The organism is Nocardioides sp. Soil_C_8 (genome assembly GCF_057656315.1).
In genome coordinates this window covers 1,566,343-1,793,659 of the sequence record NZ_JBDGKQ010000001.1, presented here as the reverse complement: position 1 = coordinate 1,793,659, position 227,317 = coordinate 1,566,343, and the positions used below count along the sequence as shown (strand labels likewise).

Annotated in this window: 212 protein-coding genes, 4 tRNA genes and 3 pseudogenes (1 of these 219 cut by a window edge); 122 read left to right on the top strand and 97 right to left on the bottom strand. The window is 71.5% G+C overall.

Going from position 1 to position 227,317, the window contains the following annotated elements; translation table 11 throughout:
- Positions 1-123 precede the first annotated feature (123 nt).
- The 7 genes from AC3A3L_RS08800 to AC3A3L_RS08770 all read left to right on the top strand — a co-directional run bounded on the left by AC3A3L_RS08800 (position 124) and on the right by AC3A3L_RS08770 (position 7,156).
- Positions 124-426, top strand: a complete 303-nt coding sequence (locus tag AC3A3L_RS08800) for a metal-sensitive transcriptional regulator (protein WP_268113225.1) — start codon at positions 124-126, stop codon at positions 424-426.
- 38 nt (positions 427-464) lie between these two features.
- Complete coding sequence (locus tag AC3A3L_RS08795; RefSeq protein WP_487639615.1) at positions 465-671, top strand: cation transporter; 207 nt, start codon at positions 465-467, stop codon at positions 669-671.
- A 32-nt stretch (positions 672-703) separates the two neighbouring features.
- Complete coding sequence (locus AC3A3L_RS08790) at positions 704-1,648, top strand: hypothetical protein (protein WP_487639614.1); 945 nt, start codon at positions 704-706, stop codon at positions 1,646-1,648.
- Entirely contained in the window at positions 1,638-3,950 is a 2,313-nt protein-coding gene (locus AC3A3L_RS08785; RefSeq protein ID WP_487639613.1) for a heavy metal translocating P-type ATPase, read from the top strand. Before AC3A3L_RS08790 ends, AC3A3L_RS08785 begins: the two co-directional genes overlap by 11 nt.
- A 209-nt stretch (positions 3,951-4,159) precedes the next feature.
- Positions 4,160-5,149: a tripartite tricarboxylate transporter substrate-binding protein gene (locus AC3A3L_RS08780; protein WP_487639612.1), complete on the top strand. Its 990-nt coding sequence runs from the start codon at positions 4,160-4,162 to the stop codon at positions 5,147-5,149.
- Positions 5,146-5,655, top strand: a complete 510-nt coding sequence (locus AC3A3L_RS08775) for a tripartite tricarboxylate transporter TctB family protein (RefSeq protein ID WP_487639611.1) — start codon at positions 5,146-5,148, stop codon at positions 5,653-5,655. Before AC3A3L_RS08780 ends, AC3A3L_RS08775 begins: the two co-directional genes overlap by 4 nt.
- A gap of 1 nt (position 5,656) precedes the next feature.
- On the top strand, positions 5,657-7,156 hold the full coding sequence (locus AC3A3L_RS08770; protein ID WP_487639610.1) for a tripartite tricarboxylate transporter permease: 1,500 nt from the start codon (positions 5,657-5,659) through the stop codon (positions 7,154-7,156).
- Positions 7,157-7,312: 156 nt separating this feature from the next.
- Here AC3A3L_RS08770 and AC3A3L_RS08765 read toward each other — a convergent pair whose 3' ends face one another.
- From AC3A3L_RS08765 to AC3A3L_RS08755, 3 genes are read right to left on the bottom strand one after another with little or no spacing between them, the layout of a single operon-like run.
- Positions 7,313-7,996 carry a response regulator gene (locus AC3A3L_RS08765; RefSeq protein ID WP_487639609.1) on the bottom strand — a complete coding sequence of 228 codons (684 nt, stop codon included), beginning with the start codon at positions 7,994-7,996 and terminating at the stop codon, positions 7,313-7,315.
- Positions 7,993-9,627 (bottom strand): sensor histidine kinase, encoded by a 1,635-nt coding sequence (locus AC3A3L_RS08760; RefSeq protein ID WP_487639608.1) that lies wholly within the window; start codon positions 9,625-9,627, stop codon positions 7,993-7,995. The genes AC3A3L_RS08765 and AC3A3L_RS08760 overlap by 4 nt, the downstream gene beginning before the upstream one ends.
- A 43-nt stretch (positions 9,628-9,670) precedes the next feature.
- Positions 9,671-11,083, bottom strand: a complete 1,413-nt coding sequence (locus AC3A3L_RS08755) for an alpha/beta hydrolase family protein (protein WP_487639607.1) — start codon at positions 11,081-11,083, stop codon at positions 9,671-9,673.
- A gap of 103 nt (positions 11,084-11,186) precedes the next feature.
- Here AC3A3L_RS08755 and AC3A3L_RS08750 point away from each other — a divergent pair, with 103 nt between their 5' ends.
- On the top strand, positions 11,187-11,891 hold the full coding sequence (locus AC3A3L_RS08750; RefSeq protein ID WP_487639606.1) for an EcsC family protein: 705 nt from the start codon (positions 11,187-11,189) through the stop codon (positions 11,889-11,891).
- Here AC3A3L_RS08750 and AC3A3L_RS08745 read toward each other — a convergent pair.
- The 4 genes from AC3A3L_RS08745 to AC3A3L_RS08730 form a co-directional block, all read right to left on the bottom strand.
- Positions 11,812-12,951 carry a glycosyltransferase 87 family protein gene (locus AC3A3L_RS08745; RefSeq protein WP_487639605.1) on the bottom strand — a complete coding sequence of 380 codons (1,140 nt, stop codon included), beginning with the start codon at positions 12,949-12,951 and terminating at the stop codon, positions 11,812-11,814. The two genes, AC3A3L_RS08750 and AC3A3L_RS08745, sit on opposite strands and share 80 nt — an antisense overlap.
- Positions 12,952-13,090: 139 nt before the next feature.
- On the bottom strand, positions 13,091-14,431 hold the full coding sequence (locus tag AC3A3L_RS08740) for a CotH kinase family protein (protein ID WP_487639604.1): 1,341 nt from the start codon (positions 14,429-14,431) through the stop codon (positions 13,091-13,093).
- Entirely contained in the window at positions 14,428-15,210 is a 783-nt protein-coding gene (locus tag AC3A3L_RS08735; RefSeq protein WP_487639603.1) for a VTC domain-containing protein, read from the bottom strand. The genes AC3A3L_RS08740 and AC3A3L_RS08735 overlap by 4 nt, the downstream gene beginning before the upstream one ends.
- Positions 15,207-15,806 (bottom strand): DUF4956 domain-containing protein, encoded by a 600-nt coding sequence (locus AC3A3L_RS08730; protein WP_487639602.1) that lies wholly within the window; start codon positions 15,804-15,806, stop codon positions 15,207-15,209. The genes AC3A3L_RS08735 and AC3A3L_RS08730 overlap by 4 nt, the downstream gene beginning before the upstream one ends.
- Positions 15,807-15,930: 124 nt before the next feature.
- Between AC3A3L_RS08730 and AC3A3L_RS08725 the strand changes: the two genes are divergently transcribed.
- Both AC3A3L_RS08725 and AC3A3L_RS08720 read left to right on the top strand, forming a co-directional pair.
- Complete coding sequence (locus AC3A3L_RS08725; RefSeq protein WP_487639601.1) at positions 15,931-16,287, top strand: hypothetical protein; 357 nt, start codon at positions 15,931-15,933, stop codon at positions 16,285-16,287.
- Positions 16,287-16,691 (top strand): hypothetical protein, encoded by a 405-nt coding sequence (locus AC3A3L_RS08720; protein ID WP_487639600.1) that lies wholly within the window; start codon positions 16,287-16,289, stop codon positions 16,689-16,691. Before AC3A3L_RS08725 ends, AC3A3L_RS08720 begins: the two co-directional genes overlap by 1 nt.
- A gap of 4 nt (positions 16,692-16,695) precedes the next feature.
- Here the strand turns inward: AC3A3L_RS08720 and serA are convergent, their stop codons facing one another.
- From serA to AC3A3L_RS08705, 3 genes are all read right to left on the bottom strand, one after another.
- Positions 16,696-17,889, bottom strand: a complete 1,194-nt coding sequence (gene serA, locus AC3A3L_RS08715; RefSeq protein WP_487639599.1) for a phosphoglycerate dehydrogenase — start codon at positions 17,887-17,889, stop codon at positions 16,696-16,698.
- A 260-nt stretch (positions 17,890-18,149) separates the two neighbouring features.
- Positions 18,150-19,142, bottom strand: a complete 993-nt coding sequence (locus AC3A3L_RS08710) for a DUF389 domain-containing protein (protein WP_487639598.1) — start codon at positions 19,140-19,142, stop codon at positions 18,150-18,152.
- Between the two features lie 48 nt (positions 19,143-19,190).
- Complete coding sequence (locus tag AC3A3L_RS08705; RefSeq protein WP_487639597.1) at positions 19,191-19,475, bottom strand: hypothetical protein; 285 nt, start codon at positions 19,473-19,475, stop codon at positions 19,191-19,193.
- 81 nt (positions 19,476-19,556) lie between these two features.
- On the opposite strand from AC3A3L_RS08705, the gene AC3A3L_RS08700 reads away from it, so the two are divergent.
- A complete protein-coding gene (locus tag AC3A3L_RS08700; RefSeq protein ID WP_487639596.1) occupies positions 19,557-19,874 on the top strand; it encodes an ArsR/SmtB family transcription factor in 318 nt (105 codons plus the stop codon).
- Positions 19,871-20,395 carry an SRPBCC domain-containing protein gene (locus tag AC3A3L_RS08695; RefSeq protein WP_487639595.1) on the top strand — a complete coding sequence of 175 codons (525 nt, stop codon included), beginning with the start codon at positions 19,871-19,873 and terminating at the stop codon, positions 20,393-20,395. The genes AC3A3L_RS08700 and AC3A3L_RS08695 overlap by 4 nt, the downstream gene beginning before the upstream one ends.
- Before the next feature lie 18 nt (positions 20,396-20,413).
- On the opposite strand, the pseudogene AC3A3L_RS08690 reads toward AC3A3L_RS08695, so the two are convergent.
- The 3 genes and pseudogenes from AC3A3L_RS08690 to AC3A3L_RS08680 form a co-directional block, all read right to left on the bottom strand.
- Positions 20,414-20,686: pseudogene (locus AC3A3L_RS08690) on the bottom strand (DinB family protein); the annotation flags it as partial.
- Between the two features lie 15 nt (positions 20,687-20,701).
- The gene (locus AC3A3L_RS08685) at positions 20,702-21,154 is read right to left on the bottom strand and encodes a hypothetical protein (protein ID WP_487639594.1); all 453 of its coding nucleotides are present in this window, start codon (positions 21,152-21,154) and stop codon (positions 20,702-20,704) included.
- Positions 21,155-21,260: 106 nt separating this feature from the next.
- Positions 21,261-21,731 (bottom strand): hypothetical protein, encoded by a 471-nt coding sequence (locus AC3A3L_RS08680; protein ID WP_487639593.1) that lies wholly within the window; start codon positions 21,729-21,731, stop codon positions 21,261-21,263.
- Positions 21,732-22,067: 336 nt separating this feature from the next.
- Between AC3A3L_RS08680 and AC3A3L_RS08675 the strand changes: the two genes are divergently transcribed.
- Both AC3A3L_RS08675 and AC3A3L_RS08670 read left to right on the top strand, forming a co-directional pair.
- Positions 22,068-23,234 carry an IS110 family RNA-guided transposase gene (locus AC3A3L_RS08675; protein ID WP_487639592.1) on the top strand — a complete coding sequence of 389 codons (1,167 nt, stop codon included), beginning with the start codon at positions 22,068-22,070 and terminating at the stop codon, positions 23,232-23,234.
- 308 nt (positions 23,235-23,542) lie between these two features.
- Complete coding sequence (locus tag AC3A3L_RS08670) at positions 23,543-24,598, top strand: IS110 family transposase (RefSeq protein ID WP_487639591.1); 1,056 nt, start codon at positions 23,543-23,545, stop codon at positions 24,596-24,598.
- Positions 24,599-24,684: 86 nt separating this feature from the next.
- On the opposite strand, the gene AC3A3L_RS08665 is transcribed toward AC3A3L_RS08670, so the two are convergent.
- Entirely contained in the window at positions 24,685-26,055 is a 1,371-nt protein-coding gene (locus AC3A3L_RS08665) for a restriction system modified-DNA reader domain-containing protein (RefSeq protein ID WP_487639590.1), read from the bottom strand.
- A 244-nt stretch (positions 26,056-26,299) separates the two neighbouring features.
- On the opposite strand from AC3A3L_RS08665, the gene AC3A3L_RS08660 reads away from it, so the two are divergent.
- The 3 genes from AC3A3L_RS08660 (at position 26,300) to AC3A3L_RS08650 (ending at position 27,486) form a co-directional block, all read left to right on the top strand.
- Positions 26,300-26,482: a hypothetical protein gene (locus tag AC3A3L_RS08660; protein WP_487639589.1), complete on the top strand. Its 183-nt coding sequence runs from the start codon at positions 26,300-26,302 to the stop codon at positions 26,480-26,482.
- A 129-nt stretch (positions 26,483-26,611) separates the two neighbouring features.
- The gene (locus AC3A3L_RS08655) at positions 26,612-27,073 is read left to right on the top strand and encodes a hypothetical protein (RefSeq protein ID WP_487639588.1); all 462 of its coding nucleotides are present in this window, start codon (positions 26,612-26,614) and stop codon (positions 27,071-27,073) included.
- Positions 27,074-27,078: 5 nt separating this feature from the next.
- Positions 27,079-27,486 carry a DUF6650 family protein gene (locus AC3A3L_RS08650; RefSeq protein WP_487639587.1) on the top strand — a complete coding sequence of 136 codons (408 nt, stop codon included), beginning with the start codon at positions 27,079-27,081 and terminating at the stop codon, positions 27,484-27,486.
- Between the two features lie 146 nt (positions 27,487-27,632).
- Here AC3A3L_RS08650 and AC3A3L_RS08645 read toward each other — a convergent pair whose 3' ends face one another.
- From AC3A3L_RS08645 to AC3A3L_RS08630, 4 genes are all read right to left on the bottom strand, one after another.
- Positions 27,633-29,156, bottom strand: coding sequence for an AAA family ATPase (locus AC3A3L_RS08645; protein WP_487639586.1), 1,524 nt, complete (start codon positions 29,154-29,156; stop codon positions 27,633-27,635).
- 402 nt (positions 29,157-29,558) lie between these two features.
- Positions 29,559-30,605: a DUF4062 domain-containing protein gene (locus AC3A3L_RS08640; protein ID WP_487639585.1), complete on the bottom strand. Its 1,047-nt coding sequence runs from the start codon at positions 30,603-30,605 to the stop codon at positions 29,559-29,561.
- A 380-nt stretch (positions 30,606-30,985) separates the two neighbouring features.
- The gene (locus AC3A3L_RS08635) at positions 30,986-32,575 is read right to left on the bottom strand and encodes an MFS transporter (protein ID WP_487639584.1); all 1,590 of its coding nucleotides are present in this window, start codon (positions 32,573-32,575) and stop codon (positions 30,986-30,988) included.
- Positions 32,576-32,690: 115 nt separating this feature from the next.
- Positions 32,691-33,881 (bottom strand): RimK family alpha-L-glutamate ligase, encoded by a 1,191-nt coding sequence (locus AC3A3L_RS08630; RefSeq protein ID WP_487639583.1) that lies wholly within the window; start codon positions 33,879-33,881, stop codon positions 32,691-32,693.
- 52 nt (positions 33,882-33,933) lie between these two features.
- On the opposite strand from AC3A3L_RS08630, the gene AC3A3L_RS08625 reads away from it, so the two are divergent.
- The 7 genes from AC3A3L_RS08625 to AC3A3L_RS08595 all read left to right on the top strand — a co-directional run bounded on the left by AC3A3L_RS08625 (position 33,934) and on the right by AC3A3L_RS08595 (position 40,352).
- Entirely contained in the window at positions 33,934-34,422 is a 489-nt protein-coding gene (locus AC3A3L_RS08625; RefSeq protein WP_487639582.1) for an ATP-dependent zinc protease family protein, read from the top strand.
- A 100-nt stretch (positions 34,423-34,522) separates the two neighbouring features.
- A complete protein-coding gene (locus AC3A3L_RS08620; protein ID WP_487639581.1) occupies positions 34,523-36,025 on the top strand; it encodes a carbohydrate-binding domain-containing protein in 1,503 nt (500 codons plus the stop codon).
- Positions 36,026-36,066: 41 nt separating this feature from the next.
- Positions 36,067-36,537: a hypothetical protein gene (locus AC3A3L_RS08615; RefSeq protein ID WP_487639580.1), complete on the top strand. Its 471-nt coding sequence runs from the start codon at positions 36,067-36,069 to the stop codon at positions 36,535-36,537.
- 90 nt (positions 36,538-36,627) lie between these two features.
- Complete coding sequence (locus AC3A3L_RS08610) at positions 36,628-37,575, top strand: succinylglutamate desuccinylase/aspartoacylase family protein (RefSeq protein WP_487639579.1); 948 nt, start codon at positions 36,628-36,630, stop codon at positions 37,573-37,575.
- 20 nt (positions 37,576-37,595) lie between these two features.
- Entirely contained in the window at positions 37,596-38,807 is a 1,212-nt protein-coding gene (locus tag AC3A3L_RS08605; protein ID WP_487639578.1) for a cysteine desulfurase-like protein, read from the top strand.
- A gap of 158 nt (positions 38,808-38,965) precedes the next feature.
- Positions 38,966-39,313 carry a PadR family transcriptional regulator gene (locus AC3A3L_RS08600; RefSeq protein ID WP_487639577.1) on the top strand — a complete coding sequence of 116 codons (348 nt, stop codon included), beginning with the start codon at positions 38,966-38,968 and terminating at the stop codon, positions 39,311-39,313.
- On the top strand, positions 39,306-40,352 hold the full coding sequence (locus tag AC3A3L_RS08595) for a hypothetical protein (protein ID WP_487639576.1): 1,047 nt from the start codon (positions 39,306-39,308) through the stop codon (positions 40,350-40,352). The genes AC3A3L_RS08600 and AC3A3L_RS08595 overlap by 8 nt, the downstream gene beginning before the upstream one ends.
- On the opposite strand, the gene AC3A3L_RS08590 is transcribed toward AC3A3L_RS08595, so the two are convergent.
- Together AC3A3L_RS08590 and AC3A3L_RS08585 are read right to left on the bottom strand one after the other, a co-directional pair.
- The gene (locus AC3A3L_RS08590; RefSeq protein ID WP_487639575.1) at positions 40,337-40,582 is read right to left on the bottom strand and encodes a hypothetical protein; all 246 of its coding nucleotides are present in this window, start codon (positions 40,580-40,582) and stop codon (positions 40,337-40,339) included. The two genes, AC3A3L_RS08595 and AC3A3L_RS08590, sit on opposite strands and share 16 nt — an antisense overlap.
- A 124-nt stretch (positions 40,583-40,706) precedes the next feature.
- Complete coding sequence (locus AC3A3L_RS08585; RefSeq protein WP_487639574.1) at positions 40,707-41,396, bottom strand: slipin family protein; 690 nt, start codon at positions 41,394-41,396, stop codon at positions 40,707-40,709.
- Positions 41,397-41,775: 379 nt separating this feature from the next.
- Between AC3A3L_RS08585 and AC3A3L_RS08580 the strand changes: the two genes are divergently transcribed.
- Positions 41,776-42,816 (top strand): DNA polymerase IV, encoded by a 1,041-nt coding sequence (locus AC3A3L_RS08580; protein WP_487639573.1) that lies wholly within the window; start codon positions 41,776-41,778, stop codon positions 42,814-42,816.
- On the opposite strand, the gene AC3A3L_RS08575 is transcribed toward AC3A3L_RS08580, so the two are convergent.
- From AC3A3L_RS08575 to AC3A3L_RS08560, 4 genes are all read right to left on the bottom strand, one after another.
- Positions 42,813-43,523 (bottom strand): ZIP family metal transporter, encoded by a 711-nt coding sequence (locus AC3A3L_RS08575; protein WP_487639572.1) that lies wholly within the window; start codon positions 43,521-43,523, stop codon positions 42,813-42,815. The genes AC3A3L_RS08580 and AC3A3L_RS08575 overlap by 4 nt on opposite strands.
- A gap of 19 nt (positions 43,524-43,542) precedes the next feature.
- Positions 43,543-45,021 carry a peptide MFS transporter gene (locus AC3A3L_RS08570; protein WP_487639571.1) on the bottom strand — a complete coding sequence of 493 codons (1,479 nt, stop codon included), beginning with the start codon at positions 45,019-45,021 and terminating at the stop codon, positions 43,543-43,545.
- A 76-nt stretch (positions 45,022-45,097) separates the two neighbouring features.
- Positions 45,098-47,641: an ABC transporter permease gene (locus tag AC3A3L_RS08565; RefSeq protein ID WP_487639570.1), complete on the bottom strand. Its 2,544-nt coding sequence runs from the start codon at positions 47,639-47,641 to the stop codon at positions 45,098-45,100.
- 3 nt (positions 47,642-47,644) lie between these two features.
- Positions 47,645-48,421, bottom strand: a complete 777-nt coding sequence (locus tag AC3A3L_RS08560) for an ABC transporter ATP-binding protein (RefSeq protein WP_487639569.1) — start codon at positions 48,419-48,421, stop codon at positions 47,645-47,647.
- A 115-nt stretch (positions 48,422-48,536) separates the two neighbouring features.
- Here AC3A3L_RS08560 and AC3A3L_RS08555 point away from each other — a divergent pair, with 115 nt between their 5' ends.
- Positions 48,537-49,139 carry a LysE/ArgO family amino acid transporter gene (locus AC3A3L_RS08555; protein WP_487639568.1) on the top strand — a complete coding sequence of 201 codons (603 nt, stop codon included), beginning with the start codon at positions 48,537-48,539 and terminating at the stop codon, positions 49,137-49,139.
- A gap of 116 nt (positions 49,140-49,255) precedes the next feature.
- Positions 49,256-49,669 (top strand): DUF1801 domain-containing protein, encoded by a 414-nt coding sequence (locus tag AC3A3L_RS08550; RefSeq protein WP_487639567.1) that lies wholly within the window; start codon positions 49,256-49,258, stop codon positions 49,667-49,669.
- 9 nt (positions 49,670-49,678) lie between these two features.
- Here AC3A3L_RS08550 and AC3A3L_RS08545 read toward each other — a convergent pair whose 3' ends face one another.
- Positions 49,679-49,870, bottom strand: coding sequence for a hypothetical protein (locus tag AC3A3L_RS08545; protein ID WP_487639566.1), 192 nt, complete (start codon positions 49,868-49,870; stop codon positions 49,679-49,681).
- Between the two features lie 65 nt (positions 49,871-49,935).
- On the opposite strand from AC3A3L_RS08545, the gene AC3A3L_RS08540 reads away from it, so the two are divergent.
- Entirely contained in the window at positions 49,936-50,562 is a 627-nt protein-coding gene (locus tag AC3A3L_RS08540) for a hypothetical protein (protein ID WP_487639565.1), read from the top strand.
- Here the strand turns inward: AC3A3L_RS08540 and AC3A3L_RS08535 are convergent.
- Positions 50,552-51,508 (bottom strand): helix-turn-helix transcriptional regulator, encoded by a 957-nt coding sequence (locus AC3A3L_RS08535; protein WP_487639564.1) that lies wholly within the window; start codon positions 51,506-51,508, stop codon positions 50,552-50,554. The genes AC3A3L_RS08540 and AC3A3L_RS08535 overlap by 11 nt on opposite strands.
- A 97-nt stretch (positions 51,509-51,605) precedes the next feature.
- Here AC3A3L_RS08535 and AC3A3L_RS08530 point away from each other — a divergent pair, with 97 nt between their 5' ends.
- Positions 51,606-52,289 carry an alpha/beta fold hydrolase gene (locus AC3A3L_RS08530; protein WP_487639563.1) on the top strand — a complete coding sequence of 228 codons (684 nt, stop codon included), beginning with the start codon at positions 51,606-51,608 and terminating at the stop codon, positions 52,287-52,289.
- 12 nt (positions 52,290-52,301) lie between these two features.
- Here the strand turns inward: AC3A3L_RS08530 and AC3A3L_RS08525 are convergent, their stop codons facing one another.
- Positions 52,302-53,276 carry a serine/threonine-protein kinase gene (locus tag AC3A3L_RS08525; protein WP_487639562.1) on the bottom strand — a complete coding sequence of 325 codons (975 nt, stop codon included), beginning with the start codon at positions 53,274-53,276 and terminating at the stop codon, positions 52,302-52,304.
- A gap of 170 nt (positions 53,277-53,446) precedes the next feature.
- On the opposite strand from AC3A3L_RS08525, the gene AC3A3L_RS08520 reads away from it, so the two are divergent.
- From AC3A3L_RS08520 to AC3A3L_RS08500, 5 genes are all read left to right on the top strand, one after another.
- Positions 53,447-53,806 carry an ArsR/SmtB family transcription factor gene (locus AC3A3L_RS08520; protein WP_487639561.1) on the top strand — a complete coding sequence of 120 codons (360 nt, stop codon included), beginning with the start codon at positions 53,447-53,449 and terminating at the stop codon, positions 53,804-53,806.
- A gap of 16 nt (positions 53,807-53,822) precedes the next feature.
- Entirely contained in the window at positions 53,823-54,314 is a 492-nt protein-coding gene (locus tag AC3A3L_RS08515; protein WP_487639560.1) for an SRPBCC family protein, read from the top strand.
- A 35-nt stretch (positions 54,315-54,349) separates the two neighbouring features.
- Positions 54,350-54,913, top strand: a complete 564-nt coding sequence (locus AC3A3L_RS08510; RefSeq protein WP_487639559.1) for a dihydrofolate reductase family protein — start codon at positions 54,350-54,352, stop codon at positions 54,911-54,913.
- A 58-nt stretch (positions 54,914-54,971) separates the two neighbouring features.
- Complete coding sequence (locus AC3A3L_RS08505) at positions 54,972-56,813, top strand: Na+/H+ antiporter (protein ID WP_487639558.1); 1,842 nt, start codon at positions 54,972-54,974, stop codon at positions 56,811-56,813.
- A gap of 83 nt (positions 56,814-56,896) precedes the next feature.
- Positions 56,897-58,558, top strand: a complete 1,662-nt coding sequence (locus tag AC3A3L_RS08500; protein WP_487639557.1) for an NAD(P)/FAD-dependent oxidoreductase — start codon at positions 56,897-56,899, stop codon at positions 58,556-58,558.
- Between the two features lie 14 nt (positions 58,559-58,572).
- Here AC3A3L_RS08500 and AC3A3L_RS08495 read toward each other — a convergent pair whose 3' ends face one another.
- Positions 58,573-58,950: a DUF1304 domain-containing protein gene (locus tag AC3A3L_RS08495; RefSeq protein ID WP_487639556.1), complete on the bottom strand. Its 378-nt coding sequence runs from the start codon at positions 58,948-58,950 to the stop codon at positions 58,573-58,575.
- Positions 58,951-59,060: 110 nt separating this feature from the next.
- Here AC3A3L_RS08495 and AC3A3L_RS08490 point away from each other — a divergent pair, with 110 nt between their 5' ends.
- Positions 59,061-59,270: a hypothetical protein gene (locus tag AC3A3L_RS08490; protein WP_487639555.1), complete on the top strand. Its 210-nt coding sequence runs from the start codon at positions 59,061-59,063 to the stop codon at positions 59,268-59,270.
- Between the two features lie 27 nt (positions 59,271-59,297).
- On the opposite strand, the gene AC3A3L_RS08485 is transcribed toward AC3A3L_RS08490, so the two are convergent.
- Positions 59,298-59,900, bottom strand: coding sequence for a mycothiol transferase (locus AC3A3L_RS08485; RefSeq protein ID WP_487639554.1), 603 nt, complete (start codon positions 59,898-59,900; stop codon positions 59,298-59,300).
- Between the two features lie 96 nt (positions 59,901-59,996).
- Here AC3A3L_RS08485 and AC3A3L_RS08480 point away from each other — a divergent pair, with 96 nt between their 5' ends.
- Positions 59,997-61,085, top strand: coding sequence for an oxidoreductase (locus AC3A3L_RS08480; protein WP_487639553.1), 1,089 nt, complete (start codon positions 59,997-59,999; stop codon positions 61,083-61,085).
- A 30-nt stretch (positions 61,086-61,115) separates the two neighbouring features.
- Entirely contained in the window at positions 61,116-61,427 is a 312-nt protein-coding gene (locus AC3A3L_RS08475) for a hypothetical protein (RefSeq protein ID WP_487639552.1), read from the top strand.
- Between the two features lie 21 nt (positions 61,428-61,448).
- On the opposite strand, the gene AC3A3L_RS08470 is transcribed toward AC3A3L_RS08475, so the two are convergent.
- The gene (locus tag AC3A3L_RS08470) at positions 61,449-61,685 is read right to left on the bottom strand and encodes a DUF1059 domain-containing protein (protein WP_487639551.1); all 237 of its coding nucleotides are present in this window, start codon (positions 61,683-61,685) and stop codon (positions 61,449-61,451) included.
- 209 nt (positions 61,686-61,894) lie between these two features.
- Positions 61,895-62,764, bottom strand: coding sequence for a sigma-70 family RNA polymerase sigma factor (locus tag AC3A3L_RS08465; RefSeq protein ID WP_487639550.1), 870 nt, complete (start codon positions 62,762-62,764; stop codon positions 61,895-61,897).
- A gap of 88 nt (positions 62,765-62,852) precedes the next feature.
- Between AC3A3L_RS08465 and AC3A3L_RS08460 the strand changes: the two genes are divergently transcribed.
- Positions 62,853-63,977: an alpha/beta hydrolase family protein gene (locus AC3A3L_RS08460; RefSeq protein ID WP_487639549.1), complete on the top strand. Its 1,125-nt coding sequence runs from the start codon at positions 62,853-62,855 to the stop codon at positions 63,975-63,977.
- Between the two features lie 35 nt (positions 63,978-64,012).
- Entirely contained in the window at positions 64,013-64,411 is a 399-nt protein-coding gene (locus AC3A3L_RS08455) for a hypothetical protein (protein WP_487639548.1), read from the top strand.
- A gap of 35 nt (positions 64,412-64,446) precedes the next feature.
- On the opposite strand, the gene AC3A3L_RS08450 is transcribed toward AC3A3L_RS08455, so the two are convergent.
- From AC3A3L_RS08450 to AC3A3L_RS08435, 4 genes are all read right to left on the bottom strand, one after another.
- Positions 64,447-66,918, bottom strand: a complete 2,472-nt coding sequence (locus tag AC3A3L_RS08450) for an immune inhibitor A domain-containing protein (RefSeq protein WP_487639547.1) — start codon at positions 66,916-66,918, stop codon at positions 64,447-64,449.
- Positions 66,919-67,045: 127 nt separating this feature from the next.
- Positions 67,046-68,458, bottom strand: coding sequence for an MFS transporter (locus tag AC3A3L_RS08445; RefSeq protein WP_487639842.1), 1,413 nt, complete (start codon positions 68,456-68,458; stop codon positions 67,046-67,048).
- Between the two features lie 47 nt (positions 68,459-68,505).
- On the bottom strand, positions 68,506-69,459 hold the full coding sequence (locus AC3A3L_RS08440; RefSeq protein ID WP_487639546.1) for a homocysteine S-methyltransferase family protein: 954 nt from the start codon (positions 69,457-69,459) through the stop codon (positions 68,506-68,508).
- 70 nt (positions 69,460-69,529) lie between these two features.
- The gene (locus AC3A3L_RS08435) at positions 69,530-70,129 is read right to left on the bottom strand and encodes a DinB family protein (RefSeq protein ID WP_487639545.1); all 600 of its coding nucleotides are present in this window, start codon (positions 70,127-70,129) and stop codon (positions 69,530-69,532) included.
- Positions 70,130-70,251: 122 nt separating this feature from the next.
- Here AC3A3L_RS08435 and AC3A3L_RS08430 point away from each other — a divergent pair, with 122 nt between their 5' ends.
- The gene (locus AC3A3L_RS08430; protein ID WP_487639544.1) at positions 70,252-70,701 is read left to right on the top strand and encodes an MOSC domain-containing protein; all 450 of its coding nucleotides are present in this window, start codon (positions 70,252-70,254) and stop codon (positions 70,699-70,701) included.
- Here AC3A3L_RS08430 and AC3A3L_RS08425 read toward each other — a convergent pair.
- From AC3A3L_RS08425 to AC3A3L_RS08395, 7 genes are all read right to left on the bottom strand, one after another.
- Entirely contained in the window at positions 70,698-71,060 is a 363-nt protein-coding gene (locus AC3A3L_RS08425; protein WP_487639543.1) for a bleomycin resistance protein, read from the bottom strand. The genes AC3A3L_RS08430 and AC3A3L_RS08425 overlap by 4 nt on opposite strands.
- Positions 71,061-71,097: 37 nt before the next feature.
- On the bottom strand, positions 71,098-71,562 hold the full coding sequence (locus AC3A3L_RS08420; RefSeq protein WP_487639542.1) for a hemerythrin domain-containing protein: 465 nt from the start codon (positions 71,560-71,562) through the stop codon (positions 71,098-71,100).
- A 76-nt stretch (positions 71,563-71,638) separates the two neighbouring features.
- Positions 71,639-73,912, bottom strand: coding sequence for a catalase/peroxidase HPI (katG, locus tag AC3A3L_RS08415; protein WP_487639541.1), 2,274 nt, complete (start codon positions 73,910-73,912; stop codon positions 71,639-71,641).
- A 60-nt stretch (positions 73,913-73,972) separates the two neighbouring features.
- The gene (locus AC3A3L_RS08410) at positions 73,973-74,419 is read right to left on the bottom strand and encodes a Fur family transcriptional regulator (RefSeq protein ID WP_487639540.1); all 447 of its coding nucleotides are present in this window, start codon (positions 74,417-74,419) and stop codon (positions 73,973-73,975) included.
- Between the two features lie 54 nt (positions 74,420-74,473).
- A complete protein-coding gene (locus AC3A3L_RS08405; protein WP_487639539.1) occupies positions 74,474-75,025 on the bottom strand; it encodes a GNAT family N-acetyltransferase in 552 nt (183 codons plus the stop codon).
- 35 nt (positions 75,026-75,060) lie between these two features.
- Entirely contained in the window at positions 75,061-75,930 is an 870-nt protein-coding gene (locus tag AC3A3L_RS08400) for an aldo/keto reductase (protein ID WP_487639538.1), read from the bottom strand.
- 24 nt (positions 75,931-75,954) lie between these two features.
- Entirely contained in the window at positions 75,955-77,409 is a 1,455-nt protein-coding gene (locus tag AC3A3L_RS08395) for an LLM class flavin-dependent oxidoreductase (protein ID WP_487639537.1), read from the bottom strand.
- A 65-nt stretch (positions 77,410-77,474) separates the two neighbouring features.
- Here AC3A3L_RS08395 and AC3A3L_RS08390 point away from each other — a divergent pair, with 65 nt between their 5' ends.
- Positions 77,475-77,852, top strand: coding sequence for a VOC family protein (locus AC3A3L_RS08390; RefSeq protein ID WP_487639536.1), 378 nt, complete (start codon positions 77,475-77,477; stop codon positions 77,850-77,852).
- Between the two features lie 6 nt (positions 77,853-77,858).
- Here AC3A3L_RS08390 and AC3A3L_RS08385 read toward each other — a convergent pair whose 3' ends face one another.
- The 3 genes from AC3A3L_RS08385 to AC3A3L_RS08375 form a co-directional block, all read right to left on the bottom strand.
- Entirely contained in the window at positions 77,859-78,437 is a 579-nt protein-coding gene (locus AC3A3L_RS08385) for a TMEM165/GDT1 family protein (RefSeq protein WP_487639535.1), read from the bottom strand.
- Between the two features lie 271 nt (positions 78,438-78,708).
- A complete protein-coding gene (locus AC3A3L_RS08380; protein ID WP_487639534.1) occupies positions 78,709-79,158 on the bottom strand; it encodes a BLUF domain-containing protein in 450 nt (149 codons plus the stop codon).
- 109 nt (positions 79,159-79,267) lie between these two features.
- The gene (locus tag AC3A3L_RS08375) at positions 79,268-79,579 is read right to left on the bottom strand and encodes a hypothetical protein (RefSeq protein ID WP_487639533.1); all 312 of its coding nucleotides are present in this window, start codon (positions 79,577-79,579) and stop codon (positions 79,268-79,270) included.
- Between the two features lie 140 nt (positions 79,580-79,719).
- Between AC3A3L_RS08375 and AC3A3L_RS08370 the strand changes: the two genes are divergently transcribed.
- A complete protein-coding gene (locus AC3A3L_RS08370) occupies positions 79,720-80,010 on the top strand; it encodes a DUF1540 domain-containing protein (protein WP_487639532.1) in 291 nt (96 codons plus the stop codon).
- A gap of 100 nt (positions 80,011-80,110) precedes the next feature.
- Positions 80,111-82,297: an acyltransferase family protein gene (locus tag AC3A3L_RS08365; RefSeq protein ID WP_487639531.1), complete on the top strand. Its 2,187-nt coding sequence runs from the start codon at positions 80,111-80,113 to the stop codon at positions 82,295-82,297.
- A 6-nt stretch (positions 82,298-82,303) separates the two neighbouring features.
- Here AC3A3L_RS08365 and AC3A3L_RS08360 read toward each other — a convergent pair whose 3' ends face one another.
- The gene (locus AC3A3L_RS08360) at positions 82,304-82,693 is read right to left on the bottom strand and encodes a DUF6069 family protein (protein ID WP_487639530.1); all 390 of its coding nucleotides are present in this window, start codon (positions 82,691-82,693) and stop codon (positions 82,304-82,306) included.
- A complete protein-coding gene (locus tag AC3A3L_RS08355) occupies positions 82,690-83,700 on the bottom strand; it encodes an RNA polymerase subunit sigma-70 (RefSeq protein ID WP_487639529.1) in 1,011 nt (336 codons plus the stop codon). Before AC3A3L_RS08355 ends, AC3A3L_RS08360 begins: the two co-directional genes overlap by 4 nt.
- 204 nt (positions 83,701-83,904) lie before the next feature.
- Between AC3A3L_RS08355 and AC3A3L_RS08350 the strand changes: the two genes are divergently transcribed.
- The 3 genes from AC3A3L_RS08350 to AC3A3L_RS08340 all read left to right on the top strand — a co-directional run bounded on the left by AC3A3L_RS08350 (position 83,905) and on the right by AC3A3L_RS08340 (position 88,628).
- On the top strand, positions 83,905-86,874 hold the full coding sequence (locus AC3A3L_RS08350; RefSeq protein WP_487639528.1) for a reprolysin-like metallopeptidase: 2,970 nt from the start codon (positions 83,905-83,907) through the stop codon (positions 86,872-86,874).
- A 123-nt stretch (positions 86,875-86,997) separates the two neighbouring features.
- Positions 86,998-87,561, top strand: a complete 564-nt coding sequence (locus tag AC3A3L_RS08345; RefSeq protein WP_487639527.1) for a hypothetical protein — start codon at positions 86,998-87,000, stop codon at positions 87,559-87,561.
- A gap of 86 nt (positions 87,562-87,647) precedes the next feature.
- The gene (locus tag AC3A3L_RS08340; RefSeq protein WP_487639526.1) at positions 87,648-88,628 is read left to right on the top strand and encodes a lysylphosphatidylglycerol synthase domain-containing protein; all 981 of its coding nucleotides are present in this window, start codon (positions 87,648-87,650) and stop codon (positions 88,626-88,628) included.
- A 6-nt stretch (positions 88,629-88,634) separates the two neighbouring features.
- Here the strand turns inward: AC3A3L_RS08340 and AC3A3L_RS08335 are convergent, their stop codons facing one another.
- A complete protein-coding gene (locus AC3A3L_RS08335) occupies positions 88,635-89,471 on the bottom strand; it encodes an META domain-containing protein (RefSeq protein WP_487639525.1) in 837 nt (278 codons plus the stop codon).
- A 179-nt stretch (positions 89,472-89,650) separates the two neighbouring features.
- Between AC3A3L_RS08335 and AC3A3L_RS08330 the strand changes: the two genes are divergently transcribed.
- From AC3A3L_RS08330 to AC3A3L_RS08310, 5 genes are all read left to right on the top strand, one after another.
- A complete protein-coding gene (locus AC3A3L_RS08330; protein WP_487639524.1) occupies positions 89,651-91,114 on the top strand; it encodes a basic amino acid/polyamine antiporter in 1,464 nt (487 codons plus the stop codon).
- Positions 91,115-91,146: 32 nt separating this feature from the next.
- The gene (locus AC3A3L_RS08325) at positions 91,147-92,427 is read left to right on the top strand and encodes an arginine deiminase (RefSeq protein ID WP_487639523.1); all 1,281 of its coding nucleotides are present in this window, start codon (positions 91,147-91,149) and stop codon (positions 92,425-92,427) included.
- A 20-nt stretch (positions 92,428-92,447) separates the two neighbouring features.
- The gene (locus AC3A3L_RS08320) at positions 92,448-94,103 is read left to right on the top strand and encodes an alpha/beta hydrolase (RefSeq protein WP_487639522.1); all 1,656 of its coding nucleotides are present in this window, start codon (positions 92,448-92,450) and stop codon (positions 94,101-94,103) included.
- Positions 94,104-94,364: 261 nt separating this feature from the next.
- Positions 94,365-95,360: an Abi family protein gene (locus AC3A3L_RS08315; RefSeq protein WP_487639521.1), complete on the top strand. Its 996-nt coding sequence runs from the start codon at positions 94,365-94,367 to the stop codon at positions 95,358-95,360.
- Between the two features lie 61 nt (positions 95,361-95,421).
- Positions 95,422-96,006 (top strand): hypothetical protein, encoded by a 585-nt coding sequence (locus tag AC3A3L_RS08310; protein ID WP_487639520.1) that lies wholly within the window; start codon positions 95,422-95,424, stop codon positions 96,004-96,006.
- Between the two features lie 187 nt (positions 96,007-96,193).
- Here AC3A3L_RS08310 and dnaB read toward each other — a convergent pair whose 3' ends face one another.
- Positions 96,194-97,597 carry a replicative DNA helicase gene (gene dnaB / locus AC3A3L_RS08305; protein ID WP_487639519.1) on the bottom strand — a complete coding sequence of 468 codons (1,404 nt, stop codon included), beginning with the start codon at positions 97,595-97,597 and terminating at the stop codon, positions 96,194-96,196.
- 550 nt (positions 97,598-98,147) lie between these two features.
- Here dnaB and AC3A3L_RS08300 point away from each other — a divergent pair.
- The 4 genes from AC3A3L_RS08300 to AC3A3L_RS08285 all read left to right on the top strand — a co-directional run bounded on the left by AC3A3L_RS08300 (position 98,148) and on the right by AC3A3L_RS08285 (position 106,155).
- Positions 98,148-99,485 (top strand): MATE family efflux transporter, encoded by a 1,338-nt coding sequence (locus tag AC3A3L_RS08300; RefSeq protein WP_487639518.1) that lies wholly within the window; start codon positions 98,148-98,150, stop codon positions 99,483-99,485.
- A 56-nt stretch (positions 99,486-99,541) separates the two neighbouring features.
- Complete coding sequence (locus tag AC3A3L_RS08295) at positions 99,542-100,699, top strand: hypothetical protein (protein WP_487639517.1); 1,158 nt, start codon at positions 99,542-99,544, stop codon at positions 100,697-100,699.
- Between the two features lie 190 nt (positions 100,700-100,889).
- Positions 100,890-105,626: a S8 family serine peptidase gene (locus AC3A3L_RS08290; protein ID WP_487639516.1), complete on the top strand. Its 4,737-nt coding sequence runs from the start codon at positions 100,890-100,892 to the stop codon at positions 105,624-105,626.
- 109 nt (positions 105,627-105,735) lie between these two features.
- Positions 105,736-106,155, top strand: a complete 420-nt coding sequence (locus AC3A3L_RS08285) for a hypothetical protein (RefSeq protein ID WP_487639515.1) — start codon at positions 105,736-105,738, stop codon at positions 106,153-106,155.
- Positions 106,156-106,237: 82 nt separating this feature from the next.
- Here AC3A3L_RS08285 and rplI read toward each other — a convergent pair whose 3' ends face one another.
- From rplI to rpsF, 4 genes are all read right to left on the bottom strand, one after another.
- Positions 106,238-106,684, bottom strand: a complete 447-nt coding sequence (gene rplI, locus AC3A3L_RS08280; protein WP_487639514.1) for a 50S ribosomal protein L9 — start codon at positions 106,682-106,684, stop codon at positions 106,238-106,240.
- A 14-nt stretch (positions 106,685-106,698) separates the two neighbouring features.
- On the bottom strand, positions 106,699-106,935 hold the full coding sequence (gene rpsR, locus AC3A3L_RS08275) for a 30S ribosomal protein S18 (RefSeq protein ID WP_056603689.1): 237 nt from the start codon (positions 106,933-106,935) through the stop codon (positions 106,699-106,701).
- Positions 106,936-107,018: 83 nt separating this feature from the next.
- Complete coding sequence (locus AC3A3L_RS08270) at positions 107,019-107,618, bottom strand: single-stranded DNA-binding protein (protein WP_487639513.1); 600 nt, start codon at positions 107,616-107,618, stop codon at positions 107,019-107,021.
- Positions 107,619-107,740: 122 nt separating this feature from the next.
- The gene (gene rpsF / locus AC3A3L_RS08265; RefSeq protein WP_268113116.1) at positions 107,741-108,031 is read right to left on the bottom strand and encodes a 30S ribosomal protein S6; all 291 of its coding nucleotides are present in this window, start codon (positions 108,029-108,031) and stop codon (positions 107,741-107,743) included.
- A gap of 213 nt (positions 108,032-108,244) precedes the next feature.
- Here rpsF and AC3A3L_RS08260 point away from each other — a divergent pair, with 213 nt between their 5' ends.
- Complete coding sequence (locus tag AC3A3L_RS08260; protein ID WP_487639512.1) at positions 108,245-109,207, top strand: serine/threonine-protein kinase; 963 nt, start codon at positions 108,245-108,247, stop codon at positions 109,205-109,207.
- Positions 109,204-110,016, top strand: coding sequence for a deoxyribonuclease IV (locus tag AC3A3L_RS08255; protein WP_487639511.1), 813 nt, complete (start codon positions 109,204-109,206; stop codon positions 110,014-110,016). The genes AC3A3L_RS08260 and AC3A3L_RS08255 overlap by 4 nt, the downstream gene beginning before the upstream one ends.
- An 8-nt stretch (positions 110,017-110,024) precedes the next feature.
- Here the strand turns inward: AC3A3L_RS08255 and AC3A3L_RS08250 are convergent, their stop codons facing one another.
- Positions 110,025-110,681, bottom strand: coding sequence for a class F sortase (locus tag AC3A3L_RS08250; protein ID WP_487639510.1), 657 nt, complete (start codon positions 110,679-110,681; stop codon positions 110,025-110,027).
- The gene (locus AC3A3L_RS08245; RefSeq protein WP_487639509.1) at positions 110,674-111,624 is read right to left on the bottom strand and encodes a hypothetical protein; all 951 of its coding nucleotides are present in this window, start codon (positions 111,622-111,624) and stop codon (positions 110,674-110,676) included. Before AC3A3L_RS08245 ends, AC3A3L_RS08250 begins: the two co-directional genes overlap by 8 nt.
- Positions 111,625-112,151: 527 nt before the next feature.
- Between AC3A3L_RS08245 and AC3A3L_RS08240 the strand changes: the two genes are divergently transcribed.
- Together AC3A3L_RS08240 and AC3A3L_RS08235 are read left to right on the top strand one after the other, a co-directional pair.
- Positions 112,152-113,288, top strand: a complete 1,137-nt coding sequence (locus tag AC3A3L_RS08240) for a lipid II:glycine glycyltransferase FemX (RefSeq protein WP_487639508.1) — start codon at positions 112,152-112,154, stop codon at positions 113,286-113,288.
- Between the two features lie 7 nt (positions 113,289-113,295).
- A complete protein-coding gene (locus AC3A3L_RS08235) occupies positions 113,296-114,375 on the top strand; it encodes an alanine racemase (RefSeq protein WP_487639507.1) in 1,080 nt (359 codons plus the stop codon).
- Here AC3A3L_RS08235 and AC3A3L_RS08230 read toward each other — a convergent pair.
- The 3 genes and pseudogenes from AC3A3L_RS08230 to AC3A3L_RS08220 all read right to left on the bottom strand — a co-directional run.
- A complete protein-coding gene (locus tag AC3A3L_RS08230) occupies positions 114,286-115,563 on the bottom strand; it encodes a hypothetical protein (RefSeq protein WP_487639506.1) in 1,278 nt (425 codons plus the stop codon). The two genes, AC3A3L_RS08235 and AC3A3L_RS08230, sit on opposite strands and share 90 nt — an antisense overlap.
- Before the next feature lie 8 nt (positions 115,564-115,571).
- A complete protein-coding gene (locus tag AC3A3L_RS08225; RefSeq protein WP_487639841.1) occupies positions 115,572-117,140 on the bottom strand; it encodes a transglycosylase domain-containing protein in 1,569 nt (522 codons plus the stop codon).
- A gap of 18 nt (positions 117,141-117,158) precedes the next feature.
- Positions 117,159-117,662, bottom strand: a pseudogene (locus AC3A3L_RS08220) (transglycosylase domain-containing protein); the annotation flags it as partial.
- Between the two features lie 323 nt (positions 117,663-117,985).
- Between AC3A3L_RS08220 and AC3A3L_RS08215 the strand changes: the two are divergent.
- The 5 genes from AC3A3L_RS08215 (at position 117,986) to AC3A3L_RS08195 (ending at position 123,174) form a co-directional block, all read left to right on the top strand.
- On the top strand, positions 117,986-118,582 hold the full coding sequence (locus AC3A3L_RS08215; RefSeq protein ID WP_487639505.1) for a helix-turn-helix transcriptional regulator: 597 nt from the start codon (positions 117,986-117,988) through the stop codon (positions 118,580-118,582).
- Positions 118,583-118,634: 52 nt separating this feature from the next.
- The gene (locus tag AC3A3L_RS08210) at positions 118,635-119,717 is read left to right on the top strand and encodes an inositol-3-phosphate synthase (RefSeq protein ID WP_487639504.1); all 1,083 of its coding nucleotides are present in this window, start codon (positions 118,635-118,637) and stop codon (positions 119,715-119,717) included.
- 175 nt (positions 119,718-119,892) lie between these two features.
- Complete coding sequence (locus AC3A3L_RS08205; protein ID WP_487639503.1) at positions 119,893-121,266, top strand: type 2 periplasmic-binding domain-containing protein; 1,374 nt, start codon at positions 119,893-119,895, stop codon at positions 121,264-121,266.
- The gene (locus AC3A3L_RS08200) at positions 121,242-122,225 is read left to right on the top strand and encodes a carbohydrate ABC transporter permease (RefSeq protein ID WP_487639502.1); all 984 of its coding nucleotides are present in this window, start codon (positions 121,242-121,244) and stop codon (positions 122,223-122,225) included. The genes AC3A3L_RS08205 and AC3A3L_RS08200 overlap by 25 nt, the downstream gene beginning before the upstream one ends.
- A 7-nt stretch (positions 122,226-122,232) precedes the next feature.
- Positions 122,233-123,174 (top strand): carbohydrate ABC transporter permease, encoded by a 942-nt coding sequence (locus AC3A3L_RS08195; RefSeq protein ID WP_487639501.1) that lies wholly within the window; start codon positions 122,233-122,235, stop codon positions 123,172-123,174.
- A 138-nt stretch (positions 123,175-123,312) separates the two neighbouring features.
- Here AC3A3L_RS08195 and AC3A3L_RS08190 read toward each other — a convergent pair whose 3' ends face one another.
- Positions 123,313-124,269 (bottom strand): hypothetical protein, encoded by a 957-nt coding sequence (locus AC3A3L_RS08190; RefSeq protein ID WP_487639500.1) that lies wholly within the window; start codon positions 124,267-124,269, stop codon positions 123,313-123,315.
- A 225-nt stretch (positions 124,270-124,494) separates the two neighbouring features.
- Entirely contained in the window at positions 124,495-125,904 is a 1,410-nt protein-coding gene (locus AC3A3L_RS08185; protein WP_487639840.1) for a CCA tRNA nucleotidyltransferase, read from the bottom strand.
- 92 nt (positions 125,905-125,996) lie between these two features.
- On the opposite strand from AC3A3L_RS08185, the gene AC3A3L_RS08180 reads away from it, so the two are divergent.
- The 7 genes from AC3A3L_RS08180 (at position 125,997) to trxA (ending at position 135,002) form a co-directional block, all read left to right on the top strand.
- Positions 125,997-128,276, top strand: a complete 2,280-nt coding sequence (locus tag AC3A3L_RS08180; RefSeq protein ID WP_487639499.1) for a DUF6049 family protein — start codon at positions 125,997-125,999, stop codon at positions 128,274-128,276.
- Complete coding sequence (gene murJ / locus AC3A3L_RS08175) at positions 128,273-129,910, top strand: murein biosynthesis integral membrane protein MurJ (RefSeq protein WP_487639498.1); 1,638 nt, start codon at positions 128,273-128,275, stop codon at positions 129,908-129,910. The genes AC3A3L_RS08180 and murJ overlap by 4 nt, the downstream gene beginning before the upstream one ends.
- Before the next feature lie 53 nt (positions 129,911-129,963).
- Positions 129,964-131,976, top strand: a complete 2,013-nt coding sequence (locus AC3A3L_RS08170; RefSeq protein WP_487639497.1) for a hypothetical protein — start codon at positions 129,964-129,966, stop codon at positions 131,974-131,976.
- Positions 131,973-132,644, top strand: a complete 672-nt coding sequence (sigM, locus tag AC3A3L_RS08165; RefSeq protein WP_487639496.1) for an RNA polymerase sigma factor SigM — start codon at positions 131,973-131,975, stop codon at positions 132,642-132,644. The genes AC3A3L_RS08170 and sigM overlap by 4 nt, the downstream gene beginning before the upstream one ends.
- 60 nt (positions 132,645-132,704) lie before the next feature.
- Positions 132,705-133,466, top strand: a complete 762-nt coding sequence (locus AC3A3L_RS08160; protein WP_487639495.1) for a hypothetical protein — start codon at positions 132,705-132,707, stop codon at positions 133,464-133,466.
- Between the two features lie 100 nt (positions 133,467-133,566).
- Positions 133,567-134,580, top strand: coding sequence for a thioredoxin-disulfide reductase (gene trxB / locus AC3A3L_RS08155; protein ID WP_487639494.1), 1,014 nt, complete (start codon positions 133,567-133,569; stop codon positions 134,578-134,580).
- A gap of 98 nt (positions 134,581-134,678) precedes the next feature.
- The gene (gene trxA, locus AC3A3L_RS08150) at positions 134,679-135,002 is read left to right on the top strand and encodes a thioredoxin (RefSeq protein WP_308213175.1); all 324 of its coding nucleotides are present in this window, start codon (positions 134,679-134,681) and stop codon (positions 135,000-135,002) included.
- A 114-nt stretch (positions 135,003-135,116) separates the two neighbouring features.
- Here the strand turns inward: trxA and AC3A3L_RS08145 are convergent, their stop codons facing one another.
- Positions 135,117-135,761: a GNAT family N-acetyltransferase gene (locus AC3A3L_RS08145; RefSeq protein ID WP_487639493.1), complete on the bottom strand. Its 645-nt coding sequence runs from the start codon at positions 135,759-135,761 to the stop codon at positions 135,117-135,119.
- A 42-nt stretch (positions 135,762-135,803) separates the two neighbouring features.
- Here AC3A3L_RS08145 and AC3A3L_RS08140 point away from each other — a divergent pair, with 42 nt between their 5' ends.
- Positions 135,804-137,018, top strand: a complete 1,215-nt coding sequence (locus AC3A3L_RS08140; RefSeq protein ID WP_487639492.1) for a pyridoxal phosphate-dependent aminotransferase — start codon at positions 135,804-135,806, stop codon at positions 137,016-137,018.
- Between the two features lie 47 nt (positions 137,019-137,065).
- On the top strand, positions 137,066-137,842 hold the full coding sequence (locus AC3A3L_RS08135; RefSeq protein WP_487639491.1) for a lysophospholipid acyltransferase family protein: 777 nt from the start codon (positions 137,066-137,068) through the stop codon (positions 137,840-137,842).
- A gap of 179 nt (positions 137,843-138,021) precedes the next feature.
- Here the strand turns inward: AC3A3L_RS08135 and AC3A3L_RS08130 are convergent, their stop codons facing one another.
- The 8 genes from AC3A3L_RS08130 to rpmH all read right to left on the bottom strand — a co-directional run bounded on the left by AC3A3L_RS08130 (position 138,022) and on the right by rpmH (position 143,271).
- The gene (locus AC3A3L_RS08130; RefSeq protein WP_487639490.1) at positions 138,022-139,020 is read right to left on the bottom strand and encodes a ParB/RepB/Spo0J family partition protein; all 999 of its coding nucleotides are present in this window, start codon (positions 139,018-139,020) and stop codon (positions 138,022-138,024) included.
- Between the two features lie 13 nt (positions 139,021-139,033).
- On the bottom strand, positions 139,034-139,972 hold the full coding sequence (locus AC3A3L_RS08125) for a ParA family protein (RefSeq protein WP_487639489.1): 939 nt from the start codon (positions 139,970-139,972) through the stop codon (positions 139,034-139,036).
- A 202-nt stretch (positions 139,973-140,174) separates the two neighbouring features.
- On the bottom strand, positions 140,175-140,912 hold the full coding sequence (rsmG, locus tag AC3A3L_RS08120; protein ID WP_487639488.1) for a 16S rRNA (guanine(527)-N(7))-methyltransferase RsmG: 738 nt from the start codon (positions 140,910-140,912) through the stop codon (positions 140,175-140,177).
- Positions 140,909-141,454 carry a Jag family protein gene (locus AC3A3L_RS08115; RefSeq protein ID WP_487639487.1) on the bottom strand — a complete coding sequence of 182 codons (546 nt, stop codon included), beginning with the start codon at positions 141,452-141,454 and terminating at the stop codon, positions 140,909-140,911. The genes rsmG and AC3A3L_RS08115 overlap by 4 nt, the downstream gene beginning before the upstream one ends.
- A gap of 66 nt (positions 141,455-141,520) precedes the next feature.
- Positions 141,521-142,492: a membrane protein insertase YidC gene (gene yidC / locus AC3A3L_RS08110; protein WP_487639486.1), complete on the bottom strand. Its 972-nt coding sequence runs from the start codon at positions 142,490-142,492 to the stop codon at positions 141,521-141,523.
- On the bottom strand, positions 142,493-142,759 hold the full coding sequence (yidD, locus tag AC3A3L_RS08105) for a membrane protein insertion efficiency factor YidD (RefSeq protein ID WP_487639485.1): 267 nt from the start codon (positions 142,757-142,759) through the stop codon (positions 142,493-142,495). It lies immediately after the preceding gene.
- A complete protein-coding gene (gene rnpA / locus AC3A3L_RS08100) occupies positions 142,756-143,109 on the bottom strand; it encodes a ribonuclease P protein component (RefSeq protein WP_487639484.1) in 354 nt (117 codons plus the stop codon). Before rnpA ends, yidD begins: the two co-directional genes overlap by 4 nt.
- A 24-nt stretch (positions 143,110-143,133) precedes the next feature.
- Positions 143,134-143,271 carry a 50S ribosomal protein L34 gene (rpmH, locus tag AC3A3L_RS08095; RefSeq protein WP_011758123.1) on the bottom strand — a complete coding sequence of 46 codons (138 nt, stop codon included), beginning with the start codon at positions 143,269-143,271 and terminating at the stop codon, positions 143,134-143,136.
- A gap of 518 nt (positions 143,272-143,789) precedes the next feature.
- Between rpmH and dnaA the strand changes: the two genes are divergently transcribed.
- The 12 genes from dnaA (at position 143,790) to leuE (ending at position 156,831) form a co-directional block, all read left to right on the top strand.
- Entirely contained in the window at positions 143,790-145,253 is a 1,464-nt protein-coding gene (dnaA, locus tag AC3A3L_RS08090; protein WP_487639483.1) for a chromosomal replication initiator protein DnaA, read from the top strand.
- Positions 145,254-145,677: 424 nt separating this feature from the next.
- Positions 145,678-146,814 carry a DNA polymerase III subunit beta gene (gene dnaN, locus AC3A3L_RS08085; protein WP_487639482.1) on the top strand — a complete coding sequence of 379 codons (1,137 nt, stop codon included), beginning with the start codon at positions 145,678-145,680 and terminating at the stop codon, positions 146,812-146,814.
- 110 nt (positions 146,815-146,924) lie between these two features.
- Positions 146,925-147,899: a phosphogluconate dehydrogenase (NAD(+)-dependent, decarboxylating) gene (gnd, locus tag AC3A3L_RS08080; protein WP_487639481.1), complete on the top strand. Its 975-nt coding sequence runs from the start codon at positions 146,925-146,927 to the stop codon at positions 147,897-147,899.
- Between the two features lie 7 nt (positions 147,900-147,906).
- A complete protein-coding gene (gene recF, locus AC3A3L_RS08075) occupies positions 147,907-149,070 on the top strand; it encodes a DNA replication/repair protein RecF (RefSeq protein ID WP_487639480.1) in 1,164 nt (387 codons plus the stop codon).
- On the top strand, positions 149,060-149,623 hold the full coding sequence (locus AC3A3L_RS08070) for a DciA family protein (RefSeq protein WP_487639479.1): 564 nt from the start codon (positions 149,060-149,062) through the stop codon (positions 149,621-149,623). Before recF ends, AC3A3L_RS08070 begins: the two co-directional genes overlap by 11 nt.
- A gap of 405 nt (positions 149,624-150,028) precedes the next feature.
- Positions 150,029-152,140: a DNA topoisomerase (ATP-hydrolyzing) subunit B gene (gene gyrB, locus AC3A3L_RS08065; protein ID WP_487639839.1), complete on the top strand. Its 2,112-nt coding sequence runs from the start codon at positions 150,029-150,031 to the stop codon at positions 152,138-152,140.
- 61 nt (positions 152,141-152,201) lie between these two features.
- Positions 152,202-154,931, top strand: a complete 2,730-nt coding sequence (gene gyrA, locus AC3A3L_RS08060) for a DNA gyrase subunit A (protein WP_487639478.1) — start codon at positions 152,202-152,204, stop codon at positions 154,929-154,931.
- 7 nt (positions 154,932-154,938) lie between these two features.
- Positions 154,939-155,484, top strand: coding sequence for a DUF3566 domain-containing protein (locus AC3A3L_RS08055; RefSeq protein ID WP_487639477.1), 546 nt, complete (start codon positions 154,939-154,941; stop codon positions 155,482-155,484).
- 92 nt (positions 155,485-155,576) lie between these two features.
- Positions 155,577-155,650: transfer RNA gene (locus AC3A3L_RS08050), tRNA-Ile, on the top strand.
- Between the two features lie 47 nt (positions 155,651-155,697).
- Positions 155,698-155,823 (top strand): DLW-39 family protein, encoded by a 126-nt coding sequence (locus tag AC3A3L_RS08045; protein ID WP_224747136.1) that lies wholly within the window; start codon positions 155,698-155,700, stop codon positions 155,821-155,823.
- 27 nt (positions 155,824-155,850) lie between these two features.
- Positions 155,851-155,926: transfer RNA gene (locus AC3A3L_RS08040), tRNA-Ala, on the top strand.
- 233 nt (positions 155,927-156,159) lie between these two features.
- Complete coding sequence (leuE, locus tag AC3A3L_RS08035) at positions 156,160-156,831, top strand: leucine efflux protein LeuE (protein ID WP_487639476.1); 672 nt, start codon at positions 156,160-156,162, stop codon at positions 156,829-156,831.
- Positions 156,832-156,846: 15 nt separating this feature from the next.
- Here the strand turns inward: leuE and AC3A3L_RS08030 are convergent, their stop codons facing one another.
- Together AC3A3L_RS08030 and AC3A3L_RS08025 are read right to left on the bottom strand one after the other, a co-directional pair.
- Complete coding sequence (locus tag AC3A3L_RS08030; protein ID WP_487639475.1) at positions 156,847-157,173, bottom strand: hypothetical protein; 327 nt, start codon at positions 157,171-157,173, stop codon at positions 156,847-156,849.
- A 27-nt stretch (positions 157,174-157,200) separates the two neighbouring features.
- Entirely contained in the window at positions 157,201-157,488 is a 288-nt protein-coding gene (locus tag AC3A3L_RS08025) for a TMEM175 family protein (RefSeq protein ID WP_487639474.1), read from the bottom strand.
- A gap of 120 nt (positions 157,489-157,608) precedes the next feature.
- Between AC3A3L_RS08025 and AC3A3L_RS08020 the strand changes: the two genes are divergently transcribed.
- From AC3A3L_RS08020 to AC3A3L_RS07995, 6 genes are read left to right on the top strand one after another with little or no spacing between them, the layout of a single operon-like run.
- Positions 157,609-157,941 carry a YciI family protein gene (locus AC3A3L_RS08020; protein ID WP_487639473.1) on the top strand — a complete coding sequence of 111 codons (333 nt, stop codon included), beginning with the start codon at positions 157,609-157,611 and terminating at the stop codon, positions 157,939-157,941.
- A gap of 2 nt (positions 157,942-157,943) precedes the next feature.
- Positions 157,944-159,203 (top strand): RNA polymerase sigma factor, encoded by a 1,260-nt coding sequence (locus AC3A3L_RS08015; RefSeq protein ID WP_487639472.1) that lies wholly within the window; start codon positions 157,944-157,946, stop codon positions 159,201-159,203.
- Between the two features lie 25 nt (positions 159,204-159,228).
- Positions 159,229-159,969, top strand: coding sequence for an SURF1 family protein (locus AC3A3L_RS08010; protein ID WP_487639471.1), 741 nt, complete (start codon positions 159,229-159,231; stop codon positions 159,967-159,969).
- 10 nt (positions 159,970-159,979) lie between these two features.
- Complete coding sequence (locus AC3A3L_RS08005; protein ID WP_487639470.1) at positions 159,980-160,360, top strand: DUF3817 domain-containing protein; 381 nt, start codon at positions 159,980-159,982, stop codon at positions 160,358-160,360.
- Positions 160,361-160,379: 19 nt separating this feature from the next.
- Positions 160,380-161,210 carry a patatin-like phospholipase family protein gene (locus tag AC3A3L_RS08000; RefSeq protein WP_487639469.1) on the top strand — a complete coding sequence of 277 codons (831 nt, stop codon included), beginning with the start codon at positions 160,380-160,382 and terminating at the stop codon, positions 161,208-161,210.
- A complete protein-coding gene (locus tag AC3A3L_RS07995) occupies positions 161,207-162,229 on the top strand; it encodes a 1-acyl-sn-glycerol-3-phosphate acyltransferase (RefSeq protein WP_487639468.1) in 1,023 nt (340 codons plus the stop codon). Before AC3A3L_RS08000 ends, AC3A3L_RS07995 begins: the two co-directional genes overlap by 4 nt.
- Before the next feature lie 79 nt (positions 162,230-162,308).
- Here AC3A3L_RS07995 and AC3A3L_RS07990 read toward each other — a convergent pair whose 3' ends face one another.
- Positions 162,309-163,121 carry a hypothetical protein gene (locus AC3A3L_RS07990; protein WP_487639467.1) on the bottom strand — a complete coding sequence of 271 codons (813 nt, stop codon included), beginning with the start codon at positions 163,119-163,121 and terminating at the stop codon, positions 162,309-162,311.
- A 205-nt stretch (positions 163,122-163,326) separates the two neighbouring features.
- Here AC3A3L_RS07990 and AC3A3L_RS07985 point away from each other — a divergent pair, with 205 nt between their 5' ends.
- Positions 163,327-163,839, top strand: coding sequence for a peptidylprolyl isomerase (locus AC3A3L_RS07985; protein ID WP_487639466.1), 513 nt, complete (start codon positions 163,327-163,329; stop codon positions 163,837-163,839).
- Between the two features lie 56 nt (positions 163,840-163,895).
- Positions 163,896-164,861 carry a rhomboid family intramembrane serine protease gene (locus AC3A3L_RS07980; RefSeq protein WP_487639465.1) on the top strand — a complete coding sequence of 322 codons (966 nt, stop codon included), beginning with the start codon at positions 163,896-163,898 and terminating at the stop codon, positions 164,859-164,861.
- Between the two features lie 311 nt (positions 164,862-165,172).
- Here AC3A3L_RS07980 and AC3A3L_RS07975 read toward each other — a convergent pair whose 3' ends face one another.
- On the bottom strand, positions 165,173-165,625 hold the full coding sequence (locus AC3A3L_RS07975; protein ID WP_487639464.1) for a cell division protein CrgA: 453 nt from the start codon (positions 165,623-165,625) through the stop codon (positions 165,173-165,175).
- A 94-nt stretch (positions 165,626-165,719) separates the two neighbouring features.
- On the opposite strand from AC3A3L_RS07975, the gene AC3A3L_RS07970 reads away from it, so the two are divergent.
- The gene (locus AC3A3L_RS07970; protein ID WP_487639463.1) at positions 165,720-166,472 is read left to right on the top strand and encodes a DUF881 domain-containing protein; all 753 of its coding nucleotides are present in this window, start codon (positions 165,720-165,722) and stop codon (positions 166,470-166,472) included.
- A 119-nt stretch (positions 166,473-166,591) separates the two neighbouring features.
- Here AC3A3L_RS07970 and pknB read toward each other — a convergent pair whose 3' ends face one another.
- Genes pknB through AC3A3L_RS07935 form a run of 7 tightly spaced genes read right to left on the bottom strand, consistent with a single transcriptional unit; the run spans position 166,592 to position 175,079 of the window.
- Positions 166,592-168,376 (bottom strand): Stk1 family PASTA domain-containing Ser/Thr kinase, encoded by a 1,785-nt coding sequence (gene pknB, locus AC3A3L_RS07965; RefSeq protein ID WP_487639462.1) that lies wholly within the window; start codon positions 168,374-168,376, stop codon positions 166,592-166,594.
- Positions 168,373-169,770 (bottom strand): serine/threonine-protein kinase, encoded by a 1,398-nt coding sequence (locus AC3A3L_RS07960; protein WP_487639461.1) that lies wholly within the window; start codon positions 169,768-169,770, stop codon positions 168,373-168,375. Before AC3A3L_RS07960 ends, pknB begins: the two co-directional genes overlap by 4 nt.
- Complete coding sequence (locus AC3A3L_RS07955; RefSeq protein ID WP_487639460.1) at positions 169,767-171,227, bottom strand: peptidoglycan D,D-transpeptidase FtsI family protein; 1,461 nt, start codon at positions 171,225-171,227, stop codon at positions 169,767-169,769. The genes AC3A3L_RS07960 and AC3A3L_RS07955 overlap by 4 nt, the downstream gene beginning before the upstream one ends.
- Entirely contained in the window at positions 171,224-172,630 is a 1,407-nt protein-coding gene (locus AC3A3L_RS07950; protein WP_487639459.1) for an FtsW/RodA/SpoVE family cell cycle protein, read from the bottom strand. The genes AC3A3L_RS07955 and AC3A3L_RS07950 overlap by 4 nt, the downstream gene beginning before the upstream one ends.
- 13 nt (positions 172,631-172,643) lie before the next feature.
- Positions 172,644-173,885: a PP2C family protein-serine/threonine phosphatase gene (locus tag AC3A3L_RS07945; protein ID WP_487639458.1), complete on the bottom strand. Its 1,242-nt coding sequence runs from the start codon at positions 173,883-173,885 to the stop codon at positions 172,644-172,646.
- The gene (locus AC3A3L_RS07940) at positions 173,885-174,370 is read right to left on the bottom strand and encodes an FHA domain-containing protein FhaB/FipA (RefSeq protein WP_487639457.1); all 486 of its coding nucleotides are present in this window, start codon (positions 174,368-174,370) and stop codon (positions 173,885-173,887) included. Before AC3A3L_RS07940 ends, AC3A3L_RS07945 begins: the two co-directional genes overlap by 1 nt.
- On the bottom strand, positions 174,363-175,079 hold the full coding sequence (locus tag AC3A3L_RS07935) for an FHA domain-containing protein (RefSeq protein ID WP_487639456.1): 717 nt from the start codon (positions 175,077-175,079) through the stop codon (positions 174,363-174,365). Before AC3A3L_RS07935 ends, AC3A3L_RS07940 begins: the two co-directional genes overlap by 8 nt.
- A gap of 165 nt (positions 175,080-175,244) precedes the next feature.
- Between AC3A3L_RS07935 and AC3A3L_RS07930 the strand changes: the two genes are divergently transcribed.
- The 6 genes from AC3A3L_RS07930 to AC3A3L_RS07905 all read left to right on the top strand — a co-directional run bounded on the left by AC3A3L_RS07930 (position 175,245) and on the right by AC3A3L_RS07905 (position 180,758).
- Positions 175,245-175,328 (top strand) — tRNA-Leu (locus tag AC3A3L_RS07930).
- A gap of 157 nt (positions 175,329-175,485) precedes the next feature.
- The gene (locus AC3A3L_RS07925; RefSeq protein WP_487639455.1) at positions 175,486-178,251 is read left to right on the top strand and encodes a cation-translocating P-type ATPase; all 2,766 of its coding nucleotides are present in this window, start codon (positions 175,486-175,488) and stop codon (positions 178,249-178,251) included.
- Positions 178,252-178,296: 45 nt separating this feature from the next.
- Positions 178,297-178,593 carry a hypothetical protein gene (locus AC3A3L_RS07920; protein WP_487639454.1) on the top strand — a complete coding sequence of 99 codons (297 nt, stop codon included), beginning with the start codon at positions 178,297-178,299 and terminating at the stop codon, positions 178,591-178,593.
- Positions 178,594-178,624: 31 nt separating this feature from the next.
- Complete coding sequence (locus AC3A3L_RS07915; protein ID WP_487639453.1) at positions 178,625-179,260, top strand: nitroreductase family protein; 636 nt, start codon at positions 178,625-178,627, stop codon at positions 179,258-179,260.
- Complete coding sequence (locus tag AC3A3L_RS07910; protein ID WP_487639452.1) at positions 179,257-179,733, top strand: glutathione peroxidase; 477 nt, start codon at positions 179,257-179,259, stop codon at positions 179,731-179,733. Before AC3A3L_RS07915 ends, AC3A3L_RS07910 begins: the two co-directional genes overlap by 4 nt.
- On the top strand, positions 179,733-180,758 hold the full coding sequence (locus AC3A3L_RS07905; protein ID WP_487639451.1) for a hypothetical protein: 1,026 nt from the start codon (positions 179,733-179,735) through the stop codon (positions 180,756-180,758). Before AC3A3L_RS07910 ends, AC3A3L_RS07905 begins: the two co-directional genes overlap by 1 nt.
- 24 nt (positions 180,759-180,782) lie before the next feature.
- On the opposite strand, the gene AC3A3L_RS07900 is transcribed toward AC3A3L_RS07905, so the two are convergent.
- The 6 genes from AC3A3L_RS07900 to AC3A3L_RS07875 form a co-directional block, all read right to left on the bottom strand.
- Complete coding sequence (locus AC3A3L_RS07900; RefSeq protein WP_487639450.1) at positions 180,783-181,754, bottom strand: Gfo/Idh/MocA family protein; 972 nt, start codon at positions 181,752-181,754, stop codon at positions 180,783-180,785.
- A 63-nt stretch (positions 181,755-181,817) separates the two neighbouring features.
- Positions 181,818-183,422: an MFS transporter gene (locus AC3A3L_RS07895; protein ID WP_487639449.1), complete on the bottom strand. Its 1,605-nt coding sequence runs from the start codon at positions 183,420-183,422 to the stop codon at positions 181,818-181,820.
- A 98-nt stretch (positions 183,423-183,520) separates the two neighbouring features.
- Positions 183,521-184,786, bottom strand: a complete 1,266-nt coding sequence (locus AC3A3L_RS07890; RefSeq protein ID WP_487639448.1) for a glutathionylspermidine synthase family protein — start codon at positions 184,784-184,786, stop codon at positions 183,521-183,523.
- A gap of 15 nt (positions 184,787-184,801) precedes the next feature.
- Positions 184,802-185,260 carry a DUF350 domain-containing protein gene (locus AC3A3L_RS07885; protein WP_487639447.1) on the bottom strand — a complete coding sequence of 153 codons (459 nt, stop codon included), beginning with the start codon at positions 185,258-185,260 and terminating at the stop codon, positions 184,802-184,804.
- 56 nt (positions 185,261-185,316) lie between these two features.
- On the bottom strand, positions 185,317-185,703 hold the full coding sequence (locus AC3A3L_RS07880) for a hypothetical protein (RefSeq protein WP_487639446.1): 387 nt from the start codon (positions 185,701-185,703) through the stop codon (positions 185,317-185,319).
- Between the two features lie 48 nt (positions 185,704-185,751).
- A complete protein-coding gene (locus AC3A3L_RS07875; protein ID WP_487639445.1) occupies positions 185,752-186,033 on the bottom strand; it encodes a GNAT family N-acetyltransferase in 282 nt (93 codons plus the stop codon).
- A 61-nt stretch (positions 186,034-186,094) separates the two neighbouring features.
- On the opposite strand from AC3A3L_RS07875, the gene AC3A3L_RS07870 reads away from it, so the two are divergent.
- A complete protein-coding gene (locus AC3A3L_RS07870; RefSeq protein WP_487639444.1) occupies positions 186,095-187,474 on the top strand; it encodes an NAD-dependent malic enzyme in 1,380 nt (459 codons plus the stop codon).
- 124 nt (positions 187,475-187,598) lie between these two features.
- On the opposite strand, the gene AC3A3L_RS07865 is transcribed toward AC3A3L_RS07870, so the two are convergent.
- A complete protein-coding gene (locus AC3A3L_RS07865; protein WP_487639443.1) occupies positions 187,599-189,734 on the bottom strand; it encodes an MMPL family transporter in 2,136 nt (711 codons plus the stop codon).
- 118 nt (positions 189,735-189,852) lie between these two features.
- Here AC3A3L_RS07865 and AC3A3L_RS07860 point away from each other — a divergent pair, with 118 nt between their 5' ends.
- Entirely contained in the window at positions 189,853-190,350 is a 498-nt protein-coding gene (locus tag AC3A3L_RS07860) for a MarR family winged helix-turn-helix transcriptional regulator (RefSeq protein ID WP_487639442.1), read from the top strand.
- A gap of 171 nt (positions 190,351-190,521) precedes the next feature.
- Here the strand turns inward: AC3A3L_RS07860 and ppgK are convergent, their stop codons facing one another.
- Positions 190,522-191,277 carry a polyphosphate--glucose phosphotransferase gene (gene ppgK, locus AC3A3L_RS07855; protein WP_487639441.1) on the bottom strand — a complete coding sequence of 252 codons (756 nt, stop codon included), beginning with the start codon at positions 191,275-191,277 and terminating at the stop codon, positions 190,522-190,524.
- A 140-nt stretch (positions 191,278-191,417) separates the two neighbouring features.
- Here ppgK and AC3A3L_RS07850 point away from each other — a divergent pair, with 140 nt between their 5' ends.
- On the top strand, positions 191,418-192,896 hold the full coding sequence (locus tag AC3A3L_RS07850) for a fatty acid desaturase (RefSeq protein ID WP_487639440.1): 1,479 nt from the start codon (positions 191,418-191,420) through the stop codon (positions 192,894-192,896).
- A gap of 21 nt (positions 192,897-192,917) precedes the next feature.
- Here the strand turns inward: AC3A3L_RS07850 and AC3A3L_RS07845 are convergent, their stop codons facing one another.
- The 4 genes from AC3A3L_RS07845 to AC3A3L_RS07830 all read right to left on the bottom strand — a co-directional run bounded on the left by AC3A3L_RS07845 (position 192,918) and on the right by AC3A3L_RS07830 (position 196,628).
- A complete protein-coding gene (locus AC3A3L_RS07845) occupies positions 192,918-194,681 on the bottom strand; it encodes a SelB domain-containing protein (protein WP_487639439.1) in 1,764 nt (587 codons plus the stop codon).
- Positions 194,681-196,021, bottom strand: coding sequence for an L-seryl-tRNA(Sec) selenium transferase (selA, locus tag AC3A3L_RS07840; protein WP_487639438.1), 1,341 nt, complete (start codon positions 196,019-196,021; stop codon positions 194,681-194,683). The genes AC3A3L_RS07845 and selA overlap by 1 nt, the downstream gene beginning before the upstream one ends.
- Positions 196,022-196,097: 76 nt before the next feature.
- Positions 196,098-196,192, bottom strand: a tRNA-Sec gene (locus AC3A3L_RS07835).
- A 10-nt stretch (positions 196,193-196,202) separates the two neighbouring features.
- A complete protein-coding gene (locus AC3A3L_RS07830) occupies positions 196,203-196,628 on the bottom strand; it encodes a rhodanese-like domain-containing protein (protein ID WP_487639437.1) in 426 nt (141 codons plus the stop codon).
- 84 nt (positions 196,629-196,712) lie between these two features.
- On the opposite strand from AC3A3L_RS07830, the gene selD reads away from it, so the two are divergent.
- The 7 genes and pseudogenes from selD to AC3A3L_RS07795 all read left to right on the top strand — a co-directional run bounded on the left by selD (position 196,713) and on the right by AC3A3L_RS07795 (position 205,138).
- Positions 196,713-197,747, top strand: a complete 1,035-nt coding sequence (gene selD, locus AC3A3L_RS07825) for a selenide, water dikinase SelD (RefSeq protein WP_487639436.1) — start codon at positions 196,713-196,715, stop codon at positions 197,745-197,747.
- Between the two features lie 82 nt (positions 197,748-197,829).
- Positions 197,830-198,414: a hypothetical protein gene (locus tag AC3A3L_RS07820; RefSeq protein ID WP_487639435.1), complete on the top strand. Its 585-nt coding sequence runs from the start codon at positions 197,830-197,832 to the stop codon at positions 198,412-198,414.
- Positions 198,415-198,426: 12 nt separating this feature from the next.
- Positions 198,427-201,219 (top strand): annotated as a pseudogene (gene fdh, locus AC3A3L_RS07815) (formate dehydrogenase); the annotation flags it as partial.
- On the top strand, positions 201,216-202,169 hold the full coding sequence (locus AC3A3L_RS07810) for a 4Fe-4S dicluster domain-containing protein (RefSeq protein ID WP_487639434.1): 954 nt from the start codon (positions 201,216-201,218) through the stop codon (positions 202,167-202,169). The pseudogene fdh and the gene AC3A3L_RS07810, both read left to right, overlap by 4 nt.
- On the top strand, positions 202,166-203,212 hold the full coding sequence (gene nrfD, locus AC3A3L_RS07805; protein WP_487639433.1) for an NrfD/PsrC family molybdoenzyme membrane anchor subunit: 1,047 nt from the start codon (positions 202,166-202,168) through the stop codon (positions 203,210-203,212). The genes AC3A3L_RS07810 and nrfD overlap by 4 nt, the downstream gene beginning before the upstream one ends.
- A 52-nt stretch (positions 203,213-203,264) precedes the next feature.
- Positions 203,265-204,557, top strand: a complete 1,293-nt coding sequence (locus tag AC3A3L_RS07800; protein WP_487639432.1) for an L-lactate MFS transporter — start codon at positions 203,265-203,267, stop codon at positions 204,555-204,557.
- A gap of 17 nt (positions 204,558-204,574) precedes the next feature.
- Entirely contained in the window at positions 204,575-205,138 is a 564-nt protein-coding gene (locus AC3A3L_RS07795; RefSeq protein ID WP_487639431.1) for a TetR/AcrR family transcriptional regulator, read from the top strand.
- 9 nt (positions 205,139-205,147) lie between these two features.
- On the opposite strand, the gene AC3A3L_RS07790 is transcribed toward AC3A3L_RS07795, so the two are convergent.
- A complete protein-coding gene (locus tag AC3A3L_RS07790) occupies positions 205,148-206,038 on the bottom strand; it encodes a GTP-binding protein LepA (protein ID WP_487639430.1) in 891 nt (296 codons plus the stop codon).
- Between the two features lie 91 nt (positions 206,039-206,129).
- Between AC3A3L_RS07790 and AC3A3L_RS07785 the strand changes: the two genes are divergently transcribed.
- From AC3A3L_RS07785 to AC3A3L_RS07750, 8 genes are all read left to right on the top strand, one after another.
- Positions 206,130-207,518: an MFS transporter gene (locus AC3A3L_RS07785; RefSeq protein ID WP_487639429.1), complete on the top strand. Its 1,389-nt coding sequence runs from the start codon at positions 206,130-206,132 to the stop codon at positions 207,516-207,518.
- 9 nt (positions 207,519-207,527) lie between these two features.
- Complete coding sequence (locus tag AC3A3L_RS07780) at positions 207,528-208,736, top strand: M15 family metallopeptidase (protein ID WP_487639428.1); 1,209 nt, start codon at positions 207,528-207,530, stop codon at positions 208,734-208,736.
- A gap of 111 nt (positions 208,737-208,847) precedes the next feature.
- On the top strand, positions 208,848-209,825 hold the full coding sequence (locus AC3A3L_RS07775) for an NADPH:quinone oxidoreductase family protein (protein ID WP_487639427.1): 978 nt from the start codon (positions 208,848-208,850) through the stop codon (positions 209,823-209,825).
- 30 nt (positions 209,826-209,855) lie between these two features.
- Positions 209,856-211,799, top strand: a complete 1,944-nt coding sequence (locus AC3A3L_RS07770; RefSeq protein ID WP_487639426.1) for a M13 family metallopeptidase — start codon at positions 209,856-209,858, stop codon at positions 211,797-211,799.
- 73 nt (positions 211,800-211,872) lie between these two features.
- Positions 211,873-212,331, top strand: a complete 459-nt coding sequence (locus AC3A3L_RS07765; protein ID WP_487639425.1) for a universal stress protein — start codon at positions 211,873-211,875, stop codon at positions 212,329-212,331.
- A 51-nt stretch (positions 212,332-212,382) separates the two neighbouring features.
- Positions 212,383-213,183 (top strand): 2-phosphosulfolactate phosphatase, encoded by an 801-nt coding sequence (locus AC3A3L_RS07760; RefSeq protein WP_487639424.1) that lies wholly within the window; start codon positions 212,383-212,385, stop codon positions 213,181-213,183.
- 103 nt (positions 213,184-213,286) lie between these two features.
- On the top strand, positions 213,287-214,294 hold the full coding sequence (locus tag AC3A3L_RS07755) for an SGNH/GDSL hydrolase family protein (protein ID WP_487639423.1): 1,008 nt from the start codon (positions 213,287-213,289) through the stop codon (positions 214,292-214,294).
- Between the two features lie 154 nt (positions 214,295-214,448).
- Complete coding sequence (locus AC3A3L_RS07750) at positions 214,449-216,617, top strand: RecQ family ATP-dependent DNA helicase (protein ID WP_487639422.1); 2,169 nt, start codon at positions 214,449-214,451, stop codon at positions 216,615-216,617.
- Positions 216,618-216,653: 36 nt separating this feature from the next.
- On the opposite strand, the gene AC3A3L_RS07745 is transcribed toward AC3A3L_RS07750, so the two are convergent.
- The 3 genes from AC3A3L_RS07745 to AC3A3L_RS07735 form a co-directional block, all read right to left on the bottom strand.
- Positions 216,654-217,874 (bottom strand): RNA polymerase sigma factor, encoded by a 1,221-nt coding sequence (locus AC3A3L_RS07745; protein ID WP_487639421.1) that lies wholly within the window; start codon positions 217,872-217,874, stop codon positions 216,654-216,656.
- Positions 217,875-217,899: 25 nt separating this feature from the next.
- Positions 217,900-218,265 (bottom strand): YciI family protein, encoded by a 366-nt coding sequence (locus tag AC3A3L_RS07740; RefSeq protein ID WP_487639420.1) that lies wholly within the window; start codon positions 218,263-218,265, stop codon positions 217,900-217,902.
- Between the two features lie 313 nt (positions 218,266-218,578).
- Positions 218,579-220,081 (bottom strand): DHA2 family efflux MFS transporter permease subunit, encoded by a 1,503-nt coding sequence (locus AC3A3L_RS07735; RefSeq protein ID WP_487639838.1) that lies wholly within the window; start codon positions 220,079-220,081, stop codon positions 218,579-218,581.
- A gap of 253 nt (positions 220,082-220,334) precedes the next feature.
- On the opposite strand from AC3A3L_RS07735, the gene AC3A3L_RS07730 reads away from it, so the two are divergent.
- Both AC3A3L_RS07730 and AC3A3L_RS07725 read left to right on the top strand, forming a co-directional pair.
- Positions 220,335-223,040, top strand: coding sequence for a DEAD/DEAH box helicase (locus AC3A3L_RS07730; RefSeq protein ID WP_487639419.1), 2,706 nt, complete (start codon positions 220,335-220,337; stop codon positions 223,038-223,040).
- Complete coding sequence (locus AC3A3L_RS07725; RefSeq protein ID WP_487639418.1) at positions 223,037-223,738, top strand: SWIM zinc finger family protein; 702 nt, start codon at positions 223,037-223,039, stop codon at positions 223,736-223,738. The genes AC3A3L_RS07730 and AC3A3L_RS07725 overlap by 4 nt, the downstream gene beginning before the upstream one ends.
- 40 nt (positions 223,739-223,778) lie before the next feature.
- Here AC3A3L_RS07725 and AC3A3L_RS07720 read toward each other — a convergent pair whose 3' ends face one another.
- Positions 223,779-224,330, bottom strand: coding sequence for an SACE_7040 family transcriptional regulator (locus tag AC3A3L_RS07720; RefSeq protein ID WP_487639417.1), 552 nt, complete (start codon positions 224,328-224,330; stop codon positions 223,779-223,781).
- A 356-nt stretch (positions 224,331-224,686) separates the two neighbouring features.
- On the opposite strand from AC3A3L_RS07720, the gene AC3A3L_RS07715 reads away from it, so the two are divergent.
- Entirely contained in the window at positions 224,687-226,279 is a 1,593-nt protein-coding gene (locus tag AC3A3L_RS07715) for a carboxyl transferase domain-containing protein (RefSeq protein WP_487639416.1), read from the top strand.
- Positions 226,280-226,292: 13 nt separating this feature from the next.
- A protein-coding gene (locus AC3A3L_RS07710) for an acetyl/propionyl/methylcrotonyl-CoA carboxylase subunit alpha (protein WP_487639415.1) crosses the window boundary here: on the top strand, positions 226,293-227,317 show its 5' portion. The gene runs 811 nt beyond the window's last position; 1,025 of the gene's 1,836 nt are visible here — the first part of the coding sequence; its start codon is at positions 226,293-226,295; the stop codon falls past the right edge of the window.

The following is a 227,317-nucleotide window of genomic DNA, read 5'->3' as shown; positions in this document are numbered from 1 at the left end:
ACTGGGGACAGTAGCCCGGGGCGGTCGCATACATCCCCTCCGCGGGCGTCAGCACGACGATTTACACCCCCTGGGGTGGGCCTCACCTTGAATCAGATACCCCCTAGGGGTATCTTCGGCGTTATGAGCGAGCAGCACGGCCACCTCGAGGGCAACGACGAGACCGTCCAGGCCCACCTCAAGCGCCTGCGCCGGATCGAGGGGCAGGTCCGCGGGATCCAGCGCATGGTCGAGGAGGAGAAGTACTGCATCGACATCCTGACCCAGGTCTCCGCAGCGACGAAGGCGCTCCAGGCGCTCGCGCTCAACCTGCTCGACGACCACATGGCGCACTGCCTCGTCGACGCCGCCCGCCAGGGCGGGGCCGAGCAGGAGCAGAAGCTCAAGGAGGCCTCCGAGGCCATCGCCCGCCTCGTGAAGTCCTGACCTCCACCCGCGACATCCCAGACCCACAGGAGCACCCCATGAGCGAGACCACCACCTACACCGTCACCGGCATGACCTGCGGCCACTGCGCCGCGTCGGTCACCGAGGAGATCTCCGAGATCACCGGAGTCGAGGGCGTCGACGTCGTCGTCGAGACCGGAGCCGTCACCGTCACCAGCGCCACCCCCCTCGACGAGTCGGCCGTCCGCGCCGCCGTCGAGGAGGCCGGCTACGCGCTGGTCTGAACATCCACGCCACCAGTCCCAGGAGTACGTCCATGAGCACGCCGCTGCGCGTCGTCGCCTTCGTGTCGGCCCTGGCCGCCGCGTTCGCGCTGGCATGGGCAGGCGGCCGCCTCGTCGGCCCGCTCGACACCGAGCCCGTCGCCGCCCACGAGGGCATGAGCGAGGACCACGGCTCCGACGCCGGGTCGCACGGCGACCACTCCTCCGGCGTCGCCGAGGCGACCGGCCTCACCGCGCGTGCCGACGGCTTCACGCTCGCGCTCGCGGACCGTACGCCGGAGGCCGGGCGCACCCGCCTCGACTTCCAGGTGCTCACCTCCAGCGGGCGTCCCCTGCTCGACTACGAGCGCGAGCACGAGAAGGACCTGCACCTGATCGTCGTACGCCGTGACCTGACGGGGTTCCAGCACGTGCACCCGCGGCTCGACCGCAGCACCGGCACCTGGTCGGTCGACGTCCGGCTGACGCCCGGCGTGTGGCGCGTCGTGGCCGACCTCGTGCCCGAGGGCTGGGAGGGCATCACGCTGGCCGACGACGTGTCGGTCGCCGGCGACTTCACGCCCGCCGCGCTGCCCGGCGACGACCGCACCGCCGAGGTCGTCACCGACGCCGGCACCTACACCGTCACCCTCGAGGGCGACACGGCCCCGGGCGCCTCGACCGTCCTCACGACGCGCGTCGAGCTCGACGGTGAGCCCGTCACCGACCTCGAGCCCTACCTCGGCGCCTACGGCCACCTCGTCGCCATGCGTGCGGGCGACCTGGGCTACCTGCACGTCCACCCGGAGGACGGCCCCGCCGGCCCGGGCATCGACTTCGCGACGGCCTTCCCCGAGCCGGCGACGTACCGCCTCTTCCTGGACTTCCAGCACCGCGGTGAGGTGCACACCGCGGCCTTCACCGTCGAGTCCGCCGGCGCGCCGGCGGGTGACGGTCACGACTCCGGACACGACGAGGGAGGCGACCATGGCCACTGAGTCGAGCACCGCACCCCAGCCACTGAGCGACGTCGAGCTGGCGATCACCGGCATGACCTGCGCGTCGTGCGCCAACCGCATCGAGCGCAAGCTCAACAAGCTCGACGGCGTCACGGCGACCGTCAACTACGCGACCGAGAAGGCCAAGGTGTCCTTCCCCGTCAGCGTCTCCACCGACGACCTGCTGAAGACCGTCGAGGCCGCGGGCTACGCCGCCGCGCTGCCGACGCCGCCCGACCAGGTCGCCCCGGCCGAGCCGGAGCGCGACCCGCTGCTGCAGCGCCTGGTCATCAGCGCCGTGCTGAGCGTCCCGGTCGTCGCGATGGCGATGGTCCCGGCCTGGCAGTTCACCTACTGGCAGTGGGCGTCGCTGACGCTCGCCGCCCCCGTCGTCGTGTGGGGCGCGTGGCCCTTCCACCGCGCCGCGTGGACCAACCTGCGCCACGGCGCGACGACGATGGACACCCTCGTCTCGGTCGGCGTGCTGGCCGCCTTCGGCTGGTCGCTGTGGGCGCTCTTCCTCGGCACCGCCGGCGAGCCGGGCATGACCCACCCGTTCCGGATCTCGATCGACCGCACCGACGGCGCGGGCAACATCTACCTCGAGGCCGCCGCCGGTGTGACGACGTTCCTCCTCGCCGGCCGCTGGCTCGAGCACCGGTCCAAGCGGCGCGCGGGCGCTGCGCTGCGGGCGCTGCTGGAGCTCGGCGTGCGCGACGTGGCGGTGCTGCGCGACGACGCTTCCGGTGGGCGCAGCGAGACCCGGATCCCCGTCGACCAGCTGGTCGTGGGCGACCTGTTCGTCGTACGCCCCGGGGAGAAGGTCGCGACCGACGGCGAGGTCGTCGAGGGCAGCTCGGCGGTCGACGCGTCGATGCTGACCGGCGAGTCCGTGCCGGTGGAGGTGACGCCCGGCGACGCCGTCGTGGGCGCAACGGTCAACGCCGGCGGGCGGCTCATAGTCCGCGCCACCCGCGTCGGCGCGGACACCCAGCTCGCGCAGATGGCGCGGCTGGTGGAGGACGCGCAGAACGGCAAGGCCGACGTGCAGCGTCTCGCCGACCGCGTGTCCGGCGTCTTCGTGCCGATCGTGATCGGGCTGTCCGTCGCGACGCTGGGCTTCTGGCTCGGCGCCGGGGAGGGGGCCACGGCCGCCTTCACCGCGGCCGTCGCCGTCCTGATCATCGCCTGCCCGTGCGCCCTCGGCCTGGCCACGCCGACCGCGCTGATGGTCGGCACCGGCCGCGGCGCCCAGCTCGGCATCCTGATCAAGGGCCCCGAGGTACTCGAGTCGACCCGGCGCGTGGACACGATCGTGCTCGACAAGACCGGCACCGTGACCACCGGCGAGATGACCGTCCACGACGTGGTGGTCGCCGAGGGCGAGTCCGTCGACGACGTACGACGTCTCGCCGCCGCGCTCGAGTCGGCGTCCGAGCACCCGATCGGCCGGGCCATCGCCGCCGCCGGCTTGTCCGCCGGCCTGTCTGAGGACGCCGTGGACGTGATGGGGGCCGGGATCCGTCCACCACGTCCTCAGCTACCGGCGGTCGAGGAGTTCGCCAGCCGCGAGGGGCTCGGTGTCCAGGGCGTCGTCGAGGGCCACGCGGTCGTCGTCGGCCGCCCGAGCCTGCTGGCCGACTGGGCGCAGCACCTGCCGCCGTCGCTGGTCGCCGCCGTCGAGCACGCGCAGGGCGAGGGCCGGACCGCGGTCGCCGTCGGCTGGGACGGCCGGGCGCGGGGCGTCATCGTCGTCGGCGACACCGTGAAGCCGACCTCGGCGCAGGCCGTCGCCGGGCTGCGCGACCTCGGGCTCACGCCGATCCTGCTGACCGGTGACAACGGGGCCGCCGCCCGCCACGTCGCCGACCAGGTGGGCATCGAGACGGTCGTCGCCGACGTGCTGCCGGCCGACAAGGTCGCCGAGGTGCAGCGGCTCCAGGCCGCCGGCAAGGTCGTGGCGATGGTCGGCGACGGCGTGAACGACGCCGCCGCCCTCGCCCAGGCCGACCTCGGGCTCTCGATGGGCACCGGCACCGACGTGGCCATCGAGGCCGGCGACCTGACGCTCGTGCGCGGCGACCTGCTCGTCGCCGTCGACGCGATCCGGCTCTCCCGCCGCACGCTCGGCACGATCAAGGGCAACCTGTTCTGGGCCTTCGCCTACAACGTCGCCGCCCTTCCCCTCGCCGCCGCCGGCCTGCTCAACCCGATGCTCGCCGGTGCCGCGATGGCGTTCTCCAGCGTCTTCGTCGTGACCAACAGCCTGCGGCTGCGGGGGTTCCGCTCGGCCATCGGCTGACCCCGCCCACTCGCTGGTCGAGGAAGGCGCCGCCCACTCGCTGGTCGAGGAAGACGCCCTGGCGCCTGTCACGAGACCCGGGTCTCGTGACGGGACTTCGTCCCTCCTCGACCAGCGGCCGGGCCGTGAACACAAGGTGCACAACGGTGACCCGGGGCCGAGGGATGGGGAGTGTGACCGACGACACACTTCCCGACCTAGGAGCACCCATGCACCGGCGCACCCCCCTGGCCACCCTCGCCTGTCTGTCGCTGTTGACGCTCGCCGCGTGCGGCGGCGAGGCCGACCCGGCCGACTACCCGGACGACGACATCACCCTGGTGGTGCCGTTCGCCGCCGGCGGCCCGACCGACACCGTGACCCGCCTGATCGCCGAGCCGATGGCGGAGGAGCTCGGCGCCGAGATCATCGTGCAGAACGTCGAGGGCGCGGGCGGCACGGTCGCGGCGGGCCAGGTCGCCGACGCCGACCCCGACGGCTACGAGGTGCTCATCCACCACATCGGCATGTCGACGGCCCCGGGCCTCTACCCCGACCTGGCCTACGACCCGCTGGAGGACTTCAAGACCGTCGGCCTCGTCACCGACGTGCCGATGACGATCGTCGCGCGCAAGGACTTCGAGCCCGAGACGCTCGACGAGCTCGCGACCTACGTCGAGGAGAACGCCGACACGGTCACCCTCGCCAACGCCGGCGTCGGCGCTGCCTCGCAGCTGTGCGGCCTCCTCATCGAGCAGCAGCTCGGCGTCGACCTCACCGAGGTGCCGTACGACGGCACGGGTCCCGCGCTGACCGACCTCGTCGGCGGCCAGGTCGACTTCATGTGCGACCAGACCACCAACACGGCCGCGCAGATCCAGTCCGGCGACATCAAGGCGTACGCCGTCACCACGCCGGAGCCGATCGAGGCGCTGCCGGACCTCCCGACGACCGCCGACGAGGGCTGGACCGACGTCGAGGTCGGCGTCTGGCACGGGCTCTACGTCCCGTCCGAGACGCCCGACGAGATCGTCGAGAAGCTGACCGCCGCCCTCGAGGTGGCCCTGCAGGACCAGGGGGTCATCGACAAGATGGCCGACCTCGGCACCACGCCGTCCCCGGCCGAGGACGTCACGCCGGACGCCCACACGGCCAAGCTGCAGGAGCAGATCGACCTCTGGACGCCGATCATCGAGGAGTCCGGAGTCACCGGCGGATGAGCACCGACCACACCCTCGCGAACGGCGCCGGCCCCCGCCCGGCGCCGTTCCGGCCGGACCTCTACGCCGGTGCCGCCTTCGTCGTCTTCGGCCTCGCGTTCGCCGTCGGCGGCTCGCGGTACGACGTCGGCTCGGCGCTGCGGATGGGCTCGGGGTACGTCCCGCTGGTGCTCGGCGGCCTGCTGGTCGTGCTCGGGCTGCTCGTGGTCGCGATGGCGTTCCGCGGCGGCGACCCGGCGATCCGCGACGTCGAGCGGGAGCCGATCCCGTGGCGGCGCGGCGGCATGCTCGTCGGGGCGATCGTGTTCTTCGGGCTCTTCGTCGACGGCCTCGGCCTCGGCCCGACGCTCTTCGTGACGACGTTCATCGCCGCCCTGGCCGGTCACGGCACCAGCGTGCGCAAGGCCGCGCTGACGGCCGCGGGCATCACGGCGCTGTGCCTGGTGGTCTTCGTGGCGCTGCTGCAGCTGCGGCTGCCGCTGCTCGGCGACTGGCTGGGGGGCTGACGTGGACGGCATCCTCCTCGGCCTCGAGACCGCGCTCCAGCCGACCAACATCCTGATCTGCCTGCTGGGCGTCACGCTCGGCACCGCGGTCGGCGTGCTGCCCGGCATCGGCCCGACGGCGACGGTGGCGCTGCTGCTGCCGATTACCTTCGAGTTCGACCCGGTGGCGTCGCTGATCATGCTCGCCGGCATCTACTACGGCGCACAGTACGGCGGCTCGACGACGGCCATCCTGCTCAACCTGCCGGGCGAGTCGTCATCGGTGGTGACGGCCCTCGACGGCCACCAGATGGCCCGACAGGGGCGGGCCGGACCGGCCCTCGCGACGGCAGCCCTCGGGTCGTTCTTCGCCGGCACCGTCGGCACCTTCGTGCTCGCCGCGTTCGCCCCACCGCTGGCGCAGCTGGCACTGAAGTTCGGGCCGGCGGACTACTTCGCCATCGTCGTCCTCGGGCTCATCGCGAGCATCGCGCTCGCGAGCGGGTCGGCGGTCAAGGCGCTCGCGATGATCGTGCTGGGCCTGCTGCTCGGCACGATCGGGCAGGACCAGTTCACCGGCGTCCCGCGCTTCACCTTCGGGGTGCGCGAGCTCTACGGCGGCCTCGACTTCGTCTCGCTCGCGGTCGGCCTCTTCGGTGTCGCCGAGATCATCCGCAACCTCGAGTCGCGGCAGTCGTCCTCGATCGTGACGAAGAAGGTCGAGGGCCTCTGGCTGAAGAAGGACGACGTCCGCCGCATCCGCAACCCCGTCCTGCGCGGCACGGCCCTCGGGTCGGTGCTCGGCGTGCTGCCCGGTGGCGGGCACGTGCTGGCCAGCTTCACGTCGTACTCGGTGGAGAAGCGGATCTCGAAGGAGCCGAAGAAGTTCGGCACCGGCGTGATCGAGGGCGTCGCGGCGCCCGAGTCGGCCAACAACGCGGCGGCGCAGACGTCGTTCATCCCGCTGCTGTCGCTCGGCCTGCCGGCGCACCCGGTGATGGCGCTGCTCGTCGGCGCCTTCATCATCCAGGGCATCACCCCGGGCCCCAACGTCATCAACGACGAGCCCGAGCTGGTGTGGGGCCTGATCGCGTCGATGTGGGTCGGCAACCTGCTGCTGGTGGCGCTCAACCTGCCGCTCATCGGCATCTGGGTGAAGATGCTGTCGGTCCCCTACGAGGTGATGTTCCCGGCGATCATCGCCTTCGCCTCGATCGGCTGCTACTCCCTCGGCCTCAACTCGTGGGACGTCTTCGCCATCGCCGTCGCCGGCGTCGTGGGCTACTTCCTCATCCGGTGGGGCTGCGAGGCCGCACCGCTGCTGCTCGGCTTCGTGCTCGGGCCGCTGCTGGAGGAGAACCTGCGCCGCTCGATGATCATCAGCCGGGGCGACCCGTCGGTCTTCCTGACCCGGCCGATCTCCGCGTCGCTGCTGCTGCTCGCCGCGGTGATCATCATCGTCGCGGTGCTGCCGTCCGTACGTCGCAAGCGCGAGGTCGTCTTCCAGGGCGAGGACGACTGACGATCGCCGGGGCGGTGCGTCAGCCACATTCCGCGCATGGCGGAGGTGGCTCACGCACCGCCCCTGCGTGTCGGCGTACGCCGCGCCGACGAGCGGTGCCTGAACCACCTTCCAGATGCCGAGAATGTGGCTGGCGCACCGCTCGAGGACTCAAGCTCATCGCGTGACCCACTTGTACTCCACCTCCGGCCGCCCGCTGCCGCCGTAGCGGAGCGACCGGGCGACGACGCCGACGTCGGCGAGGTGCTCGAGGTAGCGGCGGGCGGTGACGCGCGAGCTCGCCAGCTTCTCCGCGAGCTCGCGGGCCGACAGCACGCTGGGCGGGGTGCGGAGGTGCTCCATCGCCTCGTGCAGCCGCTCGGCGGTCAGCCCCTTGGGCAGGGCGCCGTCGGAGGTCGCGACGCGGAGCGAGCCGAGCATCCGGTCGACCTCGTCCTGCATCACCTGCTCGGGGGCGTCGCCGAGCTGCCGGCGGTAGTCGGCGTACTGCTCGAGCTTGGCGCGGAACATCGGGAACGTGAACGGCTTGATCAGGTAGAGCACGACCCCGTGGGCCACCGCGCGGCGCACCATCTCGGCGTCGCGCGCAGACGTGACCGCGATGACGTCGCACATGGTGCCGCCGGCGCGGAGGTTGCGGAGCAGGCCGAGCCCGTGGCCGTCGGGGAGGTACATGTCGAGCAGCACCAGGTCGACCTCGCGGTCGCCGAGCATGCGGGCGGCCTCGGTGGCGGAGTTCGCCAAGCCGACGACGTCGAAGCCCGCGACGCGGCGGGTGTACTCCGCATGCGCCTCCGCGACGAGCGGCTCGTCCTCGACGACCAGGACCCTGACGCTCACGACGTGACCCCCGTGCTGACCGGCTCGGACACCTGACCGAGTACGACGACGAGCTCGGCGCCACCGAGCTCGGACCGGCCGATCTGCACCCCGCCGCCGAGGCGCCGGGCGACCTGCGAGACCAGCGCCAGCCCGACGCCGTGCGCGCCGCCGGCGTCCACCTTGGTGGTCCAGCCGCGCTCGAGGGCGTGGGCGGCCTCCTCGGGGGTGAGCCCGGGCCCGCTGTCGCCGACGGCGATCCGGGCCTGGTCGGCCGATCCCTCGAGGTGCACCACGATGCGCCGCTCGGCGCTGCCGGCGACGGCCTCGATCGCGTTGTCGACGAGGTTGCCGAGGACGGTGACGAGGTCGCGCGGCGAGCCGACGGCGAACGACGCCGGGAGCTCGCCGGTGACGGTGAGGGAGATGCCCCGCTCCGCGGCCTCCGCCGACTTGCCGAGGAGCAGCGCCGCGACGACCGGGTCGCCGACCGCCCCGACGACGCGGTCGGTGAGCATCTGCGCCACCTTGAGCTCGTCGGTGACGAAGTCGATCGCCTCGTCGGTGCGCCCGATCTCGATGAGGGAGACCACGGTGTGCAGCCGGTTGGCGGCCTCGTGGGTCTGCGCCCGCAGCGACTCGGTGAGCCCGCGGACGGTGTCGAGCTCGCCGGTGACGGCCTGCAGCTCGGTGTGGTCCCGCAGCGTGACCACGGCGCCGACCTCCTTGCCGTCCCAGAAGGCCGCGCTGGAGCTGGCGACCAGGACGTGGTCACCGGTCACGTAGACCTCGTCGGCGCCGCGCTCGCCGGACGCCGCCTCGACAAGCGCCGGCGGCAGGCCGAGGTCGTCGAGCGAGCGGCCGACGACGTCGTCGGGCAGGTGGAGCAGCCGGCGCGCCTCGTCGTTGACGAGCTGGACGCGGCCCTCGAGGTCGATCAGCAGCAGTCCCTCGCGGACGGCGTGCAGCACGGCGCTGTAGTACTCGTACATCCGGGTGATCTCCCGCTCGCCCATGCCGTGGGTCTGGCGTCGCAGCCGCCGCGCGATCAGCCACGCCCCGACGACGCCGACGATGAGCACGACGACCGCGGCGACGACGATGTCGACGAACTCGTCACGCAGCAGGTCGTCGAGCTGGGTCAGCGTGATGCCCACCGAGACCAGCGCCACCACGGGCGCGCCACTGCCGGTGTCGGAGGCGGAGGCACGCCCGAAGACCGGCACGATCGCCCGGATCGACGGGCCGAGCGTGCCGACGTACTCCTCGGTGAAGACGTTGCCGTTGATCGCGGTGGCGATGTTGCCGATGAAGGGCTGGCCGAGCAGCTCGGGGTTCGGGTGCGACCAGCGGGTGCGGTCGGTGGCCATCACGACGACGAAGTCGACGCCGGTGTCGACGCGCACCGCCTCGGCGTAGGGCTGGAGCAGGTCCGCGGGGTCGCCGGTGCGGATCGCCTCGTGGACCAGCGGCGCGCGGGCGACGGCCTGCGCGATCGAGACCGCCTCGTCGCGGGCGCCCGCCCGGATGTCCGAGCGGGCGTCGTACGTCGCGAGGGCGAGGGCGGTGACGACCAGCACCAGCACCACGATCAGCTGGAGGACCAGCACCTGGCGCGCGACGGAGCGTTCCCGCCGGGAGCGCTTCAGCATCGGCACATCCTAGGGTGCTGCACGCAGGTCGTCACCGCGCTCGTCAGGGCTCGACCCCGATGCCGGGGGTCCGCGACCAGGCCCGCTCCTGGGCGGCGCTCATCGTCGGCCAGCGGTGGCCACCGGGGCGCGCCTCGACCCGGCTGTCGTACGACGCCGGCTCGAACGACGGGTCGACGAAGCAGCCGGAGCCGTAGGTCGCGTCGAACCCGCCGCACGCGGCCGAGACCCCGGCGGGCGTGGGCTTCACGCCGATGTCGACCCACGTGTCCAGCGCGTCCAGCACCGCGGCGTACCCGCTGTTGCTCAGCGAGCTGTGCTCGGACTCGCGGCTGAAGACCTGCACGAGCATGTCGGCGGTGCCGGCGCCCTCGCGCGTCGCCCGGTAGGCCGACTCGTGCTCGACGAAGGCGGTCGGGTCGTCGATCGCGTGGAGGGTGACGGTGGGGATGGTCACCGCGCCGGTGAGGTCGCTGTCCCAGGTGAGGTCGCGCTTCGCGTCCGGGTCGGCGGAGAACCGCTCGACGCCCTGGTTGAGCGCCTTGTCGTCGTGGCTGCCGGAGTAGTGGACGCCCCGGTTGCTGAAGGGGTTCCGTCCGTCGAGGCGGTGGTGGACGATGTCGCGGAAGGTGAAGGTGGCGAAGCGCAGGTGCGACTCGAGCGTCCGCTCGGGCACCTGGGTCACCGCGAGGATGTCGTCGAGGTTGCGCTGCTGCAGCGCGGTGCGGTCGGCCGGCGCCGACTGGTAGCCGGTGCACTCCTGGAGCCGCGAGCGCAGCCCGGCGGACGTCATCGTCGAGTCCTCGCGGAGCCCCATCCAGAGCGGGTACTGCGGCTCGGTCGGGCGCGGGTGGTTGCCGCAGTAGTACTGGTAGACCACGCGCAGGTCGACGCGGTAGTCGTAGCCGCGGGACGCGCCGGCCAGCACGCCGTTGGTCAGCAGCACGCCGTCGTACGACGTCGGGTGCACCTCGACGAGCTTGGCGGCGACGTCGCCGCCCCACGACTGCCCGTGGGCGAGCGTCGTGCCGGGCACGCCGAAGGTGTCCTCGAAGACCTGCCGGGCGCTCTCGGTGTCGGCCACAGCCATCCGGGTGCCGTAGCCGCCGCGGCGGTAGGACGAGCCGACCCAGGCGTAGCCCTCGCGGGCCATCACCGCCCAGCGGTCGAGGTCCTCGACGCTGCGGGCCGGGTCGGACGCGTCGCCGAGGTCGGGACCGCCGTGGGCGTGGACGACGAGGTCGCCGTTCCAGTCGTGCGGGACGGCGATGGCGTACCAGGCGCCGTTGTCGTCCTGGCCGGTCCAGCAGTCGGCGACGTCGGCGACCCCTGCCGGGCAGGCGGACGGCGTCGGGCCGGTGGCGGCCGTGGCGGGGACGGGGGCGAGCAGGGCGCCGGCCAGCAGGGCCGAGCCGGCCGCGGTGGTGGCCCGGGCGAGGGCGGATCGATGGGGCATGACGAGCCTCCGGGGTGGGGGGCGGACGACCGAGTGCGTCCGGTCCCCTGACGCTAGGAGCGTGTGACGTGCGTCTCACCGTTGTGTTCGTAGTGTTTGCCACATGGGACTCAAGGACCTCGTCACCCGCGACCGCTCCGACCCGACCACGAGGTCGGCCCTCGAGGCGGCGCGCGCCCCGCAGCACGACCCCGGGGCCATCGACCGGCTGGTCACCATGCTGCTCGACGTCGGCCTCGACGGGCGCGGCCCGCTCGACTCCGTCCGGGAGGTCGCCGACGAGGCGCTGCGCAAGGCCGGCGGCGACCGCGAGAAGGCGATCGCCGCACTGGCCCGCCGGGCCACGCTCGGCGGCGCCGCCGGCGGGTTCGTCACCGGTCTCGGCGGCTACGTCACCATGCCGGTCGCGCTGCCGGTCAACGTCGCGGAGTTCTACCTCCAGGCCACGAGGATGGTCGGCGCCGTCGCGGTGCTGCGCGGGTACGACGTCGACGACCCGCAGGTCCGCAGCGCGATCCTGCTGACGCTGGTCGGCGCCGAGGCCGACGAGGTGCTCAAGAAGGTCGGCATGTCGAGCGTCACCGGTCGCGCGACGACGTTCGCCCTCGGCGGCCTGCCGCCCGCGGCCCTGATGATGGTCAACAAGGCCGTCGGCTTCCGCCTCATGCGCGGGGTCTCCGAGAAGGGGCTCGCCGGCCTCGGCCGCGGGATCCCCCTCGCCGGCGGACTCATCGGTGGCGGGCTCGACGGCTACATGATGAAGAAGATCGCCGACCACGCGATGAAGGAGCTCCCGAAGGCCCCGTGATCGCCAGCCACGTCACGACCCCGAGCGCGGCGAGGACGTAGGCGTTTCCCGGGACGTGTTCCCACCGGAGCCAGTCGAGCTCCCTGCCGTTGCCCCACGGCAACCACAGCATCGGCCGGGCGACGAACACCGCCGTCCAGATCAGCGCAACGACCCTGTTGCGCTGCCACAGTGCCAGCGCCACCGGCACGGACCAGACCCAGTGGTGCGACCACGACACCGGCGAGACGAGCAGCATCGCCAGCGCTCCGAGGCAGGCGGCGATCACGCGGTCCCCGCGGTGCCACCACTGCGTCGCGACCAGCAGGACGCCCGCCGCGAGCGGGACGGCGACGGCCAGCCACAGGGCGGTCGGCGGCGGCTCGCCGAGGAGCCGGGTCAGCGCGCCGGACACCGACTGGTTGTGGGCGAGGGCCGGCGGGCCGACGCGGCCGGGGTCGAGCAGCCCGTCGGTCCAGTACCACGCCGCGCCCGGGAAGGCGAGCACCCCGACCGCGACGGTGACCGCGAACGCTGCGACGGCGCGGGCGGCGGCGGCCCGCTGCCCGACCACCAGCAGGAGCACGACGATCACCAGCGGCGTCAGCTTCACCCCGGCGGCGACGCCGACGAGGACCCCCGACCATCGGCGCTCCGGGCGCAGCACGTCGACGAGGACGAGGAGCATCAGGATCGCGTTGACCTGCCCGAAGGCGTAGTTCTGCCACACCGGCTCCAAGGCGAGCGCCGCGAGCGACGCGGCGGGCACCCACACCCACGGGACGGGATGTCCGAGCTCACGCCGCACGAGGACGACGACCACTGCCAGGCAGCCCGCGGAGAGACCCGTCCACAGCCCGGCAGCAGCCCAGCCCGGCAGCAGCGCCACGGGCACCATCAGCAGCGCCGCGAAGGGCGGGTAGGTCAGCGGGTAGCCGGTGACCGGGTCGTCGTACCGGTAGGCCGGCCACTGGTCGAGCACCGAACGACCGGCGTACCGGTAGACGTGCAGGTCCGGGAACCCGCCGGCCAGGACGCCCACGACCGCCGCCACGACGACGACCGCCGCGACGGAGGCCACGAGTTGTCTCCCGGGCGGCGACGCCACCGCCTCAGGCTATCCGCCGCGCTCGCTGGTCGACCGGGTGCCATGACATCGGCGTACGACGTCATGGCAGGCGGCTGCCAGCACGACCACCCGCCATGACGTCCTCCGCCGGTCAGCCGGCGATCTTCTTCCGGATCGCGTCGGCCTCCTGCTGCACGGTGTCGGCGTCGACGAGGTCGCCGGCCTGCTCGGTGAGCACGTCGACCCACTGGTCGAGGACCTCCTCCGCGTAGCCGCTGGCGTAGAGCTCCTCGGTCAGGTCGGCCTTCGCCTGCTCGACGAGGTCGGCCCACTCCTCCACCGCGGTGAAGCGCTCGACGAGGACGTTCTCGCGTCCGCCCGGACCGCCCATCCCGCCTCCCGGCCTGCCAGCGGGTCCACCCTCGGGCCGATCGGTCGGCATCCCGGACGGCATCTCCGAAGGCAGGTCGGTGGGCATGTCCGTCGGCATGCCCTCGGGTCGCTCGGGCCGCTCGCCGTCCCCGCCGGGGAAGCCGCCACCACCGGGTGACCCGCCGAAGGCGAGGTTGTGGTCCCACGCCACGACGGTGAAGGAGTCGGACTCGGCGTCCCAGCGCAGGTACGAGTTGTTGCCGGGCCCGTCGATGTCGTCGAAGTTGTCGACGACCTCCTCGAAGGCGAGGTAGCGGGCGAACGCCTGCACGTCGAGCCGCCCCGGCAGCCCGGCCTCGAAGTCCTCGTCGCTGCTGTTGTTGAGGAAGTCCAGCAGGTCGATGAGCGGCGTCAGGTCGTCGTCGCCGGTCTCCTGGTCGAAGACGTCGGTGTAGGAGTCGGGGTCGTCACCGCGCCACGACCAGTCCCCCTCGGCCTCGGACTTGTAGAGCAGGCCGTCGGTGGAGAAGTTCTCGGCCTCCCACTCCTCGTCGAGGTTCTGCACGACCAGCCGCAGCCGGGCGTCCGCGCCGTTGACGCTGAACGACGACGCGACCGCGTGCTCGCTCGTGAGACCGGCTTCGGCGAGCAGGTCGAGCGCGACCGCCTCGTTGAGCGCGGTCTCCGAGCTGTTCGAGCGCACGATGAGCTCGCTCCACCCGTCGATCGACTGGCCGTCGACGAACTTGTCGAGCCGGACCAGCCACGGCAGGTCGGTGGGGTCGGAGTCGTCGCTGACGCTGCGCAGCGACGAGTTGCCCTTGAGCCGGAGGCCCGCGCGCTCGAAGACCTCCCCGTCGATCGTGACGGTCGCCTCGAGCCACTCCTTCTCACCCGAGTCCTGGTAGGTGTCGACCATCGCGGCGACCGCGGCGTCGTCCACCTCCACCTCGATCTCGTGCACCTCGGTCGCGTCCCAGACGCCCGTGCCGTCGGCGACCTCGCGCGTGGCCGTGGTCGCGGCGGCCCGCTCCTCGGTGTCGTGGAACGCGCAGCCGCCGAGGGCGAGGGACGCGGCGACGGCGACGGCCGCCAGCCGGCGCCGTACGGGGTGCTTCATGCGAGGGCTCCTTGGTGGAGGGTGAGGTGGCCTGCCAGGTGCCGGCTGGTCACGCGGTGCCAGCGGTTGCCGGGGAGGTCGGGGGTGAGCAGCGCCAGCCCGGTGCCGTACTTGCTGATCCGGACCGGCCGGTGGCCGAGCTCCCACAGCCGCCGGTCGAGCGGGCCCGGTCGCGGGCTGCCGGACTTGGTCTCGACGACCAGCACGTCGCCGAGCTCGGCGGTGCCGTGCCCCGACACCCAGCGCAGGTCGCGGTCGACGGTGGCGCGGCCGGCGCCATCGGGGAGGAGCAGCGTCGTACGCCGGTAGCCGGTGTGCAGCGTCGCGACGAGGCCCGACGGGTCGACGCCGTGGACGCGTGCGGCGCCGAGCCGGTCGCGCACCCACGCGTCGGCGTCGCCGGAGACGTCGTGCCCGTCGTGCGGCAGCCGCTCCTTGACGGTCGTGCCGCGCAGGCCGCGCGTCTTCACCTCGAGCCACCGCTCGCCGGTGTCGGTGTACACCCGGGTGCGGACCTTCCAGCGACGTCGCCGCCGGGTCGCCGCGCCGGTCCAGCTGTCGAGGTCGACGGTGTCGAGGTACGTCGACTCGTAGCGCGAGGTGCGGCGGCCGTCGACCTCCAGCACGCGCAATCCAGCGATGCCCGTGACCACTGCGTCGAGCTCGCCCGCCGGGACGACGTACTTGCGGTCGGTGCGGGTCAGCAGCTGCGCGACGTCGTTGAGCTCGTCGAGGGAGACGGCGGGGAGGCGGTCGACGGCGCTGGTCCGGAGGCTCACCGGGTGACCGCCGCGACCTCGTGGCGCTCGGCCGCCGGGACGGCCGGGCGGGGTGCGGCGGCGTAGTGCACCTCCACTGTCGTGGTGTCGTTGACGAGGTCCACGCGGATGGGCGTGACGCGGGTGACCCGGGCGTCGAGGAGCATCTCGAGGCGGGCGACGAGGTCGCGCTCGTCGGTGACGGCGCTGTCCAGCACGACGACCTGCCGCAGCCCGGTGGCGTGCAGCAGCCGGCTGTCGGCGAGCGCGAGGACGAGGACCAGCCCGGTCATCAGGGAGACGGAGAGCGCGACGTCGCCGGTGCCGAGGCCGCCGAGCAGGCCGATGGCGAGGGCGGCGAAGTAGTAGGCGATCTCGTGCTGGCCGAGCTCGTCGGAGCGCAGCCGGATGATCGACAGGACCCCGAAGAGCCCGAGGCCGAGCCCGACCGTCGCGGCGCTGCTGGCCAGGACGATCGTCACCGCGAGCACGCCGACGTTGACCGCGACGAACGCGGTGACCAGGTCGGCGCGGCGGTGGCGCGGGTAGTAGACGGCCAGGGCGAGCACCAGCACGGCGACGAGGTCGACGGCGGCGAGCAGGTAGGTGGGGTTCATGGAAGAGGACGTTCGCCCGCCCACCTGTCCGCCACCTGTGCCGCGCCGATGAGTTTCCCGTCGGTCGAGGAAGGCGCGCAGCGCCTGTCACGAGACCAGGTGCGCCCTGCGACAATCGACCCTCGTGGACGGACCCCTGCCCCTCGTGCTGCTCGTCGCCTCGCTGCTCTTCGCAGCGGTGGTGCTGGTCTACGTCGTGCTCGACCGCACGCCAGACTGGGGACTGCTGGGCTTCGCCGCCGTCATCGAGGCACTCACCCTCGTCCTGCTGGTCGTCGCGGCGTTCCAGGTCGGCGACGTCGACCTGCACGGTGGCGGCCTCGTCACGCTGTTCGGCTACCTGATCGCGGGGCTCGTCCTGCTGCCGATCGGCTTCGTGTGGTCGCTCGCGGAGCGCAGCCGCGGCGCCACGGCGGTGCTGATGGTCGCGGGGCTGGCGCAGGCCTTCGTCGTCGTACGCGTCCTGCAGGTGTGGCCGTGATGAGCCGCGCCGCCACCTCCACCTCCTCGGGCCTCGGCCGCGCCCTCGTCGCGGTGTACGGCGTCTTCGCGCTCGCCGCGACCGCGCGCTCGCTCGTGCAGCTGGCCACCAAGGCGGGCGAGGCGCCACTGGCGTACGCCCTCTCGGCCGTCGCCGCGCTGGTCTACGTCGCCGCCACCCTCGGCCTCGCCGAGGTCGGCCCCAACCCGCGCCGGCTGGCCTGGGCGGCCGTCGGCTTCGAGCTCGTCGGCGTGCTCACCGTCGGCACGCTGACCGTGCTCGACCCCGAGCTGTTCCCCGACGCGACCGTGTGGTCCGACTACGGCGCCGGCTACGGGTGGCTGCCGTTGGTGCTGCCGTTCGTGGGCATCGCGTGGCTCTGGCACACGCGGGCGCGCGACTGAGCCATCACCAGGTGCGGACCCACACACAGTGCTCCGAGGCGCGCAGCTCCTCGACGGCCTCGGCGGACAGGGGCTTCGACGCGTCGGTGACGACGTAGCCGAGGTGGTCCCTGGTCGAGAGGTGCTGGCCGATGACGTTGTCGCCGGCCTCGGCGAACACCGCGTTGAGCTTGGCGAGGACGCCGGGGACGTTGTGGTGGAGGAAGCCCAGCCGGTGCTCGCCCTCGAGCGTCGGCGTGAGGACCTGCGGCAGGTTGACCGACAGCGCCGTGCTGCCTTGCAGCGCGAACCCGGCGAGCTTCTCCGCGACGAACCGCCCGATCTCCTCCTGGGCCTCCTGCGTCGACCCGCCGACGTGGGGGGTGAGGATGACGTTGTCGAGGCCGCGCAGCACGGACTCGAACGCGTCGCCCTGGGCCTTCGGCTCGACCGGGAACACGTCGACCGCCGCGCCCGCGATGTGCCCGGACAGGACGTGGCTGCGCAGCGAGTCGTAGTCGACGACCATGCCGCGCGAGGCGTTGATGAACAGGGCGCGCGGCTTCATCGCCGCGAACTCGGCGGCGCCGAAGAGGCCGGCGTTGCCGGGTCGGCCGTCGACGTGGAGGCTCACCACGTCGGCGGTCTCGAGCAGCTCGCCGAGCGACGCCATGCGGCGGGCGTTGCCGTGGGCGGGACGGTCCGCCTTGTCGTAGAAGACGACCCGCATCCCGAGCGCCTCGGCGACGTTGGACAGCTGGGTGCCGATGTTGCCGTAGCCGACGATCCCGATCGTCCGGCCGCGCACCTCGTGGCTCCCCCGCGCCGACTTGTCCCACACGCCGTCGTGCATCCGCTGGGTCTTCTCCGGCAGGCGCCGGGCGAGCGCGATGATCTCGCCGATCACGAGCTCGACCACGCTCCGCGTGTTGGAGTACGGCGCGTTGAACACGCCGACGCCCCGCTCGGCGGCCGCGGTCAGGTCGACCTGGTTCGTGCCGATGCAGAAGCAGCCGATCGCCTCGAGGCCGGGAGCCGACTCCAGGACCTTCTCGGTCACCGTCGTGTTGGACCGGATTCCGAGCAGCTGCACGCCGTCGAGCGACGCGATCAGCTCGTCCTCGGGCAGCGCGCCGGAGCGCAGCTCCACCTCGTAGCCGCGGGACCGCAGGAGGTCCACGGCGGTCGGGTGGATGTTCTCCAGGACCAAAGCCTTCATGGCCGCAACGTTATGGCAGCGCGGGAGGCTCGCCGGCCCCGGTCCAGCATGGCGTCGGGCGCAGCTCGTCCCGGCCGGATGGGCTACGCGCTTCGGCTGCGAGGACAGTGGCCCGACGTTTTCGGGGGTTCCGTCGGACCACCGCCGGAGAGAACTACACCAAGCGCCCCTGAGCGCGCGATGAAGGATTCACCACGCGCAGCCTGAGAGTTTCGGTCGGTGCGTTTCCGTGCCCTGGGAACGTCGGATCGGCTCCCCGGTCAGCCGCCCCCCACCTCTCCGACCTCCTTCTCAGAGCCGACCGACGCGTCGACGTGGACGGCGATGCCGTTGGGGATGACGCCGTGCAGGCGCTCGAGCAGGTCGGCGTACGACGGCAGGTCACCCGTGTGCCGGACGTTGATCCGGACGTCCGTGGGGGACGTGATCTCGACGCTGGTGACGGCGGCGTCGGGGGTCGAGGCGAGCCACTGCGCGGCCGTGCTCCGCACCTCGGCGCTGTAACGGTCGGCCGCGTAGACGGCGGCCGTGTTCGCGCCGAGCGGTACGGCGATCACGACGGCGAGGCCGGCGATGACGAGGCCCGGGCGGCGGCGTGCGCGGCGCTCGACCAGCGGGTCGAGCGCGGCGAACGTGAGGAGGCCGGCGGCGACCATCGCAATCAGGTTGGAGAAGAAGAGCAGGAAGGCGCCGGCGGCGAGGCCGGGGGCACCCTGGCCGAGACAGACGCCGACGACGGCGAGGGGTGGGACGAGGGAGATCGCGATCGCGACGCCGGGGAGGACCGCGGCGACGTCGCGGCGGCACAGCGCGATGGCGCCTGCGAAGCCGGTGGCGATCGCGGCGACGAGGTCCGCGAGCCCCGGGGACGTGCGGCTGGCGATCTGGCTGTCGTTGAGCAGGTCGATGTCCTGCGGCACGACGAGCGAGAACACGATGCCGATGACCACCACGGTGACGGCCCCGAGGGTCACGTAGACGAGCGAGCCGTTGCGGCGGCCGAGCGCGAGGCCGAGCGCGATCCCCATGATCGGCGTGGACAGCGGGGCGATGATCATCGCGCCGATGACGGTGGCGGTGGAGTCCGTGATGACGCCGGCGCTCGCGATGACCGCGGAGAGCACGAGCATCGCCCAGAACGCCGACTGCTTGCCCCGGGCGTCCCCAGACCGGAGGTTCAGGTCGTCGTCGAGCTCGTCAGCGGTACGGCGCTGGGTGTCGGGGAGCAGTCGATCTCGCAGGGTGTCGAACATGCCTGAGTATGGCGCCGCTGCGCCCTCCCCAGAAGGCCGAGAATCTGCTCAGGAGTTGGTGCGGCGCTGGCCCAGTCGGAAGCCCACGCCCGCCGCGATGACCATCAGCCCACAGGCCACGGCCACGGAGCCGGCCAGCTGCCATCGCGACACGATCAGCGCCGACCCGTTGCTCATGGGGTCGCTCCAGCTCATCTGCCAGTCGGAGTCGGCGCTGCCGGGCGAGTAGGCGAACCAACCGAAGTCGTCCGGCCCAGCCTGGGCGGACAGCGCGACCGCGAGGCCGCCGCACACCAGGACGAGGCCGACGACCCACCAGAGATGACGAAGCACGGCTCGATTGTCGCGGACGAGGCGGGTCCCGCGCCATTTGTACCCTTGCGGGTACGTAACGATACGGGTACGTTGCCCGACATGGATGCTGTATTGCACGCCCTGGCGGACGAGAGCCGGCGCACGGTCCTCGGCATGCTTCGCGACCACTCGGCGAGTGCAGGCGAGCTGGCCGCCGCCCTCCCCATCGCTCGTCCGGGCGTGTCCCGGCACCTCCGGGTGTTGCGGGAGGCGGGCCTGGTCGACGTACGCCAGGAGGCGCAGCGCCGCATCTACAGCCTCCGCCCGGAGGCGCTCATCGAGGTCGACGAGTGGCTGGCGGCGTACCGCACGCTCTGGGAGAACCGGCTCGACGCCCTCCACACCGAGATCGCACGAGGAAAGAAGGAGCGACGATGACCACCATCGCGACCATGCGAGCACTCGACGAGACCCGTGGGGCAGTCCGGGTCGAGGACGTCTACGACACCGACATCGACGACCTCTGGCAGGCCTGTACGACGCCGGAGCGGATGGCCCGCTGGATCGCCCGGGTTGAGGGCGACCTGCAGGTCGGCGGCACGATCCAGCTGGTCTTCACGAGCAGCTGGACCGGTCCGGCACGCGTCGAGGTGTGCGACCCGCCCCGCCACCTGCTGCTGACGACCGAGCCGGGCACAGAGGACGAGGGGCAGATCGAGGCATGGCTGACCGAAGAGGGCTCCAAGGCCCGCCTGGTGGTCGAGGAGCGCGGCCTGCCGCTGGACCACCTGCCGTTCCACGCATCCGGCTGGCGGGCACACCTCGAGGACCTCGGCCGGTCACTGGAGGTCGACGGCCCGGTGCACCCGGAGGGCTGGAGCTCCGAGGCCGGCGCGCCACGGTGGAGGGGTCGCTGGGAGGAGCTCACGCCCGTCTACCAGCGGATGGAGATCGGGTGACGTCGAGCCTGGTCAGGCTCAGCCGGACGACTGTCGATGCGCCTGATGCGATGACCCCTCGATGAGGTCGAGATCGCGTACGCAGAACTGATGGTGCTCGAACTCCTCGCCGAGCACGGTGCCCAGGCAGCGCCGCACAGATCGTCCGCGTGCGTACGGCGGCCACATGTCGTTGCTGGGGATCGGCGCCGGCGCTTGGAGCTGCTCGGGGGTGACGGAGTCCAGCCAACGCTCCAGCTCGGCGGCCTGTTCGTCCCTGATCGCCAGCACCTCGTCGAGGGTCGGGTCCGCGGACGGGTCGAGCCCCTAGGCCTCGCGATCGGGCACGGACTCGATGCCGAGACCCATCGGGGTGAACAGGTCGGTCGATCCCAGGCAGGAGCGCCGAAACCACGAGTCATGGACGAAGACGAGGTGCCGGAGCGTCTGCACAGCCGACCACTCGTCGTTCACGCTCTCGTGCTCGATGCCGGGCGACCGCCGCATCCGCGCCACGGTCGCCGACCAGTCGGTGCGCAGCTGCCGCCATCCTCGGCGCAGATCGGTCCGATCGTCCGAGCGGATCAACCGACGGACCGGATGACGCCGGTCGAGCTCGGCCTCAACATACTGCGTGACTTCGACGCCGTTCACGACGAGGTTGGTCACCAGCCCGTCGATCACGGCGTCCTGCATGACCACGCCGATCAGGCGGGTGTTCGTCAGGTTGCACTCGCGGAACTCCGCGCCCTCCATGTCCTCGTCCACGTACCGCCTCATGGCCGGACAGGCTATGCCGGGTCACCGACATGCGGACGCCGTTGGAGGCGGAATCCGCGGGTCGCGTAAAGGGTCGATGCCCTGAGCGGTGGGGTGCTTCTTCCTGTCACTTCGAGGGTCGCAGGGCAAAACTGCCCGGATAGTCATCGAGGACCCGTTTGGGATCCACCGCGTGGAGGGCCTCAATCTCCCGTCTCAGATCACGCGAAAGCTGCACCAAAGCGCCCTTCAGGCGCTCGTCGTCTGCACGTTCGCTCAGTTCCAGGAATCCGTTGCAAGCACGGCTCATCTCGCGAATAGGGGTAAGGAACCTTGAGCGCGGCCTGAGTGCGAGGCGGGTGTCACGCACGAGTGACCGAGTGTGATGAACGGAGTCCACGACACGTCCAACCTCGCCTTCAGCCCAAACCCAATCGTCACCAACCAGGAACGCACGTTTAGCCGCTAGGTCAAGGACGAGGTTGTTGATGGCCTTCTCTTCGACGAGCCGCGCGTCGCGTCTCCTAGTCAAGCGGTCGGTCGCGAGTGCAACGGCCGCTCCGAGGAATGTGCTCAGGACCATGGTCACGAATTCCATGCCCTCATACTGGCCGAGCCCGCGCGGAAGCAGGCATCGACACGGTCGCAACCCTTCAGGCATAGCGGGTGCCTATCCCGGACGCGGCAGGTTCGGAGGCGCACTCACGCGGCTACTAGACGATTCCGGTAGGACCGGCGTCTGGCCAGACTCGGTTCAGGTGATCGGCGGGCAGCTCTCCATGCGGCTGCCCACCGGCTGCTTTGGTGTGGCTCTCTTGCGGTCTGCGGCCCGCCGGTCACCGTGACGAGGCGTGGCTCAAGAAGGGACTGCCCTGCTCGTAGTAGCAATGCCCACCTCGCCGTCCACATCGGATCGAACAGGCGGGAGCAGCACATGCAGCACGTGATCATCGGGGTCGATCCCCACAAGCTGTCGGCCACGATCGAGGTCGTCGACCAGCACGAGGAGCTCCTCGGCTCGGGCCGGTTCACCACCGACCGTGCCGGCTACGCGGCCATGCGCAAGTACGCGTCGGCCTGGGCAGACCGGGTGTGGGCGGTCGAGGGAAGCAACGGTGCCGGCCGCCCGCTCGCGCAACGACTGCTCGAGGACGGCGAGCAGGTGGTCGACGTCCCTGCGAAGCTCGCCGCCCGGGCCCGGCTCTTCGACACCGGCCACAACCGCAAGACCGACGCCCACGACGCCCATGCAGTCGCGGCCGTCGCCGTACGCACCAAGAACCTGCGGGTACTGAAGCTCGACGGCGAGCTCGAGGCACTTCGGATGCTCACCGACCGCCGCGAAGCACTCACCCGGCGACGGGTCCAGACCATCGACCGACTCCAGGCGTTGCTCGCAGAACTCCTGCCAGGACAGGCGAAACGCGACCTCACCACCGCTCAGGCCAAGGCCATGCTCGCCTCGGTCCGTCCCCGCGACATCGCCGGCAAGACCCGACGACGGATCGCCGCCGAAGAGCTTGCCGAGCTGATCGCGGTCGAGACAAAGATCAGGAAGTCCACCGCCGAACTCAAGGCCATCGTGCTGGCCCGCGGCTCACGGCTGATGGACATCCATGGCGTCGGTCCCGTCGTCGCCGCCCGGGTGCTGGCCGACGTCGGGGACGTGACCCGGTTCGCTGACCGAAACCGGTTCGCGTCCTGGACCGGCACCGCACCACTCGACGCATCGTCTGGTGAGCAGAACCGGCACCGTCTCTCACGGGCCGGGAACCGGCGGATGAACCACATGATCCACATCGCCGCGATCAGCCAGATCCGCCTCGACACCGACGGCCGTGCCTACTACCGACGGAAGTTGGCCGAGGGCAAAAAGCCTCTCGAGGCCATCCGATGTCTCAAGCGCAGGATCTCCGACGCGATCTATCGCCAGCTCGTGGAGGACGCCCAACGCGCGGCCATCGACGCCGTTGGCACGGGTCCGGGAGGGCACTGCAGGGCGTCTCAAGAATCCAGCGCGGTCGACCTTCCCCTGCTCATCGACACTTCGGATCAGCCACTTCCCGGACCCGCAGGGAAGACGCTACGCCGGACCGGTTGACAACAGAAGGGAGCCGCAATGTCGCGCCCCGGACGGTACGCGGCGCAATGACTGTGAGGATCGCCAACGCAGCCTGATGGTGCTGGGCTGTGGGTTGGTGATCGCGAGTGTGACCCCCGGAATGACTGGCTTCGTGCCTTGCTGCGACCTGTCCGCTTGCGGTTGCTGACCCCGGCCCGGTTGGAGGAGCTGGCCTGATCAGGAGCCTGACCACCCGGCGTTAACGGCGCCTGGCGTGTCTCATCACAGTCCTGCCGAGCCTCCATCCCGGACCGGAACCACGTCCCGTCCGGCGAAGGAGAGAACGCATGAACAGTCTGACCGATCTACGCGAGGTGGTCGATGTCGTCATCGGCGTCGACACCCACGTCCACACCCACTCCGCAGCCGTGGTCGACACCGCCACCGGCGGCGTCCTCGACGAGATCACCGTCGACGCCACACCCCAGGGCTATGCAGAACTGGTGGAGTTCGCCAACAACCACGCGGTCTTGCGCGCGTGGGCAATCGAAGGTACCGGTGGCCACGGCGCCGGCCTGAGCCGGCACCTACTGGAGTCCTCGGAGATCGTCATTGAGCTGGACCGCCCGAAGCGGGCCGCGCGTCGCAACGGCGCGAAGTCCGACCCGCTCGACGCGATCCGCGCGGCACGGGAAGTGATGTCCCGATCGCGGTTGGGAACCCCCCGCACCGGCCTGTCGGTGCTCCTGGCCGCGCGCCGTTCCGCGATCAACGCCTCCACGGAGGCCCAGCAGCAGGTCTTCAGCCTGGTTATCGCTGCACCCGAACCGATCCGGGCCAGGTTCCGCGGCCAGAAGCTCGCCGCGATGCTCAACACCGCCGCGGCCCTGCGCCTGCGCTCGTCGTGGGATGTGGAAACGACCAGCACGGTCGTGGCGCTGCGGACCCTGGCCCGCCGCGCGCACGCGATGCTGAAAGAGGCACGCGAGCTGCAGAAGCAGATCGTGGCCATCATCCGTAGCTGGCGTCCTGACCTGCTCGAGGAGTTCGGGGTCGGACCGATCGTCGCCGCGACGGTGCTGTGCGCCTGGTCCCACCCCGGCCGCATCCACTCCGAGGCCGCTTTCGCGATGCTCGCCGGCGTGGCACCCATCCCAGCCAACAGCGGCCAGGTCACCACGCGGTACCGGCTCAACCGTTACGGCGACCGCCAGCTCAACAATGCACTCCACACCGTGGTGCAGAGCCGGATCCAGTACCAGCAAGCCACCCGCGACTACGTCGCCCGCCGCACCGCTGAAGGCAAGACCGGTCGGGAGATCAAACGCTGCCTGGCAGGCTACGTCGCCCGAGACCTCTACCGCCTACTCGAAAACGGCCCGCCGCGGCTTGACGAAGCATAGGAGCGTCGCAATGTCACCGATGCGTGCGGCAGCTCCAAGCGCAGACCCCGAGGGATTGAGCCGCGCAGTCGCCTTCTGCGCGCCTGTCAGGCGGATGTGTATTTGCGAAGCACTTGAAGCATCTGCCGTATCCGACTGACGGTCTGATCGGGAATGGGGTCGGGATTGAAGTGGACGAGATCGTTCCGAACCACTCGTAGTTCTGAAAGACGGACTGCGAACGTGACGCGATCGAGCGGCCACCCCAGAGACTGCCAGTGGGCAGCGTTTTGCAGCAGTCGTTCGTAGTCGCCCATCGTCAGGTCATCGTAGGACTGGAGGTCTCTGTCTCCGGTTTCGTCACACGTGGCGCAGACCTCGGTCATCGTAAAGTTGTCGCTGACTATCTGACGTAGGAGACGGTCCAACTCCCCAATCAAGAAGAACGGCGTCGCCAACTCTCCGTAGGCGCGCACAACGTCGGCGGTCGTCACGATCCCAGTAATCAGATTCGTGCTGTCCTTCACGAAGATAAAGTCGTCTGATTCCAAGAGGGGAAGGACGTCGATCAATTCGGTGTCGAACGGCCTCGTCGAAGCTTCAACGATCGCCCCAGACAAACCTCCGGTCGGATTTGCGTGGCGCTCTCGAGCGATGGACTGCCAAGTGACGGCCCGCGGAACTGATCTCGGACCCGTCATGACAGCCAGCTGCGAGTAATCGTTAAGAAGCATCCGCGTGATCGCTTCCTCGTACGAAGCCTGCGGCGTGATCGATTCAACCCCAAGATTCGCAGATGGAATATTGCCGAGCGTGAGCCCGACGTCGCCGTCGGCGGGGAGGCCCTCGTTCGCGGTCTGACTGCCGGGCTGCGGGTCGCTCTCCTCGATCTGGCGTTCCACGATCGAGACCTCAGAATCGATGCCTGTCTTGAGGAAATTTGGTTCGGTGGTGAGCCCGTGATTCTCAAGATCAGCGGCCAATTGCTCGCTCGCTGCCGGCGTACGGCCAACGGCACCCCACTGAGCAAGAAGTTCCCTGACGCGCACGACTATGGGCATGCCCCCACTTGCTTGAGAGCGCGCGTGGCGAAGAAATTCATGATGAGACTGCGCGTTCCTCGACTCGTCGTCGATACCAAGCTGAGCCATCTCACGACCTGCAACTTGGTCTAGGAGGCGCTGCCGAAGGGCGTCTAGAAATTCGCCATCGGGAGCAATCTGCCAGGCATGCCACCCGTCTAGAGACCCGCCTGCTGCCGCACTGGCCGCTCGAGAGGGGGACGCGAACGCTCGGCCATCAGGAAGGAGCAGCTTGCCGTCGTCGGTGACAGTTGCCCCGTAGGTCGCACCCAGGCGGGGTCGGTAGAAAACAAGATCTGTGCCGGCGCTGATCAGCGACGCCTTCATCAGATCCAGGATGAGGACGCGACGACCGCGGAGTAGGTATGCATCACGACGGCCAGTTGGCTCTGCCACGTACGGAACCTCCAGTGAAGTTCGGGCCTCGGCCGCTGTGCCAGCCCTATCAATGGCTCGACACTAGTCGCTTGACCGGTGTGCCAGGGCCCGTCAGACCGTCTCTTCTGCTGCGACGCTGGGTCGCATGGCACGCCCAGCATGGACCGAAGTCCATCCCAGCTTGGTCCAGCACGGTTGGGCTCAAATTGCCGCACGTGCGCGCCGTTGGCCACGAATCAGCCGGGATGACAGAGTACTGATCATGACGACCTACAGGGCACTTAACAAAGAAGGCGTTGAGATCGGACGCCACGAATCAGAGAACGCCGATGACGCGATTTCGTGGGCGGCGAGCGTTGGGCTTCGCGAGGTCAACCAGATCCAGAAGCAGGATGGCCCCGGTTGGGTCGTAATCTTCAAGTACGACGGGGCGCAAGCGGGATAGCGCCTGCCTTCGCGGCGCAATGTCGAGGCAGCGTGACATCAGGTGTGTCGCACCGCGTATCAGCGGAGGGCTATTGGCCTCTGATGACTGACAAGTCACTACACGTCAGAAGACAGACAGGAATCATCCGTGCACTCTGATCGACTTCTCGTCGCGGTAGCACAGGAGTCTCCGAGCGCTACCCGCGATTGGCTGGACTACGTCGGTGCGTTCTCGGGGCTGGTGGGAGCGCTGCTAGCCGCCGCGGCGATCGGGTACGCCGCGTGGCAGGCAGCTCAGTCCAAACGAGACCTCATACGCGAACGCCGCCTGGAGTTCGAACTGGGGCTCCTCGCCGAAATTCGCCGCCAGATGTCCATCACTCAACTCCAGCACCTATCGGGGTTCGTGGGTGCCCTCATCGTCGATCCCCGCGATGAGACCGACATTCCGCTGCTCCGTGCCGCTATCGGCGTCAAGAGCGGTCCAAAGGGGACCCGCCGTCGCGACGAGCTCGCTGAGTCGGATGGACCCGGTGACCGTTTCTCTAGATGGTTGGCGGAGGCGACGGTCGAGGTAGATGCCGCCATACAGCGACGAATCGAGGAGTGAGTTCGATGTCCGGATCGGACGTAGGGTACCTACAGAACAACCGCCACATCGCCGAGCGACTACTGATCTTCCTGGAGGACAGACGCCTGCTCCGGGATCGCATGGGGAACGAGGACCAGGTCTATTGCCGGAAGTCGGCTGCGGCACTACGCAAGGTGATCGAGAACGAGATGCTGAACGTGCAGGATGGCGGCTTCCTGCTTGACGCCCTCCGAGATCTCAGACGCGCCTGCACCAACTTTGTCAGCGCTGCGGGGCCGAAGTCGCGTGCGTTCGAGGAAGACGATGCGCTCTTCCAATATCACCTTCAGATCCTTCGAGAAGTCTTTGGCCAGCGAGTGCGCCGCATCGTTCAGGAGTTCGACCTTCGCCCGACAGACGAGGTGCAAGAGATCATGAACTTCGCTCCATAGCGTGTCGGCCCGACCAACCGGATCGCGGTCGGCGAATCGCGGCACGATGCCGCGCCCCCGGACGGTCCGCGGCGCACTGACAGTGAGGGTCTGAGTGCAGCGACGGGCCCGCACTGGGGCCGGACGGTCATGCCGATTGCGCTGTTCTACTCGGGAAGTGCAGCCCTCAATGTGCGGCGAAAGCCATCAAGTCCCGCGAGTGCAGGCTGCTCGCGAGCAACGATCTCCAGTAGGGCACGCCCCGAGCGCAAGTGGGTCGCTTGGTCAACAAATGAGGGCAGCACAGATTTGCCTCGCACAAGGGACCATCGCGCTGTGCCCGCGTGGCTATCCCAAATGCCGTGAGCGTCTACAAGCGTTGATTCCAACTCCGCCTCACTAGGTGCCTCCATGCCCGCAACGGCATCCCGCAACCGATCAATGGGCGTTTGCCCCTTCGGGCTGGGCCATCGCAAGGTCTTGGTGCGCAGCATCCGTTGCGCTAGCTCAGCAATTACGTTCTCCTTCTGGTCTTCCAGCAAGCCGTTCATCAGTGCATCCATAGCTTCGTGGGTGGCGAATTCTGGCTTCACGAGCCCTCGATCAATCATGAGTTGTCGAGCGACCGGGTCCGCCAAGAAGACGCCCTCGAAGTCGGCCTGCGGCCACATCGTTACCCGATCAGAGACCGTTGCAGGTACCTCTGGCGCCAGGACGTCCCTGTCAACAACGCCGAGGACCGGAAGCTCGAAAGGAAGCAGTTCCTCAACTTGACGAACGACCCGGGAACGCCCGCCCGCTTCACGGATCGCTGCCCTCCCCAACTGGGGGAACAAAAGCCCGAGCAGTGGTGAATCGCTCTGACCCTCGACTATTAGGAGGAGATCCGACTGTGTGAGGGCGCTGGCGCGGAACCCCGCCGCGCGATACAGATCGAGCCTGTCGTTCTCGTCAGCGACCGGCTTGGGCGATTGCTCATGACTCAGGCGCAAGATCGACGTCGGTGGTATGCGATCCAGAATCGAGGGGCTATGCGTGGCCAGGACGAGCTGGCCCGTGGCACCGACGCCGGCTTCGAGAGCCTGAACGAGGCGCTGACTCAAGCTGGGATGAAGGTACGCGTCCGGCTCGTCGATCAGGACAAGCGAGTGGCCGGCTCCGGCCCGAAGGACCCTACTTATGATGATGAGCGCCTGCCGCTCTCCGCTGGAGAGGGCCTCAACCGGGTGGATGGAACCGTCAGGCGTCTGGATCCGCAAGCGCTCCGGATGTTCCTGGGTCAGATCGAGGAGAGCCTTCGGTGCGATTAGCGAGTTGACCGTGCTTTTGAAGTCCGCCCACCGACTGGCGGCACTCGCGCTGACTTCGCCCGTGCCCTCGCTAGGCAAGGACGCGGCTACGCAAAGCGCCTTGGCGAAGTTCTCGAATTCTTGATCGTCGAGGCGCCCGAAGTTCTGCACTGCGCTGCGCGGCTGCGCGATTGATTGGGCTGCAAGAGCGTCGCTTAGTTGGTTCAGATCTATGCCTTGAGAGTTCGGCGCGAACAGCCGACGTTCCGCGGGTAGGAAAAGAACATTGATGCTTGGATGTGCCGGAGCGAACACCTGGTGCGCCCACACTTCACGGAGGACGGTGAGGTCGGGTGAAGTCGTGCGCTGTATGCCGACGGTCGGATGAAAGGAGGTGTGCACGCTCACTTCCTCGGGGATTTGCGCAGGCCCCCAGCCCACGTCGAGCCCGAACTGAGCGATAGCATCCCGTTCCTCGGGCGTCAGTCGAAGAGTGATAGAAACTCGCCCCTCCTGCCCTTCCCTTGCTGCTGGGATAGTCTGCGACCAGGGGGACAGAAGGCAAGCTAACAACTTGCTCTTTCCTGTGCCATTTCCTCCAGCAAAAGCTGAGATAGGACCGGCCGGGAGCTCAACACGTCCATCGGCGACTCCGCCGATATTTGACGTCTCGACACTGAGAACACGCATACGCAGTGTGTATCACGGCCCGTGCCAGTCACTGGGCGCGTCTTCGGGCACGCGAACGTGTCTCCGGGGCGGTCCGCGGATGCGCCGTCGAGACGTGAGCGTGGTGCGCCCCCGCTAGGTGCTCACGTTGGTTGTGCTGCTGGGTATGGCGCGAAGACTCACGAGGTACTCGTCTCCCGCTGGGGTGAGTTTCCAGTAGACGGCCTTGTCGCTCACCGTGCGCTTCTTAGTGCCAGTAGCGATTAGGCCGAGAGCCCTCAACTGGACGATGATCGCGCCCCACGACCTGTCTGAGATAGCGGCGGCTTCGTTGGATGAGGCTTCCTGCCATCCGCCGTCGGTGTCGTTTCTGATGTCGATCATCATGTGCTTGTTGAAGGTCGCCCGTAGCGATGGTTCAGGGGCCTCGTCGAGCATGAAGGGGCCGAGGACCTCGACGATCTCGTCCCATGTATAGGCCAAATCCCCATCCTCGCGAAAAGTGCCGAGCCGGTTGGAGTACCCCGTGTGCACCAGATCGAGTTCGATGGTTTCGTCGCCGTGCGCGAGTGACTTGTCGAGCGTGGCGGCCGCGGTTGCTGAACTCTCTACTGCTCTCTTCTCGAATTGCGCGATGGTCGCGTGAAGTTCTGCGATCTCAGCCCGCACCTCGGGAGTCATGGCCTGGTCACCGCGCACCCATCCTGGGCGAGGATTGTTCTTGATCAAATGGATCAGACCTCGGGTCACCTTTGACCCTAAGTCTTCAGCATTCGTCCAATCGCGCGTCATCTTGCGCTGGACCTTGTCGCGAAACGCCTTGAGACGTTCCGCCGCGCGGTCGTCCTTATCCGTCTTTCCGACCGGGATCGCTTCGGGATCTCCTGGCACAAACCCCATGACGGGAATGCCGAGTTCCACCGCGTAGTCGTACTCTTTCTCGGTATAACTGACCCCTTCCTCAGTAACCGACCCATACCGGCCGCCGAGGATCACCAAGTAGTAGTCGCTTTGCTCAATGACGCCCCTAATAAGAGTCCACTGGTCCGTGTCACCTGCGGGGAAAAGCTCCATACCAGCCGGGAGGCAGTCCATCTCAAGAAGCGCCTGCATGACCTCGCGGCGCTCGTCGATGAGGTCCGTAAAGGTTGAGCTGATGAACACTTGGTACCGACGCTCCATGGCAGTGAATGCTAGCCATACAGATGGAAGTTGGAGCGGTCGCACCAATTCGTCGTGCTCTCCGCGTGCCATCGCCGAACGTCACTCAGTCTTGGCAAGCCATCCGTTTACACATTTTACGCTTGGCAGTCGCAGTGCAACCGTGAGACACCGTCGGTTCGCCAGCGCGCCGGGGCCGCCCGCCGGCGAACTATAAGATTTCCGGGGGCGTCTGGCGGCGGCCACGACGGACTGGCGCTGCAAAATGTCCGTCTGGATCCATCACGGGCCGCGCTCAGAGCGCCACCACGACGAGGTCCGTGCCGCCTCTCATTGAGGTGCACCTCGACGGAGGCGTAGCGTCGAACAGGTAGCCCATAGTGGGCGGTTGTGACATCGCTTCAGCCGAGCCCTACGTCCTCAATATTCGTCGACGGCGTAGGATCCGGCAGCCGCATCATCCGGAACGCGACGCCAACCCCAGCAAGTGCAGCAAGCAGCGCGACGAGCAGCGCCACCTGGAGCGCAAGATCCCGGGCGTCGTCGTTGATCCCGAGCACCTCGTCCTGGATGTCTTGGGGTTGCCCGACAAGCAGCTCCGTGAGCTGCGCGTCGCTCATCACCTGCGCGTCGTCCTCGAGGACCGTGGCGACGCGCTCCTGGTCGTCCGGAGGCAGCACGCTGCTCGACTCGGCCATGTCCGTGAAGGAGATCGACAGGGTGGCGAGCATGATCGCGCCGGCGAAGGCGAGGCCGAAGGACAGGCCAAACGAGCCGGTCGCGGACGTGACGCCCGCGGCCTCGCCGACCCGGTCCTCCGAGAGCGGGGCGAGGGCGTAGTTGTTCAGCTGCGAGGCGAGGAGGCCGAGGCCGGCGCCGGCGAGCATGAGCGGCACCACCAGGTGCCAGCCGGAGTCCGCCCGGGGCACCAGGAGGATCAGGCCGATGATCGACGCGGAGAGGAGGACGAAGCCCGCGCGGACGATGCTGCTGGCCCTGCGCCGCCCCGCCCGCTTCCCGGCGAGCAGCGCGACGACGAACATCGTGAGCGACAGCGGCGCGAGCGTGATGCCCGCCTGCAGCGCGTTGTAGCCCCAGACGAGCTGCAGGAAGATCGGCAGCGCGATGAGCAGGCCGCCGAGCGCGACCTGCTGGAGGAAGATCTGCGTGACGCCGGTGCTGAACAGCTTGGACGAGAAGAGGCCCGGGTCGAGCAGCGCGGGCTTGCCGTCGCGCTTGCGCCGGCGCAGCCAGGTCACGAGGGCACCCATCGCGACGGTGCCGATCCCGAGGAGCAGCAGGACGTACTCGCCGCCCTCCTGCCACGCGAGGACGCCGACCACGAGGCCGCCCATGCCGATCACCGAGAGGAACGCGCCGGTGAGGTCGACTGACCGGTCCCCGGTGTACGGCACGTCGCGGATGCCGCGGCTGCCCAGGAGCACCGCCCCGATGATGAGCGCCTCCAGCAGGAAGCCGACGCGCCACGACAGCAGGGTCGTGACGAAGCCGCCGATCAACGGGCCGATCGCGGCGGCGATCGCGCCGGACGCACCGACGAGGGCGAACACCTTGGCGCGGGTCTTCCCCTCGAAGTTCCCGTGGATCAGCGACTGCATCGCCGGGAGGTAGAGCGACGCACCGAGCCCGCCGAGCACCGCCCAGAAGACGATGATCGCGGTGAGGCCCTGCGCGAAGACCATTGCGAGTGCCCCGACGGCGTAGAACACCATGCCGAGGACGAACGCGCGCTTGCGCCCGAACAGGTCGCCGACCTTGCTGCTGATCAGGATGAACGCCGCCGAGACCAGCGCCTCGATCGCCACGGCCGACTGGACGCCGCTCACCGTCGTGTCGAGGTCCTCCACCACGGCCGAGATCGAGACGTTCATGAACGACGTGTCGATCACGAAGACGAACATGGCCGCCGCCAGGAGGATGCCCTGGACCGGGGTGCCACCCGTGTCGTCGGTTTCTTCAGCAGGAGCCATGGGATCACCACGCCGTCGGTGCCGTGGCGACGTCCGAGCATCGCCGGGGGTTCAGAGGCACCCATGGTGGAGCGGGCTCGCGCCCCCGGCATCACCCGCAGCGAAGGACCGTGGGCTACGCGCTCTCGGGCGGCAGGTGCTTCTTCATCAGGCGCCGGACGCGCTTCTGCTTGCGGTCCGGGATCATCGACCGCATCTCCTCGAGCTTGCCGAAGCAGAGCAGCCGGTCCTCGCCCTCGAGCACGGTCTTGTTGCGCGGGTTGGGGATGACGTGCGGGCCTCGGTGGAGCGTGAGGACGGTGATGTCGCGCTCGTCGAGGCCGGAGTCGCCGAGCTTCTTGCCGACCATGTCGGAGCCGGTGTGGACGACGATCTCGGCGACGCCGTAGCCGGTCGAGACGGTCAGCCTCTGGCGTACGTCGATGTCGGGGAAGGCGACCTGGTTGTCGATGTAGTCGATAATCGCGCCGGCGACGTCGAGCTTGGTCGCGCTCTCGATGCCCTCCAGGCCGGGCGAGGAGTTCACCTCCATCACCTGTGGGCCGCGGCGACCCTCGAGCATGTCGACACCGGCCACCCGCAGGCCCATGATCTGCGCCGACCGGACGGCCACCCGCTCGAACTCCTCGTCGAGCTCGACCGCCTCGACGCTGCCGCCGCGGTGCACGTTGGAGCGGAACTCGTCGCCCTGCGCGACCCGCCGCATCGCCGCCACGACGCGGTCTCCGACGACGAGGGCGCGGATGTCGCGGCCCTTGCTCTCCTTGACGAAGCGCTGGATGAGCACGTTCTGCCGGGTGCTCTGCAGCGTCTCGATGATCGCCTCGGCGACCTTGATCGTCGGTGCGAGGATCACGCCGATCCCCTGGGTGCCCTCGAGCAGCTTGATCACCACCGGTGCGCCGCCGACGCGCTCGATCGCCGGGATCACGTCGGCGCGGTCGCGGACGAAGGTCGTCGCCGGCATCGGGATCTCGTGGCGCGACAGGATCTGCGTCGCGCGCAGCTTGTCGCGGCTGTTGGCGATGCCGTAGCTGGTGTTGGGCGTGTAGACGTCCATCTGCTCGAACTGCCGCACGACGGCGGTGCCGAAGTAGGTGATCGAGTTGCCGATGCGCGGCAGCACGGCGTCGTACGTCGACAGCTGCTTGCCGCGGAAGAGCAGGTCGGGCTCGTCGCTCGAGAGGTCGATGCCGAAGCGGAGCGTGTTGAGCACCTTCACGTCGTGGCCACGGTCCAGGGCGGCCGTGCGCAGCCGCTGCGTGCTGTAGGACCGCGGGGCCCGGGACAGGATGGCGAGCTTCATGGTCAGTCATCCAACCACCTGCCTGGAGCGCGCCACCTGCCAAGATGGGCCCGTGGACCCTGCCGCCGAGCCGACCGATCCCGAGAAGGTCGTCGTCGGCTGGCGCGAGTGGGTGGCGCTGCCGCAGGCCGAGGTGGCGTGGGTCAAGGCCAAGATCGACACCGGCGCGCGGTCGTCGTCGATCCACGCCTTCGACCTCGAGGTGGTCGAGCAGGATGGCCACGAGTGGGTGCGCTTCTCGATCCACCCGTGGCAGCGCTCCGACGAGGACCACGTCGAGCTGAGCCTGCCCGTGCTCGACATGCGCGAGGTGCGCTCCAGCAACGGCCAGGTCGAGAAGAGGTACGCCATCGCGCTCGACGTGACGCTCGCCGGCCGCACCATCACGACCGTGATGACGCTCAGCAACCGCGACGAGATGGGCTTCCGGATGCTCATCGGCCGCGAGGCGCTCGAGCGCGGCTTCCTGGTCGACTCGTCGCTGTCGTACGCCGGCGGGCGACCGCGCCGGGCCGTCCGCCGGAAGAACTGGGGCAAGTAGCCCGTCGGCTCACAGCCGACGCACAAGGTCAGCCCACGGGGCGGACAGGTGAGGCGCACACGATCGGGGCATCCGACCTCGACCGAAAGGCCGCACCTCCATGCGACTCCTCCCCCTCCGCCGGGCCGCGGCCGGGACCCTGGCCGCCGTCCTCCTCGCCGGATGCGGCACGTCCGTCACGAGCGACACCGCCTCGTCCACCTCGAGCGGCACGACCGGCTCGGCTGTGTCGGCCGTCTCCGGCACGACCGTCGAGGACGTGCTCGACGAGGACATCGCCGTCGAGACCGGCGAGACCGACTACGACGAGGCCGACGCGACCACGATCACCCTGTCCGGCACGACGGCCACGGCCGACAGCGACGCCGTCAGCGTCGCGGACGGCACCGTCACCATCTCGGCCGCCGGGACCTACGTCCTCAGCGGCGAGCTGACCGGTCAGGTGGTCGTCGACAGCGCCGGCAACGGCGTCGTACGCCTCGTGCTCGACGACGCGACGATCACCTCCGAGACCGGCGCTGCGATCAACGTCGTCGACGCGCAGTCCGTCGTGGTCGTCCTGGCCGACGGCAGCACCAACGCCCTCGCCGACGCGGCGACGTACGACGACACGTCGGAGGACGCGCCCACCGGCACCCTCTACTCCACGGCCGACCTGACCATCGGCGGCACCGGCTCGCTCGAGGTCGCCGGCAACAGCAACAACGCGATCGTCGGCAAGGACGGCCTGGTCATCACCGGCGGCACCATCGACGTCACGTCGGTCGACGACGGCATCCTCGGCAAGGACTACCTCGTCCTCACCGACGGCACCGTCACCGTCGACGCCACCGGCGACACCTTCAAGTCCGACAACACCGAGGACGCCGGCGCGGGGTTCGTGCACATCGCCGGCGGCGAGCTCACCGTCACCTCGCAGGACGACGGCATCAAGGGCGTGCAGGTGCTCATCAGCGGCGGCACCGTCGACGTGACCGGCTCGAACGAGGCGCTCGAGGGCTCGCTGATCGTCGTCGACGACGGGGAGGTCGAGCTGCACGCCGCCGACGACGGCGTCAACGCCGCCTCCTCCGAGGACAGCGCGTCGGCCGATGGCCAGCCCGGCCAGATGGGCGGCGGGATGGCGGCCGACGACTCGGTGAACCTGTACGTCAACGGCGGAACGCTCGAGGTGTGGGCCAGCGGCGACGGCCTCGACTCCAACGGCGACGCCACGATCACCGGCGGCGAGGTCACCGTCTACGGCCCGACCACCGACGGCAACGGCGCACTCGACGTCAACGGCACCTTCGACGTCAGCGGCGGCACCCTCGTCGCCACCGGCAGCGCCGGGATGATGGTCGCCCCGTCGACCGACTCAACCCAGGGCTGGATCGCGACCGCGCTCGACACCACCGCCGCGGCCGGCTCGGAGGTCGTCATCACCGACGCCGACGGCGCCGAGGTCGCGACGTACACGCCCCGGAAGGACTTCGCCTCCGCCGTCCTCTCGTCCGCCGACATCACCTCCGGCGAGACCTACACGGTCACCGTCGACGGCACCGCCACGACCGTCACCGCGGGCGAGGCGCCCGCCGGCGGGCACGGCGGGCCCATGGGCTGACGCCCGCCCCGACCTCTCCACTCCGACACGAAGGAACCCACATGACCGAGAACTCCCTCCCCACCCCGCCCGCCGCCGGCGACGAGCCCGCACCGGCGTACGACACCCCTCCCGCTCCCGCCCGCCGCACCTGGCGCGACCGGCTCCCCAGCCGCCTCCCGTCCGGCCGGAAGGCAGTGGCCGCGGGTGCCGTGGTCGCGGGCCTCGTGATCGGCGGTGCCGGGTTCGGGGCCGGGTACGCCGTCGGGGACGACGGGTCGGGCGACACCGCCACCACCCAGACCGGCTCCGGCTGGGGGGACCGCGGGATGCCGGGCGACGGGCGCGGACCCCAGGGCGAGATGCCCGATGGAGGCCAGATGGGCGGCCAGATGGGCGGCATGCCCGGCGGCGGCACGACCGACGGACAGGGCGGCACGACCGGCCAGGCGCCCGACTTCGACGGCGACGGCCAGCCCGACACGGACAGCGGGTCGTCGGACTCCACCACCGGCTCGGCGCTGAACAGCTGACCCACGATCCGCTCGCCCCGGCCCCTCCGGCTCCCCCGGGAGGTGGTCGGGGCGAGCCTGCAGCCGTACGTCCGCCACTAGGCTGGCCTGGTGCCCCGCGAATCGTTCGCCATCGGCGGCGTGCGGATCCGCGCCGGATCCGTGCGCGCTCTGGAGCTGCCGATCACCCGGCTCGTGACCGGCGCCGACGTGACGCTGCCGGTGCGGGTGGTCCACGGCCGCGAGGACGGCCCCCGCATCTGGATCGACGCCGCCATCCACGGCGACGAGGTGGCCGGCGTCGAGGTCGTCCGCCAGGTGATGGCCGGGCTCGACCCCAAGACGTTCCGCGGCACCCTCGTCGCGGTCCCGATCGTCAACGTCCTCGGCTTCATGAACGGCGACCGCTACCTCCCCGACCGCCGCGACCTCAACCGCTCCTTCCCCGGCTCGGCGCGCGGCTCGCTCGCCAGCCGGATCGCCCACCTCCTCATGCGCGAGATCGTCGCCGGCTGCGAGGTCGGCATCGACCTGCACACCGGCTCCGACCGCCGCAGCAACCTGCCACAGGTGCGCGCCGACCTCGACGACCCGCGCACGCGCGAGCTGGCCGCGGCCTTCGGTGCGCCGGTGATGCTGCACGCCCGGATCCGCGACGGGTCGCTGCGCCACGCCGCCGGTGAGCACGGCGCCAAGGTGCTGCTCTACGAGGCGGGCGAGCCGCTGCGCTTCGACGGGTACGCCGTCGAGGCCGGCGTGGTCGGCGTACGCCGCGTGCTGGCCGCGCTCGGGATGACCGAGCCGGTCGACGAGGCCCCGGTCGAGCCGAGCCTGGAGTGCCGCTCCAGCGGCTGGGTCCGCGCCCGCCGCACCGGCATCCTGCACCTCGACGCGCACCTCGGCCAGAAGGTCAGCGACGGCGAGCGGCTCGGCACGCTCTTCGACTCCTTCGGCAAGACGCTGCGCGCCGTCTACTCCAACCGCGACGGCATCGTGATCGGCCGGACCGAGGCCCCGCTGGTCAACTCCGGGGACGCCGTGGTGCACATCGCCGGCTGAGCGTCTGGTTGAGTGCGGGGGTGCCCGCCCCCGACACTGCTGCCTTCGACGTCGCCGCCTTCCGCGCCGGGTTCCCCTCGCTCGACTCGGGGATCGCCCACTTCGACAACCCCGGCGGGACCCAGACTCCGCGCGTCGTCGGTGACGCCATCGTCCGGACGCTGACCGGCCCGCTGTCCCAGCGCGGCTCCGCCCTCGTCAGCCAGCGCAACGCCGAGGACGCGGTGGCCGGCTACCGCTCAGCCGTCGCCGACCTCGTCGGCGGTGACCCGCGAGGCGTGGTCCACGGCCGCAGCGCCACCGCGCTGACGTACGACGTCTCCCGCACGCTGGCACGCACGTGGTCGCCCGGCGACGAGATCGTCCTCTGCGAGCTCGACCACGACTCCAACGTCCGGCCGTGGATCCAGGCCGCCGAGCGGGCCGGCGTGACGGTGCGGTGGCTGCGGCTCGACCCGGCGACGGGCGAGCTCGACCTGTCCTCGCTCGACGAGATCACCTTGCGCGCCCGCCTCGTGGCGCTCACCGCGGCCTCCAACCTCCTCGGCACCCGGCCGCCGGTCGCCACCGTCGCGGCGCGGGCGCACGAGGTCGGAGCGCTGGTCTACGTCGACGCCGTCCACCACACCGCGCACGCGGCGCCGGACATCACCGCCATGGGCGCCGACTTCCTGGTCTGCTCGGCCTACAAGTTCTTCGGCCCCCACTGCGGCTCGCTCGTCGCGGACCCCGCGCTGCTCGAGACGCTGCGGCCCGACAAGCTGCTGCCCTCGACCGACGTGGTGCCCGAGCGGTTCGAGCTCGGCACGCTGCCGTACGAGCTGCTCGCCGGCGTCACCGCGGCGATCGACCTCATCGCCTCGGTCGGGTCGGGCGACTCGCGGCGCGCGCGGCTGGTCTCGGCGGCGGCGGCGATCGCCGACCACGAGCTGCGGCTGAGGACGCGCATCGAGTCCGGGCTCGCGGACCTCGGCGACCGGCTCACCCTCCACTCGCGCGCGGCCGACCGGACCTCGACGCTCTTCCTCACACTTCGCGGCCACTCGCCGGCCGACGTCTTCGAGCACCTCGCCAAGCGCGACGTGCTCGTGCCGGCCGGCACGTTCTACGCCCACGAGACCTTCCGCGCCCTCGGCCTCACCGTCGACTCGGGGCTCCGGATCGGGCTCGCGGCCTACAACGACGACAGCGACGTGGACCGGCTGCTCGAGGGGCTGACGGAGATTCTCTGACGGCGCAGGTTTCGCCGGGGGTCTCACCGGCCAGCGGGCGACTCGAGCGGACCATCGTCCGCTCGACGCACGCCATGGCGTGCGTCGAGCGTCCACGGCGTGCGACAAGTGAGCCGGTCGCACGCCAACGTACCTAGATATGTGCTGTACTTAGATACATGACCGATGCAGCCCAGTGGCCCGCGCCCTGGGTCCGTGCCGCGCTTGATCTCGCCGTGCTGGCGAGCCTCACCGCGGGTCCGCTCCACGGGTACGCCATCGCCCAGGCGCTGGCGGCACACGGCTTCGGACTGCTCAAGGGCGGCTCCCTCTACCCGGTGCTCAACCGACTGGAGGAGGCCGGCGACGTCGCCGCCTCCTGGGTGGAGGGGCAGGGCGGCCCGGGGCGCAAGGAGTACGAGCTGACCGCGCGCGGGCGCGAGCGGCGGGAGAGCGAGCTCGCTTCGTGGCGGGCGCTCGGCGACACGTTGACGACGATGAGCACGGGGGAGATCAGGAATGGCTGAGACCGACCAGACGCTGGTGAGCACCTACGACGCGTTCAGCGCCGCGCGCGGCGAGGAGATGGACCATCTCTGGGCGTTCTCGGTGTCGTGGAAGCTGATGATGAACGACGTCGAGGTGGAGCAGGTCCGCGAAGGCCTCGAGGAGGCGCTCGCGCTCGTGCGCGAGACGCAGGAGTCTCCCGAGGACCTGTTCGGCGACCCGAAGGAGCACGCCTCCGAGCTCTATCGACGCTGGAAGTCCGAGGGGCGGCTGCGGCTGACGCACGGCGAGAAGATCGTCGCCGCTCGCAGCATCCCGGCGTCCGGCCTGCACGCCGGCGCGTGGCTCGCGCTCGCGCTGGCGCTCCTGGAGCTGGTCGACGGTGACGACCTGCCGGCGACCTTCCTCGCTCTTCCGGTCGGGCTGGGGTTCGCCGCGGTCGGGGGTCTCGCACTCTGGGAGCGCGCCTCACGGCGCTGGGCGACGCCGGTCGCGGTGGCCGTGATGACGGCCGCCACGCTCGTGTTCGCCCTCGTCATGGCCAGCGTCCTGCAGTCCACGGATGCCTCGCTCGGCTCGGCCATGCCGTGGATCCTCGTCGGCGAGGCCGTCGTGCTGTGGTTCCTGGGTCGCTGCTTCACGGTCCTGGCCACGGCGGAGGCGGTGGTCGCGGCGCGCGACGGGCTGGATGACGAGCAGTGGGTGGAACGCTTCTCGGGCATCCTCCGTGGACCCGGGTGGACGCCCGACGCCCGGGTGCGCGAGATCGTGGCCGAGGCTCGGAGCCACGCGGCGGAGACCGGTCGCACGCTCACGGAGGAGTTCGGCACGCCCGAGCACTACGCCAGCCAGTTCGGCATGGACCGAGCCCGCCGCAGCCGGTTGACGATCGCCTTGCTGGCGCTCCTGATCGGTCTCAACGTGGCGCTCCAGCTGGACGGGTGGTCATGGACCGGCAGCGCGGCCGTCCTGCTCCTCGCGTGGATGACCTGGCGGGAGTACCGCACGTACCGGAAGCACCGGGAGCGCCGAGGAGCCGGGACTCAGTCGGCCCGGTGACCACCGTCGACCTGCTCGGAGAACTCATCCGAGCCGGCGCCTGCCTCGTGGGCTCGTGAGTCGACGTCGTCGGTGTCCACGGTGTCTCCGACCGTCGCGTTGCCGGCGGGCTCGGCATCGAGCGCGCGCTGCCGGTCGGCGTCGCTGACGCGCTCGCCCGCACCGGGGAACGCCGACTCCTCCGGGTGCTCGGCGTAGGGGTCGGGCCCGGCCTGCTCGTCGCTCGTCATGCCCTCGACGGTACGCCGCCGGCGTACCGCAGCGTCCCTCCCCAGGGGTGGCGGCAGATCGCACGCGGAACTGTCCGCACCGTGCAATCTGCCGCCACCCCCGGCCGCCCCCGGGCGGCGGGCGTCAGTCCTCGCGGGCAGCCGGCCGCCCGGACTGCACCAGCTCGACGCGCGAGCCGGGCGGCAGCGCCTGGACCAGCCGCAGCTGCGCGAGCGACGGGTGGTCGTCGAGCAGCTTCGCGCCGTTGGCCAGCGACCGGAGCGCCGCGGTCTCCGCACGCGCCGCCTCGAGCTGCGCCTGCGCGCGGTGACGGCCGACGACGAGCTCGGCGTACGCCGCCCGCAGGTCACCCGGCAGCACGACGTCCTTGACGACGACGTCGACGAGCCGGATGCCGACCTCGGCCGCGGCGGTCGCCGCCTGGTCGCGGACGCCGTCGGCGAGCCGGGTGCGGGGCGCCCGGACGAGCGCCTCGGCCTCCTGCGCGGCCAGCACGTCGCGCAGGCCGAGCTGGACGGCGAGGTAGACCGCGCCGACGGGGTCGCGGACGAGCTCGGTGAACGCGACCGGGTCGGCCACCGTCCAGCGGAAGACGGCCGAGACCTTCGCCGTCACGCCGTCGGCGGTGAGCACCTCCTGCGTCGGGACGAGGTCGATGCGCTCACGCAGGTCGACCACCTGGAGCTCGGCCCGGCGTCGTACGACGTGACGACCGGACCGCAGCACCTCGGTGGGCTCCCCGTCGACGCGCACGAGGCACGCCTCCCAGGGCTGGACCGTGTGGGTGGGGAAGAAGAGGGACTTCAGGGACATGGCGGACCTCCTTCGCGGAGAGCGGTAGGTGGATGGGTGGGTGTGGGTGGGGCATCGGGGGAGATGGTGGCCGGCGACCACAGCGGCGAGCGGGGACAGGACCCGTCGTGCTGACCGGATCCGCCTCAGGGCTCACTACTGAGCGTCGTCACCGGCCACCACCTGTGGGAAGTGAGAGTCGAACTCACAGGAGTGAACAGCTCCGATGCCATTGCCGTGGAGGGCAGTCTGGCGAGGTACGACGCGCGGAACGGGGCCCGGAACGCCGGCCTCGCCGCTGATCTCGCCGTGGACGAGGGTAGGCGCCGGCGCACCCGCACCGCACCCGGTTTTCCGCCGGGCCCGAGCCGCTGTCGGAGCACCCGGCCAGAATGGGCGGATGCCGCACTGGGTGCTCCACGTCGACATGGACCAGTTCCTCGTCGCCGTCGAGCTGCTGCGCCGTCCGGAGCTGGTCGGGCTGCCGGTGGTGGTCGGCGGGCGGGGCGACCCGACCGAGCGGGCCGTCGTGTCGACGGCGTCCTACGAGGCCCGCGCGCACGGCGTACGCAGCGGGCTGGCGCTCAAGCTGGCCAAGCGGCGCTCGCCCGACGCGGTGTTCCTGCCGGTCGACTTCCCGGTCTACGAGGAGGCGTCGGCGCGGGTGATGGAGACGCTGCGCGCGACGCCGGGCGCGGTCGTCGAGGTGCTGGGGTGGGACGAGGCGTTCGTCGGCGTCGAGACCGACGACCCGGTCGCCACCGCCCGGCAGGTGCAGGCCGCGGTGCTCGAGGCGACCGCCCTCCACTGCTCGGTCGGCATCGGTGACACGCTGGTCAGGGCCAAGATCGCGACCGACTTCGGCAAGCCCCACGGCGTCTTCGAGCTCACCCGCGACAACTGGATGGAGGTCATGGGCGAGCGGCCGACGACCGCGCTGTGGGGCGTCGGCACGAAGATCTCGAAGCGGCTCGAGACGATCGGCATCCGCACCGTCGCCGACCTCGCGGGCGCCGACGAGGAGGCGCTCGTCGCGGCGTTCGGCCCCACCAACGGCCCGCACCTCGGCCGGCTCGGCCGCGGCGGCGGCCGCTCCCGTCCCGACGACACCCCGTGGGTGGCGCGCGCCCACGGCCGCGAGACGACCTACCAGGCCGACCTGCTCACCCACGACGACGTACGTGCTGCGCTGCGCGAGCTCGCCCTCCGCGTCGTCGACGACGTCCGCAAGGAGCGGCGGGCCGTGCAGCGGGTGCACCTCAAGATCCGCTTCGCGCCGTTCTTCACCTTCACCCGCATCCGCAAGCTCGCCGAGCCGACCTACGACGTCGACGTGATCACGCAGACGGCGTTCGACCTCTACCTCGCCCTCGACGACGACCGGCCGGTCCGCCTGCTCGGGGTGCGCGGCGAGATGGTCCCGCCGGAGGGCGGCTACTAGCCACCGAGCAGCGACAGCCCTGCGGCGAGCGCGAAGCCGACGACCGTGGCCAGACCCGCCCAGTCCCTCGCCTTCTCCTTGGCCTCGGGCACCATCGAGTCGATCAGCATGGTGAGCAGCGCACCGGCGGCGAAGCCGTCGACGAACGCCTGACCGTCGCTCGTCACCGTGTCGGCGAGCGCGGTGCCGCCGACGGTCGCGAGGGCGCAGCAGGCGGCGACCGCCGTCCACAGGACGACGACCGAGCGCCGCGAGCGGCCGGCGGACCGCATGTCGGCGGCCGATCCGATCGCCTCGGGCAGGTTGGAGGCGAAGATCGCGACCACGAGCGCGGCGCTGACGCCCTCTCCCGACGCGATGCCGATGCCCAGCACCGCCTGCTCCGGGATGCCGTCGAGGAACGCACCCACGGCCAGCGGGGCTCCCGCGGACGACCCACCCCTCCGGCCGCCCCACCTCTCGACGAGCCGGTCGGCGACGAAGTAGGTCAGCCCGCCCAGCGCCAGCCCTGCGGCGACGGCGTACCCGCTGCCGATCCGCAGGCCCTCCTCGGCCAGCTCGAAGGAGACGCTGGCGATGAGCGCGCCGGCGCCGAAGCCGAGCACCAGCCCGACGACGGTCGCCGGCCACGGGCGGACGAGCGCGAGGAGGGCACCGAGCACCAGCGAGCTGGCGGCCAGTGCTCCCCACCCGAGCGCCTCGATCATCCGAGCAGCATGCCAGCGCTCAGTCGACGCCGGCCATGAGCCGGTGGATCGGCTTCGACGCGAGCATCACGATGACGCCGGTGACGACCGATGCGAGGCCGATCCAGATGAAGAACGGCGCCTCGTCGTTCGGGTCGTAGTAGCCGGCCAGGGTGCCCGCCAGGGCCGTGCCCAGCGCGATGGAGAGGAAGTAGAGCGCGACCATCTGCGTCAGGTACTTCTTCGGTCCCAGCTTGGTCGTGGCGCTCAGGCCGACCGGGGAGATCAGCAGCTCGGCCACGGTGAAGAGGAAGAGGATGCCGACCAGGCCGATCAGCGGGGCGGCGTTCTCGCCGGGCGGCATCAGCAGGAAGGCGAAGAACGCCACGCCCATCAGCGCCGTGCCGGCGCCGAACTTGATCGGCGTGATCGGCTGGCGGTCGCCCAGCTTGGTCCACAGCGCGGCGAAGACACCTGCCAGCACGATGATGAAGACCGGGTTGATGCTGTTGACCCACGGGATCGGCATCTCCCAGCCGAACAGGTCGCGGTCGAGCCGCTTGTCGGCGTAGAGGGTCACGACGGTGAACTGCTGCTGGTAGAGCGACCAGAACACGACGTTGCAGACGAAGAGCGGGATGAACGCCAGGATCCGGCTGCGCTCGACGCCGTGCACGTCCCTGTCGGAGAGGATCCGGGCGAAGTACGCGATCGCGGCGAGCAGGCTGATGCCGATGACGATGTCCGACAGCCGGTCGGCGGTGATGACCTCGACCCAGACCAGGACGCCGACCAGCGCCAGCGCCACGACGGCGCCGACGACGTACGCCACGCGCCGGTCGGCCGGCAACGGGTTGGCGACGTGGTGGGTCTCCTCGGGGAGGTTCTTGCGCGTGAGGGCGTACTGGGTGAGGCCGATCGCCATGCCGATCGCCGCGGCGGCGAAGCCCCAGTGGAAGCCGGCCTCCTTCTGCAGCAGGCCGGTCAGCAGCGGGCCGAGCAGGGCGCCGATGTTGATGCCCATGTAGAACAGCGAGAAGCCCGCGTCGCGGCGCGGGTCGTGCTCGTCGTACAACGACCCGACCAGCGACGTGGCGTTGGCCTTCACGCCGCCGGAGCCGAGCGCGATCAGCACCAGGCCGAGACCGACGCCGGCGAGGTCGGGCACGACCGCGAGGGCGATGTGGCCCGCCATCACGCAGATCGCGGCGTAGAACAGGGTGCGCTCGGGGCCGATCAGCCGGTCGGCGAGCCAGGCACCGAGGATCGTGGAGAGGTAGACCGCACCGCCGTAGGCGCCGACGATGCCGGTCGCGACGGCCTCGTCGATGCCGAGGCCGCCCTCCGCGGCTGAGTAGTACAGGTAGATCAGCAGGATGCCCTGCATGCCGTAGAAGCTGAACCGCTCCCACAGCTCCACCCCGAACAGGTTGGCCAGGACCCGGGGCTGCCCGAAGAAGCCGGTGTCGGAGCGGCTCTGCGCGCCGCTCCCCTGCGTGTTCTGTTGTAGGTCACTCACCTCTCCACGGTGCCACCGTTCCCCGGGCGTGTCAGCACCCGGGGTCCGGAGGGGTGAGCCGGCTCACCAGCAGCGGCTACTCCGTGGCGATCGCGTCGAGCACCTTCATCCGCGACGCCCGCACGGCGGGGACGATCGCGGCCAGTACGCCGAACACGACGGCGATGACCAGGAAGACCACCAGCGACCCGAGGGGCAGCGACAGCACCGTGAGGTCCTCGGACAGGGACTGGCGCAGCGCGATCCCGATGAGGAGCCCGACCGCGAGGCCGAGGACCGCGCCGAGCACCGCGATGGCGATCGACTCGAGGGTGATCATCCGGCGCAGGCGTCGCCGCGAGAGGCCGACCGCCCGCAGCAGGCCCACCTCACGGGTCCGCTCGATGACGCTGAGGCCCAAGGTGTTGACGATGCCGATGACCGCGATGATCACCGCCAGCGCGAGCAGGCCGTAGATCATGAACAGCAGCTGGTTGACCTGCTGCTTGATCAGCTCGGAGAAGCCCTCCTTGTCCTGCACCGTCACGATCGGGAGGTCCTCCACGACCTCGTCCAGCGCGTCGTGGACCTGGTCGACGTCGGCACCCTGCGCGACGTTGATGCTCAGCATGCTGTCGTTGCGGCGCAGACCGGCGTCCTCGAGCACGCTGATCGGCATCGTGACGCCGTTGGTGATCGGGGTGTCCTCGAAGATGCCGACGACCTCGAGGTCGACGGTCTGCCCACCCGGGAACGCCACCGGCAGCGTCGTACCGACGTCGGCGTCGAGGTCACCCGCCGTCGACTCGCTGAGGATGACCTGGTCGCCGCTCATCTGCTGGGTGCCGCGTCGCATGTCGAGCTGGTAGATGTCGGCGAAGGAGTCGTCGACGCCCGCGACGAAGCTCTGGTCCTGCTTGACCAGCGCCACCGAGCCCTGCATCCGCGAGACCGTGCCGACGCCGTCGACCTGGGCCATCTCGTCGCCCACCTTGGTGGGGAAGCCCTGGAAGCTCGGGGACTGGACCAGGAAGTCGCTGCGGAACTCCCGGTCGACGAGCTCGTCGTTGGTGGCGCTGAGCGAGGAGGCCAGCACACCGACGGCCGAGACGACGGCCAGGCCGATCATCAGGGCGGACGCGGTGGCGCCCGTGCGGCGCGGGTTGCGCAGCGCGTTCTCGCCGGCGAGCTTGCCGGTGGTGCCGAAGATCTTGCCGAAGACGGTCCGGCAGGCCAGCAGCACCGGGCGTCCTAGCACCGGCGCCATGACGGCCACGGTGATCACCCAGATGACCGCGCCCGCGCCGATCCACGCCGGGTCGGCACCGGGCGCGCCGACCAGGCCGGCACCCATGAGCGCGGCGCCGACGAGCAGCGCGATCGTGCCGAGCACGAGCCGGCGACGACCGAGCGCCTTCTCCTGCACCGTCAGGTCGTCGCGGAGCGCGGCAACCGGCGGCACCTTGGCCGCCCGCCGGGCCGGCACGAAGGCCGCGACCATGGTCACGCCGATGCCCACGGCGTAGGCCGCGATGACGGTCGCCGGCGTCAGCACCAGCACGTCACCGGCGATGTCGAGCCCCTGCGAGCGGAAGATCGCGGCGAGGCCGCGCGACAGGCCGAGGCCGAGCAGCAGGCCCAGGGTCGAGCCCAGCAGGGCCATGAGGAAGGCCTCGACCAGCACCGACCGGGTCACCTGGCGACGGCTCGCGCCGAGGGCCCGCAGCAGCGCCGACTCGCGCACCCGCTGCGAGACGAGGATCGAGAAGGTGTTGAAGATGATGAAGGCGCCCACGACGATCGCGATCACCGCGAAGGCGATCAGGAAGTAGCCGATGACGTCGAGGAACTGGCCGATCTGCTCGTCGGACTCGTCGATCACCTCCTGGCCGGTGACGGCGGTGAAGCCGTCGGGCAGGACGGTCTTGGCGGCGTCGGCGAGCTCGGTCTGGCTGACGCCGTCGGCCGCCGTGAGGGTCACGGTCGTGAAGGCGTCCTGGCCGTCGAGGAAGACGTCCTGCGCCTGGCTCGTCTCGAGCAGCGCCAGCGTCGCGCCGGCGGTGCCGCCGCCGTTGAAGTTGGAGGTGCCGACGAGCTCGAACTTCTTGCGCAGCTCGCCGGTCGGCATCAGCAGGGTGACCTGGTCGCCCAGCTCGTAGCCGCCGCGCTCCGCGGACGAGACGTCGAGGTTGATCTGGCCGGGTGCGTCGGGCCACCTGCCCGACTCCAGGAGCAGGATCGGGTCACCGGCGACGTTGACGCTGTCGTAGTAGTTGAACACCAGGGTGGGGGCGCCGGTCCCGCCGACGAGCTTGCCGTCCTCGCCGAGGAGGTAGGCACCCACGCCGTCGACCGAGCCGTCGGCCGCGGCGACCTCGGGCAGCTCACTGAGCCGCTCGACCACCGCCGGCTTCACCAGCTTGGTCGTGCCGGCGCCGGAGGCCTGGAAGGACACCTCACCCTCGGTGCGGACGAGCGCGTCGGAGGTGGACCCCTCGATGATGTTGTCGAAGGTCGCGCCGAGGCCGTGGCTGAAAGTGAGGACACCGGCGAGGAAGCCGATGCCGAGCACGATGGCCAGCGTGCTCATCACCAGGCGGACCTTGCGGGCCACCAGGTTGCGCCAGGTGAGTCGGAGCACCGCTCAGCCCGCCTTGCGCGCAGCGGCGTCCGAGAGGGCGCCCATCCGCTCGAGGATCGCGTCGCGGTCGGGCTTGCGCAGCTCGTCGACGACCTTGCCGTCGGCGAGGAACAGCACCCGGTCGCTGTAGGACGCGGCGACGGGGTCATGGGTGACCATGACGACCGTCTGGCCGAACTCGTCGACGCTGCGGCGCAGGAAGCCCAGCACCTCCGCCGAGCTGGTGGAGTCGAGGTTGCCGGTGGGCTCGTCGGCGAAGACGATCGACGGCCGGCTGACGAGCGCCCGGGCGCACGCGACGCGCTGCTGCTGGCCGCCCGACATCTCGCTGGGGCGGTGGCCCAGGCGGGGTCGCAGGCCGACGGCGTCGATGACCTGGTCGAACCACCCCTGGTCGGCCTTCTTCCCGGCCAGGTCGAGCGGCAGCAGGATGTTCTCCTTCGCCGTCAGCGTGGGCACCAGGTTGAACGCCTGGAAGACGAAGCCGATGCGGTCGCGGCGCAGGTTGGTCAGCGCCTTGTCCTTGAGCCTGCCGAGCGAGGTGCCGTCGACGACCGCCTCGCCCGAGGTCGGGGTGTCGAGAGCCGCCAGGCAGTGCATCAGCGTGGACTTGCCGGACCCCGAGGGCCCCATGATGGCGGTGAACTCCCCCTTCATCAGGTCCACGGTGACACCGTCGAGGGCCCGGACCTCGGCCTCCTCCGAGCCGTAGACCTTCACCAGGTCGTGTGCACTTGCCGCGACGCCGTCCGGCGCCCCTCCCGTGGGCTGCTCAGTCATGGCTGAAGTCTGGCAGGGGGCTCGGACGGCCTGCCATGGGATAACACCCGCAGGCGACCCTGACACTTGTCAGGGGTGGACCGGGGTCGGCACCGGTGGCCCTAGGTTGTCACGCGTGGGAGACGTCGTCGCGGGCCTGCTCACCGGCTGGTCCCTGATCGTGGCGATCGGCGCCCAGAACGCGTTCGTGCTCCGGCAGGGCCTGCGCCGCAGCCACGTCGGGACGGTCGTCGCGATCTGCGCGCTGTCCGACGTCGTCCTCATACTGGCCGGCGTCGCCGGCATCGGGGTCCTGGTCGACCGCGCGCCGTGGGCGGTCGAGGTCGTCCGGTGGCTCGGCGTCGCGTTCCTGACCGTCTACGGCGTGATGTCGCTGCTGCGGGCCCGGCACCCGCAGGCGCTGGACGCCGAGGGCGGGGCGGTCGAGGCGCGCCGCGGGGTGGTCGCCCGCGCGGTCGCCCTCACCTGGCTCAACCCGCACGTCTACCTCGACACCGTGCTGCTGCTCGGGTCGGTCGCCGGGACGCACGGGACGCCCGGGCGGTGGTGGTTCGCGGTCGGCGCGTGCGTGGCGAGCATCGCGTGGTTCGCCGGTCTCGGGTACGGCGCCCGGCTGGTCGCCCCGCGCCTGGCCAGCCCTCGCGCGTGGCAGGTGCTCGACGTGCTCGTCGGCCTGGTGATGCTGTCGATCGCCCTCCGCCTCGCGATCGGGGCCTGAACGTCGTACGCCCCCCTGCCGGGGTAGTTCACCGGGAAGTGGCTGTCACAAGGACCCCCGGACGACCGTTTCCCGGTGGACTACCGGGCGAGGCGGCGGGGGACGACACTGGTGGCATGAGCGACCGCAAGACCAAGCCGAACGACACCTCGGTCGAGGAGGTCATCGATCGCGCGGCCGACGAGCGCCGGCGCGACGACGCGCGGGAGGTGCTCGACCTGATGCAGGAGGTGACGGGCGCCGAGCCGGTCGTGTGGGGGCCGTCGATGATCGGGTTCGGTCGCCAGCCCTACACGACCGCCGACGGCAAGGAGCACGAGTGGTTCGCCGTCGGCCTCGCGCCGCGCAAGGCCGCGCTCACGCTCTACGGCCTGACCTTCTACGGCTCCAACGAGGACCTGCTCGAGCGGCTGGGACCGCACACGACCGGCAAGGGGTGCGTGTACGTCAAGCGCGTCGGCGACCTCGACCGCGCGGTCCTCACCGAGATGATCGACCGGGCCTGGCGGGAGAACCACCGGCCGGGGTAGGTGCGCGGGTCAGGAGTCCTGGGGAGCCCGGTTCATCTCGGCCGCCTCGCGGGCGACGGCCTCGTCGTGGCGGGCGAGGAGGCGGTCGCGGACCTCGGACGGCTCGTAGTCGCGACGCACCCGCTCGTCGCGGGCGACCGCGGCGCCGGTGGCCACGCCGGCCAGGATCCCGGCGAGGCCGATCCACTTCCACACGCGCATGGCCCGAGCCTAGCCGGGCGCCGACGGAGTCGGGCCGGAGCGGGCCGATCGTGCAGACTGCGCGCATGACCCTGAGCCTCGACCAGGCGGTGGACCTCACCCGCAGCGGCGACATCTGGTTGTTCCGCGGTCGTCGGGCACCGGACCGGGCGATCCGCGCGGTCACCAACTCACCGGTCAACCACGTCGGCATGGCGGTGGTCGTCGACGACCTGCCGCCGCTGATCTTCCACGCCGAGCTCGGCAAGAAGCAGATGGACATGTGGACCGGCGGCCACCACCGCGGCGTGCAGCTGCACGACCTCCGCGAGGCGGTCGGGCGGTGGCAGGGCGAGTACGACCAGGACGCCTGGGTCCGCCAGCTCGACCCGCAGATCGGCCAGCCCGAGGAGGACGGGATGCTCCGCACGATCGCGCGGCTCGACGGCGTCTCCTTCCCCAGCCTGACCCGGTTGGGCGCCAGGTGGCTCCGTGGTCGCGACGCCTACGTGCCGCGGCGCAAGCGCGGCCAGCGCGTCACCCCGGAGGCGGCGTTCTGCGCCGAGATCGTGGCGTCCTGCTACATCGAGATGGGCATCCTGCGCGACGACCGGCGCGCGACCTGGTACGACCCGGGCAAGTTCTGGAGCGGCGACTACCTGCCGATCTCGCCGGGCTGGACGCTCGGCAAGGAGGTGGCGGTCAGTCGCTGACCGACCGCGCCAGCCGCTCGGCCACCACCGCCACCGCCGCCCGGAGCTCCGGGCCGCCCACCACCGTGAACGGGAAAGGCACGTGGGCGAGCCACTCGCCGGCGTACGCCTCGGGGTTGCTGGTGCTGCCCACCAGCTCGCACCGGCCGTCGGGCAGCTCGCGCAGGTCACCCAGCGTGGGCCGGATCCACGGCCGCACCTCGGCGAGCGGGACGTCGAAGACGAGGTGGGTCTCGTGCTCCCACCCCTTGCCGAGGTTGGCCTCGAGGGCAGCGGCCGGGTCGAGGTCGGCGGGCACGTCGAAGGTGCCGTCGAGCTGCTCGACCCCGGTGATCCGGTCGATGCGGAACGTCCGCAGCGCGTCGGCGTGGTGCGAGTGGCACAGCAGGTACCAGCGGCCGTAGCGCACCACCACCGACCACGGGTCGACCTCGAACGTCCGCGCGTTGCCGGCTGCCGTGCGGTAGCCGATGCGCACCTGCTGCTGGGCGGCGACCGCGGCGACGAGCCCGCTCGTGACGTCGGGGTCGGGGCGTACCGACGAGCGCTCGGGCACGGTGCGCGCGGTCTCCCGCACCGCGGACGCCTGCCGCGCGACGTTGGTCGGCAGCACCCGGAGGATCTTGCCGAGCGCGGAGCCCACCGGGTCGGCGGGGTCGGCGACCGCGTGGTGCGAGTCGAGCGCGGCCATCACCAGGCCGAGCGCCTCGGTCGCCGAGAAGACCAGGGGCGGGAGCCGGAGGCCCCGCCCGAGCGTGTAGCCGCCGTAGGGCCCGCGCGTCGACTCGACCGGGATGTCGGCCTCGCGCAGGATCGCGACGTAGCGCCGGGCCGCGCGCTCGGTGACGCCCAGGCGCTCGGCCAGCTCGGCAGCGGTGACCCCGGGGCGCGCCTGCAGGACGTCCAGCGCCCGCAGGGCCCGCGCGGTCGGGCTGATCTCACTCATCCGGACATGGTCCCACCGGTTCCGGACGTAGAGCGTCCGGAATGGCCCCTAGCGTTGGTCGGTGAGGGTCGAACGCAACCGAGATCAAGGAGAACTCATGGACATCGTGCTCATCGCCGGACTCTGGCTCGACGGATCGGCCTGGGACGACGTGCTGCCCGAGCTCGAGCGGCTCGGCCACCGCGGCATCCCGGTGACGCTGCCCGGCCAGGGCGACGGCGCCACCTCGGCGACGTACGACGACCAGGCCGCCGCGGTCGTCGCCGCCGTCGACGCGGCCGACGGGTCGCCGCTCGTCGTCGGCCACTCCGCCGCGTCGACGCTCGCGTGGGTCGCGGCCGACCGGCGCCCGGACGCCGTGACCGGGGTCGTGCTGATCGGCGGCTTCCCGACCACGGGCGGCAACGCGTACGCCGACTTCTTCGAGGCCGACGGCGAGGGCGTGCCGTTCCCCGGCTGGGAGCCGTTCGCCGGCCCGGACTCCGACGACATGTCGCCCGAGCTGAAGGCCGAGGTGGCCGCGTCCACCCATTCGGTGCCGGTCGGGGTCACCAAGGGGACGGTGCAGTGGACCGACGAGCGTCGCCACGGCGTACCTCTCACGCTGGTGTGCCCGGAGTTCAGCCCCGCCCAGGCGCAGGAGTGGATCGACTCCGGCGACGTGCCCGAGCTGGCCGACGCCACGGCGCTGGAGCTCGTGGACATCGAGTCCGGACACTGGCCGATGTTCACCCAGCCGGCCGCGCTCGCCGAGCTGCTCGACGCGGCGACGAAGCGCTGAGCCCGGGGGTCCTCAGTCGAGGAGCTCCTCGGGCGCGGCCGCCATGGTCGGGATCTCGGCGGGCGCGCGGTCGGCCGGCTTGACGGCCTCGAGCGGCGTCGACGGCGTCAGCGGCGTGACCGGCAGGACGACGTAGCCGCTGGGCACGCCGGAGGCGAGGTCGACGTCGAGGCCCGCGAGCTCGGCCGGGGCCACGCCGAGCAGCACGGCGACGGCCAGGGCGTTCTCGGGGCGGGCCCCGGGATCCTTCTCCAGCAGGCTCGCGACGACGTCGCGGAGGTCCTCGGGCACCTCGTCGTCCAGCGGCGGCGGGGGCTCGTTGACGTGGCACATCGCCGTCGCGATCGGGGTGCCGCGGTCGAAGGGCCGCTTGCCGGTGAGCATCTCGTGGGCGACCACGCCGAGGGCGTAGAGGTCACTGGCGCCGGTGGCGGGCTGCCCGATGGCCTGCTCGGGGCTGATGTAGTTGGGCGTGCCGAGCATCTCGCCGACCCGGGTGTGGCCGATGGTGTCGATCGCGCGGGCGATGCCGAAGTCGGTGAGCTTCACCAGCCCGTCCTCGCGGACGAGGATGTTGGCGGGCTTCACGTCGCGGTGGACGACGCCGGCCTCGTGGGCGGTGCCGAGCGCCAGCGCGGCCTGGCCCAGGATCGAGCGCACGGCCTCGGGCTGCATGGCCCCCTGCTCGCGGATGATCGCCGACAGGGGCAGCCCCTGGACGAGCTCCATCACGAGGTAGGTGAGGTGGTCGTCCTCGCCGTAGTCGAAGACGGTGGTGATGTTGGCGTGCAGGAGGGCCGCCGAGTGCAGGGCCTCGTCGCGGAAGCGCTCCGCGAAGATCTCCTCGTTGTCGGGGTCGGCGCGCATGACCTTGACCGCGACCTCGCGCTTGAGCACGTCGTCGAGGGCCCGCCACACGTCGGCCATGCCGCCGGACGCGATGCGGTCCTGCAGGACGTAGCGGTCCCCGAGACGGAGTCCTTCCACGAGCCTGTGCATCGGGCGTTGCCCCACTTCTCTCGAAACAGGTGCGCAGCAGCGCACCAGCGGCCGAGGTTACTCCGACTTCCGCGCGATCCAGCCTTTTCCGCGACGAGGCCCACCCGCGTGGGTGAACCTCTTGACAACGTACAACCGATCGGTTGTATGTTGGTCCTGTGAACGAGACCGACGAGGACCGGGCGGACGCCTGGTTCCACGCGCTCTCCGACCGCACCCGCCGCGACATCCTGCGGCGCGTGCTGGCTGGCGAGCACTCGGTCTCCTCGCTGGCGCGCAGCTACGACATGAGCTTCGCCGCCGTCCAGAAGCACGTCGCGGTGCTCGAGCGCGCGGGCCTGCTGACCAAGCGTCGGCAGGGTCGCGAGGCCCTGGCCAGCGGCGACGTGGAGGCCGTGCGCTCGGTGGGCGCGATGCTCGGCGAGCTCGAGGGCCTCTGGCGCGGCCGGATCTCCCGGATGGACGAGCTGTTCACGCAGGACCAGCACGAGCACGACGACCGACCCGACCCGACCTGAGAGAACGGACCGACCCATGCCTGTCACCGACGTCCAGCACGACCTCGACGCCCTCACGCTGACCATCACCGCCGACTTCGCCGCTCCCGTGGAGCGCGTCTGGGAGGTGTACGCCGACCCGCGCCAGCTCGAGCGGGTGTGGGGGCCGCCCGGCTACCCCGCCACCTTCGTCGACCACGACCTCGTCCCGGGCGGCCGGATGAATTACTACATGACCAGCCCCGACGGCGAGAAGTACTACGCCTACTGGGACGTCACCGGCGTACAGGAGCCCGAGCGCTTCACCTTCCGCGACGGCTTCGCCGTCGACGAGACCTTCGCCCGCAACACCGACATGCCGGAGTCGTCCGCGGAGTACACCTTCGCCGGCACGGACACGGGCACCGAGGCGACCTTCGTCTCGACGTACGCCACCGCCGAGGCCCTCCAGAAGGTGCTCGACATGGGCGTCGTCGAGGGATCGACCCTCGCCATCAACCAGATCGACGACCTGCTCGCCGCCTCCTGACCTCTCCTCCACCAACTTCCGAAAGGCCCCAGCCCATGCGACCCATCGTCATCACCACGTTCATCTCCCTCGACGGCGTCATGGACTCCCCCGGAGGGGGCGACTACGTCCACGGCGGCTGGACCTTCAAGGACGTCCCGTTCGACGAGGCGGCCTACGAGATCAAGGGCCGGGAGATGGGCGAGGCGAGCGCGCTGATGTTCGGCCGGCAGTCCTACGACGAGTTCGCCCCCGTGTGGCCCTCGATGGAGGAGTTCGCCACCTACAACGCCATGCCCAAGTACGTCGTCTCCACGACCCTCGACGGCGACACCGCGCCGTGGGGTGCCGGCGAGGTCACGGTGCTGTCGTCGCTCGACGACGTCGCCGCGCTGAGGGAGAGCGAGGGCGGCGAGATCCACGTCCACGGCAGCGCCCGCCTGGCCCAGTCGCTCGCGGCCGCCGGCCTGGTGGACCGCTACACCCTCCTCGTCTTCCCGCTCCTCCTCGGCAGCGGCAAGAAGCTCTTCGGCGAGAGCGACAAGACCAAGCTCGAGCTCGTCGAGCACGCGGCCTACGGCAACGGCATCACGCTCCAACGCTACGACGTCGTGCACTGAGGCTCCGCCAGCTGGGCGCTCCTCGACCAACCCTCGGTCGAGGGGCAAGAATCACCCGGTGGAACTCGCCCTGCTGCTCGTCTCCATGGCAGCCGTCGTCCTGGCCGCCACCGCCGTCAGCGAGCGGCTGCGCATCCCGGCGCCGCTCCTGCTGGTCGTCGTCGGCGCCGCGGCGGCGTACGTCCCCGGCGTCCCGACGATCCACCTCGAGTCCGAGGTCGTCCTGCTGGGGCTGCTGCCACCACTGCTCTACGCGGCGGCGATCCAGACCTCGCTGGTCGACTTCAACGCCAACCGCGGCACGATCCTCCGGCTCTCGATCCTGCTCGTCGTCGTCACCGCACTGGCCGTCGCGGTGGTCGTGGAGTGGCTCGTGCCGGACCTGGGCTGGGCGGCGGCGATCGCGATCGGCGCGGTCGTCGCACCCCCGGACGCCGTCGCGGCCACCGCGGTGGCCCGACGGATCGGGCTGCCCCGGCGGGTCGTGACGATCCTCGAGGGCGAGTCGCTGCTCAACGACGCGACCGCCCTCGTCATCCTGCGGACCGCGACCGTGGCACTCGCCGCCGGAAGCGTGACAGCCGCCCATGTCGGGCTCGACTTCCTGGTCGCAGCCGGCGGTGGCGTCCTCATCGGCGTCGGCTTCTTCCTCCTCGTCGCCAAGCTGCGCCACCGGATCAGCGACCCGCTGATGGACACCGCGATCTCGTTCCTGACGCCGTTCGCGGCGTTCGTGGCGGCGGAGGAGATCCACGCCTCCGGCGTCATCTCGGTCGTCGTCGCCGGCCTGCTGCTCGGGCACAAGGCGCCGATCATCCAGACCGCGCAGTCGCGGATCACCGAGCGGATCACCTGGCGCACGGTCGCCTTCGTGCTGGAGAACACCGTCTTCCTCCTCATCGGCCTCCAGCTCGACTGGATCCTGCAGGACGTCCACGAGTCGAGCCTCCCGAACACCCGCATCGCCCTCGTCTGCCTCGCCACCCTCGTGACCGTCGTCGTCGTACGCCTCGTCTACATGCAGGCCACCGGCTTCCTCCGGCGTCGCGACCCGATCCCCGCCTCCTGGAGCTTCCTCATCGGCTGGGCGGGGATGCGGGGCGTCGTCACCCTCGCCGCCGCCTTCGTCATCCCCGAGGACGCGCCCCACCGCGAGGTGCTGCTCCTGGTCGCCTTCACCGTCGTGGCCGGCACCCTGCTCGTGCAGGGACTGTCCCTGCCGTTCCTGACCCGCGTCCTCGACGTCCCGGCCCCCGACCCCGCCGAGGACGCCCTCGCCCGCGCCGCGCTGCTCCAGCAGGCCGCGGACGCCGGCTTCAAGCGCCTCGACGAGCTGGAGTACGACGATCAGCACGGCGTGGCCGAGCAGGTCCGGGCCCGCGTCGACCAGCGCACGTTCGCGGCCTGGGAGCAGCTCGCCACCACCGACGGCGAGGAGACGCCCTCCGAGCTCTACGCCCAGATCCGCGGCGAGATGATCGAGGCCGAGCGCGCCAAGGTGCTGCTCGTCCGGGGCAAGGGCAAGGTGCCGTCGGAGGTGGTCAGCCAGGTGCTGGGCATGCTCGACATCGAGGAGTCGATGCTCGACGCCGGCTCGGACGCGCGCGCCGGCGTACGCTCCGGCAGCCTCGCCTTCCGGGGCGGCCGCACCTGCGACGACCTCGACGAGCACCCCCCGGTCGACACCGTCGAGGACCCGGCCTGCGCCACCTGCCTGCGCGACGGCACTCGCTGGGTGTCGCTGCGGCAGTGCCTCACCTGCGGCAACGTGGGCTGCTGCGACTCCTCCGTCGGCAAGCACGCCACCGCCCACTTCCACGAGAGCCTCCACCCCGTCGTGGAGTCCGCCCAGCCGGACGAGTCGTGGCGGTGGTGCTACGTGCACAACCTCACCGGCTGACCGATATCTGAGGACGCCGTGGACGTGGATCGGCCGTATTTCCGTCCACGACGTCCTCAGATATGGGCCACTAGGCTGGTGGAATGGGAGCGCCCGCGATCGTCATCGCCTCGATCCACCACGCGAAGGAGCTGGGCGAGGCGTTCGCCCGCTACGAGCGCGAGTACGACGTCCGCATCGCGACGGACGAGGCCTCGGCCAAGGTCTGCGCGAAGGACCTGCTCACGACCGGGCACCAGGTGGCGCTCTTCGTCGTCGACACCGATCAGGAGCAGGACCAGCTCTACAAGCTCATCGGCGGTACCCGCCAGGCAGTGCCGACCGCCCGCCGGCTGATCGTCACGCACGTCAGCCGGTTCCGCGAGGACAACCAGACCTTCCGCCACGCGGTCGCCGCGGGCAAGGTCGACGCCCTGCTGCTCATGCCGCAGGGACCGCGCGACGAGGAGTTCCACCTCGCCGTGGGCGAGCTGCTCAACGAGTGGAACGCGACCGTCGCCGCGCCGGTCGTCGAGAACGTCCGGATCATCTCGCCGGAGAAGGACGGGCTGACGCGTGACCTGCTCGACTACCTCGCGCGGGTCGGCATGCCCGCCGGGGTGCACCACCCCGACAGCGAGGTGGGTCGCGAGGTGATGGCGGCCTGCCCCGACGACGAGGGCCGGTGGCCGATCGTGTCCTCGCTCGCCGGGTGGTGCGGCCACTGCCCCGACGTGCGGTCGCTGGCCAACCAGCTCTACGGCCGACCCGACGACATCGACGTCGACGAGGTGGTCGACCTCGTCGTGGTCGGCGCGGGACCGGCCGGCCTCGCCGCCAGCGTGTACGCCTCGAGCGAGGGCCTGTCGACCGTCTGCCTCGAGGCGGAGGCCATCGGCGGCCAGGCCGGCACCAGCTCGATGATCCGCAACTACCTCGGGTTCCCGCGCGGCATCTCCGGCATGCGGCTGGCGCAGCGCGCCCGCGGGCAGGCGCTGCGCTTCGGCACCCGCTTCTTCACCGGCTGGCCGGCCACCGGCATCTCGCGGTGCGCGGACGGCGACCACCACGTCGTCCACACCGACGGTGGCGACGTGCACGCCCGCTCCATCCTCGTCTCGACCGGCGTCGACTACCGCCGGCTCGGTGTCGAGTCGCTCGAGGAGCTGGTCGGGCGCGGGGTCTACTACGGCGCTGCCATGGCGGCCGCCCGTGAGCTCGCGGGTGACCACGTCGTGGTCGTCGGTGGCGGCAACTCCGCCGGGCAGGCGGCGATCCACGCCGCCCGCTTCGCCTCCTCGGTCACGCTCGTGGTCCGCCGGCCGGACCTCACCGCCACCATGTCGTCGTACCTCATCAACGAGATCGAGTGGAACCCGCGCATCACCGTCCGCCCCTGCACCCGCGTGGTCGACGGCGGCCCCGACGACGTCGGCCAGCTCGCCTGGCTCGACATGGAGGACGTCGACACCGGTGCGCACGAGCGGGTCGAGGCGCGTGGCCTGTTCCTGCTGCTGGGCGCTGCCCCCGAGTGCGGGTGGCTGCCCGACACCGTGCTCCGCGACGAGCGCGGCTTCGTCCTCACCGGGCGCGACGTGCCGACCGAGCACTGGCTCGACGGCGTGCCGCCCGAGGACCTCGCCACCACGGTCCCGGGCATCTTCGCCGGCGGCGACATCCGAGCCGGGTCGATGAAGCGGGTCGCCTCCGCGACCGGCGAGGGCGCCTCGGTGGTGTCCTCGGTCCACGCCTGGCTCGGCCAGTAGCCCCCGGCCGTGGCCTAGATCGACAGCAGCAGGAAGAGCACGGCCAGCGCGGGCAGGGTGCCCTGGGTGATCGCGGCGCGCGCCATCGACCGGTCGTGCGTCACCAGCACCAGGGCGACGCCGAGCATCGATCCCGTGCCGGCGAGCGCGAGCGCCCGACCGACCTCCTCCTGCTGGCCGAGCAGGGCGACGCCGACGAGCGTGATGATCGCGAGGAAGAGGTTGTAGAAGCCCTGGTTGTAGGCCATCGGCGCCAGGACCGGGGCGTCCGCCTCGGAGATGCCGAACGTCCTGCGGGTCGCGGGCTCGGTCCACCGGAACGCCTCGAGCACCCAGATGTAGACGTGCAGCAGCGCGGCCAGGACCGCGAGCACCCCAGCGAGGATGGTCATGGGGGCCACCCTAGGCCCGCCTACCCCTGGGAAGGTGGCAGGCCGTACGCCGGTCGGCGCACACTCGCGATCGAACGGCTACCCCGCCGTGTGGATCGAGGAGGTCCCCCGTGGGACGACTGATCGGCATCCTGCTCGTGGTCTGGCTCGTCATCGGCGCTCTCGCCGCCTTCCAGCGCGGCTACTTCGACGACACCAGGACCAACTGCTCCGAGGCGGGCGACATCGCGCTCACCGTCGTCGCCGGGCCGCTCAACTACCTCGGGGTCAACCCCAAGGTGAAGTGCGCCGACGTGGACGTCCCGGAGCCCAGCAAGTAGCCGGGTCCGGCTCCGGTCCCGGCACCGTTACTCCCCCGCCTTCGACGCGTCGAGCCAGGGAGGCGTCCAGTCCTCCGACGGGTCCTCGCCGACGCGGCCGTCGACGGCCTCGCGGAGCAGGTCGGCGTGCCCGGTGTGCCGGGCGTACTCCTCGAGCAGGTCGACGAGGAGGCGACGCAGGCGCGGGTGGTTGCCGTTGCCGTCGTCGATGTGGGCGACCAGGTCGAGGCCGCCCTCGGCCAGCGCAGCGTCGATGCGGGCCGTGTTGCGGACGACCGCCTCGTCGAAGACGGCGTACGTCTCGGCGGCGGTGAGGTGGTCGGCCTCGAACTCCCACTCGTCGGTGTCGTCGTGGCCGAGCGAGCGCCACGGCTCGACGAGCTCCTCGCCGCGCAGCTTGGTCGTCAGGTAGTAGTCCTCGGCCAGCGCGAGGTGCCGCAGCAGCCCGCCGAGGGAGAGCGACGACGACGGCAGGCGGTGCCGGAGGCCGGCCTCGTCGAGGCCGTCGGCCTTCCAGCGCAGGGTGGCGCGCATCCGGCCGAGCGCACCGGTCAGGTGCTCGGCCTCGGTGCCGTCGATCGGCGGCTCCCACGGCGGTGGGACCCAGACGTCGTCCTCGGGTGTGCTCATGCCACCGACCGTAGACCCGGTTCCGGACGGACGGCTGCCGGAACATCCCACCTCGGGGGTCTGGACAGGACCTGTGCCGCGCGCCATGGTGACCGGATGCGACGACTCGGAGTCCCTGCCCTTGTCCCTGCCCTCCTGGCGATCCCCGCCCTCGCCCTCACTGTCTCGGCGAGCTCGGCGGCCCAGCCGGAGGCCGCCGGCCCGAACCCCTTCCGTGACGGCTGGGGCGAGACGGTGCTCGACGCCGACCAGAACTTCCGCGGCCTCGATGCCGTGAGCAAGCGCGAGGCCTGGGTCACCGGCGAGAGCCTCACCGACGACGGGCCGGCCCGCGTCTTCCGCACGACCGACCGCGGCCGCACGTGGACCGACGTCAGCCCGGACGACACCGCCGGCCTGTCGTTCCGCGACGTGGAGGTGCACGGCTCGGTCGCCCACGTCCTGTCCATCGGCCCCGGCGAGGCGTCGCGGATCTACCGCTCCACCGACGGCGGTGCGAGCTGGACCGAGGCGTTCCGCAACACCGACGAGAAGGCGTTCTACGACTGCATGGCGTTCTACGGCACGGGCCGGCACGGCCTCGCGGTGAGCGACCCGGTCGACGGCAAGCTGCGCATCCTCGCCACCCACGACCGCGGCCGCTCGTGGTCGGTGCTGCCGAGCAAGGGCATGCCCCGCTCGAAGGACGAGTTCGGCTTCGCGGCCAGCGGCGACTGCCTCGTGACGTCCGGCCGGTCCGCGTTCCTCATCACCGGGGGCAAGAAGTCACGGGTGCTCCGCTCCGACGACCGGGGCCGCACGTGGACGGCGACGCCCTCGGGGATCCCGGCCGGTGAGTCGGCCGGCGGCTTCGCCGGTGCCTTCGCCTCGCCCAGCGTCGGCATCGCGGTCGGCGGCGACTTCGCGGAGGCCGACGACACCGAGGACACCACGGCCTGGACCCGCGACGGCCGCACCTGGACCGGCGGCGGCGACCTCACCCACGTCGGCGAGGACGTCACCTTCCTGCGCGGCACGCGGTACGCCGTGGCGACCGGTGACTACGACGGTTCGATCGGGTCGAGCATCACCACCGACGGCGGGCGCACGTGGAAGCGCGCGAGCAAGAAGGGCTACCACGCCATCGACTGCGTGAGGACGGTCTGCTGGGCCGCCGGCAGCAAGGGCCGCGTCGGCCACAACTGAGGGCTGGTCCGCACTGGCTAGTCTCGACCCGTGCCCGACCTCGCCCGCGTCCCCACCGCTCCCCTGCTCGCCGGCGGCCTCGTCGGCGGCTTCGCCCTCGCCCAGCAGACCGGCGTACGACCCCTTGGCGGAGCCGCGATGCTCGCCGCCAACGTCGCCGCCGCCCGGCAGTGGTACGCCGTCGGCGGCGCGCCGCTGGCCGCCGGCCTGACCGCGGCCTACTGGGCCGCAATGGGCGTCTCGCACCCGCTCGCGAAGAAGGTCGGCACCTGGCCGTCGGTCCTGGGCGTCACCGCCGCTGCCGCGGGCGCGGCGTGGGTCCTGGCGGACCGCCGCCGCTGACCCTCCTCCTTCGTACGGAGGTCAGTCCTCCGGCAGCGCAGCGAAGTCGGCCTGCATCTGGCGGTACCACCCGAGCGACTTCTTGGGGTGGCGCCAGCGGCCCTTCATCTCCTTGCGCGCCGGCAGGTGGGCGGCGTCGCCCTCCTTCTCGGCCTGCTTGAGGTGCTGGTCCTGCGCGTTGATCACGTCGTCGTGGGTCTCGCCGCGGTGGGCGAGGTCGCACGGGCCGCCCAGCTGGCGGCAGGTCATGGTCTTCATCTCGCTATCTCCTTGTGAGTTCAGGGTGGCTTCATGGAGTCGACGATCGGACGGACGGTGTTGTGACACGGGGGGCGACGGTTCCCGGGCGCAGGTCATCTCTGTTGTGCGCCGGGGTGTGCCACATCCGCACGGCACCTGGACCGGGAGGTGGCACGAGCCGTGTCATGTCCGCACGATCTCGCCCGCGGGTCGCGGCACATGGTGGGTCACTTCGCTGATGGCCCCTCGCGGCGCACGACCTGCTCGAGCACGGCCGGCTCGGCGCGGAAGGTGATCGAGCGGACCTGCCCGTCGGCGACCTCGAAGTCGAAGACCACCGCCGCGGCGCCACGGTGGAACCACGCGGACGCCGGCCGCTCGCCCACGAAGACCGCCATCGCCGCCTGGGCGCTGCCGTTGAAGAACGCGGCGACCTCGTCGCGGCCCTCGATGGACGCGGGCGTGCCGGCCAGGACGGCTGCCTCGTCGGCGCCGACGACCGCATCGGGTGCGAGCAGCTGGAGCAGCCGCTCGAAGTCGCCACCGCGGGCAGCCGCCATGAACGCGTCGACGACCTCCCAGTCCGCCAGCGCGTCCTCGGGGGCGGGCTGCGCGACCTTGGCCCGGGCCCGTGACGCGAGCTTGCGCGCCGCGACGGGCGAGGTGTCGAGGACCGCCCCGATGGTCGCGAAGTCGAAGGCGAAGCTGTCGTGGAGAACGAACGCCACGCGCTCGCGGGGGGACAACCGGTCGATGACCGCTTGCAGCGCGATGCCCACCGTGTCGGCCAGGGCGACGTCGTCGGCGGGGTCGGTCACAGGCTCCGTCCACGGGTCGTGCACCGCGTCCTCGAGGTGCGGGTCCTCCATCGGCACGGGCGTGCGGGCCCGCAACCGGTCGAGGCAGAGCCGGGTGGTGACGGTGGTCAGCCAGGCGGGGAGGTTGTCGATCTCGATGCCGTCGCGCGTCACCGCGCGGTCGAGCCGCAACCACGCCTGCTGCACCACGTCCTCCGCCTCGGCGTGGTCGCCCAGCACGCGGGTCGCGATGCCGAGCAGTCGGGGCCGCTCGGCCTCGAAGGTCTCCGTCCGGTCCATGGGTCCACCCTTCCGCGATCACGTCGTCTCGACCAGTCGACGTCCCGCAGCCCGGAGACGTGACCAGCCGTGCCGCACACTGGTCGACATGCCCGCCCTCCGGCCCCGTGCCGCCGGCCCGGTCGCGACCGTCGTCGCGGCGCTCGTGCTGCTCGCCGGGTGCTCGAGCGGGGTCGACGAGCCCACCCCACCCGACCCGCAGGACACCCCGAGCGCCACCCCGACCAACGAGGCCACCAGCGAGCCGACCGAGGAGCCCTCGGAGGAACCGACCGAGGAGCCCACCGAGGAGCCCGAGCCGGCGCACCCGATCTCGATGGCCGCCCTCGCCGAGGCCGACCTGACCGGCGGCGACCTGCGGCTCGGTGCCGTGCGCGAGCGGACCCCCGCCTACACGTCGTACGACGTCACCTTCGCCTCGACCACGATGGGCCGGGGTACCGAGCCGCTACGGATCAGCGGCGTGCTCAACGTGCCCACCGGGCCCGGGCCCCGGGGTGGTCAGGGATGGCCGGCCGTGGTGCTGGCCCACGGCTACATCGACCCGGCCTACTACGTCCGTGGCCAGGGCATGACGCGCGAGCGCGGCTTCCTCGCCCAGCGCGGCTACGTCGCGCTGCACGTCGACTACCGCAACCATGCCGAGTCGACCGACGACCCGCGCATCGAGCAGGCGGTCCGGCTCGGCTACGCCGCCGACGCGATCGCCGCGCTGCACGCACTCCGGGACTCCGACGACGTCCGGGTCGACCCCGACCGGATCGCGCTGTTCGGCCGCTCGATGGGCGGCGGCGTGATGATGAAGGCGCTGGCCGCGGAGTCCGGCCTCTTCGCCGCGGGCGTGGGCTGGGCGTCGGTCTCGAGCCTCGAGGCCGAGAACTTCGCCCAGTTCCAGCGACCCGACGCGCCCCTCGCGGAGCTGAAGGCCGGCTTCCGGGGCCGGCACGGGCTCCCGGCCGAGGACCCGGAGTTCTGGCGAGGGGTCTCCCCGCGCCCGGACTTCGAGGAGATCACCGAACCGGTCCTCATGGTCCACGGCCGCTTCGACGACACCTGCCCGCCGCCGTGGGCGCGCGCCACCCAGCGGGCGATGACGAAGGCCGGCGTCGACGCCACCCTGGAGTGGTACGACGACGGGCACGCGTTCGGGCCGGCCTTCATCGCGGCGATGGACCGCACCGTCCGCTTCCTCGACGCGCGGATGCCCGCCTGAGGGACCCGGACCCGCGCCCCGTACGTCCCATCCACATGCAGCGCACCCACGCAGCCCTGGTTGCCGCCGTCCTGGCCACGGTCGTGCTCACCGCCTGTGGCGGGCAGGACGCCTCGGGCCGCGACCCCGGCACGGAACCGGGCGGCCCGTCACCGAGCCGGACCTCGACCGGCACACCGACCCGGCCCCCGAGCACGCCACCGAGCGAACAGCTGGAGAAGGTCCGGGTCGTCGGCGAGGTGACCGGGATCGGGGACTGCGTCGTCGTCCGCGACGACGACCAGATCACGTGGACGATCACCGGCCCTCTCGCGGCCGAGCTCGTGCGGGGCGACCGGGTCCAGGTCACCGGCACCCCGAACATCGCGGCGACGGGATGTGGGGGCCCGGTCGTCGAGGCCACCCGCGTCGGCGTGCTGCCCCCGACCGGGTGACCGGTCGGGGGCAGCACGTGCTCACTGCTGGGTGATCACCGCACCCGGATCTGCATGCCGGTGCCGCTCTGCGAGAGCACCTGGATCTTGACGCCTGCACCCGCGACCTTGACCCCGACACGGGGCAGCCCCGCGTCGACGAACGGCTGGAAGTAGCGGTTCGGGTCGCTGTCGTCGAAGAGCGGGTTGGCCGCCCGTCCACGCACGTAGCTCTTCCGTCCGCCGGCCGTCAGGTAGAAGGAGTCGGACTTCTGCAGGCCGAAGGGTGCGTCGTAGGTCTGGATGCGCCCACGCCACGCCGCGCCCTGCAGGTTGTAGTGCGCCTCCGGGTTGGCGTCGACCGGAAGCACCAAGCCGCCGCCGGGGTGCTGGCTGGTGTTGTTGTCCGTGAAGGAGGAGTCCCAGTAGTTGACCAGGAGGCCGTCCTGGTAGGGGAACTTCTCCACGAAGTCCGGCCGGTCCGGGAAGCTGAAGTTGTACGGACCGGTCTGGAGGTACTTGTCGTACGACGTGTAGGTGCGGTTGCTCGCGAGGTAGAACCGGTCGTAGGCCGTGTCGTAGCTGGCCCCGACCGACCGGAACCCGTCGAGGGTCCAGCCGTTGGGCGAGGTCTCGGCACCGTCCGCGAGCACCGTGGTCGAGCCGTTGGTCACCTTGATGTCGTCGACCAGCAGGCCCGACCAGCCCAGCGCCGGGTCCTGTCCCTGCACGGCACCGTCGGTGACGTAGCTGGCACGCAGCCCGATCGTCTGACCGGCGTAGGCCGACAGGTCGAAGGTCGCGGGGACGTACGACGTGCTCACGCCGTCGATGCCTGCTTCCTTCGCCGGGTCGTTGTTCGGGTTGGTGTCGGCGTCGGTGTCGGGGTCGATCGCCGACGTCGGGAGGGGCACCCAGCTGCCGCTGCCGGCGGGGGACTCGACCTCGATGTAGCCGTAGTCGTAGTCCTCCTCGATGTTCCACGCGGCCTTGAGCGACAGCGTGGTGGTGCCGGCAGGCACCGCAAGCGTGCGGGACATCGACGCGCGGTAGTCGTCACCCGAGCCGGAGAACCACTGCTTGGTTCCCTCGGGGGGCGTCGGCAGGGTCGTGGTGATCTGCTTGTCCGGCAGCACGACCGCGACGCCCTGGGCCTTGGCCGAGTTGTACTCGTGCGGGCCGAGGTCGATGGTGCGGTCCTGGCCGGCGACGACGGTCTCGTAGTCGAGCCAGCCGAGCTGCAGCTTGTCCCAGACACCGAGGTCGGCCGCACGGGTGCCGATGCCCTGGTCGCCGGCGGCGGAGACGCGGCTCTGGGCCATCAGCGTCCACCAGCTGACCGGGTTGTCACCCGAGGCGGCGGTGTCGTAGTGGTCGGGCAGGCCGAGGTCGTGGCCGTACTCGTGGGCGACCACCGAGATGCCACCGTTCTCCGGCTGCACCGTGTAGTCGGCGACCCAGATGCCGGTGTTGCCGATCTGCGTGCCGCCGTCGGGGTTGGCCACCCCGCCGACCGTCGGTCCCTGGCCGGTGCCCTGGAAGGCCTTCCAGCGGTGGCTCCAGATGGCGTCCTCACCGTAGATCGGGTCGCCGTCGGCCTGGTCGCCACCGGAGTGGATGATCTGGAACCGGTCGATGTAGCCGTCGGGCTCGTCGAAGTTGCCGTCGCCGTCGAAGTCGTAGCGGTCGCGGATGTCGTACTGCGACACGGTGCGCTTGATCTGGGCGTCGGTCTTGCCGGCCGCCTTCTGGTCCGCCACCCACTGGGTCATGCCGTCCGAGACGATGTTCCAGGTGTTGGTGCAGTTGTTGCTGGCGCACGGGTAGCCGTTGCTGCGGCCGTAGCGGGCCTGGTTGTAGGGGACGGTCGTGACGTCGGTGACCATGCCCTCCACGCTGTAGCGACCGGAGGACTGGCGCTCGTAGTAGCTCTTCAGCGAGTCGGCGAGCTCGCCGTCACCGAAGTAGAGGTCCTTGTAGTAGCGCTTGTTGAAGTTGGGGCGCCACTGGGTCGAGTTGTCGTCCGGGCCGGGCTCGGGGATCTCGTTGAAGCCGGGCCCGTCGTAGGTGACCGGCCCGGGCGTGTTCGGGTCGGTGTCGCGGTCGGGGTAGCTGGGGTGGCGCTGGGTGCCGAAGTCGACGAGGAAGACGAACACCTTGTCGGTGCGTTCGTTGCTCAGCTCGACGTACTGGTCCTGTGTGGCCGCAGCGGCCGTGGTCGTGCGGTTGGCCTTGCCCTTGGCCGACCCGCGGGCCGGAGCCGGCTCCTCGCCGGTCTTGAGCACGGTGTTGCCGTTGATGGTCTGCGGGGTGGCGTCGCCGCTGAGCACGTCGGCCCACGCCTGCTGGCGCAGGGCCGCCTGCTTCTCCGCCTCCGGGTTGGGGAGGACGTGCTCGCCGTTGGCGGCGTGCGCCTCGCCCGCGGAGCGCTGCTCGGCGGGCGCGGCCTGTGCGGCGGTGGAGACGACGGTCAACGCCCCCGCACCGGTGATGAGGGCAAGAGAGAGCCCCAGGGTCGTGGATCTCACGAGTTGTTCCTTTCCCGAGATGCAAGGAGGCCGGCCGATCGGCCGGGACGACTCCCTGCTGTGGGGGACCCTAGGCACACCCGCCGGGCGGTGGGAAGGCCCCAGGTGGGGGAAAAGTCCTTCCCGGTCAGTCGGTCGGCGCGCCCTCGAGCTGCTGCGGCGGCGCGTCGGCGTAGGCCGCGGAGAGCCGACGGTAGGGGGCGGACACCAGCGCGCACAGCACGGTGACGAACATGATCGCGCCCGCGATCATGAAGACCAGCGCGATGCCCCGCGCGTCGCCGTCGCCGAGCAACCACCGCCAGGTGTCGCGGCCCTCCTCGGACTCCATGTAGGGGATGAGCGCGAACTCGGCGATCGGCCCGATGAGGAACGCCGAGATCGGGCTGGCCGCGAGCTCGACGCTCTGGGCGAACCCGAAGACCCGTCCCTGCGTGCGGAACGGGACGACCCGCTGGAGGATGGTCTGCTCGGCCGCCTCGGCGGCAGGCATCACCGCCATGAAGACGAAGATGCCGAGGACGTAGAGCCACGCCCACTCACGCGCGGTGAACGTCATGCCGAGCAGGGCGATGCCGAGATTCACCAGCAGAAGGGTGCGGACCGGGTTGGCGCCGAGGCCGAACCGCGCGACCAGCCCGCCGCCGACGACGAACCCGAGACCGGTGACGCCGAGGACGAGGCCCCACGCCTCGACGCTGAACAGCTCCAGGCCATAGGGGTCCATCAGCGCGATGTAGACGCCGGAGACCAGGTTGTTGAAGGTGGTGAAGAGGATCAGCGCGACCAGTCCGGGGACTGCCGTGATCGCGGAGATCGCGCCGCGGAAGTCGAAGTGCGGCCCGCCCTCCTCCGGGTCGGGGTCGACCTCGGGGACGGTGATCGGCAGCAGGTGGAGCAGCGCGACGCCGGTCAGCGCAAGCGCGATCGCGAGGGTCCACCCCATGCCGAGCAGGCCGACGCTCAGGCCGCTGAAGACGCTCGTGATCATGAACGAGATGCCCTGGACGGTGCCGACCAGGCCGTTGGCCTTGTCGCGGCCGTCCTCGGGCACGAGCAGGGTCACGGTCGTGGAGAGCGCGATGTTGCGCAGGCTCTCGACGACACCGCCGACCAGGATCACGCCGGTGAACAGCCAGAACCACGCGCTGCCCCAGTCGGCCAGCCGCTCCTCGCCGAGCAGCAGCCACAGCCCGGCCGAGGCGGCGTAGGCGACCAGGGTGACGGTCGAGGAGATGACCATCACCTGCTTCTTGCGGTGGCGGTCGACGAGGGTGCCGAAGAACGTGCCGAACGCCGCCGTGAAGAGCATGTAGCCGCCCCCGATGATCGCGGTGGCCATCACCGACCGCGTCTCGAGGTAGGCCCAGAACGTGAGCGCGAACCACAGGTAGCTCGCGGTCACGTTGGCGACCAGCGTGTTGGCGAGGACCTGCCGGAAGGCGCGCACGGTCTCCGGGCCGCGGGTCACCCCCGGCGGCAGGTGGGCCTCGACCTGCGGCGCAGCGGGGTCTGCCGGCACCGGGTCGAGCTCGTCCATGGGCACCCGACGACCCTAGGCACGACCACCGACAGTCCGCCTCCGACTTATGTCGGGGTCCATCCCTCCCACATCGCCGCCACGTGGCGCGCGTCGGTGCCGCAGCACCCGCCGACGATGCGGACCGCCGGCAGAGCCGCCGCCAGGTCGCGGGTGGTGGTCGCGAGGTCGGGCAGGTCGCCCTCGTCGAGCTCCTCGGCCTCGTCGAGCTCGGCGTGGCTGAGCCGCGAGGAGTTCACCCGGAGCCCGGCGACCCGGCGCGTCCAGTCGGCGTCGGCGTCGGCGTCGGCGCCGGCGTGGAGGCCCTGGCGCACGTGGTCGGGATGGGCGCAGTTCACGAGCAGGTGGGCTGCTCCCTCGTCGGTCGCCGCGTCGAGCTGCTCCACGGCGGACCCCAGGCCCGTGCCGTCCGGCAACCGGCCGTCGGTCTCGACGGTGAACGAGATCGCGACGGGAAGGCCGACGTCGCGGGCAGCACGGACGATCCCGGTCGCCTCGGCGACTGTCGTCAGGGTGTACGCCGTCGCGAGGTCAGCCCCGGCCTCGGCGAAGGCCTCGAGCTGCGCGCGGTGGTAGTCGGCGTAGCGGTCGGCGTCGAGGTCGCCGGCCTGGTAGCCGTCGCCACGCGGGCCGATCGCACCGACGACGAGGACGCCGTCGGCCTCGCCCGACACGTCGTCCGCCAGCGCACGCAGGTGGGCGACAGCGTCCCGGTTGACGCGCGCGAGCGCCGCGGCGTCGTACCCGAGCCGGGCACCCCAGTCGCCGTTGGCCCGCCAGGTCGGCGTCTCGAGCAGCAGGCCGGCCCCGGCGCGCGCCGCCACGACGGCGTAGCCGCGGTAGTAGTCCTCGAGGACCTCCCGGCCCTGCGGGTCGTCGAGGAGCGGGAAGGACGCGAAGTCGGGGAGGTCGAGCCCGCGGTGGAAGATCAGGTCGGTCTCGAGCCCACCGTCGGTGACCCATCCTCGTGCGGTCTCCGGCAGCTGCCAGGTCGAGGTCATGCGCGCCTCCCGCGAGTAGCAGACCAGCTGATCCGGTATAGCAGACCCACGCGTCGTCGGCGAGGGCTCGTCAGGCCGGGAACTCCTCGGCGACGCTGCGCAGGCGGTCGACGTACGACGGCCAGTCGACGCCGTCGGGCAGGTTGGAGACGGCGGACCGGAGACCGACCGCCCCGTCGACGGACTCGCGGAGGACGTCGGCGTGACCGGCGTGGCGGGTCGTGTCGGCGATGACGTGGACCAGCACCCGCTGGAGCGTCACGTCTCGGCTCGCGGGCGACCACCACGGGACGACGCCCATCGCGTCGAGCGGGAGCTCTGCGACGGTCGCGTCGCTGAACGCCCACACGGCCCGGTAGAAGGCGACGACCTCCGCAGCCGGGACCGAGGCGGGCACCCACCAGTCGGCCTGGGGGTCGACGTCGTAGTCGGCGTCCGAGACGACGAGGGGGTGGTCGGGGTCTGGCCACTCACGGCCGAAGGTCGGTCCGAAGTAGCCGATCTCGACGTTGGCGACGTGCCGGACGATCCCGAGCAGGTTGGTGCCGGTGGGCGTGCGCGGCCACCGCAGGTCCCGCTCCCCCAGCCCCTCGAGCTTCCACAGCAGCGCATCGCGCGCGTCCTGGAGGTAGTGCTGGAGGGCTGTCGCGGGGTCGCGGAGGTCGGCCATGGCACCTGATCATGCCGCGCGCCCCACTCCTGGAGTCACCGGATATCCGGTGACTTTCCTGCTTGGCACCCGAGATCTGGGCTCCCAAGCAGGTAACTCGGGTGCCAAGTACGGTCGCACCCGTGACCTCCCGCGTGCACGCCATCCACATCGCCCCCGGGCGGAAGATCCCGACGAAGTCGGTCGACTCCGTCGACGCGGAGGCGGGCGTCGGGCTGGTCGGCGACCGCTACCACGGGGCGAAGCACCGCCACGTGACCGTGCAGGCCCTCGACGACCTGGCAGCGGCGGAGGAGGTGCTCGGACGTCCGGTCGACCCGGGGCTCACGCGCCGCAACATCACCCTGACGACGGGCCCGATCCCCACTCGCCCGGGCGAGCGGATGCGGATCGCCGGAGTCGAGCTCGAGGTGGTGCGCATCGCCGCACCCTGCCGGCTCCTCGACGACTGGCTCGGGCCCGGCGCGATGGAGGCGCTGCGCTCGCCGCGCGGCGGCACGGTGTTCCGGCTGCTCGGCTCCGGGACGATCCGCGTGGGTGACGAGGCGGTAGCGGAGACGGCCCCGGACTAGGGGTTCTGCACGAGCCGCAGCAGGTTGCCGTCGGCGTCCACGAGGTAGCCGATCCGCATCCCCGACTCCTCGACCTGCGGCGGGTGGAGCCGCGGCCACCCGACGTGCGTCTCCGGCAGCCCCGCCGCCACGCAGACGTCGTACAGCGCGTCGACGTCGTCGACCCGCAGGCAGCAGCTCGAGGCGGTGGACGCCGGGTCGGTGCCGGGGTCGCGGAAGAACTCCAGCATGACGCTCCCGCGCTCGAGGATCAGCCAGCCCGGGTCGTGGTACGTCGTCGCGAACCCGAGCGCGGCGTAGAACCCGGCCGTCGCCTCGAGGTCGCGGGACGGGAGGTTGGGCGTGGCGCGGTCGACCATGCGCTCCACGCTAGCGCCGGCGTCGCCCCTGGACGGGTCAGAGCGGACCGAACACGTCGGTCACCTCGGCGCGCAGGTCGAGCCGGTCGAGGATGCCGAGGAGGGTCCGCTCCTCGTAGCGGAAGTGCGACTCCATGATCGCGCCGATGCCGTCGAGGTGCCGCCCGAGCACGTCCGGGTCGGCGGAGGCGTCGACGTCGGCCTGCAACGAGCCGACGAGGTGGCCGATCATCGCGTGGTCCTGCACGAGCTTGCGCAGCGGCTCGGCGAGGTCGGGGTGCTCGGCCTCCACCGCGGGGAACAGGACCGCGTCCTCGCCACGGTGGTGGCCGTCGAGCGCGGTGCAGAAGCCGTGGCAGAAGAGCAGGAGGTCCTGGCTCGCGGACAGCGTACGTCCTGCTGCCACCTCGTCCAGCGCGACCCGGTGGGCGGCGCGCAAGCGGTCGTGGACCTCGCGCATCTCCCGGCCCCACGCGACCAGCCTGCTGTTCTCCTCGCTCACGACCGGCCCACCCTAGCGCCGACGAGCAGCGGCCCGGGCCCCACGAGGGGAGCCCGGGCCGCTGGGTCGAGCAGGGTCAGCGCAGGTCGAACCGGTCGTTGTCCATGACCTTCACCCACGCGTCGACGAAGTCGCCGACGAACTTCTCGCGGGCGTCGTCGCTCGCGTAGACCTCGGCGAGGGCCCGCAGCTGCGAGTTCGAGCCGAAGATCAGGTCGACCGCGGTGGCCGTCCACTTCACGTCGCCGGTCGCGGCGTCGCGGATGTCGTAGACGTTCTCCTCCGACTCCGAGGCCTTCCACTGCGTGCCCGGGGCCAGCAGGTTGGCGAAGAAGTCGTTGGTCAGCACGCCCGGGCGGTCGGTGAGGACGCCGTGCTGCGTGCCGCCGACGTTGCCGCCGAGCGCCCGCAGGCCGCCGACGAGGACGGTCATCTCCGGGGCGGTGAGCCCGAGCAGGTAGGAGCGCTCGACGAGCAGGGTCTCCGGCTGGAGCTTCTCGCCGGGGCGCAGGTAGTTGCGGAACCCGTCGGCCCGCGGCTCGAGGACGCGGAAGGAGTCGACGTCGGTCTGCTCCTCAGTGGCGTCGGTGCGACCGGCGTGGAACGGCACGGTCACCTCGACACCGGCGTCGCGGGCGGCCTTCTCGACCGCGGCCGAGCCGGCCAGGACGATGAGGTCGGCCAGCGACACCTGCGCGCCGCCCTTGGCGTTGAAGTCGCTCCGGACCGCCTCGAGCTTGTCGAGCACGGTGGCGAGCTGCTCGGGCTGGTTGACCGCCCAGCTGCGCTGCGGCTCGAGGCGGATGCGCGCACCGTTGGCGCCACCGCGCTTGTCGGTGTGGCGGAACGACGCTGCGGACGCCCACGCCGTGGAGACGAGCTCGGCGGTGCTGAGGCCGGACTCGAGCACGGCGGCCTTGAGGGCAGCCACGTCGGCGTCGCCGATGAGGTCGCCCTCGTGCGCCGGCACCGGGTCCTGCCAGATCTGGGTCTCCGGCACCCACGGGCCGAGGTAGCGGGCGACGGGGCCCATGTCGCGGTGCAGCAGCTTGTACCAGGCCTTGGCGAAGGCCTTGGCGAACTCGTTGGGGTTCTCCAGAAAGCGGCGCGAGATCTTCTCGTACTCCGGGTCGAAGCGCAGCGCGAGGTCGGAGGTCAGCATCGTGGGACGACGGCGCGGCGAGTCCGGCGTCGGCCCGGGGATGATCGCCTCGGCGTCCTTGGCCACCCACTGGTGGGCGCCCGCCGGGCTCTTCTCCAGCTCCCACTCGTACGCGAAGAGGAACTTGAAGTAGTCGTTGCTCCACCGGGTCGGCGTGGAGGTCCAGGTGACCTCGAGGCCCGAGGTGATGGCGTCCTTGCCCTTGCCGGAGCCGAACGAGCTCTTCCAGCCCAGGCCCTGCTCCTCCAGCGGAGCGGCCTCCGGCTCGGGGCCGACGAGGTCGGCGTCGCCGGCGCCGTGCGTCTTGCCGAAGGTGTGGCCGCCGGCGATGAGGGCCACCGTCTCCTCGTCGTTCATCGCCATCCGGGCGAAGGTGTCGCGGATGTCGCGCGCCGAGGCGACCGGGTCGGGGTTGCCGTTCGGGCCCTCGGGGTTGACGTAGATGAGACCCATCTGGACCGCGCCGAGGCGCTCCTCGAGCTCACGGTCGCCGGAGTAGCGCTCGTCACCGAGCCAGGTGTCCTCCGGGCCCCAGATGATCTCCTCCGGCTCCCAGATGTCCTCGCGGCCGAAGCCGAAGCCGAAGGTCTGGAAGCCCATGTCCTCCATCGCCACGGTGCCGGCGTAGACCAGCAGGTCGGCCCACGAGATCTTCTGGCCGTGCTTCTGCTTCACCGGCCAGAGCAGGCGCCGGGCCTTGTCGAGGTTGGCGTTGTCGGGCCAGCTGTTGAGCGGGGCGAAGCGCTGCGAGCCCTCGCCGGCGCCGCCGCGGCCGTCGTAGATGCGGTAGGTGCCGGCCGCGTGCCAGCTCATCCGGATGAAGAGGCCGCCGTAGTGGCCGAAGTCGGCAGGCCACCAGTCCTGCGAGGTGTTGAGCACCTCGACGACGTCGCGGCGCAGCTCGCCGAGGTCGAGCTTCTTGAACTCTTCGGAGTAGTCGAAGTCCGGCGCGAGCGGGTTGCTCTTGTTGCCGTGCGTGCGCAGGGGGGAGAGGTCGAGGCTGTTGGGCCACCAGTCCTGGTTGGTGCGCGGGCGGAGGTTGGTCGCCGGCTGCGGCGAGTCGATGACCGGGTTCTCGCTCTCGCTGCCCTGCGCGGTGGCGGAGCCGTGCATGACCGGGCAACCGGCCTCGGCCTTGCGGTCGACCCCCTGCGGGCTCTCGGGGGTGGTGTCCTGGCTGTCGGTCATGGCGAACCTTTCATCGGTGCGGTCGGTCTCACGAGATGCGGACGAGGTGTGGGTGGGATGTCACGTGGTGACGGCGGAGCTGGTGGAGCATGCGGGGCACAGGCCCCAGTAGGTGACCTCGGCCTCGTCGATGACGAAGCCGTGGGTGTCGGAGGCGTGGAGGCACGGACGTACGCCGACGGCGCAGTCGACGTCGGCGACGACGCCGCACGAGCGGCAGACCACGTGGTGGTGGTTGTCGCCGACGCGCAGCTCGTAGCGCGCGACGGACCCGGCGGGCTGGATCCGGCGGACCAGCCCGGAGTCCGTGAGCGCCCCGAGGACGTCGTACACCGCCTGGTGCGAGACGGTCGGCTCCTCGGCGCGCACTGCGGCGAGGACGCTGCCGGTGTCGGCGTGTGGCTGGCGGCGCACGGCCCGCAGCACGGCGAGTCGCGGCCGGGTGACCCGCAGGTCAGCGCTGCGCAGCAGGTGCTCGAAGTCTTCCTGCTCCATCTGGTCCTCCATCACGGACCACCCTGCCCCCTTTTCTTGAACGAGTCAAGTTTTTCGGGGCACTGGTCAGGACCGCGTCGGGAGACCCTTCCACTCCCGGGCGAGCAGCGCCCAGACCTCGAGGTCCTGACGCTCCTCGCGGACCGGGAAGACCTCGCGCAGCGTGCCCTCGTGGGTGAAGCCGAGCCGCTCGGCGACGCGCCGGCTGGCGTGGTTGCCCGGGGCGCAGCGCCACTCGACCCGGTGCAGGCCACGCTCGACGAACGCCCAGTCGAGCATCGCGGCGACGGCCCGCGTGACGATTCCGCGCCCGCGGGCGGAGGCCGCGAGGAAGACGCCGGCCTCGGCGACCTTCGACCGGGCGTTGATCGAGGGGAAGAGCGTGCCGCCGACGAGCTCGTCGTCGACCCAGATGCCGTAGAGCCGGCGGCTGCCCTCGCCACGCCCCCTGGCGAACGACTCGAGGAAGCCACGGGCTCCCTCGACGTCCTCGAAGCCCTCCCAGGGCAGCCAGTCGTAGAAGTCCGCCCCGTGCGCGCGGAACAGGCCGGCGAGCTGGTCGGCGTGCCAGGGCTCGAGGTCGGACAGGCGGGCGTCGTCGATCTGGAGGCTCAGCACCCGCGACACCCTAGGGGGCTGTGGCGTACGCCGGCTCAGCTGGCGTCGAGCCGCTCCAGCTCGTCGGCGGTGAGATCGATCTCCGCCGCCGCGGCCGAGTCGGTGATGGAGGTGGGCCGCTTGGCGCCCGGGATCGGGATGACGACCGGGGACTGGGCGAGCTCCCACGCGAGGGCCACCTGCTGCGCGCTGACACCGCGTTCCTGGGCGATCTCGGCGAAGGCGGGGTGCTTGTCTGCGAGCTCCTTGGCGTCGGAGAGGCCACCGAGCGGGCTCCACGGCAGGAAGGCCAGGCCGAGCTCCTCGCACACGTCGATCTCGGGGCGGCTCGAGCGGAACTTGGGGCTGAACTGGTTCTGCACGCTGACGAGCGCGTCGCCGAGGACCGCGTGGGCGTCGCGGATCTGCTGGGGGTCGGCGTTGGAGAGCCCGACGTGGGCGACCTTGCCGCTGTCAGCGATCTCCTTCAGCGTGCCGATGACCTCGTCGTAGGGCACCTTCGGGTCGGGCCGGTGGTGCTGCCACAGCGCGATCTGCTCGACGCCGAGGCGCTGCAGGCTGGCGTCGACGGCCTCGCGGAGGTGGGCAGCGGAGCTGTCGGTGTCCCAGCCACCGCCGTCGGTGCGGACGTGGCCACCCTTGGTGGCCAGCACGACCCGGTCGCGCGCGCCGAGCTCGTCGAGGATCGAGGCGATGAGCAGCTCGTTCTCGCCCTGCGCGCCGGCGCCCTTCTCGTCGCCGGGGCCGTAGGCGTCGGCGGTGTCGAGCAGCGTGACGCCCGCGTCGAGCGCCGCCGAGACGGTGTCGAGGAGCTGCTGCCGGGGCTGGGTCCCGGTCTGGTCGAAGGTCATGAGGCCGAGCCCGATGGCGCCGACCTGCTGGGTTCCGAGGGTGCGAGTCTGCATTCCCCCAACCTACGGGTGCCGGTGTCAGGCGTTCAGCCCCCGAAGGGCGAGGACGTCATCGGGACCTCCGAGGCCGGGGGTGGTGACGAAGATGGTCGACACCCCCAGGCCCGCGAGCCGGGCCCAGCGGTCGCGGTGGCCGGCGACGGTCGCGGCGTGGGTGCGGGCGGCGTACGTCGCTGCCGGCGTGCGCCCGCGGAGCGTCTCGACGCGCGCCCAGACGTCGTCGCGGTCGGCGCCCACGACGGGCAGGTCCAGCACGGTCACGGCCACCTCGGCGCGGTCGCGGCCGACGTCGTCGCAGTGGGCGTGCAGGACCCCGACCAGCCGCTCGAGCTCGGCCTCGTCGGTGGTGCGGAGGTTGCAGGCGTCGCCGTGCCGGGCCGCGATCCGGAGGGTGCGGCGCTCCCCCGACCCGCCGACCACGACCGGGACCGGCCCGGCCGGACGGGGGTAGGAGGTCGTCTCCGGCAGCACGACGCCGTGGTCGTCGTAGGCCTTCGTGCCCGCCGCCCACAGGGCCTTCATCGTCACGACGGCGCGCTCGAGGTCGTCGAGGCGCTCGCGGGCCGGTGGGAAGGGGATGCCGTACGCCGCGTGCTCGCGCTCGAACCACCCGGCGCCGACGCCGACGAACGCCCGGCCGCCGGTCAGCGCCGACAGCGTGGCGGCGGCCTTCGCCGTGACGCCCGCCGGCCGGAAGGTGACGGGCGTGCAGAGGGTGCCGAGCTCCAGGGCGGTGCCCGCGGCGGCGATGGCGCCGAGCGTCACCCACGGCTCCGGGATCGGCTCCCAGGCCCGCCCGACCTGGGGCACCTGGATGAGGTGGTCCATCAGGGCCAGTCCGGCGAAGCCGGCCTCGTCGGCGGCGCGCGCGACGTCGGTCAGCCACGCGAGCGGGTCCTCGCCCCACGGGAAGCGCGACACCTGCAGCACCGACCGCAGCCCGAGGCTGGACGTCCGGTCCTCGCGCGGCCGGCTCTCGACCGCGGCGACCGGCGCCGGCGTGACGTCGTCCGCACCGACCTCGACCACGAGGTCCCACCCCTCGGCGTGCAGGAGCGGTCGTACGTCCCGCACCGAGCGCAGCTGGCCGGCGAGCACCGGGGCCGGGACCGGTCGGTCGCGGGCGCCGTTGCGTCGGCGGCACTCGGCGTCCGGGGTGTCGACGAGGACGGCGACGGCCGGCAGGCCGTACGCGCGGGCCGAGCCGAGCCACGCCGTCCGCTTCGTCGCGTCGAGCCCGAGGGTGTCGACGACGGTGGTCAGTCCGCGGCCCAGACGCGCGGCGACGATCGTCTCGAGGACGGTGAACGCGTCGGTCGAGGCGTCGAGGTCGTGCGGGCCGCTGCCCAGCACCCCGCGGAGGGCGTCGGAGGAGACGACCTCCTCGGCGCGGTAGCGGGCCGCGGCCCAGGTCGACTTCCCGGCCCCCGAGGCGCCGACCAGCACCACCAGGGCCGGGTCGGGGAGCTGCACGCCGCCAGTCTGGCGTACGGACCGACCCGTTGCGCGGGCTGCCGCGGTGCCGTCACGATGGGGCCATGCTCGGAGACGCACCTGCATTCAGCGGCATCTCGGTCGACGACGTCGCGGCTGCCCGCGAGTTCTACCGCGAGGTCCTCGGACTCGTGGTCCTCGACCGTGACGGCGGGATGCTCGACCTCGAGCTCGCCGGAGGGCACCGGGTGCTCGTCTACGAGAAGCCCGATCACCAGCCGGCCACCTTCACGGTCCTCAACTTCTCCGTCGAGGACGTCCCCCACGCCGTCGTGGCGCTGACCGAGCGCGGCGTGCGGTTCGAGCGCTACGAGGGGACGCCCGTGGCCACCGACGAGGACGGTGTCTTCCGCGGCGGCGGACCGCTGATCGCGTGGTTCACCGACCCCGCCGGCAACGTGCTCAGCATGGTCGAGGGCTGATCCAGGTCAGAGCGCCGTCCAGCCCTGCCAGACGAGCAGCAGGCCGAAGACGACGAATGCCGCGGCGGCGCCGTACGTGATCGCCTTCTCGGGCAGCTGGCGTCCCAGGAGCGCACCGGCGGCGATCGCCAGCGCGTCGGCGGCCACCATGCCGACGGTCGACCCGATCCAGGTGCCGAACCAGCCCTCGTGGGTGGCGAGGGTGATGGTGGCGAGCATGGTCTTGTCGCCGAGCTCGGCGAGGAAGAAGGCGACGCCGACGGCGAGGATCGCCGCGCCCTGGCTGGTGCGGGCCTTGTCGGCCTCCTCCTCGGTCAGCTCGTCCCCGCGCATCGTCCAGGCGGCGAAGAAGAGGAACGCGAGGCCGGCCGCGATGTTGATCGAGGGCTGGTAGTCGCTGAACGCCTCACCGATCGCGGCGCCGATGCCGACCGAGGCGAGGTGGACGATCGCGGTGGCGGCGGTGATGCCGATGATCACGTCGCGGGCGCGGTAGCGGGTGGCGAAGGTCATCGCCATGAGCTGCGACTTGTCGCCGAGCTCGGCGACGAAGATGACGGCGGTGCTGATGAGCAGCGCTTCCATGGGGCGGGTTCCTCTCCGGCCCGGCCGGAGGTGACCCCGGGAGCCGGGACGCGCCTTCGACCAGGCACGTCCGGGTGGGGTCGTGTGAATCTGGTCGAAAGTCTCGTCCGCCACCGTGATGTGGCCCTGCGCGCCGGACCGGAGAGGTCAGTGTGTCGACACGCCTGTTGGGGACTACTCCCTTTCGCCGACCACCCTAGGCGGTGCGGCGGCGCGCGGTCTCATCGGGAGCGGGTGATCCTGGCCACGGTCAGGCTCGTGGCCGGGCGGGTCAGGCGGTGTTGAGGCGGAACGTCCCGAGCAGCTCGAACGCCGAGGCGGCGTGCTCGACGAGGTCGTGGCCCACCGACTCCCGGGCGAACTCGTTGAAGTCCTGCAGGTCGGAGACCTCGCGTGCGGAGACGTTGCGGAAGCCCATCGACCAGGTGGCGAAGGACCGGCTACCCACGTAGCGCCGGTCGACGATGCGTACGTCGCCGTGGCGGGTGTCGACGCGGATCGCGTCGAACACCCGGTAGACCGCGTCGGACGAGCCCTCGAGCGTCTGGATCACGTTGCCGCCGCTGTAGAGCAGGAGGCCGGTGACCCCGAGGCGCTCGTTCTTCGGGCGGATCTGCTCGATCAGCTCGACGAGCTGGGTGACCGACATCAGGTCGGTGGTGGAGCTCGTGTAGGTCAGCGTAAGGATCCGGGGATCGCCGCTGGGGTCGTCGCTGCGCATGGTCGGTCACCAACCTAGGCACCGCGAGAGGGTGGTCGGCTCACCCCCAGGGGTCGGTGTGACGCACCCCTCGCGGGAGCGACCCTCCCGGGAGGCCGCCGCCCCGGCGTCAGTCGAGGTCGATCGTGCCGACCCAGCGCTCGCCGGCGTCGCCGCCCCAGGCGTCCCACGCGACGCGCCCCGGCGACGGGAAGCCGTCCCCGCCCTGGGTGAAGCCCTCGGCGTCCTTGTCGACGGTGTGCCGCGCGAAGTAGGCCTGCATCTTCTTCACCTCGCCGTCGCTCACGTCGTCGCCGGCCGCGAGCTGGTGGGCTCGGTGGCGCCCGACGTCGGTGAAGCCCTTGCCCGCCTTGCCCTCCTCGATCCATCGGACCGCTCGCTGCGCGGCTTCCTGCACGGCCTTCGGTGGCTGGTGTCCCATGCCCCGACGCTAGGCACGTCCGCTGGCCGGCGGCTCACCCCGACGACGGGGCCGATACTGGCGAGATGGCGGTCGTCGAGGACGTACTCCCGCTCGGTTCCGGTCTGGACGTACGCCGCTCACGGGAGGATCGTCGTCAGATGACCACCATCGACCTCCCGATCATCAGCTCGTGCAGCGTGGACGGCTGCTCCTACAACCACGACCACGACTGCCACGCCGGCGCCATCACGGTGACCGACGCGGCGGGCGCCGCGTGCGGGACCTACGTCCACACCGACGACAAGGGCGGCGTGGACGCCAGCGGCCACGTAGGCGCCTGCCACCGGTCCGACTGCCGGCACAACGACCACCTGGAGTGCACCGCGTCCGGGGTCGAGGTGGGCGTGGGCGAGGACCGCGCCGACTGCCTCACGTTCGCCCCCGCCTGAGCACTGCCCCCGGGGGGCGATCTGGGGTCCGGACCCCATCGGACGCCCCGGCCTGCGCGGCTAGCGTGACGGGGACCTGCCCTCGTCCGTGAGGATCCTCGTGACCCCCGCACCTCCCGACCGGGCCGTGAGCACGCAGGCCGTACGCCGCGGCTTCCGCGACGACATCCAGGGCATGCGCGCGCTGGCCGTCCTCGGCATCCTGGTCTTCCACGCCGGCCTCGCCCCCTACCCGGGCGGGTTCGTCACCCTCGACGTCTTCTTCGTGCTCTCCGGCTTCCTCATCACCACGCTCCTGCTGCGGGAGGTGGCGAGGACCGGGACCATCGACCTCGTCGCCTTCTACGTGCGCCGGGCACGCCGGATCCTCCCGGCCGCCACCGTCGCGATCATCGGCACCGTCGTCGCGTCGTGGCTGTGGCTCAACCCGCTCGACGCGCGTGACGCCTCCGTCGACGGCGTGTGGGCGGCGCTCTTCGGCGCCAACATCCGCTTCGCCGTCGAGGAGACCGACTACTTCACCGCGACCGACCCGCCGTCGCCCCTCCAGCACTTCTGGTCGCTGTCGGTGGAGGAGCAGTTCTACCTCGTCATGCCGCTCGCGCTGCTCGTGTCGATCCTCGTGGCCGCGCTCGTGCTGCGGCGCCGTGACGTGAGCGCCCACCGGGCAGGCATCGTCACCGTCCTCGCCCTGGCGACCGCGGTCAGCCTGGCGTGGTCGGTGCACGCGTCGACGGCGTCGCCGGAGAGCGCCTACTTCTCCACCTTCACCCGCGTGTGGGAGTTCGCCGCCGGCGGGCTGCTCGCGGTCTTCGCGCCCCGCCTCGCGCGCGGGCTCGGTCACGCGGCCCGCAACCTCGTCGCCGCCGCCGGCCTCGGCCTGATCGTCCTCGCGATGTTCACCGTGACCCAGTCGTCGCCGTTCCCGGGCTGGCTCGCGCTGCTCCCGGTCCTCGGGACCAGCGCGGTGATCCTCGCGGGCACCGGTCTCGACGACGGACCGCTGCCGTTCGCGCAGCGCGCCCTCGGGGTGCGACCGATGCGGGTCGTCGGGGACGCGTCCTACTCCCTCTACCTGTGGCACTGGCCGGTGCTCGTGGTGGCCGAGCAGCGTGTCGGCCGTGACCTCCGGCCCGTCGAGCTGCTGGTGGCGCTGGCCGTGACCGTGCTGATGACGTGGGCGTCGTACCGGCTCGTGGAGACGCCGTTCCGCACGGTGCGTACGGCGAAGCGCCCCCGCGGCATGCTGCTCTACCCGGCGGCCGTGTCGGTCGCTGTGGCCTGCTGCCTGGTCGCCACGACCGTGATCGACCGCCAGCTCGCAGGCCAGGACGCCCCGATCTCGGCCGACGACTACCAGCGGACCGTCGACGGCTCCCGGATCTCGGACGACCCGTGGGTCGGGCTGGTGCAGGCATCGGTCCGGGCCGCGGTGGCCGGGCGGCGGGTCCCGCGCGACATCCGGCCGGAGCTGCGCGACCTCAAGGACGACCGGGCCGACCTCGGTGACTGCGAGTACATCGGGACGCCGACGGACCTGTGCCCCGCGGGCGACCTCGACGCCGACCGCACGATGGTGGTGCTCGGCAACTCGCACGGGCGGCACTGGATCCCTGCCTTCGACCGGATCGCCGAGCAGGCGGGCTGGCGGACCTACTACCTGGTGAAGTCGCAGTGCACCCCGGCGCGCGTGCAGATGGTGCGCGGCGGCGGACGGGTGAAGCCGTGGCAGGGCTGCCTCGACTTCAACGCGTGGGCGGAGGACCGGATCCGCGACCTCGACCCCGAGCTCGTCGTCGTCTCGACGTCGGGTGCGCCCAACGTCGAGGTGGACGGCGAGGTGGTCCGCAGCACCGACGGTGTCGTGGCGGAGCTGGAGAAGGGCTTCGACCGGCTCTTCGCCGACCTGCTGCCGCTGACCGACCGCCTCGTGCTGCTCGAGGACGTCCCGCGGCGCACGATCTCGCCCGAGCGCTGCCTGGCCGAGAAGGACGCCCACCTCGGCGACTGCCTCAGCGGCACCGCCGAGCGGGCCGACCGGGTCACACAGAGGAGCATCGAGGCCGCCGACCGCGCCGGCGTCGAGGTGGTGCCGACGCGGCAGTGGTTCTGCGACGACGGGCGGTGCCCGGCAGTGGTCGCCGACATGGTGGCGCAGCGCGACGAGGGCCACGTGACGACGACGTACGCCCGCTCGCTGGCCACGCCGCTGGGCCGTGCCCTCGGCCTGCTCCCGCCGGCCGAGGGCGGCACGGGCGGCAAGGGCGACGGGAACGGCGGGCGCTGACCCACGTCAGGCCGGGACGCGAAGGGTCCGGGCCACGGCCGGGATGACGATCACTGCGGCCAGCAGGTGGAGCACGACGAGCGTCACCGCGGTGGCCGCGTCGGCGGCGGCCAGGAAGGGCGGCACCAACGACACCGCCGTCAGCACCACTGTCGTGCGCACCCACCACTGGACGGGGTCGTCGCTCCACCGCGCCAGGGCCGCGGCGACGAGGACACCGAGGACCGAGAGGAGGACGGTGACGAAGGCGATGCCCGACACCGGGATCGCCTGACCGCCGGTCACCTCGAGGTCGACGCCTGCGGCCCTGGCGAGGGCGGCGACGACGGCGTTGAGCGCCGCGGCCGCTACCGCGGCACCGAGCCCGACGACGGCGACCCGCCGGCCGCGGCTCATCGGTCGCCTCCCTCGGCCGGCAGGCGTTCGGGGAGTCCGAGCGAGTCGAACCGCTCCGCGCCGAAGATGGTGACCTCGGTGACCGTGCCGCCGGAGACGCGCAGCACGTCGATCGTGAGCGGGAGGTGCGCCGCCTGCTGCTCGTCCCAGAGGTAGTAGGCGACGGCGGGCTGCCGGTTCACCGCCGTCGGGACCGCTCGCAGGCCGCTCATCTCCGGGTACCCGTTGGCGGTCCAGTCCGCGACGACTTCGTCGCGGCCGACGAGCAGCCCCTCCCACGGCGGCATCGAGTAGCGGACATCGTGGCGCAGCATGGTGGCCACGGTGTCGATGTCGGCGGCCACGCTGGCGTCGGTGAAGCGGCGCACGAGCTCGCGGTTCCCGACGTCGGCCTCGTCGCCGGTCCACTCCTGCCGTTCGCTGGGCAGGTGCTCGCGCATCCCCGCGCGGGCCCGTTGGAGCGCGCTGTTGACGGAGTTCACCGAGTCGCCGAGCAGGGCGGCGACCTCCTTGGCCGGCCAGCCCATCACGTCGCGCAGGATGAGCGCGGCGCGCGGGCGCGGCGCGAGGTGCTGCACCGCGACGACGTACGCCAGCTCGATGGTCTCGCGCGCGAGCGCCCTGCTCTCCGGGCCGTCGTCGCCGTCGGTCGGCAGCTCGTCGAGCAGTCTGTCGGGGTAGGGCTGCAGCCACATCGCCTCACCGCCGCGCGCCGGCTGGGGGCGGCGCCGCTCGAGCAGGTCGAGACAGGTGTTGGTGGCGATGCGGTAGAGCCACGCACGCACCGTCGACCGTCCCTCGTACGTCGCCCGGGCGCGCCATGCCTTGAGGAACGTCTCCTGCACCGCGTCCTCGGCGTCCTGGAACGAGCCCAGCATCCGGTAGCAGTGGACGTGCAGCTCGCGGCGGTGACGCTCGGCCAGGTCGGCGAACGCGCCCTCGTCCATGTCCTCGAGCGTGCCCATGACGCCCTCCCCCGTCCGTTCCGTGACCGTCTCGATGCTCATCGTTCATCCTTCCGTCCGTCGTGTCCTGTCACCGGGTGTGACGGAGGTAGCCGCGCGAACTCATCACTTGGACTGAAATTTCCGTCACAACCGGAGAACCGCCAGCGGCAGGGGGTGGTGTCCACCCCCGTGAGGGTGCAGCCACCCCTCCCCCGGACGGCCTACTCTCAAGCCCCCGTCCCGCCGTGAGATCCGAGGATCTGCATGCCACGTCCGCTGCGTTACCTGTCCCTGTTCATCTCCGCCGTCATCGCCCTCGCGGGCCTGCAGGCCCTGGCCCTCTCCGGCAGCGCCGCCCCACCCGACGACGGCTACTGGTCGGCGACCGACCAGCGACCTGGCGGCGACCGGGGCGGCGCCACCAGGCGCGTCGAGCCGAAGCGGTACGCCGCCTTCACCCTCGACCGCGCCGGCCTCCGCACCGCGCTCGACCGCGCGCCCGCCGAGGACGCCGCCCGCGCCGACGGCGTGGGTGCCGTCGTCACCGTCCCGGCCCCCAACGGCGAGCTCGTCGACTTCCGGGTCCAGCAGGTCGCCGTGATGGAGGACGGCCTCGCTGCCCGCCACCCCGAGCTGACCACCTACGCCGGTCGCGCAGTCGGCGACCCGACCGCCACCATCCGCCTCGACCTCACGCCGATGGGGTTCCACGCCTCCGTGCGCGGCGACGGCAACCGGGCCGCCTGGTACGTCGACCCGGCCTGGAACGGTGACGACAGCCTCTACCTCTCCTACCGCCACGGCGACCTGCCGCGCAGCGACCGCGGCCTGGTCGAGCCGGAGCTGGACCACGACACGGTCAAGAAGCTCGGCACCAGCCTGGCCGAGGACCCCGGCACCGAGGTCTCGCTGCGGACCTACCGCCTGGCGCTGCTCACCGACCCGTCCTACGCCACCTACTTCGGCACCGAGAACGTCCTCGCCGAGAAGGTCACCCTGATGAACCGGGTGAACCAGATCTACAACGACGACCTCGCGGTCCGGATGCTGCTCATCGACGAGACCGACAAGCTCAACCTCGACACGGACGCCAAGGCGACCGGGGCCGACGGCCCCTGCGGCTCCGCGCCGTGCTTCCCGCCCGCCACGCTCGCCGGCGGCTGCACCGGCGGGCTGCTCAACCGCAACCGGATCGCGCTCGGCCAGCTGGTCGGTGCCTCGAGCTACGACGTCGGCCACATCGCGCTCGGCGTCAACGGCGGCGGCGTCGCCGGCCTCGGCGTGATCGGTGGCGACGGCAAGGCCCGCGGCTGCACCGGCCTGCCTGCTCCCGAGGGCGACTACTTCGCGGTCGACTACGTCGCGCACGAGATCGGCCACCAGTTCGGCGGACCGCACACGTTCAACGGCACCGAGCTCAACTGCTCCGGCAACCGCGGCGGCTCGCCGTACGAGCCGGGCTCGGGCAGCTCGATCATGGCCTACGCCGGCATCTGCCAGCAGGACAACCTCCAGCCGCACAGCGACCCGTACTTCTCGCAGCGGAGCATCACCGACATCAGCAACACCGTCACCGCCACCCGGGCGCCGATCAACGACATCCAGACGGTGTCGCTGCGTGGCTTCGACACCGACGGTGAGTCGTTCACGCTGAGCCTCGACGGCACCGAGACCGCGCCGATCGTGCGCGGCACGAACTACACCGTCGCCGGAATCGACGCCGCGATCGAGGCCGTCACCGGAGTCGGCACCGTCGACATCCGCAACTTCGGCAGCACGAGCACCACGGTGATCGACGACACCGGCTTCGAGGTCCGCTTCACCGGTGCGCCGTACGCCGGCACCGACGTCGCCGCCCTCGGCTTCGCGCCGGTCTCGGGTGACGTCACCGGCTTCGTCGGCGAGACCGCCCAGGGTGGTCCGCAGCGCAACGGAGGCTTCACCGTCACGCCCACCGGCAACCACGCCCCCGTGGTGACGGCTCCGGAGACGAAGACGATCCCGATCCGGACGCCGTTCGCCCTGACCGGCGAGGCCACCGACCCCGACGGCGACCCGCTCGTGCACATCTGGGAGCAGAACGACCGCGGCGGCGCCGCCGGCACGGCACTCGGCAACCAGACGAAGATCGACGGCCCGCTCTTCCGGATCTTCGGGGTGCACGCCCCGGTGACCCCGGCCGGCGCGCTGCAGATCAACTCGCCTGGCGAGAACCTCGCCACGTCCAGCCCGACCCGGGTGTTCCCGGACATGGCGCAGATCCTGGCCAACAACACCAACGCGATCGACGGCACCTGCCCGGCGATGCCGCCGAAGCCCACCACCCCCGGCACCCCGGTCCCGCTGCCCGCAGTGCCCGTCACCGAGTGCTTCGCCGAGTGGCTGCCGACCGCCGACTACGTCGGATCGGCCGCGAACCCGGCCGTCGGGTGGGCCGGCAACACCGAGCCCTCCCTCAACTTCCGGTTCACCGCGCGTGACCTAGCGCCCGAGGGCGGCGGCTACTCCTACGGCGACGTCAAGCTGCTGCTCGACAAGACCAGCGGTCCGTTCCGCGTGACGTCGAAGGCCGCCACCACGGCCGCGGCGGTGGGCGGTCGCACGGAGACGATCTACTGGACGAACAACACGAGCGCGCTCTCGCCCAACGTGAAGATCAGCCTGTCGATGGACGGCGGCCAGACCTTCCCGACGGTGCTCGCCGAGAGCACGCCCAACGACGGCAACGCGCAGGTCACCTGGCCCGACGTCGCCACCACCAAGGCGCGGATCAAGGTCGAGGCGGTCGAGAACTACTTCTTCGACGTGAACGACGCCGACATCACGATCCTGTCCGACAACGACGGAAGCACCCCCGGCCCCACCCCGACCACCCCGACCACCCCGCCGACCACGCCGACGCCGACCACCCCGCCGGCCGACAAGGTCGTGCCGCGGATCTCGACCAAGATGGTCAAGCCGGTCGAGGTCAGGACCCGCGTCAGGCTGCGGGTCACCGTGCGGGCCAAGGACGTCGTACCGTCCGGCAAGGTCAAGGTCGTCGTGAAGGGCGCCGGGAAGTCGAGGTCCTGGACCAGGACGCTCAGCGTCCGGGGGCGGACCAGCGTGCTGCTGCCGCGCTACGCCCGCACCGGCAAGGCCAAGGTCGTCGTCCGCTACCGCGGTGACGACAAGGTCGAGGCCCACAAGAAGAAGGTGACGTTCGCGGTGGTCGACCGCGGCCGCACCCGCTGACGCAGCACAGCTCGAGCGAGGGGCCGTCGGTGGCGACACCGGCGGCCCCTCGTGCATCGCAGCGGCGTCATGTCGCCCGGTCCGGGTGATCCTCGTGACGCTCCCGGCCGCGACGATCGCCCGATGGAAGCACTGGTGCTGGTCGTCGTGGGTGTGCTGCTGGCGGTCGGAGGGATCTGGTCGGTCCGCCTGGTGCTGGTCTGCGCGGGCGCCGGGGCCGCGTGGCTGGTGGCCGACGCCTTCGGGGCGAGCCTGGGCACAGCGGCGCTGATCGCGGCCGCCAGCGGCCTGCTCGCCCTGCTCGTCGGGGTGCTCGCGTCGCGCGTGCTCTTCTTCGTCGTGGGGCTCGTGGTGGGCGCGGTCGTCGGAGCACGTCTCTTCACCATCCTCGACACCGGTGACGCCAGCGTCCTGCTGGCGGTCGTCTTCGTGCCCGCCGTCGCCGTCGTCGGGGGGGTTGCCCTCGAGCGCTGGCGCGAGCGGTTGGTCGGGTGGGTCACCGCCATCGGCGGCTCCGCCCTCGTCCTCGCCGGCCTGGGTCGCGCCGACATCGGGGTACAGGTCCTCGGCGATCCAGGGGACTCCGGCGAGCAGGCGATCGCCATCGGTGCCTGGGTCGTGCTCACGGTCCTGGCCCGCGTCGTCCAGAGAAGGGTCGGCGGGTCACGCCGCGGCGGGTCGTCGTGACGGCGGACGGGTCCACGACCGGCGGCCCACCTGACGAGGAACGCGCCACCACGGCCGAGCGCCAGCGTCCACCATGGCTCCGACCGGTGGTCATCCTGCTCATCGTCCTGGTGTGCGGGTGGCTGGCCACGACGTTCCTGGGTGCCATCGACTGGCCATCGGTCGCGGATGCGCTCGCACGGCTGACCGCGTGGCAGGTGGTGGTGCTGCTGGTGGTGCTGCTCGTCCGCCAGACGCTCAACGCGCTCCCGCTCGCGTTGTTCATCCGCGGACTCAGCGCGCCGCGCGCGTTGCTCAACGACCTCGTGGCGTCCCTGACGGCGGTCGTCGCCCCACCACCGGGAGACCTGGTCGCACGCGTGGCGATGTTCCGCGCCTGGGGCATCGACCCCGTACGCGGCCTCGCCGGGGCCACGATGAACATGGTCGCCTTCTACGTCAACCGGTTCGCGGCCCCGCTCATCGGCCTCACGGTCCTCGCGGTCCTGGGCAGCGGCACGCCACCGGTGGCCGGTGCCGTCGTCAGCGTCGCCATCGCGGTGGCGCTGACCGTCGTCGTCTCCCTCGCCGTCCGGCGGGAGCAGTACGCCGCCCGACTCGGGAGACGGGCCGCGACCATCGTGCGGCGGGTGCGCTCCTCGGTGGACCCCGATGCATGGGTCCGTTCGTCGACCGGGTTCCAGCAGCACATCGTCACCGACTACCCCCGTGCGTTCCCGCGGTCGCTGCTCGCGCTGAGCGCGATGGTGCTCACCGATGCGTGCATCCTCCTGCTGGCCATCCGGTTCGTGGGCGTCCCCGCGGGGGCGGTGCCGGCGTACGAGGTGATCGGCATCTTCTTCCTGGCCTACCCCCTGACCTTGCCGCCGATGATGGGCCTCGGCATCTACGACGTCGTCCTGCTCGGTGTACTCATGGAGGTCGGTGGCGCCGCACTGGAGCCCGAGCTGGTGGCAGCTCTCACGGTGTGGCGAGCGGTGACGATCCTCGGCCCGGTCCTGCTCGGTGGGGTCGTCGTCCTCGCGCTCCGACGACGGTTGGGCGAGGCGCCCGGGGGCACCGCATGACCGGGGTCAGCGGACCTCGAAGACGAGCCCCTCGCCGCCCTGGGTGACGACCAGCAGGTGGTCGTGGAGCTCGGCGTTGTCACTCGGGCCGTCGAGCAGCGCCAGCACGGCGCGCTCGGTCTTCCCTGCCGGGCCGGTGCAGCGCCCGCCCTGGACCGTGGCGTTGGAGAAGACCAGGGTCGTCCCGTCGACCTGCACGGTGACGCGACCGCTCCGGCAGCCGGTGAAGAGGCGGGACAGTCCGTCCGCGCCGACGTCGAGCCGCGGGCGGCGGGTGTCGACCGGCAGGCGGGAGACCTCGCCGTCGGACACGGTGCCGATGGCGGTCCAGGTGCGCCCGAGCAGGGTCGACAGGTCGTCGGGGGCGTCCGTCTCGAGCTCGATCGTGACCCCACCTGCCTGCAGCGTCAGCGCGTCGCCCTCGCCGGTGGCGTCCACGCCGGCCCCGAAGAAGTCGCCGATCCAACGGTCCTGCTCGACCAGGTCCGGGTCGCACATCATCATCGTGGCGGCCGGTTCGGACGTCCACGCGATGGTCGTGCCGTCGACCTCGTACGGCCCGAACATGGTGTTGCACCCGGCGTTGACCGACATGGTCCCGCCCTCGAACCCGACCTCGACGGTCGTCCCCTCCACCAGCTCGGCCCCCTCGACGGAGGTCGAGGCGTACGACGTCCCGTCCAGCGAGGCGGCGTCGACCGTCGCGGCAGCCGTGGGCGTCGACGTGGACGGGGAGTCGGACGGGTCGTCGGAGCCGTCGTCGGACCCACACGCCGTCAGCACGCCGGCGAGGAGCAACGTCGCACCCCCGCACGCGACCGATCGCCAGCCCTGGTTGAGCACGTCCCCCGGTTCCTCTCCCTCGCCACGCCTGCTTCGCCGCCGAGTCTGCGCACACCCGCCATGATGTGGCCTCCCCCGCCGCGGGGGACCCGCTCACGGCCGCGGCGCCGCAGGATCGGCTCCATGCGCGACTCGGCGAACACACCCGTCCGACCGGCCGCCACCGTCCGGGGGACGTCATGACCGCGCCCGGGACCGAGGCCGTCCCGGCCGAGAGCAGCCCCGTCCAGAAGATGACGCTGCCGACCCTGACCGCGATGGTCATCGGCGGCATGGTCGGGGCCGGCGTGTTCTCCCTCCCCGCACGGTTCGGCGTCGCCACCGGGATCCTGGGTTCGCTGATCGCGTGGGCGATCGCCGGCACCGGCATGCTGATGCTGGCCTTCGTCTTCCAGAACCTCGCCCTCCGCAAGCCCGACCTCGACTCCGGTGTCTTCATCTACGCCAAGGCCGGCTTCGGCGACTACGCCGGCTTCAACTCCGCCATCGGCTTCTGGGCGAGCACCGTTGCGGGCAACGCGTTCTACTGGGTCTTCATCACCGCGACGCTGGGGGCCTTCTTCGACAGCTTCGGCGACGGCGACACGGTGCTGGCGCTCGTCCTGTCGACAGCGGGCGTCTGGTTCTTCCACGTCCTCATCGCGCGCGGGGTGCGGGACGCGGCGGTGATCAACCGCATCGTGACGATCTTCAAGATCATCCCCATCCTGGTCTTCATCGTGGTCCTGCTGGTGAACCTCGACGCCGGCGTCTTCGCCGACAACTGGACCGCCTACGGCTACGGCGACCTCGGCTCGCTGGACGAGCAGGTGCGCAACACGATGATCATCACGACCTTCGTGTTCATCGGGATCGAGGGGGCCAGCGTCTACTCGCGCTACGCCCAGAAGCGCGAGGACGTCGGCCGGGCCACGGTCATGGGCTTCCTCAGCGTGCTGTCGATCTTCTCGCTCGTCACGCTCTCGAGCTACGCCGTCCTGCCGCAGCCCGAGATCGCCGACACGCGGCAGCCGTCGATGGTCGGCCTCTTCCAGTCCGTCGTCGGTGACTGGGGCGAGGTCTTCATCAGCGTCGCGGTGATCGTCTCCGTCCTCGGCGCCTACCTCGCCTGGACGTTGATGGCGGCCGAGGTGATGTACATCCCGGCGCGGCAGGACGACTTCCCCGCGTTCCTCGGACGCGAGAACGAGGTCGGGACGCCGATCACGGCCCTCGTCGTCACCTCGATCGCCGTCCAGTCGGTGCTGCTGCTGACGCTGGTGGTGACGGACGCGCTGAACTTCCTCCTCGACCTGTCCACGAGCCTGGCGCTGCTGCCGTACTTCCTGGCAGCGGCGTACTCCCTCAAGCTCGCCCTCACCGGCGAGTCGTACGAGGGAGAGGAACCCCGCATCAAGCGCCGGGAGGGGGTCGTCGCGGGAGCGGCCACGGTCTACACGCTCTTCCTCTTCGACGCCGCCGGCCTCGAGTTTCTGCTCCTCTCCGCGGTGCTGCTGGCACCGGCGTCGCTCCTGTACGTCAAGGCGCGCAGCGAGCGCGGCCGGCGGATCTTCTCCCCGGCCGAGATCGGGCTCTTCGTCATCATCCTGGCCGCCGGCGCGGTCGGCGTCGCCGGCCTCTGGACCGGCCGGATCACCCTCTGAACGCTCCCCGCCACTACGGAAGGAACCGCGCAATGACCACAGCACAGACGTCCGGCACGGGCGGCACCGGAGCCGCCGTCGAGCACGGCGTGCACTCGGAGGTCGGCCGGCTGCGCAAGGTCCTCGTGTGCTCGCCCGGCCTCGCGCACCGCCGGCTCACGCCGACCAACTCCGACTCGCTGCTGTTCGACGACGTGATGTGGGTCGACAACGCCGAGAAGGACCATGCGGACTTCGTGACGGCGCTCGAGGAGCGCGGGGTGGAGGTGGTCGAGCTCCACGACCTCCTCGCGCAGACGATGGCGGTGCCGGGCGCGAGGGAGTGGCTCCTCGAGCGGAAGATCACCGCCAACCAGGTGGGGCACGGCCTCGTCGACGAGACGCGCGCCTACCTGTCGAGCCTGGAGGAGGCCAGGCTCGCCGAGCTGCTGATCGGCGGCCTGGCGACCAGCGACCTGCCCGACGACTTCCGGTCGGGCTTCGTGGCCCTGGCCCGCGAGTCCACCGGCGCGCGGGAGTACCTGATGCAGCCGCTGCCGAACACGCTCTACACCCGTGACACCACGTGCTGGCTCTACGGCGGGCTCACCATGAACCCGCTGTACTGGCCGGCACGCCACGACGAGACGCTGCTCTACAAGGCGATCTACGAGTTCCACCCCGACTTCGCCGGGTCGACCGTGTGGTGGGGCGACCCCGAGCTCGACTGGGGCCTGGCCACCATCGAGGGCGGCGACGTGATGCCGATCGGCAACGCCACCGTCCTGGTCGGGATGAGCGAGCGGACCTCGCGCCAGGCCATCAGCCAGGTCGCGAAGGCGCTGTTCGAGCAGGGAGCCGCCGAGCGGGTGGTCGTCGCCGGCATGCCGAAGCTGCGCGCGGCGATGCACCTCGACACGGTGTTCACCTTCGCCGACCGCGACGTCGTCACCTACTTCCCGGGGATCGTGGACGGCATCCACTCCTTCTCCCTGCGCCCCGGCGACAACGCGCACGGGATCGAGGTCACCGACGAGGGCGACCGGGCGTTCGTCGACGTCGTGGCCGAGTCCCTCGGCCTCTCCGAGCTCCGGGCGCTGGAGACAGGTGGTGACGTGTACGCGTCCGAGCGCCAGCAGTGGGACAGCGGCAACAACGCCGTCGCGGTGGAGCCGGGCGTCGTGTTCACCTACGATCGCAACACCTACACCAACGCGCTGCTGCGCGACGCCGGCGTCGAGGTGATCCCGATCGTCGGCGCCGAGCTCGGCCGGGGCCGCGGTGGCGGGCACTGCATGACCTGCCCCATCGCCCGCGACCCGGTCGACTACTGACCCCCGGAGAGGCGGGCGCGGTGCCCGGATGGCTCGTGCGACTGCTGGAGCTCATCCGTCGCTCGCACCTGCTCCCGGCCGGGGTCGCGTTCGCGATCGGCTTCGCCTGCCTCTCGCTGACCCCGTCGCTGCTGCCGCGGTCGCCACTGGCCCAGGGAGCCGTCACCGGCGTCGCTGCGGCCTCGGGCTACGGCTTCGGCGTCTTCGTGGCCTGGTGCTGGCGGGGACTCCGCGACCGACCACGCGAGCCGTGGCCGGACGTGGCCCGGTCGGTCCTCCTCGTCGGTGGGGTCGCGGCCCTGGCCACCAGCCTCGCGGTCGGTGTCCGGTGGCAGGGCGAGGCCCACGAGCTGGCCGGGACGGAGGCGACGCCCGTCGCGTTCGTGCTCCTCGTCCCACCGGTGACGCTGGTCGTGCTCGCGCTCCTCCTCGCCCTGGCGCGTGGCGCCCGATCCGCCACCCGACGGGTGACCCGGCTGCTGGAGCGGCACCTCAAGCCCTCGGTCGCGCGGGTCCTGGGAGTCGTGTCCGTGGTGTTCGTGGCGTGGGCGCTGCTCAGCGGCGTGGCCGCCGACGCGGGGCTGCGCGCGCTCGACTCGTCCTTCGCCCTCGGCGACCTCGAGACACCGGACGACGTCCGGCGGCCGTCGACGCCGCTCCGCTCGGGCAGCGGCGAGTCGCTGGTCGACTGGGACGGCATGGGCGTGGAGGGGCGGACCTTCGTGGGCCGGGGTCCGACGGCCGAGCAGATCACGGAGCTGACGGACCGTCCGGCGATCGACCCGATCCGCGTCTTCACGGGGCTCGCCAACGCTGACGGCACGGAGCAGCAGGCTGCGCTCGCGGTGGCCGACCTCGAGCGGGCCGGTGGCTTCGAGCGGCAGCACCTCCTGGTCGTCACCACCACCGGGACGGGCTGGGTCGAGCCGAGCGCCGCGAGCGGCTTCGAGTACGTCACCGGTGGGGACTCCGCGATCGTCGGCATGCAGTACTCCCACCTGCCCTCCTGGCTGTCCTTCGTCGTCGACTCCGCACGCGCCCGCGACGCCGGCAGGGCGCTGTTCGACGCGGTCTACGCGCGCTGGTCCACGCTCCCGTTCGACGAGCGTCCGGAGCTCTACGTCTTCGGCGAGAGCCTCGGGTCGTTCGGTGCCGAGGCGGCCTTCAGCGGCGAGTTCGACCTGGACAACCGGACGTCGGGGGCGCTCCTGGTGGGACCTCCCAACTTCAACCCGCTCTACCGCAGCTTCATCGAGGACCGCGACCCCGGCTCACGCGAGGTCGAACCGGTCTACCGCGAGGGACGGATCATCCGCTTCACGACGAAGGCCGAGCGACCCCCGCCGGAGGGCGAGCCGTGGCAGAACAGCCGGGTGCTCTACCTCCAGCACGCCTCCGACCCGGTGACCTGGTGGAGCCCGGACCTGCTGCTCACCCGGCCCGACTGGCTCGAGGAGACCCACGGCGACGACGTGCCCGGCGCCATGCGGTGGATGCCGTACATCACCTTCCTGCAGGTGTCGGCGGACCTCGCCGCCGCCTTCTCCACGCAGCCGGCCCACGGGCACAACTTCTCGGGCGAGCACGCCGCCGGCTGGGTCAACGTCCTCCAGCCGGAGGGCTGGACGCCCGACATCACCGAGCGGCTTCGGCAGGAGCTCGCGCGCTACCCGTGACCAGGAAGTCGGGAGGCCGGGAGCAGGTCGCGAGCAGGCCGTCGGATGGGCCTCGCCGGACGCAAGGCTCCGCGGAGTGCCCTCCGCTCCGAAGGCGGACCTGGGTGCGGCCTTCCCGCCGAGACGGTTTGCGTCACACGCTTCGTCGGTTTCTGGAAACTGTCGGAAGGTTCCTCTATGGTTTCCCCATAAACACCGACCCCGCTGTTGGCCCTGGCTGCCATCAAGGGTCGGTTTTCATGTCCGGGCCGGAGACTCCACGTGTACACGAAGCCTCACCTTTCCTATGACGACCAAGCCCAACTGCTCGTCAATCGAGGTCTCAACGACCTTGACCACGATGAGGTCGTTGCCCTCCTGAAGTCTGTCGGGTACTACCGGCTCTCGGCCTACGTGTATCCGTTCCGTGTTCTGCTGCCTGTCGACAAGCGTCAGGTCGACAGCCCCGCGCACTACCGCTCCGGCGAGATACGGACGGGAACGAAGCTGGCTGAGGTCGAGGCTCTGTGGCGATTCGACCGCAAGCTGCGGCTGATCGTCCTCGACGCTTTGGAGACAGTCGAGATTGGTCTGCGAACGAAGGTCGCGCACGTGCTCGGAGCACGAGACACCTTCGGGCATGTCACCCGCGCGTCGCTCGACGAACAGGCGTGCTCCGCGGCCATCGGAGTGGGCAAAGGCGGGGCACTTGACGCCTACGACGACTGGGTCAACCGGTACGCGAGCCTTCAGGACCGCGCCAAGTCCGAGGACTTCGTCCGCCACAACCTGTACAAGTACGGTGACCCGCTGCCCGTTTGGGTGGCCGTCGAGATCCTCGACCTCGGCGCCCTCGTCCGACTCTTCTCACTCCTGGACAAGCGGGATCAGAACGCAATCGCCAAGGAGGTCGGCGTCTCGGGGGGTCCGCTGCTGCACGCGTGGCTGCGACAGATCAACTACCTGCGCAACTTGTGCGCTCACCATTCGCGGTTGTGGAACCGCACGCTCACTCTGCAAGCGAAGAAGTTCAACCCTAGACAAGCAGGCCCCGACCTGACCCACGTCGCCGCGAGCGAGGCACGCGACAAGGTCTACGTCGTACTCGCGATCCTCGCTTACCTCGTCAAGAGCCTCGATCCGAAGGCGAACTGGCCGCTGACCCTGCGCACGCACCTCAAGAAATTCCCGAAGTTGACGGGCATCAGCGTTTACCAAGACATGGGCTTCCCAGCCGGTTGGGACGACGAACCGCTCTGGACGAGGGCCTCACAGTGAGGCTCCAGCACGACCAACGAGGACCCGCCTCGTGAATCTCGTGGGTCGTCAGCGCGCGGCGGTGGCGTTCCTCGAGCTGCTTACCCGAGCGTGTGAACAGGTCGGCAGTCCGTGGTTCCTCTTGCCCGTCGATAACGAGGCGGGCGAGACGACTGCCTACCGTGAACGTGTCTACTGCTATGAGCTCTACCACCAACTGCGTGTCCTGAGCGACCAAGGCGAACGGGCGGGCGCACCCGAGTACACCGTCTCGGGAGAGATTGACAAGGCTGGACTCCACCCGGCGCTGGGCAGACGCAAACCCGATCTCGTCTGGCACGTGCCGGGAACGGACCTCAATGCGGCCGTCGTCGAGGTCAAGGTCGCCCGCCTGGTCGGGACCACGAGACACAAGACCCCGAGCCGAGAGGGGATCAGGGGTGACCTGCAGACCCTGTCCGAGTTCTTGAACGCGCCGCAGGGCAAGCACTACGCCATCGGAGTGCTTCTGTACTACGGCGACTCCGACCCGGAGTGGCTAGTCAACGAGGTGCGCTGTGAAGCCTTCAGCACCGCCGGTCTCGCCGGCTTGGAGCGCATGCACATCTGCCTGCACGCGGGCGCGGGGCAGAAGCCGAGATGGCTCGGCACTGTCGGCGAGTCCTGAGTACCCACCGCGACCACTCGGACGCAAGCCACGAGCTGGGAACCCCGAGACAAACGAGGCGACCCGGGGCCGCTGATCGCTTCGCGGTCCAAGCCAGAGTCACACGCGGCGCTGCATAGCTCCGAGAGTCCTTGAAGTTCCGGCAGTCCGTCTCCTTCTCCGGTTCCTCCTCGACGCGAGCAGGCGATCAGCCCTGGGCCATGTCCACGAAGCGGGAGTAGTGGCCCTGGAAGGCGACGGTGAGGTCGCGGGTGGGGCCGTTGCGGTGCTTGGCGACGATCAGGTCGGCCTCGCCGGGGCGCGTCGACTCCTTCTCGTAGACGTCGTCGCGGTGGAGCAGGATCACCATGTCGGCGTCCTGCTCGAGCGAGCCGGACTCACGCAGGTCGCTCATCATCGGGCGCTTGTCGCCGCGCTGCTCGGGACCACGGTTGAGCTGGGAGAGCGCGATGATCGGGCACTCGAGCTCCTTGGCGAGGAGCTTGATGTTGCGGGAGAACTCCGAGACCTCGAGCTGGCGGGACTCGACCTTCTTGCCCGAGCTCATCAGCTGCATGTAGTCGATGACGATGAGCTTGAGGTCGTGGCGCTGCTTGAGCCGCCGGGCCTTGGCGCGGATCTCCATCATCGTCATGTTGGGGCTGTCGTCGATGAACATCGGCGCGCCCGAGACCTGACCCATCTTGCGGGCGAGCTTCTCCCAGTCGTCGTCGCGCATCGTGCCGTTGCGGATGTGGTTGAGCGGCACCTTCGCCTCCGCGGAGAGCAGACGCATCATGATCTCCGAGCGCGTCATCTCGAGGCTGAAGAAGACGCTGGTGAGGTTGTTGTGGATCGACGCCGCACGACAGAAGTCGAGGGCGAGCGTCGACTTTCCCATGGCGGGACGCGCCGCGACGATGATCATCTGGCCGGAGTGGAGACCGTTGGTGAGGTCGTCGAGGTCGGCGAAGCCGGTCGGCACGCCGTAGAGCCCGGCCTCACGGTTGCCGATGGCCTCGATCTCGTCGAGGACGCCGCTCATGATGTCGCTCAGCGGGGCGTAGTCGACGGCCGCGCGCCGGTCGGTGACCTTGTAGACCTCGGCCTGCGCGTTGTCGACGACGTCGTCGATCTCGCCCTCACCGGCATAGCCGAGGGCCGCGATGCGGGTGCCGGCCTCCACCAGGCGGCGCAGGATCGCCTTGTCGCGCACGATCTCGGCGTAGTAGCCGGCGTTGGCCGCGATCGGGACGTTGGCGGAGAGGGTGTGGAGGTAGGGGGCGCCACCGATGCGCACCAGCTCGCCGCGCTTCTGCAGCTCAGCGGCCACCGTGATCGGGTCGGCCGGCTCGCCGCGGCCGTAGAGGTCGATGATCGCGTCGTGGATGACCTCGTGGGCCGGGCGGTAGTAGTCGACGCCCTTGATGACGTCGACGACGTCGGCGATCGCGTCCTTCGACAGCAGCATCGAGCCGAGCACGCTCTGCTCGGCCGCGTTGTCCTGCGGGGGCGTCCGGTCACCCGGGGAGCGCGGGGACTCGCCGGGCTCGTAGGCCGCCGGTCCGTCGCCCCAGGCCTCGTCGGTGTCCCCCTCGAAGGTGACGCTCACCGCTGCTGTCCTCCATCTCGCTCGGGTCCACTGACCACGACGTTAGGGACGACCACCGACATCACGCCGACATCGAGCCGACATCGCTGCCGGCTCCGCTCGCACCCGAGTCCACCAGCTGTTCCGATCACTGGTTCGCGCAGGACCGTACGTGCTCGCGGCGCCTCGTGGGAAGTCGACGACGGCGAGTTTTCCACAGGCACTGTGGACAAGTTGGGCACACACGTGGACGACACGCGGGTGCAGGTGCACACACCGTGGAAGACCCTGTGGAACCAGCCGGGGGTTCAAGCCGCTCCACGCGTCTGACCTGCGAAAACGCGTCCCACACCCTGTGGACGGAAAATTCTCGGCCTCGCGGCGCGTTCACCTGTCCGCCATCTGGCGGATGCCCGTTGCTCGGTCACGCCCGGTGCCTCGACGAGCGTTGGACGCGCGTCATCCACACGGCCATGCACAGGTAGTCCCAACGGGCTATGTACGTCGGTGCACACCCGTCGCTATGTCGCCCGGCAATCGACGAAGTCTGCGGGGTTCCTAGGGTGAACCTGTGACGGCCACCCACCGGGAGACAGACCGCGAGATCCTGCGCCTGGCCGTCCCGGCCTTCCTCGCCCTCGTCGCCGAACCGCTCTTCCTGCTCTCCGACGCCGCGATCGTCGGCCACCTCGGCACCCCCGAGCTCGCCGGCCTCGGCGTCGCCGCCGTCGTGCTCCAGACCGTGGTCGGGCTGTGCGTGTTCCTCGCCTACGGCACCACCGCCAGCGTCGCCCGCCACCTCGGCGCGGGGGACCTCCGGGCCGCCCTCGCCCAAGGCGTCGACGGGGTCTGGCTCGCGGTCATCATCGGCGTGATCGCCACCGTCGGCGGCATCGCACTCACCCCGGCACTGGTCGGCGCGTTCGACACCGGCGCCGAGGTCGCCGGCCACGCCGAGACCTACCTCGGCATCGCGTTCCTCGGCACCACCCCGCTGCTGGTCATGCTGGCCGCGACGGGCGTGCTGCGCGGCCTGCAGGACACGCGTACTCCGCTGCTGGTCGCGGTCGTGGGCAACGGACTCAACATCCTCTTCAACGTCGTCCTCGTCTACGGCCTTGACCTCGGGATCGCCGGGTCCGCCATCGGGTCGGTCCTCGCGCAGGTGATCAGCGCGCTGTGGTTCCTCGTCGTGGTCGTCCGGGCCGCCCGCGAGCACGACGCCCCGCTGAGCCCCGACCGTGCCGGCATCACCGCCGCCGCGCACGCCGCCGTCGCGCTCGTCGTCCGCACCCTGGCCCTGCGGGCCTGCCTGCTCGTCGGGACGTACGCCGTCACCCGCGTGGGCACAGGGGCCACCGACGTCAACGTGGCCACCCACCAGATCGCGATCACGCTCTGGAGCTTCCTCGCCTTCGCCCTCGACGCGATCGCGATCGCCGCCCAGGCCCTCACCGGCCGGGCACTGGGCAGCGGCGACGTCGAGGGAACGCGCCGGCTCACCCGCCGGATGGTCCAGTGGGGCTGGGGCAGCGGCATCGTCGCCGGGCTCGCGCTGGCGGCGGTGTCCCCGTTCATCGGCGCGCTCTTCACCACCGACCCCGCGGTGCGCGACCTGCTCGTGCCGGTGCTGCTCGTCGCCGCGGTCGGACAACCGGTCGCCGGGCTGGTCTTCGTCCTCGACGGGGTGCTCATCGGCGCCGGCGACGGTGCCTACCTCGCGTGGGCCGGCATCGTCGTGCTGGTGGCCTACGCACCCGCCGCGCTCTGGGCGGCGGCCCTCCCCCACGGCCTGGTCGCGGTCTGGGTCGCGATGACCTTCGTCTTCATGGGCGCCCGCGGCGTGCTGCTGTCCTGGCGGGCGCGCAGCGACCGCTGGCTCGTGACCGGAGCCGCGTCCGCTCGTTGACCCCGTGAGGGCGCACGGGAGCGCGCCGGACACGAGGCCCATCTGAGGGAGGAGCCATGCTTCGACACCGCACCGCGGGCCGGCTGGCCGTGCTCGGGCTGCTGGCCGGCGGCCTGGTGCCGCTGGCCGCGGCGCCGGCCGTCGCCACGCCGGGCTGCGTGGACGAGACCACTCCGAGCGTCCTGCAGAACGGCTGCGACGACAGCACACCGCCCGAGACCACGCTGACCGCCTCCACCGCACCCAACGCCGCCGGTCTGGTGACGGTGTCCTCGATGACCTTCACGCTCGGCTGGCAGGTCTCCGACGGGGACCAGGGACCCTTCGGTCTCGAGTGCCGGCTCACGGGTGGACCCCAGGCCCACGACTGGCGCGCCTGCACCAGCCCGGTGACGTACGCCGACCTGCCGGACGCCGCGGCCGGCACCTACGTCCTCCAGGCGCGCGCCGTCGACCTCGGCGACCGGTCCCGGAACCCTGACGTCGCGCCGCTGCTCCCGCCCGCCGTCGCCGACACCCCCGACGAGGACCCCACCCCGGCGACGTTCACGTGGGGACAGGACACCCGCGCGCCGTTCGTCTTCGTCACCGGCACCTCCTACGACGAGATCACCCCCACCCAGCCGGTCGTCACCGCAGCGGGCGTGCCGATCAGGCTCAACAGCAGCGAGACCGGCTCGCGGTTCGAGTGCACCGACAACGACCGGGCGATCCCCTGCACGGGCGGTCGGTGGGAGCTGTCCGACCCCGCCTCCGGTCGACACCGCTTCTCCGCTCGCACCATCGACGCCGCCGGCAACGCCAGCGCCTGGTCCGAGCCGATCGAGTTCTTCGTGCCCCGCAACCTCACCCGCCAGCGCGGGTGGACGAAGGTGACCGGCCGGGGGTACTTCCGCGGCGACGCGATCCGGGCGACCCGCCGCGGGGCGCGCGTCGTGCTCCCCCGCACCACGGTCGGCGAGCTCCGGCTCCTCGCCGGCAGCGGCCGCGGCCACGGCAAGGTGCGGGTGCGCGTCGGCAAGCGCGCCTGGCACGTCGTCGACCTCGCCGGCCGCAGGACGTCGATGCAGCAGCTCGTGGTCATCGACCGCTACTCCGGCATCCGCGCCGGCCGCATCGTCATCGAGACGCTCAGCGCCGAGCCGGTCGTCCTCGACGCCGTCGTCGCGCGCCCCAACCGGTTCCCGGCCGCGAGCCGCAGCGGCCGTCGCTGACCGCCGCCGCACACCCTCCCGCGTTACGAGTCGGTTAACGAAGAAGCTTCGTCAGATCTTTTCGTTGACAGGTGCGACTCCTGTGACTTCAGATACACCTGTTCACTCTCCGGTCGCACGTCGTACGCATTCGCTTTGGGGGCGCGTCGCCATGCCATCGGGGTCACTTCATCTCGAACGGGAGATCCGTGTGATCCGTCGTACCATCGCGGCCGGCGCTGCCACCAGCGTCGCTGCCGCACTACTCGTGCCGTGGGGGACGGCTGCCAACGCAGCCGATCTCGACCCGGGCCAGCTGAAGCCGGCCAAGGCGTCGCCGGCCCAGGCACTCCAGAAGGGCACGGTGCTCGAGCTGGGCACCGGCAGCAAGGCCGAGACCTACATCGTGCAGCTCGAGGCCCCGGCCGTTCCCACGCGCGACCAGGCGCAGGACCGGGGCCTCACGGCCGCGGCCGGCTCCGAGTCCGCCTACCGCAAGGAGCTGAAGGCCGAGCAGGCCGACCTCGTCTCCTCGATCTCCCGGGTGACCGGCGGTGACGCCGAGGTCCTCTACCGCTACACCGAGGCCATCAACGGCGTCGCCGTGCAGCTGACGCGCGCGCAGGCCCAGAAGGTGGCGCGGATCGACGGCGTCGCCGCCGTCCAGGTCGACTTCGAGCGCGAGCTCACCACCGACAAGGGTCCCGAGTGGATCGGTGCGCCGACCGTCTGGGACGGCTCGAACGTCCCCGCCGGCTTCGAGGGCAACAAGGGAGAGGGCGTCATCGTCGGCATCCTGGACTCGGGCCTCAACCCGGAGAACCCGTCGTTCGCGGACGTGGTGCCGGTCGAGGACGGCGGTGACGGCTACGACCACACCAACCCGCTCGGCGCCGGCAAGTACCTCGGCATGTGCGACCCGGCCAACACCGCGCAGTACGTCCCCGACTGGGGCTGCAACGACAAGCTCATCGGCTACTACAACTTCGAGAACCCGGCCACGGGCGGCAACCCCAAGGACGACCCGTACGACGACGACGGCCACGGCAGCCACACCGGCAGCACGACGGCCGGCAACCAGGTCGAGGCGACGGCGTACTCCGCCAAGGGCACCGAGCACGAGTTCTCCGTGACCTCCACCATCAAGGGTGTCGCGCCCCACGCCAACATCATCGGCTACGACGTCTGCGACGGCGGCTGCCAGGGCTACTCGATCCTCGCCTCCATCAACCAGGCGATCCTCGACGGCGTCGACGTCATCAACTACTCGATCGGCTCGAGCGCCGCCTCCAGCCCGTGGACCGATGCCGACGCCGTGGGCTTCCTGAACGCCCGCGCCGCCGGCATCCACGTCGCCACCTCGGCGGGCAACGACGGCCCCGGTGCCGCCACGCTCGGCAGCCCCGGTGACGTGCCGTGGATGACGACGGTCGGTGCCACGACCCACGACCGCAAGTACGTCTCCTCGGTCACCGACATCACCGCGACCGACGCCGCCACCCTGCCCGACATCGCCGGTGCGGGCCTCGCTGGTGCGACCGACGGCGCGTTCCCGGTCGTCTACGCCGGCTCCGCCCCCTACAACAACGCTCAGTGCGGCGCGCCCAGCGACGAGCCGCCGGGCACCGGCACCACGTTCCCAGCCGGAACGACCTTCGAGGGCAAGATCGTCATCTGCGACCGCGGCGGCAACGGCCGGGTCGAGAAGGGTGTCAACGTCGAGGCGCTGGGCGCCGAGGGCATGATCCTCGCCAACGACCAGGCCAGCGGCACCTCGCTCAACGGTGACGCGCACGCCCTCCCGGCCGCGCACATCACCTACGCCGACGGCCAGGCGCTCAAGGCGTTCATCGCCGCCCACCCCGGCACGAAGGCCGCCCTGTCCGGCTCCGTGGCCGACGTCAAGGACGCCAACGGCGACATCATGGCCGCGTTCTCCAGCCGCGGACCGAACCGTGCGGTGTCGTCCATCAGCCCGTCCGTCTCGGCTCCGGGCGTGGACATCCTCGCCGCCGCCGGCACCGACAACAGCGTCGAGTGGCACTTCATCTCCGGCACCTCGATGGCCAGCCCGCACACCGCGGGCGCGCTCGCCCTCCTGAAGGGCATGCAGCTCGACGTCCCGGCGGCCCAGCAGTGGACCCCGGCCGAGGCCCAGTCCGCCCTCATGACGACCGCGGAGCGCGACATCACCGACTCCGACGGCACGGCGGCTGACTGGTTCGACATGGGTTCGGGCCGCATCGAGCTGCGTCGCGCTGCCAAGGCCGGCCTGGTCCTCGACGAGGACCTCGCGGGCTACCAGGCTGCCGACCCGGCCAAGGGTGGCGACGTCCGCAGCCTCAACACGGCCAGCATGGCCGATGACGAGTGCCTGCAGACCTGTGACTGGACGCGCACCTTCACCGGCACCGCCACCGGCGCCGGTACGTGGACCGTCTCGGTCGAGGACATCTCCGACGGCATCACCCTCGACACCGACGTGGACTCGATCTCGCTGACGAACGGCGGCACCGCCGACGTCACCGTCACCGCCACCCTCGACGCCGGCGTTCCGACCGACGAGTGGCTCTTCGGCACCCTGGTGCTGACGCCGCCCGCCGGTTCGCAGGCGCCGGTGGCCCACCTGCCGGTCGGCGTGCTGCCGTCGGCCGGTGTGCTCCCGTCCGCCATCGACATCACGACCCGTCGTGACGCCGGCTCGCAGGTGACCGAGGGCCTCGAGGCCATCGCGATCAGCGACCTCCAGGTCGAGGCCAGCGGACTGGTTCCCGAGGACCGCACCGAGCTGTCGATCGTCGAGGACACCACCAACACCGACCCGTACGACGGCAACGGCACGCACGTCGAGGAGATCGAGGTGCCCGCGGGCGCCACGAGCCTCATCGCCAAGCTGCAGAACCCGACCGCACCCGACTTCGACGTCTACGTCGGCAGGGGCGCGGTGTCCGCGGCCAACGAGGTCGCCATGAGCGCCAGCGCGGGCTCGAACGAGTCGGTCGAGATCGCCAACCCCGAGCCGGGGACCTACTGGGTGCTCGTCCAGAACTGGGAGGCGAGCACCGCGGGTGGTGCCGACACCACCGACCTGGTGACCGCGGTCGTCGCCGGCGACCAGGGCAACCTGCGGGCGGAGGGTCCGGACGGCCCGCTTCCCGCGGCCACCCCGTTCGACCTCCGCACCTTCTGGGACGAGAGCGAGATGGACGCCGGCGAGGTCTGGCACGGCACGCTCACCCTGGGCACCTCGCCGTCCACCAAGGGCGACATCGGCGTGGTCCCGGTGACCGTCGCTCGTGTGGACGACGACGTCACCAAGTCCGCGGACGTGGAGGAGGCGGCTCCCGGTGACACGATCACCTACACCGTCGACGTCGCGCCAAACGTCTCGCAGGAGGACCTGACGTACTCCATCACCGACGCGCTGCCCGAGGGCACCACCTACGTCGACGGCTCGGCCACCAACGGCGCGACCTTCGCCGACGGCGTGGTGTCGTGGAGCGGCGACCTGGAGTCCACCTACGGCGAGGAGGGCAACTACACGCTGACCACCAGCAAGCAGGACCCCTCGTGCCAGACGCCGTTCGGCCCCGGTTACGTCGACCTGCTCGCCGTGAGCGGCGGCGCCATCACGACGGACCCGGAGATCGGGTTCGACGAGGAGACCGGCGACACGGTCACCTACTCGGCGTTCGCCAGCCGCCCGTACGGCTTCTACGGCGAGGCCTACAACGGTCTGCGGTTCAGCGACGACGGGTTCCTGGTCTACGGCTCCGGCTACGCCGGCCAGCCGTGGAACCCGCAGTCGGTGCCCAACGCGCTGGCGCCGAACAACCTCGCCGCCCTGCTGTGGCAGGACATGCAGATCCGGTACGACGAGGAGAGCAACGCCGGCATCTCCCTCGCCACCGCGGGCGCTGACGTCGCGGTCGTCGAGTACGACGACATGCGCCTCTTCGGCGACGACGACGGCGAGGCAGGCTCGCTCGACATGGAGGTCTTCGCCTTCACCGGTAGCAACGACCTCGTGTTCGCCTACGACAACGTCGAGGCGGGCTCCCTCCTCGAGGACGTCACGATCGGCACCGAGAACGCCGACGGCTCGGTCGGTGCGTCCCTCGTCAACGCTGGTGACGCCAGCACGGTGATCGAGGACGGGCTCAACGTCTGCGCGACGTACTCCGAGCCGGAGGCCGAGGGTGCGACCTTCAGCTACCAGGTCACGGTCGACCCGACCGTGGGCGACAAGGCGCTGACGAACAAGGTCGTCCACACGACGGACGACCCCGGCGCCAAGCCGGTGTCGGCGACCCACACCGTGAAGATCAAGGGCTCGGCCGTCAGCACCAACGTTGCGCTGTCGCTCGACCCGACCACGATCGAGACCGGTGGCTCGACCACCGCCTCGGCGCAGGTCTTCAGCACGGGGCCGGTCACTCCGGCCGGCACCGTCGAGTTCTGGGCGGGTGACCGACGCGTCACCAGCGCGCAGCTCGACGCGACGGGCAAGGCCTCGGCCTCGCTCACCGGGTTCGCCACGGCCGGCACCGTGCCGGTCACGGCGAAGTACCTCGGCGACGGCACCAGCGCCGCCGCCACCTCGGCCCCGGTCAACCTCGTGGTGAAGTCGCCCCAGGCGCCTGCTCCCCAGGTGAAGTCGCGGCTCGACGTGGACGCACCGAAGACGATCAAGCAGGGCAAGAAGGCCAAGCTCAAGATCGCCGTGTCCGCTCCGAAGGTGACGCCCACCGGCACGGTGGAGGTCACCGTCAAGGGCGCGATGAAGAAGAAGACCTGGACGGTGACGCTCAACCGGTTCGGCAAGGCGCAGCTCGTGCTGCCGAAGGCCCGGAAGGTCGGCACCATCAAGGTCAAGGTCGAGTACCTCGGCGACGCCGCGGTGCTCGGGTCCAAGGACCGGCTGAAGATCAAGGTCACCAAGAAGTGACCTGCTGATCCTCACCTCTCCACATGACGCGGGGCCGGCGGTGGCGACACCGCCGGCCCCTTCGTCGTCTCCGGAACGCCTCGGCCCGTCGCGCCGTCGCACTGCCATGATGGTCACGATCCGGCGCCTCGCCCTCCTGCTCGCCGCGAGCGCCGTGCTCGCCTCGTGCGGCACGGAGGAGGGTGCCGACCAGCCGACGACCGACCCGCCCGTCGCCGAGGAGACCACCGTGGACCCCACCCCCAGTCCGTCGGGCAGTCCGCCCGACAGCCCAGCACCGCGCGACGTCGTACGCGCCGTCGACGACCTGGCCGCCAGCCTCGGCGTGGACGCCGGCGAGGTCGAGGTGGTGTCGGTCGAGGAGGTCACCTGGCGCGACGGCAGCCGCGGCTGCGCCGAGCCCGGGATGGCCTACACCCAGGCACTCATCGACGGCTCGCGGATCACGCTCCGCGCCGGTGGTCGGACCTACGAGTACCACTCCGGCGGGAGCCGGCCGCCGACCCGCTGCGACAAGCCGACCCAGTAGACCCCGATGGACCCCGGTGGACGCAGCACGGCCCGCCACCCCTCAGGGGCGGCGGGCCGTGATGTCGTGCGTGTCGGTCGCGTCAGGCGGGGACGACGTTGAGGGCCACCGTGGCGGACACCTCGTCGTGCAGCTTGACGGCCACCTCGTGGGCGCCGAGCGACTTGATCGGGTTGGCCACCACGATGGTGCGGCGGTCGACCTTCTCGCCGGAGACGGCGGTGATGGCGTCGGCGATCTCGGTGGTGGTGACGGCGCCGAACAGGCGGCCGCCCTCACCGGCGCGGACCTTCACGTTGACCGCGTTGGCCTCGAGCTTCGCCTTGACGTCCTTGGCGTGGTCCTCGTCGCGCACCGCGCGAGCGGTGCGAGCGGCCTTGATCGACTCGATCGTCTTCTCGCCGCCACGGGTCCAGCGGATGCCGAGGCCGCGGGGGACGAGGTAGTTGCGGCCGTAGCCGTCCTTGACCTCGACCACGTCACCGGGGGCACCGAGGCCGTCGACCTCCTGGGTCAGGATGAGCTTCATGTCCCGTGCTCCTCTCAGCGACCGGTGGACGTGTAGGGCAGCAGGGCCAGCTCGCGCGCGTTCTTGACGGCGATGGCCACGTCGCGCTGGTGCTGGACGCAGTTGCCGGTCACGCGGCGGGCGCGGATCTTGCCGCGGTCGGAGATGAACTTGCGGAGCAGGGTGGTGTCCTTGTAGTCGACACCGGTCGCCTTCTCCTTGCAGAACTGGCAAACCTTCTTCTTGGGCTTGCGCAGAATTGCCTTGGCCATTGTGGTGCTCCCTTTCAGTGAGCCCGGCCCTGAAGGCAATCAGGGACGGAATGGAATGTGTTTTCTTGGGATGTGCTCCCGGATCAGAACGGGGGCTCGTCGTTGCCGCCGTTGACCCCGGGCGTGGCCCACGGGTCGTTGGGCGGGGCGGACTGGCCGCCACCCTGCTGGCCCTGGGACTGTCCGCCCCAGCCGCCGCCACCCTGCTGCGAGGGAGCCGGGCTGGCCCACGGGTCGTCGACCGGCGCGGACTGCTGCCCGCCGCCACCGCCGCCCGAGTAACCGCCGCCACCGGAGTAGCCGCCACCGCCGCCCTGTCGCGTCGTCTTGGTGACCTTGGCCGATGCGCTGCGCAGCGACGGGCCGACCTCCTCGACGTCGATCTCGAAGACGGTGCGCTTCTCACCCTCGCGGGTCTCGTACTGGCGGGACTTGAGGCGACCCTGGACGATCACGCGCATGCCCCGCTGGAGGGACTCGGCGACGTTCTCCGCGGCCTGGCGCCACACAGCGCAGGAGAGGAACAGCGTGTCGCCGTCCTTCCACTCGTTGCTCTGGCGGTCGAAGGTGCGCGGCGTCGACGCGATCCGGAAGTTGGCCACGGGGGCACCCGAGGGGGTGAACCGCAGCTCCGGGTCGTCGACGAGGTTGCCGATCACGGTGATGGTGGTCTCGCCTGCCATGAGGTCTCCTCAGAAAGTCCTGCTGCTGTGCCGGTTGATCCGGGTGCTCCCGGTGATGCGCCCATCAAACAGGCACTCACCGACAGCGGGAAGGGTGTTTCCACAGATGCCCGGGAGGGCGATCAGTGGGCGTCGGGACGCATGACCTTCGTGCGCAGGATCGACTCGTTCAGCGTGAGCTGGCGGTCGAACTCCTTGACCGTCGCGGGCTCGGCCGTCAGCGTGACGACGGCGTAGATGCCCTCGGCGTTCTTCTTGATCTCGTAGGCCATCCGGCGACGACCCCACACGTCGACGGACTCGACCGAGCCGCCGTCCTTGCGGATCACGTTGAGGTACTTGTCGAGCGACGGCTCGATGGTGCGCTCGTCGAGACTCGGGTCGAGGATGACCATCACTTCATAGGCACGCATAGCGGTCTCCACCTCCTCTGGGCTAGAGCGGCCACGGGCTCTCCGTGGCAGGAGGACTGTGCGTTCGCGGCGGGGGTACGACGTGGGTCGTGCGCCGCGGTCGCCCGAAGGCAACCGCAGAAGATTATCAGCGGCGGCCCCGGCGGCTGGAATCGTCGTGGTCCGCCTGTGGAGGACCGTCCCGCGACCGCCGGCCCGGTCTAGCGTCGAGGGGTGCCGGCGACCCCTTCTTCGCGCGCCCACCGGACCGCCAGCCGCGCGGCGGCCACGGTCGTGGCGGGCCGCTACCGGCTGCTCGACCAGGTGGGATCCGGAGGGATGGGATCGGTGTGGCGTGCGCACGACCTGCGCACCGGGCAGGACGTCGCCCTCAAGGTGCTCGGCCGGCACAGCTCGGCGCTGCTCGCCCGGTTCGTGCGCGAGCAGGCCGTGCGGGTGCGCCACCCGCACGTGGTGGCACCGCACGGATGGGCGGCGGAGGACGACCTCGTCGTGCTCGCCATGGAGCTCGTGACCGGCGGGTCGGTGGCCGACCTCCTCCGCGAGCACGGACCGCTCGACGCGGGCACGTGTGCCGTGCTCGTCGACCAGCTGCTCATGGGCCTCGCCGCCGTCCACGCGGCCGGTCTGGTGCACCGCGACGTCAAGCCGGCCAACCTCCTCCTCGAGGCGACGGGCGACGGTCCACCGCACCTGCGGCTCGGCGACTTCGGGGTCGCCGCGCCGCTCGCGGACCGACGCCTCACGACGGTGCCCGGTGCGATCGGGACCGACGGCTACATGGCGCCCGAGCAGGCGCGGGGAGCGCCGCCGGAGCCGACCCAGGACCTCTACGCCGTCGGGCGCGTGGCCCTCGAGCTCGTCACCGGGGAGCCACCCGCACGCCAGGGCACCGTCCCGTCCCACCCGCTGCGCCCGCTGCTCGAGCGGCTGTTGGTGGCCGACCCCGGGCAGCGCGTCGCGACCGCCGAGGCGGCGCTGCGGCTGCTCCGACGGCTGCCGGTGCCGCCGCCCGCCGGGCCACCGGTGCCCGACCGGCTCGGCCCGCCGCCACGCGGACGACGTACGACGCCGGGGCGGCCCGCAACGGTCGACTGGCTCGGCTGGGCCGCGGTGGCCGGCCTGGCCGGCGTGGTCGTCGGGTGTCTGTGGGTGCTCCTAGGCTGGACGGCATGAGCACCTCCCCCTCCACCTCCCTCTCGATCGGCGCCCACGTCGAGCAGACCGACCCGATCGCCGAGGCGCTGGCGCGGGAGACCTCGCTCGTGCAGTTCTTCCTCGGTGACCCGCAGGGCTACAACGGGCCGGAGATCCGCTTCGAGGGCGGCGCGGCGGCGCTGCGCGCCGCGGCCGAGGAGGCGGGCGTCGACCTCTACGTCCACGCTCCCTACATCGTCAACGTCGCCACGACGAACAACCGGATCCGCATCCCGAGCCGCAAGCTGCTCCAGCAGCACATGGACGCAGCCGCCGAGATCGGCGCCAAGGGGCTGATCGTGCACGGCGGCCACGTCAACAAGAGCGACGACCCGACCGTCGGCTTCGACAACTGGCGCAAGGCCGTGGAGGCGACCGACATCAAGGTCCCGCTGCTGATCGAGAACACCGCCGGCGGCGACAACGCGATGGCCCGCCACCTCGACCGCATCGCCGGCGTCTGGGACGCGATCTCCGCGGCCGAAGGGGCCGACGACGTCGGGTTCTGCCTCGACACCTGCCATGCCTGGGCCGGGGGCATCGAGCTCGGCGACGCGGTCGAGAAGGTGCGCGCCATCACCGGCCGCATCGACCTGGTCCACGCCAACGACTCGCGCGACACGTTCGGGTCCGGCGCCGACCGCCACACCAACTTCGGGCAGGGACACCTGCCTCCCGACGAGTTCGCCGGTGTGGTGCGCGAGGCAGGCGCCCCCGTGATCTGCGAGACCCCGGGCGGGGCGAGCGAGCACCAGGCCGACTTCGCGTGGCTCCGCGAGCACCTCTGACCGGTTGATCAGTCGACCGGCTGCGCCGTGACCACCACGTTGCTGCGGTAGTCGGTGCCGTCCCAGTCCTCGCAGGTGATCAGGACCAGCCGCGGTGGACCGGTCCGGCCGAAGACGTCGACACTGCGTCGGGCCAGCTCGTCGCGGCTCAGCACCTCGACCGACCCGACCCGGTAGGCGAGCCCAGCATCGCCCGAGCGCACCACGACACGGTCGCCGGGCGCGAGCGACTCGAGGTCGTCGAAGGCACCGCCCCCGGTGTGCACGGTGTGACCGGTGACCACTGCGGCACCCCCGCCCGCCCCGGGTCGGGCGCCGCCCGACCACCAGCCGACCTGCTGCGGGTCCGACGGCGGGGTGAGGGCTCCGTCCTCGGTGCTGATCGGCACCACCGGCACCTGCACCCCGAGCGCAGGCACCACGAGCACCTCGGGTCGTACGCCGGTCGCGCGCCTCGCCGGTGCGGTCGACGCGGGCGCCGACCCCTGGGAGGGGCCGGCCACCCTGATCGCCGGAGGGGGGTCGACCTGCGACGCGCCCGCGTCCGGCGTCGGTGCCGACGTCTCGAGCCCGTGCCCCGCCAGGAACAGCCCACCCGCGACCAGTGCGGGTGCGGCTGCTCCCAGCAGGAGCGTCGTCAGCAGACGGCGTCGGGGCTCACCCACGGATGCGGTGCCACCCCAGTCGGGCAGCCGCCCCACCGATCAGCACCATCAGCAGGCCGAGCATGACCTGGACGGGACTCGGCCCGACGGGAGAACCGCCCTCCTCGCCCGCGTTGACCGCCGTCGGGAGCTGCTGCTGCGGGGCCGACGAGGCCGGACCGGTCCCGCCCTGGTTGGCGCCGCCCGAGCTGTTGTTCCCGCCGGAGGCCTGGACCCCCAGCACCTCGGGCGACTCGGTGTCCTCACCCTGCTGGGGCTGCTGCGTGGCCGGCGGCGTCGCCGTGGTGGTGGGCGCAGTCGTCGGCGGGGTCGTCGGCGGCGTGGTCGGCGGAGTGGTCGGCGGGGTCGTCGGCGGGGTCGTCGGCGGGGTCGTCGGCGGGGTCGTCGGCGGGGTCGTCGGCGGAGTGGTCGGCGGAGTGGTCGGCGGAGTCGTCGGCGGAGTCGTCGGCGGCGGGGTGCCGCAGCCCTCGACCCAGAACACCTTGTGCTTCACGGTCGCGCCGTTGGACTCGGGCGTGTTGATGGTCAACTTAACGTGGTAGCCCTGCTGCGGGTGCGGGGCGCCGGTGAAGGACAGGGTGTAGACCTGCGACCCGTCGAGGCCGTCGTTGCCCGCGCCCGCCCCCGGGTCGTTGTCGAGCTGGACGGTCGTGTCGCCGGCGACGGTCATGCCGACACCGGTCGTGGGCGGCTGCTCCTCGAAGAGCACGGTCGAGACCACGCCCGCGTCGAAGCCGTACCACTCGAGCTGGAAGGTGCAGCCGACGTGCGGGGTGTTGTTGGGGATGCTGTCGATGTCGCCGTGCGGGGCGACCTTGACGGTGCCGTTGTTGCCCTGCGGGCCGGCAGCGGTGGCGAGCGGGGAGCCGGTGACGGCTCCGAGGCAGACAAGGGCGGCGAGGCCCAGGCGTGGAGCGAGGCGGGTTCGATCGATGGTGCTCATGGCTGGATGCCCCCAGGGTCGGTGCGGCGCCGGGTGCGCCGTCGTTGGCCGGGGATCGGGGCTTCCGGTCTCCCACAGACCGCCCCGACCCCCACTTGTGGAACGTCACCCACGACCCGACTGGTACGGCCCGATAGCACTTTCGCGCCAACCTTGTCCCCGTCTTGATCGGGTCCTGACGTTCTTCGACATCCCTGTGGTCACGCCCTGCCCCTAGGGGTGGGCCACGGGTGGACGAGCGCGAGGACCGACGTTGTCAGGAAAGTTCTGACGTCGGCGCAACCAAAACCGTGTGGCCCACGTCTCTACCGGTGGAGGGACCAGACACGTACGGGGGTCGTGTCTGGTCCCTTGGCATGTCGCCCTGTCCCGGGGCCGTCGCGAGCGCCATCTGGCGCGTGCGATGGCAAGGCGGAGGAGGGAGACATGACGGAGTCATGGCGACTGACGACAACGAAGCCAGCGGGCGTGCCGGACGGCGCGCAGCAGGTCACGGGGTCTGGGCAACATGCCTTAGCCTTGCCGGGGTGACGACCCCCCTGACGCTGCGACCCATCTCCGCCCAGCAGCACCGCGACCTGGTCGCGTCCCGGTCGTCCGCCAGCTTCCTCCAGACCCCCGCCTGGGCGAGCGTGAAGGCGGAGTGGCGTGCCGAGTCGATCGGCTGGTTCCGGGGCGACGACCTCGTCGGCGCAGCCCTGGTGCTCTACCGCCAGCTGCCCAAGATCCGGCGCTACCTCGCCTACCTCCCCGAGGGTCCGGTCATCGACTGGTCCGGCGACGACCTCGACGCGTGGCTGGCTCCGATGGTCGCCCACCTCAAGAAGCAGGGCGCCTTCGCGGTGCGGATGGGCCCGCCCGTGGTCACCCGCCGCTGGTCGGCCGAGCAGGTCAAGGCCGGCATCGCCGACGCGTCGGTGCGGCGGCTGGGTGACGTACCCCCGCTGGAGCGGACCCAGGACGGCGCCCGCGTGATCGCGCAGCTGCACGAGCTCGGGTGGCAGCTGCAGTCGGCCGAGGGCGGCTTCACCGCCGGCCAGCCGCAGTTCAACTTCCAGGTCCCGCTGGTCGACGACGACGGGCAGCCGCGCTCGGAGGCCGACGTCCTCGCCGGGATGAACCAGCTCTGGCGCCGCAACATCAAGAAGGCCGACAAGGCCGGCGTCGAGGTGACGCTCGGCGAGCGGACCGACCTCAAGGCCTTCCACGACCTCTACGTCCACACCGCCGAGCGCGACGGCTTCACCCCGCGCCCGCTGTCCTACTTCGAGACGATGCACGACGCCCTCGCCGCGGAGGACCCCGGCCGCATCCAGGTGTGGCTCGCCCGCCACGACGGCGACCTCGTCGCGGCGACGATCGGGATCCGCGTCGGCACGCACGCCTGGTACTCCTACGGCGCGTCCTCCACCGAGAAGCGCGAGGTCCGCGGCTCCAACGCGGTGCAGTGGGCGATGATGCGCCACGCCCTCGACGCCGGGGCCCACGTCTACGACCTGCGCGGCATCACCGAGACGCTCGACGCCGACGACCCCCACGTCGGGCTGATCCAGTTCAAGGTCGGCACCGGCGGCCGCGCGGTCGAGTACGCCGGCGAGTGGGACCTGCCGGTCAACCGCGCCATCTACAAGGCCTTCCAGCTCTACCTGTCCCGGCGCGGGTGATCCGGACATGAGCCTCACCCTGACCGTCGACGGCGAGCGCTGGCGCTCGCACCTGCTGCGGACGGTCCGCACGCACCCGGGGATCGTGCCGGTGGCCAAGGGCAACGGCTACGGACTGTCCGTCGCCCGCCTCGCGCGGCGCGCGCAGTGGCTCGCCGACCACGCCGACGACACGGGCGCACCGGTCGACACGATCGCCGTCGGGACGTACGACGAGGTGGAGGACGCCGCCAGCCGCTACTCGGGCGACCTCCTCGTGCTCACCCCGTGGCGACCGTTCGGGGCGGCACTCGAGCTCGACCCCCGGGTCTCCTCGCGGGTGGTGCACACGGTCAGCCGCCCGGACGACCTGGCTGCGCTCCGGGAGCACGACCCCGACGCCCGGTTCGTGCTGGAGCAGCTGACCTCGATGCTCCGGCACGGGATGTCCCGTCGCGACCTCGCCGCTGCGGCCGCGATGCTCGGTCCCGGGCGCAGCGGCCTGCGCGGCGTCGCGATGCACCTCCCGCTCAACACCACCTCGCACCTCGGCGAGGTGAGCCGGCTGATCAACGACATCGTGGCCTCCGGCCTGCCGACGCGCACCGTCTTCGTCTCCCACCTGACCGAGGCCGAGCTGGCGCGGCTGGCCACCACCTACCCGGACTTCACGGTCCGACCCCGCATCGGCACCGACCTCTGGCTCGGCGACCGCGGCGCCCTGGCGGTGACCGCGACGGTCCTCGACGTGCACGAGGTCGAGCGGGGCGACACCTTCGGCTACCGCGGCCGCAGCGCCCCCAAGCACGGCCACATCGTCGTGGTCAGCGGCGGCACCGCCCACGGCATCGGCCTGGAGGCGCCGACCGGCGACCAGTCCCTCAAGGCGCGTGCCGCGACCCTGGCCCGAGGCGGCCTCGACGCCGTCGGCTTCGTGCGCTCGCCGTTCTCCATCGACGGCAAGCAGCGGCTCTTCGCCGAGCCGCCCCACATGCAGGCATCGATGCTCTTCGTCCCGTCAGGGGCGCGGGTCCCGTGCGTCGGCGAGGACATCGAGGTCCGGGTCCGTTTCACCGCGACCGACTTCGACCGGGTCGTCATCGCCTGAGTCGTCGGCGTCGCGCAGCACCGCGGCGACCAGCCAGACCAGCCCGGCCACCCGCAGCAGGACCGCCAGCCAGTAGGCGCGCGAGTCGTCCGCCACGGTCGGCACCAGGGCCTCGCCGACGTACCAGCCCGTGAGCACCCAGCTGAGCAGGTGCAGCGCCTGCCACACCAGCAGGTCGCGCCAGCGGCGTACGGCGATCGCGGCGAGCGGGAGCACCAGCAGCGCGGTCTCGGGGGGCGCCGAGGGTGCGACGACGAGCGCGGCGGCGAGCAGCACGAGGCCCGCGCGGGCGGTGGTGAGCGGGGTGGCCCGGCCGGCTCGACGGACCAGCCACCACGCCGCGCCGGCGGCCAGCGCCAGGACGAGCACCTGGACGGCGGTGCGCGTGGTGGTGGACGTGCCGGGGCCGGTGCGGCCGAGGAGGAACCAGATCGACCCGATGTCGGGCGTCTCGGCGCTCGCGCGGCCGGGCAGGGTGACGACGACGTAGGCCGCGGCAGCGGCCAGCAGGGCGTCGACGCGGTCACGCAGACGACCGCCCACGGCGACGACGCCCACGAAGGCGACCGCCACCGGCAGGGCGAACGCGGCACCGACACCGGCTCCGACACCGGCGAGCCAGGATCGGCCCGAGGTCCACCCCCACAGCAGGACGGCGACCCCCACGGCCGCCACCAGCTCCCACGACAACCAGTGGACGAGGAGCACCGGCGACAGCGCCCACCCGGCGGCCGCCCACGGCCGGCGTGCGTCGACACGCACCAGCAGCGCAGTGACCAGCAGTGCGAGGGCGGCGAGGACGACGGCCAGTGCGGCCGTCGTCGCCACCGTGCCGGCGCCGGGCGACCACTCGGCAGCGCGGTGCACCCAGGTGGCGACCCGCGGCGGCGACCCGGCGTCGACCGAGGTGCCGGCGAGGTCGGTCCAGCACAGCTCCGTGAAGGGCTGGTGCTGCTTGGCCCAGCCGCTCGGCACGCAGGCCGTCTTGCCCACCATGCCGGCGGCCAGCGTCAGGGCCGTCGCGCCAGTGAGCACCCGCGCGGGGCCCCACCACGGGTGCCCGCCCGCGTGGTCGCCCAGCGGGCCACCGACGACCTCCGACATCGCCGCGGCGACCGGGTCGGTGCGGGTGGGCGCGTCGCGGTGACCGGGGACGACCTCGGGCGCGGGGCGAGCGGGGCGGTCCACGGAGCTGCTCAGGGACGTACGTCGGCGAGCGGCTGGCGCGGCTGGAAGCGCTGGGTGGGCGGCGGGGTCGTCGGCGGCTCGGTCGGCGCCGGCGGCGGGGGCGGGGTCGTCGGGACCGGGGTCTCGGTCGGCACCGGCGTCTCGGTCGGGACCGGCGTCTCGGTCGGGACCGGCGTCTCCGTCGGCGTCTCCGTGGGCGTCTCGGTCGGCGGTCCGGCCGTCTCGGTCGGCGTCTTGGTGGGCTGCGGCGCCTGCGAGGTGGGGGACGGGGGCGGCGGAGGCGGCGTGTAGTCGTGGCCCTCCTCCGGCGCGTCGCCGTCGACGTAGACGGGCTCGGGGAAGTCCTCGACCTCCTTGCCCTCCATCACCCGCTGCATGATCGAGGTCCAGGTCTTGGCGGGGTAGTTGCCGCCGAAGTAGCCGGACTTGCCGTCGGAGCTGGTGGGCAACCACAGGTCGGCACCGTCGGGGCGCGGGACGTCGAGACCCTCGCGCCCCTTGCCGCGGACGTACATCACCGCGGTGGAGACCTGCGGTGTCATGCCGACGAACCACGAGGACGAGACCTCGTCGTCGTCGTTGGTCGCCGTCCCGGTCTTGCCCGCCGCGGGGCGGCCAAGTGCGAGCGCCTCGGTGCCCGACCCGGACTGCACGACCTGCTGCAGGGCGTAGGTGACGTCGGCCGCGATGTCGGGGTCGACGGTCTCCTTGCTGCGCTTCTTGGCCTCGTAGAGGACCTTGCCGCTCCGGTCGACCACCTTCTGCAGGACGTGGACCTCGTTGCGGACGCCGTTGTTGGCGAGCGTGGCGTAGGCGTTGGCCATGTTGATCGGGCTCACCTGCGCCGTGCCGAGCGTGACGCCGACGTTCTCCTGGAAGTCGATCGAGCGGCGCGGGATGCCCCACCGCTGCGTCTCGTTGCCCGGGATGCCGAGGTCCTCGGCGGCCTGGATGACCTTCTGCGGCCCGTCGTCCATCGAGTCGACCATGTCGACGAAGGCGGTGTTGACCGAGTTCTCGGTGGCGGACAGCATCGACACGGCCGAGCCGTAGTCGGTGTCGCCCTGGTTGCCGAACTCGGTGCCCGCGATGTCGATGGGGCTGTTGCCCTCGAACGTGTCGTTGAGGGAGAAGCCGTCGCGGATGGCAGCGACATCGGTCGCCGCCTTCATCGTCGAGCCGGCCATGCCGCCCGAGACCGCCCAGTTGATCTGGGAGTCGAGGTAGTCCTGGCCGCCGTAGAAGCCGAGCAGCTCGCCCGTCGAGGTGTCGACGGTGGCTGCGCCGACGTGCAGGTCCTCGTTGCCGGCCGGCCCGGGCATGCCGGCGTCGGGCCGCTGCTCGGTGACGGCCTCCTCGACGTCGCTCATCACCTGCGGGTCGAACGTGGTGGTGATGCGCAGGCCACCGCCGTCGACCTCGTCCTCGGTGGCGATGCCCCGGGAGAGGATCTCCTGCTTGACGAGCGCGAGCATGTGGCCCTTCTGACCGCCGAACTGGCTCTGCGCCGCGATCTTGGGGAACTTCGGGAGCTTCTTGAGCGCCTTGTCACGCTGCTCGGGCGTGATGGTCTCCATGTCGGCCATGCTGTCGAGCACGTAGGCGTAGCGACCCTTGAGGTCGGCCTTGGCCTCCTTGCCGTTGGCCGGGTCGTACTTCGACGGGTTGTTGAGCACGGTGGCGAGCACCGCGGACTCGCGCAGGTTGAGGTCCTTGGCCGGGTGGTCGAAGTAGGCCTCGGAGGCGGCCTCGACGCCGTAGGCCCCACGGCCGAAGTAGATGGTGTTGAGGTAGCCCTCGAGCACCTCTTCCTTGCTCAGCTCCTGCTGGATCTTGAGCGAGACGACCGCTTCCTTGATCTTGCGCTTGTAGCTCTGCTCGCTGGTCAGGTAGAGGATCTTGACGTACTGCTGCGTGATCGTGGACGCACCCTGGCGGGCGTTGCCGCGAGCGTTGGAGAAGAGGGCACGCAGGATGCCCTTGGGGTCGATGCCCTTGTCGGTCCAGAACGTCTGGTTCTCCGCCGCGACCACCGCGTCCTGCATGGTCTCGGGCATCTCGGACAGCGGGATCGAGACGCGGTTCTGGTCCTCGTAGTAGGTGCCGAGCTGCTGCTCGCCGTCGCGGTAGTAGACGAAGGTGGTCTGCGCCTCGAAGTCCTCGTTGGGCTCCGGGATGCTGATCGCCTGGTAGAGGACGACGACAGTCCCGCCGAGGACGATGGCACCGACGATGCCGATGACCAGCAGGATCTTGGCGACTCCGGCCGCCCGCTGCTTGCCGGTGCGCCGCTTCTTCGGCTTCCGGGTCTGGGCCTTGCCGTCGGCCCGCCGCTTCTTAGCACTCACAGGGCAACAGGGTACGGGCAGGGGTACGACAACCCCGATTCGTCGCTGGCGGATATATCAGTACGATAGGTCACATGGCACGCCGTGGTGACACCATCGAGCTCGCAGTCCTCGGACTGCTGCACGAGGGACCCATGCACGGCTACGAGCTGCGCAAACGGCTCAACCTGATGCTCGGCTGGGGTCGCGTGCTGTCCTACGGCTCGCTCTACCCCGCCCTGAAGAAGATGCTGCGCGCCAACCTCATCACCGAGGTCAGCGCGACCACCACGCCGACGAGCCGCCGGCCGCGCATCGTCTACGAGGTCACGCCGGCGGGCAACGAGCAGTTCCAGCGGCTGATGTCGGAGGTGGGCCCGACCGCGTGGGAGGACGACAACTTCGACATCCGGTTCGCGTTCTTCTCCTCCACCGACATGGAGATCCGCCTGCGCGTCCTGGAGGGGCGCCGCTCGCGGCTCCAGGAGCGCCTCGCCCGGGTCCAGGCCGAGCTGGCCCGCACCCAGGCCGAGGTCGACCGCTACGCCGGGGAGCTCCAGCGCCACGGCGTCGAGTCCGTGGAGCGCGAGGTCCGCTGGCTCTCCGACCTCATCCGGGCCGAGCGCGGCGACGAGCGCGCCGGCGCCGCCGACCAGCCGGTCGACCGCACCGGCACCGAGCACCCGATCTGACCAGCACCACCGTCCAGCAGCCAGAAGACCCAGCACAGAGAAGGAGAGCCCCATGGGTTCGGTACGAGTAGGGATCGTGGGAGTGGGCAACTGCGCCACCTCCCTCATCCAGGGCGTCGAGTACTACAAGGACGCGGACCCCGCAGGCACCGTCCCGGGGCTCATGCACGTCGTCTTCGGTGACTACCACGTCAAGGACGTGGAGTTCGTGGTCGCCTTCGACGTCGACGACAAGAAGGTCGGCAAGGACCTGTCCGAGGCCATCGACGCCTCCGAGAACAACACCATCAAGATCAGCGACGTCCCCACCCTGGGCGTCGAGGTCAAGCGCGGCCCGACGCTCGACGGCCTCGGCAAGTACTACCGCCAGACCATCGAGGAGTCGGCCGCCGAGCCGGTCGACGTCGTCCAGGCGCTCAAGGACGCCGAGGTCGACGTCCTAGTGTCCTACCTCCCGGTGGGCTCGGAGGAGGCCGACAAGTTCTACGCCCAGTGCGCGATCGACGCGGGCGTGGCCTTCGTGAACGCCCTCCCGGTCTTCATCGCCTCCGACCCCGAGTGGGCCAAGAAGTTCGAGGACGCCGGGGTCCCGATCGTCGGCGACGACATCAAGAGCCAGGTCGGCGCCACCATCACCCACCGCGTGATGGCCAAGCTGTTCGAGGACCGCGGCGTCGCGCTGGACCGCACCTACCAGCTCAACGTCGGCGGCAACATGGACTTCAAGAACATGCTCGAGCGTGAGCGCCTGGAGTCCAAGAAGGTCTCGAAGACCCAGGCCGTGACGTCCAACCTCAAGGGCGAGCTCGCCGACAAGGTCAGCGACCGCAACGTCCACATCGGTCCGTCCGACTACGTGGCGTGGCTCGACGACCGCAAGTGGGCCTACGTCCGCCTCGAGGGCCGTGCGTTCGGCGACGCCCCGCTCAACCTGGAGTACAAGCTCGAGGTCTGGGACTCCCCCAACTCGGCCGGCATCATCATCGACGCCGTCCGCGCGGCCAAGATCGCCAAGGACCGCGGCATCGGCGGCCCGATCCTGCCGGCCTCGGCCTACCTGATGAAGTCCCCGCCGGTGCAGATGGCCGACGAGGTCGGTCGCGCCGAGCTCGAGAAGTTCATCAAGGGCGAGTGAGCCCGGGCGTCCGACGACGCCGGCAAGACCCAGCACGAAGCAGCGGCCCCGCAGTCCATCCGGACTGCGGGGCCGCTGCGTGTGTCCCTTCACCCGACGGGGTGATGAGTAGAAGCGCTTCTCCGGGGTACGGCTTGAGGGGGCCGGAACAGTCCGGCCGGGAGGAGGGACCACGATGCGACTCGCGCGTACGACGGGACTGCTGGCTGCGGCCTGCCTGCTCGCCGCCTGTGCCCAGGGGACCGGCGACTCCGAGGAGACGTCCGACGCCTCCTTCGACTCCGACGCGGACCTCTCGGGCACCGTGCAGGTGATGGGGTTCGGCGCCGGCGACGAGATCGCCACCGTCCGCCTCGACCGGGCCAAGGAGGCGCTGGGCGACGCCCAGGTCAAGCTGGTCGAGGGCGACCTCGACATCCAGCAGTTCCTGTCCTCGGTCGCCTCCGGCGAGCCGCCGTCGCTGGTCTACGCCGAGCGGAGCCAGATCGGCACGTTCGCCTCGCGCGGTGCCGTCGTACCCCTCACCGACTGCATCGAGGGCGAGGGAATCGACACCTCCGTCTTCCGCGAGTCGGCCCTCGACGAGGTGACCTTCGACGACGAGGTCTACGGCATCCCCGAGTTCAACGTCGTCCAGCTCACCCAGGCCAATGCCGACCTGCTCGAGCAGTCCGGGCACACGGTCGAGGACGTCAACGGGTCCGACTGGGACGCGATCCTCGCCGCCAACAAGGACCTGATGAAGATGCAGGGCGGCAACCTCGCCACCATCGGCTACGACAGCAAGCTCCCGGAGTTCCTGCCGCTGTGGGCCAAGGCCAACGGCGCCGACCTGATCTCCGAGGACGGTCGCACCGCCCAGCTCGACGACCCCGCGGTCGTCGAGGCGTTGGAGTTCGCCGTCTCCGTGTACGACGCCCAGGGCGGGTTCGGCGAGGTCAAGGCCCTGCGCGACTCGGCCGACTTCTTCGGCGACGGCAACCAGTTCGCCAGCGGGACGCTCGGCGCGATGCCGATGGAGCAGTGGTACGTCAACGTGCTCAACGACGTCTCGCCCGACGCGCCGATGGCCTTCGACACCGTGCGCGACCGCCAGGGCGAGCCCATCGCCTGGGCGTCCGGCTCGGCGTGGGCCATCCCCAAGGGCAGCCCCGACCCCGAGGCCGCGTGCCGCATGGCACGGGTGATGACCGAGACCGACTCCTGGATGGCCGCGGCCGAGGAGCGCGCGTCGATGCGGGAGGAGGACGGCGGCCTGTTCACCGGGATCCTCACCGCCAACGAGGACGCGGACGAGCAGATCCGCGAGATGGCGCCCACCGACGGCGACTCGGCCTGGTCGCAGGCGGTCGCGGCGATGTACGAGTCCAACGACCACACCTTCGCCATGCCGGCCAACCCGGCCGGTGACGAGTTCGAGCAGGCCTGGCAGGACGAGGTCAACAAGGTGCTGACCGGCGACAAGGAGCCTGCCGACGCCCTGGCCGACGCCCAGCAGGCAGCCCAGGACGCGCTCGACGAGGCATGGGCTACCTGGGACGAGAAGTGACCGTCGCCGCGCCCGCCGGCACCCCGGTCGGCAGCCCTGCGGCCCGCCCCCGGCGGCCGCGGGCGCGGGGGCGCCACCAGGGCCGTGTCGCGCTGCTGTTCATCAGCCCGTGGCTCATCGGGTTCGCCGTCTTCATGGCCTACCCGGTCCTCTACACCGGCTACCTCTCGCTGACCGACTACGACGTCATCAACGACCCGTCCTTCGTGGGCCTGGACAACTACCGCGAGCTGGTGGCGGACGAGAAGGTCACGCTGGCGCTGCGCAACACGTTCGTCTTCACGGCGATGTCGGTGCCGACCCAGCTGGTGTTCTCGCTCGGCCTCGCGCTGCTGCTGCAGCGCGCCGGGCGCGCAGCCGGCTTCTTCCGCACCGCGTTCTTCCTGCCCAAGATGACGCCGCCCGTCGCCATCGGCGTGCTCCTGCTGCTGCTCCTCAACGGGCAGAATGGCCTGGTCAACGAGTTCCTCGGCTGGTTCGGCATCAACGGACCCAACTGGACCACCGACCCGGCCTGGGTGAAGCCGGGCCTGGTGGTCATGTCGCTGTGGACCGTGGGCGCCTCGGTGATCATCCTGCTCGCGGCGCTGCAGCAGGTGCCCGAGGAGCTGCTCGACGCCGCCCGCGTCGACGGCGCGGGCTGGTGGCAGCGGCTGTGGCACGTGACGCTGCCGATCATCAGTCCGGCGATCTACTTCATCGTCGTCGTCGACACCATTGCGTCGCTGCAGTCCTTCACCGAGGCGTACACGGCCTTCTTCGGCGCCGGCAACACGACGTACAGCAACGACGCGGCCCTGTTCTACGCGATCTACCTCTTCCAGCAGGCGTTCGAGTTCCTGCACATGGGCTACGCGTCCGCGCTCGCGATGCTGCTCTTCGTCATCGTCATGGTGGTCACCGCGGTGCAGGTCTGGCTCAGCCGGCGCTACGTCCACTACACCGGCGGAGCGAGGTGACCCGGAGATGAGCACCCTCGACCGCACGGCCGCACCTTCCGACCGGCCGGACCCCACCGCCACCGGCCCCGCCACCGGGGGTCTCGAGCCGGCGCCACTCCGCCCTGACGCGCCCCGCCCCCGCGGCCTGGCCACCCGCATCGTCGTGGGTGCGCTGCTCGTCGCCGTCACGATCGCGTTCGTCTACCCGTTCGTGTGGCTGGTGAGCGCCTCGCTCAAGCCGCGCAGCGACGTCTTCGACAACCGGCTCATCCCCGAGACCCTGACCTTCGACAACTACATCGAGGTCTGGAACGCCGCACCCATGGGCGCGTGGCTGCTCAACACGGCGTTCGTCACCGTGATGGCGACGATCACCGTCACCGCCTCGAGCGCGCTGGTGGCGTGGGGGTTCGCGCGCTACCAGTTCCGGGGGCGCAACCTGCTCTTCGGCCTGGTGCTGGCCTCGATGATGATCCCCGGCGCGGCGACGATGATCCCGACCTACCTGATCTGGAACTCGCTCGGCATGGTCGGGACGCTGACGCCGCTGTGGGCCGGCAACCTGTTCGGCACGGCCTTCTACATCTTCCTGCTCCGCCAGTTCTTCCTCGGCCTCCCGACCGAGCTGTTCGACGCCGCCGAGATGGACGGCGCCGGGCACTGGAAGGTCTTCTGGCACGTCGCGCTCCCGCTGACACGGCCCGCCCTGGTGGTGGTCGCGCTGTTCGAGTTCCAGGCCGCGTGGACCGACCTGATGCGCGGCCTGATCTACCTGCGCGACCGCGAGGACTTCACCGTCCCCCGCGGCCTGAAGTCGATGCTCGACCAGTTCGGCTTCGGCGGCGAGTGGCACTGGGAGCTGATCGTGACCGCCAGCGTCATCACCACCGTGCCGATGATCATCGTCTTCTTCCTCGGCCAGAAGCAGATCATCCAGGGCGTCGCCACCACGGGCACGAAGGGCTGACCTCCTCCCGCCCGGCTCGAAGAACTGCGGCGGCGGGACAGTGCGAAGGGCCGCGAGTCGTCGTACGGCCGCAGTTCTTTGCGACGGAGCCGGCAACCGGCGCTCGACCCGGCCCGCCCGCACCGGATCAGGTGGCCGTCACGCAGCCCGAGGCCGCCCGGCCTGACGTCGGCTCAGGTCGGACCGCCCAGCCGCGGTCCAGCACGACTCGCGGAACAGCGTCGTCCACGCCCGGATCCGCTGCGGGTCGTGCGGGCGTCCGACCGCCGCATCCGCCTCACGCAGGATCGTGACCGGTCGGCGGAGCAGGTCGTCGTCGGTGTAGGCCCGCCTGACCCAGTCCGCGTCGACGATCCGGCGGTCACGCCGACGGTCGACCCGCTGGTGGCGCCGGTCGGCATGCACCGCGCCGTCGTAGTCCGCCAGCGTGCGCGTGCCGCGCAGCCACACGTCGCCACGAGCCGCGAACGTGCCGTCGTTGTCGCGCACGATGTGCTGGGTCTCCACGTCCAGGTCGCACACGACGTAGAGGACCCGCAGCAGCGTCTCCATCACCGAGTCGGCCTGCGCGTCGGCGAGGGCCACGGCCCGTCGCAGCCGCCCGACTCCCCGGCGGTGCTGGCGGCAGATGAGGTGGAGCTCGAGCAGCTCGATGTCGCGGGCCCGCAGCGCGCTGTCCACCAGCACCACGAGGTCGAGCAGGCTGAGCAGCGGCGCGCAGGTCAGCAGGGTCTCGGCCGCGGTCGCCACCCGGACCCCGCGACGTACGTCGTGTGGCGGGGGCGAGCGGTGGCGGGTCACCCGGAGCCGTCCGGGCCGCACGGGTGCGGTCACGCCGTAGGGCATCGCCGCGCACGCCGGCAGGTCCTCCGGCAGGGGTGGGAGGTCCCATCCCCGGACGGAGGCCGCGGTCAACGCCGAGAACACCGCCTCTGCCGGGAGCAGCAGCTGCCAGGCCCGCAGATCGGCGAGCTGCGGATCCGTGACGTCGGCGCGACGGTGCAGCCCCCGCGTGACGCGTACCCAGGATCGACCGCGGCGTCGCCCGACCACCACGTCCTGGTCGTGGTCGGACTCCTCGCCGCGCATCTCCATGTCTGCGAAGGTGCCGCGACCGGCTCGCACTGGCACCCCGCGCGTGCGCGACCTGTGGACATCGGCTGCCCGTGACCGGCTGTGGAAGGTATGAGGTCCCCCAGTGGGTCCGGAGTCCGAAGAACTGCGGCCGCGCGACCGTTCGCCGGCCCACCCGGTGTCCCCCGGCCGCAGTTCTTCACGGGCGGGTGACGGGCGGCCGCCGGCGGGCGGCGGGAGTCAGCCTCAGGAGCGGGCGGCCCACCAGGCGCGGAGGACGGCCTCGGCCTGCTCGGGGGTCTGCGGACCCTCGTCCATCCGGAGCTCGAGGAGGAAGGCGTACGCCTGGCCGACCTCGCGGCCGGGGCCGATGCCGAGCACCTGCATGATCTGGTTGCCGTCGAGGTCGGGCCGGATCGCGGCCAGCTCCTCCTCCTCCGAGAGCCGGGCGATCCGCTCCTCGAGCGAGTCGTAGGTCCGGCGGAGGCGGTCGGCCTTGCGCTGGTTGCGGGTGGTGCAGTCGGCACGGGTGAGGATGTGCAGCCGCTCGAGCTGGTCGCCGGCGTCGCGGACGTAGCGGCGTACGGCGCTGTCGGTCCACTCCCCCGACCCGTAGCCGTGGAAGCGCAGGTGCAGCTCGACGAGGCGCGACACGGCCTCGATGTCGTGGTTGGAGAAGCGCAGCGCCTTCATCCGCTTGCGGGTCAGCTTGGCGCCGACGACGTCGTGGTGGTGGAACGTCACGACCCCGCCGGTCTCGAAGCGCCGCGTCCGCGGCTTGCCGACGTCGTGCATCAGCGCCGCGAAGCGGGAGACGAAGTCGGGTCCACCGCCGAGGCGGTGCTCGAGGTCGATCGACTGCTCGAGGACGGTGAGGGTGTGCTCGTAGACGTCCTTGTGGCGGTGGTGCTCGTCGCGCTCGAGGGCGAGGGCGGGGAGCTCGGGCAGGACGTACGACGCCAGGCCGGTCTCGACGAGCAGCGTGAGCCCGAGCCGGGGGTACGGCGCGCACACCAGCTTCACCAGCTCGTCGCGGACCCGCTCGGCCGAGATGATCTCGATGCGCCCCGCCATCGCGGTCATCGCCTCGACGACCTCAGGGGCGACGGTGAACCCCAGCTGGGCCGAGAAGCGCGCGGCGCGCATCATCCGCAGCGGGTCGTCGGAGAAGGAGTCCTCGGGGGCGCCGGGGGTGCGCAGCACCCGCTCGGCGAGGTCGACGATCCCGCCGAACGGGTCGACGAACTCACGGCCCGGCACCCGCACCGCCATCGAGTTCACGCTGAAGTCGCGGCGGCCGAGGTCGCCCTCGAGGGAGTCGCCGAAGTTGACCTCGGGCTTGCGGGAGGAGGGGTCGTAGCTCTCGGAGCGGTAGGTGGTGATCTCCACCTGCCACGGCCCCTTGCGGCAGCCGATCGTGCCGAAGTCGCGCCCCATGTCCCACACGGCGTCGGCCCAGCCGGAGACGAGACGCTCGGTGACGTCGGGGTGGGCAGAGGTCGTGAAGTCGAGGTCGTTCTGCAGCCGGCCGATCATCGCGTCGCGGACCGGGCCGCCGACGAGCGCCAGCTCCTCGCCGGCGTCGGTGAACAGGGTCCCGAGCTCGTCGATGACCGACCCGATGCGGTCCAGCTCCTCGCCGACCCGGCGCTGGATCTCGACGATCGTGAGAGGTTGCAGTGCGGCGTCGGACACGACGAGCCAGTCTACGTGCCGGTGAGGTGGGGCTGAACAACTAGCATCGGTGCGTGCCCCGCCCGTCGTCGTTCCGTGCTGCCCTGGCGGGGCTCCTGACGGCAGGCGTCGCCTGCGCGGGGCTCGCGGCACCCGCTGCGGCCGCACCGCCCGCGCCCCCCGCGAAGGACGCCGACCCGCTCCTCGTCCACATCGACACGATCAGCCCCGTCCTGCCGGAGGACGGCGACGTGGAGATCGGCGGGACCGTCACCAACGTGAGCGACGAGACCTTCACGCGGGTCAACCTGCACGCCTTCTCCTCCGAGACGCCCATCCGCGACCCGCTCACGCTCTCCCAGGCCGCCACGGTCGACCCCACCATCTTCGTCGGCGAGCGGGTGACCGTGCCGGGCACCTTCGACACGATCGACGAGCTGGAGCCGGGTGCGTCCGCCACCTTCTCCGACTCCGTGCCCGTCGAGCTGCTGGCCACCTCGGGTGAGCCGGGCGTCTACTGGATCGGCATCCACGCGCTCGGCGACAGCTCTGTCCCGCGCGACCTCGTCGCCGACGGACGGGCGCGCACCTTCATCCCCCGGGTGGCGTCCGGGGGCGCCCAGGCGCGCGAGGCCTCGGTGATCCTCCCGATCCGCAGCCGCGTGTGGTTCGACCAGGACGGGTCGGTGGGCGGGACCGAGCGCTGGGCCAAGCGGCTCGCCGACGGGGGCAGCCTCGACGGCGTGCTCGACATGGCCGACTCGGCCGGCTCGGCGCCGTACAGCTGGCTGGTCGACCCCGCTGTGCTCCACGCGCTCGCGCGCCTGGCGCAGGGCAACCCGCCGCGCACCCTCGCGCCGGACCCCACCGTGCCCGGCCAGGAACCCGCGCCGGCCGAGCCGTCCGACGAGGGCGAGGAGGGTGAGGAGACGCCGACGCCGGAGGAGACGCTCACCCCGACCCAGCCGGTGCCCACCGAGGAGCCGACGGAGGAGGAGGCCGAGCTGGCCGCCTCCGCGGCGGCGTGGCTGGAGCGCTTCAGGCTCCTCGTGGGAGTGACGCCGGTCCTGGCGCTGCCCTACGGCGACCTCGACGTCTCCGCAGCGATCCGCAACGACCGCACCCGGTTCGACCAGGCGGTCGCGCGCAGCGCCGAGGTGATGGCCGCCCTCGCGCTCCCCTCCCAGCCGGCCGTCGCCCCGGAGAGTGACGTGCTGAGCCCCGAGGCGGTCTCCGCCGTGCCGCAGGGGACGACGATCCTGCTGGGGGACACCGCCGCCTTCGCCATCCCGCCGTCCAGCCCGACGTCGGTCGTCAAGCTGCTCGGTCACGAGGTCGTGGTCACGAGCACCGGCGCCGAGTCGGGAGGCCCCGGCCCGACCGCGTCGAACGACCCGCTCGCCCTGCGGCAGCGGCTGCTCAGCGAGGCGGCGCTCCGCCTCGAGGCCGACGACACCGCGCCGCTGGTCGTCACCCTGCCGACGGTGTGGCGCGGCGAGGACGCCGCGTCGTTCTTCACCGACCTCGAGCAGTCCTGGCTCGACCTGGTCCCCTTCGGGGACGTCGCGTCCCGCACCCCCAAGGGAGTCCCCGCCGCGAACCTGACCTACACCGAGGACGACGTCGACGACGAGCTCGGCCCCGAGGCCTTCTCCGCCGTCAACCGCGCCGGCGAGGCCGCCACGCTCCTGGAGCAGGTGGTCATCCCGGTGACGACCATCGAGGCCCAGGTGCGTGACGAGCTGCTGGTGACCCTGTCGGAGCAGCACCGCGAGCGGCCGCGGCTGGCCGTCGCCGCGGCCGAGCGGGTCGAGGACGCGATGCGGGACGACCTCGCCAAGGTCGAGATCGAGGCACCTCCCGCGGTCACCCTGTCCAGCGACTCCGGCCCCCTGGGCGTGACCCTGGTCAACGGCCTCGACCAGCCCGTCGAGGTGAAGGTGCAGGTGCGCACCGACGGCGAGCTGACGCTCAGCGGGGGCGGCACCCGACGGCTCGGCCCCGGCGCGCGCAGCGTCGTGCGCTTCGAGGCCACCACCAGCCGGGCGGGCGTGCACAACGTCCGCCTCGCGGTCACCAGCCTCGACGGCGTGCCGCTCGGGTCGTCGGACTCGCTGCCCATCCGGGCCGCCCGGGTGAGCGCGCTGATCTGGATCGTGATGGCCATCGGTGCGCTCGTGCTCTTCGGGATGATCGGCTACCGCCTGCCCGGCCAGATCCGGGCCCGTCGAGCCGAGCTCGCCGCCGCCGACCGCGAGCCGGACCCCGAGCCCGACCCGGGCCCCGGGACCGAGCCGGCTCCGGAGCAGGCGGACGAGCCGTCGTCAGGCGACCCGGTGGTGGAGCGCTCGTGACCGACCAGAAGGTCCTGGCCTCGTCCGCGGTGATGGCGGCGGGCACCGTGCTGTCCCGCGCGTCGGGATACGTGCGCGCCGCGCTGCTGGTCGTCGCCCTCGGCTCCGGACTGCGCGGCGACCTCTTCGCGATCGCCAACACGCTGCCCAACATGGTCTACATCCTGCTGGCCGGCGGCATCTTCAACGCGGTGCTCGTGCCGCAGCTGGTGCGACGCATCAAGGAGGACCCCGACGGGGGCGACGCCTACGCCAGCCGGGTGATCACCCTCTCGGCACTGTTCCTGGGCGTCGTGACGATCGTCCTCGTCATCGCCGCACCGTTGCTGCTGCGCCTCTACCTCGACGATCGCTACCTCGACCCCGACCGGGTCACCCAGCTGGAGTCGATCGTCAACCTGACCCGGTGGTGCCTGCCGCAGGTCTTCTTCTACGGCATGTACGTCCTCGTCGGGCAGGTGCTCAACGCCCGCGGGCGCTTCGGACCGATGATGTGGGCGCCGATCGCCAACAACCTGCTGTCGATCCTGATGCTGGTCGCCTACCTGGTCTTCTTCGGGCCCACCGGCGACGGCGCGGCCCGCTCCGAGGCGCTCACCCAGGGCCAGGAGGTCCTGCTCGGCCTCGGCTCGACGCTGGGGATCGTGGTCCAGTTCCTCGTCCTCCTGCCCTACCTGCGCGCCTCGGGCTTCACCTACCGGCCCCGCTTCGACTTCCGCGACCCCGAGCTGCGCAAGACGCTGTCCCTGGGCGTGTGGACGGTGCTGTTCGTGGTCGTCACGCAGGCGGCGTACCTCGTCGTGGTCAAGCTCGCCTCGGGCGGCACCGTCGACGGCGGCAACGGCACGGGCTACCTCGTCTACGCCAACAGCCTGCTGATCATGATGGTGCCGCACGCCATCGTCACCGTCTCCCTGGCCACCGCGATCCTGCCGCGGCTCTCGCTGTACGCCCACGAGGACCGGCTGCCGGAGCTGGGCGCCACCGTCGGGTCGACCCTGCGTACGGCGCTCGCGCTGGTCCTGCCGTTCGCGGTCCTGCTGCCGATCACTGCGGGCGACGTCGCCGGCTTCGCCTTCGGCTGGGACAACCCCGAGGAGGCGGCCGCCTTCGCCCCGACGCTGGCGGTCTTCGGACCCGCGCTGGTCGTCTTCACCGTCCACTACTTCATGCTCCGTGGCTTCTACGCGATGGAGATGACGCGACTCGTCTTCTTCATCCAGGTCGCCGTGTCGACCACCAACGTCGTCGTCGCCACCCTGCTGGTGCCCTCCCGGCCACCGGAGCAGACGGCACCCATGCTCGTCGTCGCGTACCTGGCGTCGTACGCCGTCGGCGCCGTCGTGAGCTACGTCCTCCTGCTGCGCACGGTCGGGGGGCTGGAGACCCGGCAGCTGTTCCGGTTCCTGGCCCGGATGGCGATCGTGCTGGTGGGCACCGCCGCTGCCGCCTGGGGGGTGGAGCTCGCGCTCGCCGGGCTCGGCGAGTACCCGGGGCCGTTCCCGTCGCTGCTGCGCGGTGGCCTGAGCGCGGCGGCCGGGCTGCTCGTCGTCCTCGTCGGATCCCGCCTGCTGCGGGTGCAGGAGGTCACCAGCCTGGTCGACACCGTCGCGGCGCGCCTGCGACGCGGGTGAGACTCCTTAGAGTGGGCCCAGCAGTGTGACGCGCGAGGGAGGTGGGGTGAGTGGTGTCGACGTCGATGCAGGCCGGTGACGTGCTCGCCGGGCGCTACCGCCTCGACGACCTGCTCGCCGAGTCCGGGGCCGGGCGGTTCTGGCGCGCGCACGACCTCGTCCTCCACCGGCCGGTGGCGGTCCACATCCTCGCCGAGGACGACCCCCGGGCCCAGCCGCTCCTGGAGGCCGCGCGCCGCACCGGTCCCGTCATCGACCGGCGGCTGCTGCGCGTCCTCGACGCCGAGGCCGCCGACGGGCGCTGCTTCGTCGTCAACGAGTGGGGCCAGGGCGACTCCCTCGACATCCTGCTCACCCGTGAGGGTCCCATCGCGCCGCGCCGCGCGGCCTGGCTGGTGGCCGAGGTCGCCGACAGCCTCGTCGGCGCCCACGAGGCCGGTCTCGCGCACGGCTGCCTGACACCCGAGCACGTGCTCATCGACCTGCACGGGCAGGTGCGGATCATCGGCTTCGGCGTCGAGGCCGCCCTCCGCGGCCTGCCCGGGGGGCGGGTCAACGTCGACGAGATCGACCTCGCCGGACTCCTCTACTGCGCCCTCACCGGCAAGTGGGCCGGGGTCTCGCCCTCCTCGGTGCCGCCCGCGCCCGAGGTGCACGGCGAGGTGCTGCGGCCACGCCGCGTCCGGGCCGGCATCCCCCGCGTGCTCGATGCACTGTGCGACCAGGTGCTCAACCCGCACCGTGAGTCCGACCGCCCGCACCCCACGGCACGCAGCATCCGCGACCTCCTCCACGAGCACGTCGGGGAGATGACGGGCACCCACGTCGCCGTGCCGGGTGCGCGGGCGACGCCCCAGCAGTCCTCCCCGCTGACCACCCCGCCGCCGACCTCGGCCGCCGCCCCCACCACGGTCGTGCCGGTCGTGCCGGCCGCCGACCTCGAGCCGGAGCCGGACCCCGACCCGGCCACCGAGGCGCCGGCCACGGACACGCCGGCGGGCGAGCCGGAGCCCGAGGTGACGACCGAGGTGAGCGCCGAGGAGCCGCCGCCCACCCACGACCCGACGCCCGACGACCCCACTCCGGGAGAGCCGGCACCGTCGAGCACCGACCTGCCCACGCAGGCCGGGATGCCGGTGTTCCACGACGACGACGAGGTCGACTGGCTCCGGGCGCGCACCGACAAGCCCGCGCCGCCGCCGCCGTTCGCCGACCCGACGCCCAAGCCGCTGTTCGCGCCCGACCCGCCGGAGGGCGAGCCCGTACGCCGTCCCCGACCGGGCAGCCGCGCCGCCACCAGTCCGGCGTACTGGCCCTGGGACTCCAGCCACGACTCCGGGGGCGACGCGAACCGCGACTCGGGCGTCCGCCCCGTCGGCCGCGACACCGGGTCGTGGTCCTCCGGGTCGTGGTCGGAGGACCGCTGGGACACCGGCGACGGGTTCGACGACACCGGCGACCAGGTGCCCGGACGCAGCTGGATCCGGCTGGCGATGATCGTCGCCATCTGCCTGCTCGTCGGCGTGGCGGCCGTCGCGGCCTACCAGCTCGGCCTCAAGCCGCCCACGCCCGGCTCCAGCGAGGAGCCCACGACGACCACCACCCCCAGCGTGGCCGCTCCGACGCCGTTCACCGACCTGACCGCCGACGATTTCGACCCGCAGGGGGCGGCCCCGCAGGAGGAGAACCCGGACTCGGTGCCCAACGTCCTCGACGGTGACCCCGCGACCTCGTGGTCCACCTCGACCTACCAGCAGAACTTCGGCCCCGGTGGGCTGAAGACGGGCGTCGGCCTCGTCATCGACCTCGGCGCGACCAAGGCCGTGCGCCAGGTGCTCGTCACCACCTCGGGTGGGCAGACCTCGCTGGCGGCCTACGTCACCTCGGAGCGTCCCAACGGCGTCGCCGAGCTGACCCCGGTCGGGACCGCGTCCGGTGACGGCGAGCTGACGATCGACCTGACGGAGCCGGTGTCCGGCCAGTTCGTCACCGTCTGGTTGACGCTGCTGCCGCAGGTCAGCGACGGCTACCGGGGCACGATCACCGACGTGCAGGTTCTCGGGTGAGCTCCAGCCCGAACGGCGACGAGAGGTCCGACCGGGACCTCCTGCAGGCCCACGTCGTCGGCGACAGCGACGCCTTCGGTGTGCTGTTCGCCCGACACCGCGACCGGCTCTGGGCGGTCGCGCTGCGCACGATGGGCAACCCCGAGGACGCGGCCGACGGCCTCCAGGACGGCATGATCGCCGCCTTCCGGCGGGCAGGCTCGTTCCGCGGCGACGCGGCCGTGACGACGTGGTTGCACCGGGTGGTGGTCAACGCCTGCCTCGACCGCCTCCGGGCCGCGAAGATCCGCCGCCTCGAGGCCATGCCGGACGACGTCGAGGACCGCGGCACCGTGGTGGCGACCGCCGTCCACGACGACCAGCCCGAGGCGGTCGCGGAGGACGCCGAGCGCCGCCGACGGGTGCTCGACGCCCTGGCCACCCTGCCGGTCGAGCAGCGGGCGGCCCTCGTGCTCGTCGACATGGAGGGCTACCCGGTCGCCGAGGTGGCCGAGATGCTCGGCTGCGCCGAGGGAACCGTGAAGTCGCGCTGCTCGCGTGGCCGCACGAAGCTCGCCGCGCTGCTCGCCGACCTCCACCACCCTGCCGGTGACCTGCCTCACGGGAACCCGCCCCCCGACGGTCCCGTCCAACCCACCGGGCGTCCGCGAGGTCCCCCCGCGCCCTGATCGCCTCAGTCCCGCATGCCCACCCCCGTTCACCGCGCCACCCGAGGAGGTGACCCGCCGATGCCCGAGTCCTCCGGGCTCCCGCCCGAGCAGGAGGCCGTACGCCGCCTGCTCGCGGACGCGCGCCACGACGGCCCGCCGCCTCCGGAGGTCGTCACCCGCCTCGACGAGACCCTCGCCTCGCTGGTGGCCGAGCGCTCCTCCGACGGCAGCCCCGAGGCAGTGACCGCGCAGGACGACCGCTCGCCGGGACGGGTCGTCGACCTCGGGTCGCGCCGTCGCCGCGTGGCGAGCATCGGCCTGCTGGCCGCCGCGTCCGTCGTCGTCGCCGGGGTCGCGATCGGCCAGGCCCTCCCGCGCGGGGGTGGCGACGATGCCAGCAGCGCTGGTTCGGCGTCCGACAGCTCGCTCGCCGAGTCACCCGAGTCCGGGGGCTCGAGCGCCGACTCGAGCACCGGCTCTGGTGCCGACGAGGGTGCCGGTGCTGCGTCCGAGCCCGCACCGGAGTCGCTGAAGAGCTCCCCGGCCACGCCCTTCGCGGGCGTGCCGAGCCTGTCCACCGCTGACGCCGACCTCGGCGACCGGGTCCTGGCCCTGCGTCCGGACGCCACCGACCGGCGGCAGCAGCTCGCCGCGCTGGACGCCCTCCGCGGGTGCGACGTCCCCCGCCAGGGGCGGGCCACCGCGCTCGTGGCCGCCGAGGTCGACGGCCAGGCCGGCGTGGTGGTGTTCCGGCGCCCGGTCGGGCAGGCGCAGGGCGTCGAGCTCTTCGTGTGTGGACAGGCCGAGCCGGTGCGTACGATCACGCTGCCCGCGCCCTGAGCGCCCGGGCGGGGTGTGGAACAACGGTCGCCTACGATCGGTTGAGGACGACGTACCGCACCAGACCGTTCAGCCAGCCAGCAGGAGTCACTGACCACACATGAGCACCAGCACCGAGACGCGCAACGTCATCATCATCGGCTCGGGGCCCTCGGGCTACACGGCCGCCGTCTACGCGGCTCGCGCCTCGCTCAACCCGCTCGTCTTCGAGGGCTCGGTCACTGCCGGTGGTGCGCTGATGAACACCACCGAGGTGGAGAACTTCCCCGGCTTCCGCGACGGCATCATGGGCCCGGCCCTGATGGACGAGATGCGCGCCCAGGCCGAGCGGTTCGGCGCCGAGCTGGTCTCCGACGACATCGTCGAGGTCGACCTGACCGGTGACGTGAAGGTCGTCAAGACCGCCACCGACACCTACACCGCGCGCTCGGTGATCCTCGCCACCGGCTCCGGCTACCGCAAGCTCGGCCTGCCGCGCGAGGAGGAGCTGTCCGGCCGCGGCGTGTCGTGGTGTGCGACCTGTGACGGGTTCTTCTTCCGCGAGCAGGCGATCGCCGTCGTGGGCGGGGGCGACTCCGCCGTCGAGGAGGCCACCTTCCTCACCCGCTTCGGCTCCAAGGTCTACCTGATCCACCGCCGTGAGGAGCTGCGCGCGTCGAAGATCATGCAGGAGCGCGCCTTCGCCGACCCCAAGCTCGAGATGGTGTGGAACTCCGAGGTCGCCGCGATCAACGGCGCCGACAAGCTCGAGTCGATCACGCTCCGCGACACCCAGACCGGTGAGGAGCGCGACCTGCCGGTCACCGGCCTCTTCATCGCCATCGGCCACGACCCGCGCTCGGAGCTGCTGACCGGCCAGGTCGACCTCGACGACGACGGCTACGTCCTCGTCGACCACCCCTCGACGAAGACCAACCTCCCCGGCGTGTTCGCCGCCGGCGACCTCGTCGACCACCACTACCGTCAGGCCATCACGGCGGCCGGCACGGGCTGCGCCGCCGCCCTCGACGCGGAGCGCTTCATCGCCGCCCTCGACCACGAGGCGTCCACGGCCGGGGACGCCGCCGCGACCGTCGAGGCCATCGAGGAGCAGGTGCAGACAGCCGGCGCCTGACGCCCTCGCGCCACGCGCGGACGGGAACATCTGTCGGTGGCGTGGTGTTCAGTAGACATCTCCGCACCACAACCCAGACCTCCTGAAAGGGGCATTCAGTGGCCAACATCGCCGCCGTGACCGACGCCGAGTTCGAGGCGCAGGTCCTCAAGTCCGACAAGCCCGTCCTGGTGGACTTCTGGGCGGAGTGGTGCGGCCCGTGCCGCCAGGTCGCCCCGATCCTCGACGAGCTCAACGCCGAGCACGGTGACAAGCTCACCTTCCTCAAGATGAACGTCGACGAGAACCCCGTGACCCCCTCGTCCTACCGGGTCACCGGCATCCCGACCATCAACGTCTACCAGGGCGGCGAGGTCGTGAAGTCCATCGTGGGCGCCAAGCCCAAGGCCGCGCTCCTCAAGGAGCTCGACGGCATCATCTGATGCGACGAGCAGTCGGCCGCGAGGAACGAGCGTCCGCGTGGGCTCGGCCAGGTCGAGTAGCCCCGCGACTGAGGAACGAAGTCGCGACGAGGGCGTGTCGAGACCCGCGAGCAGCTAGTCGCGAGAGGCGACCCGTACCGATCCGATCGGGCGGGTCGCCTTGTGCGTGGGGCGCACGACCCCCCAGACCTTCTCCAGGGCGAGCTCGACCTCGTCCTTCCAGCTGAGTGCGGTGCGCAGCTCCATGCGCATGCGCGGGGTGGTGGGGTGCGCCCGCTGGGTCTTGAAGCCCACGCTGCCGAGGAACTCCGCCGGCAGCACGCACCCGACCGTCGTGCCGCGCGTGTCGCCGTACGCCTCGATCGCGGAGTGGCCGCGCTCGACCAGGTCGGCGGCCATCGCCTGCACGAGCAGCCGGCCGAGGCCGCCGCGCCGCAGGGACGGATCGACCCACGCGGTCGCCGCGATGATCGCGTCGGGCGAGCCGGGCGCCGTCGGCAGGGTCGCCGCACCGGGCAGCCGCGCCGCGGGGGCGTAGACGATGTGCCCGACGGTGCGGCCGTCGAGGCGTACGACGCGCCCGCACGATCCCCAGTCGCGCAGCACGGTCGAGAGCCAGCTCTCCTTCTCCGCGATCCGCTCGTCGTGGTCGAGCCGGGCCCGGTCGACGGGCGAGAGCTCCCAGAACAGGCACGAGCGGACCGGGTCGGCCAGCTCCGCGAGGTGGTCGACCGCCAGGCGCGCGGTCTTGCGGGACACGCTCCCGATGTTAGTCGTCCGGAGCGCCTGAGAGGATGGAGCGTGCGCCCGATCCGACAGAGCAAGAAGCTGCAAGGAGTCCGCTACGACGTACGCGGACCGATCCTGGTCGAGGCGCAGCGGCTCGAGGCCGAGGGCCACCGCATCCTCAAGCTCAACATCGGCAACACGGCGCCGTTCGGTTTCGAGGCCCCCGAGCAGATCCTCGCCGACATGATCCACCACCTGCCCCAGTCGCAGGGGTACGCCGACAGCCAGGGCATCTGGTCGGCCCGCACCGCGGTCATGCACTACTACCAGTCGCGTGGCCTGCGCGACGTCGGCGTCGAGGACGTCTTCATCGGCAACGGCGTCTCCGAGCTGATCTCGATGGTGCTGCAGGCCTTCGTCGACGACGGCAACGAGATCCTGGTGCCGGCGCCCGACTACCCGCTCTGGACGGGCGCCGTGACGTTGGCCGGCGGCATCCCGGTGCACTACCGGTGCGACGAGGAGTCGGACTGGAACCCCGACCTCGCCGACATCGAGTCGAAGATCACCGAGAACACCCACGCCATCGTCATCATCAACCCCAACAACCCCACGGGTGCCGTCTACAGCGAGGAGACGGTGAAGGCGCTCGTCGACATCGCCCGGCGTCACCACCTCGTCGTGATGGCCGACGAGATCTACGAGAAGATCCTCTTCGAGGACGCGCAGCACCACCACGCAGCGACGTACGCCGGCAACGACGTGCTGTGCCTGACGTTCTCGGGGTTGTCGAAGGCCTACCGGGTCTGCGGCTACCGCGCCGGCTGGGTGATGATCTCCGGGCCGAAGGAGATCGCGACCGACTTCCTCGAGGGCCTCACGCTCATCGCCAACATGCGGATGTGCGCCAACGTCCCTGCCCAGCACGCCATCCAGACCGCGCTCGGCGGCTACCAGTCCATCGAGGAGCTCATCGGCCCGGGTGGGCGCTTCTACGAGCAGTCGATGCTCGCCCACCGGTTGCTCAACGAGATCCCCGGTGTCAGCAACGTGAAGCCGCGCGGCGCGCTCTACTGCTTCCCGCGCCTCGATCCCGAGGTCTACCCCATCGACGACGACCAGGAGTTCGTCATCGACCTGCTCCGTGCGAAGAAGATCCTGGTCACGCACGGCACCGGCTTCAACTGGCCCGAGACCGACCACTTCCGGCTCGTCACGCTCCCCGAGGCGTCAGTCCTCGAGGAAGCCATCGGCCGCATCGCCGACTTCCTCGCCACGCGACGCTGATCACGAAGGGTCGCGGCCACCCGTCGGCTGACCCTAGGCTCCTCGCCATGCGCGATGTGACCTACCCGCCGATCATCGTCACCGCCAAGGCGGCCTTCAAGGTCCTCGGTCAGCGCTTCCGGATGAGTGGCACCGAGCACGTCCCGCGCCAGGGCGGCGTGCTCCTGGCCTACAACCACATCGGCTACGTCGACTTCGTCTACGGCGGCCTCGCGGCCAACCCATCGGGTCGGCTCGTCCGCTTCATGGCGAAGCGCGAGCTCTTCGACCACCGGTGGGTCGGTCCACTGATGCGGTCGCTGCACCACATCGAGGTCGACCGCGGCGAGGGCGTCGCGAGCTTCCACGCTGCCGTGGAGCTCCTGCGTCAGGGCGAGGCGGTGGGCATCTTCCCGGAGGCGACGATCTCCCGCGCCATGGAGCTCAAGGAGTTCAAGACCGGTGCCGTACGCCTCGCGGCGGAGGCCGGCGTACCCCTCGTCCCCGTCATCCTGTGGGGGACGCAGCGGATGATGACCAAGGACCACCCGCGGGACTTCTCGCGCGGGAAGACCATCGCCATCACCGTCGGCGAGCCGATGCACCCGACCGGGGACGACCCCGTGGGCGACACCGCGCGCCTCCACGCCCAGATGTCGCAGATGCTCCGTGAGACGGTCGCGTCGTATCCCGCCGACGAGCAGCCGCCCGGAGCGTGGTGGGTGCCTGCCTCGATGGGCGGCTCCGCCCCGACCCTCGAGGAGGCGGCCCGGCTCGACGGCGAGGAGAAGCGTGAGCGGGCTCGCAAGCGTGCCGAGAAGCGCGCGAAGAAGACGAAACGCTAGATCGACTCGTCGCTTCGTCGACAGGTCGATCTGTCGCTTTGTCGACATTTGCTGGTCCGAGCGGCAGATTCCCCGCTCGAGCGGGGAATCTGTCACTTCGAGGCCTTTGCAACCCCCTCCAGGCGTCAGACTCCCCCCACAAGTCCGTACGACGCCGCGGGGTGCGCTGGTCCGGAACGTCAGATGGGTCGGTCGTTGCGGTTGCGGGGGTCCATGATGTCGACGATGCGGCGCAGGTCGTCGAGACTGGCGAACTCCACCGTGATCTTGCCCTTGGCCTTGCCGAGGTCGACCTTGACCCGCGTCTCGAGGCGGTCGGAGAGGCGGTCGGCGAGCTCGTCGAGCCCGGGCGCGACCGGCTTCCGGCGCAGGACGCGGGGAGCCGAGTCCTCCTCCGCGCCCACCGACACGATCTCCTCGAGGCCCCGGACAGAGATGCCCTCGGCCGTGACCCTGGCGGCGAGCTTGTCCTGGAGACCGGCGTCGTCGACGGACAGGAGCGCGCGAGCGTGCCCGGCCGAGAGCACGCCGGCCGCGACGCGACGCTGCACCGCGGGTGACAGCTTCAGCAGGCGGAGCGTGTTGGAGATCTGCGGACGCGAGCGGCCGATGCGCTGGGCGAGCTCCTCGTGGGTGCAGCCGAAGTCCTCGAGCAGCTGGCCGTAGGCGGCCGCCTCCTCGAGCGGGTTGAGCTGCGAGCGGTGGAGGTTCTCCAGGAGCGCGTCGCGGAGCATGTCGTCGTCGTCGGTCTCGCGCACGATCGCGGGGATCGTGTCGCGGCCTGCCTGCTGGGAGGCGCGCCAGCGGCGCTCGCCCATGATCAGCTCGTAGGAGTCCTCGCCTGTTCGACGTACGACGACGGGCTGGAGCAGGCCGACCTCGCGGATCGAGTGCACGAGCTCGGCGAGTGCCTCCTCCTCGAAGACCTGCCGGGGCTGACGTGCGTTGGGACGGACCTGCGTGAGCGGGAGCTCGGCGAAGTAGGCACCGGCCACGGTGCCACCCGCGATGGGAGGCTCGGCCGTGTCGGTGGCAGTGGCGTCTGTCGGCTCGCTCGGCTGGCGCGGGGGCGCGGGAGTGCCGACGGACGCCGGAGGCGGGAGGGGCTGGCTGGGAGCGGTCGGGATCAGCGACCCGAGGCCGCGCCCCAGGCCGCGCCGGGGTGCGTTGCTGCTCATGCCGTGACCTCGTTCATGCGGGTGCTCCCTTGCTGGCGATCTCGCGGGCGGCCTCCAGGTAGGAGAGCGCTCCCGCCGACGCCGGATCGTAGGTCATCACGGTCTGGCCGTAGGACGGCGCCTCGGACACGCGGACCGATCGCGGGACCGCGGTCTTGAGGACCTGGTCCCCGAAGTGACCGCGCACCTCGTCGGCCACGCCCGCGGCGAGGCGGGTGCGGGCGTCGTACATCGTGAGCAGGATCGTGGAGATGTTCAGCCGCGGGTTGAGGTGCTGGCGCACCATCTCGACCGTCTCGAGGAGCATCCCCAGGCCCTCGAGGGCGTAGTACTCCGCCTGGATCGGGATGAACATCTCGCGGCCGGCGACCAGGGCGTTCAACGTGAGGAGCCCGAGCGAGGGGGGACAGTCGACGAAGACGTAGTCGAACCGGTCCTCGCCGACCTCGGCGGCGCTGCCGACGAGGGGATGGCCCGTGATCGCGCGGTCGAGCCGCTGCTCGCGGGCGACCACGCTCACCAGCTCGATCTCGGCACCGGCCAGGTCGATCGTCGCCGGCACCACCCAGAGGCCGGGGAGGTCGCTGGACTCGGTCATGACGTCAGCGAGGGGGGCGCCCTCGACGAGCATGTCGTACGTCGACGGCACGCCGCGGTGGTGCTCGATCCCGAGAGCCGTCGACGCGTTGCCCTGGGGGTCCAGGTCGATGACGAGCACCTTCTGGCCGAGCTGCGCCAGTCCGGCCGCCACGTTGACCGTGGAGGTGGTCTTGCCGACGCCGCCCTTCTGGTTGGCGACGACGAGCACCCGCGTGGCGTCGGGACGCGGCACGCCCTGACGGCGCAGGCCGCCGGTCCGCGCGAGCACCGAGTGCTGCGCGGCCTGCGCGAGCGGGGTGCCGTGGTCGGCGAAGTCGGTGTCCTGACCGGCCAGCTCGCCTGCCGTGCGCACCTGCCAGGCGGGTCGTGTTTCACGTGAAACGTCGTCCGACGGTGTTTCACGTGAAACGGGCGGGGTGACCGGTCCCTGTGGAGGAACTACCCCATCCTGTGGATAGTCCCGCTCAGCCGAGTCGTCCGGACCGGTGGAAAACGGGTACGGGTCGTCGCCCGTGGCACGCCAACCCATGTCGTTGCTGGGGCCCTGGCTCAACTCAGCTCACCTCTCGCTCGACCGCTGGTCGGTCCCGACGCTTCGTGCGTCGCTTCGGTTCACGGGCAAGGGGCCAACCTATCCGGGACGGATCGGCCCACGGCACCCGCACCACCGTGGTGGGCGGATCCACCAGGCCGACGCCCAGCTCAGAGACCTCCGGCTCGCCGCACCGCCAGGTGGACAGGAACGACCCCGCCTCGGCGATCTCGTCATGGATGGATCGGCCCTTCATGGCGACCGTCGCGCCGGTGGGTGCGACGAGCGGCATGGACCACCCGAGCAGTCGCTCGAGGGGGGCCACGGCGCGGGAGGTGACCACGTCGAACGTCGACGTCCCGTGCAGGTCCTCCGCGCGGCCGCGCACCACCGTCACGTGGTCGAGCCCCAGCTCGGCGACCACCTCGTCGAGGAACGTCGTACGTCGCAGCAAGGGCTCGACGAGCGTCACCGCGAGGTCAGGACGGGCGATGGCCAGCACCAGACCAGGGAGACCGGCACCGGTGCCGATGTCGCAGACGGAGGCCTGCTGGGGAACGGCCTCGGCCAGCACCGCTGAGTTGAGGACGTGGCGCTCCCACAACCGGGGTGCCTCCCGCGGCCCGATCAGACCGCGGAGCACGCCCTCGGTGGCGAGCAGCTCGGTGTAGCGCTCGACCAGCTCGAGGCGGTCGGACGCGAACACCCTCCGCGCCACCGAGGGCACGGAGGGTGTTTCACGTGAAACGTCGTCGCTCACGCCGGGAGGATCACCACGTGACGCTTGGGCTCCGCGCCCTCGGACTCCGACGTCAGACCGGCGGCTGCCACAGCGTCATGGACCACCTTGCGCTCGAAGGCGCTCATCGGCTCCAGCGACACGGACTCACCGGACTCCTTCACCTCGGCGATCGAGGTCTCGGCGAGGGCGACGAGGCGCTCGCGCTGCTGCGCGCGGTGGCCGTCGATGTCCAGCATCAGTCGCGAGCGCTCGCCGGTCTCCCGGTAGACCGCCAGGCGGGTGAGCTCCTGGAGCGCCTCGAGGACTTCTCCGTTGCGCCCGACGAGCTGGCTCAGGTCGGCGCCGCCGATCTGCACGCTCGCCCGGTCGCCCTCGACATCCATGTCCAGGTCACCGTCGAGGTCCGCGATGTCGAGCAGCTCCTCGAGGTAGTCGGCTGCGATGTCGCCCTCGTGCTCGAGGCGCTGCACCTTGGAGGGACGGCCTGCGCCCGCTCCGGCGGACTCGTCCACATCGGTCGTCTCGGCGGCGGCCTCGCCGTCGGTCAACTGCTCACTCACGTGTGTCTCCTGCTTCTCGATCAGGTACGACGACACCCTCGCGAGCGCCGTCAGGGGAGTTCTGGGTCAGCGCTTCTTCTTGCTGCGCTGGGACTTGCTCTGGCGCTGTGGCTGCTGCCGGCTCTGGGACTTCTCCGCCCGGCGGGCCTCGGCCTCAGCCGCGAGCCGCTCCTCCTCGATCTGGGCGGGGGTCTTCTGCCCCTTGCGCGCAGCCTTCGCGCGATCACGCTCCTCCTTGGCCGAGGCCGCGGGGGTGCCGGGAGCGGGGTTGTTGCGGATGACGTAGAACTGCTGGCCCATGGTCCAGAGGTTCGACGTGGTCCAGTAGAAGAGGACGCCGATCGGGAAGGCGATACCACCGACGGCGAACACCACGGGGAGGACGTAGAGCAGCATCTTCTGCTGCTGGGCGTAGGGGCCCGAGAGCGCGTCGGCCGGCATGTTCTTGCTCATCAGCTGGCGCTGGGTGAGGAAGGTCGTCGCCGTCATGGCGAGCACGAGGAACGCGGCGAGCACCCGGACGCCGATGTCGTCGGTGTTGAGGAAGGTGTCGGAGATCTTCGCGCCGAGGAACGTCGCGTCCCGGAACTGCTCGTTGAGGGTGACCGTCATCAGACCCTTGGGGTCGTCAGGGTTCTTCACCGCCTGGTCGATGAGGCGGAACAGCGCCAGGAAGATCGGCATCTGCAGCAGGATCGGCAGGCAGGACGCGAACGGGTTGGTGCCCGAGTCCTTGTAGAGCTTCATCGTCTCCTGGGCGAGACGCTCCCGGTCGTGCCCGTACTTCTTCTGCAGCTCGCGCACCCGGGGCTGGATCAGCTGCATGTTGCGGCTGGACTTGATCTGCTTCACGAAGAGCGGGATCAGCGCCATCCGGATGACGAGGGTCAGCCCGATGATCGACAGCACCCACGCGATGCCGGTCTCCGGTCCGAACACGCTGCCCCACAGCTTGTGCCAGCCCACCAGCACCGCGGAGATGACGTAGTAGAGCGGGGCCATGATGGCGCCGCCGATGGTGCTGAAGAAGTCGAGCACTCAAGCTCCTCGAGTTGCGGTGGACGTGGGAGAGGACTGGTCGGCCTTGCCGGCACGAGGGGGAACGGGGTCGTAGCCGCCGGCTGCCCACGGGTGGCAGCGGGTGAGGCGGCGTCCGGCGAGCCAGGTGCCGCGGATGGCGCCGTGCTCGGTGACGGCCTCCAGGGCGTACGCCGAGCAGCTCGGGTGGTAGCGGCACACCTGGCCGTAGAGCGGGCTGATGGCGAAGCGCCACGCACGGATGAAGCCGATGAGGAGGTGCTTCATGGCGAGCTCACCCTGCTGAGGGTACGGGCGAGGTCCGCACCGAGGGAGGCGTACGACGCGTCCGCTGCGGCCGGCAGGGCACGGACCACGAGCGCAGCACGACCCGGGAGCTCCTCCAGCGCTGCGAGGTGCTCCCGGGTCAGGTGCCTGAGTCGTCTCTTCACACGGTTGCGCGTGGCAGCGTTGCCGACGGCCTTGCCGACCGTGAACCCGACCTGCGCAGGCGCCGGCGCGGCGTCGGGATCCACCCAGAGGTGGACCACGAGGGTCGCCGAGCCGGCACGTCGCCCCTGACGCACCGTACGGCGGAAGCCGTCAGAGGTGGTGAGGCGGTGGACAGCGGAGAGCACGGCTCGTGCCGTGGGCTCTGGCCGTCAGACGGCCAGGCTCTTGCGGCCCTTGCGGCGACGGCTCGACAGGATGGCGCGACCGGCACGGGTCCGCATGCGCAGGCGGAAGCCGTGCACCTTGTGACGGCGACGGTTGTTCGGCTGGTACGTACGCTTGCTCACGGCTATTTCTCCGAAGGTTTCGAGGGATGTCCACTCCACACGGCGTCTGTGCTGGCCCGACGTTCAGGTACTTTCGGCCGGCACCGCCCGTCCGCGCGGCCGCCTGGTGGCGGATCGTGGACATGCGGCACCCGTCGACAGGGAGCGACCGGCCAACGGTACGCGGCGGGCGAAGTGAGGGTCAAACCCACGAACCACCCCTCCGGCTCTGCCTGTGGATGACGTCTTGCTCCGCGCCGCGCGCGGTTGTTACGTTCGGGACCTCCGCGGTCCGTCCCGACCTCGGTCCGACCAGGGTCCAGCATGCCATGTGATCCAGGTCACAGACCGCCCGAAACGGTCTCTGACCTGCGGAAACGCTGGGAGGATCCCCAGCCGGAACGGTCGTGGAGCTCCGATCCTCCTGATCGGTCCCGGCAGTTCACAGCTTGTGGACAACTCTGTGGAAGCCTCACCGGCCGCAACGGTGGCGCAGACCGCGCGAGGCCGGATCCAGAGCAGCACACGCGCACGACGACATGGTGGAAGCGAAGGCGGTCCGGGTGGACGACCAGCAGGTAGATCTCGGGACGGCATGGCAGCAGATCGTCGAGGACCTCCAGCCCAACCAGCGGGCCTGGCTGCGCCCGAGCGTGCCGATGACGCTCCACGAGAACACCGCGATCATCGCCGTGCCCAACGACTTCACCCGCAACCAGCTCGAGGGCCGGCTGCGCAACCACATCGAGGACGCCCTCACCGAGGGCTTCGGACGCGAGATCCGGATGCTCGTGACGGTCAACCCGGCGCTCGAGGCCGAGGCCCAGCCGCAGATCGACGAATCGACAGATGGATCTGTCGCTTTGTCGACAAACGCCGCCTCGACGTACGAGCCGCCCGCGCCGGTCGCGGTCGAGACGCACGACCCGGTGGGCACCGGTGGTGAACGCCGGCCGTCGGCGCTCGAGACGCGCCTCAACCCCAAGTACACCTTCGAGACGTTCGTCATCGGCTCGTCGAACCGCTTTCCCCACGCGGCCGCGGTCGCCGTCGCCGAGGCGCCGGGCAAGGCCTACAACCCGCTGCTGGTCTACGGCGAGTCCGGCCTGGGCAAGACCCACCTCCTCCACGCCATCGGCCACTACGTGCGCAGCCTGTACAGCAACGCCAAGGTGCGCTACGTCTCCAGCGAGGAGTTCACCAACGAGTTCATCAACGCGATCCGCGACGACCGGCAGGACCGGTTCAAGCGGCGCTACCGCGATGTCGACGTCCTGCTGATCGACGACATCCAGTTCCTCGAGGGCAAGACGCAGACCCAGGAGGAGTTCTTCCACACCTTCAACACGCTCCACAACGCCAACAAGCAGATCGTGCTGACCTCCGACCGCGCACCCAAGCGGCTCGAGGCCCTGGAGGACCGGCTGCGCAACCGGTTCGAGTGGGGGCTCATCACCGACGTCCAGCCGCCGGACCTCGAGACCCGCATCGCGATCCTCCGCAAGAAGGCCGCGATGGACCGGCTCACGGCGCCGCCGGACGTGCTCGAGTTCATCGCCTCCAAGATCCAGACCAACATCCGCGAGCTCGAGGGCGCGCTGATCCGGGTCACGGCGTTCGCGAACCTCAATCGCCAGGAGGTCGACATGACCCTGGCCGAGATCGTGCTCAAGGACCTGATCCCCGAGGGCGGCGAGCCCGAGATCACGCACGCGCTGATCATCGCCCAGACCGCCGCCTACTTCGGCGTCTCGCTCGAGGACCTCACCGGGCCCTCCCGCGGGCGCCACCTGGTGATGGCCCGCCAGATCGGCATGTACCTGTGCCGCGAGCTCACCTCGATGTCCCTGCCGCAGATCGGACGTGAGTTCGGCGGCCGCGACCACACGACGGTGATGTACGCCGACCGCAAGATCCGCCAGCTCCTCGCCGAGCGCCGCGCCGTCTTCAACCAGGTCAGCGAGCTCACCAACCGGGTCAAGATGCAGGCACGTCAGGCCTGACCCGCAGCGTCGCTCCCGACTGGGTCGTGGATGCAGCGCTCACGTGTGGAGAAGTTGTGGTTCGGTCCGCCGCGTCGTCCCCAGCCCCTGTGGACTCCTCGGGACAAACGACACGGACCGCGGCGCCCTCCACACCGGCCGCCGGGTCCGTCCGAGACCGTCCACACCCCTCATCCACAGGGTTTCAGCCCGCTGACCAGCGCAAACGTTCCCTGTCCACACTTTCCACGGACCCTATGACGACTATGAACCTCACCACTGGTCCGATCTCCCACCAACACCTCACCACGCTCCCTCTGGGGAGAACCCTGCCGCCGGCTCGACTGCGCGTGGCAGGATGCACTTCCCACGTGCACGCGTGTGGTTCCCGCCTGCGTGCAGCCGCTCGTTGCACAGCAACCACCCTCTCGCCGAGGAGACCCTTGTGAAGTTCCGCGTCGAACGCGACGTCTTCGCCGATGCCGTTGCCTGGGCTGCCCGCAGCCTGCCGGTCCGCCCCAGCTCGCCCGTCCTGGCCGGCCTGCTGATCGAGGCGAGCGATGCGGGGCTGGTGCTCTCGACGTTCGACTACGAGACCTCGGCGCGCGCCACCCTCTCCGCCGAGGTCAACGACGAGGGCAAGGCGCTGGTGAGCGGCCGCCTCCTCGCCGACATCTGTCGCAGCCTCCCGGCCAAGCCGGTCGAGCTGACCCTCGACGGTCCGCGCGTCTCGCTGACCTGCGGCTCCGCGCGCTTCAGCCTGCAGACCATGCCGGTCTCCGACTACCCCACGCTGCCCGAGATGCCGTCGGCCACCGGCACCGTCTCCAGCGCCGACTTCGCCCACGCCGTGGCGCAGGCCGTGACAGCGGCCGGTCGCGACGACATGCTTCCCGTGCTCACCGGCGTACGGATCGAGATCGACGGCTCGACCATGGCCCTCCTGGCCACCGACCGCTTCCGCCTCTCCCACCGTGAGCTCACCTGGAACCCCCAGTCCCCCGACGAGTCGGTCGCCGCGCTCGTGCCGGCCAAGGTGCTGGGCGACACCGCCAAGTCGCTCACCTCCGGCGCCGAGGTGACGATCGCCCTCAGCTCGGGCGGCACCGGCGAGGGCCTGATCGGCTTCGAGGGCACCGGCCTGGGCGGCGTACGACGCACCACCACCCGCCTGCTCGACGGCGAGTTCCCCAAGGTGCGCTCGCTCTTCCCGGCCGAGCACCTCACCGTGGCCAAGGTCAGCAAGGCCGAGCTCATCGAGACCGTCAAGCGCGTCGCGCTGGTGGCCGAGCGCAACACCGCGGTCCAGATGAAGTTCGGCGACGACCAGATCGTGCTCGACGCCGGCTCCGGCGACGAAGCGATGGCGACCGAGGCCGTCGACGCCGACATCACCGGCGACGACCTGACCACCGGCTTCAACCCGCAGTTCCTCCTCGACGGCCTCACCGCCATCGACGGGGAGATGGTCGACCTCGCCTTCACCCAGGCGACGAAGCCAGTGGTCATCTCCGGCACCGACGCCGACGACGCCACCGGGTCCTTCCGCTACCTGCTGATGCCGCGGCGGCTGCTGTCGTAGGCGGCGGTCTCGGTACGACACGTCGCGAGCTCGCAGGCTCGCTCGCGGTGCCACTCGACCTCCTCCACCACGCCATGCACTCGTTCCTCGTGCACGGCTAGGCTCCGGACATGGACATCGGACTCGTCGGACTCGGCAAGATGGGCGGCAACATGCGCGAGCGCATGCGCCGCGCGGGAATCACGGTCGTGGGCTACGACCGCAACCCCGACGTCAGCGACGTCGACTCGCTCGAGGCGCTGGTCGAGGCGCTGCCGAGCCCGAAGGTCGTGTGGGTGATGGTGCCGGCGGGCGAGCCGACGCGCGCGACGATCAAGGACCTCGGCGCCCTGCTCGACGAGGGCGACGTGGTGGTCGACGGCGGCAACTCCCGCTGGACCGACGACATCGCCAACGCCGAGCTGCTCGCCGAGAAGAAGATCGGCTACGTCGACTGCGGCGTCTCCGGCGGCGTGTGGGGCCTCGAGAACGGCTACGCCCTGATGTACGGCGGTGATCCCGACGACATCGCCAAGGTGCAGCCGGCCTTCGACGCGCTCAAGCCCGAGGGAGAGTTCGGGTCCGTCCACGCCGGCAAGGTCGGTGCCGGGCACTTCTCCAAGATGGTCCACAACGGCATCGAGTACGCCATCATGCAGGCGTACGCCGAGGGGTGGGAGCTGCTCGACGCGGCCGACCTCACCGACAACGTGACCGAGGTCTTCCGCTCCTGGCGTGAGGGCACGGTCATCCGCTCGTGGCTGCTCGACCTGATGGTCGCCGCGCTCGACGACGACCCGGGCCTGTCGAAGATCTCCGGATACGCCGAGGACTCCGGCGAGGGACGCTGGACGGTCGAGGCCGGCATCGAGCACGCCGTCGCGACCCCGGCCATCACGGCTGCGCTCTACGCCCGGTTCGTCTCCCGCCAGGACGACTCGCCGACGATGAAGGCCGTCGCCGCGATGCGCAACCAGTTCGGCGGCCACGCGGTCCGCTCGGCGGCACCCAAGGGCGGCGACGCCGAGGGCTCCGCCGGGGCCGAGCAGTCCGAGACGTCCAAGAAGGCCGGTGCCGGCAGCGGCCAGGAGCCCGGCGAGAGCTGATGACCCTGTGCACGTCGCGCACCTGACCCTGCACGACTTCCGCTCCTACGCCGACATCGACGTGGCGCTGGAGCCGGGGGCGACGGCGTTCATCGGCCGCAACGGCCAGGGCAAGACCAACCTGGTCGAGGCGATCGACTACCTGTCACGGTTGTCGTCTCACCGGGTCGCCACCGACGCACCGCTGGTGCGGGCCGGTGCCGACCAGGCGATCGTCCGGGCGTCGGTCGTGAAGGAGGGGCGACCGGCGCTGCTCGAGGTCGAGCTCAACCCGGGCCGGGCCAACCGCGCGCGGATCAACCGCTCCCCGCTGCCGCGACCCCGCGAGATCGTGGGGCTCGTCCGCACGGTGGTCTTCTCCCCCGACGACCTGACGCTCGTGAAGGGCGACCCGTCCGACAGGCGGAAGTTCCTCGACGACCTGCTGATCCTGCGCTCGCCGCGGCTGGCCGGCGTGCGAGCCGACTACGACCGGGTGCTCAAGCAGCGCAACAGCCTCCTCAAGACGGCCGGCGTCGCCCGCGGGTCGTCGCGCGACGCCGCGATGTCGACGCTCGAGATCTGGGACGACAACCTGGCCCGCGTGGGAGCGGAGATCCTCGGCGCCCGGCTGAGGCTCGTGGAGGACCTGCGCCCCTACCTCGGCAAGGCCTACGAGGCGGTCGCCCGCGGCGCGAGCCGCGACGACGCCGACCTGGACTACAGGGCGAGCATCGACCTCGGTGCGGTGGTCGAGGAGGTTGCGCAGCAACCGTCACGAGACCCCCTCCAGGCCGTGCTGCTCGACGCGATCGCGGCGCGGCGCAAGGAGGAGCTCGACCGGGGCATCTCGCTGGTCGGCCCGCACCGCGACGAGCTGCTGCTCTCCCTCGGCGACCCGCAGCTGCGCCTGCCGGTCAAGGGCTACGCCTCCCACGGGGAGTCGTGGTCGTTCGCGCTCGCGCTGCGCCTGGCGTCGTACGACCTGCTGCGCGCCGACGGCGACGACCCGATCCTGGTGCTCGACGACGTCTTCGCCGAGCTCGACGCCGAGCGGCGCCAGCAGCTGGCGGAGCTCGTGGCCGGGGCCGAGCAGGTGCTGGTCACCGCCGCGGTCGCGGCGGACGTGCCCGCCTCCCTGCAGGGAGCCCGCTTCCTCGTGGCCGACGGGACCGTGACCCGTGACGAGTGACGACCAGTCCCCCGACCAGTCCCCCGACGAGCCCACGCCGCCCGACCCCGCGGCGGAGCACCGGCCCGACGGGCTCGACCTGGCGCGCTCGGCGGCCCGGGCAGCCGCGGCCACGCCGGGCGGCAAGCCACGGAAGACGTCCTCGACCTTCCGTCGCCGCACGTCCACGAAGTCCTCCGGGGCGCGGCCCGACGACCGCGACCCGCAGCTGCTCGAGCAGGCGATGGGCCGGCTCATCGCCAACCACGGCTGGGAGCTCGACCTCAAGGTCCAGGGGGTGTTCGGGCGGTGGGCCGAGCTCGTCGGCGACGAGGTCGCCGCCCACTGCACACCGGAGACGTTCGACGACGGCCGGCTGGTGGTGCGCACCGACTCCACCGCGTGGGCCACCCAGCTCAAGCTGCTCGCGCCCACCGTCGTACGACGCCTCAACGAGGAGCTCGGGCACGGCACCGTGACCGTGATCGACGTGCTCGGGCCCCACTTGCCGACCTGGACCAAGGGCCGGCTGTCGAGCCGCGACGGCCGCGGCCCGCGCGACACCTACGGCTGAACCGCCGGAGCCGCGTTCTGCCGATCTGGGAGCCGTTGGACCACATGGGGCCCCACCGACCCCCCTGTTCGACCGGCTGACAGGCCTCCACGGGCCCGCTACGGGCACACTTTCGCGCGGATCCATCCCCAACCGGGGGTTGGTGCTTCGGTTCAGGCGCTCTGGCGGGTAATATCGCAGGCACGAGTCGCACGTCGTGTTGCCACCGCAACCGCCGCGACTCGACTCATGTCGAGCGCCCCCGGACCGCGTCCGGGGCGAAGAGCAGAAGGCTGTGCCTTGAGCGAACAGAACCCCGAGTCCACCCCGGCCACCTCCGACGCCACTCCCGGTTCCGCTCCCGATCCACAGCAGTCCACCGACACCCCCGCCGACGCTCCCACCGAGTCCGAGCGCGCCGAGGCGCTGGCCGCCGCGGTGGAGGACGCCGCCGAGGCCGTCGAGGAGAAGCGCTCCACGACCGCCGTCGACGGCACCGTCGAGTACGACGCCTCCGCGATCCAGGTGCTCGAGGGCCTCGAGGCCGTGCGCAAGCGCCCCGGCATGTACATCGGCTCGACCGGCGAGCGCGGCCTGCACCACCTGATCTGGGAGATCGTGGACAACGGCGTCGACGAGGCCCTGGCCGGCTTCGCGACCCGGATCTGCCTGACCCTGCAGGACGACGGCGGCGTCCGGGTCGAGGACAACGGCCGCGGCATCCCGACCGACACCGCGCCGGGCCAGGACATGCCCGCGCTGACGATGGCGCTGACGATGCTCCACGCCGGCGGCAAGTTCGGCGGCGGCGGCTACAAGGTCTCCGGTGGTCTCCACGGCGTCGGCGTCTCGGTGGTCAACGCGCTCTCCACGCGCCTGGTCGCCGAGGTGAAGAACCGCGGCCACCTGTGGCGCCAGTCCTTCCAGCTCGGCGTCCCCGACGCCGACCTCGAGCAGGTGCGCCCGCTCGAGGACGGGGAGGGCACCGGCACCACCGTCACCTGGTACGCCTCCTCCGACATCTTCGAGCACACCAACTACAGCCTCGAGACGATCACCTCACGCCTGCGCGAGATGGCGTTCCTCAACAAGGGCGTCGAGTTCGTGGTGCGCGACGAGCGCCCCCAGGCCGACGCGATCATCGACGCGGTCGAGGACGACACCATCGCCCACGAGATCGACAGCGCCGGCCACGACGCGATGAAGCGCGGCGAGGCGGGTGGGCTCGAGCAGGTCTTCAAGTACGACCGGGGCCTCGTCGACTACGTCGAGCACCTCAACCGTCGCAAGGACAAGGCCAACCCGACCGTCATCTCCTTCGAGGCCGAGACCGCCGAGGGCGCCACCGGCCAGCACATGAGCCTCGAGCTCGCGATGCAGTGGAACACCAGCTACACGGAGTCGGTCCACACCTTCGCCAACAACATCAACACCCACGAGGGCGGCACCCACGAGGAGGGCTTCCGCGCAGCCCTGACGTCCCTGGTCAACAACTGGGGCGAGGAGTGGGGCCTGATCAAGAAGCGCGAGGACCGCGTCTCGGGCGACGACATCCGCGAGGGCCTGACCGCGATCATCTCGATCAAGCTCAGCGAGCCGCAGTTCGAGGGCCAGACCAAGACCAAGCTCGGCAACACCGAGGCCAAGGGCTTCACCCAGCGCATCGTCAACGACCAGCTCGGTGCCTGGCTCGAGCAGAACCCCAACGAGGGCCGCGACATCATCCGCAAGGCGCAGGCCGCGGCGACCGCCCGCATCGCGGCGCGCAAGGCGCGCGAGCTGGCCCGCAACCGCAAGGGCCTGCTCGGCGGCGGCGGCCTGCCCGGCAAGCTGAGCGACTGCCAGTCGACCAACCCCGCCGAGTGCGAGGTCTTCATCGTCGAGGGCGACTCCGCCGGCGGCTCCGCCCGGCAGGGCCGCGACCCGCGCATCCAGGCGATCCTCCCGATCCGCGGCAAGATCCTCAACGTCGAGAAGGCGCGCATCGACAAGGTGCTGGCCAACACCGAGGTCCAGGCGATCATCTCCGCCCTCGGCACCGGCATCCACGAGGAGTTCAACCTCGAGAAGCTGCGCTACCACAAGATCGTGCTGATGGCCGACGCCGATGTCGACGGCCACCACATCAACACGCTCCTGCTCACCCTGCTGTTCCGCTTCATGAAGCCGCTGATCGAGCACGGCTACGTCTTCATGGCCCAGCCGCCGCTCTACCGGCTGCGCTGGAACAAGCCGGCCGACCACGAGTTCGTGTTCTCCGACGCCGAGCGCGACGCGCTCATGCGCGACGGGCTCGCGCAGGGCAAGAAGCTCCCCAAGGAGAACCCGGTCCAGCGCTACAAGGGTCTCGGCGAGATGAACGCCGACGAGCTGTGGGAGACCACGATGGACCCCGAGGCCCGCCTGATGAAGCAGGTCACGCTGGAGGACGCCGCCCACGCCGACGAGATCTTCTCGATCCTCATGGGCGAGGACGTCGAGCAGCGCCGTTCCTTCATCCAGCGCAACGCCAAGGACGTTCGATTCCTCGATATCTAGGCCGCTAGTCGCATCTACGACCAGACCTAGACATCGATAGAACGCAGGAGAGAAGCCGAGAATGACCGAGATCCCCACCGACATCACCGACGGCCCCGGCGACGGCGGCGGCGACGACCGCGTCCAGCAGGTCGAGCTGCAGCAGGTGATGCAGCAGTCCTACATCGACTACGCGATGACCGTCATCGTCGGACGTGCGCTGCCCGACGTGCGTGACGGGCTCAAGCCGGTGCACCGCCGGATCCTCTACGCGATGTACGACGGCGGCTACCGCCCCGACCGCGGCTTCTCGAAGTGCTCGCGCGTCGTCGGCGACGTGATGGGTCAGTACCACCCCCACGGCGACTCGGCGATCTACGACACCATGGTCCGCCTCGCGCAGCCGTGGGTGCTGCGCGCGCCGCTGATCAACGGCCAGGGCAACTTCGGCTCCCCGGGCAACGACTCGGCCGCCGCCATGCGATACACCGAGTGCCGGATGGCGCCGCTGGCCATGGAGATGGTCCGCGACATCGACGAGGACACCGTCGACTTCCAGCCCAACTACGACGGCCGCTCGCAGGAGCCGACGATCCTCCCGAGCCGGTTCCCGAACCTGCTCGTCAACGGCTCGGCCGGCATCGCGGTCGGCATGGCGACCAACATCCCGCCGCACAACCTCATCGAGGTCGCCGACGGCGCGAAGTGGGCGCTCGAGCACCCCGACGCGACGAAGGAGGAGCTGCAGGACGCGCTCCTCGAGCGGATCAAGGGCCCCGACTTCCCCAACGGCGCGCTCATCGTGGGCCGCCAGGGCATCGAGCAGGCCTACCGCACCGGTCGCGGGTCGATCACGCAGCGTGCGGTCGTGGAGATCGACGAGGACAGCAAGGGCCGCACGATGCTCGTCATCAGCGAGCTCCCCTACCTCGTCAACCCCGACAACCTCGCGCTCAAGATCGCCGAGCTGGCCGACTCCGGCCGCATCCAGGGCATCTCCGACGTGCGCGACGACACCTCGTCGCGCACCGGCCAGCGCCTCGTCGTCGTCCTCAAGCGCGACGCCGTGGCCCGCGTCGTGCTCAACAACCTGTTCAAGCACACCGAGCTGCAGACCAACTTCTCGGCCAACATGCTCGCGCTCGTCGACGGCGTGCCCCGCACGCTCAGCGTCGACGCGTTCATCAGCAACTGGGTCACCCACCAGATCGAGGTCATCCAGCGGCGTACGCGCTTCCGCCTCGCCGAGGCCGAGCGGCAGGCCCACGTCTACCGCGGCCTGGTCAAGGCCCTCGACGCGCTCGACGAGGTCATCGCGCTCATCCGCAACAGCCCCGACGTCGACCAGGCCCGCACCGGCCTGATGGACCTCCTCGAGATCGACGAGATCCAGGCCAACGCCATCCTCGAGATGCAGCTGCGCCGCCTCGCCGCCCTCGAGCGCCAGAAGATCCTCGACCGCCTCGCCGAGCTCGAGCGCGTGATCGCCGACCTCGAGGACATCCTCGCCAACGAGGCGCGGCAGCGGCAGATCGTCTCCGACGAGCTCACCGAGATCGTCGACAAGTACGGCAACGAGCGCCGTACCCAGATCATCGCGGCCGACGGCGACCTGTCGATGGAGGACCTCATCCCCGACGAGGACCTCGTCGTCTCCATCACCCGTGGCGGCTACGCCAAGCGCACCCGCGCCGACCAGTACCGCCTGCAGAAGCGCGGCGGCAAGGGCGTGCGGGGTGCGACGCTGCGCGGCGACGACGTCGTGCAGCACTTCATCGCCACCACCAACCACCACTGGCTGCTGTTCTTCACCACCGCCGGACGGGTCTACCGCACCAAGGCCTACAACCTCCCCGAGGCCGCCCGCGACGCGAAGGGCGGCCACGTCGCCGGCCTGCTGAGCTTCCAGCCCGACGAGGACATCGCCCAGGTGCTGGCGATCCGCGACTACGAGCAGGCCCCCTACCTCGTGCTCGCCACCCGCACGGGCCTGGTCAAGAAGACCAAGCTCGGCGACTACAACAGCCCCCGCCAGGCCGGCGTCATCGCGATCAACTTCCGCGAGGAGGACGACGAGCTCATCGGCGCCGAGCTGGTCAACGGCGACGACGAGATCCTGCTCGTCTCGCGCAAGGGCCAGGCGATCCGCTTCACCGCCGACGACGACCAGCTGCGTCCGATGGGTCGCGCCACGGGCGGCGTGCGCGGCATGAAGTTCAAGCACGACGACGACTCGGTGCTCTCCCTCTCGGTCATCCGCGCCGCGCAGGTGGCGGCTGAGGAGGCGGCCGAGGAGGCCGGCGAGTCCGTCGAGGAGAGCGAGGTGAAGGAGCAGTACGTCTTCACCATCACCGACGGCGGCTACGCCAAGCGCTCCCGCATCACCGACTACCGCACCACCAACCGTGGCGGCGTCGGCATCCGTGCGGTCAAGCTCACCAACGAGGACCGCGGCGGCCTCGTCGGCGCGTTCATCGTGGAGGAGGGTGACGAGGTGCTCTCGATCACCAGTGGCGGGCAGGTCGTCCGCAGCCCGATCGACGCCAACTTCCGTCCCACCGGGCGCGACAGCCAGGGCGTGAAGTTCGTGACGCCCAAGAAGGGCGACACCGTCGCCGTCGTGGCCCGCTCGGTCGAGGCGCGGGAGGACGAGGAGGTCGAGGAGCAGGCCGCCGAGGCCGCCTCCGAGGTCGAGGTCGGCGCCCGTGAGGCTGCCGCCGAATCGCCCGACGTGGTCGACGATGCAACAATCGATGGTCAGGATGCTGTGGAAGCACCTGCCGATGCCCCCGCCGACGACACCGAGGAGTGAGTGACCCATGTCGGAGCGCACCGCGACTCCCCGCCGTACCTCCGGGGGCGAGCCCGCCAAGCGGTCCCTGACCGAACGGCTCCAGGACACGCTCTCCAACGCCGCTGAGGAGCACCGCGCCAACGCCGGACCGGCCGCGGCGCGCGGCAGCCGCGTGCGTCGTACGCCCGGCCGCCAGCCGCGCCGGGCCCGGCTGCGGCTGACCCGGATCGACCCCTGGTCGGTGATGAAGACGTCGTTCCTGCTGTCCGTCGCCTTCGGCGTCGTCACCTTCGTCGCCATCTTCATGGTGTGGTCGGTGCTCGGCGCTGCCGGCGTGTGGGACTCGATCAACTCCGCCGTGGCGAGCATCGTCGAGGGCGACAGCGGCAACTCCACCTTCGACGTCACCGACTACGTCGGCATGTCGCGGGTGCTCGGCTTCACGCTCCTCGTGTCGGTCGTCGACGTCATCCTGATCACGGCCATCGCCACCCTGACGGCGTTCCTCTACAACCTCGCGGCCGCGCTCCTCGGCGGCATCGAGGTCACCCTTGCCGAGGACGAGAAGTGAGCTGATCACCTCTCGTCGGTCGAGGAGCACCTCGATTGGCACCGCCTGACCGCGGTCAGGTAACCTTCGGCGTCGCCGCTTGCGGCGTGCACGGGCCTATAGCTCAGACGGTTAGAGCGCTTCCCTGATAAGGAAGAGGTCACAGGTTCAAGTCCTGTTAGGCCCACTCCATCCCCTCGCACCACCCCTTCGCTCCGCTCCCGAGGAGAGTCCATGAAGAAGCTCCTGCTGGTCGCCCTCGCCGCCGCCGGCGCGGTCGTCGCGAAGAAGAAGATGGACGAGGGAAAGAACGAGCAGGCCCTCTGGGCGGAGGCCACCGACACCGTCGAGAAGGCCTGACGCTCACCTCCCGGCGCACCGCGCCACGGGGCCTTGGCGCAATTGGTAGCGCACCTGCTTTGCAAGCAGGGGGTTAGGGGTTCGAGTCCCCTAGGCTCCACCACCTCTCTCCTGTTGGACAGCGCCGGGCGCAATTGGTAGCGGCTCCACCATCGATGCTTTGCAAGCAGGGGGTTAGGGGTTCGAGCCCCCTAGGCTCCACCACCTCTCTTTCGAGCACATCGTGGAGGATGGAGGTCGCCTGGCGACTCGGATCCTCCACGGTCGCGTGTGACCTCGCGCCCATCCCACGAGATCGGTGATCTACGCGCTGCGCGCGGCCCCACACTTGGATCCGTGCTGGGCATCACCGACCTCCCGACCTACCTCGTCGGCCTCGTCCTGATCATCCTGCTGCCGGGCCCGAACTCGCTCTACGTCCTCTCCGTCGCGGCGCGGCGGGGGGTGCGGAGCGGGTACGCCGGCGCGGCGGGCGTGTGGACCGGCGACGCGGTGCTGATGACGCTGTCCGCGGCAGGCGTCGCGTCGCTGCTGCAGGCCAACCCCGCGGCGTTCGCCGTCGTGAAGTGGGCGGGGGCGTCGTACCTGCTGTGGCTCGCGATCGCGATGCTGCGCGCGGCCTGGGGGATGTGGCGCTCGCGGCTCACGGTCGCCGAGCAGATCGCCGACGCGACGGTCGAGGCGGGCGTCGAGGCCAAGGCCCGCGGCGAGCGGCCCTACCGCCGCGCACTCGTGATCAGCCTGCTCAATCCCAAGGCGATCCTCTTCTTCGTCGCGTTCTTCGTGCAGTTCGTCGACCCGGCCTACGCCCACCCGGCCGTCTCGTTCCTGGTGCTGGGCACGCTCGCGACCCTCGCCAGCGCGGCGTACCTCAGCGTGCTGATCTTCAGCGGCACCCACCTCGCGGCCGCGTTCCGTCGCCGCAAGGCCCTGTCGGCGGGCGCGACGTCAGCGGTCGGTGCGGTCTTCGTCGGCTTCGCGGTGAAGCTCGCCCTCGCGTCGGCCTGACGCGGACGCAGAGGATCAGCTCGACCGGGCGAGGACCTTCTCGACCGGACCGCTCAGGAGGAGCACGAGCAGCGCCAGATAGCCCACCGACGGCACCGCCAGCGCGATCACGAGCGCGACCACGAGGAGCGCTGCGAAGGTGACGGCGCCGCGGAGGCCTTCCGCGGTGGGCGGGTTGCTGGGCTCCCACAGCGCAGGATTCCAACGCAGGACCAGGTGGAGCGCGACACTGACCAGGCCGTTCGCGAGCAGGCTCCCGATGTAGAGCAGGAGCTCGGACCCGTCGGTCTCCAAGGAACCCGCAAGCGCGGTCGGCACCGGTAGCCAGACCACGGTGAACATCCAGAGGATGTTCAGCCAGAGAAGCGGCTAGGAGTAGGCGGCAACGTGCTCGAACAGCGCATGGTGCGCCCGCCAGAAGCTGGCGATGATGACGAAGCTCAGCGCGAAGGCGAAGAGCTGGTCGGAGTGCTCACGGAGGTACTCCGAGGTCGTGAGCCCCTCGTAGCGCGCATCGGTGACGCCCTCCGTCAGCGGCAGGATCAGCAGCGTCATCGCGATCGCCACGACCGCGTCGGTGAAGAAGGTCAGCCGCTCCGACGAGCGGTAGGTCTCGGTGTGCTCCGTGTCCCCGTCCTCGCCCGTCGGCCCCCGCATGGACCCACGATAGGGCGCGAAATCCTCCTGTCGAGGCTGTCGTATCCGCGAGGTCCCGTTCGTGGTAGGGGTGAGAGGCCGCCCGACAGGGGCCGCCGCCGACCACTGGAGATGATCGACATGCACTACCTCCTCACCGTCATCGGAGACACCGACAACCCCGCCGACGACTCCGCGCCCGGCGCGATCGACGCGTTCAACGACCGGCTCAAGGACGAGGGCCGCTGGGTCTTCGCCGGCGGCCTCACCGACCCGCAGGACGCCACCGTCGCCGACAGCCGCGGCGGCGAGCCCGTGTTCACCGACGGCCCGTTCGTCGAGTCCAAGGAGTTCCTCGCCGGCTTCTGGGTGATCACCGCCGACGACCTCGACGTCGCGCTCGCCCTGTCCGCCGACGCCTCACGCGCCTGCCACCGCAAGGTCGAGATCCGGCCCTTCGGCGGCGTGGCCTGACCGTGCCCGACCCCACCGCAGGGCTCGACGAGGTCCTGGCCCGGGTCCACCACGACGAGTGGGCCCGGGTGGTGGCCGCCGTCGCTCGGCGCTTCGGCGACCTCGACGTCGCCGAGGACGCTGCCGCCGAGGCCTTCGCCACCGCTGTCGAGCGGTGGCGCGCCGACGGCTTACCCCCCAACCCGGGTGCCTGGCTGACCACCACGGCCGGCAACAAGGCGCTCGACCGCCTGCGTCGCGAGAGCCGGCGCGACGCCAAGCAGAGGCAGGCCCACATGCTCACCGACCAGCTCTCCGACCCTTCGGAACCCACTGGCGCCGTCGAGGACGAACGGCTCCGGCTGCTCTTCACCTGTGCCCACCCGGCCCTCGCAGTGGAGGCGCGCGTCGCACTCACCCTGCGGATGGTCGGCGGCCTCACCGTGGCCGAGATCGCGCACGCCTTCCTGGTGCAGGAGACGACGATGGCGCAGCGGATCACCCGCGCCAAGGCGAAGATCAAGGCCGCGCGCATCCCGTGGCGGGTGCCGGCCGCGGCGGACCTCCCGGTCCGCATCGACGGCGTGCTCACCGTGCTCTACCTCGTCTTCAACGAGGGATACCTGGCCAGCGGTCCCGAGGCCGACCCGGTGCGCGCCGAGCTGACGGGCGAGGCGATCCGGCTCACCCGCCTCGCGCGCGAGCTGCTGCCCGACGACGGAGAGGTCGCCGGCCTGCTCGCCCTGATGCTGCTCACCGAGGCCCGGCGCACGGCGCGGGTCTCGTCGCGCGGGGAGCTCGTCACGCTCGACCAGCAGGATCGCGGCGCGTGGGACCGCTCGCTCGTCGCCGAGGGCCACGCCCTCGTCCGCGAGCGCCTGGCCTCGGGCCGGCCACCCGGCCGCTACCAGGTGCTTGCCGCGATCAACGCCGTCCACACCGACGCCGCCGATGCTCGCGGCACCGACTGGTCGCAGGTGGTGGCGCTCTACGACCAGCTCACCCGGCTCGATCCGTCCCCGGTCGTGACGCTCAACCGGGCGGTCGCCGTCGCCGAGCTCGACGGCCCGCAGGTGGCCCTCGCCCAGGTGGACGCGCTGGCCGGGCCCCTCGCCGGCTACCACGCCTTCCACGCCACCCGGGCCGACCTGCTGCGCCGGCTCGGCCGCAGCCCGGAGGCGCGGGAGGCCTACGACCGGGCGATCGAGCTGGCCGGCAACGCCGCCGAGATGGCGTACCTCACTCGGCGACGGGACGAGCTCGCATCCGCCGGAGGTCGGTGACCGGGCGGCTGGGACAATCGAGGCCGTGACCGCCCCCCGCCGACCCGGCCTGCTGACCGACCTCGGGGCGGCGGCCCTCGCGCTCGTGCTCGTGGGGATCGCCGGGATGCTCGGCACGTGGCAGTACGACGCCTGGCAGGCGCACCGCGACGCCGAGGCGCGCGACCTGACCGGGATCGCGCCGGTGCCGCTGGACGAGGTGATGGGCAACGACGACCCGTTCCCGGCCCCCGACCTCGGCCGGCCGGTCGAGGTGACGGGCTCGTGGCTCGACGGCGGCTTCTGGGTCGCCGACCGCGCGCGCGGTGACGAGCCGGGCTACTGGGCGGTGACCCCGCTGCAGACCGGTGACGCCGCGGTGCTCGTCGTACGCGGCTGGGCGCCCGAGCCGGACGCCGACCTGCTCGCCGTCTCGGGCGAGGCCGACGTGACCGGCTGGCTGCAGCCTCCCGAGGGCACCCTGGTCGTCGACGACGACCCGACCGACGACGTCTTCCCCGAGATCCGCGTCGCCGACGCGGTCCAGCGCGTCGACGTGGACCTCTGGTCGGCCTACGTCATCAGCGACGCACCGGGCCCCGGGCTCGAGGAGGCTGAGCTGGCGGCGCTGCCCGAGCCGAGCCGCTCCACCGGCATCCGCAACCTGCTCTACGCCGTCGAGTGGTGGGTCTTCGGCGCCTTCGCGGCCTTCATCTGGTGGCGCTGGCGCCGGGACGCCACCAACCCCGACCCGGCACCCGACCTGACCTCACCGAGCGCCGGATAGGTTGGCCGCCGTGTCCCGCAACCTCACCGCCTACCGCGTCATGGCCACCATCGTGGGGGTCCTGCTCGTGGTGCTCTGCCTGATCGGCGTCCCGCTGGCCAACTTCGACGGCTCCCCGATGTGGGGCGTCTTCGACAGCACCCCGTCCTGGGTGACCCCCGGCTCCGACGCCCAGCAGCTCGGCGAGGCGATCACGACCTACCTCGGCGTCGCGCACGGGTGGCTCTACATGATCTTCCTGTTCAGCGCCTTCCTGCTCTCGCGCCGGGCGCGGTGGGACTTCCCGTTCACCTTGGTGACCCTCGTCTGCGGCACGATCCCGCTGGTCTCCTTCTGGGCCGAGCACCGCGCCACGCAGCGCGTTCGTGCGGAGCACCCCGAGCTCGCCTGATCCTCACTAGGGTCGACCCATGGTGACCGCGTTCGTCCTCGGCGGGGGCGGCGTCCTGGGTGCCGTCGAGGTCGGCATGCTGCGGGCGCTGCTCGAGCGCGGCATCGTGCCCGACCTCGTGCTGGGCACGAGCGTCGGCGCCCTCAACGGCGCGATGGTCGCCCGCCAGCCCGAGCTCGCGGTGGTCGACCGGCTCACCGACCTCTGGGCCGCCACGGCGCAGGGCCGGGACGTGTACGGCGACCGGCCGCTGCGCACGGTCCGGCGCGCGGTCTCGACGGGCACCCACATCTACTCGTCCCAGCCGCTGCGCACCCGGCTGGAGGAGGAGCTCGGCGACGCGCGCTTCGAGGACCTGCCGGTGCGGCTGGAGGTGTGCGCGGCGAGCATCGAGCGGGCGGCCGAGCACTGGTTCACCCAGGGGCCGATCGTCCCGGCGATCCTCGCCAGCGCCGCCGTTCCCGGCCTCCTCCCGCCGGCCGAGGTCGACGGCGAGCACTTCCTCGACGGGGGCCTGGTGAACTCGATCCCGGTGGGCCGCGCCGTCGAGCTCGGGGCCACCCGGGTCTTCGTGCTCCACGTCGGCCGCATCGACCGTCCGTTGCGGCCGCCCACCCGGCCCTGGGAGGTCGCCCGGGTGAGCTTCGAGGTGGCCCGCCGCCACCGCTTCACCCGCGACATGGCGACCATCCCCGAGGGGGTGGAGGCCCACGTGCTGCCCGCCGCCGGCACGTCGTCGCGCGACGACTCGCTCCTCGCCCATCGCGACTTCTCCAGCGTGCAGGGCCGCATCGACGCGACGTACGCCGCCTCGCGGGACTACCTCGACGCGGAGCTCGGCCGGCCATGAGGCACCCGCTCGTGTGGGTCCTCCGTCGATGGGTGGTGGCCCCGGCGGTCGTGGCCCTGACGGTGCTGATGTGGGTGACGCTCCCGGGCTGGCTGCTGGTGGCCGCGGCGCTCGCCCCGGTGCTGCCCGGCCGGTGGCGCGCGCTGCGCGTGCTGTGGCTGGTCCTGCTCTACGCGACCTTCGAGACGCTGATGCTCGCGGTGCTGCTGGGCCTGTGGCTGGCCAGCGGCTTCGGCTGGCGGATCCGCTCGCCCTACTTCGCGGGCATCCACTACGACCTCGTGCAGGGCACCCTGATCGTGTTCTTCCGGGAGGCCAGGAGGGTGCTGGCGCTCCGGATCCGCACGGACGGGCCGCACCCGCCGCGGGTGCCCGACGGCCCGGTGCTGGTGATGTGCCGTCACGCGGGGCCGGGCGACTCGTTCGTGCTGATGTACGCGCTGCTGCACTGGTACCACCGCGAGCCGCGGGTCGTCCTCAAGAACACGCTGGCCTGGGACCCGGCGATCGACGTCATCCTCAACCGCGTGCCCGCCCGCTTCATCTCCCCCAACCCGGCGGCCGGTGAGGACCTCGAGTCCCAGATCGCGTCGCTCGCGACGGGTCTCGACCACAACGACGCCTTCGTGATCTTCCCGGAGGGCGGCAACTTCACCGCGGCGCGCCGCGACCGCGCGATCGCCCGGCTCCGGCGGCTCGGCCTCGAGCGGATGGCGACGCGGGCGGAGGAGATGGTCCACGTCCTGGCGCCGCGCCCCGGCGGCGTACTGGCTGCGCTCGAGGCCGCGCCCGAGGCCGACGTGCTGATGGTGGCCCACACCGGGCTCGACCACCTCCTGACCGTCGGCGACCTGTGGCGCGAGCTGCCGATGGACAAGCAGATCACCATGCGCTGGTGGCGGGTGGCCCACGAGGAGATCCCGGCCGACCGCGAGCAGCGCATCGAGTGGCTCTTCACCTGGTGGGAGCACATCGACGACTGGATCGAGGCGAACCGTCCGGTGGACACGCTGGGATAGCGACGGGCGGTGCCCCACCCACGTCCCGAGTGAGTCGAACGTGGGTGGGACACCGCCCGGAGCGGTGCTGCGGTGGCTGCTACTTCTTCTTGGGCACGTCGTCGATGTCGATGACGTCGGCGGGCGCGTCGGGGTCGGTCGGCGGGTGGGCCTCCTCGACCGAGTCGCTGATCGCCTCGCCCGGGGCACCGCCGCCCGTGTCGTCGGTGGCCGGCGGGTCGACGGTGACGACGTCGTCGGCCGTGACCTCGCCGGGCAGCGGGTCGGTGAGCGGGTCGCCACCGGGTGCGGCCGACGTCGTCGCCGGGGAGGCGGGCGTGGGCGGCGGGGTGGTCGACGTGGTCGTGGCCGGCCTCGGCGGTGCGGGCGGCACGTAGGTCGACTGCCAGTTGGCCTCGGCGTCCTGCTTGCCCTTGAGCTTGCTGAACACGAAGCCACCGATGGCGAGCAGACCGGTGACGAGCAGGAGCTTCTTGAGCTTGCCGCCCTTGGGCTCGGGCTCGACGCCGCGCAGCTCGTTGACCTTGGCCACCGCGATGTCACGGCCCTCGGCGGCCCGCTCGGACGCGAGGGCGGCGGCGACGGCCGCCTTGTCGGCGGCGTTGGCGCGGGCCTCGGCCAGCAGCGGGGCGGCCTTCTCACGCGCCTCCGCGGTCTTGACCGCTGCGAGCGCTGCTCCGGCGGTGGCCGCCTCGGCCGCACGGGTGCGCCCCTCCTCGATCAGTGGCTGGGCCTTGTCACGTGCGTCGGTCAGCGCGGGTCCGGCCTTCTCCACGGCCTGCTCCCACGCTGACTCCAGCTGGGGGACGACGGTGTCGGTGACGGTCTCCGAGAGCTGCTCCACGTAGTCGTGCGCACGATCCATCAGGGACTTCTTGCGGCCGAAAGGCATGCGTGACCTCCTCTGTCAGTGTGGCTCCATCTCACCACGGGCACCCTGACGCGACCAGCCCCGACCGGGTGGGCGAGACGGACGACGTCACGCGGCGCGCCCTGCCTGGCTCGGGCATGGGCGCGGCGTGGCAGGATCGAGGCGCACGGCAGCCGTGCCGCGCCACATCGACGTTCGACAGACCGACAGCTGAGAGGCACATCCCATGGCCGACCCCAAGGCGACCTTCAAGACCAACCGGGGCGACATCGTCGTCAACCTGTTCCCCCACCACGCCCCCGAGACCGTCGACAACTTCGTCGGCCTCGCGGAGGGCACCAAGGACTACCGTGACGACGCCGGCCGCTCGGGCGAGAAGTACTACGACGGCCTCGGCTTCCACCGCGTCATCGACGGCTTCATGATCCAGGGCGGCTGCCCCCTCGGCACCGGCACCGGCGGCCCTGGCTACACCTTCAAGGACGAGATCCACCCCGAGCTCGTCTTCGACAAGCCCTACCTGCTCGCGATGGCCAACGCCGGTCCCGGCACCAACGGCTCGCAGTTCTTCATCACGGTCGGCGCCACCCCGTGGCTCAACCGCAAGCACACGATCTTCGGCGAGGTGGCCGACCAGTCCAGCCGCGACGTGGTCGACGCGATCGCCACCACCCCCACCGGCGCGATGGACCGCCCGCAGGAGCCGGTCGTCATCGAGTCGGTCACGATCGAGCGCTGACCCACCCCGGTCCGCACCGAGCCTCGACCCGCCGTTGAACCAGCCACGACCCAGCCATGACCCAGCCGCCTGACGGGGCGGCCGCGGACCACACCGCGGCCGGGGTGCCCACCTGCTACCGGCACCCCGACCGCGAGACCTGGATCCGCTGCCAGCGCTGCGAGAAGCCGATCTGCCCCGACTGCATGCGCGACGCCGCGGTGGGCTTCCAGTGCCCCGACTGCGTCAAGGAGGCCAGCAAGGGCTCGCGCCAGAACCGCGCCATGTACGGCGGGGAGCGCAGCGCCGACCCACGGCTGACGACGTTCGTCCTGATCGGCATCAACGCCGTGGTCTGGCTGGCGATCACCATCACCGGCGGGCGGCTCTCCTGGATCGCCGACCTGTTCGCGCTGGCTCCGACCGGGAGCTGCGGGTCGAGGTCGAACCCGAGCCAGTACTACCCGGCCATCAGCTCGTCGACGTTGTGCGAGAGCCTTCCCAACGGTGACGGCTTCTGGAAGGTGGGCTTCTCCGACGGCGCGTGGTGGCAGCTGCTGACGAGCGTGTTCACGCACGTCGAGATCTGGCACCTCGCGATGAACATGTTCGCCCTGTTCATCTTCGGGCCCATTCTGGAGGGGATCATCGGGCGCGCACGCTTTCTCGCCGTCTACCTGATCAGCGGGCTGGCGTCGTCGGTGTTCGTGGTCTACCTGGCCGGCACCGAGTCGAGCACCGTCGGTGCCTCCGGGGCCATCTTCGGCTTGCTGGGCGCGCTGCTCGTCGTGGCCCGCAAGGCGCGGCTGCAGTCGCAGTGGCTCGTGCAGAACCTCGTCCTCGGCGTGGTCGTCACCGTGGTGGGCCTGCGCTACATCTCCTGGCAGGGCCACCTCGGCGGCCTCATCGGCGGAGCGCTGGCGGCGGCGATCATCGCCTACGCGCCGAAGTCCCGGCGCTCGGTCGTCCAGTGGGTCGGGCTGGGCCTCGTGCTGGCCGTCCTCCTCGGACTCGCGCTCGCGCGCGACCTCGCCCTCTCCTGACGCCTGCCCGGCGCGCCTGACGCGGCCCCCGCCCCCTCGTCGTACGACGGAGAGGCGGGGGCCGCTGTCGTTCCTCGTGGGCTCTCAGCGGGGCGCCTGATTTCCCACAGGTGTGCACACAGGTGTGGATAACTACAGGCGTGTAATTCTCCACAGGCGTTGTCCACAGTGGGGATATCGCCGGGCCGGGGCCATGCCCCGAAATCGACTCGAGCGGTGAGAGAGACGCCTCCCCTTCCCCAGGAAGGCGCCTCACTCACCGCTCGAGGCGAGAGTGCCGTGTGGCCCGGGTCACCGGGCCGAGGGAGAACCTACTCCCACTTGGTCGCGAAGCTGAAGCCGACCGCCATGAAGGCGATGCCGACGACGAGGTTCCACTGGCCGAGGTCGTTGAAGATCGGCAGCTTGGACAGGTCGTCGGAGAAGACGTAGAAGGTGCAGATCCACAGCAGGCCGACGAGGAAGCAGCCCAGCATCGCGACCACGACGCCGCGGCCCCGGCCGAGAGGCGTGGACGGGTGGGCGGCGACCATGAGGCCGATCATCAGGAGGCCGAAGCCGATCAGGTAGTTCCAGTCGCCGAGGTCGGCGATGGCCTTGGGGGTGCCCTCGACCGGCGGGAACGCCAGGGGGTTGCCCCGGGGGCCGACGTAGTAGAAGACGAGCCAGCCGATGCCGGCGAGGACGAGCACCAGGGCGATCACAGACCTCGGGGTGAAGAGCGAGGTCTTCTCCGGTGAGGTGATCGTGGGGGACTTCGACACTGCTGCTCCTGTGGCCGGTCTGTCAGGGTCCCGGAGCGCTCGCGGCACCGGTCACGGGCAGTACGGTGCCCGACGGGGGGTTAGCGTAGTCGTCATGCGGTCACCGTCCCACTCGTCCCCCAGGCGTCGTCGTGCCTGGCGTGTGGCGACTCCGGCGATCGTGCTGCTCATCGGAGCGCTCTTCGCGGTCAGCGCGGAGCAGAGCGACGGCTTCGACCTGCGGGGCGGCCGACTCACCGACCTCGCCTCCGTGGTCCGCGCCGAGCGCGACGAGGCGGCCCAGCTCACCGCTCAGGCAGGCTCGCTCAACGCGGAGGTGGAGGCGCTCAGCACGCGGCTCGGCGACCGCTCGGTGAAGCGGGCGCAGGACGAGATCGCGACCCTGGTCGACCCCGCCGGCCTGACCGAGAAGACCGGCTCCGCCGTCAAGGTGACGCTCGACGACGCGTCCGAGGAGGCGCGGCTGGCCTACGAGGGCGACCCGAACGACCTGGTCGTGCACCAGCAGGACATCCAGGCCGTCGCCAACGCCATGTGGAACGCCGGCGCGGTCGCGGTGACCATCCAGGGTCAGCGGCTGATCTCCACCACCGGCATCAAGTGCGAGGGCAACCAGGTCACCCTCCACGGCATCCCCTACTCGCCGCCCTACGTGATCGTCGGCATCGGTGACCCGGCCGCGCTGGAGGCCGAGCTCACCACCGACCCGATCCTGGCGACCTACCGCGACTACACCTACGTGCCCGGAGGCGGCGTCTCGTGGGACATGGCCCGGCTCGACTCGGCGGTCGCGCCGCCGTACGAAGGCCTCCTCGACCTCACCTACGCGACGCCGATCGAGGGGTAGTCGCTGGCCGGCCCTCGGCGAGCTCTGCACCCGAGTCTCCTGCTTTGCCACCCAGATCTCGGCCTCGAAGCAGGAAAGTCACCGGATATCCGGTGACTCCCGCGCCGAGCCGGCGAGGGTCACTGCGGCGTCGGAGGGGGCTCCGTCGGCTCCGTGGGAGGGATGGTCGGTGTCTCGGTGGGTGTCTCGGTGGGTGTCTCGGTCGGCGTCTCCGTGGGCGTCTCGACCGGCTCCTCGTAGGCGGAGACGAAGATCGTCACCGTGCTGCCCTGGTCGGCGGTGCCGCCGGCCGGGATCTGGTCGACCACCGTGCCCTTGGGCTCGGTCGAGGCGGCGTCGGTGCGCACGTCCGGCGTGAAGCCCGCCTCGCGGATGGCGCGCTCGGCCTGGCCCTGCTTCATCCCGCGGACGTCCGGGATCTTCTCGGGTCCGTCGGAGAACACGATCGTCACCGTCGTGCCCTCCTCGACCGACGTGCCGGCGGGCGGGTCGGTGCTGAGGACCTGGAAGCGCGGCTCGTCGGAGTCCTCCTCCTGGAAGCGCACCTTGAGGTCCTGGGCCAGCATCGCCGCCCGCGCCTCCTTGCGCAGCGTGCCGACGACGAAGGGGACCTCGACCTCCGGCTTGCCCAGCGAGAGCACGAAGTCGACCGAGGAGCCGGGGTCGGCGTAGACGTCACGGTTGGGGTCCTGCTCGATGACCGTGTCGGGCGCGACGGTCTCCGAGGTCTCCCGGGTGATCCGGCCGACCCGGAAGCCCGCGTCGGCGATCGCGAGGCGCGCCTCGTCCTCGGTGAGGCCGACGACGTTGGGCACCGCCTTGCGCTCGGGGGCGTCGTCGAAGAGCATCCCGTTGAGCACGTAGGCGCCGCCGGCGAGCAGGGCCACGAGCAAGATCCCGGCGAGCACCCACCAGCCGGCGCGGCTGCGCGAGGGCTCGTCGCCCGGCGGCGGCGACGCGGCGGCCATCGTCGAGGTCGCCTCGCCCGGCGGGACCGGGGGGACGTACTGCGTCTCCGCCGGAGGCGGCACGGCGGGCGCCTGGATCGGGTGGCCGGCGAGGTAGCGCTCGATGTCGGCCTTCATCGCGGCCGCGCTCTGGTAGCGGTCCTCGACCCGCTTGGCCAGCGACTTCATCACGATCGCGTCGATCTCGGGGTCGAGCTGGTCGTCGAGGTCGGACGGAGGGGCGGCCGGCTCGCGCACGTGCTGGTAGGCGACTGCGACGGGGCTGTCGCCCACGAACGGCGGGCGGCCGGTGAGGAGCTCGTAGAGCAGGCACCCGGTCGAGTAGACGTCGGAGCGGGAGTCGACGGTCTCGCCGCGCGCCTGCTCGGGAGAGAGGTACTGCGCGGTGCCGACGACGGCCGCGGTCTGCGTCATCGTGGAGGAGGCGTCGGAGATCGCGCGGGCGATGCCGAAGTCCATCACCTTCACGTCGCCCGACGGCGTCAGCATCACGTTGCCGGGCTTGATGTCGCGGTGGATGATCCCCGCGCGGTGGCTGTAGTCGAGGGCCGACAGGACGCCGGCGGTGATCTCGAGCGCCCGCTCGGGGAGGATCTTGCGTCCCTCGCGCAGGATGTCGCGCAGCGTGCGCCCCTCGACGCACTCCATCACGATGTAGGGCTGGGCGACGCCGGAGCCGTCGGTGGCCATCTCCTCGCCGGTGTCGTACGTCGACACGATCGCGGGGTGGTTGAGCGACGCGGACGACTGCGCCTCGCGGCGGAACCGCGCCTGGAAGGTCGCGTCGCTCGCGAGGTCGGTGCGCAGCCGCTTGACCGCCACCGTGCGCCCGAGGCGCTGGTCCTTGCCCTTGCGGACCTCGGCCATGCCACCTCGGCCCAGGAGCTCGCCGAGCTCGTAGCGGCCGCCGATGAGCGTCGGCTCCGGCTGGGTCATGCGTCCTGGTCCTCTCCCTCGGGGGTGGCCGGGCGGGGCGCCGTCGTGGGCGGCTCGACCGGCGTGGTGCCCTCCGTCGGGGTCTCCGTCGGGGCTTCGGTGGGCGTCTCGGTCGGGGTGTCCGTCGGGGTGTCCGTCGGTGTCTCCGTGGGCGTCTCGGTCGGCGTCTCGGTCGGGGTGTCCGTCGGTGTCTCCGTGGGCGTCTCGGTCGGCGTCCTGGTCGGTGTCTCGGTCGGCTCGTCGGTGGGCGGCTCGGACTCGTCCGCCGGCCCGCGGGTCTCGCTGGGCGACTCGCTGGGGGTGTCGTCGGCCGGCTCGCCGTCCCCGCGGGAGCCGAGCCACACCGCGGCCAGGGCCACGGCTGCGACCAGCGCGACGAGCGCGAGCACCAACGGCACCGGCGAACGTCGCCGCGGCTCGTCGGACGCCGGGTCCGGGGCGGGCGTCGGCGCGGGAGCGGGGACCGGCGCGACCGCCGGCATCACCTGGGTCGTGCTGCCCTGGGGCGCGGCGGCGGGTGCCACGACGGTGGCGGCACCGGCGCCGGCCACCGAGGCGGGGGAGCGCAGTGCCCGGGCGAAGGCGGCGCCGTCGGGGAAGCGCTCCGCGGGCGACTTGGCCATCGCGCGCCGCACGACCGCCGCGAGGTCGGCGGGCACCGTGTCGGGCAGGTCGGGCACGGGGCTGCGCAGGTGGGCGATCGCGGTGGCGACCGGGGTGTCGGCCTCGAACGGCTTGCGACCTGCGAGGCACTCGAAGGCCACGACGGCGAGGGAGTAGACGTCGGAGGCAGCGGTGGCGGCGGAACCCTCAGCCTGCTCGGGCGAGATGTAGGCGGGCGTGCCCATGACCTCGCCGGTCTGCGTCAGCGCCATGCCCTCGGCGGCGCGGGCGATGCCGAAGTCGGTCACCTTGATCCGGCGGTCGGGGGTCACGAGCAGGTTGGCCGGCTTGACGTCGCGGTGCACGATCCCGGCTGCGTGCGCGACGCCGAGGGCGTCCGCTGCCTGGGCGAGCAGGTCCTGGGTCGCGGCCGGGTCGAGCGGGGCGCCCGGTCGCAGCAGGGCCGACAGCGGCTGGCCGTCGACGAGCTCCATGACGAGGTAGGGGCGTGGGGTCGCCGAGCCGTCGTCGGGCGCACCCTGCCCGTAGTCGAAGACCGCGGCGATGCCGGGGTGGTGCAGGGCGGCGGCGTGCCTCGCCTCGGTCTCGAACCGGGTGCGGAAGAGCGCGTCGTCGGCGTACTCCGTCTTGAGCACCTTGACCGCCACGGGCCGGTCCAGGACGGTGTCGCGCGCGGACCACACCTCGCCCATGCCGCCGGTGGCGATGCGGGCCTCCAGGACGTAGCGCTGCGCGTCGTCGACGTGGCCGCCCGGTGTCAGCGCGGTCACTGGTTGATCACCGCCTCCATGACGGCCTTGGCGATCGGGCCGCCGAGGCGTCCGCCGCCGATCTCCGAGCGCGAGGTGTCGCTCGACTGCACCAGCACGGCGACGGCGACCTGGGGGTTGTCGGCCGGGGCGAAGGACACGAACCACGCGTAGGGCGGCCGGTCGGCCGTGGACTGCGCGGTGCCGGTCTTGCCGGCGACCTGCACGCCGGGGATCTGCGCGGGGGTCGCGGTGCCGGAGTCGACGGTCGCGACCATCATCTTCGTGAGCTCGTCGGCGGTGGTGCTCGAGATCGCCTTGCTGATGCTCTGCGGGTCGGTGCGGTCGAGCACCGACAGGTTGGCGGCGCGCACCTCGTCGACGACGTAGGGGCGCATCACGTCGCCGTCGTTGGCGATCGCGGCCGCGACCATCGCCATCTGCAGGGGCGTTGCGGTGACGCTCGACTGCCCGATGCCCGAGAGCGCCGTCTGCGGCGGGTCGAGGTCGCGCGGGTAGAGCGACTCGGCCTGCCCGCCGAGGTCCTCCAGCGAGGTGTCGTTGAAGCCGAAGGCCTCCGCCTGGTCGGCCATCGCGTCGACGCCGAGCTCGTTGGCGAGGGTCATGAAGGTGACGTTGCACGAGACCTGCAGCGCCTGGGTCAGGGTGATCCGCCGACCGCCACAGTTGCCGCCGTCGTAGTTGCCGACCGTCGTCGTCGACTGGGGCAGCTTGAAGCGGTAGCCGCCGGGGACCTGCGAGTCGGCGTCGTAGTTGCCGGACTCGATCGCGGCCGCCGCGGTGACGAGCTTGAACGTCGATCCCGGGGGCAGCGTGGTGCCGATCCCGCGGTTGATGAGCGGGTCGCTGGGGTCGGCGTTCAGCTCCTTGCTGAGGTCGGCGACCGCACCGAAGTCGTGCGAGGCGAGCTTGTTGGGGTCGAAGGTCGGCGTCGAGGCCATCGCCAGCACCCGGCCGGTCGTCGGCTCGAGCGCCACGACGGCTCCCTGCGCGTTGCCCGGCAGGCCCTCGAGGCCGTCCCACGCGGCGTCCTGCGCGGCCGCGTTCGCCGTCAGCTGGACGTTGCCACCCTTCGGGTCGCTGTTGCTGAGCAGGTCGACGAGCCGGGTGACGAACAGCCGCGAGTCGTCCCCGGCGAGCACGGCGTTCTGCGAGCTCTCCACGCCGGTCTGGCCGTACCAGGAGAAGTAGCCGGTGATCGGGGCGTACTTGTAGGGCTGGGAGTACGTGCGCTGGAACTTGTACTTGTCGTCGGACGGCACGCTGCGGGCGATCGCCTCCTTGCCGACGAGGATCGCGCCCCGCTCGCGGGAGAACGTCGCGGTGATGATGCGTCGGTTGCGGGGGTCGTCGGACAGCGAGTCCGCCCGGACGTACATCAGGTAGGTCGCGTTGACGAGCAGCGCCAGGAACAGCACGAGGCAGAAGACCGAGACGACACGGATGGGCTTGTTCATCGCAGCTTCACCACCTGGGTGCTCTCGCTGTCGGCTCCGGAGTCGTCGACGGGGTCGAGACGCGGTGCGGGCCGGCGGGCCTGGTCGGAGACGCGCAGCAGCAGCGCGATGATCACCCAGTTGGCCACGAGCGAGGAGCCGCCGTAGGACAGGAACGGCGTGGTCAGGCCGGTCAGCGGGATCAGTCCGGTGACGCCGCCGATGACGACGAAGACCTGGAGGGCGACGATGGCGCCGAGGCCGACGGCCAGCAGCTTGCCGAACCCGTCGCGCGAGATGAGCGCGATGCGCAGCGCGCGCTCCACGATCAGGCCGTAGCAGAGGATCACCGCCATGATCGCGGCCAGCCCGAGCTCCTCGCCGACGGTGGAGATGATGAAGTCGGAGTAGGCGAACGGCACCCGCTCGGGGAAGCCGTTGCCGAAGCCGCGGCCGATCAGGCCGCCCCAGCCCTGCCCGAACAGCGCCTCGACGAGCTGGTAGCTGCCGGGCGTGTCCTCGTAGTGGTCCATCGGGTGCAGCCAGAAGTTGAAGCGGTTCTGCACGTTGCCGACGAAGGTGTACGCCGCCAGCGCGCCGGCGCCGAACAGGAGGCCGCCGACCACGAGCCAGCCGGGCCGCTCGGTGGCGACGTAGAGCATGGCGAGGAACAGGCCGAAGAACAGCAGCGAGGAGCCCAGGTCGTTCTGCAGGACCAGGATCATCATCGAGACGCCGAACATCGCCAGGATCGGGCCGAGGTCGCGGCCGCGGGGCAGGTCGATGAACACGACGCGGCGCCCGGCGAGCGCGAGGGCGTCGCGGTGCAGGACGAGGTAGCCGGCGAACGCGATCACCAGCAGGACCTTCGCGACCTCACCGGGCTGGAAGCTGAAGCCGGCGACGTTGATCCAGATGCGGGCGCCGTTGATCTCGCGCCCGACCAGGGGCAGGAAGGGCAGGATCAGCAGCACGATGCCGAGCAGCCCCGCGGTGTAGGTGAACCGCTGCAGCACCCGGTGGTCGCGCAGCAGCACCAGCGTGGCGATGAAGAGGATGACGCCGAGCGTCATCCAGGTGAGCTGCTGGCGGGCGAACGTGTGCTGGTCGAGCCCGTTGGCCTCGTAGGTCAGGTCGAGGCGGCGGATCACGGCGAGCCCGAGGCCGTTGAGCGCGGCGACGAGGGGCAGCAGCACCGGGTCGGCGTAGGGCGCGACGATGCGCACGGTGATGTGGGCGGCGACGATCAGCGCGGTGAGCCAGCCGCCGTAGCCGACGAGGTCGGCAGGGACGACGCCCTCCACGCCGAGGCCGACGGCGGCGTAGGCGCCGATGCCGACCATGAGGGCGAGGACGAGCAGGAACAGCTCCGCACCCCGGCGGCGCCGGTGCACGAAGCCCATGAGGGTCCCGGTCTGACTCATCGCAGCCCGCCCGTCACTCGACTTCCTGGCGCGCGGCGTAGTTGTCGGCGGTGAGCCGAGCGTCCTCCAGGTCGTCGGCCTCGATGCCCTCGCGGACCTGCTCGGCGTCGATGTCGCTGAGCCGGGTCAGCTCGACGTCGGTGACCTCGTAGGGATGGGAGAGCGAGAAACCGGGCAGGCTGGCGTCGATGCCGCGGAAGATCGCGACCTTGCCGTCGTCCTCGGCGACGTAGAACTGCTGCTGGCTCCACGACCAGCCGGCGGCGAGCACGACCCAGCCCAGGCCGAGCAGGACGGCGGCGAGCAGCAGCCGGCGCAGCCAGGCGTGGCGCCCGGGGTCGCGGGGCGCGTAGCGCGCGGTCTCGGGGTCGATCGGGTCGGCGACGTAGGCACCCTCGGGCACGTCGTCCGGGACGGGCGGGATCTCGCCGGTGTCACCCGAGCGGTGTCCGCGGAACAGACCGCCGACCGCACCACCGAGCGGCAGGCGCCGCGGCAGGTCGGCCGCCGCGCCGACGAGCAGGGGAGTCAGGTCCTCGGGCGGCGGCTCCTCGGAGACGTCGGCGACGATGCAGGTGACGTTGTCGGTGCTGCCGGCCTCGAGGCTCGCCCGGACGAGCTCCACCGCGGCGAAGTCGGGGGTGCCGGTGCCGAGGATCTCGGCCATCCGGTCGTGGGTGAGCGTGCCGCAGGCACCGTCGCTGCAGACGAAGAGGCGGTCGCCGGGCTCGGCCGGGAACTCGAAGAGGTCGGGTTCCTCGTGGCGGATGCCGTCGAGCGCCTTGAGGATGAGGTTGCGGTGCGGGTGGGTCCGCGACTGCTCCTCGGTGATGCGGCCCTCGTCGATGAGCGACTGGACGAAGGTGTGGTCGTGGGTGAGCTGGCGCAGCTCGCCGCGGCGGTAGAGGTAGGCGCGGCTGTCGCCGATGTGGCCGACGCCGAAGCGGGAGCCGTCGAAGAGCGCGACGGTGGCGGTGGTGGAGGTGCCGTTGAGGGCGGGGTCCTCCTCGACCAGCTCGGCGATTCGGTCGTCGGCGCGGTGCACGGCGCCGGCCACCTGGCCGAGGATGTCGTCGTCCGGCTCCTGGTCGAGCTTGCGCAGCGCCTGCACGGCGGTGCTCGAGGCGAGGTCGCCACGGACCGCGCCGCCGACGCCGTCGCACACCGTGAGCAGCCAGGGACCGGCGTACCCGCTGTCCTGGTTCTCGCGGCGCACGCGGCCGACGTCGGAGATCGCGGAGTAGTGGAGGTACATCACTTCCGCAGCTCCAGGATCGTCTTCCCGACGCGCACCTGGACGCCGAGACCGATCGTGGTGGGCTGGGTGATGCGGACGGGACCGACGTAGGTGCCGTTGGTCGAGCCGAGGTCCTCGACGAACCACTCGTCGCCGCTCGCCGCGACGCGGGCGTGCCGGGTGGAGACGTAGTCGTCGTCGAGCTTGATCGCCGCGTCGCTGCCGCGACCGATCAGCAGGGGAGCGTCGGCGAGCTCCGCGCGGGTGCCGGGGTTCTCGCCCTCGACCACCAGCAGGTGCGTGGGAGCGCCGCGACGTGGCTTCCGGGCGGCCTTCGTGGCGGCCTTGCCCTTGCGGCCGGGCGCGGGTGCGCCGTTGCGCGCCGTCTCCGGGACCCGGGCGCCGAACATGTCGGAGCGGATCACCGAGATCGCGGACAGGACGAAGATCCAGAGGATGGCCAGGAACGCCATCCGGATGAGGAAGAGGGTCAGCTCAGACATTCCAGCCCCCGGCCTCGTCGCGTCCGCCGTCGATGCGGACCGTCATCTCGGTGTGGCCGATGCGGATCGTCGAGCCGTCGCGCAGGCGGGCGCGCGCCACCCGGGAGCCGTCGACGAGGATCCCGTTGGTCGATCCGAGGTCGACCGCCTCGACACCGTCGATGCTGACCTCGAGCTCGAGGTGGCGCCGACTGACGCCGGGGTCGTTGATCCGCAGGTCGGCCTCGGTGCCGCGGCCGACGACGAGGCCCGGCGGGCGCAGCGGGTGACGGGTGCCGTTGACCTCGAGGGTGGCGTGGGAGGACCGGGTGCGGGTGCGCTGGTCGTTGTCGGTGACGCTCGCCTGGGCCTTGGACCGGATCCGGAAGCGGCCGGTGGTGAGGTCGTCCGCGGACTCGAAGGCGATGCTGATGGGCCCGGTGAAGACGTAGCCCTGGGCGTCGGCGTGGTCCTGCAGCTGGTCGACGAGGTCCTGCTCGAGCGCGCGGCCGAGGCCGACGATGCGGTCGAGGTCGGTCGTGGACAGCTCGACGTGGAAGTCGTTGGGCACCAGCCGGCGCTGGCGGCTCAGCACCTGGGCGTTGTTGTCGCACTCGCGCTGGAGCGCCGCGGCGATCTCGACGGGCTGCACGGCGCTGCGGAAGGCCCGCGCGAAGACACCGGAGATCACGGTCTCGAGCCGCTGCTCGAAGCGCTGCAACGGGTTCATCCTCAGGCCTCCTCTCGTCGAACCGTCGTGGTGGGCAGGCATCAACGACCGCCCGACCGGTGCCGCCGAGCGTACCGGCCGGGCGCTGCCGTGCCACGGTGGCGCCCCGGGGTGCGGCCGATTGGGAGCCCCCGTCGGGGGTGGGGTAGCCTGAGCCCGCTTCTCGCGCGAGTGGCGGAATAGGCAGACGCGCACGGTTCAGGTCCGTGTGTCCGAAAGGACGTGGGGGTTCAACTCCCCCCTCGCGCACAGTGACGAAGGCCCCCGACCAGACGGTCGGGGGCCTTCGTGCGTCCCGCCACAACTACTCCGCTGTGGGTGAGGCGCTGTGACTCCTCGACGCCTACTTTCGGGCCACGGAACCGACTCGCGGCAACGTCCGGCGGAGACGACAGGAGAGTCGCTGATGACGACGGAGCATGCAACGGCCGGTGCTGCGAGCCCGACCATCGACCCGGTGAGCGCCGACGCGGCGCAGGTCGCCGCGGCCTTCGGCGTGGATCCCGACCGGGGCCTGTCCGCCGAGGAGGCCCGGTCGCGGCTCGAGTCCATGGGTCCCAACCAGCTCGCCGAGACCGCCAAGGAGTCGGGCTTCCGCGCGTTCCTGCGGCAATACCAGGACTTCATGCAGGTCATCCTGCTGGTGGCGGCGGTCGTCAACCAGGTCGTGACGCAGGAGACCGGGACGACCGTCGTGCTCGCCGGCCTGACGGTGTTCAACGCCGTGATCGGGCTCCGGCAGGAGTCGAAGGCGGAGGAGAGCGTCAAGGCCCTGGCCCAGATGATGAAGACCATCGCGCGCGTACGACGCGACGGCCAGGCCGTGGAGATCGACGCCCAGGAGCTGGTGCCCGGTGACGTGGTGCTCGTCGAGGCCGGCAACCTGATCCCGGCCGACGGCCGGGTCCACCTCGCCGCCACGCTCGAGATCGAGGAGGCCGCGCTCACCGGCGAGAGCCTGCCGGTCGGCAAGTCGGTCGAGCCCGTCCCGGGCCAGGACGTGCCGCTCGGCGACCGGACCTGCATGGCGTACATGAACACGTCCGTGACCCGGGGCCGCGGCGAGATGATCGTGACCGCCACGGGCATGAAGACCGAGATCGGCCACATCGCCAACATGCTCGCCAGCGCGGAGACCAGCAAGACGCCCTTGCAGAAGCAGCTCGACTCGCTGTCCAAGATCATCGCGGCCATCGCCGGTGTGGCGCTGCTCCTGGTCCTCATGCTGGGCCTCGCCCGCGGCGAGTCGTTCGACACCCTCTTCGTCACCGGCGTCGCGCTCGCCGTGGCCGCCATCCCGACCGGGCTCCCAGCCGTGGTGACCGCCCTGCTGTCGATGGGCACCCGGGAGATCGCCGACCGTCACGCGATCGTCAAGCGCCTGCCGGCGGTGGAGACGCTGGGCTCGACGTCCGCCATCTGCTCGGACAAGACCGGCACCCTGACCCTCAACAAGATGACCGCCCGACAGCTGCTCATCCCCGGTCAGAACCGCTACACGGTCTCGGGCGAGGGCTACAGCACGGTCGGCGAGCTCTCGCACGCGGGCGGGCAGAACCACGACCTCGACCCCTACCTCCTGCCGATGGTCCTGTGCGCGGACGCGGTGCTCGACGGCGAGGCCCTCATCGGCGACCCGACCGAGGGTGCCCTGATCGTGCTGGGCGCCAAGGGCGGGCTGGACATCACCGAGACCCGGGCCTCGCTGCCCCGCGTCGCCGAGGTGCCGTTCGACTCCGACTACAAGTTCATGGCGACGTTCCACGAGATGACGGCGGACGACGGTCGCCCCGTCGTCCGGTGCTACGTCAAGGGCGCGCCCGACGTGCTGATCGCCCGGGCGACCACGTTCCGCAGCCCCGACGGGACCCTGGTGCCGATCACCCCGGACAACCAGCACCTGGCGCTCGAGGCCAATGACAAGATCGCCAACGCGGGCGAGCGCGTGATGGTCGTCGCGCAGCGTGACCTCGACCCGCAGGTCCTCCGGGCCGGGGGTGCGCTCATCGACCACGTCCACGACCTCACCCTCCTTGCGATGGTCGGCATCGTGGACCCGCCGCGCGCCGAGGCGAAGGCCGCGATCGCAGAGTGCCGCAGCGCCGGCATCCGCGTCCGGATGATCACCGGCGACCACGCCAGCACCGCTGCCGCGATCGCGACCGAGCTGGGCATCCCCGGCCGGGCGGTGACCGGCAACGAGTTCGCCGCGATGACCGACGAGGAGCTCCTCGGCCAGCTGGACGACATCGGGGTCATCGCCCGGGTGGCGCCCGAGGACAAGGTCCGCCTGGTGACCCTGCTCAAGCGCATGGACAACGTGGTCGCGATGACCGGTGACGGAGTCAACGACGCACCCGCGCTCAAGACCGCGGACATCGGCGTGGCCATGGGCATCACCGGCACCGAGGTCTCCAAGCAGGCCGCCGTGATGATCCTGACCGACGACAACTTCGCGACGATCGTCGGCGCGGTGTCCTACGGCCGGACGTTGTACGACAACCTGCTGAAGTACCTGCGCTTCCAGATGTCGACCCTCGTGGCCTACATCGCGGTCTTCCTGGTCGCCGGTGTCCTCGACATCGCCGACGGCACACCCCTGAACCCGTTGCAGATCCTGTGGCTCAACATGGTCGTGGACATCCCCCTCGCGATCGCGCTCGGGTTCGACCAGCCGGCACGCGGCCTCATGGCCCGCCCGCCACGGCCCGTCGGAGCCCCCGTCCTCTCCCGCAGCAACTGGATCCGGCTCTGCGTGCAGGGAGCCGTGATGACCATCGGGACGCTGGTGGCCTACCAGGTCGGGGAGGCCCAGGACGGAGCCCTCGTCGCGGGGACCATGCTGCTCACGACGCTATCGCTGTTCCACCTCGCCGCGGCGCTGCTGTGCCGCGACCAGGAGAACACCATCTTCGACCGGGACGCCCTGCCGGCCGTGGCACAGCTGCGGCGCTACGGGATCGCCCTCCTGGCGATCATCCTGGTCACCAGCCTCGACTTCCTGCAGCGGCTCTTCAGCACCACCAGCCTGACCTTCGCCCAGTGGTGCATCTGCATCGGGCTCGCCGCCTCCCTCGTCGTGGTCGACGAGCTGATCAAGATCATCGGCCGGCGTCGCCAGCCGGCGTTCGACGTCCTCCCGATCCCACAGGCGACCCCCGCCCGGGCGTGAGGCAACCACCGTCGCGGGGGCGGGTGCCCGTGCGACGCTGGTCCCGTGGCAACGGACGAGGACGACGAGCGGTGGCTCGTGGTCGACGGGCGGCGCTGGCGTCGTACGGACCCGGCCGTCCCGGCCGCCGAGCTGGCGCGCCTGAAGTCCCACCTCGGGCGGGGACGGTCCGGCGTCCGCGCGGCCCGGGACGACGCCGAGCTCGCGGCCACCCGCCACCGCACGCAGCTCGCCAAGGTCGGGCTCGGGGAGCGGGGCACGCCGTGGTGGGAGCAGACCGACGCCGAGCGGCGCGAGCGCTGGGAGTCGGCGCTGGCCGAGCTCGACGCACTCGACGACTGACCCGCCCCGCGCGGTCGGCATACTCGCCCGCGTGACCGACCGAGCGCCCCACCCCACCGCCGCCGGGCTGGCCGAGCCCCTTCGGTCCCGCTGGAGCCCGAGCGTGTACGACGACGCACACCGGTTGAGCAGCGCGGAGGTCGAGACCCTCCTGCGCGCGGCCCAGTGGGCACCGAGCAGGGGCAACACCCAGCCGTGGGCGTTCTTCGTCTGCGTCCGCGGCACGGCGCAGCACGACCACCTCGTCGCGACCCTGAGCCGCGGCAACGCCGGCTGGGTGCCGCGCGCCTCAGTCGTCTTCGTCACCACCGCCCGCGTGCGGGAGGGCGAGGAGCCGGGCGCGGCGACGTACGGCGACCACGCGCTCTACGACGTCGGCCAGGCCGCGGCCCACCTCACCCTGCAGGCCCGGGCCATGGGCCTGCACGCCCACCAGTTCGCGGGCTTCGACCACGACGCGCTCGCCGAGGCGCTCGGCGTCCCGAGCACCCATCGCGTGCTCACGGGCATCGCGGTCGGGGTGCCGGGCGACCCCGCCGACGTGGACGAGCGCACCGCGGCACGCGACCAGCGTGACCGGGCGCGCAGGCCGCTGGAGGAGTGGGTGTTCGGCGAGCGGTTCGGTGAGCCCTTCGTGACAGCGCCGCTGGCAGACTCTGGGTCATGACCTCTCTCTCCGACTTCTCGGCCACCGCGATCGACGGCTCCGAGGCCGACCTCGCGCAGTACGACGGCAAGGTCGTCCTCGTCGTCAACACCGCCTCGCAGTGCGGCTTCACCGGCCAGTACAAGGGCCTGCAGCAGCTCCAGGACACCTACGCCGACCAGGGCCTCGTCGTCCTCGGCTTCCCGTGCGACCAGTTCGGCGGCCAGGAGCCCGGCGACGAGGCCGAGATCTCGGAGTTCTGCGAGCGCAACTTCGGCGTGACGTTCCCGCTGTTCTCCAAGGTCGACGTCAACGGCGACGAGGCGCACCCGCTGTTCGAGTGGCTCAAGGACTCCAAGGGCGGGATGCTCGGCAGCAAGATCAAGTGGAACTTCACCAAGTTCCTCGTCGGGCGCGACGGTCAGGTCATCGACCGCTACGCCCCGCAGACGGAGCCGGAGAAGCTGTCCGACGACATCGAGAAGGCGCTCTGATGCGCGCCGGCGTCCTCGCCGCGGCGGTCGTCGCCGCGGTGGTGGCGTCGGCAACCCCGGTGGCCGCCGCACCGGGTTCGCTGGTCGAGGAAGGCGCCCAGGCGCCTGTCACGAGACCTTTCAGCCGAACGGCCGACGTGGTCGTCGGCACCGGCACGCCCGCCTCGTGCACCTCGCGCGCGGTCGTCCGTGCCGTGGCGAGGGGAGGCGTGATCGGCTTCGACTGCGGTCCCGACCCCGTCACCATCGCGATGAAGCAGACGGCCAAGGTGGTCAACACCTCCGCCCGCGTGGTGCTCGACGGTGGAGGCAAGGTCACGCTGAGCGGCCAGGGCCAGCGCCGCATCCTCTACCTGAACACGTGCGACAAGGCCCAGGTCTGGACGACGGCGCACTGCAACGACCAGGCCGAGCCCCGCCTCGTGCTGAAGCGGATGCGTTTCGTCGACGGCAACAGCACCGGCGACAGCACCGACGGCGGCGGGGGTGGCGCGGTCTTCGTGCGCGGCGGCCGGCTACGGATCGTCGACTCGACCTTCGCCGACAACCGCTGCGACCGCACGGGGCCCGACGTGGGCGGAGCCGCCGTGCGGGTGCTCGACCAGCACCGCGACCGCCCCGTCGTCGTACGCCGCTCCACCTTCACCGGCGGTCGGTGCAGCAACGGTTCGGCGCTGAGCAGCATCGGCGTCTCGTGGCGCATCACCGACTCGACGTTCACGGGCAACCGCGCGATCGGGCGCGGCGCGAACCCGGCGCGACCAGGCACCCCTGGTGGGGGCTCGGGCGGCGCGATCTACCTGGACGGCGACGACATCCACCTGGGCGTCGAGGACTCCACGATCACCGGCAACCGAGCCCGCGAGGGCGGTGGTGCGATCTTCTTCGTCTCCAACGACCGCACCGGCACGCTGCGGATCGACGGCTCACGGCTCACCGACAACCCCAGTGACGGCTTCGAGACGATCCCGGGCATCTTCTTCCTCGGTGCGAGCCGGACGATCACCGACTCAGTGGTGCGGTAGTCGAAGGCGTCCTCGGACGCGCGGTCACCGCCACTCCAGCGAGGCCACGGGCGGCGCACCGGCCGCCTGCCGGAGCAGCGCCGCCGCGGACCGCGCGTGCGCGAGTGAGAGGAGCGGGTGGTCGCGCTCGCGGAGGTAGGTGTCGTACATCGCGCGGTAGTGGGCGGTCTTGCGGTCGACCGTGCCGTCGTGGCCGAGGTGCTCCACCGGCGTGCCGTCGTCGAGGGCCAGCCCGGTCATGGCGGTGTGGTCGAGCAGCAGCTCGCGGCCGCCGCCCCACCGCAGTGAGGTCTGCTTGCTGCTGTCGCCGGTGTGCCAGTTGGCGCTCAGCGCGCCGGAGCCCGAGGCGAAGCCGATCTCGGTGACCGAGCGGGAGCCGTCGGGCGCCGCGCTGTGCGCGCGCACCTCGCACCCGGTCACGAACCGCTCGAGCAGGCCGAGCTGGTTGGGACCGGAGTCGACCCAGGTCGAGACGTAGCTCGCGCGCCGGCTCGGCGGCATCGTGACGTACGGGTCGTTGAACGTCGACACGACGACCTCGGGCTCGCCCCACCCGCGGGCCGCCACGAGCCCGACGCCCCACCCGACCTCGGGGGAGAAGGCGAAGTGGTTGACCACCCGGACCCGTGCGGCGGCGTCGCTCCGTGCCGCGAGGGCGTCGAGCGCCACCGGGTCCTCGGTCAGCGGCTTCTCCGACAGCACGTCCGCGCCGGTGTGGTCGAGCAGCTGCTCCGCCAGGTCGAGGTGGGTGCTGGTCGGGGTGGCCAGCACGAACAGGTCCGGCTCCTGGACGCGACCGGCCCGCAGGTCGGCCAGCACGGCGTCCAGCCCGTCGTACGCCGTCACGCCGGACGCCTCGCGGGCAGGGGGCGAGGGGTCGGCGGCGAGGACGACGCTCACGTCCGTGCGGGCCGCGAGCGTGCGGAGGTGCACCTGCCCGATGACCCCGAGGCCCAGCAGTCCGACGGTGAGCGGGCTGGAGTCGGCGGCTGGCACGGGCTCATGGTGGTGAACCACGCACCCACCCCGCAACCGGCTTGGTCCAGGGGTGGTGCGGGGTCAGGCCGCGGTGGTCAGGAGGTCGGTGCCCGCCGGGTCGTCCTGCGGGGCCTCGGGCGCGCTCGCGCCGAGGACCCGGCGGGCGACGACCGCGGTCGCCAGCAGGGCGATCCCGCCGACGACGCCCACCAGGTTGTAGGCGTCGGTGAACGCGGTCTGCGCGGCGCCGAGGACCTGGGAGGCGAGGTCCGGCACCGTGGCCGCCGCGGCCGGGGCCGAGGCGATGCCCTCGCGCACCGCCTCGCTGCTCCCGCTGGGGAGGCCGCCGGGCAGCAGGCCGGGCAGCTCGAGGCGGTAGAGCGCGGCGAGCAGCGAGCCGAGCGTCGCGACGCCGAGGGCGATGCCGAGCTCCCCGCACATCTCCATGAGCGAGCCTGCGGAGCCGGCTCGCTCGGGCGGGGTCGATCCCATGACCAGGTTGACGACGAGGGACATCGGGACGCTCACCCCGGCCGCGGCGACCACCATCGCGACCAGGTGCAGGACCAGGTCGTCGCGGTCGAGCAGGCCGAGCAGGAGCAGTCCCGCACCGGCGACGGCCAGGCCGCCGGCCACGAGGGCGACGGTGTCGAAGCGCTGGTCGAGGTGGGGCGCCAGCAGCGTCCCGCCCAGCATGACCAGGCTCTGGGGGACCATCCAGGCGCCAACGGTGGTCGGCGACAGCCCCAGCACGCCCTGGAGGTAGAGCGCGGCGGTGAACGAGACGCCGGCCATCACGACGCCGGTGACGAGGAAGGTGGCCAGGCCGACGGTGAACCGGCGGTCGGCGAACAGCCGGAGGTCGACCAGCGGGTCGGCCAGCCGGCGCTGCCGGCGTACGAACACGGTTCCCGCCGCGGCGGCGACCACGAGCCCGACCAGCGCCGGGACGAGGTGCTCGCCGCGGGCGACCTCCTTGAGGCCGTAGACACCGGGGAGCAGCGTCACCATCGAGAGCACGACGGACGGGCCGTCGGGCAGCGCGTGGCTGCCCTCGACCGGCCGGACGTCGGGGAGCAGGCGCGGGACCAGGACGACCAGAAGCACCATGACGGGCACGCCCATGAGGAAGGCCGCCCCCCACCAGAAGCGCTCGAGCAGCGCGCCGCCGAGCACCGGCCCCACGGTCATGCCGCCCATGAAGCAGGCCAGCCAGATGCTGATCGCCCGCGCCATCTGGGCGGGGTCGCGGAACATGTGGCGGATCATCGCCATCGTGCACGGCATGATCGTCGCCCCGGCGACGCCGAGCAGCGCCCGGGAGACGATCAGCATCTCCGCGCTCTGCGAGAACGCCGCCAGCACCGACACGACGCCGAAGGCCGCCCCGCCGGCGAGGAGGAGCCGACGGGGGCCGAGCCGGTCGGCCAGCCCGCCCATGGTGATCAGCAGACCGGCCAGCATGAACGAGTAGATGTCGAGGATCCACAGCTGCGCGGTGGCGCCGGCGTGCAGGTCGCGGCTCAGCGAGGGCAGTGCGACGTACAGCACGCTCACGTCGATCGAGATGAGCAGCGTCGGGAGGGTGAGCACGGCCAGCCCCATCCAGTCGCGGCGGGTGGCGGTCTGGGGTGCGGCGGTGGATGCGGCGGTGGATGTCGAGGTGGGGTCGGACGCGGTGGTCATCGGTGGTCCTTCGGTCGTGGGTGGAGGACGTCTCACCCACTCCACGAACGGGGACCCCCGGATTCGACATCCGGGCCGGAGAAAACTCTCGGGTACGACTAACCGAGCGCAGGCGCGTCGGGCCCGACGCGCTCGGCCAGCCACTGGGCGACCTGCTCCTCGGAGGGCGCGAGGCCGTCGCTGATCACGTGGGGTGCGACGCGGGAGAAGTAGTCGGTGACGAGGTCGTCCGACTCGCGCACGAGCATCCCGGCGGCCTCCCCGCCGACGATCCACGAGCCGAGCACCACGCGGTTGCCCTCGAAGCTCGGCAGCTCGGTGTAGGCCTGGTAGACCCAGCCCTCGGCGCCGTACCCGCCGGGCATCACGACGTCGTCGAGCCCGTCGTCGAGGTGGATGCGGATGTTGTCGCCCTCGCGGCCGTGCAGGGGCTTGGCGACCCAGCGCTCGAGGTCGCGCGGCTCGTCGAAGTACGCCGGCAGCAGCAGCCGGTGGCGCGGGAAGAGCTCCCACAGCACGGGCAGCAGCGCCTTGGTGCTGAGCAGCAGCTTCCACGCCGGCTCGACCCACCGCGTCGGCCGCGACTCCTGCTGCTCGACGACGTGGCGCCCGAACGGCTCGGCCAGCATCTCCTCCCAGGCGTAGAGCTTGAAGGCGTTGCGCAGCGGCTCGTCGTGGACGTCGCGGTAGTCGCGGGTGTCGGGGTTCCAGCCCACCTCGGCCATCGGGTGCGCCATCGTGATCCAGCCGGCCTGAACGGCGGTGTCCATCAGGTAGTGGACGGTCATCTCCATCTCGCCGCCGTCGTAGGAGTCCTCCTCGCCGAGGTCGTAGAGGAAGTGCATCCGGTCGCCGTCGAAGTGCCCGGACCGCCGCAGCGTGCGCCACCCTGCGACCAGCCGGTCGTGGACGGAGTTCCACTGGTCCATCTCCGGCATCACGTCCTCCATCCAGTTCCACTGGACGATCCCGGTCTCCACGAGGCCGGTGGGGGTGTCGCCGTTGATCTCGAGCATCTTGATCGACCCGTCGGCTCCGTACGCCAGGTCGAAGCGGGCGTAGAGCGCCGGGTCGCCGGCCTCGATCGAGCGTCGTACGACGCCGAGCGACCCGGGCGGCAGGCCGAGCCGCTCGTCGGTCATCGTGGTCGCCATGTGGGTGACCGCCTGCAGGCACATCGCCCACAGCTCCTCGGTGGCCGCCTCGAGCGCCTCCACCTCCTCCATGGTCACCTCGTACCAGGCGTCCTCGTTCCAGTACGGCAGCTCGGAGCCGTCGGGCATCTTCGTCGTCGGGAAGACCAGTCCCTGCTCGACGACGGTGTCGCGCCAGCCCTCACGCGCCCGCGACCGGTGCCGCCACATTGCCGGCCCGCCCGCTCAGGCGATGCTGGCGCACACGATGGCGCCGACCGAGAGGGCGACCGCCGCGGCGACCTGGGCGAGCGGGCGCACGGGCCCGGGCGCGGTGACGATCTGCCGCAGGTCGCCCGGGGTGATCGCCTCGACCGCGAAGAACATGAGGGTGTTGAGGACGATGCCGACCGCGCCGAAGGCGACGGTCCACGCCAGCGCGGTGCCGAGCGACGTCTCGCCGTTGGTCCAGATGGCCGTGAAGAGCACCGCCGCGTTGGAGACCAGCCACGCCGAGGTGACCAGGCCGGCGCCCTTGGAGTGGGCGTGCACCGACTCGTTGCCGTTCTCGTCGACGCCGCGGAGGTGGGTGCCGAGGTGGCCGGGCGTGGCGAGGTCGAGCACGTAGTAGGCCACCACGAGCATCGCGCCGCCGACGAGGGCGTACGCGACGGCGTGGAGGAGGGCGTCGATCAGGTCGGTCACGTGGAGTCTCCTGGGAGCGGTGTGGTCGAGGTGGGTGACGACGGGAGTGGCCGGGCTCAGCCGAAGCCGCGCGAGCTGCCGCCGAAGCCGCCCTTGGTGGTCGCGGACTTCACGGTCGAGCCGCCGGTGGTGGGCAGGCCGCCGCGCTGCACCGTGCCGTTGAGGGTGCGGCCGCTGTAGGTCCCGCCGGTGGCGGTCTGGCCGACGGCCGGCACGACCGACCGCGCGGCGAGGTAGTACCAGAAGAACCCGGCACCGGTGCCGTTGTAGTCGGAGTCGTCGTCGCACTGGTCGTCGTCGACGCGCTCCTGGGTGTCCGGGTCGACGCACACGGCGGCGTAGTCGGCGCTCGAGGCGCACCCGGTCAGGCTGCTGGCCATCAGCGCGGTGATGCCCAGCGAGATGCTGGTCGAGCGCATGCGGCGACGCGCGGGCGTGGTCATCGGGTCCTCCGGGAGGGTCCTGTGGGTCTCGTCGAGGTTCGCGGGCGGCTACGACGCGACGAGGTCGGCGTACTCGGGGTGCTTGTGGATGTACGACCTCACGTAGGGGCAGTCGGGCCTGACCTTCAGCCCGCGCGCGCGGGCGTCGTCGAGCGCCGAGCGGGCCAGCGTCGAGGCGTGGCCCTGGCCGCTGAAGGCCTCCGGCACCTCGGTGTGGATCAGGCGGATCACGTCACCGTTGAGCCGGTAGACGATGGTGCCGACGAGCTGGTCGCCGGACCGCAGCTCGTAGCGGTGCTGCTCGGAGGCGTCGATGAACTCTGTGTCCACAACCTGAGCCTAGTCGGAGGTGACTTGCCCGTAACCCCGCGCGGGGGAGAGGGTTCGGGTCATGGCAGCAACCGCATCGTCGTACTCGATCACCATGCGGTTGTACACCGCGGCCGACCACAGCGTCGTCGGCGCCGTCGCGACCACCATCGCGAAGAACGGGGGCGTCGTCACCGCGATCGACGTCGCCGAGTCGCGCCACGACCGGCTGACCGTCGACGTGACCTGCTCGGCCGCCGACGCGACCCACTCGCAGGAGCTCGTCGCTGCGGTGTCGGACGTCGAGGGCGTGCGCGTCCACAAGGTCAGCGACCGCACCTTCCTGCTCCACCTCGGCGGCAAGATCGGCGTGCAGTCCAAGGTGCCGCTGCGCACCCGCGACGACCTCTCGATGGCCTACACGCCCGGCGTCGGCCGCGTGTCGATGGCGATCCACGACAACCCCGAGGACGTCCGCAAGCTCACCATCAAGGGCAACTCGGTCGCCGTCGTCACCGACGGCTCGGCCGTCCTCGGTCTCGGCAACATCGGCCCGGGTGCGGCGATGCCGGTGATGGAGGGCAAGGCCGCGCTGTTCAAGCGCTTCGCCGACATCGACGCCTGGCCGATCTGCCTGGCGACCCAGGACACCGACGAGATCGTCAAGGCCGTCGAGATGATCGCGCCCGGCTTCGGCGGCATCAACCTCGAGGACATCGCCGCCCCGCGCTGCTTCGAGATCGAGGCGCGGTTGCGCGAGTCGCTCGACATCCCGGTCTTCCACGACGACCAGCACGGCACCGCGATCGTCGTGCTCGCCGCGCTCACCAACGCCCTGCGCTGCGTGGAGAAGCAGCTCGCCGACGTGCGGATCGTGGTCTCCGGCGCCGGTGCCGCCGGCACCGCGATCGTCACGCTGCTCCTCGCCGCCGGCGCGAAGGACGTCGTGGTCGTGGACCGCGAGGGCGCCCTCGCGGCGGGTGACGAGTCGCTGTCCGCCGCCCACGCCGAGCTCGCCGCCGCCACCAACCCGCGTCGCGCCACCGGCTCGCTGCGCGAGGTGCTCGTCGACGCCGACGTCTTCGTCGGCGTCTCCGCCCCGGGAATCCTCGACCCGGAGTGGATCCCGACGATGGCGCCCAAGCCGGTCGTCTTCGCGCTCGCCAACCCCGACCCGGAGGTCGACCCGGCCGAGGCCGACAAGTACGCCGCCGTGGTGGCCTCGGGCCGCTCCGACTACCCCAACCAGATCAACAACGTGCTGGCCTTCCCCGGCGTCTTCCGCGGCCTCCTCGACGCCGGCGCCTCCGAGGTGACCGCCGACATGCTGCTCCGGGCGGCCCAGGCGATCGCCGACACGGTGAGCGCCGAGGAGCTGCACGCGGCCTTCATCATCCCCAGCGTGTTCCACCCGGACGTCACCAAGCGGGTGGCCTCGGCGATCAGCGGCCGCGAGGGCTGACACGACGCCGTACTTGTAGGGGTGTTCTTGCACTTGGAGGCCTTTGCAAAGGCCTCCAAGTGACGGTTTCCCCGCTCGAGCGGGGAAACCGACGACCGACAGGAGGAGACGACGGCGGACCCCGCTACCCCGCCGACACCCTCCGCGGCCACCAGAACTTCTCGCCGAGTGTGAGGGCGAGGGCCGGGACAAGGACGGTGCGGACGACGAGGGTGTCGAGCAGCACCCCGACGAAGATGATCGCGCCGAGCTGGGCGAGCACGACGAGCGGCAGCACGCCGAGCACCGCGAACACCGCGGCGAGCAGGATGCCGGCGCTGGTGATCACGCCGCCGGTGGCCGTGAGCGCCCGGAGCATGCCGGTGCGGGTGCCGTGGTCGCGGGCCTCCTCACGGGCCCGGGTGACGAGGAAGATGTTGTAGTCGACGCCGAGCGCGACGAGGAACAGGAACGCGAGCAGCGGCACCCCGGTGTCCATCGCCTCGAAGCCGAACACCGTCTGGAAGAGCCACCACGATGCGCCCATGCTGGCGGCGTACGTCGCCACGACGGTGGCCACGAGCAGCAGCGGCGCGACGATCGAGCGCAGCAGCAGGAGCAGCGCGCCGAGCACGAGCAGCAGGATGAGCGGCAGGATCAGCTGCCGGTCGCTGGCGGCGTACTCCTCCGCGTCGAGGGCCTCGGCGTCACCGCCACCGACGTGGGTGTCGTCGAAGTCGGCGACCGCCGCCCGGACGTCGAGCACCACCTGCTGCGCCCCGTCGCTGCCCGGGGCCGCGTCGGGGACAGCGTCGATGCGCGCGATGCCGTCACCGGTGCTGGTGATGCGCGCCGAGTCGACGCCGTCCACCTCCTCCACCGCGCCGAGGACCGCCTGCGGGTCGTCCTCGGTGAGGACCTGGACGGGGTCGCTGGTGCCTGCCGGGAACGACTCGCCCAGCCGCTCGGCGGCCGAGATTGCCTCGGGCTGCTGCAGGAACTGGTCGGCCGGGTCGAGGCCCGTCTGGATGGACAGGGTGCCGATGGACAGGATCGCCAGCCCGGCGATCGTCCCCGCGACGAAGGTGCGCGGACGACGGGAGACGGTGTCGCCGACCCGGCGCCACACGCCGCGGGAGTCCACGAGGACGGCGTCGCCGACGTGGGGGACGCGCGGCCAGAACACCCACCGGCCGAACAGCACCAGCGCAGCCGGCAGCACGACCAGGGCGAACGTCGCCGCGATCACCACGCCGACGGCACATGCCAGGCCGAGCCCGCGGGTGGTCGGGATGGCCGAGAGCAGCAGGGTGAGCAGGCCGAGCACGACCGTCGTGGAGCTCGAGAGCACAGCCTCGAACGTCCGGCTGAGGGCGTGCGCCATCGCCTCGTGGCGAGACTCGGTGGTCTTGAGCTCGTCGCGGTAGCGCGAGATCAGCAACAGGGCGTAGTCGGTGCCGGCGCCGAAGACGAGCACGCTCAGGATGCCGACGGTCGACTCGTCCCATGCGACGCCGGCCACCTCGAGCACGTTGGTCGACACGATGGCGGCGAGCCGGTCGGCGATGCCGACGACCGTCAGGGGGACCAGCCAGAGAACGGGGCTGCGGTAGGTGATGATCAGCAGGATCGCCACGACCGCGGCGGTCGCGGCGAGGAGCCGGATGTCGGCGCCGTCGAAGACCTGACCGATGTCGGCCTGGATGCCCGCCGGACCGGTCACCTGGACCTCGACGCCGTCGGGAGCGTCGGCGCGCAGCTGGGTCCGGAGCTCCTCGACCTTGTCGATGTTGTCGGTGGCGGAGGAGGAGACGACCGGTACGGCGACGAACGCGGCGGTCCCGTCCTCGGAGACCACCACCGGGGACTGCTGCCCCTCGCCACCACCGGGTGGTCCCCCCTGCGAGCCGCCCTCGGACCCGCTGGGCGGTCCTGCCTGCTCACTGGACGCGCCGCCTGCCTGCGCGCCGGCCTCGGACAGCAGGGCGGTCCCCTGCTCGGTCAGCTCGTCCTGCGTCGCCTGGTCGAGCTCCCCCGACTCGGCGGTCCAGAGCACGATCGCGACCTGTCCCTCGTCGTCGGGCAGCTGCTCCTCGAGCTCGACCGCGAGGGTGCTGTCGGCCCCGGCCGGCAGCGTGTCGAGGGCTGAGGCCTCACGATCGCCCTCCGGCACGAACGCGATCACGGACAACGCCAGGAGGATCGGGACGAGGGCGAAGAACCAGACCAGTCGGCGCCCGGTGATGGCGCGAGCCGGCGCGGGGGTGGGGTGGGAAGGCACGTCGTCTCCTCGAGGAGATAGTTAGCGAGCATAATTGCTAAGTAAGTTACTTATCAAGTTAGCGGTAGTATCGTGGTGAGGCAAGGCGAGGCAGTACGACGACCGGAGGAGGAGCGCCGTGACCGACGACCAGCACGCTGATGCGCCCCCGGCGTGGGTCGGTCAGGGCAACGGCCGGGACCGGGACCAGGCCCAGCCGCCGACCCTCCTCGCGCTGCGGGACCTCGTGTCGGCCGGCAGCCGGGTCAACCACGTGGTGTCGCGCCGCGCGGGTCTCAGCGAGTCGGAGCTGGTCACCCTCGAGCACCTCAGCCGGGAGCAGATCGGTCCGGCGGAGGTCGCGCGACGGCTCGAGGTGTCGACGGCCGCAGCGACGGGCATCGTCGACCGCCTGGTCGCACGCGGTCACGTGGAGCGCCGCCCCCACGAGCTCGACCGCCGGCGCACCGACCTGCACATCACCGCCTCCGGGCGCGCCGAGATCATCGGCCACCTGATGCCGATGTTCGCCGCCCTCGACCGGCACGACGCGACGTTCTCCGAGGAGGAGAAGGCCGTCGTGCAGCGCTACCTCCGCGGTGCCACCGAGGCGTTCGAGCGGGTGCTGGGGGGCTGAGGCCCGCCTCGAGCGGTGAGTAGGACGGGTTTTTCGGGCGTCAGAAGATGCGTCACTCACCGCTCGGGGCGCGCGTCGTCGTACGCCGCGCCCGTGGGAGGTGCGCCACCCACATCCGGCGCTCCGTGAATGTGGCTGGGACACCGCCCGGCGGCGGTCAGCAGCCCGGGTTCAGTCCTCGATGCCGGCCATGCGGTGGGCGACGAGCGCGGCGCCGACGATGCCGGCGCGGTTCTGCAGCATCGCGGGGACCATCTCGGTCTCGGCCTGGATCAGGTGGCCGAACTTGTCCCACGACTTGCTGACCCCGCCGCCGATGACGAACAGGTCGGGGGAGAAGAGCCGCTCGAGGTGGCGGAAGTAGGCCGTCAGCCGCTCCGACCACGCCTCCCAGGTCAGCCCCTCGCGCTCCCGCGCGCTCGTGGCCGTGGTCGCCTCCGCGACGGCGCCGTCGAGCTCGAGGTGGCCCATCTCGGAGTTGGGGACGAGCTGGCCGTCCCAGATCATCGCCGAGCCGATGCCGGTGCCGAGCGTGATGACCATGACCAGGCCGCCGCGGCCCTTCGCGGCGCCGTACTCCGCCTCCGCGAGCCCCGCGGCGTCGGCGTCGTTGACCACGTGCACCTCACGCCCGAGGGCGGCAGTGAAGATGGCGTCGGCGTCCTCTCCGATCCATGACTTGTCGATGTTGGCCGCCGAGTGCACGACCCCGTGGCGCACGATGCCGGGCACCGTCACGCCGACCGGCAGCGTCGAGGCCGGGAAGCTGTCGATGATCGTGCCGAAGACCTCGGCGACCGCCTGCGGGGTCGCGGGCCGCGGGGTGTCGATCCGGATCCGGTCGTGCGCGAAGTCGCCGACCTCGAGGTCGACGGGGGCGCCCTTGATGCCGGTGCCGCCGAAGTCGATGCCGAAGGGGTGTTCCATGGCGCCCAACCTATCGCCAGCCGCTCACCGGTGTGACGGGGGCAACACCCGGCGAGACGCGACTTGACAGTTGCGAGGGGGTTGTCAACCGCCTTTACAGATCATATGGTCGTGTAAACCCACGCCAGGAGGTCAGGCAGATGGCCGGATACCCCACCCGACTCGCCCCCAGCGGAACCGTGCCCGAGGGCACCACCGCACTCTGGACCGACGGCAAGCGCCACCTCTGGCTCATCGGGCTCGTCGTGCCGAGCCTGGCGTTCGTCGCCTTCGGCGGCTACGTCGCCACCGGGTGGAGCGTGTGGTTCTGGGTGGGACCCATCGTCATCCTGGGGATCGTGCCCGCGATCGACCTGGTCGCCGGGCTGGACCGTTCGAACCCCCCGGACGACGTGATCGAGGCCCTCGAGCAGGACCGCTACTACCGGTGGATCACCTACCTCTTCCTGCCCATCCAGTACGCCGGCTTCCTCGGCGCGATGGCGATCGTCGGCGGCTGGGACGTCTTCGGCGTGCTGGCCGACAGGCCCCTGTCCACGATCGACGAGGTGGGCCTGGCGATCTCGATCGGCTGCATCGGCGGCATCGGGATCAACACCGCCCACGAGCTGGGCCACAAGAAGGAGGCCAACGAGCGCTGGCTGTCCAAGATCGCGCTCGCCCAGGTCTGCTACGGCCACTTCTACATCGAGCACAACCGCGGCCACCACGTCCGGGTCGCGACCCCCGAGGACCCGGCGAGCGCGCGGCTCGGCGAGAGCTTCTACGCGTTCTGGCCGCGCACGGTCGGCGGGTCGCTGAGGTCCGCGTGGCGACTGGAGAAGCGACGCCTCGCCCGGCGCAAGCAGTCGCCGTGGCGCCTCGACAACGACGTGCTCAATGCGTGGCTGATGACGCTGGTCCTCTGGGCGGGCGTGCTCGTCGCCTTCGGCCCCGAGGTGCTGCCGTTCCTGCTCGTCCAGGCGGTCGTGGGCTTCTCGCTGCTCGAGGTCGTCAACTACATGGAGCACTACGGGATGCTGCGCCAGAAGGTCGGCGAGGGTGATCGCCAGCGCTACGAGCGGGTCCTGCCCAGCCACAGCTGGAACTCCAACAACATCGCGACCAACGTGCTGCTCTACCACCTGCAGCGCCACAGCGACCACCACGCCAACCCGACCCGGCGCTACCAGACCCTGCGCGACTTCGAGGAGAGCCCGGTGCTGCCGACGGGCTACGCCGGCATGATCGTGCTCGCCATCGTGCCGCCGGTCTGGCGGCGGGTGATGGACCAGCGCGTCGTCGACCACTTCGGCGGCGACGTGGCGCTGGCGAACATCAGCCCCCGCAAGCGGGAGAAGTACGTCGAGCGCTACGCCGAGCGCACCAGCCGACGCGGCGCTCCGGCCTCTCCTCCGCTTCGCTCCTCCGAGGCAGAAGCGCCGAGTCAGCGTGCGCCGGAGGTGCTGGCCGCACGGTGTCCCGGGTGCGAGTACGTCTACGAGGTCGCGGCGGGTGACGAGCACGAAGGCTTCGCGGCGGGCACGGCCTGGGCGGACGTCCCCGACGACTGGTGCTGCCCCGACTGCGGGGTGCGCGAGAAGGTCGACTTCGTCCCCGTCGAGCCCGCGGCCCGCTGACGTCGCCGCCGGGCGGCAGCCTCAGCCCACGACCTCGCGCCGGTCGTCGGGGAGGCGCCTGCTGAGCCCGAGCCGGTCGAGCCGGTCGAGCAGCGGCAGGACCACCCGGCGCGACGTGCCGAGCTCCTGCCGGGCCGCGCTCGTGGTGAAGGGCTGGGGGAGCCGCGCCAGGCGTGCGGCCGCGTCCTCCGCCGCCCCCGGCAGCAGGGCGAGCCCGGGCGCCACGCGCCAGAGCAGGCCGGCTCGCTCGGCTGCCCCGAGCGCGCGGTCGTCGAGGCCGAGCTCCCGCAGCCGGTCGGCCGTCGGGGCGGCGAACGGCGCGGCCTCCAGCTCACGACGTACGACGTCGACGGCGGCCAGCACCGCCGGCGGCAGCCCGGACCCCGGCGCACGCACCCGCCCGCCGACGACCTGCAGCGGTGGGCGGACCAGGGGTGGGACGAGGTCGGGGCTCGGGAGCCGCAGCCGGTCCGCGAGGACGGTGAGCGGCACGTCGGGGTCGAGGGGGTGGGTGCGGGCGTGCTCCTCGACCAGGGGCGCCAACCGCTCGACGAGCGCGCTGGCGAGCCCGCGGCTGACCAGCCAGGGACCTGCCTCGAGGTGGTCGCCGGGCGTGACGGGGACGCCGATGCGGCGCAGCCGGTCGCGGTGCGCGAGACCGCGACGGGCGAGCTCGTCGGCCAGGCGCGATGTCCCGTCGGCACCGGCGAGCTGGTCGGCACGTCGCTGCGCCGCACCCCGGCGACGCAGCCGCGGCGGGTCGGGGTCGAGGACGTCGACGCGCCAGAGCCGCCGGTCGCCGGGATCGCGCAGCAGCATCCGGTCGCCCACCCGCAGCGGTAGCGCGCGCTCGAGCGTGAGCCGGGCGATGCCGTCGCGCGGGTCGCCGAGCGGACGGTGGCGCACAGAGACATCGGCCGCGCCCACGTGCAGCTGCGGCGCGAGCGGTGGTCCCGCGTCACCAGCAGCGCCACCCGGCCGGAGGCGTACGTCGACCACCTCGGTGTGGTGCCACGCGTCGGGCGTGGTGAGGACCGTCTCGCGCCGGATCGCGTCGACGTCGCCGGTGAGGTTGAGGGCGACGCGGGCGGTGCCTCTGACCGTGTCGGCGTCCTGGCCGAGCGCCTGGAGCCCCCGGACGCGCACCAGCCGATCACCGTCGGCGAGGGAGTCGCCGACCCGGACGGTGCCGGCGGGCAGGGTGGCGGTGACCACCGTGCCCGCCCCGCGCACCGTGAAGCGCCGGTCCACCCAGAGGCGCACGTCGGCGTCCGGGTCGGGGGGCGTGAGCGCGGCGAGCATCCCGGCGAGGGCGGCGCGGAGGTCGTCGAGACCGGCCCCCGTGCGGCCGCTGACGGCCACGACAGGTGCACCGGCCAGGCTGGTGCGGGCCACCTCGGCCGCCGCCCGCGCCGCCGCCGGCGCGGGGTCGGCGAGGTCGCTGCGGGTGACCGCGACGACCCCGTGGGCCACGCCGAGGGCGTCGAGCGCGGCGAGGTGCTCGGCCGCCTGCGGCATCCACGGGTCGTCGGCCGCGACGACCAGCAGCGCGGCCGGCACCGGTCCGATGCCGGCGAGCATCGTGGTGAGGAACCGCTCGTGGCCCGGGACGTCGACGAACGCCACCTCGCCCAGGCCGGGCCACGACGTCCAGGCGTAGCCGAGCTCGATCGTCAGCCCGCGCCGCCGCTCCTCCTCGAGCCGGTCGGGGTCGGTGCCGGTGAGGGCACGCACCAGGGTGGACTTGCCGTGGTCGACGTGACCCGCGGTCGCGACGACGTGCATCAGGCCCGGCCCGCCCCCGCGGCGCGACGTACGGCGTCGACCAGCACGTCGTCCTCGGCGGGGTCGACCGCCAGCAGGTCGAGCAGCAACCGGCCGCGCGCGGTGCGACCGAGCACCGGCGGCTCGCCGGTCCGCAGCGGTGCGGCGAGCTGCTCGGGCAGCGAGACGGCGACACTGGCCAGCTCCACGCCGGGTGCGCCGCCGCCGCCCACCGCGCCGGCCGAGTCGACGACCTCGGCCCCGAGGGCCGCGACGAGGTCGTCGGGCCAGGCCGCGACGACGGCACGCGCCCGCGCTCGGAGGTCGTCGACCGACCGGTCGAGCGCCGCACGGACCGGGGGCACGGGTCCGACGAGGGACGCCTCGAGCGCAGCGAGGGTGAGCTTGTCGACGCGCAGGGCGCGGGCGAAGGGGTCGCGTCGCAGCCGCTCGACCAGCCCGGCCTCGCCGAGCAGCAGTCCGGCCTGCGGCCCTCCGAGGAGCTTGTCGCCGGAGGCGGTGACGAGGTCGGCTCCCTCACGGAGGGCGCGCGCCGCGTCGGGCTCGTCGGGCAGGCGGGAGTGCTGGGCGAGCAGGCCGGAGCCGATGTCGACCACCAGCGGGACCCGGCGTCCGGCGTGCTCGAGGCCCGCGAGGTCGCGGGCCGGCACCGAGGAGGTGAAGCCGGTGACGGCGAAGTTGGAGGGATGCACCTTGAGCACGAAGGCCGTCGAGTCGTCGACCGCCGAGGCGTAGTCGTCGCGGCGGACCCGGTTGGTCGTGCCGACCTCGCGCAGCCGGGCGCCGACGGACTCCATCAGCTCGGGGATGCGGAAGCCGTCACCGATCTCGACGAGCTCCCCGCGGGCGATCACCACCGTGTCGCGCCCGTCGGTGCCGCGCGCGAGCACCCGCGTGACGAGGGCGAGCGCGGCCGCACCGTTGTTGACGACGTGGACCCCGCCGGCGTCGGGCACGGCTGCGGCCAGGGCCTCCAGCGCGCCGCGGCCCCGTCGTCCGCGCTGCCCGGTCCCCAGGTCCAGCTCGACGTCGGTGGCCCCGGCAGCCGTGCGCACCGCCTCCACCGCGGCGCCGGACAGGGGCGCGCGGCCCAGGTTGGTGTGGACGACCACCCCGGTCGCGTTGACCACCCGGCGCAGCGTGGTGGCCGACGCGGGCAGGGCGGCGACCGCGGCGTCGGCGACCGAGGCCGGGTCGAGCTCGCCGGAGCGGCACCGCTCCAGCGCCCCCGCCACCGCCTGCTTGACGAGCACCGGGCCCAACCGGGTGGCGGCCGCCCGGAGGCGCTCGTCGGCGAGCACGTGGTCGGTGCGGGGCGTGGCCCGGCGCGGATCTGGCACCCGCCCTCCTCGTCCGACGCCCCGACTCACGACTGCCCCACGACTGCCTCACGACTGCCCCACGACTGCCCACGACTGGCGGAGGCGGACGGGAATCGAACCCGCCCGACCCAGCTGCTGGGTCGCAACGGTTTTGAGGACCGCGTCCGTCACCAGACGAGAACCGCCTCCGCGAGCCACCCTAGTGCGTGGCTGCGCCCGGATGGCTCGCCACCACGTCCGCCTGCACCTCCGCGACGTACGCGGACCACGCGGTGAAGCCCCCCGCCAGGTCGGTCGCCCGGGTCAGGCCGAGCTGCTGCAGCGTGCGGGCAGCGAGGCTCGAGCCGTAGCCCTCGCTGCAGACCAGCACGATCCTCCTGTCCGGGTCGTCGGCGATCGCGAGCCGGTACGGGCTGGTCGGGTCCAGGCGCCACTCGAGGACGTTGCGGTCGACGACGACTGCGCCCGGGAGCTCGCCGTCGCGGAGCCGTTGCTGCACCGGACGCATGTCGACCACCAGCGCCCCGGCCGCTGCGACGGCCGCGAGGTCCGCGGGCTCGACCCGGTCGAGCGCCTGCTGGCACTCCTCGAGCAGTCGAGCGATCGCAGAGCCGTCGGTGTCCATCCACCGACTGTAGGAGTCCGTCGTGGGACCCGCCACGAGCAACGGGGTGGGAAGAAGGTGTCGCCGTCGTCCTAGATTGGCCGGGTGACCCAGCGCGCGAGCACGGCCGAGCCGACGTCCGACGGGGCGATCCGCCTCACCCAGTACGCCGCCGGCGGTGGGTGCGCGTGCAAGGTGCCGCCGGGCGAGCTCGAGCGCGTGCTCAGCGGGCTCGGCCGCGGCCGGGCGTCCGGCGACCTGCTGGTCGGCCTCGACCACGGCGACGACGCGGCCGCCGTACGCATCGAGCCGGCCCCCGACGGCACCGGCCGGGCCGTCATCGCGACGGCCGACTTCTTCACCCCGGTCGTCGACGACGCCTACACCTTCGGACGCATCGCCGCGACCAACGCGATGTCGGACGTGTGGGCGATGGGCGGCACGCCGGTGGTCGCCGTGAACCTGCTCGGGTGGCCGCGCGACCGGATCCCCTTCGACGTGGCGGCCGAGGTGCTGCGCGGCGGCGACGACGCGTGCACCGAGGCGGGGGCGTTCCTCGCCGGGGGGCACAGCATCGACGACCCCGAGCCGAAGTACGGCCTGGCCGTCACCGGGATCGCCGACCCCGACCGGCTGCTGCGCAACGACGCCGCGCAGCCGGGGATGCCGCTGACGCTGACCAAGCCCCTCGGCCTCGGCGTGCTCAACAACCGGCACAAGGCGACCGGCGAGTGGTTCGATGAGGCGGTCGCCGTGATGACCGGGCTCAACCGCGACGCGAGCCGCGCGGCCGTCGAGGCCGGTCTGCGGGCTGCCACCGACGTCACGGGCTTCGGGCTGCTCGGCCACCTGATGAAGATGATGCGCGCCAGCGGGACGACCGCGGTCCTCGACGCCGCCGCGGTGCCGTACGTCGACGGGGCGCGCGCCTCGCTCGCCGCGGGGTTCGTGCCGGGCGGGAGCCGCCGCAACCTCGACTGGGTGCGGCCGCACCTCGACGCCTCCGTCGACGAGGACGAGCTCGTGCTGCTCGCGGATGCCCAGACGTCCGGCGGGCTGCTGGTGGTCGGGGAGCTGCCCGGACACCCGGTCGTCGGCGAGGTGGTGGCGGCAGGGGACCACGCGGTCGTCGTCCGCTGACACGCCCACCCCTCGGGCGGTGGACCCGTGGTGCACGGGTCGTTAGGTTCGAGTGAGGACACGGTGACCAAGGAGGCTCGGGGTGACGGAGACGCCGGCGCGGACCAAGCGCTCCCTCCTGCCCTGGCCGGTCCTGCGCCAGCTCGTCGACGGTGACGTCCTGGGCCGCGGGCGCTCGGTGCGATCCCGCAAGACCGACGAGGTCGAGCCGCGCACCGCGACCGCCGACCGCGTCGCCCGCAGCGTGTGCCCCTACTGCGCCGTCGGGTGCGGTCAGAAGGTCTTCGTCAAGGACGAGACGGTCGTCCAGGTCGAGGGCGACCCCGACAGCCCGGTCAACCGGGGTCGGCTGTGCCCCAAGGGCTCGGCCAGCAAGAACCTCGTGACCAGTCCGCTGCGCCAGACGGCGGTGAAGTACCGCCGGCCCTTCTCCACCGAGTGGGAGGAGCTCGACCTCCACACGGCCATGGACATGGTCGCCGACCGCGTGGTCAGGGCACGGCGCGACTCCTGGCAGGACCTCGACGAGCACGACCGCAAGGTCCGGCGCACGATGGGCATCGCCAGCCTCGGTGGCGCGACGCTGGACAACGAGGAGAACTACCTCATCAAGAAGCTGTTCACCGCGATGGGCGCCATCCAGATCGAGAACCAGGCCCGCATTTGACACTCCGCCACCGTCCCCGGTCTGGGGACCAGCTTCGGGCGCGGCGGTGCCACCGGCTACACGGCCGACCTGGCCAACGCTGACTGCATCGTCATCCAGGGATCCAACATGGCCGAGGCCCACCCGGTGGGCTTCCAGTGGGTCGTGGAGGCGAAGAAGCGCGGCGCGCGTGTCATCCACGTCGACCCGCGGTTCACCCGCACCAGCGCGCTCGCGCACCAGCACGTGCCGATCCGCGTCGGCAGCGACATCGCGTTCCTCGGCGGGATCATCAACTACGTGCTCGAGAACGAGCTCGACTTCCGTGACTACGTCGTCAACTACACCAACGCCGCGACGATCGTCAGCGACAAGTTCCAGGACACCGACGACCTCGACGGCCTGTTCTCCGGCTTCGACCCCGACACCCGGACGTACGACCCCACCAGCTGGCAGTACGAGTCGGAGGACACCGACAGCGACCTGCACCGCTCGCAGGCCGACAGCTCGGGCGACCACGTCGAGCACCGCGACACCGCCGCCGGCCTCCAGCACGAGTCGCACGGTGCCTCGATGAGCGCGCACCCGATGCGCGACGAGACGCTCCAGCACCCGCGCTGCGTCTACCAGGTCCTCAAGCGCCACTACGCCCGCTACACCCCCGAGGTCGTCGAGCAGGTCTGCGGCGTCTCGCAGGACGACTTCCTCGCGGTGTGCCGGGCGTGGACGGAGAACTCCAACCGCGAGCGGACGACGGCACTGGTCTACAGCGTCGGCTGGACCCAGCACAGCGTCGGCGTGCAGTACATCCGCGCGGGGGCGATCCTCCAGCTCCTGCTCGGCAACATGGGCCGTCCCGGCGGCGGCATCATGGCGCTGCGGGGCCACGCGAGCATCCAGGGGTCGACCGACATCCCGACGCTGTTCAACATCCTCCCGGGCTACCTCCCGATGCCCAACGCGGAGAAGCACCAGACGCTGACCGACTGGATCGACAGCGTCCGCAACCCCGGCGCGAAGGGCTTCTGGGCCAACGCCGGCGCCTACGGCATCAACCTGCTCAAGGCCTACTGGGGCGACGCCGCGACGCCGGACAACGACTTCTGCTTCGACTACATGCCGCGCATCACCGGCGACCACGGCACCTACCGCACCGTGCTCGACATGATCGACGGCAAGGTCAAGGGCTACTTCCTGCTCGGCCAGAACCCCGCGGTCGGATCGGCGCACGGCCGCGCCCAGCGCCTCGGCATGGCCAACCTCGACTGGTTGGTGGTGCGCGACCTCTTCGAGATCGAGAGCGCCACCTTCTGGAAGGACTCGCCCGAGGTCGAGACCGGCGAGATCGTGCCGGAGGAGTGCCGCACCGAGGTCTTCCTGTTCCCCGCCGCCTCCCACGTGGAGAAGGAGGGCACCTTCACCCAGACGCAGCGGATGCTCCAGTGGCGCGAGAAGGCCGTCGAGCCGCCGGGCGACGCGACCTCCGAGCTGTGGTTCTTCTACCACCTCGGCCGGATGGTCAAGGAGCGGCTGGCGGACTCCGGCGACGACCGCGACCGGCCGGTCCTCGACCTCGCGTGGGACTACACGCTGGGCGGCGACCCCGAGCAGGTGGCCGCCGGCTGGGGCGAGCCCAGCGCGGAGGCGGTGCTCAAGGAGATCAACGGCTACGAGGTGGCGACCGGACGCCCGCTGTCGACGTTCACCGAGATGAAGGACGACGGCTCGACGCTCGGCGGCTGCTGGATCTACACCGGCGTCTACAAGGACGGCGTCAACCAGGCCGCGCGCCGCACGTCGCGCCACGACCAGTCGCCCGTCGCCCCCGAGTGGGGCTGGGCGTGGCCGCTCAACCGTCGCATCCTCTACAACCGCGCGTCCGCCGACCCGGAGGGACGGCCGTGGAGCGAGCGCAAGGCCTACGTCTGGTGGGACCCGGAGCAGGGCGAGGCCGGCGAGTGGGTCGGCGACGACGTGCCCGACTTCGAGAAGACCAAGCCGCCGTCCTACCGGGCGCCGGAGGGCTCGGAGGGTGTGGCGGCCATCGAGGGCATCGACCCGTTCATCATGCAGGGCGACGGGAAGGGTGCGCTCTACGCGCCGCAGGGCCTCGTCGACGGGCCGATGCCGACCCACTACGAGCCGGTGGAGTCGCCGTTCCGCAACCTCCTCCACGGCCAGCAGGGCAACCCGACGCGCAAGGAGTACCGGCGCGACGACAACCCGCTCAACCCGGTGCCCGACGACGGCCGCCCCGACGTCTTCCCCTTCGTCTTCACCACCAGCCGGCTCACCGAGCACCACACCGCGGGCGGCATGAGCCGCTACCTCGAGCACCTCGCCGAGCTCCAGCCTGAGATGTTCGTCGAGGTCTCGCCGGCGCTCGCCGCCGAGCGCGGCCTCGAGCACATGGGCTGGTGCCACGTGATCACCGCACGATCGGCGATCGAGGGACGCGTCATGGTGACCGAGCGGCTGCGGCCGCTGCGTGTCGAGGGCCGCACCGTCCACCAGGTCTGGATGCCCTACCACTGGGGCCAGGGCGGCCTGGTCAGCGGCGACTCCGCCAACGACCTGTTCGGCATCTCGCTCGACCCCAACGTCCTGATCCAGGAGAGCAAGGTCGGCACCTGCGACGTGCAGCCGGGTCGTCGCCCCACTGGTCAGGCACTGCGGGACTACGTCGAGGGCTACGCCGCCCGCTCGGGCGCGGTCGACGAGGTGTCCGAGCCCATCGTGACCGCCGCGCCCGACGCCGTACGCCGCTCCGCCGAGGCGCAGGACCACGAGGACGAGCACGCCCCCCACCAGGAGGAGGACCAGTGATCGGCCGCAACAGCCTGTTCGGGCCGCTCGACCCGGCACCCGACGCCGGCTACGAGGCACCGCCACCGCGCAAGGGGTTCTTCACCGACACCTCGGTCTGCATCGGCTGCAAGGCGTGCGAGGTGGCGTGCAAGGAGTGGAACGACGTCCCCGAGAACCTCTTCCAGATGCTCGGCACCTCCTACGACAACAGCCACTCGCTGAACGCCAACCAGTGGCGGCACGTCGCCTTCATCGAGCGGCCCGGGCGGTCGACCGCACCCGACCAGCCGGACCGGGTGGCCGACCCCGCGACCCCGCCCGTCGACATCGGGATGCCGACCGTCGGCGCCCCGCCCAGCGACGTACCGGACGAGGCGAAGCCGGACTTCCAGTGGCTGATGTCGTCCGACGTCTGCAAGCACTGCACGCACGCCGCGTGCCTCGACGTGTGCCCGACCGGCTCGCTGTTCCGCTCCGAGTTCGGCACGGTCGTGGTCCAGGACGACATCTGCAACGGCTGCGGCTACTGCGTCGCGGCCTGCCCCTACGGCGTCATCGACCGGCGCAAGGGTCCCGAGGGCGACCCGCGCGTGGGGATCGCGCAGAAGTGCACCCTCTGCTACGACCGGCTCACCGACGGCCAGCGACCCGCGTGCGCGGCGGCGTGCCCGACCGAGTCGATCGTCTACGGCGACGTCGACGAGCTGCGGCAGCAGGCCAACGAGCGGGTGGCCGCGCTGCACGAGCAGGGCGTGATGGACGCAAGGCTCTACGGCAACGACCCCGAGGACGGCGTCGGCGGCACCGGGGCCTTCTTCCTGCTGCTCGACGAGCCGGAGGTCTACGGCCTGCCGCCCGACCCCGTCGTGACGACGAAGGACCTGCCGCACATGTTCACGCGCGCCGGGATGGCGGGCACCGCCCTGCTGATCGGCGCAGCGCTGTCCTTCGTCAGGCGACGGTCATGAGCGAGTCCACGACCGGGGGCCGCGGCCCGGAGACCCAGGCGCGGCACGGTGGCAGCCCCGGGCGGTCCCGGGGCAGCTCCCGAGGCGGCGACCGGGTGATGGTCCCCGACGCCGACTTCACCTCCTACTACGGACGGCCGATCGTCAAGCCCGCCCCGTGGGAGAACGACATCGCCTACTACCTCTTCACCGGCGGCGTCGCCGCCGGGTCGTCGCTCCTCGCCGGCGGAGCCGACCTCACCGACCGGCCGGGCCTGCGTCGGGCGGGCCGGATCGGCTCCCTCGTCGCGCTGGCGCTCAGCGTCGTGGCCCTGGTCCACGACCTCGGCAAGCCCAGTCGCTTCCTCAACATGCTGCGCGTGGTCAAGCTGACCTCGCCGATGTCGGTCGGCACCTGGATCCTCTCGCTGCACGGGCCGTTCGCCGGCCTGGCGGCGGCCGCCGAGCTGGTCGGCATGCTGCCCACCCGCTGGCAGGGGGGCCCGGTGCGCCTGCTGCTGCGGCTCGGTCGACCGGCCGGCCTGGTCGGGGCCGTGACCGCCCCGCCCGTGGCCGCCTACACCGCGGTGCTGCTGGCCGACACCGCCACGCCCGCGTGGCACTCGGCCTACGAGGAGCTCCCCTTCGTCTTCTGCGGCTCCGCCGCCGCGGCGTCGGGCGGGTGGGCGATGGTCACCGCCCCCGTCGCCGAGGCCGGACCGGCCCGCACCTTCGCATTCGGTGGCGCTGCCGTCGAGCTGCTGATGGCCCACCGGATGGAGTCGTCGATGGGCCTGTCGGCCGAGACCCTCCACACCGGGAAGGCCGGCACGCTGATGCGGGCCAGCAAGGTGCTCACCGTGGCCGGTGCCGCCGGAGCACTGCTCGGGGGCCGCAGCCGTCTGATCTCCGTCGTTTCGGGTACTGCCCTGATGGCCGGTTCGCTCTGCACCCGACTCGGTGTCTACGAGGCCGGGATGGCCTCGGCCAAGGACCCGAAGTACACCGTGGTGCCGCAGCGCGAACGGGTCGAGCGCGGCCAACAGGTGCGCTACCAGGGCTGAACGCAGGTCATCTCGGGCCTACGGACGGCCGGGCCGGACGAAGGAGACAGGCATGGACACGACACCGACGCGCGCGCAGGACCGCGACACGACGGGCGGCGCCTCCCCGGGCGGCTTCCGCTGGCTGCTGGTCGCGGCCGGCCTGCTGCTCCAGTTCTCCATCGGCGCGGTCTACGCCTGGTCCGTCTTCGGCGGCGCCCTGGAGTCGGCCGAGCCGTGGCAGCTGAGCAAGGTGCAGGCGGCGCTGCCCTTCGAGGTGACGATCGGCATGATCTTCATCGGCAGCTACGTCGGTGGGCGCATCCAGGACGCGCGCGGTCCCCGGATCGTCGCCCTGGCCGGTGGGGTCCTCTACGCCGTCGGCATCCTGCTCGCGTCGTTCACCAACGGCAGGGACGACTACTGGCTGCTCATCCTCGGCTACGGGGTGATCTCCGGCTTCGGCCTCGGCGTCGCCTACATCGTGCCGATCGCGATGCTGCAGAAGTGGTTCCCCGACCGCAAGGGGCTCATCACGGGCCTGGCGGTCGGCGGCTTCGGCTTCGGCGCCGTGCTCACCTCGCCCGTCGCCCAGTGGCTCATCGACCGGGCGCCGGACGACCCGACCAGCGCCTTCCTGCCGCTCGGCATCGCCTACCTCGTGATGTCGCTCGCCGGCGCGTCGGTGTTCCGCAACCCGCCGCAGGGCTACGTCGTGCCCGGCTACGAGCCGGTGACCGACGCCGGCGGCGGCTCGGGTGCCGGCAGGGACTACACGCAGGGCGAGGCGCTGCGCACGAAGCAGTGGTACCTCCTCACCGCGATCCTCACCCTCAGCGTCGCCGCCGGCATCTCGCTCATCTCGCAGGCCAAGGCGAGCGCCACCGACATCTCCGGCTACACCGTGGGCGGGGCCGCCACCCTCGTCGGCGTGCTGGCGATCTTCAACGGCGGTGGCCGGATCGTGTGGGCGGCCGTGTCCGACTACATCGGACGCATGCGCACGTTCGCGCTGATCCTGGTGCTGCAGGGCATCTGCCTGATCGCGCTTCCGCACGCCTCCAACATGGTGCTCTTCGCGGTGCTCGCCGCGATCGTCTACCTCTGCTACGGCGGCACCTTCGGCACGATGCCGGCCACGGCGGGCGACTTCTTCGGCGTGCGCAACGCCGGCGCGATCTACGGCCTGATGCTCATCGGCTGGAGCCTCGGCGGCGTCATCGGCCCGCTCGTCGCGTCCGCGCTGATCGGCGAGGAGAAGGCCTACACCGTCGCCTACACCACGATCGGTGTCATCGCCCTCGTCTCCGTGCTCCTCACCTTCATCACCAAGGTGCCGACCGACCGGGACGTCGACCGCACCTGACCTGCGAGACTTCCTGCATGCCGACCACGACCCGCGAGCGCATCGTCGCCGCGGCCGTGGAGCTGACCACCTCGTCGGGGTGGGCGGCAGTGACGATGGCCCGGCTCGCCGAGGCGGCCGGGGTGAGCCGGCAGACCGTCTACAACGAGGTCGGCTCCAAGCCGGCGCTGGCCGAGACGATGATCCTGGAGGAGCTCGCGCGCTTCCTGCAGGTCGTCGAGCGGGCCTTCGACGCCGAGCCCGACGACCTCACCCGCGCCATCGAGCGCGCGGTCACCGACGTCCTGACCTACGCCAGCGCCAACAAGCTGCTGCATGCCGTCGTGAGCGCGACCCATGGAGCCGACACCGAGCTGCTGCCGCTGCTGACGACCAACGCCGGCTCGCTGCTCGGCGCGGCCAAGGACGTCATCAGCGCGCGCGTGGCGCCGTACGCCCCCGGCATCGACGCCCAGCACCTCGACCCGGCCATCGACATGGTCGTGCGCGTCGTGCTGAGCCACGTGATGCAACCGTCCGGCTCGCCCGAGCGGACGGGCGCCGACATCGCCTGGCTCTCCGGCCAGGTGCTCCGGGGGTAGACCGGGCGGCTACTCCAGCGCCTGACGACGTGCATGGGCGGCTTCGACCGCCTCGCGGAACGCGCGCACGACGTAGTCCGGCACGGCCATCCCTTGCTCGCGCTCCCAGAGCAGGTCACGCTCGACCCGCCCGATGGAGTCGGTGAAACCCTCGATGTCGCCGTCGATGCCGAGGGCGAGCATCACCTCCCCGAAGTCGGCACGCTGCTCGTCGTCGTTGACGCCGACCGGTCCGTAGCTCAGCCGCCGCAGGCGCTTGACCAGCCAGCGCTGCCAGCCGGCAAGCTCCCTGGACAGGGCACGGGCCGACATCGTATAGAAGGCGTAGTGCCCCGGTTCCTGGCGGCGGATCGGTGCCACGACGGTCTGCGCGACGGCCGTCTCGCCGAGCTCCATGACGCCGTCGTGGAGCAGGTTGTAGGCGAGCACGGCGGAGCGCTCGGTCGACAGACCGGTCAGGTAGTAGAGCATCCGGCTCACGTCCTGCACCGGTGCGAGGTGCCCCAGCGCGCCGAGGACCTTCAGCTTCGCCGAGACCGTGTCGCGATCGGGTGTGGCCGCCGGGCGGCCAATGCGGGTCTGCAGCTCGTCGAGGATCTGCCCGTGCCGGACTTCCTGCGGTTGCCAGACCTCGGCGTAGAACAGCCGGTCCACCTCCGGCGGGTCGGGCAGGAGCGTCAGCAGCTCGAGGACGTTGCGGTCGACCTCGAGCTCGACGCGCGCCATGTAGTCGAGGACGTGGCCGAAGCGTCCGGCCAGCGCACCAGGGTCGTGGACGGTGAAGTCGACGGTGGCGATGTCGATGGGCGGGTGCTCCTCGCCCAGCCGCTCGACGTGCTCGACCAGCCGCTGCTCGTCCGTGCCTCGCATCGACGCCGACCGGGGGTGCACACGCTTCACGCAGGTGAGGCTAGGGCCAGGCCGGGGGTGCGTCACGACCGGTCCTTCGTCGCGGACGCCGGGTCGGATGGGGTGACCTAACCTGTGCAGCGTGAGCGGAGTCGTCTGGGGTACGCCGACCGCACGGGGGGTCGTGGCCGCGGCCACCCTCGGCTCGGGCCTGACGCTGCTCGACGGCACGGTGGTCAACGTGGCGCTGCGGTCGATCGGCGCCGACCTCGACGCGTCGCTGGCGCAGCTGCAGTGGATCACCAACGGCTACTTCCTCTCCCTGGCCTCGCTCATCCTGATCGGCGGGGCCCTCGGTGACCGGCTCGGCCGGCGGCGGGTCTTCGTCATCGGCACGATCTGGTTCGCCCTGGCGTCCCTCATGTGCGGGCTGGCGCCGACCGCCGAGGTCCTGATCGCGGCACGTGTGCTGCAGGGCATCGGCGGGGCCCTCCTCACACCGGGCAGCCTGGCGATGATCCAGGCGTCGTTCCGGGCCAACGACCGGGGCCGTGCGATCGGTGCGTGGTCCGGGCTCGGCGGCATCGCCGCGGCGGTCGGCCCCCTGGTCGGCGGGTTGCTGATCGACCACGCGTCCTGGCGGTGGATCTTCCTGATCAACCTCCCCCTCTCCGCCCTGACGGTGTGGCTGGCGCTGCGGTGGGTGCCCGAGAGCCGCGACGAGCAGGCCCACGGGCGTTTCGACGTGGCGGGGGCGACCCTCGCTGCGCTGGCCCTCGCCGGGACCACGTGGGCCCTGACCGACGCGGGCGGGACTGCGACGCCGTACGCCGTCGCCGTGGGGGTCCTGGCCGCGGTCGGCTTCCTCGTGGTCGAGCATCGGCTGCGCGACCCGATGGTGCGGCTGGAGCTGTTCGCGGACCGGACGTTCAGCGCGGCCAACGGCATGACGCTCCTGGTCTACGCCGCCCTCGGCGCGATCCTGTTCTTCCTCGTGCTGCAGCTCCAGACGGTCGGCGGCTACTCCGCCCTCGAGGCCGGTCTCGCGACCCTCCCGATCACCGCCTGCATGCTGCTGCTCGCCTCGAAGGGCGGCGCGCTCGGCCAGCGGATCGGCCCCCGGATCCCGATGACCCTCGGCCCGCTGGTGATGGCGGTCGGCACCGTCCTGCTGCTGGGGGTCGGCGAGGACGTGGTCTGGTGGCGCGACGTCGCACCGGGGCTGACCGTCTTCGGGCTGGGCCTGGCCCTCATGGTGGCGCCGCTGACGGCGACCGTCCTCAACGCCGCCCCGGACGACAGCGCCGGCATCGCCAGCGGCATCAACAACGCGATCGCCCGCGCCGGCTCGCTGCTCGCGGTCGCCGCGCTGCCCACCGCGGTGGGTCTGGCCGGTGACGACTACCGCGACCCGGCGCTGTTCGACGCGGCGTACGGCACCGCGATGATCGTCTGCGCCGCGCTCCTCGTCCTCGGTGGGCTGATCTCGTGGGTGACGATCCCGCGCCGCGTGCAGACACCGACTGCCTAGGGTCGGGGTGTGGGCGTACGACGAGGGGTGGGTGCGGCGGCGACAGCCGCCCTGCTGGTGCTGCTCGCCGCCTGCAGCGAGCCGGCCGCGCGAGAGGAGCCGGACCCGCCGTCGAGCTCGTCCGCGGAGCCGACCGAGAAGCCCACGACGGTCCCCGTGGCCGACCCCGCCCACGCGGTCGACCCGCCCGGCAAGCGCGACGGCCGGCTGTGGAGCGCCGACATCCTCGTGCAGTGGGACAAGGCGATCGACGACGAGCTGCTCGAGAAGGTCGAGGACCTGAAGGGCGTGGCCCACACCGAGCGCATCGGCCTGGGCCAGGTCAGCCTCGAGAACCGCGTGCTGACGGTGGCCTCGGTCGACCCGGGCCGCTACCGCAACTTCACCCAGGCGCAGGTCGCCGACTTCCAGGAGGCATGGGACCGGGTCGCCGGCGGCGAGCTCGCCATCGACCGGAAGGTCGCCCGGCGGCTGGCCGACAAGGCGGGGATGATCCGGCTCGGCGTCGACGACGACGCCCCGGAGCTGCACGTGGGCGCCTACACGCCTCAGCTCCCCACGATCGACATGGTCGTGAACACGGCCTGGTCCGACGACATCGGGATGGCGACCGACAACGGCCTGCTGATCTCGACCGACCGCAAGACCCCGGCGAGCATCCGCAAGCCGCTCGAGCGCCTCGTCGGCAAGGACGCGTCGGTGCAGATGCTCGACGTCGCCTCGCGCATCGGCCTCGACCCCGACGCGAAGCTCACCGCGGTCCCCACCGGCGGCACCCTCGGCAGCGTCGTCGGGACCTTCCGCTACCGCGTCCTCGGCGGCGGTCGCATCGCCCCCGACCCCGCGTGGGTGTCGGCCAACATCCGCACCGAGGTCGTGCCGATCCTGGGCAGCGTCACCTGCCACAAGGACCTCTTCCCCCAGCTGCGCGCGGCGCTGCTCGAGGTGCAGCAGCGCGGGCTGGCCGACGCGATCGACCCCGGCCAGTACGCCGGCTGCTACTACCCGCGCTTCATCGCCGACACGACCACGCTCTCCAACCACTCCTTCGGCCTGGCCCTCGACCTCAACACCCGCGGCAACCAGCGCGGGACCGTCGGCGACATTGACCGCGACGTGGTGGCGATCTTCAAGACCTGGGGCTTCGCCTGGGGCGGCGACTGGCGCTGGAGCGACCCGATGCACTTCGAGCTCGCCGAGGTGAAGCGGGTCGGCTGAACCGACCGTTGGTCGAGGAAGGACGAAGTCCTGTCACGAGACCGGACCGGGTCTCGTGACGGGCGCTGGGCGCCCGCCTCGACCAGCGGGGTGGCTGGCTAGGGTCGGCGCATGCGCGCAGTCCAGGTCGTCACGCTCACCGGTCCCGCCGACGTCGAGGTGCGCGAGGTCGACCCGCCGACCCAGGGGCACGACGACGTCCTGGTGGAGGTCCACAGTGTCGGTGTCTCCTTCCCCGACCTGCTGCTGAGCCGCGGTGAGTACCAGTTCAAGCCCGAGCCGCCCTTCACCCTGGGCGTCGACTTCGCCGGCGTCGTCCTGGACCCCGGCTCGCCTGAGTCGAGCGCGTTCACCGTCGGGCAGCGGGTGGCGGGGGTCAACCTCAACGGCGGCGCGGCCGAGCAGGTCGCCAACCCCGCGATCTTCACGTTCGCGCTGCCCGACGCGATGTCGTACGACGAGGGGGCGGCGCTGCCGATGAACTACCTCACCGCCCTCTTCGCGCTCGAGGAGCGCGGGGGCCTGCGCGAGGGTGAGGCGGTCCTGGTCCACGGCGCCGCCGGTGGCGTCGGCACGGCCACCCTGCAGGTCGCGAAGGGCCTCGGCGCGCGGACGATCGCCGTGGTGAGCACCGAGGAGAAGGCCGCCTTCGCGCGGGCCGCGGGCGCCGACGAGGCCGTGGTCGGCCCCGACTTCAAGGACGCCGTCAAGGAGCTCACCGGCGGCCGGGGGGTCGACGTCGTCCTCGACGTGGTGGGCGGCGACGCCTTCACCGACTCCCTGCGCTGCCTCGCCGAGCAGGGCCGGATCCTCGTCGTCGGCTTCGCCGCCGGCCAGGGCATCCCGGAGGTCAAGGTCAACCGGTTGCTGCTCGGCAACACCGACGTCCGCGGCGTCGGCTGGGGGGCGTACGCCATGACGCGACCCGGCTACATGCAGCAGCAGTGGCACCGCCTGGTGCCGATGATCGAGTCGGGCGTCGTGCGGCCGCCGGTCGGGGCGACGCACGACCTGGCCGGCTTCGGGCAGGCGCTGGTCGACATGGACGAGCGCCGGACCCTCGGGAAGTCGATCGTGCACGTGCGCTGAGGCTGGGCCCTCGGCGTTAGGGTCGACCGCGTGACGATCCTCGACGCCGCTCGCGACGGCATGAACCCCGACATCCGACCGCAGGACGACCTCTTCGGCCACGTCAACGGCCGCTGGCTCGACGAGACGGAGATCCCGTCCGACAAGTCGAGCTGGGGTGCCTTCATCGCCCTCGCCGACGCGGCCGAGCAGCAGGTGCGCGACATCATCACCGAGCTGGCCGACCGCCCGGCCGACGAGCTCGACGAGGACGAGCGCAAGATCGGCGACCTCTACGCCTCCTTCATGGACACCGAGACCATCGCCGCCAAGGGCCTGCGCCCGATCAAGGGTCTGCTGGACCGCGCGCACCGCGTCGCCGACCTCACCGAGCTGGCGGCGTTCCTCGGTGCTTTCGAGCGCATCGGCGGGCCCGGCCTGTTCGGCTCCTACATCACGCCCGACCGCGGCGACGCGTCCAAGAACATCGTCTACCTCGCGCAGGGCGGCCTCGGCCTGCCCGACGAGTCCTACTACCGCGAGGACAAGTTCGCCGAGATCCGCTCGACGTACGCGGAGTACCTGACCACGCTGCTCACCCTCAGCGAGCACGCCGACCCGGAGGGTGCTGCGGCGCGGGTGCTCGCCTACGAGACCCGCCTGGCCGAGGGGCACTGGGAGGCCGCGGAGACCCGCGACGTCCAGAAGACGACCAACCACCGGAGCCTCGAGGAGCTGCGCGAGCTCTGCCCGGCGTTCGACTGGGTCACCTACGTCACCGGCCTCGGCGGCACCGAGGAGACGCTGCGGCGCTCGATCGTCATGCAGCCCGACTTCTTCTCGCACCTGTCGACGGTGCTCGAGGAGACGCCGATCGAGACGTGGCACGACATCCTGCACGTCCGCGTCGTCCGGAGCTCCGCGCCCTACCTGCCCGACGCGTTCGTCGAGGCCAACTTCGACTTCTACGGCCGCACCCTCAACGGCACCCCGGAGCTGCGGGCCCGCTGGAAGCGCGGCGTCGACTTCGTCGAGGGCTGCATCGGCGAGGCCGTCGGCAAGGTCTACGTCGACCGGCACTTCCCGCCCACGTCCAAGCAGATGATGGACGAGCTGGTCGCCAACCTCGTGACCGCCTACCGGCGCTCGATGGAGGCGCTCGACTGGATGGGCGACGACACCAAGCAGAAGGCGTACGACAAGCTCGACCGCTTCTACCCGAAGATCGGCTACCCGACGGAGTTTCGCGACTACTCCTCGCTCACCGTCTCCGCCGGCGACCTGATGGGCAACGTCGCATCCGCGTCGGCGTTCGAGACCGACCGCCAGCTCGAGAAGGTCGGCCAGCCGGTCGACCGCGACGAGTGGCTGATGCTCCCGCAGACCGTCAACGCCTACTACCACCCGGGCACCAACGAGATCTGCTTCCCGGCCGCCATCCTCCAGCCGCCGTTCTTCAGCCCCGACGCCGAGGACGCCGAGAACTACGGCGGCATCGGCGCGGTCATCGGGCACGAGATCGGCCACGGCTTCGACGACCAGGGCGCGCAGTACGACGGCGACGGCAACCTCCAGGACTGGTGGACCGCCGACGACAAGACCGCGTTCGAGGCCAAGTCGCAGGCCCTCATCGCGCAGTACGACGCCTTCGAGCCGCGCAACCTGCCGGGCGAGCACGTCAACGGCAGCCTCACCGTCGGTGAGAACATCGGCGACCTCGGCGGGCTGACCATCGCCCACAAGGCGTTCGTCATCAGCCGGGGCGGGGAGGCCTCCGTCGAGGACCGCCGCACGCTGTTCCTCAACTGGAGCCACGTCTGGCGCACCAAGCGCCGCAAGGAGCAGGAGCTCCAGTACCTCACGATCGACCCGCACAGCCCGGCCGAGTTCCGCGCCAACATCGTGCGCAACCTCGACGAGTTCCACGAGGTCTTCGAGACGCAGCCGGGCGACGGCCTGTGGCTCGAGCCCGAGGGTCGCGTCCGGATCTGGTGACGGCGCCCGGCAGGGGCGACGGTAGGGACCTTCGACCCCTGTCGCACGGCCCGGCGGCTTCCTACGATGGAGCATGGTCAGGAAAGAAGCCCACATCACCGGGGGGATCGTCGTCGGGCACGACGGCTCGCGCGCGTCGGGCGCGGTCGTACGCCGAGCCGGCGACCTCGCACGACGCCTCGGGGTGACCCTCCACGTGGTGCGCGTGTGGAACCTCGCCACCGCGCCCCGACCCGACTCGATGGTCGGCGGCTACGTCCCGCCGTTCGCCGAGTTCGAGCTGGCGGTCATCGCCGACCTCAAGTCCGACTGCGCGGCGGCCGGGCTGGGTGACGACCTCGACCTCCAGCTCTACGCCCTGCGCGGCCAGACCGCCGAGTGCCTCGTGGACGCGGCCGCGCACGCCGAGATGCTCGTCGTCGGCACGCGCGGCGCCGGCGGCTTCCGCGGCCTGCGCTTCGGTTCGACGGCCACCCAGGTCGTCCGGCACGCGTCCGTCCCGGTGCTCGTGGTGCCCAACATCCCGGACTGACCCTCCGCGGTTTTTGCGCGACCGCCCGGCCGGGGCTGTTGAATGGCTCGCGTGACGCTGCCCGGACACGACCAGTCGACCTACCGGCTCCGCATGGAGTGGGGGCCGACCGGCGCGCAGGCGGTGCCGGCCGACTACGCGGTGGTGGTCGACGTGCTGTCCTTCACCACGACGCTCAGCGTCGCGCTCGAGCGCGGGATCGAGGTGTTCCCTTTCCGCTGGAAGGACTCCCGCGCCGCCGAGCACGCCATGCGCCACGGCGCGACGCTCGCCGTCGGCCGGTTCGAGGCGATCTCGCGCGGCGACGCGCGCCACGTCTCCCTCTCGCCCGCCAGCCTCGCGGAGGTCGAGGGCGTCCAGCGGCTCGTCCTGCCGTCGCCCAACGGGTCGACCATCGCGTTCGCGCTCGCCGAGTCCGGCGCCCAGGTCGTCGGCGCGTGCCTGCGCAACGCAGGCGCGGTCGCCCGCTGGCTGGGGCCACGCGTCGCCGACGGCGCCAGCGTCGTCGTCGTACCCGCGGGGGAGCGGTGGTACGACGACAGCCTCCGCCCGGCCGCCGAGGACCTCTGGGGTGCCGGCGCCGTCCTCGCTGCGATCGACGACGAGGCCGAGGCGAGCGCCAGTCCCGAGGCGCGGATGGCGATCGCAGCCTGGCACGCGGCGGTGCTGCCCCACGACCTGCTCCACTGTGCCGGCGGCCGGGAGCTGGCCGAGGCCGGTTTCGTCGCCGACGTGGAGATCGCGGCGCAGCACGACGTGAGCGAGGTCGTGCCGGTGCTGGTGGGGGAGTCCTTCCGCGACGCGGCCTCCCTCCCTCCGGCGGGCGCGCGGCTGCGCCGCGTGGGTGACTGACCCCGGCAAGAACCGACCGATCGGTCTGGTGGAGCCGGTCGTCCTGTCCCTACTGTGATCGGGGCCACACTCGGGTGGCCCCTTCTCGGACAGGACCGACCAGATGAATCGCTCGTCCCGCCTCGCCGTGCTCGGCACGGCACTCGCCGGCCTCCTCACCCCGCTGCTGCTGCAGCCGGCCCAGGCCGCCGCCCCGGGCTACGTCGCCCTCGGTGACTCCTACTCCTCGGGCACCGGCACCCGCTCCTACATCGCCGACGGCACCAGCTGCCAGCGCTCGACCGCGGCCTACCCGAGCCTCATCGCCGCGGCTCGGGGCTACGCGCTGAACCTCCGCGCCTGCTCCGGCGCGACCGTCGCCGACGTCACCAACACCCAGCTGTCCGTGCTGACCTCCGCGACGTCGTACGTCTCCATCTCGGTCGGCGGCAACGACGCCGGGTTCGCCGACGTGCTCACCGAGTGCGCGCAGCCCGGTTGGATGAGCAACTGCGACGGCGCGATCAACACTGCCCAGGCGTTCATCAACGGCACGCTGCCCTCCCGGCTCACCACCCTGTACTCCGGCATCCGCAGCCGCGCGCCCTACGCCAAGGTCGTCGTCGTCGGCTACCCCCGCAACTTCAACGGCGAGGACTGCAACGCGTTCACCTGGTTCTCGCCGGCCGAGGAGTCGCGGCTCAACCAGACCGCCGACCTGCTCAACTCGCGGCTCGCCACCGCCGCGTCGGCCGCTGGCTTCTCCTTCGCCAACCCGACGAGCCGCTTCGTCGGCCACGCCGTCTGCGACGCAGACGAGTGGATCAACGGCCTCTCCAACCCGATCAGCGAGAGCTACCACCCCAAGGCCACCGGGCACGCGGGCGGCTACACCCCGACCGTGAGCCCGCTGCTGACCGGCGCGGCCGTGACCGTCACCGCCCAGGTCGCCGCCACCTCCGCGGCGAGCGCCGACGAGCAGGCCGCCCTGCAGCAGCAGTACGCCGACGCCGACCGCGCGATCGAGCCGGAGACCTTCGTGGCCCCCGACCTCACCACCCCCGCGGCTCGCAGGGCAGCCCGCCGGGCCGGGGTCGACATCGACCGCTTCGTCGCCCGCAGCACCCGCTGACAGTCGTCCCCCGACCGTTGGGCGAGGGATCGCTCCGCTGGTCGAGGAAGGACGGAGTCCTGTCACGAGACCCGGTCGCCCAAGCCGGCCGGGTCTCGTGGGCACCTGTGGATGCGGCGGTGCGGCCGTCGGTGGCGGTTGGTAGACAGGAGCCATGAGCACCGCGACCGACGACGTACGCCTCTCCGCCCGGGAGGCCGCGGAACGGCACCTGCGCGCGCTGGTCGGCCGCGACGACGCGCGGCTGCGGGAGGACCAGTGGGCGGCGATCGAGGCGCTGGCCGTCGACCACCGGCGCGCCCTGGTCGTGCAGCGCACCGGGTGGGGCAAGTCGGCCGTCTACTTCGTGGCCACCAAGCTGCTGCGCGAGGCCGGCGCCGGCCCGACGGTGATCGTGAGCCCCCTGCTCGCCCTGATGCGCAACCAGATCGCCGCCGCAGAGCGTGCCGGCATCCGGGCGGTCACGATCAACTCCACCAACATCGACCAGTGGCAGCCGATCCACGACCAGATCCACGCCGGTGAGGTCGACGTCCTGCTGGTCAGCCCCGAGCGGCTCAACAACCCCGGCTTCCGCGACGAGGTGCTCCCGCGGCTGGCGGCCACCTGCGGCCTGCTCGTCGTCGACGAGGCCCACTGCATCTCCGACTGGGGACACGACTTCCGCCCCGACTACCGCCGGCTCCGCACGCTGCTCGCCGAGCTGCCGTCGGGCATCCCGGTCCTCGCGACCACCGCGACCGCCAACGCCCGGGTCACCGACGACGTCGCCGAGCAGCTGGGTGTGCACGGGTCGTTGGTCGACGAAGGCGGTCAGCGCCCGTCACAGGACCCCTCGACCGACGACGGCGTCCTCGTCCAGCGCGGCACCCTCGACCGCGAGTCGCTCCGGCTCGGTGTCGTCCAGCTGAAGACGCCCGAGCAACGGCTGGCCTGGCTGGCCGACCACCTCGCCGAGCAGCCCGGGTCCGGCATCGTCTACTGCCTCACCGTCGCCGCGACGCAGGAGGTCGCCGGCTACCTCCGCGACCGTGGCCTCGAGGTCGCCGCCTACTCCGGCCAGACCGAGGCCGACGAGCGCCACGCGCTGGAGCAGGCGCTCGTCGACGGCCGGGTCAAGGCGCTGATCGCCACGAGCGCCCTGGGCATGGGCTTCGACGCGAGCCTGGGTTTCGTCATCAACCTCGGTGCACCGTCGTCCCCCGTCGCCTACTACCAGCAGGTGGGCCGTGCGGGCCGCGGCACCGACGACGCCACGGTCGTGCTGCTGCCCCAGGTCGAGGACCGCGACATCTGGGCCTACTTCGCCTCGCTCGGCTTCCCCCGCGAGGAGCAGGTCCGCGAGACCCTCGCCGCGCTGGCCGACTCCGACCGCCCCCTCTCGACCGCGACCCTGGAGACCCGGGTCGAGCTCGGGCGCAACCGGCTCGAGTCGATGCTCAAGGTCCTCGACGTCGACGGCGCCGTCCAGCGCGTGCAGGGTGGGTGGGTCGCCACCGGGCGCCCGTGGACCTACGACGCCGAGCGCTACGCCCGTGTCGCCGAGGCGCGCGAGCGCGAGCAGCAGGCGATGCTCGGCTACCTCCGCACCACGGAGTGCCGGATGCGCTACCTGCGCGAGCAGCTCGACGACCCCGAAGCGACCGACTGCGGTCGCTGCGACAACTGCGGCGGCCTGACCCTGTCGGCGTCGGTCAGCGAGGCGGCCGTCGCCGAGGCCGGTCAGCGGCTGTCGCGCCCCGGCGTGGTGCTCGAGCCGCGGCGCATGTGGCCGACGGCGCTGGCCAACCTCGGCCTCGACCTCAAGGGCAAGATCGCCGACGGCGCCGAGCCAGGCCGCACGGTCGCCCGCCTCACGGACCTCGGCCACGGCCAGGCGCTGCGCGCGCTGTTCCGGGAGGACACCCCCGACGGGCCCGTGCCCCCGGGCCTCGCCCGGGCCGTCATGGACGTCATGAAGGACTGGTCGCCGGAGTGGACGTCGCGTCCCGACGCGATCGTCGTCGTCGAGTCGGCCACCCGCCCCACCCTCGTCCGCGACCTGGCCGACGGGCTGTCCCGCGTCATGCAGGTGCCGGTCGTCGGCACGTGGGCGATCCGCGACCCCTCCGTCCCGCCGCGCGCCGGACAGTCGAACTCCGCGCAGCGCGTCGCCGCCGTACGCCGCCGCGGCGGGCTCGACGCCGACGTACCCCCCGGGGCGACCGTCCTCCTCGTCGACGACCAGGTGGCGACCGGCTGGACCCTCACCGTCGCGGCGACCGCGATCCGCGCGGCCGGCGCCTCGGCCGTGCTGCCCCTCGCCCTGGCCGCCCAGGGCTGAGCCGACCACGTCCCGGCCGCCCCGCTTCCGGAAGCGTCAGGAGCCGTCGGACATCGGGCGCCGGTGGAGACGCGTGGCGAGCAGCCTCCGCTCGGCGTCGTTCCCGGTGAGCTCGAGCGCGCGACGGTTGGCCAGCGCAGCCTCGTCGTCGCGGCCGACGGCGGAGAGCAGCTCGGCGCGGGTGGCGTGGAACAGGTGGTACTCCGCGAGCGGACCGGCCAGCGTCTCGAGCCGTGCGAGGGCGTCGACGGGGCCGACGACCTGGGCGTGGGCCACGACGTGGTTGAGCCGTACGACGGGCGAGGGGTCGTGGCGGGCCAGCTCCTCGTAGAGCAGCGAGATCTGCAGCCAGTCGGTCTCCGCCCAGCTGGCTCCGGTCGCGTGCACGGCGGCGATCGCGGCCTGGAGCTGGTAGCGGCCGGGTCGATGGAGCGAGGCGGCGCGCTCGATGAGCCGCTCGCCCTCGGCGATCGCGTCGTGGTCCCACAGGCTGCGGTCCTGGTCGCGGAGCAGCACGAGGTCGCCGTCGGCGAACCGCGCCCGGCTCCGCGCGTGCTGGATGGTGAGCAGCGCGGCGAGCCCCCAGGCCTCCGCCTCCCGGGGCAGCGACGTGGCGATGACTCCGGCGAGCCACACCGCGTCGGCCGCGAGGTCGCGGTCCTGGGTCGGCCCGGTCGAGGAGACGAACCCCTCGTTGAACATGACGTAGACGACCGCCAGCACGTCGTCGAGCCGCGCCGTGAGGTCCGCCGGCGGAGGAACGGTGAGCGAGATACCGGCAGACACGATCTTGCGCTTCGCACGGACGATGCGCTGGGCGAGCGTCGACTCGTGGACCAGGAAGGCGCGCGCGATCTGCGGGGTGGTCAGGCCGACGACGGCGCGCAGCGTCAGCGCCAGCCGCGCGTCCGGGGCGAGTGCCGGGTGGCAGCAGGCGAAGAGCAGCGCGAGCCGGTCGTCGGTGCCGTCCGCACGGGCGTACGCCTCGTGCGGCGCGCCCGCGCGCGCGGCGAGCGCCCGCTGTCGGTCGCGGTGTCGCATGCCGTCCATCGCGTTCCGGGTCGCGGCGACCTGGAGCCACGCACCCGGCCGGTCGGGCGGACCGTCGCGCCGCCAGGACGTGAGCGCCTCGACGACGGCGCCCTGGACTGCCTCCTCGGCGAGGTCGAAGTCCCCGAACCGACGCGACAGCCGGGCGACCAGCGGGCCGGCCTCCTCGCGCAGCGTGCGCGCGAGGAGGTCGTCCGTGGTCGCCATCGCGGGATCCGTCAGGTCCGGTGGGTCACTCGAACTGCGAGTAGTCCTCGACCATCGGCCGGATCTCCACCGCGACACCTGGCAGGTCGAGCATCGGCCAGCTCTTCACCACGGCGATCGCGGCGTCCATGTCGGCCACGTCGATCACGCTGAACCCGCCGATGACCTCCTTGGCCTCGTTGAACGGGCCGTCGACGACGACCGCGCCGTCGGTGCCGTGCTTGACGGTGGTGGCGGTCTCGACGCCGAGCAGCTCGGCGCCCGAGTCGGCCATCACGCCGGCGTTCTCGCCGAACCACTCGTAGACCCGCTTGTAGATCGCCTGCGCGGCCTCGGGGTCGGTCTCCCCGGCGAGGTCGGGGCGGGAGGTGTACATCAGGACGTACTTCATGGTCGTGCCTCTCTGTCTCGGCCCCGCCTCTCGGGGCTCGCTCACCACCTCGTCGCCGCTGCTGCCCGGCGATCGACAGCTCGCGCGAACTTTCTCGCATCCTCCTCCGCGACCGCCGCGGCGTCATCCGAACCCGCACCCATGGGTCCCGATTCGTACGTCACTGCGGGGCTCCGATATCTGAGGACGCCGTGGACGGATCGAGACCGGACCCACGACCGGGACGTCCTCAGATATGCGGGTTGAGCGGGGTACGACAGCGGCCCGCCCTCCGTGCAGGAGGACGGGCCGCGGCCGAGGTGCGGAGCCCGGGTCAGTGACCCATCACCGCGGTGGGGTCGACGGGCGCGACCTTCTTGCGGGGCAGGAACGCCGCCGGGATCAGGCAGCAGGCCACCAGGACCGTCGCGACGATGAACACGGTCGCGAAGGCGTCGGCCATGTCGCTGGTGATCAGCTGCTGGAGGTTGCCGAGCTGGTCGGGCGAGATGCCGAAGCGCTCGAGGATGGCGGCGACCTGGGTCTGGTCGTCCCCGGCCTCGGCGAGCGCGGCGCCGGCCGAGACGAAGCGCGAGTCCTTCAGCTCGTTGGTGAGGATCACCGAGAAGAGGGCGGTGCCGATGGAGGCCGCCACCTGCTGGGTGATGTTGAGCAGCGTCGAGCCCCGGGCCACGTTGTGCGCGGTGAGCGTCGCGAGCGCCGCGGTCATGATCGGCATCATCGTGCCGCCCATGCCGAGACCCATGATGAAGAGCGCGCTCAGGATGTAGACGTAGGAGGTGTCCGCACCGATCTGGGTGAACATCGCCATCCCGACGGTGATCACCGTGATGCCGACGAGGACGATCTTCCCGGGGCCGATCTTGTCGGCCAGGATGCCGGCGATCGGCATGGTGATCATCGCGCCCACGCCCTGCGGGGCCAGCAGCCACCCGGTGGCGAGGGTGCCCTCGCCGCGGACCTGGATGAAGTAGAGCGGGAACAGCAGCGAGGCACCGAAGAACGCGATCGCGAACAGGGTCATGGCGATCACCGCGACGGTGAGGTTGCGGTTGCCGAACAGGCGCAGGTCGACCAGCGGGTGGATGTTCTTGCGGTTGAGCGCCCACGGGACGAAGGCGCAGATCAGCACGAGGCCGAGGATCATCGGCACGAGGACACGCGCTGCCATCGCGGTGCCCTCCTCGGGGATGGAGCTGACGCCGTAGAGGAACGCGGCGAGGCCGGGCGAGAGCAGCACCATGCCCAGCCAGTCGAAGGTCTCCGACGGCTCGACGTGGTCCTTGGGCAGCACGATCCACGCGTAGACGATCGCGGCGATGCCGATGGGCAGGTTGATCAGGAAGATCCAGTGCCACGAGGCGCTCTCGATCAGGGCGCCACCGAGGATGGGACCGAAGATCGGGCCCAGGAGCATCGGGATGCCGAGCACGGCCATCACCCGGCCGACCCGCTCGGGACCGGCGGCCCGGGTCAGGATCGTCATGCCGAGCGGCATCAGCATGCCGCCGCCGAGGCCCTGCAGCACGCGGAAGAGCACGAGCACCTCCAGCGACGTGGCGGCCGCGCAGAGGACCGAGCCGATCGTGAACAGCGCGACGGCCAGCAGGTAGAGGCGCTTGGTGCCGAAGCGGTCGGCCGCCCAACCGGTCAGCGGGATCACGCTCGCCAGGGCGAGGGTGTAGCCGGTCATCGTCCACGCGACCTCGGCCGCGGTGGCGTCGAACTCCTGCTGGAAGGTGTTGAGCGCGACGGAGACGACGGTGATGTCGAGGATCGACATGATGGCGCCCAGGACGACCACGCCGGCCACCATCAGGACGCTCTTGTCGAGCTTGTCGGAGTGCTCCGGCGCGGCGCCGGTCTGGGTCTGGGTGTCGGTCACCCGACAACGGTATTGGTTGCGTCTGACAACGAGTAATCGTTTTCGCGGTGGCCTGCGTCACCCTCACGGGTGGGCCGCCGTCCGAGAGGGGTACGCCGACCCGGTCATGGCGCCGGGAACTCCCTGTCGGTCCGAGGCGTTACCGTCCCTGTGCCCGCTGCCGAGCGAGCCAGGAAGGGTGCGCATGAGCTTCGTCCCGGTCACCGGTCCTGCCAGGTTGCTGGCGGGGGAGCCGCCCCGGGAGGGCTCGGTCGAGTTCACCGACGAGCGCCGCACGATCGTGATGCCGATCCGCGGTGCGCTGCCCGTGCTGGGCAAGGTCCGCGACCAGGCCGACGTGCACCCGTCGGTCGCGCTGCTCGCCGGCGCCGCGCTGATGGGGCTCCAGCTGGTCGCGTCCGGGCGCTTCGCCCCCGACCCGGAGGGTCGGCACTGGCAGGTCGCCGGGCTCGACGCCGCCGACGAGCGCCGCATCGCCGAGCTGGCTCGCTCCCGGGCCTGGGACGGCTTCGACGAGGCGACGGCCGAGGGCATGGTGCGCGGCCTGCTCGACGCCGTGGTGGACACCATGCCCCGCACCACCCCGGGGCGCTCGCGCCACCGCGGCCCGTCGCCCGTTGGTCGTACGACGTCGGAGCCGCGCACCCCCGACGCGTTCAGCGACGAGCTCCAGCACCGGATCGCACGCATCCGGGCACGCGGCCGTGACGACCGGCCGCACCTGGTCTCCATCTCGTTCCGGGTTGAGGCCGACGAGGAGGAGCTGGTCGCCGGAGCCGTGCGCCTGGTGCTGCAGGTCCACGCGGTCGACAACCCCGCCCACCTCGCCGACGCCTCCGAGCTGTGGGCCGAGTCCGGTCCGGAGGCCGCCCACGGGTTCGGCGACCGCGCCCGCACCCACGCCGCGATCGCGCTGCGCTCCGCCGCTGACGCCTGGCCGGTGCTCGACCGGCTGCTCGACCTGCGGGTCCCGGACGAGATCACCCTCGACTCCGACGAGATCCTCTCGCTCCTCGACGGCGGGGCCGTGGCGCTGACGGAGGCCGGCCACCCGGTGATGTGGCCGAAGTACCTCGACCGCGAGGTGACGCAGCGGGTCGAGCTGGGCCGTCGCTCGCCGGCCGGCGCAAGCGAGGAGCCGCTGCAGGACGGCTTGTTCGGGCCGCGGGCGCTGTTCGGGTTCGAGTGGCAGCTCTCGCTCCACGGCGAGGAGCTGAGCGACGACGAGATGGACGAGCTGGCCCGCACCACCAGCCCCATCATCAAGCTGCGGGACAACTGGGTCGCGGTCGACTCCGCGGTGATCAAGCGCGCCCGCAAGCGACTGATCCGCACCGTGACCCCGGTCCAGGCGCTGGCGGCGACGCTCACCGGCGTCGTCGACATCGAGGACTCTCCCTACGAGGCGGTCGTCGGCGCGAGCCTGCTCGCCGTCCGCGACCGGGTCCGCGACGCCGTCACGGGCGAGCTCGTCGCAGTGCCCGCGGCGCTGCGGGCCGACCTCCGCGACTACCAGCGCCGAGGGCTGTCGTGGCTGGCCGAGCTCACCGGGCTCGGGCTCGGTGCCTGCCTGGCCGACGACATGGGACTCGGCAAGACGATCACCCTGATCGCCCTCCACCTGCACCGTCAGGAGGACGGTGGCGGCGGCCCCACGCTCGTCGTCTGCCCGGCGTCGCTGCTCGGCAACTGGGAGGCCGAGATCCGTCGCTTCGCGCCGGGAGTTGCCGTACGCCGCCACCACGGCAGCACGCGTGACCTCGACGGGGTCACCGGCGGCTTCGTGCTCACGACCTACGGCACGATGCGCAACGACGCCGCGCTCCTCGCCGAGGTCGCGTGGGACCTGGTCGTCGCCGACGAGGCGCAGCACATCAAGAACTCCCGGTCGGCGGCCGCCCGGGCGATGCGCACCATCCCGGGCACCGCGCGGGTGGCGCTGACCGGCACCCCGGTGGAGAACGACCTCACCGAGCTGTGGTCGATCCTCGACTGGGCCGTCCCCGGTCTGCTCGGCAGCCGCAACGCCTTCCGCAAGGTGTGGGCCGGCCCCATCGAGTCGGGCCTCGAGCCCACGAAGGCCCGGCAGTTCGCCGACCTCATCGGCCCGTTCCTGCTGCGGCGGCGCAAGTCCGACCCCGGTGTGGCGCCCGAGCTGCCGCCCAAGACCGAGACCGACCACCTGCTCGGCCTGACCCGCGAGCAGGTCGTCCTCTACGAGACGCTCGTGCGCGAGTCGATGCGCCGCATCGAGGAGGCCGACGAGGAGACCCGCCGCGGCCTGGTGCTCAAGCTGCTCACCGGCCTCAAGCAGATCTGCAACCACCCCGCCCACTTCCTCCGCCAGCCCAACCCCAAGCTCCGCGGGCGCTCGGAGAAGGTCGAGCTGCTCGACGAGCTCGTCGGCACGGTGATGGCCGAGGACGGGGCGGTGCTCGTCTTCACCCAGTACGTCGCCATGGCCCGCCTCCTCGAGCGCCACCTCGCCGCCGCCGGCGTGCCGCACCAGCTCCTCCACGGCGGCACCCCGGTGCGCGAGCGCGACGCCATGGTCGCGCGCTTCCAGGCGGGCGAGACGCCGGTGTTCCTGCTCTCGCTCAAGGCCGGGGGCACGGGCCTCAACCTCACCCGCGCCGACCACGTCATCCACCTCGACCGCTGGTGGAACCCTGCCGTCGAGGACCAGGCGACCGACCGCGCCTACCGGATCGGCCAGACCCGTCCGGTGCAGGTGCACCGGTTCATCACCCAGGGGACCATCGAGGAGAAGATCGCCGAGCTCCTCGCCCGCAAGCGGTCCCTGGCCGACTCCGTGCTCTCGCGCGGGGAGACGGCGCTCACCGAGCTCTCCGACGCCGAGCTCCGCGACCTGGTGGAGCTACGTAGATGACCGGGACGACCCACCCCCGGCTGGCGCCGCGGCGGGGCGGCGGGGGCGGCACTTGGTGGAGCAAGGCGGTGCTCCGCGCGGTCGAGGAGGCCGCCTTCGGCGAGAAGGAGCTGCGCGCCGGCCGGTCGCTCGCCCGCTCGGGCGCCGTCGGCGCCATCACCGTCGACGAGGGCGGCGCGGTCGCGGCGGTGACCGAGGGTCACGACGCGTTCACGGTCGAGGTCACCGTGCCGGTGCTCGACGCGGACGACGCCGCGGCCTTCGTCGAGCTCGTGGCGGCCGAGTCGGGGCGCATCGGCGCGCTCCTCGCCGGCCAGCTGCCGCACTCCTTCGTCGAGGCGGTGGACGAGGCGGGCGTCGAGCTGCTGCCGTACGGCGGCGAGCTGGGCTCGGCCTGCTCGTGCGACGCGTGGCTCGACCCGTGCCCGCACGCGCTCGCGGTGCTCACCCAGCTGGCCTGGCTGATCCAGGCTGATCCCTTCGTCCTCACCCACCTGCGCGGGCTGTCCCGCGAGCGGGTGCTGCGCGACCTCCACCAGCTGGGCCGGCCGGCGTCCGGAGCCGCACCGGCTGTCGACCCCCACGCGGGCTCGACACCCGACGCGCCGGCCGACGTCGACGACCTGGTCGTCGCCGAGGACGCAGCCGTCCGTGCCGCCCGGCTCCTCCAGCTGGAGAGCCCGTTCGACGCCTGGTGACAGGAGGCGGGCGACGGCGGCAGACGAGGGAGCGGTCGGCTCAGGCGAGTCCGAGGGCGCCGTGGGCCATGTCGCGCAGCACGTCGTGCATCTGCGGGTCGGGCAACCGGCCGCTGTGGGGCGTGGAGTTGAGCAGGCCGAAGAGCACGTGGGCGCGGGTGCGGGATGCCTCCGGGCTCAGGGTGGCGTCGTGGCGGCGGATCTGCGCGGCCCACTCGTCGACGTAGGCGCGCTGCAGGGCGCGCACGCGCTCGCGGGCCTCGTCGGGCAGGCTGCTCCAGTCGCGGTCCTGCACCACGATCAGCGCCCGGTGCTCGAGGGCGAACTCGATGTGCCACTCCACCAGCGCCTCGAGCGCCTCGCGCGGGTCACCGGCGGACGCGACCCGCGAGCGTCCCTCGGACAGCAGCGTCTCGCTGATGGTCACCAGCATCTCGGCGAGCATCGCGTCCTTGGACTGGAAGTGCTTGTAGAGGGCGGGGCCGGAGACGCCGCAGGCCGCGCCGAGCTCGGCGACCGAGACGCCGTGGAAACCCCTCGACGCGAAGAGGTCGGCCGCGATGTCGAGGATCTGCTGGCGGCGGGGAGTCACGTCGGCGAGGTTAGTGCCTGCTAACCCTCGCGGTGCCCGGGGTGTGGGGAGTGGCATCAGGCGCTCGGACGCCTCCGAAACGGCCAGCGGAATCACATGTGCCTCCCCAACAAGTTGTGCGGCAGTGGGCCGCACCCCCGCAGCGGCCCACTGATCCCCCGATCCGTGCACCCGACATGCATCGTAAATTGTAGGCGCTACCCCCCTTGGGGTGGGAGAGGTCAATCCCCCAATATGGGCAAAGAATGAGTGGTCGCGGCGTGTCCTGGCCACGGATTCGTCAGCCGGGGGTGTATCAGGCCGCGCCGAGCAGTGGTCGATGGACACCACAGGTTAACGATCGCTAACCTGACCGGGTGTCCGAGCAACAGACCCCGGCGGCAGGGGCGACCCCCACCATGCGCGAGCTCGTCGACGACCTGCGTTCCCGGCTGGCCCGGGTCCGGCAGGGCGGGTCCGAGGCCGCGCGGAAGAAGCACACGGACCGCGGCAAGCTGCTGGTGCGCGACCGGGTGGACCGGCTGCTCGACCCGGGGAGCCCGTTCCTGGAGCTGGCGCCGCTGGCGGCGTACGGCATGTACGGCAGTGGTTCCGGGGGTGACGGGGACGACTACGCCGTCCCGTCCGCCGGCGTCGTGGCCGGCATCGGACGCGTCTCGGGCCGCGAGTGCGTGGTGGTGGCGAACGACGCGACGGTCAAGGGCGGCACCTACTACCCGATGACGGTGAAGAAGCACCTGCGGGCGCAGACGATCGCGGCGGAGAACCACCTGCCGTGCCTCTACCTCGTCGACTCGGGCGGCGCGTTCCTGCCGATGCAGGACGAGGTGTTCCCCGATCGCGAGCACTTCGGCCGGATCTTCTTCAACCAGGCCAACCTGTCCGCGGCCGGGATCCCGCAGGTCGCGAGCGTGATGGGCTCGTGCACCGCAGGTGGCGCCTACGTGCCGGCGATGTCGGACGAGACGGTGATCGTGCGCAACCAGGGCACGATCTTCCTCGGCGGCCCGCCGCTGGTGAAGGCCGCCACGGGCGAGGTCGTCTCGGCCGAGGACCTGGGCGGAGGCGACGTGCACGCGCGCACCTCGGGGGTGGTGGACCACCTCGCCGAGGACGACGCCCACGCGCTGGCGATCGTGCGGTCGATCGTCGACACGCTGCCCGCCGTGACCCCGGTCCGGGCGCCGCGCGCGGAGGTCGAGGAGCCGCACGAGCCGCCGGAGTCTCTCTACGACGTGGTGCCGACCGACACCCGCACGCCGTACGACGTGCGCGAGGTGATCCGCCGGCTGGTCGACGGCAGCCGCTTCCACGAGTTCAAGAAGCTCTACGGCGACACGCTGGTGTGCGGCTTCGCGCGCATCGACGGCTACGAGGTCGGGATCGTGGCGAACAACGGCATCCTGTTCAGCGAGTCGGCGCTCAAGGGTGCCCACTTCATCGAGCTGTGCAACCAGCGCGGCATCCCGCTGGTGTTCCTGCAGAACATCACCGGCTTCATGGTCGGCCGCGAGTACGAGAACAAGGGCATCGCCCGTGACGGCGCGAAGCTCGTCACCGCGGTCGCGTGCTCGGTGGTGCCGAAGTTCACCGTGGTCATCGGCGGCTCGTTCGGTGCGGGCAACTACGGCATGTGCGGGCGCGCCTACGACCCGCGGTTCCTGTGGATGTGGCCCAACGCGCGGATCTCGGTGATGGGCGGTGAGCAGGCCGCGTCCGTGCTCGCCACCGTGCGCACCGACCTCGAGACCGACGAGCAGGTCGAGGCCTTCAAGGCCCCGATCCGCGAGCAGTACGAGACCCAGGGCTCGCCCTACTACGCCTCCGCCCGGCTGTGGGACGACGGCGTCATCGACCCCGCCGACACCCGCCGGGTCCTGGGCATGGCGCTGGCCGCGACGTCGTACACCCCGATCCCCGAGCCGTCCTACGGCATCTTCCGCATGTGATGGGACTGACGACGTGAACAGACTGCTGATCGCCAACCGCGGCGAGATCGCCCTGCGGGTCATGCGCACCGCCCGCCGACTGGGGTGGGAGACGGTCGCGATCCACACCGACCTCGACGTCGACGCGCCGCACACGCGTGGCGCGGACCGGGTGGTGCGGGTGGAGTCCTACCTCGACGTCGATGCCGTGGTCGCGGCCGCGAAGGAGTCGGGTGCGGGCTACGTGCACCCCGGCTACGGGTTCCTGTCCGAGCGGGCACCGTTCGCGCGGGCGCTGGCCGAGGCCGGCATCACGCTGGTCGGCCCGTCGGCCGAGGTGATGGACGCGATGGGCCGCAAGGACGCCGCGCGCGACGTCGCGGTGGCGGCCGGGGTGCCGGTCGTGCCGTCGTACTCGCTCACCGGACCCGACGCAGCCGACCCGGCGTCGTTCTCCTACCCCGTGCTCGTCAAGGCGGCCGCCGGCGGTGGCGGCAAGGGGATGCGCGTCGTGCGGAGCACGAGTGACTACGAGGAGGCGTACGCCGCGGCACAGCGCGAGGCGCGCTCGTCGTTCGGCGACGACACGATCCTGGTCGAGAAGTACGTCGAGTCCGGCCGGCACATCGAGGTGCAGGTCATGGGCGACACCCACGGCACGGTGCTGCACTTCTTCGAGCGCGACTGCTCCACCCAGCGTCGGCACCAGAAGGTGCTGGAGGAGGCTCCCGCTCCGACCATCAGCGAGGAGCAGCGCGCCGCGATCACCGGCTCCGCGGTGGCACTGGCGCAGCAGTGCGGCTACACCGGCGCCGGCACGGTCGAGTTCCTCCTCGACAACGCGACCGGCGAGTTCTACTTCCTCGAGATGAACACCCGCCTCCAGGTGGAGCACCCGGTGACGGAGGAGGTCGTGCGCGTCCGGACCGACCAAGGCGGCCAGCGGGTCGACCTCGTCGAGCTCCAGCTCCTCGTCGCCACCGGTGAGCCGCTCGGCATCGACCAGGACGACGTCACCCTCGAGGGCCACGCGATCGAGGCCCGCGTCTACGCCGAGGA

What these genes read in the sequence shown, in the direction of transcription:
- AC3A3L_RS08480 (WP_487639553.1), top strand. Translation starts at nt 59,997, where the DNA reads ATGCGACGACTCGGAGTCCCTGCCCTTGTCCCTGCCCTCCTGGCGATC.
- AC3A3L_RS08630 (WP_487639583.1), bottom strand. Translation starts at nt 33,881, where the DNA reads ATGAAGCTCGCCATCCTGTCCCGGGCCCCGCGGTCCTACAGCACGCAG.
- AC3A3L_RS08055 (WP_487639477.1), top strand. Translation starts at nt 154,939, where the DNA reads ATGTCGGAGCGCACCGCGACTCCCCGCCGTACCTCCGGGGGCGAGCCC.
- AC3A3L_RS08620 (WP_487639581.1), top strand. Translation starts at nt 34,523, where the DNA reads ATGCGACTCCTCCCCCTCCGCCGGGCCGCGGCCGGGACCCTGGCCGCC.
- AC3A3L_RS07945 (WP_487639458.1), bottom strand. Translation starts at nt 173,885, where the DNA reads ATGTACCTCCACTACTCCGCGATCTCCGACGTCGGCCGCGTGCGCCGC.
- AC3A3L_RS07850 (WP_487639440.1), top strand. Translation starts at nt 191,418, where the DNA reads ATGGCCGGATACCCCACCCGACTCGCCCCCAGCGGAACCGTGCCCGAG.
- AC3A3L_RS07795 (WP_487639431.1), top strand. Translation starts at nt 204,575, where the DNA reads ATGCCGACCACGACCCGCGAGCGCATCGTCGCCGCGGCCGTGGAGCTG.
- AC3A3L_RS07935 (WP_487639456.1), bottom strand. Translation starts at nt 175,079, where the DNA reads ATGAACCCGTTGCAGCGCTTCGAGCAGCGGCTCGAGACCGTGATCTCC.
- AC3A3L_RS08385 (WP_487639535.1), bottom strand. Translation starts at nt 78,437, where the DNA reads ATGGAAGCGCTGCTCATCAGCACCGCCGTCATCTTCGTCGCCGAGCTC.
- AC3A3L_RS08615 (WP_487639580.1), top strand. Translation starts at nt 36,067, where the DNA reads ATGACCGAGAACTCCCTCCCCACCCCGCCCGCCGCCGGCGACGAGCCC.
- AC3A3L_RS08205 (WP_487639503.1), top strand. Translation starts at nt 119,893, where the DNA reads ATGCGACTCGCGCGTACGACGGGACTGCTGGCTGCGGCCTGCCTGCTC.
- AC3A3L_RS08400 (WP_487639538.1), bottom strand. Translation starts at nt 75,930, where the DNA reads ATGCAGACTCGCACCCTCGGAACCCAGCAGGTCGGCGCCATCGGGCTC.
- AC3A3L_RS07970 (WP_487639463.1), top strand. Translation starts at nt 165,720, where the DNA reads ATGCGGTCACCGTCCCACTCGTCCCCCAGGCGTCGTCGTGCCTGGCGT.
- gnd (WP_487639481.1), top strand. Translation starts at nt 146,925, where the DNA reads ATGGACATCGGACTCGTCGGACTCGGCAAGATGGGCGGCAACATGCGC.
- AC3A3L_RS08800 (WP_268113225.1), top strand. Translation starts at nt 124, where the DNA reads ATGAGCGAGCAGCACGGCCACCTCGAGGGCAACGACGAGACCGTCCAG.
- ppgK (WP_487639441.1), bottom strand. Translation starts at nt 191,277, where the DNA reads ATGGAACACCCCTTCGGCATCGACTTCGGCGGCACCGGCATCAAGGGC.
- AC3A3L_RS08460 (WP_487639549.1), top strand. Translation starts at nt 62,853, where the DNA reads ATGCCCGCCCTCCGGCCCCGTGCCGCCGGCCCGGTCGCGACCGTCGTC.
- AC3A3L_RS07735 (WP_487639838.1), bottom strand. Translation starts at nt 220,081, where the DNA reads ATGGTGGCCGGCGTGGTCGTCCTGGGCGCCATCATGTCGATCCTCGAC.
- AC3A3L_RS08045 (WP_224747136.1), top strand. Translation starts at nt 155,698, where the DNA reads ATGAAGAAGCTCCTGCTGGTCGCCCTCGCCGCCGCCGGCGCGGTCGTC.
- AC3A3L_RS08700 (WP_487639596.1), top strand. Translation starts at nt 19,557, where the DNA reads ATGGATGCTGTATTGCACGCCCTGGCGGACGAGAGCCGGCGCACGGTC.
- AC3A3L_RS08660 (WP_487639589.1), top strand. Translation starts at nt 26,300, where the DNA reads ATGACGACCTACAGGGCACTTAACAAAGAAGGCGTTGAGATCGGACGC.
- AC3A3L_RS08510 (WP_487639559.1), top strand. Translation starts at nt 54,350, where the DNA reads ATGCGACCCATCGTCATCACCACGTTCATCTCCCTCGACGGCGTCATG.
- AC3A3L_RS07870 (WP_487639444.1), top strand. Translation starts at nt 186,095, where the DNA reads ATGGCAGCAACCGCATCGTCGTACTCGATCACCATGCGGTTGTACACC.
- AC3A3L_RS08600 (WP_487639577.1), top strand. Translation starts at nt 38,966, where the DNA reads ATGACCGATGCAGCCCAGTGGCCCGCGCCCTGGGTCCGTGCCGCGCTT.
- AC3A3L_RS07985 (WP_487639466.1), top strand. Translation starts at nt 163,327, where the DNA reads ATGGCCGACCCCAAGGCGACCTTCAAGACCAACCGGGGCGACATCGTC.
- AC3A3L_RS08190 (WP_487639500.1), bottom strand. Translation starts at nt 124,269, where the DNA reads ATGGAGATGCGCGGCGAGGAGTCCGACCACGACCAGGACGTGGTGGTC.
- AC3A3L_RS08635 (WP_487639584.1), bottom strand. Translation starts at nt 32,575, where the DNA reads ATGGCTCCTGCTGAAGAAACCGACGACACGGGTGGCACCCCGGTCCAG.
- AC3A3L_RS07830 (WP_487639437.1), bottom strand. Translation starts at nt 196,628, where the DNA reads ATGGACACCGACGGCTCTGCGATCGCTCGACTGCTCGAGGAGTGCCAG.
- AC3A3L_RS08695 (WP_487639595.1), top strand. Translation starts at nt 19,871, where the DNA reads ATGACCACCATCGCGACCATGCGAGCACTCGACGAGACCCGTGGGGCA.
- AC3A3L_RS08740 (WP_487639604.1), bottom strand. Translation starts at nt 14,431, where the DNA reads ATGAAGCACCCCGTACGGCGCCGGCTGGCGGCCGTCGCCGTCGCCGCG.
- AC3A3L_RS08755 (WP_487639607.1), bottom strand. Translation starts at nt 11,083, where the DNA reads ATGCCCCATCGATCCGCCCTCGCCCGGGCCACCACCGCGGCCGGCTCG.
- AC3A3L_RS08025 (WP_487639474.1), bottom strand. Translation starts at nt 157,488, where the DNA reads ATGCGGGGGCCGACGGGCGAGGACGGGGACACGGAGCACACCGAGACC.
- AC3A3L_RS07740 (WP_487639420.1), bottom strand. Translation starts at nt 218,265, where the DNA reads ATGAAGTACGTCCTGATGTACACCTCCCGCCCCGACCTCGCCGGGGAG.
- AC3A3L_RS08710 (WP_487639598.1), bottom strand. Translation starts at nt 19,142, where the DNA reads ATGTTCGACACCCTGCGAGATCGACTGCTCCCCGACACCCAGCGCCGT.
- AC3A3L_RS07950 (WP_487639459.1), bottom strand. Translation starts at nt 172,630, where the DNA reads ATGAGTCAGACCGGGACCCTCATGGGCTTCGTGCACCGGCGCCGCCGG.
- AC3A3L_RS08390 (WP_487639536.1), top strand. Translation starts at nt 77,475, where the DNA reads ATGCTCGGAGACGCACCTGCATTCAGCGGCATCTCGGTCGACGACGTC.
- rpsF (WP_268113116.1), bottom strand. Translation starts at nt 108,031, where the DNA reads ATGCGTGCCTATGAAGTGATGGTCATCCTCGACCCGAGTCTCGACGAG.
- AC3A3L_RS08465 (WP_487639550.1), bottom strand. Translation starts at nt 62,764, where the DNA reads ATGGACCGGACGGAGACCTTCGAGGCCGAGCGGCCCCGACTGCTCGGC.
- AC3A3L_RS08160 (WP_487639495.1), top strand. Translation starts at nt 132,705, where the DNA reads ATGCCCGAGTCCTCCGGGCTCCCGCCCGAGCAGGAGGCCGTACGCCGC.
- AC3A3L_RS07890 (WP_487639448.1), bottom strand. Translation starts at nt 184,786, where the DNA reads ATGTGGCGGCACCGGTCGCGGGCGCGTGAGGGCTGGCGCGACACCGTC.
- AC3A3L_RS08790 (WP_487639614.1), top strand. Translation starts at nt 704, where the DNA reads ATGAGCACGCCGCTGCGCGTCGTCGCCTTCGTGTCGGCCCTGGCCGCC.
- AC3A3L_RS08445 (WP_487639842.1), bottom strand. Translation starts at nt 68,458, where the DNA reads ATGGACGAGCTCGACCCGGTGCCGGCAGACCCCGCTGCGCCGCAGGTC.
- AC3A3L_RS08215 (WP_487639505.1), top strand. Translation starts at nt 117,986, where the DNA reads ATGGCACGCCGTGGTGACACCATCGAGCTCGCAGTCCTCGGACTGCTG.
- AC3A3L_RS08360 (WP_487639530.1), bottom strand. Translation starts at nt 82,693, where the DNA reads ATGAGCCGCGGCCGGCGGGTCGCCGTCGTCGGGCTCGGTGCCGCGGTA.
- AC3A3L_RS08685 (WP_487639594.1), bottom strand. Translation starts at nt 21,154, where the DNA reads ATGAGGCGGTACGTGGACGAGGACATGGAGGGCGCGGAGTTCCGCGAG.
- AC3A3L_RS08515 (WP_487639560.1), top strand. Translation starts at nt 53,823, where the DNA reads ATGCCTGTCACCGACGTCCAGCACGACCTCGACGCCCTCACGCTGACC.
- AC3A3L_RS07765 (WP_487639425.1), top strand. Translation starts at nt 211,873, where the DNA reads ATGGTCAGGAAAGAAGCCCACATCACCGGGGGGATCGTCGTCGGGCAC.
- AC3A3L_RS08135 (WP_487639491.1), top strand. Translation starts at nt 137,066, where the DNA reads ATGCGCGATGTGACCTACCCGCCGATCATCGTCACCGCCAAGGCGGCC.
- AC3A3L_RS08540 (WP_487639565.1), top strand. Translation starts at nt 49,936, where the DNA reads ATGACCCTGAGCCTCGACCAGGCGGTGGACCTCACCCGCAGCGGCGAC.
- AC3A3L_RS08380 (WP_487639534.1), bottom strand. Translation starts at nt 79,158, where the DNA reads ATGCGCAGCGACGACCCCAGCGGCGATCCCCGGATCCTTACGCTGACC.
- AC3A3L_RS08410 (WP_487639540.1), bottom strand. Translation starts at nt 74,419, where the DNA reads ATGGAGGACCAGATGGAGCAGGAAGACTTCGAGCACCTGCTGCGCAGC.
- AC3A3L_RS08720 (WP_487639600.1), top strand. Translation starts at nt 16,287, where the DNA reads ATGAGCCGCGCCGCCACCTCCACCTCCTCGGGCCTCGGCCGCGCCCTC.
- AC3A3L_RS07980 (WP_487639465.1), top strand. Translation starts at nt 163,896, where the DNA reads ATGACCCAGCCGCCTGACGGGGCGGCCGCGGACCACACCGCGGCCGGG.
- AC3A3L_RS08545 (WP_487639566.1), bottom strand. Translation starts at nt 49,870, where the DNA reads ATGCGCGTGTGGAAGTGGATCGGCCTCGCCGGGATCCTGGCCGGCGTG.
- AC3A3L_RS07755 (WP_487639423.1), top strand. Translation starts at nt 213,287, where the DNA reads ATGAATCGCTCGTCCCGCCTCGCCGTGCTCGGCACGGCACTCGCCGGC.
- AC3A3L_RS08245 (WP_487639509.1), bottom strand. Translation starts at nt 111,624, where the DNA reads ATGAGCACCATCGATCGAACCCGCCTCGCTCCACGCCTGGGCCTCGCC.
- AC3A3L_RS08575 (WP_487639572.1), bottom strand. Translation starts at nt 43,523, where the DNA reads ATGATCGAGGCGCTCGGGTGGGGAGCACTGGCCGCCAGCTCGCTGGTG.
- nrfD (WP_487639433.1), top strand. Translation starts at nt 202,166, where the DNA reads ATGAGCGAGTCCACGACCGGGGGCCGCGGCCCGGAGACCCAGGCGCGG.
- AC3A3L_RS08750 (WP_487639606.1), top strand. Translation starts at nt 11,187, where the DNA reads ATGGGACTCAAGGACCTCGTCACCCGCGACCGCTCCGACCCGACCACG.
- AC3A3L_RS08330 (WP_487639524.1), top strand. Translation starts at nt 89,651, where the DNA reads ATGACCGCGCCCGGGACCGAGGCCGTCCCGGCCGAGAGCAGCCCCGTC.
- AC3A3L_RS07745 (WP_487639421.1), bottom strand. Translation starts at nt 217,874, where the DNA reads ATGGCGACCACGGACGACCTCCTCGCGCGCACGCTGCGCGAGGAGGCC.
- AC3A3L_RS08295 (WP_487639517.1), top strand. Translation starts at nt 99,542, where the DNA reads ATGCTTCGACACCGCACCGCGGGCCGGCTGGCCGTGCTCGGGCTGCTG.
- AC3A3L_RS08580 (WP_487639573.1), top strand. Translation starts at nt 41,776, where the DNA reads ATGCCGCACTGGGTGCTCCACGTCGACATGGACCAGTTCCTCGTCGCC.
- AC3A3L_RS08585 (WP_487639574.1), bottom strand. Translation starts at nt 41,396, where the DNA reads ATGTCCCTGAAGTCCCTCTTCTTCCCCACCCACACGGTCCAGCCCTGG.
- AC3A3L_RS08350 (WP_487639528.1), top strand. Translation starts at nt 83,905, where the DNA reads ATGCCACGTCCGCTGCGTTACCTGTCCCTGTTCATCTCCGCCGTCATC.
- AC3A3L_RS07750 (WP_487639422.1), top strand. Translation starts at nt 214,449, where the DNA reads ATGAGCACCGCGACCGACGACGTACGCCTCTCCGCCCGGGAGGCCGCG.
- AC3A3L_RS08435 (WP_487639545.1), bottom strand. Translation starts at nt 70,129, where the DNA reads ATGGCCGACCTCCGCGACCCCGCGACAGCCCTCCAGCACTACCTCCAG.
- AC3A3L_RS08680 (WP_487639593.1), bottom strand. Translation starts at nt 21,731, where the DNA reads ATGGAATTCGTGACCATGGTCCTGAGCACATTCCTCGGAGCGGCCGTT.
- AC3A3L_RS08535 (WP_487639564.1), bottom strand. Translation starts at nt 51,508, where the DNA reads ATGAGTGAGATCAGCCCGACCGCGCGGGCCCTGCGGGCGCTGGACGTC.
- AC3A3L_RS08375 (WP_487639533.1), bottom strand. Translation starts at nt 79,579, where the DNA reads ATGGGACACCAGCCACCGAAGGCCGTGCAGGAAGCCGCGCAGCGAGCG.
- AC3A3L_RS08785 (WP_487639613.1), top strand. Translation starts at nt 1,638, where the DNA reads ATGGCCACTGAGTCGAGCACCGCACCCCAGCCACTGAGCGACGTCGAG.
- dnaA (WP_487639483.1), top strand. Translation starts at nt 143,790, where the DNA reads ATGGTGGAAGCGAAGGCGGTCCGGGTGGACGACCAGCAGGTAGATCTC.
- AC3A3L_RS08650 (WP_487639587.1), top strand. Translation starts at nt 27,079, where the DNA reads ATGTCCGGATCGGACGTAGGGTACCTACAGAACAACCGCCACATCGCC.
- AC3A3L_RS08595 (WP_487639576.1), top strand. Translation starts at nt 39,306, where the DNA reads ATGGCTGAGACCGACCAGACGCTGGTGAGCACCTACGACGCGTTCAGC.
- AC3A3L_RS08760 (WP_487639608.1), bottom strand. Translation starts at nt 9,627, where the DNA reads ATGCTGAAGCGCTCCCGGCGGGAACGCTCCGTCGCGCGCCAGGTGCTG.
- AC3A3L_RS08225 (WP_487639841.1), bottom strand. Translation starts at nt 117,140, where the DNA reads ATGGAGACCATCACGCCCGAGCAGCGTGACAAGGCGCTCAAGAAGCTC.
- AC3A3L_RS08455 (WP_487639548.1), top strand. Translation starts at nt 64,013, where the DNA reads ATGCAGCGCACCCACGCAGCCCTGGTTGCCGCCGTCCTGGCCACGGTC.
- AC3A3L_RS07725 (WP_487639418.1), top strand. Translation starts at nt 223,037, where the DNA reads ATGACCGGGACGACCCACCCCCGGCTGGCGCCGCGGCGGGGCGGCGGG.
- AC3A3L_RS08560 (WP_487639569.1), bottom strand. Translation starts at nt 48,421, where the DNA reads ATGACTGAGCAGCCCACGGGAGGGGCGCCGGACGGCGTCGCGGCAAGT.
- AC3A3L_RS08345 (WP_487639527.1), top strand. Translation starts at nt 86,998, where the DNA reads ATGGAAGCACTGGTGCTGGTCGTCGTGGGTGTGCTGCTGGCGGTCGGA.
- AC3A3L_RS08775 (WP_487639611.1), top strand. Translation starts at nt 5,146, where the DNA reads ATGAGCACCGACCACACCCTCGCGAACGGCGCCGGCCCCCGCCCGGCG.
- AC3A3L_RS08200 (WP_487639502.1), top strand. Translation starts at nt 121,242, where the DNA reads ATGGGCTACCTGGGACGAGAAGTGACCGTCGCCGCGCCCGCCGGCACC.
- katG (WP_487639541.1), bottom strand. Translation starts at nt 73,912, where the DNA reads ATGACCGACAGCCAGGACACCACCCCCGAGAGCCCGCAGGGGGTCGAC.
- AC3A3L_RS07925 (WP_487639455.1), top strand. Translation starts at nt 175,486, where the DNA reads ATGACGACGGAGCATGCAACGGCCGGTGCTGCGAGCCCGACCATCGAC.
- AC3A3L_RS08355 (WP_487639529.1), bottom strand. Translation starts at nt 83,700, where the DNA reads ATGAGCATCGAGACGGTCACGGAACGGACGGGGGAGGGCGTCATGGGC.
- serA (WP_487639599.1), bottom strand. Translation starts at nt 17,889, where the DNA reads ATGAAGGCTTTGGTCCTGGAGAACATCCACCCGACCGCCGTGGACCTC.
- AC3A3L_RS08370 (WP_487639532.1), top strand. Translation starts at nt 79,720, where the DNA reads ATGACCACCATCGACCTCCCGATCATCAGCTCGTGCAGCGTGGACGGC.
- trxB (WP_487639494.1), top strand. Translation starts at nt 133,567, where the DNA reads ATGAGCACCAGCACCGAGACGCGCAACGTCATCATCATCGGCTCGGGG.
- AC3A3L_RS07730 (WP_487639419.1), top strand. Translation starts at nt 220,335, where the DNA reads ATGAGCTTCGTCCCGGTCACCGGTCCTGCCAGGTTGCTGGCGGGGGAG.
- AC3A3L_RS08495 (WP_487639556.1), bottom strand. Translation starts at nt 58,950, where the DNA reads ATGACCATCCTCGCTGGGGTGCTCGCGGTCCTGGCCGCGCTGCTGCAC.
- AC3A3L_RS08030 (WP_487639475.1), bottom strand. Translation starts at nt 157,173, where the DNA reads ATGTTCACCGTGGTCTGGCTACCGGTGCCGACCGCGCTTGCGGGTTCC.
- AC3A3L_RS08470 (WP_487639551.1), bottom strand. Translation starts at nt 61,685, where the DNA reads ATGAAGACCATGACCTGCCGCCAGCTGGGCGGCCCGTGCGACCTCGCC.
- AC3A3L_RS08440 (WP_487639546.1), bottom strand. Translation starts at nt 69,459, where the DNA reads ATGACCTCGACCTGGCAGCTGCCGGAGACCGCACGAGGATGGGTCACC.
- AC3A3L_RS08780 (WP_487639612.1), top strand. Translation starts at nt 4,160, where the DNA reads ATGCACCGGCGCACCCCCCTGGCCACCCTCGCCTGTCTGTCGCTGTTG.
- AC3A3L_RS08675 (WP_487639592.1), top strand. Translation starts at nt 22,068, where the DNA reads ATGCAGCACGTGATCATCGGGGTCGATCCCCACAAGCTGTCGGCCACG.
- rplI (WP_487639514.1), bottom strand. Translation starts at nt 106,684, where the DNA reads ATGAAGCTCATCCTGACCCAGGAGGTCGACGGCCTCGGTGCCCCCGGT.
- AC3A3L_RS08640 (WP_487639585.1), bottom strand. Translation starts at nt 30,605, where the DNA reads ATGGAGCGTCGGTACCAAGTGTTCATCAGCTCAACCTTTACGGACCTC.
- AC3A3L_RS07955 (WP_487639460.1), bottom strand. Translation starts at nt 171,227, where the DNA reads ATGAACAAGCCCATCCGTGTCGTCTCGGTCTTCTGCCTCGTGCTGTTC.
- AC3A3L_RS07990 (WP_487639467.1), bottom strand. Translation starts at nt 163,121, where the DNA reads ATGCCTTTCGGCCGCAAGAAGTCCCTGATGGATCGTGCGCACGACTAC.
- AC3A3L_RS07895 (WP_487639449.1), bottom strand. Translation starts at nt 183,422, where the DNA reads ATGACCACCGCGTCCGACCCCACCTCGACATCCACCGCCGCATCCACC.
- AC3A3L_RS08550 (WP_487639567.1), top strand. Translation starts at nt 49,256, where the DNA reads ATGAGCGACCGCAAGACCAAGCCGAACGACACCTCGGTCGAGGAGGTC.
- AC3A3L_RS08325 (WP_487639523.1), top strand. Translation starts at nt 91,147, where the DNA reads ATGACCACAGCACAGACGTCCGGCACGGGCGGCACCGGAGCCGCCGTC.
- AC3A3L_RS08795 (WP_487639615.1), top strand. Translation starts at nt 465, where the DNA reads ATGAGCGAGACCACCACCTACACCGTCACCGGCATGACCTGCGGCCAC.
- AC3A3L_RS07910 (WP_487639452.1), top strand. Translation starts at nt 179,257, where the DNA reads ATGACCTCTCTCTCCGACTTCTCGGCCACCGCGATCGACGGCTCCGAG.
- AC3A3L_RS08020 (WP_487639473.1), top strand. Translation starts at nt 157,609, where the DNA reads ATGCACTACCTCCTCACCGTCATCGGAGACACCGACAACCCCGCCGAC.
- AC3A3L_RS07940 (WP_487639457.1), bottom strand. Translation starts at nt 174,370, where the DNA reads ATGTCTGAGCTGACCCTCTTCCTCATCCGGATGGCGTTCCTGGCCATC.
- gyrA (WP_487639478.1), top strand. Translation starts at nt 152,202, where the DNA reads ATGACCGAGATCCCCACCGACATCACCGACGGCCCCGGCGACGGCGGC.
- rpsR (WP_056603689.1), bottom strand. Translation starts at nt 106,935, where the DNA reads ATGGCCAAGGCAATTCTGCGCAAGCCCAAGAAGAAGGTTTGCCAGTTC.
- AC3A3L_RS08235 (WP_487639507.1), top strand. Translation starts at nt 113,296, where the DNA reads ATGAGCCTCACCCTGACCGTCGACGGCGAGCGCTGGCGCTCGCACCTG.
- AC3A3L_RS08590 (WP_487639575.1), bottom strand. Translation starts at nt 40,582, where the DNA reads ATGACGAGCGACGAGCAGGCCGGGCCCGACCCCTACGCCGAGCACCCG.
- AC3A3L_RS08285 (WP_487639515.1), top strand. Translation starts at nt 105,736, where the DNA reads ATGGTCACGATCCGGCGCCTCGCCCTCCTGCTCGCCGCGAGCGCCGTG.
- AC3A3L_RS08425 (WP_487639543.1), bottom strand. Translation starts at nt 71,060, where the DNA reads ATGGTCGACCGCGCCACGCCCAACCTCCCGTCCCGCGACCTCGAGGCG.
- AC3A3L_RS07845 (WP_487639439.1), bottom strand. Translation starts at nt 194,681, where the DNA reads ATGCACGTCGTCGCGACCGCGGGTCACGTCGACCACGGCAAGTCCACC.
- AC3A3L_RS08195 (WP_487639501.1), top strand. Translation starts at nt 122,233, where the DNA reads ATGAGCACCCTCGACCGCACGGCCGCACCTTCCGACCGGCCGGACCCC.
- AC3A3L_RS07775 (WP_487639427.1), top strand. Translation starts at nt 208,848, where the DNA reads ATGCGCGCAGTCCAGGTCGTCACGCTCACCGGTCCCGCCGACGTCGAG.
- AC3A3L_RS08270 (WP_487639513.1), bottom strand. Translation starts at nt 107,618, where the DNA reads ATGGCAGGCGAGACCACCATCACCGTGATCGGCAACCTCGTCGACGAC.
- AC3A3L_RS07905 (WP_487639451.1), top strand. Translation starts at nt 179,733, where the DNA reads ATGCGCGCCGGCGTCCTCGCCGCGGCGGTCGTCGCCGCGGTGGTGGCG.
- AC3A3L_RS08130 (WP_487639490.1), bottom strand. Translation starts at nt 139,020, where the DNA reads ATGAGCAGCAACGCACCCCGGCGCGGCCTGGGGCGCGGCCTCGGGTCG.
- AC3A3L_RS08255 (WP_487639511.1), top strand. Translation starts at nt 109,204, where the DNA reads ATGAGCACCTCCCCCTCCACCTCCCTCTCGATCGGCGCCCACGTCGAG.
- AC3A3L_RS08530 (WP_487639563.1), top strand. Translation starts at nt 51,606, where the DNA reads ATGGACATCGTGCTCATCGCCGGACTCTGGCTCGACGGATCGGCCTGG.
- AC3A3L_RS07880 (WP_487639446.1), bottom strand. Translation starts at nt 185,703, where the DNA reads ATGACCACGCCCGCGCGTCGCCGCATGCGCTCGACCAGCATCTCGCTG.
- AC3A3L_RS08485 (WP_487639554.1), bottom strand. Translation starts at nt 59,900, where the DNA reads ATGAGCACACCCGAGGACGACGTCTGGGTCCCACCGCCGTGGGAGCCG.
- AC3A3L_RS07800 (WP_487639432.1), top strand. Translation starts at nt 203,265, where the DNA reads ATGGACACGACACCGACGCGCGCGCAGGACCGCGACACGACGGGCGGC.
- AC3A3L_RS08730 (WP_487639602.1), bottom strand. Translation starts at nt 15,806, where the DNA reads ATGAACCCCACCTACCTGCTCGCCGCCGTCGACCTCGTCGCCGTGCTG.
- pknB (WP_487639462.1), bottom strand. Translation starts at nt 168,376, where the DNA reads ATGACCCAGCCGGAGCCGACGCTCATCGGCGGCCGCTACGAGCTCGGC.
- AC3A3L_RS08210 (WP_487639504.1), top strand. Translation starts at nt 118,635, where the DNA reads ATGGGTTCGGTACGAGTAGGGATCGTGGGAGTGGGCAACTGCGCCACC.
- AC3A3L_RS07995 (WP_487639468.1), top strand. Translation starts at nt 161,207, where the DNA reads ATGAGGCACCCGCTCGTGTGGGTCCTCCGTCGATGGGTGGTGGCCCCG.
- AC3A3L_RS08000 (WP_487639469.1), top strand. Translation starts at nt 160,380, where the DNA reads ATGGTGACCGCGTTCGTCCTCGGCGGGGGCGGCGTCCTGGGTGCCGTC.
- yidD (WP_487639485.1), bottom strand. Translation starts at nt 142,759, where the DNA reads ATGAAGCACCTCCTCATCGGCTTCATCCGTGCGTGGCGCTTCGCCATC.
- AC3A3L_RS08670 (WP_487639591.1), top strand. Translation starts at nt 23,543, where the DNA reads ATGAACAGTCTGACCGATCTACGCGAGGTGGTCGATGTCGTCATCGGC.
- AC3A3L_RS08500 (WP_487639557.1), top strand. Translation starts at nt 56,897, where the DNA reads ATGGGAGCGCCCGCGATCGTCATCGCCTCGATCCACCACGCGAAGGAG.